Below are 192,064 nucleotides of genomic sequence, written 5' to 3' on the forward strand. Positions count from 1 at the left end.
ACATCGAGCCCGGCGTCGATATCACGGACCCAGAGTTTGTGGCGGGTGTGGTCGAAGAAGGTGGTGCGCAGTTTGTCGAGCATGCGGGGTATTGCTCCTCTTTCCATGAACCGGGCAGTGACGCAAAGAGCGTCCGCCAATTCGCAAAAACAGGATCAGTCACGACAATCCGTGATCCGCACAAAGCGAGCTAACGAGGGCATCCTTGAATCGTTCACCAGCCAGTGTGAAGAAGAAGAGTTGAATGTGGATCCCCTTGCAGAGGCTTTGGGAAACGACCTACCGAACAACAAGATATCTCCCTCCCCCCCCAATCAAGGCGCTGGCGACGGCCAGCACCAGGATCACCCCCTGGGTGCCCAGGGCGCCCGCCAACACCCCCACCAACAACCCGGCCAAGGGCTGCGAGAGGTTGTTGAGCAAGGTGATCACCCCCACCGTCTTGCCGAAGTCCTGCGGCGGAATCACCTGCTGGCGGATGCTGCGCATGTAGACATTGAACATCTTGTCGAAACCGACGATCAGCAGGAAGCCGGCGACATAACCCGTCGTCGAAGGACTGCACGCAGTGATAAAGGCACCGAGCAGGATCAGCCCATAGGACAGTCCACCGAGCAGCCGCAGCGGCAGGCTGACCCGCGCCAGCAGGAACAGGATCGCGATGGTCACACCGGCCCCTACCGCCTGCAGCCCGGCGTAATAGTCCTTGCCCTGCTCGTGGACGCCGATCACCAGCGCCGCCGAAGTGGCCAGGGTCACGCCGATGATCAGGTTGACCCCCACCGCCAGGCAGATGATCTTGCGCAACGCTGCCAATCTGCGGATATGGCCGAAGGCGATACGCAGCGGTTGCAGCCAGAGCCCCGGATGCTGCTCGAAGGATTCCAGGCTGATCGCACTGCTGCGCTGCCAGACCCGCATCGCCAGGTCGGCCAGCAGGAACAGCCCGGCCACGCCGAGCACCACCCAGGGCCAGCTCATGGCCTCCAGCAGCAGCGCCGCCAGCAAGGGCCCCAGTACCAGGCCGCTCTGGTCGGCGATCTGTGAATAGGACAAGGTCTTGGTGTAGCTGTAGCGCGCGAAGATATGCGGCAACAGCACTTCACGGGCCATGATGCCCTGGGTGGTCAACACCCCGCACAACGCCGAGAGCGCCACCAACCAGTAGATACCGTCGAACAGCCCATGACAGGCGACGGCGATCACGCAGGCCAGCGCCCGGTAGACCTGGCTGATATGCAGGATACGCACGGGCGAAAAACGGTCGCAGAGCGCCCCGCAGATCGGGAACACGAGGTAACGCGGCAGCGCCTCGACAAAAAATGCCAGGCCGGCCCAGGACGCGCTGTGGGTGGTCTGGAACACCAGCAGCGGGACGATGAACAACAAAATCTGGTCGGCCAGTCGTGAAAGAAACAGCGAAGTGAAAAACGCCAGGTAATCCCTGCCCATCGTTTCCTCTTGGTCCAACGGCGCATGGCCGAAAGCGCGAGGATAGAACATTCACCACACCTTCGGACAGCGCTGTCTTGTCTTCGGGGAAATCCGCCTGCGGATCGTCAATCAGTGCTTTGCGCTGCGCAGATGACTGCGGGCACAGCCCGCAGAATGCTTGCCTTCAAACCCACTCCAGGGATGTGAACAGCGCTTCGAGCCCGGCCAGGTCCGGCAGGATTGCATCGGGGGTGTAGTCGGCCAGCAACCGGCGTCGTGTGCCACGGTCGATCCACACGCAACGGAAGCCCATGTCCCGGGCGGCGGCATGGTCCAGGTGCGGGCTGGCGCAGATATGCAGCACCTCTTCCCTGCTCACCCCGAGTTGCTGGTGGGCATGACGGAACAGTTGCAGGTCGGGCTTGTAGGCCCCGGCCTGCTGGGCGGTGATCACCCGGTCGATATGCCCTTTCAGTTGCGCCACATTGCCGGCAATGATGTCGTCGTCGGTATTGGAGACGATGGCAATACGGAACCCCTGTGCCTCCAGCCAGCCCAGGGTCGACACCACTTCGGGAAACGGCGGCATGGCGGAAATCCGCGCGTTGAGCTGCTCCGAATCGCTGTCCTGGTAGCCCAGGTCCAGATCCTCCAATGCCAGGCGCAGGGACTGACGGGAAACCTCCTTGAACGAGCGATGAGGCGGTTCCTGTTCCAGGCGGTGTTCGTGGTGATCGTAGATACGGATGAACTCGTCCGGGTCGATACCCGACTGGCCCTTGGCTTCAAGCAATGCGTGGACATGGGCCAGCAAGCCCTCGTCCCACTGGATCAGGGTGCCGTAGCAGTCGAAGGTCAGCCAGAGCGGGCGTGGCGTGTGGGTCAGGGACATAGCGGTGATTCCATCGAATTGACGCTTTGAGCCTATAACCCCTGCCATGAATTGGAAAATTAAATTATTATCCAATCTTAATTCCATTTACGAATGTATAGCCATGTACGACCTCGACCTGCTCAAGACCTTCGTTTGCGTGATCGATGCCGGCGGCTTCACCAAGGGCGGCGAGCGGGTCAATCGCACCCAGTCCACGGTCAGCCAGCAGATTCGCAAGCTGGAAGACCAGGTCGGGCGCGCCCTGCTGGTCCGCCATCGGGCGTGCAAGGAAGTGCAACTGACCGAGGATGGCGAACGCCTGATGAGCTATGCCCGGCGCCTGGTGCTGCTGGCGAGCGAGGCCCAGGCAGTGATGCAGTCGGGGGATGGTGCCGGCCTGGTACGCCTGGGTGTGCCGGAGGATTTCGATGTGCAGCGTATGATGCAGTTGCTCTCGGGCTTTGCCGGCCGCCATCCACGGATTCGTCTCGATACCGTCAATGGCCTGAGCCTGGACCTGAAAAGCCGCCTGGCCAACGACGACCTCGACCTGGCGCTGATCAAGCGCAATGCCGGCGAAGGCACGGCGCTCGCCAGTTGGCCGGAGGAACTGGTGTGGGTCAGTGGCGCTCGGGTCGATATCCGACAGGACCCTCTGCCCCTGGTGGTTTATGCCCAGGGCTGCATCTACCGCAACCGGCTGATCCATACCCTGGAAAGTCAGGGCCGGGCATGGCGGATCGCGTTTTCCAGCCAGAGCCTGGCGGGGATCCAGGCGGCGGTATCGGCCAATCTGGGGGTCAGCCTGTTGCCGCGCACGGCGGTACTGGCCGGCCATCGCGAGCTGTCCAGCACCGAAGGCTTCGGTCTGCCGCCGGCCTCGGAGCTGGCGCTGGTGACCCGTGACAAGCCGCAGTCCCAACCACAGCAACTGCTGATCAAGTACCTGCTGGAACACCTGTAGGAGGAGCTGGCTTGCCAGCGATGAGCAGCCTGAGCCATGCGGCGGCTATACGGGCGCTATCGCCGGCAAGCCGGCTCCTACAATAGATCCCGTCAGGCCCGTGACCTTGTGGGAGCTGGCTTGCCAGCGAACCGCCGCAGGCGGCCATCCGTCGCGATCGATGCATCAGACGTCGTTGCGCGCCACCAGCCGCGAGAAGCTGGCCAGGCACGCGGCTGTCGCAAACCCCGCGCCGATGTACAGCGCAATGACTGGTCCATGTGTAGCCGACAAACCGAAACTCAACGCCACCAGCGCGGCACCGGTCGACTGGCCGATCAGGCGCGCGGTGGCAATCATGCCGCTGGCACCGCTGCTGCGTTCCCGCGGGGCGCTGGTCATCAGGGCCTTCTGGTTCGGCGACTGGAAAAAACCGAAGCCCAGGCCGCAGATCACCATGCGGATGCCGATATCCAGCGCGCTCGGATCGCTGGGCAGCAAGGCCAGGGACAACATGCCCAGGGCCAGCACCCCCAAGCCGATACCGCCGAGCAGGCCTGGTGGGTAACGGTCCGATAGCCGTCCGGCAAAGGGCGCGATCAAGGCCACCACCACCGACCAGGGCGTCATCAGGTAGCCGGTCTGCACCGGGTCGCGGCCCAGCACCGTTTCGAAAAAGAATGGCAGCGAGACAAAGGCCAGGCCCTGGGTAGCAAAGGAACAGACCGCCGTCAGCGCCGACAATGCGAACATCGGGCGCTTGAGCAGATCGATGGGGAACATCGGTGCCGGATGCCCGGCTTCACGGCGGATCATCACAAAACCCGCCGTCACGCACACCAGCAACGCCAGGCAGATAGGCAATGTGCCCGCAAACTGCGCGCCCTCCCCCAAGGCATAGATCAGCGAGCCGAAGGTGACGATGCTCAGGCCGGCCGTGATCCAGGCAAAGCGCTGGCCGTTGGGCGGCGTGTGGGGCAGCGAAGGAATGGCCATTGCCAGGGCGATCAGGCCGATGGGGATGTTCACCCCGAACAGCCACGGCCAATTGGCCACGGACAGGATCAGCGAGGCCACGGTTGGTCCGGCGGCGAACGACATGCCCACCACCAGGGCATTGAGGCCCATGCCCTTGCCGAGCTTTTCCGGCGGGAACAGGCTGAAGATCAGCGCCGCGTTGACGCTCATGATCGCGCTCGCCCCGACGCCCTGGAGGACCCGGGCCAGGGTCAGCTGGGTCAGGGTGGTCGACATCGCGCACAGCGCCGAAGACACCGTGAACAGCACCAGGCCGAAGAGGTAGATCTTGCGATGCCCGACCACGCCGCCAAACGAGGCGAAGGCCAGGATAGTCGCGACCGCCGACAGTTGGTAGGCGTTGATGATCCACACCGAGGCGGCCGGCGTGGTGTGCAGGCTGGTAGCGATGGCCGGCAGCGCCGTATTGGCGATGGCGGTGTCCAGCGAGGCCAGGGCGATGGAGATGAGGATCGCCAACATGCCACTGACCTGGCGCGATAGACGCGGCCTGAAAATTCCCGATAACCCGCTGATCACACACCCCCGAAACCCGCTCTACGAAACGGATAATAGCTTTTTGCCCAATCACCATGACCACAGGTTGCTGAACCACGGCTGTACAACCGCCAACGCGCGCTCAGCCTGTGTCGCTGCCCATGGTGATCCCCTAGCCTCACTTGATAAACTAGCGCTTTCTTGGATCACTCCCAATCAAAGGTTGGCAATGGACGTCCTGGCAAGCATGAAGGTCTTCGTCAAGGTGGTGGACCACGGCAGCTTCAGTGCCGCCGCGCAGTCCATCGGCATTTCCTCGACCATGGTCGGCAACCATATCCAGGGCCTGGAGAAGCACCTGGGCACTCGCCTGTTGCACCGCACCACGCGGCGCCAGAGCCTGACCGAGATCGGCCAGGGCTACTACAGCCAATGCCTGGCGATCCTCGGACAGATCGAACAGGCCGAATTGGTCGCCCGCGAACAACGTGCCCATCCGCGCGGCCGCTTGCGGGTGAGTGCCTCGGCGACCCTGGCCTCGGATCGGCTGATGCCGGCGATCGCCGCCTACCTCAAGACCTACCCGGAAGTGGATATCGAATTGCAGTTCAACGACCGGGTGGTGGACCTGGTGGAAGACGGCTTCGACGTGGTGTTCCGCTACGGCGAACTGCCCAGCAGCGGGCTGGTGGCACGCCTGCTGAGCAAGAACCGCCGCATCGCCTGCGCCTCGCCCGCATACCTGAAGGCCCACGGCACGCCACGTGTGCCGGCGGATCTGCAGCAGCACAACTGCCTGGTGTTCCTGCGGGCCACGCCGCAGCGCGAATGGTTGTTCCGTGGGGTGAGCAGCGAAAGCGTGCGGGTGCACGGGCAACTGTCGGCCAACAACGGCACGGCCCTGATGAATGCGGCGCTGGAAGGCATCGGTATCGTCCTGCTCCCGCAGACACTGGTGGAAGACGCCCTGAAGGATGGGCGTCTGGTCCACCTGCTGCCGGACCACGAGACCCTGGACCGGCCGCTGCACCTGGTCTATCTGCCGGACAAGCACATGACGCCGAAGTTGAGCAGTTTTATCGAGTTCATGGTGGGGCGGTTTGCGTAGTCGCTACATAAGTTATGCGATCACTCCCACACTGAGTGCAGGTGTGATCAAACAAGACGAACGTGCTCATCTCGTTCGCTTCACCGCCTCCAACCTGTCAATCAACCGGCCAATTTCCCCCAGTAAATCAGCAACACGCTCCTCGCTCGCACCAATACGAGTTTCAAATTCAAAAACTTCGATTCCGTTAACCACTTCATTCAAAGCGGAATTTACAATCAGAAGTTCGGTGAGTGATAGATTCACACTTGCCCGTTCAGCATTTGCGTCCAAAACTTCCATCAGATCCACCATCACTTGAGGTCATTAAAATATTGCGATCGTTCCCACGCTCTGCGTGGGCATGCAGCCCGTGACGCTCCGCGTCACAAAGGACGGACGCAGAGCGTCCAGTGAGACACACCCACGCTGGAGCGTGGGAGCGATCAAAAGATAAACAGACTCAAGGGAATTCCACTTTACAGCCTGACAGGGGAATCGAGCGCCCATCGGACACGACAAACTGCTCACCGTCAATTCGGGCAAGGAGCAATCCACGGGCCTTGGCTCCAGCCTCAACGGCCTCCCGCCAGCCCTCTATATCACCATGGTAAGAGAGAGCGTGGAACTGAAGTCCATCCGGCAGATGAATTTTGCAACTGTCAGAAACAACTCCACCGCTGGTGGCCGTGATCACACCCGCTGAATCCAGGAGGGCGTTGAACTGCTTCTTTGCCTTACTCTTACCATCATCCTCGTAGTAGACAAATTCCACTCCCTCAACTGGGCTTGAGCCAGGTACCGCACGCTGCCCACGCTGTTCAACGGCGCCGCCAAGGATTTTCTCCAACGCCTCCCGATCACTGCTCATTCGACCGCCCGATGGGAGCGACGATGGCTAGCCAGGATACATACTCACAAAAAAATCATTCAGGCGATCGCTTTCGAAGAATCTGTCTTTCTCAAAATCAACATCGGAGGACACCACAAAAAAGCGCCTGAGAGGCTCGGGAATATCGTTGATCTGCGCATGAACCGTTGGCACCAGATACCTGAAGTAATCACCCATCGTGCTGGCCCCGTCATAGCCGACAGGATGGTCAGCCCCGATCCTGTCGCCCTCTACGGCATGAAAGACAAAATACCCACGGGTAGAGGGTAGAGAATACTCACTGGCACTCAGGAAACTCCCTTGAAGGACTATGCCCTCAACTTCAGACCTGGAGGTATCTCTATAGGTAGCAAAGGAGTAGCAATCGAGCCTTGTCTCTCCGCCCTTGTTCGCAGGGATATCGGGAAACTCGGACGACTCACCCCATATGTACTCACTGATCCGGTCGAGCTCTGTCTCCAAATCAACGGTTTTCAGCAAAACCTTCGGAAGCTGCCCGAAACAGTTGTTGACCATGACGGCCACCCGACCAAATTTATCCACGGCGAACCAGGTCACGATATCTCCGAACCCTGGAACCCAGTTCTCATCCAACTCACTCATCCTTCAATTCCCCAGCCAGGTCGCTGCACAGTTCTTACAGGTTTCAACGCCCGACTTCGAGATAGGTGTTCCATTAAGAACCTCCCTCGGCCGGTAAGCGGGTGTAAACCTGATTTTTTCAGGATCAACACCTTTCCTGATCAACTGATCCGCGGCAAATACTTCGGCACAAGCACCGGCTTTATTGGCACAAAGACCTGTCACTTCGCCAACCTTAACACCCAGCTTGCCCTCTATAAAGTTGACCGTCCTTGGATCCAGCATTTCTGCCGTGACCTTGCCATTGCTGGCTCCAACTGCGATGGCTCCGGTCTCTGGATCGTAGGCACCAATCATGGTCGCGATCTTGGAAGCCTGGGTCTTCGAAGGAATCGAGCTGATCGCCGCAAACAGCTCTCTCTCTGCCTGCGCCGCGACCGCACTCCCCCCGCTGACAGAAGGCATGACATTAGGTACGGCAAGTCCTGCCACCCCCAATGAACCCGCCAACAGGTTCCCAACGGAATTCCAGTAGTCACCCTTCATTCCCTGATCGAAACCATACCCGGCCTGGGCCGCACCATTCATCGCCGCAAGGGCTCTTATAGTCGCCCCTAGCGGTCCGGACATGGCGTACAACGCCGGTGTGCCAATATTGGACAATCCCTGCATTTCATTATTGATCCGCAGGTCTGCCAGGGCGTCCCTGTAAATCAGTTCGTTATCTGTCTGCTTGCGAGTCCAGAGCGGGTTGAATACAGAGACGCCGGCCGCCTCGCGCATTTGGTCGGCATAAGAGATCTTTGCACCGGCCATCCCCGCATAGAGGTAACCACGAGTGGGGTCCGGCCCCTCCGCAAGCAGTTTATTGACCAGCGCCACCGCAACGTCATGGCCATACAGCGATTCCTGCTCGGCACCATATAGTTGCAGGTAGGCGGCCAGTTCCCTCTTGTCCGCCGCCGACATGGACTCGGGGTGGTCATGCTGCATGGCCAGCAGGTTCTCGCTACGATGATCAGCACCCTCGAGCAGAGCCAGCTTCCTCGCATCGGCAAGACTGCCGGTCTTGTCATACTCTTCACGGGCACGATCACGTATGGCTTTCGAATGGTCCCCCAGGAAGTTGTACTCGGTGGCATTACCCGCGACCGCCGATGCAATGGCAGCGTTGCCATTGGATGCCACCGCACCGAGCACTCCGACAATTTGCGAAAGCGCCATGAGGTTTGCTTGAGCCTGGATGTATTCGGGTGAACCGCGCTTGAGGTTTTCCGGCAAAAGTTTGTCGCCCAACGCCCCTACCAGTATTTCGTTGGCGCCGCCAGCGATGGCCCCCGTACGGAAATCCCCCCCCATGGCCTTGGACAGCAAGCCACCGAGACCGGCGTGCAACAGGATCTTTTCAAAACCACCTTCGGGTAGCCCCTGATCACCGATCTTGCCAGCCCCAATTGCTCCACCGATGCTGGCCGCTGTGCCCATTGCCGAGCTGGCGAGATTGTCCTGGAAGCTGCCGCCATACACCGCTGTCTTGATCACGGCATCCGCCGCTACTTTCATTGCAACGGTCTGCAGGCTCTGGGCGTTGAATCCCACAGTACCCGGGCTATAGTTGAGCCCTTTGGCCACACCTGCCGTCGCGATCGAAACGGCATAGCCCTTGAGGCTGTCCTTGGAGGTCACATCCTTGAGTATCGCGCCCAGGTTGCCCCGATTATTGACGGTGCTGACGGTCGCCTTGGTTGCAACACTGACGGCGCCCGCCTGAGCCATGGTGTTCCAGCCAGCCATCATCGGCCCCATGACCGCAGCCAAAGCAATCGCGATGATCAACTGCGAAGCTGGCCCCAGACCCGAGGTGTTGTACTTGAAGGACTCATGAATCTCCTTCACTTGTCGCCAGTCCACGTCCCCCCTCTGCTCGGCCTCCTTGAGCCAGGCAAGCTTCGGATCAGCTTTCACCATGGCATCGATGCTTTGGCTGACCGTCTGCTGATTGACCTGCCTGACATCGATCGACAGGCCTTCGACAGCCTTGATGGTGATGGCCCCAGCCGCCGTCAGTTGGCTCTGGCGAAGCGTTTCATCGGTATTCCCCTTGCCCTTGGAAGAGTTCCAGAAGGCGTTGTTGTTGGTTTTGGTATGGCTCTCGTCGTGAAGGTCCTTCACTCCCTCGAAGGTGATACTGCCTGCACTATCCAACGTGAGGTCCTTGCCGCTCTCCAGTTTTGCCACTTGGTAGCGCTGGTCATCTCCACTCTTGAGCGTCAGGTTCCCTCCGGTCTTGATCTCGCTGCCGACGTTCGTTACCTGGGTCACTTCATCGTGACGGGTTTTCAACTTGCCGAAGCTGCCCTTTTTCTTCTTGTCATACAGCGAGTAATCGCTGTCCTGCGCGGCAAGCAGCTCCAGATCGCCACCCGCCACCAGATAGGCCTCATTGCCCGCATTGATCCGACTGGACACCAATGCCATGTCCTGCCCGGCAGTGAGGGCGACATCCCCACCGGCCGTCACGGTCGTGGCGATCTGCTTGACGTGGTCTTCCTGGGTCGTGAGTTTCTTCGACTTGGAGTACGAATGGCTTTCGTCAGCCGCCGAGCCCAGGGTCAGGTTTTCAGCAGCCGCCATACTGACATCGTGCTGGACATCGATCTGACTGCCAATCACCGACAGATCCCGGCCCGCGACCAGTTTCAGATCACGGCCAGTATCGACAACAGATCCCGTCTGGGTGATGGAGCTGCTGTTGTGCTTGGGCCCGTAATCATCCTTGTCGATACGCGCGGTACTCACGATATCGATATCGCGCCCGGCCTTGACCGCTGTATCAGCACCGCTGTGCAATACACTGCCCGCATTGATGACATCCTGTCCGGCATCGATGCTCAGGTTGTTGGCGGCCTCGATACGAGCGGCGTTATCCAGGAAGCTGCGCTGGCGGTCATAGATATTGCCGCCGGCCTTTTCGGTCGTCACCGTCCGTTCGTTGACCATGTCACCGCTGATGGTGGTCAGGTTGACGTCACGCCCACTGATGATCCCACCGGACTTGTTGGTCAGGTTGTTGACCGCCAGCAGATCCAGGCGATTACCGGCTTCGATCAGGCCGCTGTTGACGATGTCGTTACCTGCCGTCGCCGACAGATTATTGCTGGACCGCAACGTCCCCGCGTTGTTCAGGTCCTTGCCGGCGATCAGCGTGACATCCGCACCCTGGATCAACGCCCCGTTCGGCGCCAGGCGGTTGGTGGCCTGGGCCAGGTAGAGCACCGGCACCAGGACCTTTTCGCCATTCACTTCGTGCTCTTCGAGCCAGACGATATCGTGGGTCAGCGCCGCCACCTGCTCGGAGGTCAGGCTGACCCCCACCGACAGATCGAGCTGCTGCTTGCTCTTGACGGCGTTATCCATCAGGTACTTGTACAGCGCTTCGTCGGAAGTCTGGCCGTCGATAAAACGTTGACCGGTTCGCGCCACGACCGCCTGCTGGATCAGCTTCTGCTCATAGAAACCGTCGCCCAGGCGCTTGGCGCTTTCATCGGGGTTGTAGCCGAGGTTGGACAGCAAGTAGTCCGAACTCATGAACTGCCGGAGATCGGTCAGCACCGGGTTGGTTTCGATCAGGTACTTCTGCGGATTGGAACGGCCCGAGGTGTCCGGCAGGCCCTGCACACGATTGATGACTTGACCGCCGACCGGCGTGACCAAGCCACCTTGCCCCGCAAGCTGGAGGCTGCTGGCATCTCCTGGCGTTGCAACACTGATCACGCTGCCACTGATGCTGCTGTTCGTGCTCTGGCGTGCAAGCGGGTCAAGCTGGAGGTCGCTGGCCGCTACCCGAGCGGAATCGCTGAACGAGAGGTTACGCGCCGCAACATCGTCCCCAGCCGATTGCCGTTGACTGCCAGTGACCGTCGCACTGCCCATGCTCCACGCTTGTGGACCCTGATCGGTGCTCGCCATAGATCGGCCAGAGCCGGCCTGACCGCTGAGACGGAACAGGCCATTCTCCCCGTTTGGCAAGCTAAAGCCCGGCAGTGCTAGTGGGTTGACCTGCTGTTGCGCGACATCAGGTGCCAATTGAGCATTGAGCCTGATGTTGACGGGTGCACCAGCAGCGCTGACCTGGGTCGCCTGAACTTTGTTCGCCCCGGAAGTAACAGCGTGATCCTGGTGAATGACGCTATTTTCCAGGTTCTGGGTCGCCGTGATCGCAACCTTGCCAGCCGCCTGGATGACGGCACTACGACCGGTGCCGCTTCCGTCCCGTGAGACTTCGACATCACTGGTCAGCGAGTACTGCTGCAACTGCCCCGGCAAGGCGACCAGGTTATTGCGGTCATACTGGGAGGTTGGAATGCTCCTGTAGCCATAGCCGATCAGGGTGTTGGTGATTTCATCACCCGTGACCATGTTCACCAGGCCGAGGTAGGTCGACGAGCTATCACCATCGTTGCTGGTGATGAACTCGGGCCTCCCCAGGCTCAGCCCCCCGGCCGCATTGACGTAGTAGACGTTCGGAAAGTCAGGGTTATTGCGCTGGTTGTAGCCGACCACCCAAGGCATCGAGCGGTTCGCAGTACCGTCGGTAATCCTCCCCGTTCGATAGATACGGGTACGCTCGATGGTGCCCCCGACCGCACCGATATTTTTCAGGTTATCGGCCTGGATGGTGATATTGCCGCCTGCGCTGACAGTGCTTTTGCTGTTGAGGAAATTACTGCCCTTGAAGGCGAAATCCCCGCCGGCGATGAGCGAAGCGGCGGCGCTGGTGTCCGTGTCCTGTCCTTCGAAGACCTCCCGAGCAATATAGTTGAGGTCGTAGTGATCGCCCGAGCAGTCCAGGCACTGAACGGCAATGGCGCCCGAGACCAGCGTACGCCCTACACTGAAGCTTTCCGTGCGGTTCTCGAAGTTTGCCGCGTTGAGGGTGAATTTGCCGGTACTCTCCAACGCTCCGGAGATATTGAGTACCTGAGTAGCCTGGGCCGCACCGCCATAACCACCGATATTGACGGCGCCCAGCGAGTACACCTGGGCCGAATGGTTAGTGAAACTGTTGACTTGCAGTGTGCTATCGCCACCGCTGAAGATCAGGCCCTTTTCGTTCAGTAGGACAGGAGTGTTGACACTCAACGTACCGGTGCTGCCCAGGGTTCCATAATTATTCAAGCTGCCCGCTGTAACACTGAGCCCAGTTGCAGAGGTGAGGCGGCCGTAATTGTTCAGCACGCCATCGGCATTGATCGTGGTATCGCCCCCACCAGCAATGCTCGCGACACTGCTCAGGCTCACCTGTGCCGCACTCAGGCCCAGGGTGCCGACGCTGCTGTAGCGTCCATTGCCGCCGTAGGTGCCGGCGAGCGTCAGGTTGGCCGTGCCATCACTGGCGATCAGGCCATCGTTGTTCCAGTTGCCGCCGCTGCCGGTCAGGCTGTCGGAGGCCAGCAGTTGTCCACCCGCCGTCTGGTTGAGGGTGTTGACGTTCACCGTCAGGCGCCCGGCCTGGATCACGCTGCTGTTGGTCCAGCTGTCCGCCGTCAGGGTCAGGCCGCCACGGGTCAGCAGGCTGCCGCCGGCATTGGTGATATTGGCGGTGCTGATATCAAAGGTGCCGCTGCCCACATGCAGCAGGTTGCCGCCCAGGTTCTGGAAGCCGCCGGCATTGAGGGTCAGGTCGCTGTTGGCGGTTTCCAGCTTGCCATTGCGGTTGTCGAACAGGCCGCCGATCTGGAAATCGGTCTTGCCGCTGGTGCCCAGCGCACGGATCTGGCCGGTCTGGTTGTCGAGGCTGGCCGCGCGGACGCGTAGCGTGCTGTCGCTTTCAATCACGCCCAGGCGATTGTTCAGCGCGCCGTTGAGGCTGAGGTCGATGCGCTGGCCGGCGATCTGTCCGTCGTTATCACCGCTGTTGTCGAAGTTGTTGCCACTGACCTGCACCAGGCCCTTGGCGTAGAGACCGCCATTGCGGTTATCGAAGTCGGCGGTAGTGATCAGGGCATCGCCACTCTGCGCCGCGATCCGCCCGCCATAGTTGTCGATACCGCCCAGGGCGCCGAGGTTCAGGCGCTGGGCCTGGATGATGCCGCCCTGACGGTTGTTGCCCAGGTCATAGCCGTTTTTCAGCACGCCGACGATACGGGCTTCGAGGGCGCCCTTGACGCTGGCCAGGGTGCCGCCACGGTTGTCGAGGTTGGCCGCGCTGACGCTCAGGTCGCCATTCTGGGCAATCAGCCTGCCGTTCTGGTTGTCGATATCGCCGCTGACCGTCAGGTTCAGTGCGCCCTGCCCTTGCAGCGAGCCCTTGCCGTTGGCGAGACTCGCGGCACCGAGGCGGACGTCGCCGTTCTGGCTGTAGATCAGGCCGTCGCTGTTGTTCTGGACGGCGCCGCTGCTGCTGATGACGAGGTTGTCATTGGCCGCGACCGTACCGCGATTGCGGTTGTCCAGGCTGCCGGTGAGCAGGCTCAGCAAGCCCTGGCTGACCAGTTGGCCGCCCTGGTTGCTAATCTGGCTGCTGCGGCTGATCACCAGCGGGCCGGCGCTGGCGAGCTTGCCGTTGGTGTTGGTCAGGGCACCGAGCAGATCGAGGCTGACCCCGCCCTTGCCGGTCAGGGTGCCGTTGCTGTTATCCAGGGTGGTGCCGGTGAAACCGATGTTCTGCTGCGCGCTGAGGGTGCCGCTGTTGTTCAGGGCCATGGCTTGCAGGGTCAGGGCCGCACCACTGTCGATGGAGCCGCCCTGGGCGTTGTTCAACAGGCCGCTGATGGTCAACTGCTGGGCGCCGCCACTGGACAGGATACCGGCGCTGTTATCGAGGCTGGCGGCGTTGACGGTCAAGGCCTGCTGGCTGACCAGCGCACCGGCATTGCTGTTGAGCAATGCGCCGCTGACGTTGACACCCAGGTTGCCGTTGCGGCTGGACAGGGTACCGCTGTTGCGGTTGTCCAGGCTCGCACCGTTGACGGCCAGTCCCTGCCAGCCGGACATCAGGCCGCTCTGGTTGATCAGGCTGCTGCCGGTCACGCCCAACTGGTTGTTGCTGATCAGCTTGCCGCCGCTGTTGTCCAGCGTCCGTCCGGCGAGATTGAAACTCTGGCTGCTGGAGAGTTCGCCGCCCTGGTTGTTCAGGTCGCGCAGGCGATTGATGGCCAGGGGGCCCTTGGCGTTGAGCAGGCCGTTGCGGTTGTCGAGATCACCACCCGCCAGGTCGAGGCGGATGGCCTGGTCGCCGAGCAGGCGGCCACCGTTCTGGGCCAGGGCGCCGAGGGCCAGGTCGATATCGCCCTTGGCCGAGACTTCACCGCCATTGCCGGAGTCCAGGCTGCTGGCATTGATCGTCAGACCGCCCTGGCTGTTGATCAGGCCCTTGCCACTGTTGTTCAGGGCCATGGCGTTGAGGGTCACGGCGCCGGCACCGAGCAAGGTACCGCCCTGGTTGTCGAGGTCGGCGCTGCTGAGCTTCAAGGCTTGCGCGGCGTTGATCAGACCCTGGCTGCGATTGCTCAGTTGACCACGGATGGTCAGGTCGAGATCGCCACGGCTGGTGACGGTACCGCCACTGTTGTCGAGGCTGGCGGCGCGGATATCGAGCGCGGCGGCGGCGATCTGGCCCTTGAGGTTGGCCAGCGCCTGGTTGACCCGCAAGGTCACGGCCTGGTTGCTCAGCAACTTGCCGTTGCTGTTATCCAGGCTGTCGGCGGTCAGTGCGAAGGCCTGTGCACTGGAGATTTCACCCCCCTGGTTGTTTACGCCCTTGAGGTTGTCGAGCACCAGTGACGGTGCGTTGATCAGACCGTTCTGGTTGTTCAGCTGGCCATTGTTCAGGTCCAGGGTCAGTGCCGTGTTGCTGAAGAGCTTGCCGTCCTGCTGGTCCAGGCCGGTGACGCTGGCGACCAGGGCCTTGTCGCTGCCGATGCGGCCGTTCTGGTTGCTGACCTGCCCCGCCGTCAGGGTGAGGCTGTCGCTGCTGCTCAGGCTGCCGGTGCGATTGTCATAGGCGCCGGTACTGACAGTGACCGCACCTTTACCGCTGATCACTCCCGCCTGGGCGTTGTCGAGACGGCTGCTGGTCAGGTCGATGCTGCTGTCACTGACCAGGCGTCCGCCCTGGTTGCCCAATGCCCCGCTGGCCTTGACCTTGAGGGCCCCGGCACTCGACAGGCTGCCGGCAGTGTTGGTCAGCCCGACGCTGCTGACATCCAGCCGGCCTTCACTGCTGATCAGGCCAGCGCTGTTGTCGAGGTCAGCGCCGAGGGTGAGTCGTGCATCCTGGTCGCTGAGCAGTTGGCCGCCGGTATTGTCGAGGGTCTGGCCGTCCAGCGTGACGCCGGTCTTGCCCTTGAGCAGCCCCAGGTTGCGGTTGAGTACCTGAGCCATTTCGAGTGTCAGCGTCGTATCGGCGAGGAGCTTGCCGCTGTCGCTGTTGTCCAGGCGGTTGCCGGTCAGGCGGATATCGGCACTGCTGGAGAACTCGCCGCCGCGGTTGTCGATGACGCCGACATCGAGTTTCAGCGCTTTTGTCGCCCCTACCAGGCCGTTCTGACGGTTATCCAGGGAGGTCCCGCCCAGGACCAGCGTACCGCTGGCGATCAGCTTGCCGTTGCGGTTGTCCAGAGTGGCAATGTTCGCCGTGACATCGGCCTTGCCGGAGATGGCGCCATTGCTGTTATCCAGGCTGCTGGCCGTCAACAGGATCGCGCCATCGCCCACCAGGGTAGCGCCCTGGTTGATCAAGGCTCCGGTCACGCCCAGGTCGATGGCACCCCGGCTGCTGATCAGGCCCTGGCTGTTGTCCAGGCTGGTACTACGGCTGTCGAGCGACGCGGCGGCAATCAGGCCCTTGATGTTGCTCAGCGCCTGATCGATGCGCAGGGTCAGGCCCTGGCTGCCGAGCAGTTTGCCGCTGCTGTTGTCGAGGCTTTTCGCGACGATGGCGAAGGCTTGGGCGCTGGAGATCTCACCGCCCTGGTTGACCACCTCGTCGAGGTTCTTGAGCACCAGCAGCGGGCCGTTGATCAGGCCGTTGCTGTTGTCCAGACGGCCGTTGTGCAGGTCGAGGCTCAGCTGGGTCTTGCTGAACAGTTCGCCGCCCTGCTGGTCGAGGCCGGTGATGCTGGCAGTCAGGTCCCTGGCACTGGCGATACGGCCGGACGCGCCGTTGTTGACCCGGGTTGCCGTCAGGTCCAGGCGGTCGTCGCTGGTCAGCCGTCCTGCCTGACTGTTGTCGAGAGTGCCGGTGGTGACGCGGGTGGCGCCCTTGCCGCTGATCAGGCCCTTGCGGCTGTTGTCGAGGCTGCTGCTGACGAGTACCAGGCCCTGGTCCGTGAGGATCGAGCCGCCCTGGTTGAGCAACGCCCCCAGGCTCTCGATCGACAGGTCGGCGGCACTGCCGAACTTGCCGGCCGTGTTGTCCAGGCTACCGACCTTGAGGTCCAGGGCACCTTCGCTGCTGAGCAGGCCGGTGTTGTTGAGCAGCGCGCCATCAAGGCGGATATCCAGGCCCTGGAGGGCGGAGATGTTCCCGCCGCTGTTATCCAGGCTCGTGCCGCTCAGGTTGACGCTGCCCTTGGCGAACAGACGGCCCTTGTTCTGGTTGATCACTTGCGCCACGGTGACGCCAAGATCGGTCTCGGTCAGCAGCTTGCCGCCATCGCTGTTATCCAGGCGCTGTCCGCTGACACTGACGCTACCGCGGGTACTGGACAGCTCGCCGGCGCGGTTGTCGATCTGCTCGACATTGACGGTCAGGCCCTGGGTGCTGGCGAGCGTACCGCCATTGCGGTTGTCGAGGCTCTTGCCGGTCAGCAGCAAGGAGCCCTGGGCCACCAGCGCCCCACCCTGCTGGCTCAGGCTGTCAATGCTGGCGTCGAGGTCGCCCTGGCTGGCAATACGGCCCTGGGTGTTGGCAACCTCTTTGGCCTTGAGACTGACCGGGCCGACCGCGCTGAGCAGGCCGCCGCTGTTGTCCAGGCGGGTGCCTTCGAAGCCGATGGCCGCCTTGGCGACAAGATTGCCCTTGTCGCGGTTGTCCAACTGATCGACCAGCAGCTTGAGGTCCTTGTCGGCCTGGATCAGGCCGCCACGGTTGTCCGCCGAAGCGCTACGTACGGTCAGGTGATCCTTGCCCGCCAGGCTGCCGCCGCGGTTGTCCAGGCTGCCGGTATTCAGGTCAATGCTGCCCGTGGCGCGCAGCTTGCCCTGTTCACGGTTATCAAATGCGCCGCTGACGGTAGCGGTCAGATTGCCGTCCGCCGCCAGCACCGTGCCTGCCGCACGGTTGTCGAGGCTGGCAGCGGTCAGGCTCAAGGCCTTGCCGGAACCCAGGGTTCCCCCGTGGTTATCCAACGCGCCGCTGAGGTCGATGCTCAACCCCAGGTCGCCGGTGATCTGCCCCTGGGTATTGTCCAGACTCGCGCCCTTCAGGGTGACCAGGGTTGAACCTGACAAGGCGCCGCCACGGTTATTGGCAGCGCCACTGGCCATGAGATTCAGGCTCTTGTCGGACGCGATCAGGCCGGCGCTGTTGTCCAGGGTGGCGACGTTGAGGGTGACATCGGCCAGGCTGGAAATCTCCCCGCCGCGATTGCCTAGCGCGCCGACGTTGACCACCAGATCGCCGTTGCTGGAGATCAGGCCGTCCTTGCCGTTGATGGCCTTGTCGGCGGTCAGGTTCAGGCGGTCGGCACTGAGTACCCGGCCCTTGTTCTGGTTGTCGAGGGTGCCAGCGGTGACCGTGGTCTGGCGCTGGCCGCTCAGGGTGCCGCCCTGGTTGTTCAGGGTCTGGGCGGTGGTGACGTTCAGGTCGCGGCTGGCAATGATGTTCTTGCCGGCGTTGTTGAGGTTCTGCGCGCTGATGCTGATATCGGCGTCGGTGTTGCGGGTGTTATCAAGATTGACCCCGGCTTCGATGATGCCGTTGTTGGCCAGTTGGCCGCCGCTGGTAAGAGTGATGTGGTCCTTGGCGACCAGGTTGTTCTGGCTGCTCAGGTCGCCTTGGGTGTGCATGTCCAGGGTGGTGCCAGCGTAGACCGTGCCCTTGGCCTCCAGGCTCCGAGCCTTCACGTCGACCGCTCCGCTCGCCGCCGTGTCGACCATGCTCAGATGACCGTTGGCATCGAGTTGGATATCGCCACCGCTGGCGACCATCTTGCCGTCGAGCTTGACCCCGACACCGGCTTCGGTGCCCACCAGCTTGATCGCCCCGGCGTACATGCCGCCCAACGCTGAGGAGTCGATGGCCAGTTGTGGGGCATTGGCGGGATTGGCCGTGCGGGCGGTGGCCTTGAGGGTCTTGGCATCGACATCGTTGGCGCCGGCAATGATCGCCAGGTTCTTCGCCTGGATCTCGGCATTGAGCTTGGCCGAACGAGTGATGATTTCGAACTGGTCGATATTGTTGGCGTTAAGCCCGGCGCCTTCGATGGACACGCTGCCCTGGTCGACCTGGTAACCCGACACCTGGCCGTTGGTGATCACCGGTTTACCGGTGGTGAGCGTTGCCTGCGGCGTGTTGATGAAGCCGCAACCGCTGCAACTGATGCCGTAAGGGTTGGCGACGATCACATGGGCCGACTGCCCCGCCACTTCGGTGTAGCCACGCAACTGGCTGGGGCTGCCGCCGTTGACTTCGTTGAGGATGGTGGTGGCGGCACGGCCGTTGAGGTTGCTGTTGCCGAGGATGATCCCACCCAGTTGCGTGGACTGGGTCCGGTCGGTGGCATTGTTGAGGATGACGCCGTTGGCGCCGACGTTGTAGTCGTGGAACTGGTTGTGCGACAAGCCACTGCCGTTGGGCGCGGCGATATTGACGATGGGCACGCCATTGCCCGCCTGGCCCAGGGTAGTCCCCGGCGCGCTGACCACGATCCCATCCGCCTGGGCCCAGAGCGGTTGCCAGAACATGACGTTCGCCAACAGGAACGCCAGTCCGCGCTTGGGCAGTCCAAGGAAGTGCTCACGTTTTTTCAGGGCAGCAGAAGGCTGGCGCGCAAGAAGCGCGAACTGGCGGACGTCCATGTCAGGAATCTCGAATCAGATGAAACGCAGGATGAGAAGACGCTCAACTGCAAGGAGATCGTGTACGACGGGCTGCCACCTGGCCGGATACAGACGGCCAGTGGAACCCCGGCTCGATCCCTTGAAACAAGCGGTAACATCAAAATGACATCGCGATGCTAAAGAGACAAAACAATGGCGTCAATGAATGCACGGAAAATATTTCAGTCCTGATACATGCCGAAAAATCAGGGGTTTTGTGGCGAATGGGCTTGTCCTGATGCCGATCGGCCAAGGCAAACACGGACCTTGCAGGAGCCTGGCTTGCCAGCGATGAGGCCCTTGAGCCATGCGGCGCCTGTTCGGACGCCATCGCCGGCAAGCCGGCTCCTACAAGTTTCGATCGTTCCCACGCTCCAGCGTGGGAATGCCTCTCTGGGCGCTCGGCGTCCGCTTCAAAAGCGTCACGGGCTGCATGCCCACGCAGGAACGTGGGCATGCTCGGTAAAGGTCAGAACAGATCCACGGTATACGTCAGGTACACCCGGTTCTCGTCCAGGTCGCGCTGGCTGGCCACGGTGCTGCGCAGCATCGCGTTACGCCATTGCATGCCGAAGCCGCGCAACATCGGGCTCTGGAACGCATAGCTGACCATCAGGTCGCGCTCCCATTCGTGCTGGTCGCCCTGGTCGGACTTGATCTGCCCGCCGCGCTGGTAGGTCACCTGGGTGGTCAGCCCCTGCAGGCCCAAGCCCGCGAAGTTGTAGCCGTACTGCGCGACCCAGGTGTTCTCCCCGGCCCTCTGGAAACGCGCGCCGGTCTGGCGGTCGGTGATCAGGTAGGTCGCCGAGCCGTCGCCCTGGTTGAGAAACGGAAAGTCGCTGGAGCCGTTGAGGTGCTGGTAACCGAGACTTACCGCATGCCCGCCCAGGCTGTAGGTGAACAAGCCGGCCAGGGCACGGTTATCGACTTCGCCGTTGTTGTGGTAACCGCTGCTCAGATAGCCTTCCTGGCGTCCGGCACGGGTGCCGTTGAGGCCATCGGAAGAACTGTCGAAGAAGCGCAGGTCGGTCTTCAGGCTGCCCACCGGCAGTTGCTGGGTCTGCACCAACCCGAGGAAATGCTGCTGGTAGAAGTCCTCCAGGTTGCCGTAGTAGTACTGCAGCAACAGGCTCGGATCGACCTGGTAGTCGACACCGGCAAAGTTGAATTTGTTGCTGCGTTGCCCGGCCGGGCCGCCGGCGCCGGCAATCGCCAGGTTTTCATTGTTCGACGAGTTGCGGCTCTTGACCGCGCTGACCTGGCCGCCGGTCAGGGTGAAGTGGTCGAAGTCTTTGGAGGTCACCTGCACGCCCTGGAAGGTCTCCGGCAACAGGCGACCATCGTTGTAGACCAGGATCGGCATCTTCGGCAGCAAGGTCCCGGCCTTGAGCTCGGTCTTGGCGACGCGCACCTTGCCAGTCAGGCCCAGGGTGGCGAAGTCATCCACCGCCCGGCCGCTGCTGTCGGTAGGGAACACAAAGCCGCCCTGGGCAACGCTGTTCGGGTTGCCATGGGTGCCGCGTCCCGAGTCCAGGCGCACGCCGAGCATGCCCAGCGCATCCACGCCAAAGCCCACCGGCCCCTGGGTGTAGCCGGAAGTGAAGTTGAGGATAAAGCCCTGGCCCCATTCCTCCAGTTTCGACGGCGCCGCCGGACCGCTGCGGTTGTCCTGGTTGAAGTAGACGTTGCGCAGGTCGAGCTTGGCCTTGGCATCGTCGATAAAGCCTTCGGCGCGAATCGGCTGCGCGACAGCCAGCATCAGTAACGAAAAGCCGAACAGGGTTGGTTGGAAGGCACGCGAGATCTTGTTGTGTTGACGCATGGTAGTGACACCCTTGGTTTTTTATTGTTGGGAGTTCGAGGCCTGCCTGACTTTTCCCGCCGGAACACCGCCCCTGTAGGAGCCGGGCTTGCCCGCGAACGGCCCTTGAGGACGCCAAAAACTTCGCGGGCAAGCCCTGCTCCTGCGGGAACGAAGGTGTTCAGGGCCGTATTTCAGGCAAAGCGCGGCCCCTCCTGCCGCGAACGGCAGGAGTTGGTGATGTCGTGTCAGTGGGGAGGCGTCAGTGCCTCAGTGGCTCGTGGAGACCTGCGGGCCGCTCACGTCTTCTCGTACCGCGAAACGCTGCAACGAGAAGATCGCGATGGAGCCAAGCAAGGCCGGCACCGCCAGGGCGATAAAGAACAGCGTGGGCTGGCCCAGTTGGGCGATCAGCCAGGCGCCGAGCATTGAGCCGATGATCGAGCCGACCCGGCCGTTGGCCATGGCCCAGCTCACCCCGGTGGCCCGCGCCGTGGTCGGATAGATGCTCGCCGAGAGCAGGTTCAGGCCGTTCTGCGCCCCGGCCACGCCGAAGCCGACGAAGAACACTGCCACGGTCAGCCAGGTCGCCTGGCCGAGGACAAAGCCCACCAGGGCAATCACCAGCGCCGCGCCGAGGTAGGCCAGGCCGAGCACCTTGTACTGGCTGACCTTGTCCATCAGCAGCGCCATGAAAATCGCCCCGAGGGTTCCGCCCAGCGGCACCATGGCACCGATCCTCGCGGAGTTGGCGATGTCGTAGCCGGCGTCCTTGAGGATGCTCGGCAACCAGCTGGTCAGGAGATAGAAGACAAACAGCGAGCAGAAGAACGTGCCCCACAGCAGCACCGTGCGCAGCGCCCGGCCTTCGATGAACAACTGCGAAATCGGCGAACGTTCGGCTGCCGGCCGCTGGTCTTCGATGAAAGTCACCTCATCCCAGTCGCGGCGGCCGCTGATCTTCTCCACTACCTTGCGCAAGGCCACGGCATAACGCGGATGCGCGGCCATGTAGCGCACCGATTCCGGCAGGTACCAGGCCAGCAACGGTAGCAACAACAGCGGTGCGAGCCCGCCGATCAGCAGCACGCCGCGCCAGCCGAAAGCCGGGATGATCTGGCTCGCCACCGCCCCGCCCAGGGCCAGGCCGGTGGTGAAGCCGCTGTAGCTGAGGGTCACCATGATCATCCGCCGGCGCAACGGCGAATACTCGGCGCTCAGGGTGATACAGGTCGGCATCGCCCCGCCCAGGCCGATCCCGGTGAGGAAGCGCAAGGCCGTGAGGCTGTCGATGGAATGGGCCCAGGCAGAGGCCAGGGTGCCGAGGCTGAAGATCAGCACCGACACCAGCAGGACCTTCTTGCGCCCGTACTTGTCGGCGATGGGACCGAACAGAAAGGCCCCGCACATCAGGCCGAACAGGCCGGCACCGAAGGCCGGCGACAGTTGGCTCGGTTGCAGTCCCCATTCCTGGCGCAGGGACGGTGCGATATAGCCGATCACGGCCGTATCGAAACCGTCCACCAGTACCACCAGGAAACACAGCAGCAGGACAATGATCTGGTAACGGGATATCGCACAGGCATCGATGATTTCGCCAATGGAGGCGGTCTTGTGGTTCATGGTGTTTCCCCTGTTATTGGATTTGTCAGTGGGGTGAAACAGGTTTCAGCGCGTTCAGGTCGGGTAGATTTTCGACCTCTGCAGCAGGTCCAGGGCAACGTCGACGATCATGTCTTCCTGGCCGCCGACCATGCGCCGCTGGCCCAGCTCGACGAGGATGTCCACGGCCTTGAGCCCGTAGCGTCGCGCGGCGATCTCGGCATGACGCAGGAAGCTCGAATAGACCCCGGCGTACCCCAGGGCCAGGGTTTCACGGTCGACCCGCACCGGCCGGTCCTGCAAGGGGCGGACGATATCGTCGGCGGCGTCCATCAGGGTGTAGAGGTCGGTGCCGTGGTTCCAGCCGAGACGTTCGGCGGCGGCGATAAACACCTCCAGCGGCGCGTTGCCGGCCCCGGCGCCCATGCCGGCGAGGCTGGCGTCGATCCGGTCGCAGCCCTCCTCCACGGCGACGATCGAGTTGGCGACACCGAGCGACAGGTTGTGGTGGGCATGCATGCCGGTTTCGGTTTCGGCCTTGAGCACGGCCTTCACCGCACGGAAGCGCTCACGGATATCCTGCATGCTCATCGCGCCGCCGGAGTCCACCACATAGATACAGGTGGCGCCGTAGCTTTCCATCTTCTGCGCTTCCAGCGCCAGGTTCTGCGGGCTGGTCAGGTGGCTCATCATCAGGAAACCGACGGTGTCCATGCCCAGCTCGCGGGCGTATTCGATGTGCTGGCGCGAGACATCCGCCTCGGTACAGTGGGTCGCGACGCGCACCACCCGCGCCCCGGCGTTGTAGGCGGCCTTTAGGTCATGCACGGTACCGATGCCGGGCAGCAGCAGAGTGGCAACCTTGGCATGGCTGATCACATCGCTGACCGCTTCGATCCATTCCAGGTCGGTGTGGGCGCCAAAGCCGTAGTTGAAGCTGGAGCCTTGCAGGCCATCACCGTGGGCGACCTCGATACTGTCGACGCGGGCCTTGTCCAGGGCACGGGCGATGGCCTGCACATTGTCGATGGAATACTGGTGCCGTACCGCGTGGCTGCCGTCGCGCAGGGTCACGTCGGAGATATAGAGTTTCTTGCCGGGATTGAAGGTCATGGGAGTCTCCTCAGTGGGCCATGGACCAGGCCATGCGTTCGGCGGTCGCCAACGCGGCACTGGTCATGATGTCGAGGTTGCCGGCATAGGCCGGCAGGTAGTGGGCGGCGCCTTCGACTTCGAGAAACACCGTGGTCTTCAGGCCGCTGAACTGCCCCAGGCCGGGAATGTGCAACGGTGCCTCGGCGGGGATCACCTCGAACTGCACTTTCTGCTTGAGCCGATAGCCCGGTACATAGGCCTTCACCGCTTGGGCCATCGCCTCGATGGACGCTTCAACTTCAGCCTGATCGGCCGCCTGCGACAGCACATAGACCGTGTCGCGCATCATCAGCGGTGGCTCGGCCGGGTTGAGCACGATGATCGCCTTGCCCTTCCCCGCCCCGCCGACCGCCTCGATGGCATGGGCCGTGGTTTCGGTGAACTCGTCGATATTGGCCCGGGTGCCGGGACCGGCCGATTTGCTGCTGATGGAGGCGATGATCTCGGCATAGTGCACCTTCGCCACCCGCGACACCGCCGCCACCATGGGAATGGTCGCCTGGCCGCCGCAAGTGACCATATTGACGTTGGTCGCCTGCAGGTTGGCTTCCAGGTTCACCACCGGCACGCAATACGGACCGATGGCGGCCGGGGTCAGGTCGATCAGGCGGATGCCCGGCTTGTGCTGGCGCAGCAGTGCATCGTTGGCCACGTGGGCGCTGGCCGAGGTGGCATCGAAGACGAAATCGATATCGGCGAATTCAGCCATGCGCACCAGGCCCTCGACACCCTCATGGGTAGTCGCCACGCCCAGGCGCCGGGCCCGGGCCAGGCCGTCGGAGGCGGCGTCGATGCCGACCATCACGGCCATTTCCAGATGCCTGGCATTGCGCAGGATCTTGATCATCAGATCGGTGCCGATATTGCCGGAGCCAATGATGGCGACTTTTTTCTTGTGTTCGCTCATGTCGTGTTCCTCGCGGTCAGCGGCCCAGGGCCTTGGCGGTCTTGCCGGCAATGCCGAAGTCGGTCTTGGGTACCTCGGTGATCAGCACCCGGACCGACTCGCGGGGCGCCTGGATCGACTCCACCGCCGCCTCGGTCAAGGCCGCGATCAGGCGCGCCTTCTGTTCTTCGTCACGGCCTTCGATCAGGAAAACCTGCATGATGGGCATGGTCCGACTCCTCAGGATGATTGCGACTGGAAGCGCATCGAGACGCTGCCCAGGTGCTGGTAACGCACGGTGACCTGGTCGCCCGCGGCCACCGCGATGGCTTCGGTGACACCACCGGTCATGATGAAACAGCCGGCCGGCAATTCACGGCCCTGGGCCGCGAGCATGTTGGCGAGCATCGCCACGCTCTGTGCCGGATGCCCGAGCACCGCGGCGCCCGCCGCGGTGGCGACCACTTCGCCGTTCTTCTCCAGCACCACGCCCAGGCACTTGAGGTCGATGCCGTTGACGCTGCGCGACTGGCCGCCGGTGACAAAGCGTGCCGAGGAGGTGTTGTCGGCGATCACGCTCTTGAGGTCGAAGCGGAAGTTCTCGTAACGCGAGTCGATCACCTCCACCGCCGGCAGGATGAAATCGGTGGCCGCCAGCACGTCGCCGACATGGCAACCCGGCCCCTTGAGCGGGTGCTTGAGGACAAAGGCAATCTCCGCCTCGACCTTGGGATGGATCAGCGAATCGACATCGATCACCGCGCCGTCCATGCACGAACCGTAGTCGGTGAGAAAGCCGTGGATCGGATCGGTGACGCCCATCTGCTTCATCTTGGCAAAGGAGGTCAGGCCCATTTTCAGGCCGACGATACGCACGCCACGAGCCTCCTTGCGCTGGCGGATCGCATCCTGGATCGCATAGGCGTCTTCCCAGTCCATCTCCGGGTGGGTGTCGGTGATCTTGGCCACCGCCTCGCGGTTCAACTCGGCGTTTTCCAGGTGCTCGGCCAGGCCGGCAATGGTCTCTGCTGTCAGGTTCATCTGGTTTTCCTTATACGAAACGCACGGACGCCGAGCCGATACCGCCGAGGCTCATGCGCAATTGGTCGCCGGGCTTGACCGGCACCATGGCCGCCAGCGAACCGGAAAGAATCACCTCGCCACGCTTGAGGCCGATGCCCAGGCGCCCGAGGGTGTTGGCCAGCCAGACCACGGCATTGGCCGGGTGCCCGAGAGCAGCGGCGCCGGCACCGGTGGCGACGATCTCGCCGTTCTTTTCCAGGGTCATGCCGACACAGGCCAGGTCGACCTCATGGGGCGTGACACCCGCGTCACCGAGGACAAAGGCCCCGGCCGAAGCGTTGTCGGCGACGGTGTCCTGGATGCGGATCTTCCAGTCGCGAATCCGCGAATCGACGATCTCGAAACAGGGCATCACATAGGCCGTCGCCCGCAGCACATCGGCCAGGGTCACCCCGGGACCGACCAGGTCGTCCTTGAGCACGAAGGCGATTTCGCCCTCGGCCTTGGGCGCGATCAGGTCGGCGCAGGCGATGGATGCGCCATCGCCGTGGAGCATGCCACTGAGCAGATGGCCGAAGTCCGGCTGGTCCACCCCCAGCATGTCCATCACCACTTGGCTGGTGACCCCGATTTTCTTGCCGATGACCCGCTCGCCGGCGTCCAGACGGGGCTGGAGCATCGCCAACTGAATCTGGTAGGCCTCCTCGACAGTCAGCTCCGGATGGCGCTCGGTCAGCGGGGCGATGGCCTCGGACTGGCTCAAGGCACGGTGCAGCTCGGCACCGAGTTGCTGGATAGACAGGGAATTCATGGCCGGCCTCACAAGCGCACGCAGATGTTGCGAAGTTCGGTGTAGAACTCCAGGGAATGCACACCGCCCTCACGGCCGATGCCCGACTGCTTGGCGCCGCCGAAGGCGGTACGCAGGTCGCGCAGGAACCACGAGTTGATCCAGCAGATGCCGACATCCAGCGCCGCGCCCATGCGGTGGGCGACTTGCAGGTTGCTGGTCCAGACGCTGGCAGCGAGGCCGTACCGGGTGGCGTTGACCAACTGCACCACTTCATCCTCATCGTCGAACGGCGCGATATGGCAGCACGGACCGAAGATCTCTTCGCGGATCACCGCCGAAGTCTCGGCCAGACCGGTCCAGATGGTCGGCTGGATCCAGGCGCCCTCGGCCAGTTCCGCCGGCATCGGCGGGATGCCGCCACCGCTGATCACGGTGGCGCCGTCCTGCACGGCCTGGCGGTAGTAACCGAGGACCTTTTCCCGATGCCCGAGGGACACCAGCGGGCCCATGGTGGTGCCTTCGCCATGGGGGGCGCCGATACGCAGGGTCTCGACCTTGGCCTTGAGGGCCTGGACAAAACGCTCGAACAGCGGCCGCTGGACATACACCCGCTCGGTGCCGAGGCAGACCTGGCCACTGTTTTCAAAGGCCGAGCGGGCGATACCGGCCACCGCCTTGTCCAGGTCGGCATCGGCGAACACCACGCCGGCGTTCTTCCCGCCCAGTTCCAGGGATACCGGACGCAGGCCCTTGGCCGCGGCTTTCATGATGATCTCGCCGGTACCGGTTTCGCCGGTAAAGGTGATGCCATTGACCTCGGGATGCGCGGTCAGGAAGGCCCCGGCCGAGTTTTCGCCAAAGCCATGCACCACGTTGTAGACCCCAGCCGGCACGCCGGCATCGCGCATTACTTCACCGAGCAGGGTCGCGGTGGCCGGGGTTTCCTCTGAAGGTTTGACCACAACGGTATTGCCACAGGCCAGGGCCGGACCGACTTTCCAGGTCATCAGCAGCAACGGCAGGTTCCACGGGCACACCACGGCGATCACGCCCCTGGGCGCACGCACCGCGTAGTTGACCGCCTTGCCGCCATCCGGGGTGTCCATGGTGAAGCTTTCGGTGGGCACGTTCTTGATCAGGTCGGCAAACACCTTGAAATTCGCCGCACCACGGGGAATATCCAGGTGGCTGGCCAGCCCGTAAGGCTTGCCGGTGTCGGCGATTTCCGCGGCGATGAATTCTTCGGCCCGGCGCTCGATGCCTTCGGCGACCTTGTGCAGCAAGGCCACGCGCTGGGCCACGCTCAACTGGCCCCAGGGACCGCTCAAGGCCGCCCTGGCCGCCTTGACCGCGGCATCCACCTGGGCCTGGCCGGCCTCATGCACCGGGCCGATCAGGCTGTTATCGGCCGGGTTGCGGTTGTCGAAGGTGCGCACGCCCTCGACCCACTGGTTGCCGATGAAATTGTGAAACTCGCGCAGAGGCAGTTTGGACATGATCAGTTTCCTTCTTGTAAGCCATCTTGTAGGTACACGGCCGCCTCGGCATCGCCGGCGGTGAGGTAGTCCCACATGCGTTCGAAAATTCGTCCCGAGTTGGTGGCGCGGCGCTCGGTTTCGCCGGCACTCAGCACCGGTCCCGCGAGCCCTGCCGCCAGCAGTTGCAACTCGATGCGGGCGGCGTCCTCCAGGTACCAGTTGAGGGTCAGCGCCTCCACCAGCGAGCCGCCGACCACGATGGCGCCGTTGCCACGCATCACCAACGCGGGGTTACCGGCCAGTTGCTCGGCCAGGGCGGCGGCCTGGAGGTCGTCGCGCAGCAGTTGCGGGTCGTCCCACAACGGAATCGAGGAGTGGAAATAAGCGCCCATGCCGTGCCGCGACTGCGGGGTCAGGCGGGCACAGGACAAGGTCATCACCTGGGCCGGCATGCTGCGGATCACCGCGCCGACCTCGGCCCGGCGCCGATAGATCTGCTGATGGATACGCACTTCCCCGAGCACGCCGGCGGGCAGATCGGCGTCGATGGTCACCACCACGCCGTCCTCGCCCGGTGCGATCAGGCCCATGGGCCTGGCGGCGCAGACCAGGAAATGCCCGGCATCCAGGCGCAGACTGCAATGCCCGTAGGCATGGGCCAGGCCGGAACGGGACAAGGCCCGGGCGGCCATGCGCAGTTCGATCTGCTGGGCGCGGGTGGCGACAGGCGGCCGGCTCATGACTTGAACTCCGGGATATCCGGCTTCGAACCCCAGGCGCAGAACGAAGTCAGTGCCAGCGGGAACTGCCGCGGATGGTGCGTGGCTTCCTGCTCGGGGGCGATGTGGCTGACCCCGGTGGAATACTCGTAGGTCATGCCGTCCGGCCCCTCGAAGTAGAGGAACACCGCGCCGGAGGTCGGATGCCGGCCCGGTCCGAAGAGGATCTTGATACCGCGCTCGCGCAGGAAGTAATAGGCGCGCATCACATCGTCGATGCTCTCGACCTGATGGTTGATGTGCTGCACCCCCGGATGGGCCGAGGGAAACAGGGCGATCTTGTGGTGCACTTCATCGATGCGCAGCAGTGGCGCATCACCGATCCGGTCGCTGACCCGGGCATTCGCCAACTGGGTCCAGAACGCTTCGTCGCGCTTGGCGTTGGTGGTGCGCAGGCCGATATGGCTGAAACCGGTGATGCCGGCATCCCGCGACGGAAAGTAGCGTCCGCCATAGGCATGGGGGGCGAGCACCAGTTCGATCTGGTTGCCGCTGGGATCACGGAAGTGAATCAGTTCGGCGACCGCGCGCAACTCGGCTTCTTCGCGGCTGCCATGGCGTACGGCAAAACCGTTGTCTTCCAGCAGTTGCGCGGCGTGGTCGAGTTCGGCGCTGGAGTTGATTTCAAAGGCGGTGGTGGTTTCGGTGGGATCACCCTCGTAATAGCACAGGGTGTGGTCGCGACTGTCGGAGCGGAAGTACACCGCCCCATTGGCGCTGCGGGCGACCTGCAAACCCAGCACCTGTGTGGCGTACTGGCGAGCCTGGTCGATATCCGCCGTGCCCAGACGCACGTAGCGGATGTCATGCAGATTGATCATGAGGGATGCCTCGGTATTATTTTTGTCTGGACACAATCCTCGCGCCCCGGCTTAAATAATCGAAGCTAATTCTATTTATTCAGACTATTTGATTTGGTTATAGAGCATGCGCACCGACCTGAACCTGCTTCGCGTCCTGCTGGCGATCCACGAAGCCGGTAATGTCACCACGGCGGCCCAGCACCTGGGTATGAGCCAACCGGCGGTCAGCGCCGCCCTCTCGCGCCTGCGCCATTCCCTGGGGGATGCGCTGTTCGTTCGTTCCGGCAGCCGCATGGAAGCCACGCCACGGGCCCAGAGCATCATCGAGCGGACCCGCGAGGTGATCGATATCATCGACCGCGACATCCTCAGCAACCCGACCTTCGACCCATCCCGCAGTACCGACGAGTTCACCTTCTGCCTCAGCGAGGTTGGCGAAGTGGTGTTCCTGCCGACCTTGTTCGAGCACCTGCGCAAGGTCGCGCCCAAAGCGCGGATCCGCACCTTCGGCCTGTCGCCCAGGGACCTGGCCGAACACCTGCGCGAAGGCCGGGTGGACATGGTGCTGGGCTATTTCCCCGACCTCGATGCGCCGAACATCTACCAGCAGCGGTTGTTCTCCCACGACCTGGTGTGCCTGATCCGCCGCGACCATCCGATCCGGGACGAGCGTCTGTCGCTGGAGGACTTCTGCGCCCTCGAACACCTGCAGGTACGCGACGGCAGCCGTAGCCAGGAGATGTACGAAAGCCACCTGGCGGCGCTCGGGGTGGAGCGCAATATCGTCCTGCAGATGTCCCACTACATGAGCACCTCGGCGATCATCGAGCGCTCGGACCTGGTGGTGGTGCTGCCGCGCACGGTGGCCCGGCTGTATGCCGAGGATTCGGCGGTGCGGACCATCGAGCCGCCGGTCGACTTTCCCAGCTACGACCTCAAGCAGCACTGGCATGCGCGGTTCCAGAAGGACCCGCGGCATATGTGGTTGCGGCAGACGATTCGCGAGCTGTTCGTGCCTGAGGAATAGGGAGTTTTGTGGTCGGACCCAGTCCTGTGGCGAGTGATGATCGTTCCCACGCTCCGCGTGGTAACGCCTCACGGGACGCTCTGCGTCCGCTCTTTGTGACGCGGAGCGTCACGGGCTGCATTCCCACGCGGAGCGTGGGGACGATCAAACACTTCGCGCCCCAGCGCGGGCAAGCCCGCTCGCCACAGTTCAGGTCACGGCTGACGCAGAAACATTTGGTATTAATTTGCCGTGCGCATCAATCCATTCTAAAAATGCACTTATCAAATCTATGAGGCTGCTTCAGTATCCCCGCCAATAAAAATCTGCACTGCGATGCAGGCCATAAAAGCGCTGGAGACCTTCAAGATGCACGCCTCGACACCGACCGCCACTTCTGCCCGTGCCAAGGCGGGCGCGGTATTTCGCGTTACCTCGGGTAACTTCCTCGAACAATTCGACTTCTTCCTGTTCGGCTTCTACGCCACCTATATCGCCGCCGCCTTCTTCCCCGCCAACAGTGAGTTCGCCTCGCTGATGATGACCTTCGCCGTGTTCGGCGCCGGCTTCCTCATGCGTCCGCTGGGCGCGGTGATCCTCGGCGCCTATATCGACGACGTCGGTCGGCGCAAGGGCCTGATCGTCACCCTGTCGATCATGGCCAGCGGCACCATCCTCATCGTCCTGGTGCCCGGCTACGAAAGCATCGGCCTGCTGGCTCCGGCCCTGGTCCTGGTCGGCCGCCTGCTCCAGGGTTTCTCCGCCGGTGCCGAACTGGGCGGTGTCTCGGTCTATCTGTCGGAGATCGCCACGCCGGGCCGCAAGGGCTTCTTCACCGCCTGGCAGTCCTGCAGCCAGCAAGTGGCCGTGGTCATCGCCGCCGCCCTGGGCTACGGGCTGAACCAGTGGATGTCGGCCAGCACGGTCGCTGACTGGGGCTGGCGCATTCCGTTCCTGGTCGGCTGCATGATCGTGCCGTTTATCTTCCTGCTGCGCCGCAACCTGGCGGAAACCGAAGAGTTCGCCAAGCGCAAGCACCGTCCGGGCATGCGCGAGGTGTTCAACACCCTGGCGCAGAACTGGGTGATCGTGGTCGCCGGGATGCTGATGGTCGCGCTGACCACCACCGCCTTCTACCTGATCACCGTGTACGCGCCGACCTTCGGCAAGACCGTGCTGCACCTGAGCACCGCCGACAGCCTGCTGGTGACCTTGCTGGTGGGTGTCTCGAACTTCTGCTGGCTGCCCCTGGGTGGCGCCCTCTCCGACCGTATCGGCCGCCGTCCGGTACTGCTGACCATGTCCGGCCTGACCCTGGCCACGGCCTATCCGGCCTTGTCGCTGCTGGTCCAGGCGCCGACGTTCACCAGCATGCTGCTGGTGCTGCTGTGGTTCTCGTTCCTCTACGGCATGTACAACGGCGCAATGGTTGCCGCGCTGACCGAGATCATGCCGGCGGAAGTCCGCGTGGCCGGTTTCTCCCTGGCCTACAGCCTGGCCACGGCGGTATTCGGCGGCTTCACCCCGGCGATCTCCACCGCCCTGATCCAATACACCGGAGACAAGGCCGCACCGGGATACTGGATGAGCTTCGCCGCGCTCTGCGCGCTGTGCGCGACGCTGTTTCTCTATCGCAAGGCCAGGATGCAGCTCCAGCCAGCGGTGTAGCCCGGGTGTTTTTGGGGTGACTTCAAGGGCCTCTTCGCTGGCAAGCCCTGCTCCTGCAGGTTTCGGTTGAACATAAGACTCGTGTTCGACACCGATACTGTAGGAGCCTGGCTTGCCAGCGAAGACGACGGACCAGGCACCACAGGCTCAAGCTCATTTTCCAATATCAAGAACAAGAGAAATCCGATGAAAGCAGTGTTCCTGAAACTCGCCCTGATCGGCAGCCTGGCCCTGGGCAGTGTGGCCCAGGCCGAGGAAATCCGCGTGATGACTTCCGGCGGCTTTACCGCCGCCTACAAGCTGCTCGGTCCGAAATTCGCCGCCGACAGCGGCAATACCCTCGACACCATTCTCGGCCCGTCCATGGGCAAGGCCCCGGAGGCGATCCCCAACCGGCTGGAGCGCGGTGAAAAGGCCGATGTGCTGATAATGGTCGGCTATGCCCTCGACGAATTGATCAAGCAAGGCAAGGTCATGCCCGGTTCACGGGTGGAACTGGCGGATTCGCGGATCGGCCTGGTGGTGCGCGAAGGCAGCGCCAAGCCGGCCATCGGCACCGAGCAGGAGCTCAAGGAGACCCTGCTCAAGGCCAAATCCGTGGCCTACTCCGACAGTGCCAGCGGCGTGTATATCCAGGACCAGCTGTTCAAGCGCCTGGGTATCGAAACACAGCTCAAGCCCAAGGCGACCATGGTGCCGAAGATCCCGGTGGCCTCGGTGGTCGCGACCGGCGACTATCAACTGGGCTTCCAGCAGGTCAGCGAACTGCTGCCTGTGCCGGGAGTGACTTATGTCGGCAAGATCCCCGAGTCGGTACAATCGGTGACACGGTTTGCCGCCGGGATCCCGGTAGGCGCCGAGCACCCCGCACAGGCCAAGGCCTTGCTCGACTACCTCGCCGCGCCGGCAGCCCAGGCGACCGTGAAATCCACCGGGCTGGACTCCATTCCTCATTGACTTGTGGGTAGAAGCCTCCCGTAATCCGGCGCCCATACGGGCGCTATCGCTGGCCAGCCGGCTCCTACACAGGTTTGCAGGGTCATGATCGTACCCACGCTCCAGCGTGGGTACGATCAGACTCTGTGCTCGACACCATCCCCTGTAGGAGCCGGCTTGCCGGCGATGGCGGCTCAAGGAACGCCACCGCATCAAGCCAACTCCTACCCGTGCGAAACCTTCATCTCGACAATCAGCCGCTCCAGCTCCAGCGCCGCCGGGGTCAATACCCGTCCTCGACGCTTGAGCAACCCGACCTTGCGCATCACCTCCGGCTCGACCAGCGGCACACTGGTGAGAATCGGATGCTCGCCAGCCACCGGCATCGCCATGGTCGGCACCGCCGCTATGCCCAGGCCGGCCTCCACCAGACCGATCATGGTGGTGACATGCCGGGTTTCACAGACTCCCGGCCTTGCTGCCTCAATCCCCACCAGCGCCTGGTCGAGCAGGAAACGATTGCCCGAGGTCTTGTCCAGACTGATGTAGTCCTGCTGGTACAGCTCGGTCCAGGTCACGCTGGCGCGCCCGGCCAACGGATGATCGCGGCGGCAGGCAACGACATAGCGCTCCTCGACCAGCAGCTCGAACTCGATTTCCGGCTGCAGGTTGCCGGTGAAACTCAGGCCGAAATCCGCCTCGCCACTGAGCACTGCGGCGTGCACGTCATTGGCGCTGGAGTCGAGAACCTTGACCTTGATCTTCGGGTACTGCCGGTGATAGTGGGCAACCACCTTCGGCATGAAGTAATAGGCGGCCGACGGCACACAGGCCACGGTGACATGCCCGAGGCGGGTCGAGGCCACATCGGTGATGCCCAGCAGCGCCAAATCGAGGTCGTCCAGCAGCCGCTCCACCGTCGGTGCGAAGGCCCGGCCGACCTGGGTCAGGCTGACCCGGCGGGTAGTGCGCTCGAACAGTCGCACGCCAAGAGCCTCTTCGAGCTTATCCACGCGTCGGCTCAGGGCCGGCTGGGAAATATTGATGGCCTGGGCCGCCTTGCGAAAACTGCCCTGCTCGACCACGGCGCGAAAAGCCTGCAGGTCGTTCAAATCGAAGTTGATGGCCAAGGGGCTTACTCATCGGACACTGATTGATCAGTTTAACGCATGAGTTGCTCACATAGATGCAGACACCACTACTGATCGTTCCCACGCTCCGCGTGGGAACGCCTCTCAGGACGCTCTGCGTCCGCTCTTGTGACGCAGAGCGTCACGGGCTGCATGCCCACGCGGAGCGTGGGAACGATCATCAGGGCTTGAGCATCAGCCAGTCCCGTTGCACATCGTTGCCGCACTGGAAGGTCGTCTGGCCGACGATGCGAAATCCCTGGCGCTCGTAGAAGCGGATCGCCCGTGGGTTTTCTTCACTGACGCTCAAGCGCACCGGCCCCGCCAGGTACTTCAGGGATTCGCTCATGAGAAACCCGGCGGCGCCCGAACCATGCTGTTCCGGCACCACGTAGCAGCGGGTGAACTCCTGCGCCGCGTCAGCCGCCTCGACCCCCACAGGTCCGGGTTCGGGGGTCAGCAGGCTGTAGCCGATCAGTTGCTGGTCCAGCTCAAGCACCAGGAGGATTTTCCCCGGTTGTTGCAACAACTCGCGAAAATGCACCGGCTGCAATTGCGCTTCGATATGCCGGGCGATTTCCAGCGCCGGCGTGCTGGCCGGACAGGCCAGGGCAAAGGTCCGGCAGGCGATATGACTGAGCGGATCGCAGTCCGCCACAGTAGCAGGACGTATCTGCAAAGGCTTCATGGGCGGCGCGCCTCCCCCGTCGTCAGCAACGGTGGCATAGGGCAATCGAGGATATCCGCCACTGCCCGCATCAATTCGGCCTCGGCGGCCGTGACCTGACCATCATGGCCGATGCAGCGCGCCATGGCCTTGAGCAGTTGCGGTTTCTGCAGCGGCAGCAACTGGGTCAGGCGGCGCAAGGCCGCTTCCAGGGCCTTCAGGTCACTGGCGTCGTTGAACGCCGGCACGGCGAACGGTAGCCCGGCGCAGCCATGGGCAAAGGCCTCGCCCGCTTGCCGGGGATCGGCCTGCCCGGCCCGACTGAGAAACGACAGCAGCACCGCTACTTCGTCGACCAGCGACTCCAGGCGATACTTGCCGGTCACCGAACGCAGCCCTTCGACATTGCGCTCGACGATGCGCAGCAGCGTCCACTCCAGCAGCTCGACGCGGTCGTCGGCGCGGATCAGCAAGGCCATGTTCTGTTTCACCGCGGCGAACTCGCTCTTGCCCAGTTGCTTGAGCGCCGGTATCGCCAGGTCGATCAGCGCCAGACGCTGCCCCTGGGGCAACTCGCGCAAAGGACCGCGCAGGGACTCCAGGCGGCTCGCCAGCGGCGGGCTCAGGTGTTTGCGCAACAGATCGAGTTGCTGCTCTTGCAGGAACTCCACCGGGTCCAGCAACAGCCCATAGACCAGAGCCTGGGCCCCTTCGCTGCTGTGAGCCGCCTGCTTCAGCGGCTCGGGCAAGGCCTGCAGGGTATCCTGGGCCACCTGCAGATGCGCCAGGCCGGGATCGCCGATGGCCGCGATCGACTCGGTCACGGCACCACCGCTGAAGGCGGCGGCGACAGTCGAGCGGGACGCTTGCATCCACTGGGCGGTCGGGTCCGCTGCCATGCTGTCGGCCACGGACAACGCTGCCACCTCCGGATAGCGCCCGTCCCAGCCCGGCTCGACCCGACGAATGCGCTCCGCCAACGGTGGATGGGTGGCGAACAGGCCGTCCATGGCGGACTTGATTCCCGCGCCGAAATACAGGTGGCTGAATTCGGCGGCATTCGAAGCCTGCAACTGCGAGCCGGCCGCGTGGCCGCCGATCTTCTTCAGGGCGCCGCCGATACTGTCGGGGTTGCGGGTGAACTGTACCGCCGAGGCATCGGCGAGGAATTCCCGCTGGCGGCTGACCGCCGCCTTGATCAGGTTGCCGAAAAACGTCCCGGCGTAACCGAGCACCAGCAACGTCAGGCCGAGGACGAACTTGAGCATCACGCCCTTGTTGCTGTCCGAAGAGGAACTGCGCGAGCTCGAATCGCTGCGCAACACCCACTGACCGATCAGGCCGATCAGCAGAATGCCGTGGAGCAAGGCGATCAGGCGCATGTTCAGACGCATGTCGCCGTTGTAGATATGGCTGAACTCATGGGCGATCACCCCCTGCAACTCTTCGCGGCTCAGCAGGCCGATGGCGCCACGGGTCACGCCGATCACCGCGTCCTTGGGACTCAGGCCGGCGGCGAAGGCGTTGATGCCGGTATCGTCGAGGACATACACCGACGGCACCGGCGTGCCCGAGGCCAGGGCCATTTCCTCGACGACATTGAGCAGGCGGCGTTCCTCGAAGTTCTGCGGCGAGAGGTTGATCAGGCGCCCGCCCAGGCTTTCGGCAACCACCTTGCCGCCGCCATTCAATTGCACGCGCTTGTACAGGCTGCCGCCGAGGACCACGGCGATCACCACCAACGCCACGCTGCCGACCAGCGAGGTATCGAAGATCGGCGCACCACGGCGGCTCGAAGGCTCGCCATAGAAATGCCAGATCAGGGTCAGGGCGAGACTGGTCAGGGCGACCAGGCAGGTGACCGCCAGCGCCATCAGCAGGACCAGGCGCCCGGTCTGACGCCGGGCGCGGTCCTGGTGTTCAAAGAAATTCATCGGGCCGTCCGTGGGTAACGCTGATTAGAACGACACCTTGGGGGCGGCCTGGATCTCGGCGCTGTCGGCAAACTCCAGCAGGCTGGCGTCGGCCCCATGACCAAACTTCGCGGCGAAGAATACCGGCGGGAAGGTCTGCTTGTAGGTGTTGTATTCCATCACCGAGTCATTGAAGGCCTGGCGGGCGAAGGCCACCTTGTTCTCGGTGCTGCTCAGCTCTTCGCTGAGTTGTTGCATGTTCTCGGAAGCCTTGAGGTCCGGGTAGGCTTCGAGGGTCACGTTCAGGCGCCCCAGGGCGCTGTTGAGCAGGCCCTCGGCACTGCCCAGCCTGGCCATGCTGCCCGCCTCGCCCGGCTGGGCCGCGGCGGCCTTGAGACCGGTGACGGCCTGGTTGCGCGCGTTGATCACCGCTTCCAGGGTCTCGCGTTCATGGGCCATGTAGCCCTTGGCGGTTTCCACCAGGTTGGGGATCAGGTCATGGCGACGCTTGAGCTGCACTTCGATCTGCGCGAAAGCATTCTTGAAGCGGTTACGCAGGGTCACCAGCTTGTTGTAGATGCCGATGACGTAGAAGACCACGATGGCGATGATGGCCAGGAGGATCAGGGTGGAGACCATGGCGATGTCCTTATCTGCGTTGGAGGGTGGTGGGCGATGTTAGCGTAAAACGCTCGTTGGGTCGTGCCAACGGTGACTCAAGATCATAAACCGGAGCGGCGATACGGAAACGGAGTAACTTTCTGGAAACAGAACGCTGATGCTGATGGCCTCTTCGCGGGCAAGCCCCCACCATGTCAGTGGCGACCTGCAGATAGGTGCCACCACGCGACCCCGTGGGAGTGGGCTTGCCCACGAAGGCCAGCGGAAGAACAGCACCGAATCCGCCTATGCCCTCAACCACCGTTCAAACAAAAGACCCGGCATGATCACTCATGCCGGGTCTTGTGCACTGCCCGAATCAGGGAGTCAGGTCATTCAGACCTTGACGATCCAACCCGCCGGCGCTTCGACGTCACCGGTCTGCACGCCGGTCAGTTCCTTGTACAGGCGCTGGGTCACAGGCCCGACTTCGGTTTCACTGTGGAACACGTGCAGCTTGCCGTTGTACTCGATCCCGCCGATCGGCGTGATCACCGCGGCAGTGCCGCAGGCGCCGGCTTCGCTGAAGTCGGCGATCTTGTCGATCAGCACATCGCCTTCGACCACCTTCAGGCCCAGGCGCGATTGCGCCAGCTCGATCAACGACAGGCGGGTGATGCCTGGCAGCACCGAAGGCGACTTCGGTGTGACGAATTCGTTGTTGGCGGTGATGCCGAAGAAGTTGGCCGAGCCCACTTCCTCGATCTTCGAATGGGTCAGCGGGTCCAGGTAGATGCTGTCGGCAAAGCCGAGCTTCTTGGCTTCGGAGCCCGGCAGCAGGCTGGCCGCGTAGTTGCCGCCGACCTTGGCCGCGCCGGTACCCTGGGGCGCCGCACGGTCATAGCTGGAAATCACGAAGTTGTGCGGCTTCATGCCGCCCTTGAAGTAGGCACCCACCGGGATACAGAACACCGAGAAGATGAACTCCGGCGCGGTACGCACGCCGATATTGTCGCCCACGCCGATGACGAACGGACGCAGGTACAGGGCACCGCCGGTACCGTAGGGAGGAATGAAACGCTCGTTGGCCTTGACCACCTGCTTGCAGGCTTCGATAAAGGCTTCGGTCGACGGCGCCGGCATCAGCAGGCGGGCACAGCTGCGCTGCATGCGCGCAGCGTTCTGGTCAGGCCGGAACAGGTTGATCGAACCATCCTTGCAACGGTAGGCCTTCAGGCCTTCGAAACATTGCTGGCCGTAATGCAGCGCGGTCGAACCTTCGCTGATGTGCAGGACGTTGTCTTCGGTCAACGAACCGTTGTCCCACTCGCCGTTACGGAAGTACGACAGATAGCGCTTGTCGGTCTTGATGTAATCGAAACCCAGCTTGTCCCAGTTAATGCTTTCCTGACCCATGGCACCCTCAATCATCTGATAACCGCCCGGATACCCCGGGCTTATGACATTTTTTCCGCAGGCAACCACAATACTCTATTCGGACAGGAAATCGCAGCCTGGACGGCGTGCATGTCCTACATGCGTTTATGCACGGTGCGCACTGGCGGTGCCGAATCTCAGTCGATACGAGCCTTTGGCGACGCATGGCGACCGAGACGGTACTGGTTGTTGCCGCTGCGCTTGGCTTCGTACATCGCCAGGTCGGCGGTGTGGATCAGCGTGTCCATGCTCGGTGCATGGTCGGGGAATACCGCGACGCCCAGGCTGGAACCGATCTGGGCCTGCTGGTCGCCGAGACTGATCGGCACCGACAGTTCGACAAGGATCTTCTCGCACAAGCGATGGACCTCTTCCGACAGACCGATGCCCTGCTGGGCCAACCCCTCGAGAATCAGCACGAACTCGTCGCCGCCGATACGCGCCACCGTGTCCGAGGCGCGCATCAGGTTTTTCAGGCGGGTCGCCGTGGTGATCAGCATGCGATCGCCAGCCGCGTGCCCGTAGGCATCGTTGATCTCCTTGAAACCATTCAGGTCGAGGAACACCAGGATCACCCGGGTTGCCCCCGTACGGGCACGCTCCAGGGCCATGCAGAGGCGTTCCTCCAGTACCAGGCGATTGGGCAGGCCGGTCAGCGCGTCGTTGTGGGCCAGGATTTGCAACTGGCTGGCCCAGGCCTTTTCCTCGGTGATATCGCGGACCACGCCCATCATCTTGATCGCCGTGTCGTGAACGTTCTTCACCACGTTGCCGGTTTCGCGCAGCCAGTGGATGCTGCCGTCCGGCCAGACCACCCGGTATTCCTCGTCGTGGTTCTCGCCGGTCTCGATGCAGTGCAACTCCCCCGCGCGGACCCTCGCGCGGTCATCGGGATGCACGCTGGCACAGAACAACTCGTAGGACGGCACCACTTCGCCGACCTTGTAGCCGAACATGCCGTAGATGGCTTCCGACCAATAGAGTTTCTCGGTATCGACATCCCAGTCCCAGGTGCCGATCCGGGCAAAGTACTGGCTGCGCTTGAAGCGCTCGATATCGTCGCCCCGCCGCGCGCTTTCACTCAACGGGTACAGCAATGCCCGGCACTCGACCAGTTCGCGCCGGGCCTTGCGTTCACGACGCCAGAGTACGGCGATCAGAAGGATCGCCGACACGGCGAAAGCCGCCTCGATCCATAAGGTCATCCTTGAAAGCCAGTCAACTTGAACATGGTCGGGCAACGAATAAATGGCCAGTGGCTATATTAATCCACACTGACCGTGTGCCCATGTTTTTTTTAGTGTCCCGCGACCTCGCCCAGCAATGACTGGTGAGCACAGACCCCGGCCATGACCCCGGCCGCCGACGCCAGCGTTGCGTTGTGCATCGGGCTGGCGGCGTCCCCGGCGGCAAACACGCCCGGCACCGTGGTTTCCTTGCGTTCGTCCACCCGCAGATAGGGTCCGCTCGGCCCCTCGTCGAACTGGCAACCCAGTTGCTCGGCCAATGGACTGGCCATCCGGGTTTTCGGGCCGGTGAACAATGCCTGGACTTCGATCACCCGCCCGTCGCTCAAGCGCACCGCCTCCAGGGCCGGTGCCCGTCCCAGCAACTCGACCACCGGGGTCCGCTCGATCTGCACGCCGCGCGCCTGCAACAGGGCCAGTTGCCCGGCATCCGGTTCGTGGAAGCCCTGGGTGAAATATACCGTCGGTCCCCAGTCCGGAATCATGCTCGCCTGGTGCGCCGAAAGCGCCATGGTGGCCAGCACACCCAGGGCACGGTCACGTACTTCATAGCCATGGCAGTACGGGCAATGCAGCACCGTCTTGCCCCAACGCGCCTGCAAGCCGGGAATCGCCGGCAACTCATCGTGCAGGCCGGTGGCCAGGACCAGCCGCGCCGCCCGCTCTTCCCGGCCATCGGCCAGCACCACGGCAAATCCGCTATCGAGCGGACGGGCCGAGACCACCTCGCCCTCGACGAATTCGACGGTCGGATAACACAGCAACTGGCGCAGTGCCTCGTCTCGGATCGCCTGGGGCGACTGGCCATCCTGGCCGAGAAAACCGTGGGACGTCACCGCGAACCGGTTGCGCGGCCGCCCCGAATCGACCAGCAACACCCGCTGACGGGCCCGGGCCAGTTGCATGGCCGCCGACAACCCGGCAAAGCTGGCACCGACCACCACGATGAAATGAGACATGGGTAGAACTCCTCGTCGATTGAAATCACGAAACTTTATAAGTTACATAATAAACACTCGTCAACTCCTGTAACTCGTCTTGTTACAGACGGTCGATTTTGCTATACGTGCGCAGTGTTTTTTCACCAGCGAAACCCGCCCATGCGCAACGACAGTCGCCTCTCCCGCATGCTCCACGTGCTGATCCACATGGACCAGCACGACCAGCGCACCACCTCCGAAACCATCGCGCAAATGCTGCGCACCAACCCGGTGGTGGTGCGCCGGACCATGGCCGGCCTGCGCGATCACGGTTACGTGCACTCGGAAAAAGGCCACGGCGGCGGCTGGACCCCGGCCCGACCCCTGGGCGAGATCACCCTGCTCGACATCCATCGGGCCCTCGGCGCCCCCGAAGTGTTCGCCATGGGTCTGTCGAAGGAGGAACCGCAGTGCCTGGTGGAACAGGCGGTCAATGCGCGGCTGACCGATGTCGTGCAGGAAGCCGAGGCGCTGCTGGTCCAACGCCTCGGGCAAGTGACCGTGGCCGAGCTGGCGAGCGACTTCGAGCAGCGCCTGGCGCAGAAACGCCTGGAAAACCCCGACCTGGAAATCACTCATGGGCTGCCGACCCTGGAGAAGTCATGACAGACACTGAACTGCAGGTGACCGACCTGCTGGAAGGCGACGGCAAGGCCGTGGTCAAGGGCGCACTGATCACCACCCATTATCGCGGCACGCTTGCCGACGGCAGCGAGTTCGATTCGTCCCATGCCCGTGGCAAGCCGTTCCAGTGCGTGATCGGCACCGGGCGGGTAATCAAGGGCTGGGATATCGGCCTGATGGGCATGAAGGTCGGCGGCAAGCGCCAGCTGTTCGTACCGGCGCACCTGGCCTACGGTGAACGCGGCATGGGCTCGCGCGTCGCCCCGGGTGCCGACCTGAGCTTTGAAATCGAGTTGCTGGAAGTGCTGACCCGGGATGACTGAGCAAACCTAGGGTGCCAGCCGCCGTTCCATGACGATGGTGCGCTCTTCACCGTGCCAGGTATCGCCCACGGCCTCGAATCCCAAGCGTGCATAAAAGCCTTCGGCGGTCACGGTCGAAGGCACCTTCAACAGGCTCACGCCCGCCCCCAGGGCATACCGGACCACCTCGTCCATCAAGGCCTGGCCCACTCCGCAGCCCTGGGTATCCGGCGCCACGAACACCGTGCGTACCACCTCGCCGTCGAGGCTGGCGGTGCCGACGATCCGCTCCCCCGCCTGCGCTACCAGCACCGTGCGAATGCCCAGCAGGCTGCGCACGTCCTGCGGGCCGAAACTCTGCTCGACCCGGGCGATCACTTGCGCCGGATAGTCCGCGGCGTTGCTCTCGCGCAGCGCCTGGATAATCACCTGGCTGATGGCTTCGGCATCCTCGTCACGGGCAATGCGGATGCTGCATGGCATGGGGCTGGCCTCGAGTCCTTTCGTCAGGGTCCTATCCTACGTATCCCCGCTGCGGCTGCAAGGGTGCCGATCGAGAGCGACCTTGTCCCTGAAGAAACCCTGTGACTATCCTTGGCACTCAAATGTGCCGAAGCTCGAGATCGCTGTTGATGATCGACAGCGACTCAACCTTTCGCTACCGGAGATCTCCCATGCCCGACCCGCAGGTCAGCGCGGCCCTGGAAACGCTCTTGCCGCTGATGGCCGAACAACCATTGCTGGTGCTGACCGGCGCCGGTATCAGCACCTCTTCCGGCATTCCCGACTACCGCGACAGCGACGGCGTGCGCCGGGGCAAGGCACCGATGATGATCCAGGAATTCCTCGGCTCGCCCCAGGCCCGCCGCCGCTACTGGGCCAGGGCCATGCTCGGTTGGCCACGGGTGCGCCAGGCCCGGCCGAATGCCGCCCACCGGGCCCTGGCCAGTCTGCAGGCGCAGCGGCACCTCAGCGGCCTGATCACCCAGAATGTCGATACCCTGCATGACCAGGCCGGCAGCCACGATGTCATCGAACTGCATGGCAGCCTGCACAAGGTGCTCTGCCTGGATTGCGGCGCCCGCCTGGAGCGCGATGCCGTCCAGCTCGCGCTGGAGGCGCAGAACCCTTATCTGCTGGAGGTCAATGCGATCCAGGCGCCCGACGGCGATACCCTGCTGGACGACGCTTTCGAATCGCGCTTCCAGGTGCCCCGCTGCCCGCAGTGCGACGGCGAACGCCTGAAGCCCGATGTGGTGTTCTTCGGCGAAAACGTCGCCCCGCTCACCGCCGCCAAGGCCCTGGTCAGCGCCGAACAGGCCGCGGGTCTGCTGGTGATCGGATCGTCGCTGATGGCCTACTCGGCTTTCCGCCTGTGCAAGCTGATCACCGAGCGCGGCAAGCCGCTGATCGCCATCAACCTGGGCAAGACCCGCGCCGATGACCTGCTCGACTTCAAGTTCGAAGCTTCCTGCGAACAGTTGCTGCCGCTGCTGGTCGAGCGCCTGGGCTGATCAGAGAAGAATGGGCAGCGCCTCGATGATCGCCTGGGTCGAACGTACCCGGGCAATACGCGGCATGACCTTCTCCATGGAGAAGCGATGGGTGTCATCGCCCAGGCCGGCGCAGGCATCCTCGGCCACCAGTACCGCATAGTTGTGGTGCCAGGCGTCGCGGACGGTGGACTCGACACCGGAGTTGCTGGCGATCCCGCAGACAATCACCGTGGTAATCCCGCGACGGCGCAGTTGCAGGTCCAGTTCGGTGCCGTAGAAGGCGCTCCAGCTGTGCTTGGTGATCTGCACCGGGGCGTTCAGGGCGGCAATCGACGGTTCGAGGACAGCCCACTGCTCGGGCAGCCCCCCCGCCGGCACGGCCATCGGCATATCCACCGGCTGGTTGGGCTTATCGGCATAGTCACTGGCGAACGCCACGCGCACGGCAACCACCAGGCCACCCGCCCGGGTCAGGTGCTCGCCGAGCCGCGCGGCCCGTTCGGCAACGGCCTGCGGAGCGTGAGGCGCAACGGGCAAGGCCATGATGCCTTGTTGCAGGTCGATGATGACGAGGGCACAGGTACGGGGATCGAGATCAAGCGACATGAGTAGTTCCTGATGAGTTTCCTGATGCCCGGACGCCGGATCGCGGGCGACACCAGCGCGAAAGTCGGGGAGACAGGCGCAATGAGGCGGGTATCCCCCTCAGGATGCGAGAGCGCTCGCGCCGTTCGCAAGTAAAAAAATTTTCATTATTCGCCCGGCGCAATCAGCCGCAAGGCCCCGGCAGCAAGGCCGAAGCCCCCGTACGCCTCGGTCAGCCCGGAATGGTCAACCCTTTCACCACTACCGGGCGGCCGAGGAATTGCTCCAGCGCACGGGTGACATGGGGGAAATCCTGGATGCCCACCAGGTCGCCGGCCTCATAGAAGCCGATCAGGTTACGGATCCACGGGAAGGTGGCGATATCGGCGATGCCGTAGTCGTCACCCATGATCCAGCGCCGGCTTTCCAGACGCTGGTCGAGTACCGCCAGCAGGCGTTTGCTCTCGGCCACGTAGCGGTCGCGCGGGCGCTTGTCCTCGTAGTCCTTGCCGGCAAACTTGTTGAAGAAACCGAGCTGGCCGAACATCGGCCCGATCCCACCCATCTGGAACATCAGCCACTGGATGGTTTCATAGCGGGTGGCCGGGTCCCGGGACATGAACCTGCCGGTCTTTTCGGCCAGGTAGATCAGGATCGCGCCGGACTCGAACAACGCCAGCGGCTGGCCGCCGGGACCGTTCGGATCGAGGATCGCCGGGATCTTGTTGTTGGGGTTCAACGAGATGAATTGCGGGCTCAACTGATCATTGGTCGAGAAACTCACCAGGTGCGGTTCGTAGGGCAGGCCCAGCTCTTCGAGCAGGATCGACACCTTGACGCCGTTGGGCGTAGGCAACGAATACAGCTGGAGACGGTCTGGATGTTGAGCGGGCCATTTTTGCGTGATGGCAAACGACGAAAGATCGGTCATGGAAGGCTTCCAGCAAGCGGCAGGGAATGCGGCAACGGGTCGGGACAAGCCACCCGTCCAGGCCCTGATTATAGGCACAGCCAACGGGCACGCTCACCTCGTTTGACACGACACTTTTGCCACACGGACAATCAACGAATGTTTTCTGGAGACTGACATGAACCTGAAATTCCTCAGCCTGCCGCTACTGGCAGCAACCTTCCTGACCCTGGCAGGCTGTTCGACGCCCACCGTGGTGACCTTGCAGAACGGTACCCAGTACGTGACCAAGGACTTGCCGAAAACCCATTCCGCCGATGGCTTCTACGAGTTCGAGGATATTTCCGGCAAGGTGATCCGGATCAAGGCGTCCGATGTAGCGACGGTCAAGGCGCAGGACTGACTTGCTCGACCATCGAGCGTGGGAACGATCATCGCCAGGCTTCAGCGGAAGTCCCGGCTGCGCACGGTAATGTCCGCCAACATCGGACTCAGGTCGCTCAGGCGCCCGGCAATCACATGGCGCACTTCGCCTTCGGTTTCCAGGCGCCCGTCGACCTTCAACAACTGCGAACCCACCAGCACCTGCCGCTGGCGTTCGGCCAGGTCGCGCCAGACCACTACATTGACATTGCCGAACTCGTCTTCGAGGGTCACGAAGGTCACGCCACTGGCCGTGCCCGGTCGCTGGCGGCCGGTGACCAGGCCGACGATGCTCACCGGCCGACCGTGCTCGACCGCCTGCAACTCCCGTGAACTGCGACAGCGCAAGGCTTGCAATTGCCCACGCAACAGCGCCAGCGGATGCGGTCCCAGGGTAGTGCCAAGGCTGGCGTAATCCGCCTGCAGGTCCTCGCCGACACTCGGACACGGCAAGGCCACCGGCTTTTCCGTGTCCCTCGACAACCCCGCGAACAAGCCCAACTGCACCTCTACCCCGGCCACTTCCCAGCGTGCCCGATAACGGTTGCCCGCCAGGCCACGCAAGGCGCCGGCATCCGCCAGCAGTTCCTGGGCGCGGGTATCGAGCCGGGCCCGCTCGCCAAGGTCGGCGATGTCCGCGAAGGTCCTCAGCCCGCGAGCCGCTTCGATCCGCCGCGCATCCTCCTCGCGAAATCCGCGAATCATCCGCAGCCCCATACGTAGCGCCGGTTGCGCACCTTCAGTCGGTTCCAGGCTGCAGTCCCAGGTACTGGCGCGAACATCCACCGGACGGATCTGCAACTGGTGCCGGCGGGCATCCTGGAGAATCTGGTCCGGACTGTAGAACCCCATGGGCCAGCTGTTGATCAGCGCACAGGCGAAGGCCGCCGGCTCATGGCATTTCAACCAGCAACTGGCGTAGGTCAGCAAGGCAAAGCTGGCGGCGTGGGACTCGGGAAAACCGTAGCTGCCAAACCCCTTGATCTGCTCGAAGATCTGCGCGGCGAACTCCGGCGGATAGCCGTTGCTGGCCATGCCTTCGGCCAGCCGCTGGCGATGCGGTTCAAGGCCGCCATGGCGTTTCCAGGCGGCCATGGAGCGGCGCAACTGATCAGCCTCGCCCGGTGTGTAGTTCGCCGCCACCACCGCGATCTGCATCACCTGTTCCTGGAACAGCGGCACTCCCAGGGTACGCTGCAACACTTCTTCGAGCTCCGGCGACGGATAAGTCGTCGGTTCCTTCTTGTCCCGCCGACGCAGGTACGGATGCACCATGCCGCCCTGGATCGGCCCCGGCCGGACAATCGCCACTTCGATCACCAGGTCGTAGAAGTTCTTCGGCCTGAGGCGCGGCAGCATCGACATCTGCGCCCGCGACTCGATCTGGAACACGCCGATGGTGTCGGCCCGACCGATCATCGCGTAGGTCGGCTGGTCATCCGCCGGAATGCTCGCCAGGGTCCAGCGCGGTCCGCCACGGTACTGCTGCACCAGGTCGAAACAGCGGCGCAGCGCGCTGAGCATGCCCAGGGCGAGAACATCGACCTTGAGCAAGCCGACCTTGTCCAGGTCATCCTTGTCCCACTGGATAATCGTGCGCTCGGCCATGGCGGCGTTTTCCACTGGCACCAGGGTGTCCAGCGGCTGCTCGGAAATCACGAAACCACCCGGATGCTGGGACAGGTGCCGGGGAAAGCCGATCAGTTGCCGGGTCAGTCCCAGCACCCGGCGCAGTACCGGGCTGTCCGGATCGAAACCGCTTTCGCGCAGGCGCTCGGGAGCCGGCGGTTCATCGCTCCAGTGGCCACAGGCATCGGCCAGGGCATTGACCTGGTCCGGCGGCAGTCCCAGCGCCTTGGCCACATCGCGCACCGCCCCGGCGCCATGGTAGGTGCTGACCACCGCGGTCAACGCCGCCCGGCCGCGACCATAGCGGCGGAACACGTATTGCAGCACCTCTTCGCGGCGGTCGTGCTCGAAGTCGACGTCGATATCCGGCGGCTCGTTGCGCTCACGGGACAGGAAGCGCTCGAACAGCATATGGGTACGATCCGGGTTCAACTCGGTGACACCCAGGGCATAACACACCACCGAGTTCGCCGCCGATCCGCGGCCCTGGCAGAGAATGCCCTGCTTGCGGGCGAAGTCGACGATATCCTGCACCGTCAGGAAGTAACTGTCGTATTCCAGCTCGGCGATCAACTCCAGTTCTTTCTCGATCAGTGCCCGGGCCTGGTCGCCGATCCCCTCGGGCCAGCGGCGGCGGATGCCCTCTTCCGTCAGATGGCGCAGCCAGGTGGTCGGGGTCTGCCCCTGCGGCACCAGCTCACGGGGATACTGGTAGCGCAACTGGCCGAGATCGAAGCCGCAACGCTGGGCGATGACCTGGGTTTCGGCCAGCAGGGCCGGCGGATAGATCCCGCGCAGCACTTCCAGACTGCGCAGGTGACGCTCGCCATTGGGGTGCAACTGCTGCCCGGCTTCGGCGACCCGGGTATGCAGGCGAATGGCGGTCATGGTGTCTTGCAGGGCACGGCGGCTGCGCACATGCATATGCACGTCGCCGCTAGCAACAGCCGGAATCGCCAGCCCGGCGGCGACCTCCAGCAGCCGCGCCAGGTAGTGCTCATCGTCCTGGCCGCAATGCAGCTCCACGGCCAGCCACAGACGCTCGGGAAAGCGCTCGCGCAACCAGCGGCCATCGGCTTCGGCGACAGCCCGTCCGGGCAGCCACAACACCAGCAATCCCGGCAATTGCTGCGCGAAATCCTCCCGCAGCACGCGATAGCAGCCTTTTTCCGCGCGACGCCGGGCCAGGGTGATCAGCCGGCACAGGGCCTGGTAACCCGCCAGGTTTTCCACCAGCAGCAGCACCCGCGGGCCGTTGTCGATCTGCAGTTCGCTGCCGATGATCAACGGCAGATCGCACGCCTGCGCGGCCTGCCAGGCCCGGACAATCCCGGCCAGGGTGCATTCGTCGGTGATCGCCAGGGCTTGATAGCCCTGCTCTTTGGCCCGCTCGAACAACTCCCGGGCACTGGAAGCACCACGCTGGAAAGTGAAGTTCGACAGGCAATGCAGCTCGGCATACGTGCCACTCATGCGAACCAGCCCTGCAACAGCAACGGGCCGCTTTCCCCCACCGGGCGATAGGCCCAGGCCTGCCGGCCGGTACGGGTCTCGACCAGGTAATAGTCACGGCGCACATCCGCGCCATCCCACCAGCCCGACTCGATCCGTTCCGGCCCCAGCAATACCCTGGCTGCCTGTTCGGGCAATGCCAGCGGCTCCTTGAGCAACCAGCCGGGCCGCAGCGGACCGGCTGCGGCCAACGGACCGGACGTGGTCGCCGCCAGCGGCTGCCAGGCACATTCGGGACGATGATCGGCCTGCAAGCGCAGGCCCTGCACCGCGTCATCGCCCAAGCGGGCACGCAGGCGCTCGCGCAATTGCTCCCAGGGCAGGGACTGTTGCGCACGCTCGTCGAACAACTCGCGGTGTTGCGGGACAAAGGCCGGCAGGTCCTCGGCCTCCAGGCGCAAACCGCGTACCGGCGACTCGACCCGGACCTGCTCCAGGCGCCCGCGAGCCAGCTCGAACAGCATTGCCGGGTCGCGCTCGGCACTGAGCAGGCCGACCTTGATCCGCGTGTCCGCCACTCCGGCATGCTCCAGGATCAGTTCGAAACGCTGCACACCGCTGTCACGGCCACAGAGAAACGCCGCCAGGTCACCGGTCAACCGGCGCAGGGGAAACAGCAGCGCCTGATGCGAGGTCACGTCGAAATTCAGCTCGATGCGCGCCGCGAAGCGATCCGGCGGCAGGTAGAACGCCAGGGCCAGGGGCCGCTCGCCCAGCAGGGTGTCGAGGTGCTTGAGCAGCGTCGCATCGAAGCGTCGGGCCAGGCTGTGGCGGGGCAAGGCCAGGACCTGGTCCAGGGTCCTCAGCCCCATGCGCGACAGGGCCGTGGCCGCCTCCTGCGCCAACCCGACCCGGTCGACGGGCATCGGTCCCAGGGCCTGGCGCAAGGCGGCGTCATCCGCCAGGGCCAGGCCATCGTAGGCATTGGCCAGGACCCGGGCCGCCGCCGGATGGGGCGCGGCCACGATCCGATGGCGAAATCCCAGTTCGGTCAGTTCCTCGCGCAGGCGCGCTTCCAACTGCGGCCAGGGCCCGAACAGGCCCAGGCTGGACTCGATCTCGAACAGCACGGCACGGGGATAACCCAGGCTTACCTGGGAACTGAAACGATAGGCCCAGGCCGCGAGCAACTGTTGCCACTGCGCGATTTCCGCAGGGTCGTATTCAGCGCTGGCAAAAGCCTTGGTCAGGGCATGGGCGGCGGTCAGCGATTGTCCGGGACGCAGGCCCAGGGCCCGGGCCGAGGCGTTCACCGCCTGCACGATCCGCCGTTGCGGCGAGCCGCTCAGCAGCGCCAGCGGTGCATCGGGCTCGGCGGTGCGGCGCAGCACGCCGTCCAGGGCCAATTGCGGAAACACGATACAGACCCAACGCATGCCAACCTCAATGCCCGGTACTGAAGGCAATCGGCGCCGCATGGGCCAGACCGCCGCGACACTTGAGTACCCGCAACTGCGCGGGCCGGCCATCGACGGCAATCCGCAGGGCCGCCGGCGACGGGTTGAGCGCCGCCTCCAGCGAACGGTAGGCAAACGCCAGGGTCTGGCCGGTTTCCGCCGCCACCTGCAAGCGGCGCAGGGCGCGGTCATCGACCTGCTGCGGCCAGCACAGGACTGCCCCGCAACTGCCGGAGCGCAGGCACTGCTCAGTTGCCCACAAGGCATCCCGTGGTGTCGCCTGGATCACCGACAACTGCCGTAGGTCGACGCCCGCGCTCAACCACGCCTGGGGATAGGGCACATGGGGCGGCGCCACCAGGACGATCCGCTCGCCCCGCGCCGACAGCCGCGCCAGGGTCGGCCAGACCAGTTGCAACTCGCCCACGCCCTCGCCGGCGATGAGGATTTCCGTCAGTGCCGATTCCGGCCAACCGCCGCCGGGCAGCACCGCGTCCAGGGCGGCATGCCCGGTCGTTTGCAGGCTCGGCGCCTGTACCGCCGGCCGCCCCTTCCAGATCCGGCGCTCGTCCAGCAGCGCGTCCAGCGCAACCACGGCGCCCATCAACCTTGCCTCACCAGGCCGCAGAACACACCTTCGATGGCCAGTTCCTGGTGTTCGGGATCAACCACGATGGGTTCATAGGCCGGGTTGCGGGCCAGCAAGCGGATTCCGGCAGCCGTGCGCTCGAAACGCTTGATGGTGACTTCGCCGTCGAGCCGGGCCACGACGATCTGGCCGTTGCGTACTTCGACATTGCGCCGCACCGCCACCAGGTCGCCATCGAGAATACCGTCACCGATCATCGAGTCGCCCTGTACCCGCAGGAGGAAATCCGGAGTGCGGGAAAACAGCCCCGGATCGAGCCACAAGCGACTGTGGACCTCGGCATCGACATCGATCGGCACGCCGGCCGCCACTCGTCCCAGCAACGGGATTTCCAGCAAGGCCGGGCGCGCGGGCCGGTTCAGCAGGCGAATACCCCGCGCCTGATGGGCATTGACCTCGATAAAACCGGCCTCGGTCAGCGCCACCACATGCTTGCGCGCCACGCTGCGCGAGGCGAAACCAAAGGCCTCGGCGATCTCGGCGAGGCTCGGGGGCTGGCCGTTTTCCGCGATACGGTCGCGGATAAAGGTCAGGATGGCGGAACGGCGGGGGCTTAAAGTCGTCATGGAGTACATTTGTACTCCTATGGGCTTTTCCTGACAAGCGCCGCCAGTCGGTAGCCCGCCGCGCGGCTTGAATCGGGCGCCCTTCGTCCTGGCCCCCCCGGAGAAAAGCACCCGGCCTCGCCCCCTACGAATAAACACAAACAGCAATGATGGAACTTACCTACAGAACTATCCCGCACACTAAAACATGCAAGTAACTTCCCGGACTTAAAAACAAAAAACAACAGTGGAAAAACACTCGTGAATATTGAAAAGCAAAACCTGATCGTTATAGCGTGAGCGTTTCCATCAATAACAAAAATCCCCCACGAGATACCCTGCAACGCTGAACAGAGACCTGTAAATGGACTTCACCCCGAGAACGGAAACTTGCATAAAAAGGTCAAGTAACATGCACCCACTCCATACCGCCCAACTTGACGATCTGTTCGAGCGCAATACCTTCCTGCCCGACTCGACACCGGATCGTTTCTATCGCCTGCTGGACCAGATCAGCCAGGATCGCTACACCACCCTCGCCGCTCTGTACGCCGAAGCTTATCGACTGTTTCCGGGGACGAGCGGACTCGACGAGTTCTTTGCCAGTACCGCGAACCTGATCCTGTTACCGGTCGCCCAGCGGCGGGCGATCATCAATGAATCGGTGTTCCAGATCTGGGCACGCCGGGTCTGCAACCTTACCCGGGAAGTGCTCGATGGCTTGCGCCATGATCTTTCGCCCTTGCAAAGCAGCCTCCGGGAACTGCCGGATATCCTGCAACGAATATCCAACGCCGCAAGTGAGCATCCATATACCCATCGCCCGCCCATCCAGCGGTTCGATATCGATCCGCTGATCGCCGGGGTACTCGCGCCCTGCTACGACTTCCCGCAAGACGCAGCAACCCGCCAACGCCTCGAAGACAGCGGTTACTCCATTCATTTTTTCAGCGATGTGGTGAATGTCGCCCTGTCCCGGATCGCCATGACCTGGCCTGGCTGCCACGAGCAGTTCCGCCATCTGGTCAAGTTGATCTGCTACCTGCCGGACGGCACCTTCCGCCAGGGTTCGGCCCCGCGCTACGGCGGCACTATCCTGCTGTCGGCCAAGGACCATTCGCTGCTCGATGTCGAAGAGTCGCTGGTGCGTGAAAGCGCCCATCAACTGTTGTATTACATCGAGGAAATCAGCCCGCTGATCGACCCACGGATCAGCGCACAGCGCCTGTATTTCCTGCCCTGGTCAAACCGGCCCTGTGACCTGGCCGAGTATTTCCAGGGGTTCTTTGCCCAACTGATGCGGGCCAAGTACCTGGAACGCGTGCGCCAGCGCCCGGCCAGTGAAATGCAACGGGCCGAAGAGCACCTGGTGTTCAGCCTGCGTGGCCTTGGCCGGGCCCTGCCGGAGCTGGCCGGTAGTCGTGACTTCACGCCCCACGGCCGCATCCTGCTGGATAACCTGGCCGAGGATGTGCGGGCAATGGAGCGGCAGCACGCCAGCCTGTTGCTCCGCGCATCCAGGCCGCGTGACCTGAGCCTGGCGGGATAAGCCGGCCGACTCAGTTCGGATCGAGCAAGCCGCCGCTCCAGTTGCGCGATACCCGGCTGCCAGTGAACTTCGCCACCACCATGCCCTGGGACACCAGCCGGTCGCGGTAACGCGTGACCATCCGCCCGGCCTGCTCGGCGTACAGGATCACCTCCGACGACGGCTCACCCGGGCGCCCGAGGATCCGGGCGAACCGCTGGCCCTCCTCGACCCGCTCGCCCAGGTCTTTTTCAAAGATCAGTACACCGGGCTGGGGGGCCAGGATGGTTTCCATATGGCCCATCTCCATGGCCTCCACCGGCCAGTCGCCCGGCGTCAGGTCCTCGCTGATCACCCCCTGGCCACAGAGCCAGGTGTACAGGCCTTCGGCGTCCTGTTCGGCGAAGCGGTCGCTGACATCGCCCTGCCCGCGCAACTCCAGGGTCGCCGCCATATGCCGCGCCGTATCGCCATCACGCAGCCAGGGCGCAATGATGGTTTCCTCGAAGGAGCCGTCGCCGCCGTCATCCCAGATGATCGCCACGTCCATCTTCATCGCCGCCGCCAGCGCCCGACCACGGGGCCAGAAACCGCGGTGCACGTAGAGGTAAGGCAGCGACTCGTCATCGGTGTGCAGATCGAGCATCACATCCGCCGGCGCCGCCAGTTGCACCAGTTGCTTCTGCCATTCCTGGACATTGGTCGAGGGCCGGGCCAGCGCCGCCGACTGATCGAACGAGCGGTTGAAATTCTGCCCGGTGGCATCGTGAAAACGCCCGAGGATCCGTCCCTGGCGAAACTGTCCGATGCCCAGGGGATTGGCCTGGGGCACCACGGTCACGCTGCCCCTGAGCCGGCCCGCGGCCTCGGCGACGGCCAGCCGTTGCATCAGCAGGTGCAGCACCAGCATCCCGGCGATTTCATCGGCATGCACCCCGGCCTGCAAGTGCACCGTCAGCCCGCTGCCATCGCCGTCGAACCGCCAGGCGCCGACGCGTACCGCCTCACCATTGTTGTTGCGCACACTGAACGAAATATCCCGCGCCATCGTCTTGCCCTCCCGTCATGACCGTTAAAAATCGTTGCTGCCGACAGTGGAAATTGAACGTACGTTCAACTAACATCTGCGAACTTCTCTACCGCTCTTGCGGGCCTATTCGCGGGCAAGCCCGCTCCCACAGTGTCCGAGCCAGCCCCGGGCCTTGTGTACAGGCACCCCATGGCACTTTCAGACCGCCTCAAACAAGGACTCCCGTGAGCACCGACACCCGCAAATTTCGCCGCGCCGAACCCGACGAGCGCCGTGACCTGTTGATCGCCGCCGCCCTGCGCTGCCTGGCCCGGGATGGCCATGCCGGCATTTCCGTGCGCCGCATTGCCACCGAGGCCGGGGTCTCCGTCGGCCTGCTCAACCATCACTTCGGCACCATCGATGCGCTGATCGCCGACACCTACCACAAGCTCGCCAGCGAACTGACCAGCACCCTGCTCGAAGAAGTCCGCCAGGCCGGCAGCGCCGCGGAAAAGCTCGATGCCTTCCTGGTCGGGTCCTTCTCGCCACGGATCATGGACCCGCAACTGCTCGGAGTCTGGGTGGTGTTCTGGAGCCTGATCCGCCACTCCGGACACGTCAGCCAATCCCATGAAAAAAGCTATCGTGCCTACCTCGACCTGATCCGCCAGTTGCTCGACGACCTGGCCGCCGCCGAGGGCTTCACGATCCACGACAGTCGCCTGGCCGCCATCGGCCTATCGGCGATGCTCGACGGACTCTGGCTCGAGTGGTGTCTGAACCCCGAGACCTTCAGCCCCGCCAACGGCCTCCATATCAGCCGTTGCTGGATAAAGGGGCTGCGACACGGAGCATTCGGCGCCGACGACGTCCTGTGACGGGTGACGACCAAAGATCATCGCCAGGGTGCCGCTGACCGCGATCAGTCCGGCACCGATCATCAGCGACACATCCATCAGCGTGCCCCAGATCAGGTTCGACAGCAGGAACGCCCAGATCAGCCCGGTGTATTCGAACGGTGCCAGCAGGGTCGCCGTGGCCCGCTGGAAACTGGCGAACAGCAGGAACTGGCCGATCCCGCCTACCAGCCCAGCGCCCAGCATTCCCAGCAAGGCCGGGGTCGACGCCGGGGTATGGGTCCAGGGCAGCACCAATGCCATGCAGATGACAAACACCACGTTGGTGATCAGCATCTGCTCCAGCACCGAGGTCTGCTCGTCCACCTGGCGCAACTGGATATAGGTAAAGGCCCAGCACAGGGCCGCGAGCAGGGTCAGGACGATAGGCCAGGGGTCGGCCATATGGCTCGGCCGGCAAGCGATCACCACACCGACAAACCCGACGATCAGGGTGAACCACTGCCAACCGCTGGCATGCTCCTTGAGAATCACCGCCGCCAGCACCGTGACCATGATCGGCGCCGAGAAATACAGGGTGGTCATTTCCGCCAGGGTCAGGTCGCGCGCTGCCGTGTAGTACAGCAGCCAGGCGACAATCGACAGCAGGCCACGCACCACCAGCAGGCGCCGGCTCGGCGAACGCCAGGCCCGCCGGACCAGGCGCAGGCGACCCACCAGCAGGCAGGCGAGCACCACCACCAGACCGCGCCAGAACAGGATGGTGACCACCGAATAATCGGCCACCAGCCATTTGATCGCGGCATCCTGCAACGCCAGGAAGGCATAACCCAGGGTGCACAGACCAATACCCTGCAACGACCGGTCAACCCGAGGCGTACTCATTTCACACCGACCTGCGCAGCGGCGTTCCGCGCCGTTCGGCGAAGGCAAACAGTGCCTCGATCAGGAAAGTCAGGCAGACGTAGACCCCGGCCACCAGCAGCAGCGGCTGGTACACCTGCAGGGTCTGCGCCCGCACCACGTTGGCCGCGCCCAGCAGGTCGATCACGGCAATGGTCGAGGCCAGCGCGGTGGACTTGAGCAGCATCACCGTCTCCCCGGCCAGGGTCGGCAACAGCAGGCGCATGGCCCGTGGCAGACGTACCCGCAGCAGCGACTGGCGCGGGGTCATGCCAAAGGCCGAGGCGGCTTCCATCTCGCCCTTGGGCACCGCCAGCAGGCCGCCACGGATCACCTCGCCGACATAGGCGCCCACCGACAGCACCAGGGCGAAGACGATGTACCAGTAGCCGTCACGCAGGTAGGGCCAGAGGAAACTGCTGCGAATCAACGGGAACTGGGCGAACAGGCTGCCCAGGCCGTAGTAGAAGATATAGATCTGGATCAGCAGCGGCGTGCCGCGCAACACACTGGTATAGAACAGGCTGGCCTTGGCGACCAGGCGGTTTTTCGACAACCTGGCCAGGGCCACCAGCACCGCCAGCCCGAACCCCAGCACGCTGGAGACCAGCAGGAGGCTGATGGTCGTTTGCAATCCGCGGCCCAACAACGCCGCGTATTCGAGTATCCACGCTGGAATCATTTCATTCACTCAGCCAAAGGCATCCAGCGACGGATGCGTCGCTCAAGCCGTCCCGACAGGTAGTTGGACACCAGCGTCACCGCGTAATACAGCGCGGCAGCCGTGAGGTAGAACAACAGGTAGTGGCGCGTCGACCCCGCGCCCTGCTTGGCGGTGTACAACAGCTCGTTGGTCCCGACCACGCTGATCAGCGCACTGTCCTTGATCAGGTTGATCCACAGGTTGGCCATCCCGGCCATGGCATAAGGCGCCATGATCGGCAGCGTGACCCGGCGGAACAGGCCGAAACCGCTCAAGCCGAACGCCCTTGCCGCCTCGATCTGGCCATAGGGAATCGCCTGGATCGCCGCCCGGAAGATCTCCGAGGCATAGGCCCCCTGGACCAGTCCCAGCACCAGGATCGCCGCCAGCGGGCCGCTGACATTCACCGCGTCCTGGCCGAACCGGGCCATCAGCGAGTTGAGCAGCATGGAACCGACGTAGTACAGCAAGAGGATCAGCAACAACTCCGGAACCGCCCGGAACAACGTGGTGTAGCCGCGCATCAGCGCCGCGACCGGTTTCGGCGCACCGAGCTTGAGGCAGGCCACCACCAGCCCGATGAACAACCCGACCGCAAAGGCCCCGGCCGAAATCTGCAGGGTCATCCAGAGCCCTTTCAACAGCGCACTGCCCCATCCCTGTTCGCTGAAATCGATCAATTCGAACATTGCTGGCATTTCACTCTCCAGTCAGTGGCCTTGAAAGCACCACATCACCCTGTGGGAACCGGGCTTGCACTCATACCGGTCAATCAACCTTGCAATGCAAACCTTGTAGGAGCCGGCTTGCCGGCGATGAGGCCTTCAAGCCTTGCAGTGCTCATCCGGACGCCATCGCCGGCAAGCCAGCTCCTACACGGGTTCTGCGTTTGATCGCTCCCACGCCGGAGCGTGGGAACGATCGAGGCGCTAGAACGCAGGTTTCACACTGGTGCCGAAATAGTGCTGGGAAAGGTCGTCGTAGTCCTTGCTCGCCAGCAAGCTCTGGATCGCCTTGTCGAGGCGGGCCTTGAGCTCGGTGTCGTCCTTGCGCAAGCCGGCACCCACGCCCTTGCCGAAGATCGGGTCATAGGGCACCGCGCCGAGGTAGGCCAGGTCCTTGGCATCGGGAGTCTTGACGAAGGCGGTCATGGCCGTACCGTCCGCCATCATCAGGTCGATGCGCCCGGCAATCAGGTCGGCGTTGGCCGAGTCCTGGGTGTCGTAGTACTTCACATCGGCAATCTTTTCGTAGTAGGCCTTCAGGTAGCTGGCGCTCACGGTGGAGTTCTGCACGCCGATGATCTTGCCCTTGAGGTCGTCCGGATATTTCTTCACCGAGGCGCCCTTGGGCCCGACAATCGCGATCACCGAGTCGTAGTAGGCCTTGCTGAAAGCGATCTGTTTCTCACGTTCCTCGGTCACCGACATGGAGGAGAAGATCACGTCGATCTTCTTCGCCAGCAGCGACGGGATGATGCCGTCCCAGGCCACTTCCTTGATCTCGCAGTCGGCTTTCATTTCACTGCACAGCTTGTGGATCAGGTCGACTTCGAAGCCCTTCCATTCACCGTTGGCCTGCTTCTCGGTGTACGGTGGATAGGGCTCGGCCGCGACCGCGAACCGGATGGGTGCGGCCTGCGCCGCGCTCATGCCGGCCAGCAGGACACAGGCCACGCCCGTCAACCAATTTGCCAATCGTCGATTTCCCATGATGTTGCCCCGTCTTTTTATGATGCGTTAGCGAGTCTGATGAGCGTTGACGAATTGTCGGCAACGTTCGCTGCGTGGGTGTACGAACACTTCATCCGGCGAACCGGTTTCCTCGATCAGCCCTTGATGCAGAAAGGCCACCTTGGAAGAGACATCGCGTGCGAAGGCCATCTCGTGGGTCACCAGGATCATGGTCCGGCCTTCTTCGGCGAGGGAGCGGATCACCCGCAGCACTTCCCCGACCAGTTCCGGGTCGAGTGCCGAGGTGGGTTCATCGAACAGCATGACCTTGGGCCGCATGGCCAGGGCCCGGGCAATGGCTACCCGTTGTTGCTGTCCCCCGGAGAGAAACGCCGGGTACTCGTTGCGCTTGGCCGCGAGGCCCACGCGCTCAAGCAGTGCTTCGGCCCGTTCGATGGCCTCGGCACGACTCTCGCGCAGGACCTGGGTCGGCGCCTCGATCAGGTTTTCCAGCACCGTGCGATGGGGCCAGAGGTTGAAGTTCTGGAACACCATGCCCAGGCTGGAACGAATCCGTACCAACTGCCGGGCATCGGCCACCAGTGGCGCGCCGGGGCGGTCGTAATTCAGGTGAATGCTCTCGCCGTCCACCAGGATGCGGCCCTGGTCCGGGACTTCGAGCATGTTGATGCAGCGCAACAAGGTGCTCTTGCCCGAGCCGCTGGCGCCGATCAGCGAGATCACCTCACCCTCGCGGGCGGTCAGCGACACGCCCTTGAGCACCTCGATATTGCCAAAGCGCTTGTGCAGGCGCTCGACCTCGATCATGGTCTTGGCCGCAGCCGGCTCGGCCGTGCCTTGCACCGTCACGCGGCTGATCAGCGGTCGTGGCGGCTCGCCCCTGAGTACCGCGACAAACCCACGAATGCGCTGGCAGGCCTGCTCCAGGCGCTCTTCGCCCAGGGTGAAGGACAGCCGGACAAAACCTTGCGCCGGCTCGCCGAACGCCGCCGCGTCGAGCACCGAGACGCCGGCTTCGCGAAACAGCCGCCAGGCGAACTCCAGGGACGTAAGGCCGGTCTCGCGCACATCCACCAGCACAAACATGCCGGCGTCGGGCTTGAGCACGGCGATCCCCGGACAATCGGAAAGCCCGCGCACCACCAGGTCGCGACGCCGGCGATAGATCTCGCTCATGCCCCGGGTCACCTCGTCATGGGCCTGCACCGCCTTGAGCGCGGCCTCCATGACAAAGCCGGGCAAGCCGTAGAGCATGCTCAGCACCAGCGTCTCGGCATGGGCCACCAGGCTTTCATCGGCCACGATCCAGCCAATGCGCCAACCGGTCATGGCATGGGATTTCGACAGGCTGCCGATGGTCACGCAACGCTCGGCCATGCCCGGCAATGCCGCCAGGCTGACATGCTCGCGCTCGAACGCCAGGCTTTCATAGACCTCGTCCACCACCACCCACAGGTCATGGGCAATCGCCAGGTCGGCGACGGCTTGCAGTTCCTCGCGACTGAGCACCACACCGGTGGGGTTGTTCGGGTTGGAAAAGAAGATCGCCCGGGTGCGTGGGGTGATGGCCTTGGCCAGCAACCCCGCATCGAGGCGAAACCCCGAGTCCGCGGCGCAAGGCACCCGTACCAGGGTCGCGCCGGAAGCCTTGAGGGTGGCCTCGTAGGTCACATACATCGGGTCCAGGGCAATCACTTCGTCGCCGGCGTTGAGCAGGCACAGGGAGGTGATGAACAGCGCGTTCTGCGCTCCGGCCACGGTGATGACATTCGGCGCCTGCAGTTGACGGTCAAACAGCTGGCTGTAGCGAGCGGCAATGGCTTCGCGCAAGGCCAGGCGACCGGCGATCTCGGTGTAATGGGTGTCGCCTTCGCGCAGGGCTTCGATGGCCGCTTCGGTAATGAAATCAGGGGTGGGGAAATCCGGATCGCCGACACTGAGGATGATCACATCCTCACCACGGCGCTGGGCTTCGAAGGCCGCGTGGTGGATATCCCAGGCCGCGACGCCTTGGCCGCAGATCCGCTCAACAAAGGGTGAAAACCGCATGCCAGTGCCTCGTTCGAATTTGAAGAAACGCAAGCCCGCAACCAGCCGGGGGTGGTGGAGCCAACATAGTCGAAGCTGAACACTCGTTCAATAGGAAAAATCCGTCAGCTTCGCGTTCAGCGCAAACAGGTCGTTTTCACGACAGTCGTGCCGGTTCTCAGCACTGGATGGCCTTGGTTTCGACGAACTCCGCCAGCCCTTCCTCGCCCCATTCACGGCCGTTGCCCGACTGCTTGTAGCCACCGAACGGCGCCCGATAGTTGAAGGCCGCGCCGTTGACGAAGCACTGCCCGGCACGCAGTCCGCGCGCCAGCTCCAGGGCCCGCGCCGGGGTACCGGCCCAGACCGCGCTGGACAGGCCGAAGGGCGACTCGTTGGCCAGGCGCACGGCCTGCTCCTCGTCGTCGTAGGGCAACAGGCACAGCACCGGGCCGAAGATTTCTTCCTGGGCGATGCGCATGGCGTTATCGACCTCGGCGAACAGCGTCGGACGCACGTAGAAACCACGCTCCAGTCCACCCGGCAACGCCGCGCCACCGCTCAACAAGCGGGCGCCCTCCTGCTGCCCGAGGCAGATGTAGTCGAGCACGGTGCGGCGCTGGGACGCCGAGCACATCGGCCCGAGAAAGCTCTGTGGGTCCAGCGGATCGCCGACCTTGAGGCTTTCACTCTCGGCCCGCGCCAGCTCCAGGGCCTCGGCGTAGCGACTGCGGGGAATCAGCATGCGGGTCAAGGCAGTGCAGGTCTGCCCGGAGTTGATCATCACGTCCTGCACGCCATGGCGCACGGCGGCGCCGAGGTCGGCATCGGCGGTGATCAGGAACGGTGACTTGCCACCGAGTTCCAGGCACACCCGCTTGACCGTCGGTGCGGCGGCCATCGACACCCGCACGCCGGCGTCGGTGGAACCGGTGAACGACACCATGTCCACGTCCGGATGCCGGGCCAGGGCTTCGCCGACCTTGGCGCCGGGGCCGCTGACCAGGTTGAAGACGCCGGCTGGCAGGCCGATGGCGTCGATCATCTCGGCCAGCAGGAAGGCATGCAGCGGGGTTTCCTGGCTGGGCTTGACCACCACCGTACAGCCAGCCGCCAGGGCCGGCGCGAGCTTGCCGAGCAGTTGATGCAGTGGGTAATTCCACGGATTGATAAAGGCGCAGACGCCCACCGCCTCGCGGATCACCAGGGAGTTGCCGACTTCCCGTTGCTGCTCCATCAGCGTGGCGATTTCGGCGTAGCTGAGCAGGCCTTCCAGCGGACCGTCGACCTGGACCGACTGGCACCACTGCACCGGCATGCCCAGTTCGGCGGTGATCAGCGCGGCCATTTCCCCGGCGCGGGCCTTGAGTTGCTTGCCCAGCGCCAGGATGTAACCGGCGCGGACACTGGCCGGGGTTCGCGACCAACCGGCAAAGGCCCGGCGCGCGGCGGTGACCGCACGTTCGACATCGCGCTCATCGCCCAGGGGGACCTGGCCGGTCACGGCTTCGGTGGCCGGGTTGATCACTTCGGCGACACCGCTGCCATGGGGCACGACCCAGTCGCCGTTGATGTAAAGATGGGTGTAGGTAGTCATTGTTATTGTTCTCCATCATCGGGGGGATGCACGATGCGGATCGTTCCCACGCGCAGCAAAGGAATGCCTCGCTGGACGCTCCGCGTCCGCTCTTGTGACGCAGAGCGTCACGGGCTGCATACCCACGCAGAGCATGGGCACGATCATCATCGGAGCTCAGTGGGCGCAGGCGTGCTTCAGTTCGATCAAGGTCACGCCGGCATGCGCGAAGCCCGCCCGCAGGTCGCGCTCCAGTTCGTCCAGGCTCTGCGGCTCACGGACACTGCAACCGAACGCCCGGGCCAACAAGGCGAAATCAGGATTGCGCGGCAACACGCCCACCGGTTCGATATCCAGGCTGAGCATGTCGTCGCGGATCTGCCCGAGGGCGTCGTTGTTCCACAGCAGCACCACCAGCGGGCTGTCCAGTTCCTCAACGGCGGTGGCCAGTTCCTGGACCGTGTAGAGAAAACCGCCGTCGCCCACCAGTACCAGGCCCGGACGTTGCGGCGCGCCGAACTTGGCGCCGATGCCTGCGGGCAGGCCATAGCCGAGGGTGCCGTAGCCAGTGGGATGCAACCAGCTGCGCGGCGCCCGGCTGGCAAAGGCGTAGTTGCCGGTATAGGCCAGCTGGGTCATGTCGCTGCTGATAACGGTATCGGCTGGCATCGCCACCGCGATGCGATCGAGGATCTGCTGGTGGAGGGCCTGCAATGCGCCGTGACCGGCACGGACCGCGATCCTCAGGTTCGCCACCGCCTGGATCGCCTCCCGGGCATCCCGGGGCTGGGCCGGTAACTGCGTCAACAAGGCCGCCAGGCTCTGCCGGGCATCGCCGTGCAAGGCCACGGCACAGGGATAGAAGTCGTTGAACTTGCGTGAATCGATATCGATCCGTATCACCTCACCGGTCAGTGGCAGGCGTTCGCGCCAGTAATCGGTATCGGCCATTTCGGTGCCGACCGCGAGTACCACATCGGCCTGGGCGATCAATTCCCAGCCGGGCTCGACACACAGGCTGGAACCGGCATTCAACGGCGCATCCGGCGCCAGCAGGCCTTTACCGGCGACACTGGTGAACAGAGGTGCCGCCAGGCGTTCGCTCAAGGCCTGCAACTCGGCCGCGGCCGCCAATGCACCGCCGCCGGCAATGATCATCGGCCGTTTGGCCCGTTGCAGCCGGCGGGCCGCCTCTGCCACCGCCTCGGTGCCCGGCAGTCCGCGTCCTGGACGACGCACCACTTCAGCGCTCCAGTCCCGACTGATGGGCCCGGCCAGCACATCCAGCGGCACCGAAATATGCACCGGCCTTGGCCGCTCGCTGTCGAACACGGCAAAGGCGCGGGCGACCAGTTCCGGCAGGTCGTCGGTACTCAGGGCCACGGCGGAAAACGCGGTGATCGGCGCGGTGATCGCCCGCTGGTCCTGGGTTTCGTGCAGACAACCCCAGCCCTTGCCCAGGCTGGCGGTATGGTTGACGCTGGAAATCACCAGCAGCGGAATCGAATCGGCATAGGCCTGGCCGATGGCGGTGGCGGCGTTGGTCACGCCGGGGCCGGTAATGATGAAGCACACGCCCGGCTTGCCGCTGACCCGGGCATAACCGTCAGCCATGAAGCCGGCGCCCTGTTCGTGACGGGTCAGCACATGGCGGATACCGCTGCCGGGCAGGCCGCGATACAGCTCCAGGGTGTGCACGCCGGGAATACCGAACACCGTGTCGACACCGTAATGGGCCAGCAGGCGCACCAGGGCCTGGCCGCCGGTAAGCGTGGTGGAAGAAGCCTGCAGGGTCGATTGGGAGCTCATGCTAGCCCTCGTCTTGTTGTGGGGTGATGGGGGACCGCTCGACGATATTAAACACTTGTTCAATAGCATGGCAATCCTCCCCCGACGCCCACGAAAAATCCTAAATACGATCCAACCCATTGTTTTAAATAGCAATAAATCCACTGCCAAGTCCTCTGCGCGCGGACCTGTTACATCTTTGAACATCCTTGCCTACAGCATTAATTACCGCCTCGTGCCTTCGGCTTGCGCGTTGAATAACGGCCATCACGCCACGACAAGGACCTGCTACATGAGCCCCTCGATCACCGCGAGCGATCCCCCCGCCAGCGCCGCCACACCGGTGTCGCTGGAGCATGCCATCGAGCATTTTCTGAGTGACCTGCCCGCCGAGACCGCCCACCGCATTCGCCTGGCCAGCGGTATAGACACCCCAACCCTGCGCGCCGCCTACCGCGAATCCCGCCAGGTGCCGGCGCTATTGCTCGACACCCGCCAACGCTTCGAGCTGGAACAGGAGATACTGGATTTCATCGACGCGCTGGGCCAGGGCTCGCCCTCCGCCTCCGAGGCGACGACCCTGTCCTGGCAGTTGCAACTGCTCGGCCTGGAACTGCTCTGGCCAACGACAAGTGTGTTGCAGGTCTACGACCCTCCCGGGTATTCGGCGGCCGCCGAGTACGGCCCCGACCTATCCCCCAACCTGCCGAGGGTGCGTATCAACCGCGCCCGGGTGCTCGATGGCAGCCTGTGGCGCAGTGTCCTGCAATGGCTGAGTCCGGAACAAAGTGAGTCTCTTCTGGGCGGGCAGTATCCCACCCTCGACAGCCAGTTATCGGCGCTCCAGCAGAAGGCCGCGCTTGTGCTGTCCTCTCAGCGCAGGGGTTTGTTCGACAGCCTCCATGCCTTCCGGCAGCAATCCCGTGATCCGCTGGTGAATCTGCTGCGCAGCCGCATCCCAGGACTGTCCCGGGCAGCGGCCCAGGAGTTGCTCGCCAACTCGAACGCGCATGACCTGCAGTCGCTGGCACTGTCCGAAGGCGAACCGAGCGAGGGCCAGGCACTGGATGCCCGCTGGTATCTGCAGGAAGACCGCCTGAGCCGTGCCTATGAAGGCCTGTTCCTGGAGAGCCGGCAGCACAACGACGACACCCAACGGTTGCTGCGGCATAGCCTCGCCACCCTGCCGGACACCCAGCGCAACCACCTCGACCTGAACGATCACCAGGCCATCCAGCGCCTGCTACACCAGCACCCGCCGCTTTCACGCGCTCATCTGGGCGCCTTGCTAGGACTCTCTCCCGTGGAACCCACACAACGTCTTTCCGATGGCAACGGCTACCAACAGGACCCGACCGCCCGCTTCGCCACCCCCGATCCACTCGCCCAGCGCCAGCGGGACGCCTTCGATGCCCTGGCCGCCACCAATGAACGCACCCTGTTGCTGGCGCGCCAGCAGCCCAATTTCCACTGGTTCGCCGGTCTGTTGCTCAGCCGGCAACTGGCCCATGACTTCCCCCTGGCCGCCTCGAAAGATCCCGATGCGATCTTCCTCAACACTTTTGAGGAAAGCCTTTACTGGCCGCTGTCGGACAGCGGTGAACGCGGCGAGCAGGTGCGCTATCGCGGCGTCACGCAGTCCCGTACGCTGACGGAGATCTTTACCCAGCACCTGGCCGGTAATATCCAGGCGTTCGACCCGGCCACCAGCGGCTTCTACGCCAGTGCCACCGCCGCCTACGACGAACAGCAACTGGCCGGCCTGGACCTCGCGCGCTTCGGCAAGACCCTGGAAAATGCGACCCTTGGCTTCGACACGCGCTTTAGCGAACAGGTGGACGGTTTCTGGGCCAGCGCCGCGCCGCTGCTGCGGGAAAACCTGCGCACCCAGATTCGCCTGGAAGCGCAATTGCGTGAACTGGACCTGGGTCTGGATAAAAGCCTGCGCGCGGATCTGGAACGGATCCTGGAACACCCTACCCATGCCCAACGCCAGAAAAAATTCCCCGGGGAAGGACCGATCCACGTTTACCGGATCGCCCTGCAACCCTCCGAGTTGGTGCTAGAAGGTTGCCTGGTCATCACCCGCAGTCCCGATGAAGACACCTACAAACTACCGGCGTTGCTCTATCAGATCGGCCGTGGCCTGGAACCATTCGCGTCGTTGCAGGCACTGAAGAAGAGCCTGACCGAGCGCCTTGATGACGCGGTCGAACGCGAATCGCTGCTCGACCTGCTGCCTCAGCGACTGCGCACCTGGAGCCCCGAGAGCGCTCCCGAACGCACGTCACTGTTCAGCTACCGGCTCGAACAGGGCGATCCCTTCCAACAACTGGTGGACGGCTTGCTCGCCAAGCAGAAAGACGATTTCGCTGCCACCTGGCGCTTCGCCAAAGGTGCTCCGGGCCTGTACAACGACGTCGGCGAATTTGCCCGACAACTGGACGGTGCCGTCAGTCTGGTCAGGCTGCTGGATATTCTCCCCGTCCTCAGGCGACGCAATCAGGACCTGATGTTCAGCGACCTGTTGAATCGGATCAGAAGCATCACCCCGGACGAACAGACCCGACTCGCCGCCTTGTGGCGCCCCACCCTGAAAACCGATCCGGTCCCCGCTTCGCTCAGTGACCTGCCCGCCCTCAAGGCTTACGCGGCCGGTCTGCTCAAGACCCATCTGCAACAGCGCTATCCCCAGGTGACGATCGACCCTGACAGCGTCGAGGTGCATGTCACCCAGACCACTATCTTCCCGAGCCCGGCCTGGCAGAGCCAGCCGGCGGTCAACAAGGTCCGCCGGCGCAGCCTGTCGCTGACGGCCCTGGCGCTGGAGAACATCAAGGGCTTGCGCCTTGGTGAAACGGTCACGTTCAAGGCCGAGATCAGCACTCCGACAGGGACCACGCTGCACCTGTCGGACACCGACGTGCGGGCGATCATCAAGGACGTCGACGCACCGGGTCACTACAAGACGCTGCTTGAGAAAAAACTGCTGGGCCCGGACCAGGTGGCGCTGCGCACGGCCTGGGTCGAAGGCGAACGGGCGCGGATGAAGCTGCATGCCTATGTCGCGCGCCTGAGCGGGGACTTTCTCGATGCCAGGGACAGCTCCCTGGAAAAGGGCTACAGGCGCATCGAGCATCTGCTCAAGCACCCGTCGGCACAGGGCCGCCCGCCGCTGGACGGCTACAAGGTCCAGGTCCACTACCTGATGCTCGGCGGTACGGAGCAGGCCCGCAACGGCGTGAGTATCGACGAGGTGCTGGTCATCAGCAACGACGACCCGGCCGGTACCCTGCTGCTCTACACGCCACAAGGCCCCGATGGCAAAGCCTGGCGCGAGCTGGCGGACAAATCGGCCATCGAAGCCTTGCTGCTCGAACCGGACTGGAAGAACTACTGCATCACACGGGCCGCCCGCAACGAACAGTGGAACCCGGCACAACTGTTCGCCCGTCAATTTCCACTGGTGCGTTACTTCCCCATCGAAGACGACCTGTTCACCACATTGTACGAGGCCAGGGTCAGGCACCTGATCGCCAGCGTGGAATATTTCGGCGCCAGCAACCAACGGGTGGACCGTGACACCGTCTGGTACTGGATCAACGCGAGTTTGCGCTTCGCCATCGAGTTCATCCTCGGTGTCGCTGCCTTGCCGCTCAGTCTGCCGGTCTACCTGCTGCGTGGCCTGTACGGCCTGGCCAACGTCAACCAGGCACTGATCCAGGGCCGTCATGAGGAGGCCACGGATGCGCTGATACAGACACTTCTCGACGTCGCTGGTATCTTGCCATTTCAAGCGTTCAAACCGCTATTACGCCAGATCAGGCCGTTGCCCAGCGGCAAGGTCTTCCGCCTGGTCAGGACCTCCCGGCTCAGCCAGGACGGTAGCCGGCAACCGTTGCTGGCCGCCGAGCCTTCGTCGGCAACATCCCTCAGATCCCTGGCCGCGGACCTCAAGGACTATGAAATCAAGACACCGCCGGAACTGAACTACCTGAGCGACGGCCTGTTCGTCGATCGCACGCCGCGCATGGACCAGTACGTGAAACTGGAGGGCAAGTGGTACCGCACCGGCTCCCGGGCCGGCAAGCGCTACCTGCTCAGGGAGCACAGCTGGGCGGAAGATATCCAGCTGGTGCGCGCGGGCAACGTTTGGCAGCCCCTGCCTGTCGGTCGGCTGCGGGGTGGCGCGCCCGAGGCGCTCGGCACTACGCGCTACGAGATCGCGGCCACCCACCGGGGAGCGCTTGAAGAGCTGATTCGCACGATAACCAGAAGGCTTGATCGCGGCTGGGTGACCCCGAATGCTTCTGCACCGGAGCGCCAGGCAGCCGCTCACTTCCACCAGGTCTCGCGACGGCTGACCGAAGACGCCCAGGTGTTCTTCGCCGAACGCCCGGCGCCAATGCCCCGGACGCTGGCGACGGACCTGCTGGACGCCGGCTCTTCGACCCAACTGCTCGAACGTGGATTCCAGACCGGGAATGGCATCGTCCTCGGCGCGCCCTATCATGCAAGGGCGGGCCGCCAGCTCCTGATCGACAACATGCGCTCGCTGGCCATGGACCATCAGGTCAAGACCCTATACCTGGAAAATCTCCTGAGGGACTTCGATCAGGTTCACCTCAATGACTTCCATCGCACCGGTGTCATGTCGCAACGCCTGAGGGACACACTGAGGCGCCAGGATGCCGCCCAGGAGATCGACCCGAACGGTCCGCACAGCTTGTATGAAGTGGTTAGCAACGCACAGCGTCATGACATTCGCGTCCAGGCGCTCGACTGCGGCACCAGCTTTCGCGAGAGCCTGGGCAGCTACACGCCGAATCGGGCCAGGGCCCTGAAATACTATGGCCGGCAAGTGATCAACACGGACCAGTTGCAACAGGGTCCGCATCGCTGGATTGCCCTGGTCCAGGACTCCCACGCCAGCACTGTGCTCGGCGAACCGGGCCTGGCCGACCTGCTGGGGACGGTGAACCTGCGGGCCGTCGATGTCGGAGGGCAACCCTTGCCGCTGCGCGTCCTGGATGACCTGGGAGAGTTCACTCAAGGCCGATACGCCCAGGATATTCAGTTGGTACGCGCCGATGCGAAGCTGGAAGTGAACGTGGCGCCCCAGCCGTTGCCACGGACACCGGCTCCCCACAGGGGGCTGCTGATCCGACCGGAGGATTTCCTGATCGAACAAAAAGGTGATCGCTACAGTGTCGTCTGCCGCTCGGTCGATCCCCACAGCGCCCGTCTGCTGGTCCCGGCGGAGCACCCGGTGATCCGCAGCCGGCTTGTCGACAGTTCAGGAGATTCCCGTGAGGTTTTTCATGTCGAAGCCCCGAGATTCGGCGACATCCGTGGCGTCAAGTACAGAAGTATCGAGGACCTGATATGGGGGCTCCAGCAAGCCAGGTTGAGGCAGGTGGTTGAACTCAGCGATGTCACCTACCTGCGCCAACCCCGACTCGACACCCATCCGCAACTCAGTCGTGCCGGCATGTTCACCGTCGAAAAGGCTCCCCAAGGGCCCATCCTGATCAATCGTTCCAGGGATCGCTCCCTCGCCACGACGATCATTCGCACCGACCAGGCCACGGGCAAGTTCTACATCGTTCATCAGCGCTGGGGATTCAGCGAAGCGCAACTGTTCGCCAGCATCGACGACCTGAGCGAGGCGCTGGTCAGAAAGGTCAGGCTGGAGCGTGTGGCCGAAGCCACCGATCTCTGACTCGCCCCCCTGACTCAAGCCGCCCTTGAGGTCCTGGCGGTGAACAGATAGCCGGCGCCATGCACGGTAATGATCAACTCCGGCGCGGCCGGGCTGTCATGCAGCTTGCGCCGCAGGCGTCCTACCAGGACATCGATGGAGCGGTCGCTGGGCAACCATTCGCGGTTGCGCAACTGCTCCATCAACTGGTCGCGGCTCAAGGTGTGACCGCCGTTGCGGATAAACACGTTGAGCAACTGGAACTCACCGTGGCTGAGCAGGGTTTCACTGCCGTCGCAGGCCTTAAGACGGCGGCGGTCGGTGTCCAGGGTCCAGTCGGCGAAATGCTTGAGGTGCTCACTGGACTGCGCCGGTGCCGGCACGGTCGGTTGCAGATGGCATACCCGACGCGTGAGGTTGCGCGCACGGGAAACCAGCTCACGGGGATTCAGGGGTCTGATCAGGTAGTCGTCGGCACCGCATTCCAGGCCGTCGATCCGCTCGGCCTCGTCGTTGTGCTCGCCGACCAGGATGATGCCGACCTCCGAGCGCTCGCGCCATTGACGGGTCAGGCCAAGGCTGTCCGCCCCCGGTAACTGCCGGTCGAGCAACACCAGCGCCACCGGCAAACGGCTCATGCAGGCCTCGGCCTGCTCGGCGCAGTCGACACAGTGAACTTCATAGCCGTCCCGGGCCAGACACGCCTCCCACTGTTCACGGACCAGCCGATCATCCTCGACGATCAGCACGCGCGGCATCACCTTCATTACCTGGCTCCTGTTCGTGCCGCGAGCGGCCGATTCTTGGAATTATGCGAAGCGGTAGGAATTTCGATGCACTGTAGCGCTTGCTGAACAGTTGATCAACAAGCAGAAATGATCAGCGCAGGAACCGCCGATAGCCGCCCATTTGCAGGCCATCGACCCAGGCCTCGCAGATCTGCACGCCTTCGGCCGGGGTGAAGGTGGTCGGGTTGAGACCGCATTCGAGCCACAAGCCATCGAGCAGTGCACTCAGGCCGATGGCCGCCAGGCCGCTGTCGAAACCGGCCCAGCCCTCCTCCTCCGCCAGCAGGATCAGGGCATTGCCCATGATGGTGCGGTATTCACCATAGGAGTGATCGTGGGCGCGGTTGATCGCGTCGGCGGTTTTCACCGCGCCCCAGAACGCCAGCCAGGCTTCCAGCAACTCGGGGTCGAGCATGCCGGGGGAAAACGACGATTCGAAAAACGCCGACAGGTGCCGGCGGGCACCACTGCCCGCACCGGCCACCGACTCGCGCAGCAGACTCATGACCTGCCCGGTGATATGCAAGTAGGCATCTGCCACCAGTTCATCCTTGCCGGTGTAGTGGTGACTGATCAGCCCCACCGATACCCCGGCCTCGGCGCAGATCTTGCGGATCGAGGTGCCGACAAAGCCGTACTTCTTCAGGCAGCGCAGGGTCGCAGCCACCAGGTTGGCCTTGCGCAATTCAGGGTCCATACGCAGAAAACGCGTTTCCTCGGCCATAGTGCTCCTGTCCTCTTTACGTCAGTGGCTGACGGTCCCGTGTGGCGTCAGCGAATGGGATACAGCGCCTCGTCGAATTGCGCCAGGCGCGGAAAGACCAGGGGACTGTCCTGGTCGAGGTTTTCCAGGCGCTGATGGTAACCGACCAGGAATTGTTCGCGGGCCTCGGCACTGATATAGGGCACGTGCCAGGCCACGTAGGGCGGCAATACGTCGAGCCCGACATAGGCCAGGGTGCCGCGCAGCAGCGGCCGCAGCATGTCTTCCAGCGGCCCGTGGATCGCGTCTTCGCCAAACATGTGCTCGCGTCCGCCGAGGGTCACGGTGACCAGCGCCTTCTTGCCCGCCAAGCCTCCCTGGTCGTAGAAGCGCTTGCCGCCGTAGCAGACACCGGACACCAGTACACGGTCGATCCAGCCCTTGAGGATCGCCGGCACCGAGAACCAGTAGATCGGGAAGTTGAGGATCAGCAGATCGGCCCGCAGCAGTTTGTCCAGTTCCCCCTGGATATCCGCGGCCAGGCTTGCGGACTTGACGCCCAGGCGTTGTTCCAGGGCATAGACCAGATAGTCGGGATTGTCCCGGGCGGAGAAATCCTCGGCGCTGGCGACCGGGTTCCAGTGCATGGCGTAGAGGTCGGACACCTCGACGCTGTGGCCCTGGGCTTGCAGGGTCGTCACCGCCTGGTCACGCAGGGCGGCGGTGAAGGATTGCGGTTCGGGGTGGGCGTGGATGATCAGTACGTTCATGGGTGTTCCTGACGGTCGAAAAAGGGTCACTTATATTGAAAACGCCACAACCTTGTAGGAGCCGGCTTGCCGGCGATAGCGGTCGATCAGGCGCTGCCAGCCCCACGGCCCCCATCGCCGGCAAGCCGGCTCCTACAGGGGTTGTGTTTCAAACGGAGCGGCGATGGAGGCCCTCTGCCGCAGGAGCCGGTCCAGCCAATCCGGATCCATCTCCGGCTCCGAGGAAAACAGCAGGCCGGTGTAGTCACGATGCGGCGGCGTGAAGATCGCGTCCCGGGAACCGGCATCGACCACCTTGCCGCGCTGCATCACCACCACCTCATCGGCGATGGCCCGTACCGTCGCCACGTCGTGGGTGATAAACAGGTAGGACACGCCCAACTGCCGCTGCACCCGGTCGAGCAACTTGAGAATGCCCTCGGCCACCAGTTGATCGAGGGCCGAGGTCACTTCGTCGCAGATGATCAACTGCGGTTCGGCGGCCAGGGCCCGGGCAATGCAGATACGCTGCTTCTGCCCGCCGGACAGCTCCGACGGCAGGCGCTCCATGAACTTGTCCGGGTCCAGTTCGATCATCGCCAGCAACTCGGCTACCCGCTGGCGCAGGGCCTTGCCCTTGAGGCCGAGGTAGAACGCCAGCGGCCGGCCGATGATGTCGACGATACGCTGACGCGGATTGAGTGCCGTATCGGGGATCTGGTAGATCATCTGGATACTGCGCAGTTGCGCCTTGCTCCGGTGCCGGTAGTCCGCCGGCAGTACCTCGCCGTCGAACAGCACCTGTCCCGAGGTCGGTTGCAACAGGCCGGTGATCAACCGCGCGGTAGTGCTCTTGCCGCTGCCGGACTCGCCGATCACTGCCAGGGTCTGGCCCTTGTACAACTGCATCGAGACATCGTGCAGCACCGGTTGGCTGCTGTAGCTGGCGCTGGCATTGCGTACTTCGAGCAAGGGCGCGCCCTGCCCCGGCCGGGCCTTGGCCTCGGTACGGAAACAGCGCACCGCCCACAGCGACTGGGTGTAGGCCTGCTCCGGCGTGCTGAGCATCTGTCGGGTCGGTGCTTCCTCGACGCATTTGCCGTGGCGCAGCACCATGATCCGGTCGGCCATCTGCGACACCACCGCCAGGTCGTGGGTGATATAGATCGCAGCCATGCCCAGGCGCTTGACCGCATCGCGAATCGCCGCCAGTACTTCGATCTGGGTGGTGACATCCAGGGCCGTGGTCGGCTCGTCGAAGATGATCAGGTCCGGCTTGCAGGCCATGGCCATGGCGGTCATCGCCCGCTGCAACTGGCCACCGGAAACCTGGTGCGGGTAGCGTCGGCCAATGGTTTCCGGGTCAGGCAGGCGCAACAGACGATACAACTCGATGGCCTGGGCCTCGGCCTGCGCGCTACTCATGCCGGCATTGATCACCGCCGTTTCCACATGCTGGTCGATCAACCGATGCGCCGGGTTGAACGAGGCCGCCGCGCTCTGCGCCACATAGGCGATACGCTGGCCACGCAGCTTGCGCAGGCTTTCGCTGGAGCAGCGGCGCAGATCCTGCCCGTCGAACTCGATAGTGCCAGTGGTGATCCGGCAGCCGTCGCGGGTATAGCCCATGGCGGCCAGGCCCAGGGTCGACTTGCCCGCGCCGGACTCACCGATCAGGCCCAGCACCTCGCCCCGCGCCAGGCTCAGGTCGATGCCCTGCACCAACGGGTGCCAGGCCTCGTCATAGTGCCCTTCGATCTGCAGGTTGCGGATCTGCAGCAAGGGTCGCTTGGGTTCGCTCATGTTCAGCACTCCTTGAGCCCGCTGGATCGGTAGAGCATCCAGTCGACGACAAAATTGACGCCTACCGTGAGCAGGGCCACGGCCAGCGCAGGCAACAGCGGCGTGAGGTCGCCGAAGGTGATCAGCACGGCGTTGTCACGCACCATGCTGCCCCAGTCGGCGGTCGGCGGCTGGATGCCCAGGCCGAGGAACGACAACGCACTGATAAACAGGAAGACAAAGCAGAAGCGCAGGCCGAACTCGGCGATCAGCGGCGCGGCGGCGTTGGGCAGGATTTCCCGCCGTACCAGCCACCACCACCCTTCGCCCCGCAGTCGCGCGGCCTCGACGAAGTCCTGCACCACCACGTTCATCGCCACGGCCCGCGCCAGGCGAAACACCCGCGTCGAATCGAGCAGGGCGATCACCAGCACCAGCGACGTCGCCGTGGTACCGACCACGCTGAGGATCAGCAGGGCGAAGATCAGTTGTGGAATGGCCATCAGGATGTCCACGCAGCGCGACAGGCCCATGTCGACCCAACCGCCCTTGAGCGCCGCGACCAGACCCGCCAGACCGCCTAGCAGGAACGCCAGCACGGTGGTGACAAAGGCGATACCGACGGTATTGCGCGCGCCGTACAGCAGACGGCTGAGCATGTCGCGCCCGAGGTTGTCGGTTCCCAGCGGGAACTGCGCGCCCCAGGCCGCGAAGCCCTCACCCACCACTTCGGTTTCGCCATGGGGTGCCAGGTGCGGGGCGAACAGCGCCACCAGGACATACAGGACGATCACGCAGAAGCCGAATTTCGCACTCCAGGGCGCACGCATCAGCTCTTTGAACACAGGCTTCATGGACTACCCCTTCGGATGCATCAGGCGTGGGTTGCTGGCGATGGACAGCACGTCGGCCAGGGTATTGAGCACGATGTAGGTCGCGGCGAAGATCAGGCTGCAGGCCTGCACCACCGGAATATCGCGCTTGGCCACCGAGTCCACCAGCAACTGCCCCAGGCCCGGATAGACAAACACCACTTCGACCACCACCACGCCCACCACCAGGTATGCCAGGTTCAGCGCGATGACGTTGACGATCGGCGCCAGGGCGTTGGGCAAGGCATGGCGGAAGATGATCCGGCCCTGGCTGATGCCCTTGAGCCGGGCCATTTCGATATAGGGACTGGCCAGCAGGTTGATCAACGCGGCGCGGGTCATGCGCATCATCTGCGCGACCACCACCAGGCTCAGGGTCACCACCGGCAGCACCGAGCGCTCCAGCAGCAGACCGAAGGAGGCATCCGGCGGCAGGCTCGACAGGCTCGGCAACCAGCCCAGCTTCACCGAGAACAGCAGGATCAGCAGGTAGGCGACAAAGAACTCGGGGAACGACACGGCGCTCAGGGCTACCGTGTTGAGCAGCCGGTCGAACCAGGAGTTGCGATACAGCGCCGCGAGCATCCCCAGCAGCAAGGCCAGGGGCACCGAGAACAGCGCCGCCAGTCCGGCCAGGCAAAGGGTATTGCCCAGGCGTGTACCGACCAGTTCGACAATGGGTCGCTGGTTGGCCAGCGACGCCCCCAGGTCACCCTGGAGGATATGCCCGGCCCAGTGCAGGAACCGCCACAGCGGCGGCTGGTCAAGCCCCAGCTGGGTGCGAAAGGCCGCCAGGGTTTGCGGGGTCGCCGACTGGCCGAGCATGGCCTGGGCGATATCCCCCGGCAACAGGCCCACCGCCAGGAAGATGATCACCGACACCGCGAACAGCGAGAACAGCCCCAGCGCCAAGCGCTGGGACAGCAGCTTGAGAATGCTCTTCATGCCTTGCTCTCCCCACTCAGGCCTGCCACCAGCGCTCGATCAGCCGCAGGCCGTCGAGTTCGCCGTAGGGCGCGGTCAGTTCGCCATGGGCCACGCGGTTGGAGCGTGCGGCCACGGAGCTGGCGAACAGCGGGATGATCGCGCCGCAATCGTCGCGACAGATCGCCTGCATCTCGTTGTACATTTCGCGCCGCAGCGGCTCGTTGAGTTCCCCCCGGGCCTGGTTGAGCAATTCGTTGAAACGTCCGTTGTCCCAGTGCGACTCGTTCCACGCCGCGCCCTTGGCATAACCGATGCTGAACATGCGGTCGGCGGTCAGGCTGCTGTACCAGAACGACGTGGTGAATGGCTGCTTGTTCCAGACGTTGGAAAAGAAGCCATCCGCCGGCTCGCGGACCACATCGATATCGATGCCGGCCACCTTGGCCTGCTCCTTGAACAGCACCGAGGCATCCACCGCGCCGGAATAGGCCGCGTCGCTGGCCTGCAGGCGCACCTTGAGGGAATCCACGCCGGCCTTGCGCAGGTAGAACTTCGCCTGCTCCGGATCGTATTTGCGTTGCGGCAACTGGGTGTTGAGGAAGCGGCTGCCGGGCTGGATCGGATGGTCATTGCCCACCGCGCCGTAACCCTTGAGCACCGAGGCCAGCAGCGCCTCGCGGTCGATGCCGTGCTTCATCGCCATACGGATATCATTGTTCTTGAACGGGTCGCTGTCGCAGAGCATCGGGAAGGTGTATTGCTGGGCGCCCTTGGTTTCCTCGATGACCATGTTCGGATTGCGCTTGAGCAGGCCGACGGTCTTCAGGTCGACCTTGTTGATCACATCGACCTGACCGGTGATCAGCGCGTTGACCCGCGCGGCGCCATCGGAAATGCCGATCAGTTCGGCGCTGTCGAAGTGCGCACGACCGGCCTTCCAGTAGTCGCGGTTGCGCTCCAGGGCCATGCGCACGCCCGGCTCGAAGGATTTGATCCGATAGCCGCTGGTGCCGACTCCGGCCCGCCAGTCGGCCAGGCCATCCTTGGCGGGCATGATCACCAGGTGATAGTCGGCGACCACATAGGGGAAATCGGCGTTGCCCGAACGCAGTTCGAAGGCGACGCTGTCGCTGCCGGCGGCCTTTACCGAGACGACTTCGCCGAGCACGGTCTTGGCCGCCGAGGTGGACTTTTCGCCCAGGTGGTGCTCGATGGAAGCCACCACGTCCTCCACACCCAGTGTCTTGCCGTTGTGGAAGGTCACCCCGGAGCGCAGCTTGAAGGTCCAGATCCGTGCATCCGGCGAGGATTCCCAGCTTTGTGCCAGTTCGGGAATGGCCGAGCCGTCCACGGCGATTTCCACCAAGGTGTTGTAGACCGCGGAGAAGCCGACAAAGGTGAAGGTATCGCTCCACGAGCCCGGGTCATAGGAATCGGAGGTACTGCCACCGGCCAGCCCCAGGCGCAGGATGCCACCCGGCTTGGGCGTGGCTTCGGCGGCCCAGGCATTCATTGGCAAGCCCATCGACGCCGCCGCCCCGGCCAATCCGGCCATGGCGCCGAGCTTGAGGAAGTCGCGGCGTTCCAGTTGGAAGCCTTGGGAGAGTTGATGAATCTTGTTGTTATTATCGCTCATCGAGTTGCCCCTGTTGCGTCTCGGAAAAAGGGTTCGTTTGCTGACTGCGCTGTTGCGATGGATTCCCGCTCCATCGGATGACCACGGTCATTCGGCTGGACACCGTCGTTGTGGGAGCCTGGCTTGCCAGCGATGAGGCCCTTGAGAGCGCCAAAAGCTTCGCTGGCAAGCCAGGCTCCTACAGGAGGCGATGTCGCTCTTCAAATCAGGCGTATCAGGCCAGACGGATCAACGCATCCACCGCCATCGCTTCCTCGGCATTGACCAGCAGCGGATTCACATCCAGCTCCAGCAACTGTTCGGCGTTCTCGCAGGCATAATCCGCCACCGCGCGAATCGCCTTGACCAGCGCCGGCATAGCCACCGCCGGACCACCACGAAAACCGTTGAGCAATGGCGCGCAGCGCAAGCCCAGCAACGCCTCGCGAATCGCCTGGTCGGTAGTCGGCAGCAACAGGCTGCGACTGTCCTTGAGCAACTCCACCAGAATCCCTCCGGCACCGATCACCAGCGCCAGACCGAAACCGCTTTCGCGCTTGATGCCGACGATCAGTTCGGCCAGCGGCGGCGCAGCCATGCGTTCCAACAGCACCTGATCGAAGACCAGCCCCGGCGCATGCCGGGCCAGGTTGCCGCGCAGGGTATCCAGGGCAGCTTGCAACGCGGCCTCGTCCTTCAGGTTGAGAGCGACGCCACCGGCTTCGGTCTTGTGCGGCAAGTCCGCGCTGACCACCTTGAGCACCAGCGGATAACCCAGGCTGCGGGCCTCGACCAGGGCGTTATCGGGACGACACAAGCGACCTTCGGGCAAAGGCAGGCCGAAGGAGCGCAAGGCCTGCTTGGACTGCCACTCATCCAGCAGATGGCCCCCGCCGCTCTGCTCCGCCGGGCAGATCGGTACCAGGGCCGATTCGCCACCGGCCAGCAAGGCATCGCGGCGGGCGCGGTAATGGGCGACGCGGCCCCAGGCAGCCAGGCCGTCCTCGACGCCTTGCAGCGCTGCCACACCGTGGGCGTGCAAACGCTCGCGAGCTGCTGCCGGCAGCAGCTCGGGAAACGCCGAGGCGACGAAGCCGGTCTTGCCGTGGCGCTCCAGCAACTGGCAATACAGCTCCAGCAACAGGTCGCACTCCTTGCGCTCACCGGTGAATTCCGCCGGATAGTCGAGCACCAGCAGCGCCGCATCGGCCGGCGTGCGCAAGACGGTTTCGAGCATCTGTTCGAGGGCTTCGCGATTGCCCCAGATCGCCGTGGTGAAATCCAGCGGATTGACCAGGTTGGCGTAGCTGGGCAGTACCTGCGCCAGTTCGGCGCGCTGACCGTCATCGAGCCTGGGCAGGCTCAGGCCGTTGCGCTCGGCATAGTCGGCGATCAGTCCGGCGTCGCCGCCCGAACAAGCCAGCCCGGTCAGGCTCGGTCCCGCCGGCAGATTGCCGCAGGCCGCCGCCTTCAGGGTCTCCATAAAGCTTACCGGGCCGCTGACACGAATCACCCCGAGGCGTTCGAACAGGCTGTCATACAGCGCATCGGAGCCGGCCAGGGAACTGGTGTGACTCAATGCCAGCTCGGCACCGATCTGCGACACACCGGTTTTCAGGGCGATCACCGGAATGCCTTTCTCCAGGGCCTTGTGGGCGGCGCGGGCAAAACCGGGCACGTTCTTCAGGCCTTCCAGGTGCAGGCCGATGGCGGTGACCCGCGGCTCGTCGAGCAGCACGTCCATCAGTTCCGCGACACCCAGTTGCGCCTGGTTGCCTACCGACGCCATATAGGCCAGCGGCAGCGAACGGTCGCTCATGGACAGGTTGTAGGCGAAGTTGCCGCTCTGGGTCAGCACCGCCACGCCCTTCTCCACCGTCTTGCCGCCATGGGCCACCGGCCACAGGGCGACATTGTGCAGGTAGTCGAGCAGGCCGTAGCAATTGGGGCCGAGCAGCGCCATTTCGCCGGCTACCTGCAACAGCTGCGCCTGCAAGGCCTGGCCCTCGGCGCCGGTTTCGGCGAAACCGGAGGCGTAGCAGATCACCCCGCCCGTGCCCCTGGCCGCCAGCTCGGCGACGCAGGTCAGGGTCAGCTCGCGGTTGGTGGCGATAAATACCGCATCGGGTCCACACGGCAGGTCCGCCACCGAGGCCACGCAGGGAATCCCGTCGAGGCTGGCATGTTGTGGATTGACCAGCCACATCTGGCCCTGGAAACCGCCGTCGGCGCAGCGCTTGAGCGCCCGCGCCATGCTGCGCCCGCCGACAAACGCCAAATGACGCGGCGCCAGCAGGCGTTTGAGGTTGTCTCTGATAGACATGGTCCGCACTCCTGGTCCGATCAGCGCAGCAGTGGCCGCAACAGCTCGCGGGAAATGATATGGCGCTGGATCTCCGAAGTGCCTTCCCAGATCCGCTCGATCCGTGCGTTGCGCCAGATCCGCTCCACCGGCCCTTCATCCATCAGGCCCATGCCGCCGAAAATCTGCACCGCTTCGTCGGCGGCGCGGCCCAGCACTTCACTGGCAAACAGCTTGGCCATGCCGGCTTCGCCGTCGGTCATGGTGCCCTGGTCCATTTTCCAGGCGGTGTGCAGGGTCATCAGTTCGGCGGCGCGGATTTGCGTGGCCATGTCCGCCAGCTTGAAGGCGATCCCCTGGTAGGTGCCGATGGGCTGGCCGAACTGTTTGCGGTCAGCCGCCCATTGCAGCGCCGCGTCCAGCGCCCGCTGGGCCTGGCCGACACAGTTGGCGGCAACCATCACCCGCCCGGCGGTCAGCCAGGCATTGGCGACCTCCCAGCCCTTGCCGATTTCACCAAGGACCTTGGCAGCCGGCACCCGGCAATCGTCGAAGAAGATCTCGCTGGTGTGATAACCGCGGTTGCTCACGCATTTCGGACCACGGCGGATGGTCATGCCGGGGGTGTCGCGATCCACCAGGAACGAGGTCACGGCATTGCGCTTGCGGCCGTTGTGCTCGTAGGTATCGGTCACCGCGAAGACAATGGCGAAATCGGCGTGGCCGGCGTGGCTGATAAAGTGCTTGCTGCCGTTGATCACGAAGTCATCGCCGTCGCGTACCGCGCGGGTCTTGATCGCATTGGCATCGGAGCCGGCGCCGGGTTCGGTGAGGGCGAAACAGTCGACCTTTTCACCACGCACGCACGGCAGCAGGTAGTCCTCGATCTGCGCGCCAGTGCAGGCCATGAGGATCTTCGACGGCCGTGCGACAAACACATGCAGCGCCCAGGACACCTTGGACAACTCACGCTCGATCAAGGCCTGGGACAGGTAGTCCAGGCCACCGCCGCCGACCTCTTCCGGCATGTTGAAGGCATAGAAACCGGCGGCAATGGCCTTGGCGCGAATCTGCGCGGCCAGCTCCGGCGGCACCGAGTCGGCGCGGTCGACGGTTTCTTCGTGGGGCAGCAGCTCCTTTTCGACGAAACTGCGTACCGCGTCCACCAGCATGTCCTGCTCTTGGGTCAGTTGGAAATTCATGGGGTACCTGCTGTTCGGTTACTGGCCGATAAAATGGGCGGTGCGTTTTTCCACGGCGGCTTGCAGCGCTTCGACGCCATCGCGGCTGCGGCCGCAGAGCAGCCCGGCGGCCTGCTCGGCCTGGAGCTGCTCGGCCAGACTGCGCTGGGCACCCTCGCGGATCAGCACCTTGGTCTGGGCAAAGGCGAAGGTCGGGCCCGCCGCCAGCCGGGCGGCCAGTTCCGTGGCGCTGGCAAGCAGTTGCTCGTCGGCGCAGACTTCGCTCACCAGGCCGCTGGCCAGGGCACGGTCGGCGCCCCAGAGTTCATCGAGGAACAACAGGCGCTTGGCCTGCTCGCTACCGATCAGGCGTGGCAGGTGCCAGCTGGCACCGGCATCCGGCGAATAGGCCATGCTGGTGTAGCCGGCCTTGAAACGTGCCGACTGCGCGGCCAGGCGGAAATCGCAGCACAGGGTCAGGTCCATCCCGGCGCCCACCGCCGTACCGTTGATGGCGGCAATGGTCGGCTTGGCGAAACTGTGCAGGCGGTTCATCAGGACATGGGCGGTTTCGGTCCAGCCGTAAGTCTCGAGGATGCCGCGGCGTTCGGCATCGGCCCATTCGGCCAGGTCCGCGCCGGCACAGAAGCTGCGGCCGCTGCCGGTCAATACCAGCACCCGTACCGTCGGGTCGGCTTCGTGGCGATCGAGCAGTTCGATCAACGACTTGAGGGTGGGAATATCCAGTGCATTGCGTTGCTCGGGACGGTTGAGAGTAATCCGGGCAATACCGGCCTCGACCGTGTCGAGCAGTGTCGGATAGGAGGTCATGCAGGGCCCTCGTCTTATTGTTTTTGAGCGTGAGGTGAAGTGCTGGAGTCGATACTAAACAAGTGTTCAGTAACACTGCAAACGCCCGGAAAAGTCCGCAGGGCTGTGGATTTTCAGAGCAAGTCATTGATTGGAAATGGGATTTAAAAAATCGACAGCCATGCTGCAGGGCCAGTTGTTACATCTTCGAACAACTCCCCTGCTGGCGGCAGTGAATGTGACATCGCGATCGCCGGCAAGCCGGCTCCTACACAGGTCCGTGCTGCGCCGCTGGATAGGGTCAAGCCTTGTCCCCCGTGGGAGCCGGCTTGCCGGCGATGGCGACCGGACAATCGGCACAGAGGTAGCGAATAATCAACGTGGCTGATATCAACTATGCCTGTGACAGCCTTACACCGCCGCCGGGCAATCACTAGACTCGCCCACCTCACCTGCTCCAGAGCCTTGCAACCATGCCGACCCACTCCCATGCCGCGCCCGCTATGACCCGTGCCCTGGTGATGCTGTTCGCCTTCTGCTGCGGCGCCATCGTGGCCAATATCTACTACGCCCAGCCGATCATCGAGCTGATCGCCCCGGACCTCGGCATCTCAGCCCACAGCGCCAGCCTGATCGTCTCCCTGACCCAGATCGGCTATGCCCTGGGCCTGTTCTTCCTGGTGCCGCTGGGTGACCTGCTGGAAAACCGCAAATTGATGCTCTGCACTGCCCTGATCTCGGTGATCAGCCTGGTGGCGGCCGGCCTGGCCCAACAGCCAGGCGTATTCCTGGTGGTGTCGCTGCTGATCGGTTTCAGTTCGGTGTCGGTACAGATCCTGATTCCCCTGGCCGCGCACCTGGCTCCCGAGGAATCCCGTGGCCGCGTGGTCGGCGGGATCATGGGCGGCCTGTTGCTGGGCATCCTGTTGGCCCGGCCGCTGTCCAGCGTGATCGCCGATCACTTCGGCTGGCGCACGGTATTTATCGCCGCCGCCGTGCTGATGCTGTTCATCATGCTGGTGATCCTGGTCACCATGCCCAAGCGCCAGCCCAGCCACAGCGCGACCTACGGCCAGTTGCTGGCCTCGCTGGGGCATCTGTTCCGCCGGCAACCGGTGCTGCGCCAGCGGGCGCTGTACCAGGGCCTGATGTTCGCCACCTTCAGTCTGTTCTGGACCGCCGTACCGCTGGAACTGTCGCGGGTTCATGGCCTGTCGCAATCGGAGATCGCGCTGTTTGCCCTGGTCGGCGCAATGGGCGCCATCGCCGCCCCCATCGCCGGTCGCCTGGCGGATGCCGGACACACCCACCGGGCGTCCTGGCTGGCCATGCTGCTGGCGACCCTGAGCTTTGCCCCGGCACTGATCCATCCGGCCTACAGCGTGATCGGCCTGGCGGCAACCGGGGTGCTGCTGGACTTCGCGGTGCAGATGAACATGGTGCTCGGACAGCGCTCCGTCTATGCCCTTGACGCGGCCAGTCGCGGCCGACTCAACGCCTTGTACATGACCAGTATCTTTATCGGCGGCGCCATCGGCTCGGCCCTGGCCAGCACGCTGTATGAACAGGGCGGCTGGCTGGCGATCATGGCGGTGGGTAGTGCCCTGCCGCTGTTGGCGCTGTTGAGTTTCCTGATGGTTGCGAGCCGGAGCAAGCGTCGATTGTCGCTGGCCTAGAGGTGATTGCGGGCGGTAGCCCTTGTATGATCTGCGCTTTGCCCACCACAAGGCGTGGATCATGACCGCAACCAAAGACCGGGTTCGTATCGTCGACAGCACCGTCCTCTCGGACGACTGGTACCTGCTGAAGAAAACCACCTTCGACTTCCTGCGCAGCGACGGCACCTGGCAACGGCAGAGCCGCGAGACCTACGACCGGGGCAATGGCGCGACCATCCTGCTGTTCAACCGGGAAAAACAGACCGTGGTGCTGACCCGGCAGTTCCGTTTCCCGGTATTCGTCAACGGCCACGACGGCATGCTGGTGGAAGCCGCCGCCGGTCTGCTGGAAAACGCCTCGCCCGAGGACCGCATCCGCGCCGAAGCCGAGGAAGAAACCGGCTACCGAGTACAGAACGTACAGAAGATCTTCGAGGCCTTCATGAGCCCCGGCTCAGTGACCGAGAAGCTGCATTTCTTCCTCGGCGAATACGATGGCGCCAGCAAGGTCAGCCACGGTGGCGGCCTGGAGGCCGAAGGCGAGGACCTGGAGGTACTGGAACTGTCCCTGGACGACGCACTGCAAGCCGTGCGCAGGGGCGAGATCGTCGATGCCAAGACCATCATGCTGTTGCAGTACGTGGCCTTGAACAAGACTCTCGAATCGCCACGCTGAAGACCACACGCCTGAAGGACAACCGCCATGAGCAGGACCCGCTATCAATGGCTCGGCATGCTGTGGCTGATCACCGGCCCTGGCATCTCCAGCGTGCGGGCCGAACCACTGCAAGATGCGCACGACCCTGGCGTTTCGAGCTTTTATGAATGGACCGCAAAGGTGCCCGGCAAACCTGGCCAGTTACTGCGCACAGAGCCACTGACGCCACAGCAGAGCCTGGCCGAAGCCGGACGCAATATCCGCCTCTTGTATACCTCGACCGATGGCGTCGGCAACCCGCTGCCGAACGTCGTCTCCGGGGCGCTGTTCATCCCCGGGGGTACGCCGCCCAAGGGTGGCTGGCCGCTGATGGCCTGGGCCCACGGCACCGTCGGTAGCGCCGACGTCTGCGCACCGTCGCTGACCCGACGCAGCGAACGCGACAGCCGATATCTCAATCACTGGCTGGCGCAGGGCTACGCGATCGTCGCCACCGATTACCAGGGCCTCGGAACACCCGGCCCGCATCCCTACGGACTCACCCGCCCGCTGGCCTACAACACCCTCGACAGCATCCGCGCGGTCGTCCACGACAACTTCGCGCTGTCGACCCGGGTCGTCGTATTCGGCCAGTCCCAGGGTGGCCGTGCCGCCTTCGCCACGGCGGTCTATGCGAAAACCTACGCGCCGGAGCTCGACATCGTCGGCGTGGTGGCGACCGGCACACCCTATGCCGCCGTTCACCAGCGCGCCGCCAATCGGGAACGGAGCAATGCCCACGGCTCGGTGGTGCCAACCTTCGCCTACAACCTGCTGCGACTCGACACCGCAAGATTGCTCGATCCTTCGTTTGTGCCGACGGACTACCTGAACGAACAGGCGATCCCGACCTATGAACTGAGCCGACGCGGATGCCTGCACGAGATCGAGCAGCAAGTCGTCGCGAACAAGCTGACCTTCGACAACAGCTTCAAGCGTTCGCCAAAGGCGGCTTTCGCGGCCATTACCCAGGCAGCGGCCTATCCGACGCTGAAGTCGGATATCCCGATCTTCATCGGCACCGGCGGCAAGGACCGCGATGTCTTCGTGCCGGATCAGAAGGCCCTGGTCAGGGACACCTGCAAAGCGGGTAACCGCATCGAATGGCACCTCTATCCGCAACTCGATCATTCGGCAACCGTCAATGGCTCGCTGCCCGATTCGACCCGGTTCGTCGCCAGGGCCTTTGCCGGCGAGTGGATCGCCGGCAATTGCGCGACTAAGGCTCCCCTATCCGACTCAGACAGGTGAATACGGCAAGGCCCGCTTGTGCGCCGTCCGGGCGTAGGCCGTCTCGATGATCGCACGGGCCTGGTCCGACACCGGCTGTCCCAGCAGGTAGGCATCGATTTCGGCATAGGTGCAACCATAGGCGACCTCGTCCGGCTTGCCGGGTACCAGCTCTTCCAGGTCGGCCGTCGGCGCCTTGTACACCAGTTGCTCCGGCGCCCCCAGGGCCGACGCCAACCGCCGCACCTGGCCCTTGGTCAGACCGGACAAAGGTGCCAGGTCGCAGGCACCGTCACCGAACTTGGTGAAGAAGCCCATCAGCGCCTCCGCCGCGTGATCCGTGCCCACCACCAGCCCGTTGACGAAGTTGGCAAGCGCGTACTGGGTCATCATCCGCGCCCGGGCCTTGACGTTGCCCTTGACGAAATCCACCTGCACCGGCGTTACCTGCAGGCCCTCGACGTCAACGCTGTCCATCAAGCCCTCCACACAGGCCGAGATATTCGCGGTGCGGGTCTGGTCGGGCCGGATAAACGCCAGGGAGGCCTGGGCATCGCGCTCATCAGCCTGGCTCCGGTACGGCAGGCGCATGGCGATAAACCGCGCCGTGCCGCCCTCCTCCCGCAACTGCTCGACCGCCAACTGGCACAACCGACCGGCCGTCAACGAGTCGACACCACCACTGATGCCCAGCACCAGCGCCTGGCAACCGGAACGTTTCAGGGTGGCCTTGATAAAGTCGATGCGACGGTTCGTCTCTATCGCCTCATCGCCCTGGGCCAATTGCCGGTTCACTCCCAGCGCCATGGCAATACGATCCTGATTCGTGGTCCCCATCTCACACCTCCAGTCGCCGGTTGATTTCAGTCACGTTGAACACCTGCGCCGCATAGCGCAGGAACGACGGGTCTTCACAGACGTTCTTCACCGGGTCATCGGAAAACTTCACCACCGGCTCGCCGTGAACCCGCACCAGCTTCATCACGATGCTCAACGGTTCGACCCCATCGACATCGCAGGCCAGGCTGGTGCCCATGCCGAAACCGAAGCGCGCCTTGCCGCGGATGTGGCGCAGGATCGGCAGGCATTTCTCGAAATTCAGGCCATCGGAAAACATCAGGTCCTTGGTCATCGGATCGATCCCCAGTTGCGCATAACGCGCCAGCACCTTGTCGGCCCAGACGATCGGATCCCCCGAGTCCTGGCGCAGGCCGTCGTAGAGCTTGGCGAAATACAGGTCGAAATCCTTGAGGAAAAAATCGGTACTGATGCAGTCGGTCAAAGCGATGCCGAGACGCCCGCGGTATTCACGTATCCAGTTCTCCAGGGCGGCGTTCTGGCTTTCCCGCAGCCGCCCGAGTTGCTGGTGCACCATCAACCATTGGTGGGCCATGGTGCCGATCAATGGCAGATCGAACTCATAGGCCAGGTGCGCATTGCTGGTGCCGACGAATACACCGGGGAAGTCGCGCCGCATGATATCCACCACCTCGCGCTGGGCCCGGAAGGACAGGCGGCGACGGGTCGAGAAGTCCGATACCCGCAGGTCGGCCAACTCGTCCCGGCTGAGATATTTCTCCAGCCACTCGAACTTCTGGTAGAGCTTGCGGCTGACGTCTTCCAGCGTCACTTGCGGGTATCTGTCGCGGTTGCGCAATTCGCTGACCAGGGCCAGCACCGGCTGTTCGAACATGATGCAATGCAACATCGGGCCACGGACGCGGATACTCAACTGACCGTCGACCTCGCTGACCTGGATGTAGCGCAGGTTGAAGCGGAACAGGCCGAGGAACTGCTCGAAGTCCGGGGTCAGGTATTCGCGAAAACGCCGGTTGAAGAGGAAACGCAGCTCACCTTCGCGCATCTGCAGGCCGGCGAGTTTTTCCAGCTCGCTGCGCAGCTCGGGAATCAGGTGGCCGAGTTTTTCCCGGGAGCGCACGATGAACTGGTATTCCACCTCGACGTTGGGGTGCTGGTGCAACACTCCCTGCATCATGGTAAAGGTGTAGTAATCGGTGTCCAGCAGCCCCTGGATGATGCCGCCTTCACGATTGAACGCACTTTCCATGACTTACTCCTTGTGGCCGGCCACGCGGGCCAATTGTTCGCGACTGTTGACGACCTCGATACGCGCCTGTTGCAGGTCGTGGACCGCCTGCCGTGCTCCGTCGGCGCTGATGGCACGACAGGCCGGCAGGTAGACGATGACCTTGAACCCTGCTCCCGCCAGTTGCAGTGCGGTGGTCTTGACGCAGAAGTCCAGGGCCAGCCCGCCGACGATCACCTGGCGGACCCGTTGTGCGCCGAGGTACTCGATCACACCCGTGGAAAGCTTGTGCTGCAGGTCATGGAAACACGCGCCGTAGGGGTGCAACGCCGGCTCCACGCCCTTCCAGATGAAGTAGTCGTAGTCCTGGGGTTCGGGCAGTTCATCGAGCAAGGTGAAGCCCGCCGTGCCGGGAACGCAATGACTGACCCAGGTCAGGTCGGCGTGCTCCAGGCCGGTGGGCTTGAGCATCTGTGCGTGGGACTCGACCACCCAGGGCGCCTGGGGACTGTGGGCGTCCTTGCTGCCGACGCGGATCGCAGCCAGCGAAGCCATGAAGTTCAGCTCGGCACCGATCAGGTGACCGCCCACCACCGGCAGCTCATCCGGACAGAGCGGCGTGAAACCTTTCTGGGCATCGACATCAAAGGCGGCGGTCTTCATCACTTGAGCATTCATGGCAGTTCTCCCTTTGCGATGAAACAAAGGTACATGTCATGTACTTTCAAATCAAGCATGACAACAAAATTTGTTTCCAATCCTTATCGTAATTATTCATGCTGAAAACACACCACTTGCAACATAGGTACACGACAAGTACCTTAAGGCCAAAGGAGACTATCATGTACGAACTCGCGGTCTACGGCGGCGCCTTCAATCCTCCCCACGCCGGTCACGCCCAGGTGATGATCGAAGCGTCCCGCCATGCCCGTTCGGTATGGGTGGTGCCTTCCTTCAGGCATCCCCACGGCAAGCGCATGGCCGATTACGAGCGGCGCCTGGGCTGGCTGCAAGGAATCGTCGAGCAGGTCCGCCCGGACTGCTCGTCGGCGATTTCGGTATGCCGGATCGAGCAGCGACTGGCCCAGGGCGAAACGGTGCCCACCCAGTGGATGGCACCGGGGATGGATCCGGTAGACTATGGCCTCTATGCCGCACACAGGACTTGATATGCCGGACCGTACACCCAGCGCGCCGAAGAAAAGCGACTACCTGCACACCGTCGACCTGTGCGTGCTCTTCTACTGCCGTGACTCCCGGAGCCTGCAGATCCTCCTGCATAAACGCGAGGCCGAACCCTTCCAGGGCCACTGGGCGCTCCCTGGCCTGGTGGTCAACGGTGCGGTGCCCGACCGGACCCTGGACGACGCGGTGGAGCGCCTGCGCGCCAGCGACAAGGTCAACCTGCCGCTGGCCTGGATCGAACAGGTCGGTACCGTCGGCGATGCCTTTCGCGACCCGCGCTGCTGGTCATCCTCGACCTTCTACCTGGCCATCGTCGCCCAACCCCCGAGCCTCAACGAGCAACAGGCCTGGTTCGCCCTCGACAGCGTCGCCAACGGTTCGGTGCGCCTGCCCTTCGACCACAATGCCCTGGTGGCGGCGACCCAGGAACGGTTACTGTCCAAGTCGCTGTACAGCAGCCTGCCACTGATGTTTCTCGGCCCCGAGTTCAGTGCTCCAGAGGCCACCGCGATCTTTTCCCGGGTGCTGGCGCGACCGGTGCTCAAGACCAGTACCCGGCAACGCTTGCTGAAGATGAGCGAAGCGGGCCACCTGCGTGAGACCGGACGCAAGAAACAGGGAGACGGCGGCCGCCCGCAAGCCACCCTGGAGAATCTGCAACCCGACGCGATCTATCTGTTCGACCGCTGTTTTCTGGAGTAATGCCCCGCATGACGCCCGATACCGAATCCGAATGCCTGCTGCACACCCCCTATTTCGACGTGGTCAAGCAACGCGGTTATTTCATTGTCAAGGAGCCCCAGGCAGTCAATGGCGTAGTCGCGGCGCCTGTCCTGCCGGACGGACGCCTGATGCTCGCGGTCCTGCAACGCCGGGCCATCGGCGCGCAATCCATCGAGTTCCCCCGGGGTGCCATCGACCACGGCGAAACCGCCAGCGATGCCGCCGCCCGCGAACTGCTGGAAGAGACTGGCTGGCCGGCACTGAAGGTCACCGAACTGGGCCTGCTGCACAGCAACACCTCGCTGATTGCCAGCGCGGTTGCCGTGTGCCGTGTGGACATTGACGGCGCAGCCGTGGAAGGTACAGATGGCGAGGTCGACAAGGTGCTGTTCGTCACCCTGGCGGAGCTCAAGACGATGATTGCCGCCGGCCAGATCACCGACGGTCACACCTTGTCGGCGACCATGATGCTGATCGCCCATGCGGAGAACGAACCGCTGTAGGCCGTCACCCTTCCAGCCTCCTGTCACTCAAGCCCTCCCCCGATCCGCCCGGCATGCTCCTCATGCCGGCGCGTCCATCATTGCCGTCGATGGTCACCATCGACCCAATGAAGTTCTCTTAAAAATCCAGCGGCGTAACCTCTGCTCCATACCCAACGCATAACACCCGGAGCACACCACCATGAAACGCCAACTCTTTCTCGGTCTCGCCTTCTCGGTACTGGCAGTCAACGCTTTCGCCGCAACCTCGGCTCAACCCGTGGCCGCCCACACTCAACAAGCCGTCGCTGAAGGCGGCTCTGATCGCCTGCTCGAACGCCGTGTTGCCGAAGGTGGTTCCGATCGTCTGCTCGAACGCCGCGTTGCCGAAGGTGGTTCCGATCGCCTGATCCAGAATCGTGCATGAGTCGCCGTACCGCGGTATCCAGCCAAAAGCCCGGCCTTGTCAGCCGGGCTTTTTCTTTGTGCAGAACATCGGCTTTTCAACCCCCCGCCGCCCGGGCCATGCAGCGCTGGCGGCGTTCGTCGACGCGCTTGGCGAACCAGGCCGTGGTCAGGGTGCGGGTGATTTTCGGGCTTTCCAGGGTGATTCCAGGCAGGATCGCCCGCGGCAGTGGCTTACCGGTGCTCTTCTGCGCCAGGGCGAAGACCTTCGCGTAGACCTCGGTGCCTTCGAATGCCAGGCTGTCGCCCTGCTCCAGTTGGCTGCGAATGCTCGGGTTGCGCAGCCCCAATTGCTTGCCCAGCGAGCGTACCGCAAGCTCCGTGGCGCCGGGCAGCAATGCGCCGTAATTGATCAAGTCGCCATCGAGCGCCAGCTTCACCCCCGCGGCACGGCTGAGCGCACTCTGGAACGCGGCATTGCGACTGGCGTAGCGGCCGGCATTGAAATCGGCGAACCGGTAGATCGACCCGGGGTAGCTGACCGGGTAATCGAGCAGATGCACAATGCCGAAGTACAGGCCGCCACGTCGGCTGAACACCTCATGACGGATCGAATCCTCCACCGGATAGGGATAATCCCGCGCCTGCTTTTCGGCAAAGGCAATGCTGACCTGCATGGGGCCGGCGGTATGCACCGGGTTGAAACCGCCGAACAAGGTCCGTCCCAACGGGACCCGGCCGATAAAGTCATCGAAGATCAGGCTGAGGTCTTTTTCCGTGCGGGCACTGTTCAACCGCTCGCTGTAGCTCTTGCCCGTGGCAGAGCTCAACTGCAAGGCGGCGCTCACCAGCACGCCGGGCACATGGACCTTGGCCGCGCGGCGATCGATCTCCTGCCGGGCGATCCTGCCCATGCCCGGTACCGGCGGGTCGACCTGGAAGTTGGACTCCTGCTCGGTCACGGCCAGTACCGAACAGATGTTCTCGATGGTTGGCGCCAGGCCCCGGCGGGTAAAGGCCACCTGGATATCGCCGGCCCAACCGGCACGGTCCGTGACCTTGGCCGGCAACAGCCGAAGGATATCCGCGCGCACTTGCGCCGGGCTGCCGGACACGGGCTCCTGCGAAGACCGGGAACCACAACCGGCGAGCGACAGCAGGACGGCGAACAGGGAGAGTCGTATGATTGGCATGGTTTCCCGGGAGCTGGATGACGGACGACATGCTTGTGCGAATAGCTGTCCAGTATCGACCCGCGAAGTGGCCGGCTGTTCCACCGCCGCCCGAACACCTTGCCCCGACTACCCGCCTGGATGCAACGCTTGCCATCCCATTGACTACAGGCTGACCGAATGGACCGTTTTCATGCCATGCGCACCTTTGTGCGAGTGGTCGATAGCCAGGGCTTTTCCCGCGCGGCGCAGGCCTTGTCGCTGCCGCGCTCCTCGGTGACCAGCCTGGTCAAGCAACTTGAAGCGCACCTGGGTTTTGCCCTGCTGCAACGCACGACACGCAGCCTGAGCCTGACCGACCGGGGCGAACAGTACTATCGGCACTGCGTGCAGTGGCTCGCCGGGCTGGAGGCATTCGAGGAGCAGTTGCGCGACACCAGCATCGCGCCCCGCGGACGTGTGCGCGTCGATATGACCGGCGCCCTGGCCAAGGCCCTGGTATGGCCACGGCTCAAGGATTTCCAGCAACGCTTTCCGGATATCGAGCTGATCCTGAGCTTGAGCGACAAGCCCATCGACATGGTCGGTGAGGGTGTCGACTGCGTGATCCGCAGCGGACAACTGCCCGACTCGGGCCTGATCGCCAGGCCCCTCGGCGCCCTGCAATGGATTACCTGCGCCGCCGCCACCTACCTCAACCAGCATGGCACGCCACTGGTACCCGAAGACCTGTCGCAGCACCAGATCATCAACTACCAGGCGGCACTGACGGGACGACCGAGAGCCTGGCAGTTTCAACAGGAGCAACAGACCCGCTCGGTGGAGTTCGCCGGGCGGCTCTGCGTGAACGACACCGAAGCCTACCTGCATTGCGCACTGGAAGGCCTCGGCCTGGTGCAACTGAGCGAATTCCTGGTGCGCCCCTATCTGCAAAGCGGACGCTTACGCGAGGTGCTTGCTGCGTTCAGAACGCTACCGGTGCCGGTCTCCGTGCTCTTTGCCCAGGGCCGCAACCTGCCCCAGGCAACGCGAGTGTTTATCGACTGGCTGGAGGAACTGGTCGAGCGCAATCCCCTGTTCCTACAAACCTGAGGCCTTCAAACCTGAAGAGCGGCCAAACGTGGCAGCAACGACTGGCGGACAAAATCCTCATAACGCACCGTACCCGTGGTTCTGCCGCTACGCGGCTGTCGTGTGCGAATCAGCCCGCCATTGATGGCCTCGACCACTTCGCACATCAAGCCGATAACACTGTCCGAGGCCCCGGCGGCCGACAGCCCGTCGACGAATGCCTGCTCGCTGATCTGGCGAAACTCCAGGTCGGGACGCCCTATCAGTTGACCGATCCGCCGGGTGGCTTCGCCCAGGCCGAGATCCTCATGGCCTTGCAGTTCCAGGGCCTGCTGCCCGCTGAAGTCCAGGCGCAGCAGATGCTCAACGGCCGCTTCGACGATATCGTCAATGGCGATCAGCGGCATCCGCACCTCGGGATCGAACGGGCTGAGCACCGCCTGTTCGGCCAGGATCGAGTCGGCGAAGGACAGGGTGTTCTCCATGAAGTAACCCGCACGCAGGTTCAACACATTCAGGCTTGAATGGGCCGCCAGGCGCCGCTCCAGCGCGTGCAGCCCGGCAACCGGGCCATTACCCGCGGGCAGGTCGGCGCCCCAGCTGCTCAAGGCCACCGCATGGGTCACCGAGGATTGCAGCAGCGCTGCCGAGAGTGCGCCGGTGACGCTATCCTGGAAAGCCCGGAAGTCCGGACTGTCGATCACATAGTTCGGCTGCAGCATGATCCAGGCCGCCTTGGCGTCCCGGAAGGCCCGGGTCAGCGCCACGGCATCCGTGGGCTCGGCCACGACGGCTTCGGCGCCGAGCTCGACAAACACTTGCAGGCGTTCGGCGCTACGACCGATCACCCGCACCGGCTGGCCCGCTGCCAGGAGACGGCGGGCGATCTGATGACCTGTACGACTGGTTGCACCGGTGATGACATACATGGTTTGACCCTCTGAGTAATGAGGGCCGCAGCCTAACCCCGCCGGGCCTGTCGATTGTTCGCCTGCCGTGAACACACAAACCGGGCAACGGCGCTGCAACTTCGACGCGATTCAGATTCCGTCGCGGGCGATGTCCATGGCGAAGTAACTGAGGATGATGTCCGCGCCGGCACGCTTGATCGCCCCGAGGCTTTCGCGAACCACGCGATGTTCGTCGATGGCCCCGGCCTGGGCGCCGAACTTGATCATCGCGTATTCGCCGCTGACCTGGTACGCCGCCAGCGGCAGGCGCGAGGCTTCGCGGATATCGCGGATGATGTCGAGGTAGGCACCGGCCGGCTTGACCATCAGCGCATCGGCACCTTCCTGCTCGTCCAGCAGCGACTCGCGTACCGCTTCGCGGCGGTTCATCGGGTTCATCTGGTAGGCCTTGCGATCGCCCTTGAGGGCCGTGCCACCGGCTTCGCGGAACGGTCCGTAAAGCGCCGAGGCGAACTTGGTCGAGTACGCCATGATCGAGGTGTCGAGAAAGCCGGCGGCATCCAGGGCGCTACGAATCGCCCGGACCTGGCCGTCCATGGCCGCGGACGGCGAAATGAAGTCCGCCCCCGCCCGCGCCGCCACCACCGCCTGGCGCCCGAGGTTTTCCAGGGTCGCATCGTTGTCGACCGCGTCGCCGTGCAGCACGCCGCAATGACCGTGGGAGGTGTACTCGCAGAAGCAGGTGTCGGACATCACCACCATTTCCGGTGCCGCGTCCTTGCAGATCCGCACCATGCGCGCCACCAGGCCCTGCTCGTTCCAGGTATCGCTGCCGGTCGCGTCCAGGTGATGGGACACGCCAAACGTCATCACCGACTTGATCCCGGCACGGGCATAACGCTCGATCTCACTCGCCAGTTTCTTTTCCGGGATACGCATCACCCCGGGCATGCTGGTGATGGGCACGAAATCGTCGATGCCCTCCTCGACGAAGATCGGCAGCACCAGGTCGTTGAGGCTGAACTCGGTTTCCTGGAACAGCCCGCGCAGGCTTTCGTTTCGGCGCAGGCGGCGCAGACGCGTGGTCGGAAATAGCTGGGACATCGTGTTTCCTGAGGCAGACGGTTGCAGAAGCTGCCGAGCTTAGGACAGTACCCCGCCATTTTACATGGGCAGATCGAAAAAGCTCTGTTACGCCGGCTGTAACAGTGTGTCGACCCTGCAAACACAGAGCTATCCGCCCAAGCCCCGTAAAACTGAGACCAGCCGGTCATATTTCGTCCATTTGGCCCTTTTCCAATGTTGTCGGAAATTGCCGATTTGCAATATGTAGTGCTTTAAAATATTCACTACAAAATGATTGACGACAGCTTTGCGCACTTGCATGATGGACCCGTCTCCCCGATCGGGAGCGCTGCAAAAGCTGTTGTTACAACAGGCTCGACAAGCCGTCGAGCTGTTCCGGATCTGTACTGCCCACAAGGCAGATTGATGAAGCTGACCTGTCGTGATCGTCCCAACGGGCGAGAAGCACTGGCCTAACGTCCTCAAAATGCTTGTGGCTGACTTCGTTACTGTCGTCGGCGCCGTTCAAGGATTGCGCTGTTGCTTCTTATCGTTGGAATGTTGTGTGTAGCGGCGTTTCACCTGCGCTACACGTTCACGCCCAGGGCCGGCGCCACGTCCACGGACACCACTGTCCGCGCATGGCACCGCAGCAATTCGCCGTCTTGGCAACGATGCACACGTAAACCAGACAGATTAACGAGTGGTCAAAGGGGCTTTAACATGAATCTGAACAATCAACCGACTATCGATCAACTGGCTCGACTGTTCGCATCGCGCAAGGACAGCCACGACGACCATATCCTCTGGATCAACCAGGCCGGGGATGTCAGGCTCGACGCCCGCTCGCCCTACACCGACGAGCGCGCCTTCAGCCAGGCCCGTCCCGAGCTGTTCGCCTGCCTCAAGATGTACCGTCGCGGCCAGGGCTATGTTGGCAAGAAAGCGGCGGCGGACCAGGACTTCATGGGCCGTGTCCTGCAAGCGCTGAAAGCCGAATGGGCTTCCCACCAGGCCCTCGCGAAGAGCGCCTGACGGTTCGCTGCAACCGCGCAGCGTGCTGAATGAGTCACACAAGACCCGGCCATCGCCGGGTTTTGTGCTCCTGCAACCCCGTGTCGATCTCCCCTCATTCCTGACTGCCTTGGAAAGTCCAGGAGCCTGCTGGATTTGTCCAAGTTCCGGCGCCCCTGCTCCTCCAGACTTGAGCCATGGCCAATAACCCACGGCCGGATTTCCACGAGGAGAAAGACCATGAGCGATTTTGTATTCGCCCCCCACGCCATCCCATCCCTGGCCGTCGAAGGCGAGTCGGCACGTTTTCCGATCCGCCGGGTGTTCTGTGTCGGCCGCAACTACTCCGAACATACCCGGGAAATGGGCCATGATCCCGACCGTGAACCGCCGTTCTTTTTCATGAAACCCGCCGATGCGGTGGTGCCTGCCACCGGCGTGATCGCCTACCCGCCCCTGACCCGGGAACTGCACCACGAAATCGAACTGGTGGTGGCTATCGGCGAGGGAGGCACGGCGATCGACCCGGCCCACGCACTCGCCCATGTCTGGGGCTACGGCGTCGGCCTCGACCTGACCCGCCGGGACATCCAGACCGAGGCCAAGAAACTCGGCCGGCCCTGGGACTGGGGCAAGGGCTTCGACCAGTCGGCACCCTGCACCGCCTTGCGCCGGGCCACGGCACTGGGACATCCGGACAGCGGCGCCATCTGGTTGAAGGTTAATGATGTCGAACGCCAGCGCGGCGACCTGGCGGACCAGATCTGGTCGGTCCGCGACGTGATCAGCCATGTGTCGCATTCGGTCGAGCTGCAGGCCGGCGACCTGATCTTCACCGGCACGCCGGCGGGCATCGGCGCACTGGTGGCGGGCGACCGGGTCAGCGCGGGGATCGAGGGTATCGCCAGCTTCGAGTTGATCATCGGCCAGCGCTGATCGGTGACCGGGATGTCGTCATTACCCTAGAATGGCGATATCCCGTTTCAGTCATCAAGGACCGTGTCGATGCCGAGCCCTTCCCGTGTGCGCACCTATGGCATGCAGCAACGCAGCGACCGCCCGGACTTCTATATCCGCGACAAGCAGGCCCGCCCGGCCATCGTCACCCCGCACCGGCATGACTACTTCCAGATCCAGATCAACCTCGGCGGCGATACCGTGCAGCACATCGGTGGTGCCATCCGGCCTTATCCGCACCAGGCCCTGGCTTTCATCCTGCCCCATCGCCTGCACCTGATCCCGCACCCGGAAGACGGCAACTTTGTCCTGATCAATTTTTCCCAGGCGTTTTTCCTGCCTCACCTGGACTGCGATCCGCTGGACCTGGAAGACCTTTCAATCCACGACCTGCCGGAGCTGTCGCCGTTCCAGCATCAGGAACATCTGGACTTCATCCTCGCCGATCATGACTTCGCCGAAGTCCTCGACCTGCTGGAAAAAATGCGCGAACTGGACAAGGGGCGCGACCTCGGCACCCGCCAGGCCCTCAAAGGCTGCCTGCTGCAACTGACCGGCAAGGTCTGCAGCCTGTATGCCGACGAGTTGCTGGCCCTGTCGGCGAACAAGGCCGCCCGACGTGGCCGGCGCGATGCACTGGCGCGGGTCTCCAGCTACCTGCGCGAGCATATCGCCGACCCGACGCTGAACCTCAAGGACACCGCCGAAGCGGCCTTTCTGTCGCCCAACTACCTGACGCACCTGCTGCGCAAGGAGACCGGCAACACCTTTTCCGAACTGGTCCTGGAGCGCCGCATGCACCTGGCGCGTACTCACCTGCTCAACAGCGACAGGCCGGTGAGCCAGATTGCGCAATTGTGCGGGTTTGCCGACGAGGCTTACTTCTCACGGCGTTTCAAGGCCACCCAGGGCCTGCCGCCGAGCCAGTTCCGCCGACGCCGGCAAGCACCCTGAGTCAGGCTCGACACTCAACCTGCAACACACCGTCCGCCGCCGTCGTGCAGGCAATCCTGAGAGGCAGAAAGGCCTCGATCACCCGGATATTGCTGTACAGATGCTCGGTCATGCCCGGCGTGGTAAAGCTCCCGCCGCCGGCCAACGCCATGGGCAGCAGCAGTTGATCGGCCAGATGCTCACCCACCGCGGCGCTGCTGTTCAACCAGAGCCTGGCAGCATTGACCGCCGTATCGGCGACGGCCTCCGCCCGCAGGTTTACTTGCCCGAATGCACTGAACACCTCGGTCACCTGTTCACAGCGGTACTCCAGCAACAGCACGTTGCCAGGGCTCTCAGCCGAATCGACGCGCACCGTCGAACAGGATTCGCGGGCAATATCCAGACGATTGCCGACCCTGGTCAGCTCGCGCTCGGCCACCGACTGGTCGATGCCACCGATCAACACACGGGCTTCGCTTGCAAGCACGACACCGCGCTCGTTCAGCGCCATCACCGCCATCACCGCCATCACCGCCATCACCGCCATCACCGCCAGCGTCGACGGCTGGATAAAAACCTCCAGCGCTCCGCCTCCGGCTGGCACGAAACCATGACGCAAGAGCTGCAACTCGACCTTCGCCCCCATTTTTCGCAACAACGGCAACCAGGCGAGGTTCAGCGGGTGTCGTTCTGCATGCTCCACTTTCATACCCTTTCCTACCCCTTTACACACACCACCTGCCGCAAGGTGTGCAGCACTTCCACCAGCTCGCGCTGGGCGTGCATGACCTGATCGATGTCCTTGTAGGCCATCGGAATTTCGTCGATCACCGCTTCGTCCTTGCGGCACTCCACATGGGCCGTCGCGCGGATCTGGTCCTCGACGGTGAACATTTGCTTGGCCCGGGTACGGCTCATGGTCCGGCCGGCGCCATGACTGCAGGAGCAGAACGACTCTTCATTGCCCAGCCCACGGACGATGAAACTCTTGGCCCCCATGGAACCGGGAATGATCCCCAGCTCACCCTTCTTCGCCGAGACCGCGCCCTTGCGGGTCACCAGGACTTCCTCACCGAAGTGCCGCTCTTTCTGCACGTAGTTGTGATGACAGTTCACCGCTTCCAGCGCCACCTCGAACGGCTTGCGAATCACCTGACGTGTCGCCGCGATCACCGCCTGCATCATCACCTCGCGGTTCTGCCGGGCGAAATCCTGGGCCCAGCCGACCGCTTCGACGTAATCGGCGAAATGCTGGCTGCCTTCTTCGAAGTACGCCAGATCCCGATCCGGCAGGTTGGCGATGTGCTCGCGCATATCGGCCCGGGCCAGCTCGATGAACAGGTTGCCGATGGCGTTGCCGACACCCCGCGAACCGCTGTGCAACATGAACCAGACGCGGTTGGCTTCATCCAGGCAAACCTCGATGAAGTGGTTGCCCGAACCCAGGGTTCCCAGGTGGTTGCGGTGGTTGGTCTTTTCCAGTTTCGGGTACTTGTCGGTGATCGCCTTGAATCGCGATTCCAGCGCCGACCACGCCAGATCGGCCGGGGTCGGCACGTTGTCCCAGGCGCCCTTGTCCCGCCCGCCGCGAGTGCTGCTGCGACCATGGGGCACTGCCCGTTCGATGGCCGTGCGCAAGCCATGCAGGTTGTCCGGCAGATCACTGGCGGTCAGCGAGGTGCAGGCGGCGATCATGCCGCAACCGATATCCACCCCGACCGCCGCCGGGATGATGGCGCCCACCGTGGGAATCACGCTGCCGATGGTCGAGCCCTTGCCCAGGTGCACGTCCGGCATCACCGCCATGTGCTTGAAGATGAACGGCATCTTCGCCGTATTCATCAACTGCTGGCGGGCTTCGGGCTCCACCGGCACGCCCTGGGTCCAGAGCTTGATCGGCTTGCCGTTGGCGACTTCGAGCAGGGTGTAGGTCTGGTCTTGCATATTCTTCATTTCCTGATGGCCGAGATCACGGCCTTGTCCTGTTGAGCTGTGACAAGTATCTGGCTGGTTGTGCCTTGCCGTCTTGCCCGCTGACAGGTTATGGCAGGCAGGGTGCCAAGTTTAAAAAGATCACAAAAAAAAACAATCAAGCCATTGTTTTATAACGATTTTATATTCTATCAACAACTCAAAATCACTTTATCCGTGACGAAAACATCTGGTTTTTCTATCATCTGATATCAATCTTTAGCCCAAGATATAAAATTCTTGCCAAGCGCTGCGTCACCATCGGCTTTATCGGCTCCAACCTCGACCGAGTCGGCAAGGGCGCCAACCGCTGGAGCCACTGGCGGCCGAGCGTGGGCCTGTGTCAGCAACCGGATCTGCTGGTGCATCGCCTGGAGCTGATCCACGGTACCGATGCCCGGGACGTGAGCCTGGCCGAACGGGTACGTGCCGATATCCACCAGGTATCACCGGAAACCGAAGTGCGCCTGCATCCCATGACCTTGCGCAACCCGTGGGATTTCGAGGAGGTGTACGCCGCGCTGCATGATTTCACCACCGACTACCGCTTCGACATCGAGCACGAGGATTACCTCGTGCATATCACCACCGGCACTCATGTCGCGCAGATCTGCTGGTTCCTGCTCACCGAAGCACGCTACCTGCCCGCACGATTGATCCAGACCGCCCCGGCCCGGCGCCTGGACACAGAAGCACAAGCCATCGGCACCCATGCCCTGATCGACCTGGACCTGTCGCGCTACGACCGGATCGCCACGCGCTTCAGCCACAAACGCCTCGAAGGTCTGGCTTTCCTCAAATCCGGGATCGCCACCCGCAACGCCGCCTTCAACCGCACCATCGAGCAGATCGAGCGCGTGGCCGTGCGCTCCCGCGCACCGATGCTGCTGATCGGTCCGACCGGAGCCGGCAAGTCCTTTCTCGCCCGGCGCATTTATGAGCTCAAGCGCAACCGGCACCAGGCCCAAGGACGCTTTGTCGAAGTCAACTGCGCCACCTTGCGCGGCGACGGTGCCATGTCTGCGTTGTTCGGCCATATCAAGGGTGCGTTCACCGGTGCGCAGAACAGTCGCGAAGGCCTGTTGCGCGCAGCCGACGGCGGCCTGTTGTTTCTCGACGAGATCGGCGAACTGGGCCTGGACGAACAGGCGATGTTGCTCAAGGCGGTCGAGGAGAAACGTTTCTTTCCCCTCGGCTCCGACAAGGAAGTCGACAGCGACTTCCTGATCATCGCAGGAACCCACCGCGACCTGCGCAGCCGGGTTGCCGAAGGCCTGTTCCGTGAAGACCTGTACGCCCGTATCAACCTCTGGACCTTCGATCTGCCGGGTCTTGCCGACCGGCGCGAAGATATCGAACCGAACCTGGATTTCGAACTGGAGCGCCACGCCAGGGAACAGGGTCATCTCGCCCGCTTCAATGTGGAAGCCCGCCGTCGCTACCTGACATTCGCCTGCTCCGGTGAAGCCCGCTGGCTCGGCAACTTTCGCGAGCTGTCGGCCTCGATCACCCGGATGGCGACGCTGGCCGATAGCGGTCGTATCGACGAAACCCAGGTCACGGAAGAAATCGAGCGCCTGCGCCGCGCCTGGGGCCTGGCCGAACCCCAGGACGCCCTGGATCGACTGCTCGGGGAAGGCGCAGTGGAAGTCGACCTGTTCGACCGCTTGCAGCTCAATGCCGTCATCGAAGTCTGCCGCCACGCCAGCAACCTGTCGGATGCCGGGCGCCAGTTATTCAATGCCTCTCGTCAGGCCAAGGCCAACCCGAACGATGCCGATCGCCTGCGCAAATACCTGGCGCGATTCGGCCTGGACTGGAAACAACTGAACAACGCCGACTGAGTTTATTTCAACAGCCCTGTAACAAAATATGACCTCGCGCCTCCACAGGCAAAACCCCGTGCAATCACGGGGGCCGGCGCCCTAAGTGCCGGTTCAAAAAAGCTGGGTGAGGTGGCGAGTTGATCAATACACGATTTTCCTGTGTGGGCTGCGGCAAATGCTGCAACGACCATTACGTTCCATTGACCCTCGACGAATCCCGCCAATGGGCGGTGGATGGCGGTACGGTGATCGTGCTGCTGGAGGCATTCCTGGAAAACGGTCATGGCGTCGCCGCAGAGCAGTTCGAGCACGCCCACCGTCGCTCCGTGCTGGTCACCAGCGGGACCACCCGGGCATGGCTGGCGGTCACGTTCGCGGCCTACAACAACGGACCGTGCCGCAACCTCGACGCCGACAACCGCTGCGGTATCTACGAACGACGGCCGCTGGTCTGCCGTATCTATCCGGCGGAGATCAACCCGCATATCCGCTTGCGTACCGACCGCAAGGACTGTCCGCCGGAATCCTGGGAGCAAGGCACCGAGCTGATTGTCGGCGGGAAACTGGTCGACCGGGAACTGGCCGAGCTGATCGACCGCTCGCGCCAGGCCGACCGCGAGGATATCGCCGCCAAAGCGGAGATCTGTGCCCACCTCGGCATCACGACCACCGCCCTCAAGGGCAACGGCTTCGCCACTTACCTGCCCGATATGCAGGCGTTCCTGGCCGCTATCGAGCGGGTCGCGGCGGATCGACCTGACCGCTACACGCGACAGCCATGGGCCTTTCAGCTGGCGGATGAGGACAGCAGCCGGACATTGCTCGCCCAGGGTGCCGCGGTCACCTCATCGGGTGCGGGCTACTACCGCTTTATCCCCTTGCAGGCTGTCGATTAAGGGACTTGGCTCAGTGTTGATCCGGTGAAAAGCGGCCGTCCCTGCCAAAAGATCGGGCAATGACGTTTTTTCAGCTTCTACAGGCCGCTTTCTGCATCGTCCTCTCGGGATCCGTCTACGATTCTGTAAGAACGGTCGCGATGGAGTGTGGCCGTGTCAAAAGAACCGCACGAGAACCGTACGAGAGAGCCATCCATGAAAACCGTCGCAGAACTGTTGAAACTCAAGGGTAGCCAGCGCCAGGAGGTCTACACGATCCGCCACGACCATACGGTGTTCGAGGCGCTGATCAAGATGGCCGAGAAAAATATCGGTGCCTTGCCAGTGGTCAACGAGAACGGCAAGGTGGTCGGTATCATCAGCGAACGCGACTATGCGCGCAAAGTGATCCTGCGCGGACTCAGCTCGACCAGCACCACGGTCAACCAGATCATGAACTCGCCGGTCATCACCGTGGACTCCCATCAGAATGTCGAGACCTGCATGGGCATCATGACCGACAGGCATCTGCGCCACCTGCCCGTGGTCGAGGATGGCCAGTTGATCGGGCTGCTGTCCATTGGCGACCTGGTCAAGGAAGCAATCACCGAACAGGCCGACCTGATTCGTCAACTTGAGCAATATATCCGCGGCGAATAGCCTTTCGTTCGGTTGGTAAACAGCGCCAATCCCCGAGCAAAGTGTTTCCAGATACTGCAAGACGCAGCGGAAATATTGGGGATTGACGGACTTCCAAATTTTTCACAACGCTTTCACTTCGCTCCCACCTGCGCCTCCGTAAATTGCCACTATCGTCATCAACGTCCACTTGAGTTGCGTGATGGCGATTGTCATTTTCCGGGCGAATCTGCAAATACGCCCCCCTTGAATTGCCAGATCAGCCAATGGGTGAATTTGTGGTTATCCCTAATGCCATGCAGCCGGTGTTGCCGCGCACCATCAGACCCCGCTTCAAGTCCATGTTTCTGGGGATCGGTGTAGCGGTCATGGCCCTGGTCATGACCGGCTTTGTCCTGTGGCCGAAATCGCCCCTGGACCTGGCGGTCAAGAACCATATGAACAGTGCCGGTGTTTATGCCCACTGGAAGGCCGGCGACGTTATCGTGCTGGTCCGCCATGCCGAGCGTTGCGACCGTTCGAGCAATCCGTGCCTGGGTCCCGAGGATGGTATCACCCGACTGGGCAGCCACTCCGCAGCCGGCGTGGGTCAAGCCTTCCAGACCGTCGGCATGGGCAATACCGACGTGCTGAGCAGTCCGACCACCCGGACCACCCAGACCGCGCAAGCGATGTTCGGCAAAACCGCGATCACCGCTGACTGGTTGCTGAGTTGTGGGCCGGCCCTGGGCGAGGAGGCGCTCGCCCACAAGGCGGCACATCGCAACCTGGTACTGGTGACTCATAGCGGCTGTATGGATGACCTCGAAAAAGAGTTGGGCTATCGCCATGCGGTGAAAAGCGAATACACCAGTTCGGTGCTTGTTTCCGTGGATGCCGACGGCCAATTGAAAATGCTCGGGATCATGAATGCCGAGGATTGGCAAACCGTTCTCGGCAAGAAGATATGAGCGGCATGTAATAAGCGCTTTGCAATTTTAAACATCCGAACAATGGAGTGGGCGGTTAGTTGAATGCATCCTATTTTGACAACTTCGCTGGAAGTACATCTCACCGCAGGAAGCTGATCCGCCGCCTTCGCCATGGCCACCGCCTCCAGTTCGACAACGGACTTGAGCGGCGGCAGGCTGGCGTTCGGCGGGGATCAGCAGGATTTCATTATTGAGCAACTTGCTTGTTGAGCAACTTGATCATTGAACATCAAGACTCGCGGATATTCATCTTTGGTTAAACCCTTGTGGCGGTATATACCGCTAAGGCCGACTCATGAACACGCACTTCTTTCCCCTCTCTCCCGCAACACTCAAGCGCTGGTCGCTGCCAGTACTGGTACTGGCCTTCGGCTTGTTCTACTTGATGCCGATGATGTTCCATGGCCTGTGGATTCCCGATGAAACCCGCTATGCCCAGATCAGCCAGGAAATGCTCCTGAGCGGCAACTGGACCGCCCCGCACTTCATGGGCCTGCGTTACTTTGAAAAACCCATTGCCGGCTACTGGATGATTGCCATCGGCCAGGCGGTTTTCGGTGACAACCTGTTCGGCGTCCGGGTCGCCTCGGCGGTCAGTACCGGGCTGAGTGTGCTGCTGACGTACCTGATCGCCCGCCGCCTGTGGAATGATCCACGCAAGAGTTTCGCTTCGGCGTTGTTGTTCATGAGTTTCGGCCTGATCGCCGGACAGGCCGGTTATGCCAACCTCGACCCGCAGTTCACGCTGTGGTCGAACCTGAGCCTGGTCGCCTTCTGGTTCGCACTCGACAGCCAGGAGCGCCGTCATCGGCTCTGGGCCTGGGCTGCATTGGGCCTGGCCTGTGGCATGGGTTTGCTGACCAAGGGTTTTCTCGCCCTGCTGCTGCCGGTGCTGATCGCCCTGCCCTACATGATCTGGCAACGCCGCCTGGGCGAACTGCTGCGTTGCGGGCCGATTGCCGTGGGTGTGGCGGTTGTCGTCGCACTGCCCTGGGCACTGGCCATCCACACCCAGGAGCCGGACTACTGGCACTTTTTCTTCTGGCACGAGCATATCCAGCGCTTTGCCGGGAACAACGCGCAACATGCCCAGCCCTGGTGGTTCTACCTGCCGTTGCTGGTGGTCTCGTGCCTGCCGTGGTCGGTGATGCTGGTGCCGACGTTCAAACAGGCCTGGCAGGAGAAACGCCAGGCCGGTACCGGCTTCCTCTGGCTGGCGTTCCTGCTGCCGCTGGCGTTCTTCAGCCTCAGCAAAGGCAAGCTGCCGACCTACATCATGCCGTGCCTGCTGCCGCTGGCGCTGATGATGGGCAATACCCTGATCGACCGTGTGGTCCGTGCCGAGGGCCGGGCATTGCGCTTGAACGGCATACTCAATCTGGTCCTGGGCCTCGCGGCACTGATCGGCCTGATCGTGCTGCAGGCGACTCGATACATCTACGAGAACAGCCACGCCGAGATCTTCAACCTGTCGCTGGTGTTCATCCTGCTGATGGTGTGGATCATCGCCAACGCCTTGCAGGCATTGCGACCGCTCACGCTGTGGGCCATGCCGGCGCTGGGCATCGCCTTGCTGGTGGCCTTGTTGCCGGCCGGCATGCCGGCGAGTGTCATCAGCCACAAGATGCCCGACCAGTTCATCGCCGAGCATATCGACGAGTTGCGCCAGACCAACCGCCTGCTGAGCAATGAACTCGGTGCAGCCGCCGCGCTTTCCTGGCGCCTGCAACGCCCGCAGGTGGACTTGTTCAACACCGCTGGCGAACTGAAATACGGCATGGATTACCCAGATGCCAAGAATCGTCTCGTCACCTTCGACAACATCGGCCAATGGATGAGCGACGCACGCAAGCAGGGCTCGGTCGGGGTGGTCATGCGGGTCAGGAGCGTTGATGAAATGCAGGAAGTCGCGCTACTTCCAGTGGATGGAAAACGCTACAAGAACGGTGATATCGAGATCATCATCTTCCCGCAAACCCGACCATGAACCTGAACGATTGGAAAACCGACAAAGGTGCCCTGGTACTGCTGTTGGCAGTTTCGGCCGCGCTCCTGTTGCTGGGCCTGGGCTCGCGAGAACTGTGGGGCCCGGAAACCCGCTGGGCGAACATCGCCCTGCAGATGCTGCAGTCAGGCAACTATTTCGACCCGTACCTCAAGGGCCAGCCCTATTACGACAAACCCCTGCCCTCTTACTGGCTGATCACCGCCAGTGCCGGGTTGATGGGCGGGCTAGGCCCCTGGTCGCTGCGCCTGTCGTCGGTGATTGCCGCCTGGCTGAGTATCTGGCTGGTCTACCTGATCGGTGAGCGCCTGTGGCGCAAGGGCACCGGGCTGATCGCCGGCTGGATGCTGGCGACCACCTTCTACTTCGTGTTCTGGGCCCGGGTGGCGACCGCCGATATCCTCACGGTGTTCGGCGTGCTCGCCGCCATCTGGTGGTACTGGCGTGGCCCCGATGACACGCGACTGGGTCGCTACACCGTGTTCTTCCTGATACTGGCGCTGACCTCACTGCTCAAGGGACTGATCGGTTTTGTCCTGCCCGGACTGGTGCTGTTGCCGCACCTGCTCGCGCAAGGACGCTGGAAACGCCATATCAATCCACGGGTATTCATCGCGATGCTGGCCGCCGCCACGGTCTATGCGGTGCCGTTCGTGCTGTCGCACTTCTATGGCTCGCCGACCTATGGCGAAAGTGGCCTGGCGCTGGTGTTCAAGGAGAACGTCGTACGTTTTTTCGATCCCTTCGACCATATGGAGCCGATCTACACCTACCTGATCTATCTGCCGGCCTACACCCTGCCCTGGGCACCCTGCTGGGTCCTCGGTTTATGGCTGGCGTTGCGCCAATGGAAGCAGATCGAACCCAATACCCGCTGGCTCGTCTGGGGTTTGGGCCTGCTGTTTGTGTTCTTCACCGCCAGCGGCAGCCGGCGCAGCTACTACGTGCTTCCACTGGTGCCGTTCGCCCAGTTGCTGGCCGCCTGGTGGGTGACCCGGCGCATGGCCGAGAAACGCACCGCCGGCAAGATCAGCGGGCCGGGCTGGGCCAAGGGCTTCGGCGTGAGCGCGGGGTTCCTGCTGCTGGTCATCGGCATTATCTACCCATGGGCCAATGGCGGTGGCGGCGCGATCCGGTTTGCCGAGGATGTACGGGCCAAGGCCGGCCAGAGGGCTCCGTGGGATGAATGGCGGATGGTGATGATCGAGGTCGACAACAAGCTGCCGATGTACCTGGACAATCAGGGCGCCTCCTTTTACTACGTACAGGAAACCCAGGACTATCCGCGCAGCGGCGACACTGACGCCTTTATCGACTGGCTGGAAAAGACCAGCGGCCATTCCTGGGACCCAACACGCACGTTGATCGTCAGCAGCTTTCGTGGGGGTGACGCACCGCCCTTGAACGACCTTGCGGCTGACCATGATGTCGTACTCAGCCAACCCACCAACGGCGCGCGGCTAGCCCATAACCGCGAGGATGGCAGCGTGGCGTATATTCCGAAAATGCCCGGGCTTGAGCCCTGAAGAGTAGATTGCGCGAAGCAGGTACGCATTGCGCGCACCTGCTTCGTCACATGCCAGGGGTCAATAGCCCAGCGACAGCCCGGTATTGCGGCGCGGGTCATTCGCCCCGTAGAAGCGGTTGTTGCCCACCGGCTTGCCATCGAGGGAAGGCGCACCGACCAGGATCGCCGCCAGGTGATTCAGAGGCTGGGGACCGGCAAACTTGTGCCCCCAGCTTTCAAGAATCTTCTGCGTGTCCGGGCTCACCGCGAACGCCTCGATATTGGTTTCCTCCGGCAGCCACTGCTGGTGGAAACGCGGCGCATCCACCGCCTCCTGGATGTTCATCTTGTAGTCGATGACATTGAGGATGGTCAGCAAGGTCGCGGTGATGATCCGGCTGCCGCCCGGCGTGCCGACCACCATGACGGTCTTGCCGTCCTTGGTGACGATGGTCGGGCTCATCGACGACAGCGGCGTCTTGCCCGGAGCAATGGCGTTTGCCTCGCCCTGGACCAGACCGTACATGTTCGGCACGCCGACCTTGGAGGTGAAGTCGTCCATCTCGTCATTGAGGATGACCCCGGTCTTGCTCGCCATGACACCGGCCCCGAACCAGTCGTTGAGGGTGTAGGTCACCGACACCGCGTTGCCCCATTTGTCGACGATCGAGTAATGGGTGGTGTTGTTGCCTTCATGGGGTGCCGTGCCCGGATTGATGTCCTTGGAAATCCCGGCTTTCTGCGGATCGATGGCCGCCCGCAGCTTCTCGGCGTACCCCTTGTCCAGCAGGCGGGCTACCGGATTCTTGACGAAATCGGGGTCGCCCAGGTAACTGTTGCGATCGACATAGGCGTGACGCATGGCCTCGATCTGGTAGTGCAGGCCCTGGGCGGAGTGATAGCCCAGCTTGTCCATCGGATAGCCTTCGAGGATGTTCATGATCTCGCAGATCACCACGCCGCCCGAGCTGGGTGGCGGTGCCGAGACGATATGGTAACCACGGTAATCGCACTCGATGGGCGCCAGTTCCCGGGTCTTGTACTTGTCGAGGTCGGCCTGGGTGATGATGCCCTTGCCGGCCTGGCTGGAATCGACAATGGCCTTGGCGACCCAGCCCTTGTAGAACCCGTCGGTCCCCTTGGCGGAGATCTCCCGCAGGGTCCTGGCCAGGTCTTTCTGCACCAGCTTCTGGCCGACCTGCATCGGTTCGCCCTTGTTCAGGAAGATCGAACCGGAATCGTGGATGTCCTTCTTGAACTCGGCGGTGGCCGTGTGCAGCAGGTCGATATCGCCCTGCTCCAGCACGAAGCCCTGGTCGGCGAGCTTGATCGCCGGGGCAATGACTTCAGCACGTTTTTTCGTGCCATATTTTTCCAGCGCCAATTCCATGCCCGACACGGTTCCCGGCACGCCGACCGCCAGGTGCCCTTTCGAGCTCAGGTCGGGAATGACATTGCCGTCCTTGTCCAGATACATGTTGGCCGTGGCGGCCAGGGGCGCTTTTTCACGGAAATCGAGGAAGGTCTTGCGGCCATCGGCCAGTTGCACGGTCATGAAACCGCCGCCACCGAGGTTGCCCGCCGCCGGGTAGACCACCGCCAGCGCATAACCCACCGCGACGGCGGCATCGACCGCGTTGCCGCCAGCCTTGAGGACGTCGACACCGACATGAGTCGCCAGGTGCTGCGCCGTGACCACCATGCCGTTTTCCCCGGCGACCGGTGCCTGGGAAGCTGCGTGGACGGGGGAAACAGCCAGAATCAGCGCTGTCGCCAGGAGCGAGCGCGCAAGGGGTTCAAACTTCATAAGCCGACTCTCTTGTTTTTATTTGCTGAAAACGCAGACTCCTGTCTGCGCGGGCCTTTACAAGGTAGCCGCTGCAGGACAATTCACCTAGTACCAATCCCCGACTTTTTCGCCGTACCAGATTGCCCGACGGAGCAATGTCGCGACACGAACCCGACGAAGGCCTCCAGTTTGGGCACCGGTGTCCGCGAGCGGGGATAGACCATGTGCACCGGCTTGGGTGCCGGGATACAGGAGTCCAGCAGACGAACCAGACGCCCCTCGGCCAGCGCCTGGGCCACGAGGAAATCCGGCTGCATCAGGATGCCGTTGCCGGCCAGCGCCGCCTGTAGCAACACCTGGCCGTCATTGCTCTTGAGCACGGCCTTTTCCGGCCACGGCACCTCCTCCGTACCATCGGTCAATGGCCAGGCAAAGCGGTTGTGCCAGGAGGTATGGGTGAGGATGCGATGACGGGACAGATCGGCGGGCTCAAGCGGAGTCCCCTGTCGCGCCAGATAGTCGGGCGATGCGCAGATCAGCATCTGGTAAGGCGCCAGGGCAACGGACATGAGACTGACGTCCACCGACTCCGAAACCCGGAACGCCAGGTCAAACGCGCGCTCCTGCAGGTCGATGATCTCATTGCCGAGGATCAGCTCGACCTGGACATCCTCGAAGGCTTGCATGAACGCCGCCACCAGCGGCGCCACCAGCGCCACCCCGAGTGTCATCGGCGCAGTGATCCGCAGCAAGCCGCCAGGCCTGTCGCTGGAGGACTCAAGGCGGGCAAAGGCGGCATCGACCTGTTCGAGGGCCAGCCGCGCTTCCTCATAGAACAGCCGGCCTTCGGCGGTCACTGTCTGGCGACGAGTCGTGCGCTGGATCAGGCGGACCTTGAGGGCCTGTTCCAGATGCTGGATATGCCGGCCCACCATGACGGCCGACATCCCCAGCAACGGCGCCGCATCGGCGAAACTACCTGCTTCCACCACCGCCACGAACACTTCCATTTGCCTGAGTTTGCTCATTATTCCCCCCCTTGGCCGGGCCACGACACGGTCGCCATCATGCATGGCCATAATCGCAAGTCAATCAACGGCTCGCCATCGACGCAGCCGCCCGATTGCTAACCCAGGGTTATCAATCAATTAACGTGCCGTGCCTTTATCCGCGATCGATCGGCGCCTACCCTGAACGGCAAATCCACGAGAGACCGACAATGACCAGCACGCTTGCCAACACCCTCGAGCATTTTCCCCGCGCCCCTTTACTGGACGGCCCGACCCCGATCCAGCGGGCGCATCGCCTTGAACAGTCACTGGGGGCGAAGGCCAGCGGTATCAGCCTGTATCTCAAGCGCGATGATTTCATGGCCCTCGGTGGCGGTGGCAACAAGCTGCGCAAACTCGAATTCCATTTCGGCGAGGCCTTGCGCCAGCAGATCGACACGGTGATCACCGTCGGCGGCCTGCAGTCCAACCATGCCCGACTCACGGCCGCCGCCGCGGCACGCCTGGGACTCGCCTGCGAACTGGTTTTGACGCAGTCGGCGGTGGTTTCCGGCCTCGATTACGAACACAACGGCAATCGGCTGCTCGATGAGTTGTTCGGTGCCCGCCTGCACCTGTTGCCCGCCGGCTCCGACTCACTGGCGATGGCCAATGAGCGGGCCGCGCAACTGCGCGAGAGCGGACGCAAGGTGCTGGTGATCCCGATCGGCGGCTCCACTGCCCTGGGGAGCCTGGGTTATGCCCGTTGCGCCGAGGAGATCGTCCGGCAGGAAGCCGACCTGGGGCTGCACTTCCAGCGGGTGTTCGTGCCCAACGGCAGTGCCGGGACCCACGCCGGGCTGGCTGCCGGCTTCGAGGCCATGGGCCGTGGCGCGGCCCTGGTGAAGTCCTGGTCGGTGCTCGCCGATGAGGCGGCTTCGGTCGGGCGTACCTGGCAGCTGACCCGCGACACCCTCGACCTGCTGGGGCATCAGCCAACATTGGAGCGCGCGGCGATACATATCGACGGCAGCCAGTTGGGCAGCGCCTATGGCGCGCCGACCGAAGCCATGCTCGAGGCCGTGCGCCTGCTGGCGGGTACCGAAGGGCTGCTGGTGGATCCGGTGTATTCCGGCAAGGCACTCGCCGGCTTGCTGGCCGACCTGCGCGAAGGCCGTTACCAGCCGGGCGACAACCTGCTGTTCGTGATGACCGGCGGCTCGCCGGGCCTCTATGCCTATCGCCAGACATTTCAGCCAGCGTGACGGTTTAGCGGGCGGGCGCAGTCACTCCGCCCGCCCGGCGACCTCCAGCGCCAGTTCGGCGAAATTGCGCGCCGCCACGCTGGGTTGGACCGGCAAGGCCACGCACACTGTGCAGGGCGGCATATCGCGGATCACCGGGAACGACAGCCCCGGGCGGGAATAGAAACGCGCCGTGGATGCCGCGGTGATACTGATCCCGCGCTCCGAGGCGACCGCCTGCAGTTCACTCTCGACCGTCGAGGCCTCGTGGATGACCGGGGCACTGCGGCCCTGGCGATACTGGTCCGCCGTCCAGTAACTGCGCCAGGTATTGCTCCCCGGTGCCGCCACGATGGGGTCGTCGAGTATGTCGAAAATGCTCACCGAAGCCTGCGCCGCCAGTCGGTGGGTACTCGGCAGGCAGGCGACGCAATCCTCTTCCACCAGGGTGATCAACTCGACCTCCGGCAACTCCAGGGGCGGGCGCAGGATCGACACGTCCATGCCCTCGGCAATGCCGGCATGGGGCTCGGAAAAATCGAACTCCTTGACCAGCACCTTGACCTGGGGAAAGCGCCGGGCGAATGAACTGAGGATGCGCGGCATCAGGTCGACACCCGCACCGATCAGAAAACCGACCTTGAGCGAACCGCGCAACCCCACGGCATGATCGCTGGCGGTCTGCGCCATCCGCGCCAGTTTCTCGAGGATCTCCACCGCCTGCGGCAGCAGCGCCTCGCCGGCTTCGGTCAGGGCCACCTTGCGGGTATTGCGCTCGAACAGCGGCACATCCAGTTGCCCCTCGAACTGGCGGATGGTCTGCGACAGCGCCGGCTGGGACACATGCAGGCGTGCCGCCGCCTTCACGAAACTCAGTTCTTCACCCACCATGGCAAACGCCCGCAACTGGCGAATATCAACCCCGTTGATCAGCATCTCTTCCCCTCCCCGACAGCCCTCGACAGCTCGGCCGATCATGGCACGACTTATAAGCGGTGCCAATTAATCAGCCGCTAATCGGTCTTTCTAAAGCCCCGCGCCCCGGCGCTAGTATCGATCCAGCTCGATGCAGGCGAGCGTCCAGAACAAGACACTGCAAAACCACGAACACTGCCCCGAACAAAAGAGATAAGCAGATGAATGACGTGACCCAATCCCCGACAAACCTTGCCCCGACAGCCGCCGCCCATCCGGCCGACAAGATCAACCTGGTCAAGGCCCGTGGCTCGCTGGTCTGGGATGACCAGGGCAAGGAATACATCGACTGCACCGCCCAGGCGTGGTCCAACAACCTCGGCGCCAACGATCCGCGCGTGGTGGAAGCGGCGATTGCCCAGTTGCGGGACATGACCCATATCCGCCCCAACTTCGGCTCCGCCGCCCATACCCGGCTGGTGTCCAGGTTGCGCGAAGTTTCCCCTGCCTCGCTGAACCAGATGGGCTTTGCCCTGCATGGCAGCCTGGCCGGCGAGATGGCGATGAAGCTGGCCTTCAAGAACCGCCCCGGCGCGCAGAATCTCATCGTCCTGCAGGACGGCTACCACGGCCGCTCCCTGGCCACCCTCGGCGCCAGTTGGCCGCACCCGAACAATCCGTTCCTGCCGATCCAGCCGCGCTTTACCCGCGTGCCGCATCCCAACCCCTACCGCACACGCCTGGGCCTGGACCCGGAACTCGAATCGCAGCTCTGTCTCGGTCTGCTGGAAGAGACTATTGTCAAAGGCGTCGATGGCGGCGTGGCGGCGGTGATGCTGGAGCCGATCCAGGGCAACGGCGGGCACATCGAGTTTCCGCGCTCCTACTACAAGGGCGTGCGCGAGCTCTGCGACCGCCTCGGCGTGCTATTGATCTTCGATGAAGTACAGACCGGATTCGGGCGCATGGGCACCATGTGGGCAGCGGACTACTACGATGTGGTGCCGGATATCATCGTCTTCGGCAAAGGCGTGGGGGGTGGCTTCCCGCTGGCGGGCATTCTCGCCGACGATCGCCTGCGCTGGTTCGACGAGGGTGAAGAGGCGCTGACATTCGGGCACTTCCCGGTTTCGCTGGCGGCAGCTCATGCAGCGGTCGAGGCGATTGTCGCCGACGGTTTGTGCGAGAAGGCCAGAGAGGCCGGGGAATACACCACCGAGCGCCTGCTGGAGATGCAGACACGCCATCCGCTGATCGGCGATGTACGCTGCCCGGGGCTGATGGCCTCCATCGAGCTGGTCAAGGACCGCCATACCAAGGAGCCGGCCTGTCGCGAGTCCCATGAGGTGTATCGCCTGGGCGTCGAACGCGGCGTGCTGTTCGGTGAGAGTCGCTATGCCGGGCTGGGCAACCTGATCAAGATCAAGCCGCCCCTGGATATCGAGCGTCCGTTGCTGGCCAGGGCCCTCGACGTACTGGATGAAGTGCTGGGCATCATCGAGGAACAACGGTCATGAGCACAGTCCTTGAAAGCAATCGCCCGCTGGCCGGCGCCGAACCGCCCGCCAGCGGCATGACCCAGGACGATGCGGACCTCGCCAGCCTCGGCTACGAGCAGAAGATGCACCGCACCATGAGTGCCTTCACGTCTTTCGCCCTGGCCTTCTCGATGGTCTCGATCAATACCGGGGTGGTGACCTTGTTCGCCGATCCGTTCAACCGGGTCGGTGGCATCGGCATCCTCTTGTGGCTGCTGGTGATCCCGCTGGTGTGCTGCATCGTCATGGTCTACTGCCACCTGGCCGGACGCATTCCACTGACCGGCTATGCCTACCAGTGGTCCAGCCGCCTGGCGGGCAATCACTTCGGCTGGTTTACCGGCTGGGTGGCCTTTATCTCCTTTGTCGCGGGAACGGCGGCAACGTCCGCCGCCATCGGCACGGTGTTCGCACCGGAGATCTGGGCCAATCCCACGCAGGGGCAGATCCAGGGCTTGAGCATCGGCGCGACGCTGGTGGTCGGGCTGTTGAATATCTGCGGCATCCGCCTGGCGACACGGATCAACGACATCGGTGCGATCATCGAGATCATCGGTACGGTACTGCTGGCGATTGCCTTGTTCCTCGGGGTATTTTTCTTCTTCGAACATACCCAGGGCGTGGCGATCCTCACGTCGGCGGCGCCGGTCAGCGGTGGCGAGATCAGCTTCACCACCCTGGCCCTGGCAACGCTGTTGCCGGTCTCGGTGCTGCTGGGCTGGGAAGGCGCGGCGGATCTGTCCGAGGAAACCAAGGACCCGCGCCGGGCCGCTCCCCGGGCGATGATCCGCGCGGTGGTGGTGTCGAGCGTGCTCGGTTTCGTGGTGTTCGCCCTGTTGAGCATCGCGATTCCCGGTTCGGTTGGCGACCTGCTCAAGCAGTCGGAAAACCCGGTGATCAATATCGTCCGACTGCAACTGGGAAATGCCGCCGGCACGGTGATGATCGTGATCGCCTTTGCCTCGATCCTGGCCTGCCTGATCGCCAACATGGCGGTAGCGACACGCATGACCTTCGCCCTGTCGCGGGACAATATGCTGCCCGGCTCCAGGGTGTTGGCGCGGATCAACCCGCATTTCGGTACGCCGGTAGCGGCGATCGTGCTGATCACCGCGATCGCGGTGCTGCTCAACCTGGCCAGTGGCGGGTTCGTCACAGCGATCTATTCAATGGTCGGGCTGACCTATTACTGCACCTACCTGCTGACCCTGATTGCCGCCTACCTGGCCTACAGGAACGGACGCATGCCGCAAGCACCCGAAGGCGTCTTCAGCCTGGGTCGCTGGTTACTGCCGATGATCCTGCTGGGGGCACTCTGGGCACTGGCGGTGATCCTCACCCTGAGCGTGCCGGAAGAAAGCCACACCGGCGCACTGACCACCGGGATCACCCTCGGCGTCGGCGCCTTGTGGTGGGTGGTGTCGCTGAGAAAGCGCCTCAATGAAGGGACCGCGGGGCCGAGCACCCAGCGGCTGGGGTAATGCGAAAACGATAAATGACAAGGCCCCGTGAGGGGCTTTGTCATTGACGCGATACGCCAACAGGCTGGCCGCATCGTCGGTATTTCCGTACCATTCCTGCATTTTCGCCCTGCCCTCGCTTGCCCCCGCTGGCCCCCACTTCAGGTAAACCATGAAACCCGCCCGTCTACGCGCCGATGTCCTGGCCGGACTCACCACCTCCTTCGCCCTGGTACCCGAGTGCATCGCCTTTGCCCTGGTCGCCCACCTCAACCCGCTGATGGGCCTGTATGGAGCCTTTATCATCTGTACCCTGACCGCGCTGTTCGGCGGACGCCCGGGGATGATTTCCGGAGCTGCCGGATCCATGGCCGTGGTGATCGTCGCGCTGGTGGTACAGCACGGTGTGCAGTACCTGCTGGCCACGGTGCTGCTGGGCGGGTTGATCATGGTTGCGTTCGGCCTGCTGCGCCTGGGCAAGCTGGTGCGCATGGTGCCGCACTCGGTGATGCTCGGCTTCGTCAACGGCCTGGCGATCATCATCGCCCTGGCCCAGTTGGAGCAGTTCAAGGTCGGTGATGGCTGGCTGAGCGGCGAGCCGCTGGCACTGATGCTCGGGCTGGTGGCGCTGACCATGGCGATCGTCTACCTGTTGCCACGCCTGAGTCGTGCGGTGCCGCCGGCGCTGGTGGCGATCCTCGGGGTCGGCCTGCTGGTCTACCTCTGTGGCCTGCCGACCCGTACACTCGGGGACATGGCCCATATCGCCGGCGGCCTGCCCGCGCCGACGCTGCCGCAGATTCCGTGGAACCTGGAAACCCTGCATATCGTCGCACCCTATGCGCTGCTGATGGCACTGGTGGGCCTGCTGGAAACCCTGCTGACCCTCAATCTCACCGACGAAATCACCGAGACCCGCAGCTACCCGGACCGCGAATGCGTGGCACTGGGCGCGGCCAACATGGTCTCCGGCCTGTTCGGTGGCATGGGTGGCTGTGCCATGATCGGCCAGACCGTGATCAACCTCAGCTCCGGCGGCCGAGGACGGTTGTCCGGGGTGGTAGCCGGGGTGATGATCCTGCTGTTCGTGCTGTTTCTCTCGCCATTGATCGAGCGCATCCCGCTGGCCGCGCTGGTGGGGGTGATGTTCGTGGTGTCCCAGCAGACCTTCGCCTGGGCTTCGTTGCGGGTGCTGAACAAGGTGCCGCTGAACGATGTGCTGGTGATCATTGCCGTGACGGTGATCACCGTGTTCACCGACCTGGCGACGGCGGTGCTGTGCGGGATCCTCATCGCCGCGCTCAACTTCGCCTGGCAGCACGCCCGCGAGTTGTATGCCGATACCCATGAAGAGGCCGACGGCAGCAAGCTGTATCGCCTGCACGGCACGCTGTTCTTTGCCTCGACGACGCCGTTCCAGAACCTGTTCGATCCCGCCAACGATCCGCAGAAAGTGGTGCTCGATTGCCGCCACCTGAGCTTTGTCGACTACTCGGCGATTGCCGCGCTGAAGAGCCTGCGGGAGCGGTATGCCAAAGCCGGCAAGCATTTGCGGGTGGAGCACCTGTCCGAGCGTTGCAAGCAACTGCTGAAACGGGCCGGGGTACAGCATGGGTGAAGCGCCGGCCCCTCTTGTCCGGTTCAAGCCATCTCGGTCAGATCGGGATGGCGTGCATTGGCAAACAGGCCTCGACCGATTTCCCGCACGCTGTCCAGATGTACCCGCGGGTCGTTGCTCTCCGAGTTGAGCAGCAACGAGGAAGTCACCACCGTCGCTCCGCAGTAATCGAAGATGCCATGATCGATCTGGGTCCTCATGGCATTGGCATAACCATGGCGCTCGAAGGTCTGCGGATCGGCGCCACCGACCCCGATCAGATGCACCTGCAAGTGCCCGAGTTTCTTCACGAAGGGTCCATCCAGGCTGTAGTCGAAAGCCCAGCCATTGGCGAATACCCGATCGATCCAGCCCTTGAGCAACCCCGGCATCGACCACCAGTACACCGGGAATACCAGCACCAGTGCATCGGCGCGCTCAAGGCGCACGTGTTCGGCGGCCACATCGGCGGGGAATGCCGCGTGATGGCGATGCACGGCCAGATCGCCCGCGGTGTACCTGGGATCAAAACCTTGCGCCGCAAGATCGGCGATTTCAAACGAATGACCGGCATCCGTCGACACCAGGCCCTCCCCCAACTGTGCAGCCAGGCCGTGGCTCAGGGAATGGGGTTCAGGATGGGCTACAACGATAAGGGCATGCATGGCGATACTCCGGCAGGTTGATTGCGGCTCAAAGGCAAACCTTGATATGCTCGAGGCAAGTTACTATTAGTAAGTTACTTTTGGTATATAAGCATGTCAAGCAGCAAAAAACCGCTTTCCGAATCCCTGCCCCGGCGACGCCTGACCCGAGAGGACCGCCATCGCCAGTTGCTGGATGTGGCGTGGCAACTGGTGCGCGAGGAAGGGACCGATGCCCTGACCCTGGGACGGCTCGCCGAGCAGGCCGGTGTAACCAAGCCAGTGGTCTACGATCATTTCACCACCCGCCCCGGCCTTCTTGGAGCGCTTTACCAGGACTATGACCTGCGCCAGACCGCCCTGATGGACGCGGCACTTCAAGCCAGTGAGCAAACCCTGGCCGGCTTTGCGGGGGTGATTGCCAGCGCTTATGTGCGATGCGTATTGCAGCAGGGCCGGGAGATTCCGGGCGTGATCGCCGCCCTGGCCAGTTCGCCGGAACTGGAGCAGATCAAGCGCGACTATGAGGTGATCTTCCTGGAGAAATGCCGAAGTGTTCTCGCGCCTTTCAGCCGTGCAGGCGTGATTGGTACAGCCGGCTTGCGGGCGATGCTCGGTGCGGCAGAAGCCCTGTCCCACGCCGCCGCATTGGGCGAGATTTCCCCTGGGCAGGCGCAGGACGAGCTCTTTGAGACCATAGTTGCGATGGTGGAAAGAAGCGCTCGTCACTGATACACAGGACGTTTGCGCACTTTACTGAGCCTGATTGCCTGGATACCGTTTATGCAATCAGGTCCGACATACGATACCGCTGACGACATTCAGGATAACAACCACTGAATATCGCGATCCGACTTACAACGATCGAAACACCAGTCCTGCACAATCTCCAGTACAAAACACCCTACCCACCTGCCAGTTTCAGTCAGTAACCACTGATGGAAAGCTTGATGAAACAAGGAATGTCAGGATGAAAGCCCTTCTATTGATAATCGCCGGCCTGCCCCTGGTTGCCTGTGGCAGCGATGCCACCCCCACCGCCAATGCCGTACTCGATGCCCTGAAAGCCAACGGCGTCCCTTTCAACGCCGTGAGTTACCCCAAGCGTAAGCCCCTGAGCCTGCTGCCGAACACCTACAAGGAACGGGTGGAAGTGGCGTTCCCGAGCATCGCGCCCAAGGGCGGGCAGTTCTTTGTCTGTGAAACCCGTGAGTACTGCGATCATTTGCAGGAGCATTTTCAAACCTTGAGGGCCTTGGCCGGCCCCCATGTCTATCGCTCGAAAAGCGGCCGGGTCCTGGCGCAGCTCTACAGCACGCTGGAACAGCCGGTCGCCAATCAGATCCGCGCGGCCATCGAGGAGCTGTAGATCCGTTCAGCGCAAAGGCTCTTGCGAGCGCCTGCGCCAGACCAGTGCCGGAATGACGCGGATATAGATCAACTCTCCGACCAGTTCGACCAATGTCTGGGTGATCACGGCGGCGGCGGCCAGGCCACGGATATCCTCGGGCAGCGCCAGGGCCAGTGGCAGCACTACCAGGGAGTTGCGCGTCGACGCACTGAAGGTGACCGCCCGCGCACTGCTCGCCGGCAACTTGCAGAGTCGCGCAGCCAGGGCTCCCATAAGCGGCGCCAGCAACAGGAAGCCGAGATACACCGGGATCACCGGGGCAAGCCGGTCGATATCGCGCACCACCGAGGCAATCTGCGAACCGACCACAACTATCAGCACTGCGGCCATGGCCGGTACGGGCAACCAGGCCCAGGCGTCGTTCCAGGCGTTGACGAGCCGCGAGCGCCGGCACAGCCCGGAAGTCATCACCGCCAACAGCAAAGGCGCGACGATCAGCACGAGAAAGGCGTCGACAAACGGCCCGATGGAGATCACCACCCCGGACTCGCTGCCCAGCATGAAAGCCAGGTACGCCGGCAGCAAAACCAGTTGAAGCAGCAAGAGGATGGGAGTGGCCGCCAGAACCTTGCGCGAGTCCCCCTTGCCGATATGGGTAAACACCACCACATAGTCGATGCAGGGTGTCAGCAGCACCAGCAGTGCTCCCGCCAGAATCGCCGGATGTCCCACCAGGCCGCGGCTCAGTCCCCATACCAGCAGAGGAATCAACACGAAGTTGGCGAGCAGCAAGGCCGCCATGAAGCCTTTGTCGCCCAGGCCACGACGCAGGTCGAGGAACGGGATCTGCAGGAACATCGCATACATCAGCACCGCGATGGCCGGAGTCACCAGGGCATTCAGGCCTTCGGCGATAACGGGTGCCGCCAGACCGATCAGCGCGGCGACAATCACCGCGACGAAATAGACCGGTATCTGCTTCTGCTCAAGTGTGTCCCGATTCAAGACGCGTCCCTCTGCGGCAAAAAAGCCGTCAGCCTATGCACCAGCGGGACATTCGTCGAGGGACAACTACTGAACCGCCACGCGGATGCCAAAGCCGATCAGGAACATGCCGGCGACTTTTTCCAGCACAGTGGTCAGCCTGCGGCTCGCCCGGACTCGCTCGGCAAAGAAGTGCGTCAACAGCACCACGATCAGGCCATAGAGGAAGGTCAAGGAGGAGACGGTCACCGCCATGAAGGCAAAGGTCACCATGCCCGGATGCTGGGTCGGATCGATGAACAGCGGGAAAAACGCCATGTAGAACAGGATCGCCTTGGGGTTGAACAAGGTGATCACCATGGTCTGGCGCAGGTACTGGTGGGGCTTCATTTCAAAAGGCATCGCGCCGCCGGTCTTGGCGAACAGCAACCGACTGCCCAGGTAGAACAGGTAGGCACCGCCCAGCCACTGCACGATATGAAACGCCGCCGGATAGGCCTTGAGCAGGGAGGCCACGCCTGCCACCGCGAGCCACATCAGCACCTGGTCGCCGAGAATCACCCCCACTGTCGCCGCCAGGCCGGCACGCACGCCACCTTTGCCGGTCGAGGTGATCAGGGCGAAATTGCCCGGTCCCGGAATCAACAGCAGAATCACGAACGCGAGCACAAAGGCTCCGTAGTTACTGACACCCAACATCACCTGTACTCCTCATCCGTTGCCGCGAACAGCCAGAATGCGCATCCCCGGCTCAATAATCAATAACACCCGGGACCCGATGTTTATTCCCGCCACTCGGTCCACTACCGTCCGGGCACTTGCGCCGGGCGAGGAGCGACCATGTCGCACAACAGCGCTTCACTCGCGTCGGCAAAACGCTCGACCAGGTAATCCAGCAGCACCCGCACGCGCGGCATCATGTACCGGCTGCGATGGAAAACCGCATGAACCCCCGCCTCGCCGATACTCAAGCCGGGAAGTACGACTCGCAGTCTGCCGGCGCGGATATCGGCGGCCACGTCCCAGATGGTCTTGCGTGCAATCCCCCGCCCTGCGAGCGCCCAGATCCGGGCCTGGGCACCATCGTTGGTTTCCCAGGCCCGGTCCAGGGGTACGGTGTAGGTCCGGTGCTGCTCGTGATCGAGAAAGTGGAACACATTCAACGGACCGGCCGTGGTCACCAGCACGACGTAGTGATGATCCGCCAGGTCCGCAACTGTTCGTGGCTCGCCGTGACGCTCCAGGTAACCGGGCGAAGCACAGAGCACCCGCCAGTTGGATGCCAGATGCCGCGCTACCAGTGAGTCGTCCTGGGGTAGCCCGAAGCGAATCGCGATGTCGATGTCGTCCTGCAGCAGGTCCGACACGGAGTCGGACAAGGTCAGTGAAATCTTCAGTTCCGGGTAGAGATCGCAGAATGCATCAAGCCACTGGTTGATCAGGGTGCGACCCAGGTCAGCCGGCACCGAAAGCCGCACTTTGCCCCGCACGCCACCGCGCACAGCCTGCAAGGCTTGCTCGCCCTCCTCGATGGCGCGCAAGGCCGCCTGGCAGTGTTGCAAGTAGATGCGCCCTTCCTCGGTCAGGCGCAAGCGGCGGGTCGTCCGGTCGAAAAGCCTGGCCTGCAATGCTGCTTCCAGCTTGATAAGACGGGCACTGGCGGCGGCCGGCGACAGACCGGACAACCGACCGCCCGCCGAGAGACTGCCCTGCGCGGCGGCCTCGACGAACAGCCGCATATCCCCAAGCCTGTCAGTCGCCATTCTCTATCCAGATTTGAAAGTCATTCAAATAATAAACCAATTATCAAATACAAGACGATCCCGCAACCTTTCAGGCCTGAAATCCACCCTGGAAGATCATCCGGACCATGAAAGAACCGACAGTCACGACGCTTGCGTCGCTCAACCAATCCGACACCGCCGCCGGACTTCCGCTCCTTCGCTTGCTGGCCCTGACACTGAGCAGCTTTATCGCCACTGCCAATGAAACCGTGCCCGCCGGATTGCTGCCGCAGGTTGCCGATAGTTTCCAGGTGTCCGAGGCTCTGGCTGGCCAGTGGGTGACGCTTTGCGCCCTGGGATCGGGGCTGGGAGCGATTCCCCTGACGTTGGCCACCCGCAATCACGGACGCCGTTCACTCCTGCTGCTGAGCATCGCCCTGTTCTTTATCTGCAATGCAGTAACGGCCCTGTCGAGCTCATACGGTCTGATACTCCTGGCCCGCTTCATTGTCGGCCTGGCGACCGGGCTGGCCTGGAGCCTGATGGCCGGCTGCGCGCGCAGGATGGTCGGCGCTTCGTTGCAAGGCCGCGCCCTGGCCCTGGCCATGCTGGGTATTCCATTGGCCCTGTCCCTGGGGGTGCCCTTGAGTGCCTGGCTGGCAAAGCTGGTTGAATGGCGCGTGATCTTCGGCCTGTTGTCGACGCTGAGTCTGCTGCTGATGCTCTGGATACGACTGAGCGTCCCCGAGGCCCCCGCCGAACAGCAGGTGCCACGCCAGTCGCTGCGCAAGGTATTGACCACACCGGGCGTGCGCCCCGTGCTGTTTGTGGTCTGGATGTGGATCATGGCCCACTACACGTTGTACACCTACATCGCCCCCTTCCTGGAAAGCGTCAGTCCCGGGATCGCCCTCGAACAGGTACTGCTGGTGTTCGGCCTGTCAGCCATGCTGGGCGTCTGGCTGGTCGGCCTGTTGGTTGATCGCTGGTTGCGCGCGCTGGTACTACTGAGCCTGGGGACTTTTGCACTGGTCGCCCTGGGCCTGGGCTTGTGGGGTCGATCACCCATAGTGCTGTATATCGGCGTCGCACTCTGGGGCCTGAGTTTCAGTGGCGCACCGACGTTACTGCAGACCGCCCTGGCAGATGCTGCCGGCGATGGTGCAGAACAAGCCCAGTCGATGCTCGTCACCGTGTTCAACCTGGCCTATGCCGGCAGTGGCATCGTCGGCGCCGTGGCCCTGGAAACACAGGGCGCCGCGTTCCTTCCCTGGACGCTGGTGGCCTGGCTGCTGGCAGGCCTGCTGGTTGCCTGGCAAGCCAGGCGCCATGCCTTTCTCCCTGGCCGACGCACCGTTTGAACGAGGGTTGCCCAGGGTCAGATCAGGCGCTCGATGCGCTTGTGTCGCCATACCAGCCGATAGTAGGCGCTCTGCAACACCAGCATGCCGATGTAGGCCGCCGGAAACGCCATCCACACACCTTCGAGACCCAGGTGGGCATCGAGCAGGTAGGCCACCGGCAACTCGATCCCGACGATGCAGAAGATGATGATCAGCACCGGCACCATCACCGTGCCGCTGGCGCGCATGATGCCGCCGATCACGGCCTGGAAGCCGAACACCAGCAGGCTCCAGAGCATGATATGCAGCAGGTGCTCGGCGGTCGCCCGGGTGGCCGGGTCGGTGATGAACAGGCCCAGCAGCCAATGGGAGAGCCCGTAGCCGAGGACAATCAGGCCGCCGGTGAGGCAGGTATTGATCAGCAGACCGGTACGCAGGATCGGGCCGATCCGTTCCTGGCGCCCGGCACCAATGGCCTGTGCGCCGAGAATCGAGGCGGTGATGGCGATCGACAGCGCCGGGAACTGCACATAGTTGACGATCTGCGTGACCGCGCCATAGGCCGCCGTGGCCTGGGAACCGTGCTGGTTGACCAGGGACAGGATCACCAGCTCGGACAACGACAGCACGATCATCTGCAAGCCGGTCGGCAGGCCGATACGCAGGACCTTGCCGAGGATCGCCCGGTCCAGGCGCATTGCCGCCAGCAGGGCGCGGTCCGGCGCCATGACGCTGTTCTTGTGGCGCAGGCGCAGGGCCAGGAACAGCATGGCGCAGGCCGTCCCCGCCAGGCCGGCCAATGCGGCGCTCTGGATGCCCATCTGCGGCAGCCCCAGCCAGCCGCGAATCAAGGCCGGGGTCAGCAACAGACCGACACCGGTGGACACCAGCAACGCCAGCAGCGGCGATACCGTGTCACTGATTCCACGCAGCAACTGCGTGAACAGCACGAAGAGCAGCAGCAGCGGCATGATCAGCATCATCACCTGCGCATAACGGACGGCATCGTCCAGCACGTCGGCGGGTGTGCCCAGCCCCTGCAAGGCAGGCCGGGCGAAGATGCTCCCGAGCACCGCCGCTACCAGCCCGATCAACGCGCCGAGGGCCAGGGTCGTGCCGACCACGGCCTTGACGGCCTCCGGCTCGCGCGCCCCCCAGGCCTGCCCGATCAGCACCGAGGCGCCTGCCCCCAGGCCGATGATCAGGGCGATGAAAAAGAACACCACCGGGAACATGCCGGACACCGCCGCCAGGGCCTGGGTGCCGAGCATCTGCCCGATATAGATACTGTTGAGCGTGCCGGAGAACGATTGCAGGAAGTTGGACAGCACCATGGGTGCGAGAAAAACCAGGTAGACCTGCCAGAGGGGGCGTTGCGGGCGTGGCTGCATGAAAGACTCGAATCCCTGATGATGTGCATCGACGTAGGCGCCGACTCTACCTTAATAGAAGCCTTCGGGATGAGTTTGCGTCACATGTTCAGGGGCCGGAGATCTCTCGGGATACCGGCTCCCTGGCGGTGATCGCCAGGTTACCCTCGATCTGCCCCGACAGATAATAAACGCCCGCCATGACTCCTGTTCCAGGACTGTTCATCGATTTCAGCCAGGCCTGGTCGAAGGCCTCTCCCAGGCTCTTGCGAATCTGCGCATCGGTATTGGGCCGGTCGCTCTCGTGACTCATGGCACGAATCCCGACCATGCCAACGGAAATCATCGCCCCGGCCACCCGCCCTACCGCCGCCGCGACGGCACCGGCCACGCCCCGGCCGGCGAACTGGGCTTCAAGGTCTTCGCGGGTCTGCCTGGCTACCGCGGATATACCGGCGCCCGGCTCGTCCGATATGGCTCCTCCGGCTGTCCGAGCCCTTTCGGCCAGGGCCGCATAGGCCGGCAAGGTGTTCAGGGGGTGCGCCTGCAATAGCTGATACAACGAAGCATTGCGTGCCGAAGGCGGCCCCAGCGTGATCGCGGGAATGGCCTGCAGGTGTCGGTCCAGTTGCGCCGACGGCACGCCATGACGTTGCGCAATAGCCTGGGCCTGGCGGCCCATGAGTTCCACATAGAATTGCGTCGACTGCTCGAGAATCGCCTCCGGATCGATCTCCACCGCGACCGGCACCAGCACCCGCCGTTGATACTGATCCTGCAGGTACACCGCCAGGCGCCTGGCCGACGGATCCGCTTCGCCGCGTTCGTTGAGCTTGTACCAGCCGACCTTGACCGACAGCCATTCCTGGGTCCAGTAGCTGTTGTACCAGGGCAGGAATTTTTCGTCGGTCTGCTGGTAGACCCGCGTTCGCCAATGGTCCATGGCGCCGCGGGCATACTCTTCGGCCTGGCGCGTGGCCTCCTGTGAGGCGAGCACCAGATCGACGTCGACTTGCTGCCACGTCTGCGGGCTGACGTTGACCGCTACCGGCACCTGTTGCGCGCGCTCATGGCCGGCGCATCCGACCAGCACCGCGATCAAGGCGACGATCCACCCACGCCGACTCACGCTTGCCACTCCCTGAAACAGGCGCGGCCACGGCCGGCCGCACGCCTTCGAATGCCTTGAGTATAGGTCGCCCGGGGTCTAGCGCGTGGCAGTGTTCCTGATCGATTCCAGCCACTGCGGCTGCAGCCGTGTCTGCTCGGTATCGAGTCCCGACGCGTCCATGGCCGCCTTGTGCCGGTCGATCTCATGGAGCATCTGGCTGAGGCTACTGGAATTGCCGTCCAATTGGTGCATCTGGATCACCCCCAGGTGATAGAAGCGCAGCAGCTTCATCGCCACCGGATCGTTGACCTGTACCTGCGCGGTCACCTGGTGCATGACGTTGGTGATCCGCATCAGGCTGCGCTTGAGCTGCCAACCGTAAACCGCCGCGGCCATCCACGGCTGCGACCAGAATACCTGGCGCATCAGCGCCGCCATCAGCAACACGGCCGCGAACACGCCACCGGCATTGAAGCGGAAGTTGTCGCCACCGGGCGTACCGAACAACATCACCGCCAGCCCGGACAGCAGCATCGCCAGCACGACGAAAACCACGGCGATGATCAGGGTGCTGCGCCGGGTCTGCTGCCGATAGGTCTCGGGATTGAACGGCTTGATTTCGAACATGGGGGTGAGACGCCTGGAGTGAGGGAAGCCCGGCATTATCGGGCCTGATGAGCGGCACGGGGGCATTCAAGTCAATGAAAAGTGTTTCCAGACTATCGACTTGATACTCGCCTGGAGCGTTCCTGGCAGCTACTCGTCGACCGGCACCTGCAGGCCGGCCTTGACGCAGCTCATGGAAACCAGCGTCTTGAAACGCTTGACGTTGTTGTTCTCGAAAAACAGCCGCCGGGTCAGTTCGGTGTAGTGCTCCATGCTCCTGACCGCCAGGATCAGGACGAAATCCCACTCTCCGGCGGTGTAGTAGCACTGCTGGACCTGGGGGCAGTCGGCAAAGCTGCGCTTCATTGCATCCAGCAGGTCCAGGCGCTCACTTTCCACCTCGACCTCGGCAATGATCGTCAGCGGATAACCGAGCACGGCGGGATCGACCAGGGTGACGGTCTTGCGGATGGCACCGATCTGGCCCAGACGCTTGAGCCGGCGATTGACGGCTGCCGGCGACAGGTTGACCCGTTCGCCCAGCTCACTCTGGGACAGTCCCGCATCTTCCTGGACCGCAGCGATCAACTGGCGGTCGAACTCGTCCAGGCCCATGGCGCACCTCGCAATAAAATTGATAAGACCTGCTCGATGATGCAAGAAAACATCACCAAAATCCTTAATTTCAAGGAAACAGTCAGTAGTAGGCGAGATATTATTTCACTCACGCCCAGAACTTCCAGACCAGAGAGTTGCCGATGCCCCTTTCCGTACCCGCTACCGCCCCACGCTTGAACAGCGCCGAACTCCTGCGACAGATTCAGGTGCTTGGCGAGATCGGACGCGACCATGAGGCGGGAGGACGTACACGCATCGCTTTTTCCGACGCGGAAAAGGCGGGACGTGATCAGTTGGTCCAGTGGATGAACGAGTTGCAACTCAAGGTGCAGATCGATCGCATAGGCAATATCTTCGGCACCCTGCAGCCACGGCATGAGACTCCGCAGGCCCCACTGATGATCGGTTCCCATATCGACACCGTGACCAATGCCGGCGCGCTGGATGGCTGCTACGGCGTGCTCGCCGGGCTGGCAGTGGCCCGCGCCTTTCGCGAAGTCGGCGAATACCCCGCCCGACCGCTGGTGATTGCCGCGTTCAGCAACGAAGAAGGCGTACGCTACCAGCCGGACATGATGGGTTCGCTGGTGCATGCCGGTGGCCTGACGCTCGAAGCGGCGCTATCAATCCTGGGCACCGACGGCACGCGCCTGGGCGATGAGCTGGCGCGTATCGGCTACGCTGGCGAATTACCGCCAGGCAGTATCGTGCCCCATGAATACCTGGAGTTGCACATCGAACAGGGACCGATCCTGGAAGCGGAAAACACCCTGATCGGCGTGGTCGAGAACCTGCAAGGCATCTCCTGGCAGCTGGTCACGGTACAGGGCAACGCCAATCATGCCGGCACCACCCCGATCAACCTGCGCCACGATGCCGGCTGGGCCGCCAGCACCCTGGTCAGTCAATTGCGCGAGATCGCCCTGGCTTCGGCCGGCACCACCCTGGCGACTGTCGGCTGCATGCGTTTCGAACCGGATGTGATCAACGTGATCCCGCGCAAGGCGACATTCACCGTCGACCTGCGCGATCCGGACGAGACTCGCCTGCAGGCGGCCGAGCAACGCCTGGCCACCATCATCGGGCAAATCGCCGAGCAGGAAGGTGTACGTATCCAGTGCGAACAATTGGTGCGCTTCCAACCGGTGGTCTTCGATGCCGGGCTGGCGGATGAAATCGAGGCCTCGGCCCGGCGCCTGGGATTCTCGTCACGGCGCATGACTTCCGGGGCCGGACATGACGCCCAGATGATCGCCCGTATCGCCCCGGCGGCGATGATCTTCGTGCCAAGCCAAGGCGGCATCAGCCACAACCCTCGGGAACACACCGACGACGAGCAACTGCTCAAGGGCGCCGAGGTGTTGCTCGACGTTGTGACCCGCCGCCTCGCCACTTGCCGCTGATCGCCCGCGAGTCCCACGCCCGCTTCCCGTCCCTTGGAGTGTTCCATGCTGATCACCAATGAAAATGCCTGCCGCCAGGACTACCCCGATGAACTGAAGGCCATTCTCAACATTGAGCAAGCCAACCAGAGCCGTGCCTGGCTGGCCGGCTGGAACCGGCTGAACCCGGGCCCGACGCCGCTGTTCGAACTACCGGACCTGGCAGCCAGCCTGGGCATCGACCAACTGTGCGTGAAGGATGAATCGGCACGCTCCGAACTCGGCAGTTTCAAGGCCCTGGGTGCCCCGGTCGCCCTGTTGCACCTGCTGCTTCGGCAGTTTGCGCAACGGCACTTCGACGTGGCGCGCCTGCTCAACGGCGACTATCGCGACACACTGGCCGACTTCACGGTCATCAGCGCCACCGATGGCAATCACGGGCGTGCGCTGGCGGCGGCGGCGCAAAGCATCGGCTGCCGTTGCGTTATCGTCCTGCATGCGAATGTCAGCCACGAACGGGAAGCCGCCATCGCCGCCTATGGCGCGCGGATCGTACGCATCAGCGGCCACTATGACGCCTCCGTCGAAGAGGCTGCGCGACTGGCAACCGCCAATGGCTGGTGGGTGGTTTCCGACACCTCCTATGAGGGGTACGAGGATATCCCCCGCGACGTGATGCAAGGCTACGGCACCATTGCCGCCGAAGTGCTCGAACAGCACCGTGGACAACCTGCCTTTACTCATCTGCTGTTGCAAGGCGGCGTCGGCGGCCTGGCCGCCGGGATCGCCAGCTACTTCTGGGAACACCACGGGCAGGCCCGGCCACGGATGATCGTGGTAGAACCGCGGCAGGCCGACTGCCTCTTACAGAGTGCCATCAGTGGTCGTGCCAGCCGGACCCAGGGCTCGGTGGACTCGGTAATGGCCGGGCTGGCCTGTGGCGAAACCTCTCCCCTGGCATGGAAATTCCTGCGTCCGGGCATCGATCACTTCCTGGCGATCGAAGACGATGAAGCGGTCGACGCAATGCGCCTCCTGGCCGGTGGCAGTCGACGCGACACGCCGCTGATCGCGGGTGAATCGGCGGTCGCCGGGCTGGCCGGACTGGTCCACCTGCTCAAATCCCCGGAACTCAAGGCCGAGGTCGGCCTGGATGAGCGCTCGCGGGTATTGCTGATCAGCACCGAGGGCGCCACCGCTCCCTCCGTCTACCAGGCGCTGGTGGGAGAGACGGCCCAGTCGGTTGCCCGACGCCAACGAGAATGGACACTTCGCCAGGCCACATAGAAACGATCAACGGCGCGCAAAAGGCTAAGGACTTACCTACAAAATCTGAAGAAAAGCCTGACTATCAGACCCTGCAAGTTTGAGTCGATTATTCCACCAGAATCGCTATCGTCTATTGCAGGAGCAACGATGAGACTATCCCTGAGCCTATACGATGCGCTGGTCGCCACCAGCGCTCCGACCGACAAAGCCAAGGCTGTGGTAGATGCCTGGGAGGCCGACATGCAGGATTTTGCGTCAAAGTCCGACCTGCAACAGACCGAAGAGCGTCTACAGACGTCAATCAAGGAACAAGGTAACAAGCTACGCAGCTTGATCAACGAACAGGGCAATGAGCTACGCAACTCGATCGGGGAACAAGGCAGCGAGCTGCGCCTATCGATGCAGGAACAGGGAGCGGAGCTGCGATTGTCGATGTCGGGCATGCAGTCACAGATCAATGTGATGCGATGGCAGATTGGCCTGGTCATCGTCTGCGTCGCCATTCCGCTGTTCAAGCTGGCGTTCGAATTGCTGACACCCTGATTCAACATGACACAACGGTTGAATCATCATTTCGATTGATCATTCAAATCGCAAAACAGAATTTTTTATTTACGACAGTCCGCTACAGGATAGGCCACCTCTTATCCTGCCGGACGCTCACTCATGAATCTGAATTTGGCCATCGCTTGTGCAATCGTGGTGTCTTTCGCCATTGCCCTGATTCATTCCTGAAATCTCAAAGCTGCTCGACCAGCCAACTGCGAAAGGCAGCCATTGCCGACGTCTCCGAACGGGACTGCAGCCTTGTCAGCCAATAACTACCTGTGACGATGCCGATATCGAAGGGTTGGCGGATATCACCGGCGTCCAGTTGCCGGGAGAACATCATCGTCGGTGCCAGGGCCACTCCCCCGCCCTGGAGCGCGGCTTCCATCATTGCCAACGAAGAATCGAAGACAATACTGTTGGTGACCAGACTGTTACCCGGTAATCCGGCAGCCTGAAACCATTCCGGCCACTCGTCCGCACGGTAGGAGCGCAGCAGCGTCTGCTTCAGGACATCTGCCGGTGATTGGAGCTGCCGGGCGATCTCCGGAATGCACAACACCGACAACGGCGCCTCCAACAGACGCATGGCATCGACTCCATGCCACGCTCCCGCGCCAAAACGAATGGCGAAGTCGAGCCCTTCGGCCGCCACGTCCACCCGGTTGTTGTTGGTCGACAGACGCAGGTCGATAAACGGATGACTGGCCTGAAAATCCCCCAGCCGCGGTAATAACCATCCCACCGCGAAGGTCCCGACCGCTCCCACTGTCAGCACCTCGCGATAATGCCCGCCCTCGAATCGACCCAGGGTCTGCGCGATACGATCAAAGGAGTCGCGCAGCACCGGCAACAGGCTTTCGCCTTCGGCGGTCAGCATCAGACCGCGAGGCAGGCGCTTGAACAACGTGACCTTCAACTGACTTTCCAGACTCTTGACCTGATGGCTGACCGCTGCCTGGGTCACGCACAACTCCACCGCCGCCCGGGTAAAACTCAGATGACGCGCCGACGCCTCGAATGCACGCAGCGCATTCAGGGGCAGATGAGGTCGAACCACGCAAAGCTCCTAATTTTTCTAATGGCTAATCCGAATATTCGTCGTTTGCCGTGACCAGAATCATCACATAGATTAAGCCTCGCATTGCGGTCAGGATCGCCTGCGACCTCATAGTCCGTGACCGCTATCGGAGCTCGGCGTTTCGACCATCAGCCCACCGGATACTCGTACACGGGCGTGTACCCCCCTGGGGCCTATTCGGCGAAATGTAACCAAATAAAACGAAATCCATGGAAAGTAACCAGATCATGCCAAAAAAAACCCCGCTCAAAAGCACACTGCTCGCTGCCACCCTGTGCCTGCTCGGTTCCGGGAACTGCCTTGCCGCTGCGGCGACACCTGACGAACTCAAGGCTGTCGTGGACGCGGCGGTTCGTCCCCTCATGCAGGATCAGGGTATTCCTGGCATGGCGGTGGCGATACTCGTCAACGGCAAGGCACATTACTTTAACTACGGTATAACGTCGAAAACCGACAAGCAGGCCGTGACGGAAAACACCCTGTTCGAGATCGGTTCGGTGAGCAAGACCTTTACCGCCACCCTCGCCGCCTACGCGGTGGCGCAGGGCAAGCTGTCGCTCGCGGAAAACGCCAGCCACTACGTGCCAGAGCTACGCGGCAGTGCCTTCGACAAGATCAGCGTGCTGCAGCTGGGCACCTACACCCCGGGCGGCCTACCGCTGCAATTCCCGGACGAGTCGGACAGCGCCGATAAAATGATCAGTTACTTCAAGAACTGGAAACCGGTCTACCCTGCCGGAGAGCGGCGGCAGTACTCGAACCCGAGCCTTGGCCTGTTCGGCTATGTGGCGGCCAAAAGCCTTGGCCAGCCATTTGATGATCTGATGGAAAAGACCCTGCTGCCCAAACTGGGACTCCATGACAGCTACGTCAGGGTGCCCAAGGACCAGATGAGCCGTTATGCCCAGGGCTACAAGAAAAACGATTCCCCTTCCAGGGTCGGCCCGGGAGCGATGGATTCCGAAGCCTATGGCATCAAGACCACTTCCAGCGACCTGCTGCACTACGTCCTGGTGAACATGCAACCGCAACAGCTGGAGGCACCGTTGCAGCAGGCAATCGCCCTGACGCACAGCGGCTACTACCAGTTCGGCAACACCACACAAGGCCTGGGCTGGGAGCTCTACCCCTACCCGGCCAAGCTCGATACCCTGCTCGCGGGTAACTCGAACACGATGCTCGATCCGCAGAAAACCAGTTGGTTCAAGGCACCGCAGCCACCCAGCGCCGATACATGGGTCAACAAGACCGGCTCCACCAGCGGCTTTGGCGCCTACGTCGCCTACGTGCCGGCAAAGAAAATCGGCATCGTGATGCTGGCCAACAAGAACTACCCGAATCCGGCCCGGGTCAAGGCCGCCCATGAAGTACTGAGCGCACTGCAAAGCCGATGAGCAAAAGCCATCCCGGTTAGCTATGATCGGAGTTCATGAACCCCATGCCTCCGATCCGCCAACCCTGTCCACCCGGCGCCTGCATCTGCGAGCGGGAGCGACTGCTGGACACGCCCGGCACCGACCTGCGAATCCTGCGCCTGACTCGCCAGGAGGAAAAGGTGCTGCTCGATCGACTGGTGGATCTCAAGAGCCTGGCGGACCTCGAACGCCTGCAACAGCGAATGTATGAGCAGTTGGGAATTCGCGTGACCATCGCCCCGGGCCCCAACGAAGTACGGACCATGCGCGGTATCGGCATTCATATCGACGAACTGCCCGGCATGTGTCGCAAGACCCGCCAGTCGATCCCCGCGGCGATTCGCCGTGGCCTGGAAAAACATCCGGAAATCGCCTACGAACTGCTCAACGCCCATGACTTGCTGGGCGGTCTCTGATCCCCGCCTAGCGGATCAGTTGCCGACGCTTCAGGGTCTCGCTCGGCAACTCCTTGAACAGTGCCCGATAGCTGCTGGAAAACCGCCCCAGGTGCCAGAACGACCAATGCATCGCCACCTCCGCCACCGTCGTCTCCAGGTTGCGGCTGCGCAGCAGCTCGTTGCGCGCGCTGTTCAGGCGACGCAACCGCAGCCAGTGGGTCGGGGTCATCCCGGTGAACGCCTTGAAGGCATGCTGCAACTGGCGCAATGAAACCCCGGCGACCTGGGAAAGCTCCAGCAGGTTGAGAGTCTCCTCGGGAGCATCGGCCGCCCATTCGCCGATACGCTTCATGATCCCGCGCTCCTCCGCCCGACGCTGCAACGAGCCATGGTCCAGGCGCACACAGGCGTTATCGAGGATATACAGGCAGTCCTCCAGCAGTTGCCCGGTCAGGACTTCCCGGCTCGGCGGATCGAAGGTCTGTGCCAGGCGCGTCAAAGTCCCGCTCAGCCAGCGACAGAACAGCGCGTTCTGCTGCGAGTTGAGCGGCGCCAGGAACAGCCCCTCCAGCCGCGCGACATCCAGTCCATGATGCTGGACGAATTCCGGCCCGAACACCACCGCCACTTCCTGGTAGTTCTCCGGGGTGATCCAGATATTGCGACTCTCGCCATTGAGCACATAGAGGGCGTTGTCACTGCGATCGAAACAGAACGCCAGCGAGCCCGCCGGCGCGCTGAAATTCTGCTCGACGCGAGTGTTCATGCACTCCTCATAGATCTCCACGCCGTGCAGGTCCAGATAGCGGATCTGCCCGGCGAAATGCCCGGGCGACATCTGCTGGTAATGCTGGACCCAACCCGGTGTCGCACGGATCTGCTCGGCCACGTCGGCGGTATTGAACGCTTGGACCCGCAAGGGAATTGACTCTGTCATGGGCTGACCGTCGCGCACTTTTTTGGTGCGTCTTAGAGCTCAAAAAGTGGATAGATGGAACCACAAAGCTCGCCCAAGATAGTCGTCAATGCGCTGCAGGGGAAGCCTCCCGCCGTTTTCAGGCAAACCGGAGGCCCAACCTGGCGTTGATAAAACCAACGACGAGGTCCTTATGAATGCCCCTTTCGATCAGCTGTCTTCCTGGCTGAAAGAACACAAGATTACCGAAGTAGAGTGTGTGGTCAGCGACCTGACCGGTATCGCTCGCGGCAAGATAGCGCCCACCAACAAGTTCCTGCATGAACGAGGCATGCGCCTGCCGGAAAGTGTGCTGCTGCAAACGGTAACCGGGGACTTCGTCGACGACGATGTCTACTACGACCTGCTCGACCCCGCCGATATCGACATGATCTGTCGACCCGACGCCTCGGCGATCTACGTGGTGCCATGGGCTATCGAGCCGACCGCCATCGTTATCCACGACACCTTCGACAAGCAGGGCAACCCGGTCGAGCTGTCGCCACGCAATGTCCTGAAGAAAGTCCTGCAGCTCTACACCGACAAGGGCTGGCAACCCATCGTCGCCCCCGAGATGGAGTTCTACCTGACCCAGCGCTGCGAAGACCCGGACCTGCCGCTCAAGCCGCCATTGGGTCGTTCGGGGCGTGCCGAGAGCGGTCGGCAGTCGTTCTCCATCGATGCCGCCAACGAATTCGATCCGCTGTTCGAAGACGTCTACGACTGGTGCGAACTGCAAGGCCTGGACCTCGACACGCTGATCCACGAAGACGGTCCGGCGCAGATGGAAATCAACTTCCGCCATGGCGACGCCCTCGACCTGGCCGACCAGATCACCGTATTCAAGCGCACCCTGCGTGAAGCGGCGCTCAAGCACAACGTCACCGCGACCTTCATGGCCAAGCCCATCGCCGACGAACCCGGCAGTGCCATGCACCTGCACCAGAGCGTGGTCGACATCGCCACCGGCAAGCCGATCTTCGTCAATGAAGACGGTTCCAAGAGCGAACTGTTCCTGCATCACATCGGCGGCCTGCAGAAGTACATCCCCAAGGTCCTGCCGATGTTCGCCCCCAACGTCAACTCGTTCCGTCGCTTCCTGCCGGATACCTCGGCACCGGTCAACGTCGAATGGGGCGAGGAAAACCGCACCGTCGGCCTGCGTGTACCGACCTCCAGCCCCGATGCCATGCGCGTGGAAAACCGCCTGCCGGGTGCCGATGCCAATCCGTACCTGGCCATTGCCGCCAGCCTGTTGTGCGGTTATCTGGGCATGATCGAAGGCATCGAGCCCAACGCCCCCGTGGAAGGTCGCGCCTATGAACGCCGTAACCTGCGGCTGCCGATCACCATCGAGGACGCCCTGGCCCATATGGAAGATTGCCCGACCATCGACCGCTACCTGGGCACCCAGTTCGTGCGCGGCTACGTCGCGGTCAAGCGCGCCGAACACGAGAACTTCAAGCGCGTGATCAGTTCCTGGGAACGTGAGTTCCTGTTGCTGAGCGTCTGATCCAGAACCCTTTACCCACGTTAAAAACCATTCAACGAGGTGTCGATATGCGTCTATTGAAATCCGCGATTCCGCTCGCCCTGACGCTGCTGTTCAGCGCCACGGCTCACGCTGAACCGACGGTCAGTGTTTACAACTGGACCGACTACATCGGTGAAACCACCCTCGCCGACTTCCAGGCGCAGAGTGGAGTCAAGGTGATCTACGACGTGTTCGACTCCAACGAAACCCTGGAAGGCAAGTTGCTGGCCGGACGCACCGGCTACGACGTGGTGGTGCCTTCCAACCATTTCCTCGCCCGCCAGGTAAAGGCCGGGGCCTTCCTCAAGCTCGACCGCTCGCAACTGCCGAACTGGAAGAACCTCGATCCGAAACTGCTCAAGCTGCTGGAGAAAAACGATCCGGGCAACGAGCACTCGGTGCCTTACCTGTGGGGCACCAATGGCATCGGCTACAACGTCGAGAAGGTCAAGCAGGTCCTGGGCATCGACCATATCGACTCCTGGGCGGTGCTGTTCGAACCGGAGAACCTGAAGAAGCTGACCCAGTGCGGTGTCTCGTTCATGGACTCGCCGGATGAAGTGTTCCCGGCAATCCTCAACTACATGGGCATGGACCCGCGCAGTTCCAATCCCGAGGACTACAAGAAAGCCGAGGCCAAGCTGCTGACCCTGCGTCCCTACATCACCTACTTCCATTCCTCCAAGTACATCTCGGACCTGGCCAACGGTGATATCTGCGTTGCCTTCGGTTACTCCGGCGACGTGTTCCAGGCCGCCAACCGGGCCAAGGAAGCGAAGAACGGCATCAATATCGCCTACTCGATTCCCAAGGAAGGCAGCAACCTGTGGTTCGACCTGCTGGCGATCCCGGCCGACGCCGCCAACGTGAAAGAAGCCCACGCCTTCATCAACTACCTGCTGGATCCGCAGGTGATCGCCAAGGTCAGCGCCACGGTCGGCTATGCCAACCCCAACCCGGCCGCCCAGCAATACATGGATGCCGACCTGGTGAGTAACCCCGAGGTCTATCCACCGCAGGAAGTGCTCGACAAGCTGTATATCTCGACCACCCCGAAACCGGAAATCATGCGCCTGATGACCCGCTCCTGGAGCAAAGTGAAGACCAACAAATGATCCATGACAGCACGATGGAACATGCCCGTTCCTATTACGCTGCGTCCGTCCACTCGATGCCGGAGCGCCCCCGGCTCGAGTCGCAACTGACGGCCGACGTCTGCGTGATCGGCGGCGGCTTTACCGGCGTCAACACCGCCATCGAACTGGCCCAGCGCGGACTTTCGGTGATCCTGCTCGAAGGCCGGCGCATCGGCTGGGGCGCCAGCGGGCGCAACGGCGGTCAGTTGATCCGGGGCATCGGCCATGATGTCAGCGGTTTTGCCAAGTACGTCGGCGAGGACGGTGTGCGTTACCTGGAACGTGCCGGTATCGAGTCGGTGGCGGTGGTCGGTGAACGGATCCGCCAGCACGCCATTGACTGCGACCTGCGCTGGGGTTTCTGCGAACTGGCCAATACCCCGGCGCAGTTCGCGGCGTTCCGCGCCGAGCAGGAGCATCTGGCGGAACTGGGCTACAGCCATGAAACGCGCATTGTCGAACCGCGGGACATGCGCCAGGTGGTGGCATCCAGCGTCTATGCCGGTGGTCTGATCGACATGGGCTCCGGCCACCTGCACCCGCTCAACCTGGTGCTCGGCGAAGCCCGGGTGGCGGAGTCGCTGGGGGTACGGATCTTCGAGCAGAGTCCGGTACTCGAACTGGTTCACGGCGATACCGTGCAGGTCCGCTGCGCCGCCGGCTCGGTACGTGCCGGCAGCCTGGTGCTGGCCTGCAACGCGCATCTGGAAGACCTTGAGCCACGGCTGAACGGCAAGGTCCTGCCAGCCGGTAGCTACATCATCGCCACTGAACAGCTGACGCCGGCAATGGCCGCCGAACTGATCCCGCAGAACCTGGCGCTGTGCGACCAGAAGGTCGGCCTGGATTACTACCGCCTTTGCGCCGACCGCCGCCTGTTGTTCGGCGGCGCCTGCCACTACTCCGGACGGGACCCGGCGGATATCGGTGCCTATATGCGACCGAAGATGCTCAAGGTATTCCCGCAACTGGCCGATGTGCGTCTCGACTACCAATGGGGCGGCAAGATCGGCATCACCGCCAACCGCTTCCCCCAGGTCGGACGTTTGCAGCAGCACCCGAATGTGTTCTATGCCCAGGGGTATTCGGGTCACGGCGTCAACGTGACCCACTGGACCGCCCGCCTGCTGGCCGAAGCCATCCATGCCGGCCAGAGCCAGGGCATGGATATCTTCAGTGCAGTACCGCACATGACCTTCCCCGGCGGCAAGGCCCTGCGCTCGCCGCTGTTGGCGCTGGGAATGTTATGGCATCGATTGCGGGAGGTGGTGGGCTGAAAAGGTGACTTCATTCTATCGAAGCAGAAACGCAGGAGCATCAAGAAAACGCCGTTATCCCTTTGTGGAATGACGGCATTTTCTTTCTATCAGCCCTATGTTCAAGAAAACCACATAGAACGATCAAAGCTTTCAAGACCAAGTTAATTCTAGGCAATCGTCACGATAAAGACATCGTGACCAAGAGAGATATCCTCTTCCGTACTGACCTTGGCTTTTTCGTTATTCCTTATACTCTCCAACTCACCCACCGGATTGGTTAACCCATCGAAAATTGCATCCAGCCTGGCTTCAAATTTTCCTGTGCTTTTGTGCCAAATAAAACCCTCCACTCTGGAAACAGCCAGCCCTTTCTGGCTGGCGAGTTCAAAAACCTTAAAAGCGGCGGAGCCAGAAAGCTTCATGACACCACTTCCATCTTGAAGAAAAAACTCTTCACCACTCTCAAAAACTTTAGACCTGTCAACGTTATTCATTTTCTATCACCCAACTAATACGGCTATCCACGACCCAACTCGAATCATTTTTGTCTGAGATCTGAGTCACTTCATCTGTACGATCATTAACCACAACATAATTATTGGGAGGGACTCCGTAAACGGTTGCCGTATCATCTCGCGAAAGCCCATCTATTGTCTTTGTTGCACGTCGTTTATCTACGGTCTTTCCTGCCTCGCCTTTACTGACGACGTCCTTGATTTCTTGCTCTGTCCAGCCACGCGAAAGCATCTGGCTTCTGATTTTATCATCTATAACCAATTTGCTTACGTTATGGCTGAACACCACATAAATCGGCGCCAATCCCGAGCCAACAGGAAAAATATAGATCCCATCGCGGATATCCCACTGATCCACCGCTGGCAGAGTTTCGGCCTTCACCTCGATCGGCGTCAGCGTGATGCCCGTGTAGATCGGAATCTCTACCGGCTGTACCGGCGTTGTCGTTGAACTGCCACCAGGGACCGCAATCGGAAAAACCAGAGTGATTGCCGGTGTGTCCGCGGTCACAAAGGCGTAGGCATTGGCCACCGGGTCCAATGCCAGAACCCTGACGGGCACCTTTGGAGAAACCCCGCCATTGCCTTGCGTGGCAATCACCGAGTACTTCGAACGGTCGCCATAAATCCGATAAGGCAGATCCACCGTGCCTACAGATTCGGCGATCTCCGAGAGGTTATCCGGCAAGTCCGGAATCAAATCCCTGATCGGCACGCTCAGGCTGGTTGGCGGATACAGGTCACTGTTGCCAAGCGACGGTGAATACAGCAGCAAACCAATACCAACGCCTGTTGCACGATCAAGTACGGCGCTGCCAAGGGTTTTCAGGGTCCGGATCGCCACCTGGATGGCAGCTTCCAGTGTCAGCCCGGAGCCCGCCGTGAGTGCAATCGCACCTGCCGCGGCACTGAGCTGAGTGGAGCCTGTCGGCGCAAACTGGAAGGTATGTGCCCTGGCTTGTGCTTCCCTTGCCCTGCGGTGCGCTTCAGCTTCTTCAGCCAGGCGGGCTTGCTCGCCAGCAACGTCTCGCGCACGTTCCACCAAGGCCCCAAAGGCATTCGAGGTGAGACTCAGGTGCCTTGCCGACTCGGACTTCAACAAGGCATCGTGGTAGCTCGCCCATTTCGCGCCAACCTGACCGCTCGCCTGCAAGTGCACCAGGTTGGCCAAGGCCTCCAGCTCCGGCTTGCTCAATGGAGAAACAATCTTGGGGTTTGTGGGTGCAAAGGTGATGGTCACCCCACCACTCTGCCAGGGGGCGGGTGGCTGGATGGGCTGGATCGCGGCAATCTTGCCGGCAATCATATTGTCCAATACTGCTTTGTAGTGGGTCAGTGCCTGGGCCGGGGCCAACCCCGTCACGGAGCCTGCCGCTGCCAGGAATTCAGTTTGAAGAAACTCCGGCAGGAGCTGGACATGAATATCCCGCTCCATACCAATGATGCCAAGATACTGCTCCAGCAGACTCAGCCGAGCAGCACTGTCCGCGGAAACAACCGATTCGGCCTGACGCCTTTTGGCGTCCAGCTCCGCGAGTTTTCCGGCCAGAACATCCATGGATAACGAAAGCAGCTTGAGTTCCAGTGCAGCCCTGTAGACCGCATCAAAAAGAACGTGCAGGTTGCCTATCGACTCTGGAGTAGCCGCACCGGAACTCCAGAGTTCACGCATCTTCTGCCGGGGTAGAACCTCCATCATGAAAAACGGATTATGACCATAGAGGCCATAGATAGCCGGTGCCGTAGAAACATACTTCAGCTTTCTGGACTCTATGAGTTCCAGCACGGCCGCTTGATCGCGTCTTGCCGTTTCCTCCGGAGATAAAGAGCTATCAGCTCTTATGGCCTGTTTTTTTTGCTCAAGCTCATATTCTGTATCAGTCGACACTGTTCTGAGACGCGAGTCATATTCATCGGCGACAGACTGAAAATCCGTTTCGCCGCCCATCAAGTCGGACAGGAGATTCGGTGTGGCCTCACGGATCCTGCCCGGACCTCCCTCCCCTCGTCGTGGCCCCTCCTGAAGCCCCCAGCCGTTGCCGTCTCCTGCGTAGCTTCCACCCACGCCAGTGCCGAAGGTCTGTGGCCTTCCCGCCACGATGTGCAAGGGTCTGATTTCAAACACCTGCCCTGGTACATATCTCTCGTCCGCCATCATCAAGTCTCCACCTACATGATTACCTCCATTCAGAACGTTCACTTTCGTATACTTCGAACGGAGCTGTTGTAAGCAATAAACTTGGCGTCGGAGAGGATTGACCCTTTATTACGTGGGACTGCGGCTACGCATATATTTAACTGCATTACGGAAGGATCCTTCCGTAATGCAAGAGCAATACAAACCAGCGGGTCATTCAGTAGCCCGACAACCTGCGCTGATCTGCGGTTGAAATACCCTCAGACGAGGATGCGCTTGAAAACCACGCTCATGAACTGCCGTAAGGAACGCTCGTCCTTTTCCACCTTGGTACGCAGGACCGCGCCCTGCCAGGCATTCAGGACGAACGACGCCAGTTCCGCGGCAGCCACATCGCGGCCGACCAGATCCAGGTCCTGCGCCTCGCGGATACAGATCTCCAGGCTGCGGGCCCAGCCGGCATACATCTCGGACAGGCGGTCGCGCACCAGCCGGCTCTGCTCGGAGAGTTCGGAAGAGAAGTTGCCGATCAGGCAACCGGAGAGGAACTTGTCATCGACCCGGGCGGCCGCCAGCGCCTCGAAATAATGCCGCAGGCGCACCAGCGGATCGCCCAGGGACTCGTCACTCAGGATCACCCGGTACCGGCCCTTCTGCCAATAACGCTCCAACACTTCGACGGCAAACGCATCCTTGCTGTCGAAGTAGTTGTAGAACGAACCTTTCGGGACGCCCGCCAGGTCGGCGATCTCCTGGACCCCGGTGCCATTGAAGCCCTGGGCGGCGATGATGCTCAGCCCCGCATCGATGAGCTTTTCCCGTACCTGTGATACTGCCATGTCCATTGCACCGTTCGTTGACACGAATAATATGACCGGCCGGTTTTCAGGCCGGCCGATATACGTCTGCCAACAGTTTACCGCAGCTTGCTTCTTCAGCAGCGGTTCGACTCCCCGGTGCGGTCATGGATCACGAGATCAGCTCTGCCCTGGCCGCAATCACCATGATCTCCACCAGCACCTCGGGATGTGCCAGGTTGGCTTCGACCGTGGCCCGGGCCGGTGAGCCGCCTTCCGGCAGCCAGGCATCCCAGACCGCATTCATCGCTGTGAAGTCGCGGCCGATATGCTTGAGCCAGATCTGTGCACTGAGCAGGTGACTCTTGTCGCTGCCCGCCTCGGCCAGCAGTCCGTCGATCTTGGCCAGCACCTGGCGGGTCTGGGAGGTGATATCGCCTTGCAGGTCGCCGGGAACCTGGCCGGCCAGATAAAGCACGCCGCCATGGCTGACTACACCGGACATCCGCGCATTGCTCTGGAAACGTTGAATCGTCATCGGTCGTTCTCCTTGGATAAAATTCAGTGGGTCGTGTGTTCGACCAACCGTACCAGCCGCTGCGCACTGCCAAAGGCCAGGGTCATGCCCAGTGCGCCATGACCGGTATTGAGGTACAGGTTACTGCCTGCGGGGCATTCAAGCACAGGCCTGCCGGTGGGTGTTGCCGGCCGCCAGCCGGTCCAGGGCTGGCAGTCCCCGATGTCCCAGCCTCCACCGAACAGCGCCTCCGTCGAGGCCTGCAACTGCTCGATCCGCGCCGGCGGAATCGACGCATCCATTCCACACAACTCCACCATCCCCGCGACTCGCAGGCGATCGCCGATACGGGCGAACACGGTCTTGCGGCGCATATCGGTGATGCTCACCGTCGGTGCTCGGGTGTGCTCGGTAATCGGCAGGGTAATGCTGTAGCCCTTGAGCGGATACACCGGCAGGCGGCTGCCCAGTTGCGCCAGCAAGCCGGTGCTGTGGGCTCCCGCCGCCAGCACCACCGCCTCGCTGTGCAGCACTTCGGTCCCATCGCGGACATGCCGCAGGTTCAACGCGGTGATCCGCTGACCCTGGCGCCGGAAGCCCTCGACCTGGCGCTCGAACAACAAACGCACGCCCTCCCCGGCCATGATCCGGGCCATTTCGCGACACAGCTTGAGTCCGTCCACCGCGCACTCGCTGTCGGTATGGATCGCGCCATGGAACGCCGACCGATAGCCAGCCAGCGCCGGTTCTATCGCCACCGCCTCGCTGGCGCTGACCGTCTGCTGCCGCGATCCCAGGCCAGCCTGGAAGCGCAGTTGCTGCTGTGCCTTGCCCAGGCTTTCGGCATCGGGGTACAGCACCAGTTTGCCGGTGCGGGTGAAATCGCAATCCAACTCTTGCTCCTGCATGAAGCCATCCAGTGCCTGGCGACTCTCGGTGGCCAGCGCCAGCAACTCCACGGTGGTCTGGCGGGAGACCGAGGTCCGGCAGGCGGCCAGGAACTCCATGCACCAGCGCCATTGCTCCGGGCTCCATTGCGGGGTGAAGCGCAGGGGACCGCTGCGGTCGAGCAGCAGCTTCGGGATACCCGGCAACAGCGACGGATCGGCCAGTGGCTGCACGTAGCTGTAGCTCAACTGCGCGCCGTTGCCGGCCACCGCGCCCATGCCGGGACCGGACGCCTGGTCGACCACCGTGACCCGATGCCCGGCCCGGTGCAGGAACCAGGCGCTGCTCAATCCGACGATACCGGCGCCCACCACACAAATCTCCATTACACCGCCTCCTTGTCCAGCACCCAGCCGCTCGGATTGATCCGGTGCCAGTCGGTCCGCTGCTGATAGGCATGGCCGATGCGCAGGATCAGCGGCTCGGCGAACGCCCGGCCGACCACCTGCATCGACACCGGCATGCCCTGCCCGTCAAACCCCACCGGCAGTGCCACCGAACACAGGTCGAGCAAGTTGGCGAAACGTCCCAGCAAGGCCAGCGGCGTACCGTACTCGTCAACCTGATCCAGCGGTACGCTGCCGACAGCATTGGTCGGGAACACACAGGCATCGACATTCAGCATCGCTTCCTGCATGGCCTTGCGCGCCGCACGACGCTGGTGGTGCAGCTCGATATAGGCCGCCGCGTCGATGGCCTTGCCGCTCAGCACGCGCCGTTGCACATGGGGATCGAAACGCAGATCGGGCTGTTCGAACAGCGTGCCGAGGCTGGCATATCCTTCGGCGCTCATCAGTCCGCCGGCCACCCGCATGCACGACTCCAGCGAGCGTGGCAGTGGCTGCTCCACCAGGTGCATGCCCAGGGCGGCCAGTTGTTCCAGGCCATGATCGTAGGCCGCCAGGATATCCGGCGCAATGGCGGCACGTTCGGCCTGCGGCAAGACCCAGACCCGCAGGCCGGCCACCGGCTGGTCGAGTCCCGCCGCGGCACTGAACACCGGCGCCCGGGCCGAGACCGGGTCCAGCGGGTCCGGGCCGAGCAAGGCGTCGAGCATCCACGCCGCGTCTTCGACGGTGTGGGTGATCGGTCCCACCGAATCCAGCGACGGACACAGCTCGATCAACCCATGGCGACTGATCAGCCCGCGCGTGGTCTTCAAGCCCACCAGGCCGCACATGCCGGCGGGAATCCGTACCGAACCGCCGGTATCGGTACCCAGGGCAGCGCTGGCCAGGCCGCTGGCTACCGCGACCGCCGAACCGCTGCTGGAGCCACCCGGAGCCCGATGGACCTGGCGGTCCCAGGGATTCCAGGGCGTGCCCATCACCGCATTGGTGCCCCAGCCGCCAAACGCGAACTCCACCGTATGAGTCTTGCCCAGGATGATCGCGCCGGCCCGTTCCAGGCGCTGCACGGCCGTTGCCGTGAGCGTGGAGATACGCGGACGTCGCGCCAGCGAACCACCCGTGATGGCCTGTCCGGCGATTTCAAACAGATCCTTGATCGCCACCGGGATGCCGTGCAACGGTCCCAGGTCAACGCCGGCGGCACGCTGGCGATCAGCGGCGATGGCCGCACCCAGGGCACGCTGGCTGTAGGCTTCGACATAGGCATTGAGCTGGTCGTTGAAACGCTCGATACGGGCCAGTTGGGCGAGCACCAGCGCCTCGCTGGTCAGCCGGCCACCGCGCAGCGCCTGCTGCAACTGACCGATACTGTGGAAAGTGCTGTGGTCCAGGGAATTCATGCAGTCAACCTCTCAGGCTTTTGCGGCCACGGGAAAAGCGCTTCTCGAGCACACGCGACAGCAGGGAAAGCGGGAACGCGATCACGAAATAGAACAGGCCGACCAACAGGAAGATATGCATCGGCAGAAAACTCTCCGAGGCAATCGCCCGGGCGGCCAGCATCAGTTCATCAGTGGCGATCAGCGCACACAGCGAGCTGTCCTTGAGGATCGACACATAAGCGTTGAGCAGCGGCGGCAGCATCCCGCGAATCGCCTGGGGCAGGATCACCGCGGTAAACGCCTGGAACGGTGTCAGGCCGACGGCGATCGCCGACTCGCGCTGGCCGCGGTGCAAGGCATCCAGGCCACCGCGCAGGATCTCGGCGATATAGGCGCTGCCCTGCAACCCCAGCCCGAGGACCCCGGCCGCGAAGCCGGACAGAGTCAGGCCCAGGTTCGGCAACGAGAAATACAGCGCCAGCAGCAAGGCCAGTAGCGGCAGCGCACGCATGCCCTGGATGAAGTACACCGCCGAGCGCCGCAGCCAGGCAAACGGGCTGCGCAAGGCCCAGGTCAGCAGGCTGCCCAGCAGCGCCGCCAGGGCAAAGCCCGCCAGCGACAATTTCGCGGTAACCACACCACCTTGCAGCAGGCGTGTCGTCCAGTCGCTCCAGTACTCGGGGTATTGCGCGAAGAAAGCGATCATCGTGCGCTCCCCCAATGCCGTTCAAGGCGGATAAAACCCAGGCCGATGGGCAGGATCATCGCCGCGTAGATACACATCACCGCGAAGTAGATCAGCGAGGTCTGGAAGGTCGAGGTCACCAGGTTGCGCGCCAGGAACATGATCTCGGGTACGGCGATGGCCGAGGCAATGGAGGTGTCCTTGATCAGTTGCGTGACATAGTTGGCGAACGCCGGCAACGAGCGACGCAGCGACTGCGGCAGGAGGATGCTCGCCAGGATCTGCGCACGGGTCAGGCCGATCGCCAGGCCAGCTTCGTACTGCCCGACATGCAACGACTGCAGGCCGCTGCGAAAAATGTCGCAGAGCACCGCACTGCCCACCAGACTCAGGCCGACAATGGCCGCCAGCCAGGCGGGCAGGTTGATGCCCAGGTACGACAGGCCGAAATAGATCAGGAACAGATGCGCCAGGGCCGGCACATTGCGCATCCACTCGATGAAACAGGCGATGCCTGCCCGCACCAGCCGCGAACGGCTGAAGGTCAGCCATACCGCCAGCACCAGGCCGCCGACACTCGCCAGCACCAGGGTGCACAGGGCGATTTCCAGTGCCGCCAGGGCACCGCTCAACAACAGGGGCAACAACCCGAAAAAACTCTGGAGGCTGCTCATCAAGCATTCTCCATGGCCATGCGGCCGAGGAAACTGCGGGTGCGCTCGTGACTGGGATGATCGATCACCTGGGCCGAAGGCCCCTGTTCGACAATATGACCGCCGTCCATGAAGATCACCCGGTCGGCCACGTCCCGGGCAAAGCGCACTTCGTGAGTGACCATGATCATGGTCCGGCCTTCCTCGGCCAGCTCGCGGATCACCGCCAGGACTTCGCCCACCAGTTCCGGGTCGAGGGCCGAGGTCGGCTCGTCGAACAGGATCACCTTGGGTTGCTGCGCCAGCGCCCGGGCAATTGCCACCCGTTGCTGCTGGCCGCCGGACAACTGCTCGGGATAGGCATCGGCCTTGTGCCGCAAATGGACCTTCTCCAGCATCGCCTCGGCCAGTTCATAGGCCTGCTTGCGCGGCATGCCACGGGCCTTGATCGAACCCAGCGCGACATTGTCGCGTACGTTCAAGTGCGGCCACAGGTAGAACAGTTGAAAGACCATGGCGATCTCCAGGCGTTGCGGGGCCATCTCCCGGTCGCTCAGCAAGCGCAGGCGCGAGCCGTCCCGGGCTTGCCCGATCAGTTCATCGCCGAGCCAGATTTCGCCCTGGCTGGGTTTCTCCAGGTAATTGATGCAGCGCAGGCAGGTCGACTTGCCGGAACCGCTGGGGCCGATCAGTGACAGGGTCTCGCCGGCCTTGAGCTCCAGACTGATGCCCTTGAGCACCGCCAGGTCGCCATAGTTCTTGTACAGATCACACACGCGCAGCAGCGCAGGTTCCATCAGGTTGGACATGTTGCTCACCCGCTTTTTCTCGGTCTGGCGCAGGGTCGACAAGACGCCCCTGCGCACCACGCTTTGTTATTGGCAGCCGGGCAGTTTCCAGTCCGCCGGACGGTCGACGCTCAGGCGCAGATCCTTGCCCTGGGGCATGAACCAGACATCCTGGGTCAGGCCGTAGCGAGCCCCGATCTTGCGCATCTCACAGGTTTTCCAGAGCACCTGGATCTGTTCGTTGACCGCCGCCAGCAACTGCGGATTGTCCTTGTTGAAACCGAACACCACCTGCCCCAGGCCGGTCAGCAGCGGGAAGTCCGGGTCGTTGTCGGTGAAGGCATTGAAGTGCAGGTGCCATTGGGCATTGCGCGAAATGGCGTACTGCATGACCGGTGGATCACCGATCACCGCGTCGATACGCCCGGCGAGCAGGTCGCGCACGGCGGCGTCCGAAGTGTCGTAGAGCGTCACCTGCAACCCGGGAATCTTGCGCATTTCAGGAATGAAGGAGAAACCGGTGATGGTGCCGACCTTCTTGCCCTGCAAGTCCTTGAGGGTCTTCCAGTCGGTCTTGTCGGTCTGGGTGATGCCGTTCTTGAAATAATGGATCGGGTCGCTCAGGGCCATGATCTTCGAACGCTGCTCGGTCCAGCCCATGGTCCCGGCCATCACATCCACACGGCGGGCCTGTACCGACGCGATGGTCCCCGACCACTCCATCAGCGCCGGCTTGACCTTCAGTCCCAGTTTCCCGGAAATTTGTTGAAGGATTTCACCGTCATAGCCGACCATCTTGCTATCTTGATAACCGGTCCCCGGCATATCGCCGCTGAACGCAATGGTCAGGCTGCCCGGCTCCACGGTATCCAGCGCGAACGCCGGGGCCGCGGCCAGCAGGGACAGCATCAATCCGGCCCAAAGGCCGGTAAAACGTTGAATGCCAGACTTGTTCATCGTATGCACCTCGTTGGTTTTCTTATTGAACGACAGGACGTTGGGCAGGCCTCCATCCTAGGGCCGAGGGCGGTTTAACCAGTTGGATGCTTTGCACGAATGATTGAATATTTGCGACATTCATATGAAAGCGCGGTCAAGGCCGACGAACAGAGCCTGGTGGCGCGACTTGACCAGCAGTCGCCCTCCTCGCCACACAAGCGTCGCGGCACCGCCGAACTGTCGGTGGGTATCGTGTTGTGGCCGCGTTTCCCCTTGCTGTCGTTGTCCGGGCTGACCGATGCCCTGCGTCATGCCGCCGATACCGGCGACCAGAGCCGGCCGATCCGTTGCGAATGGAAGGTGCTGGGCACGCCGGGGCAGCGGGTCGTGTCCAGCGGCGGGCTGGATGTGCCCATCGACAGCGAGATGGGCGATCCGCAGCGCTTCGACTACATCGTGGTCATCGGTGGCCTGCTGGATTCGCTGGCCGATGTGCCCAAGAGCTACCCGGCGTTCCTGCACCAGGCCGCGGCGGCGGGCGTGCCCCTGATCGGCCTGTGCACCGGCAGTTTCGTGCTGGCCCGCCACGGGCTGATGGAAGGTCGTACCGCCTGCGTGCACGCCTACCATGCCAATGACTGGAAGCGCCTGTTCCCGACGTTGCGCTTCATCACCCACAGCGACTTCCTGATCGACAAAGACCGCATCACCTGTGCCGGCGGCGTCTCGGTAATCGAACTGGCGGTGCATCTGATCGGCATGCACTGCGGCCCGGACCGCGCCGGCAAGGTGGTGCACCAGATGACCGTGGCCAAGAGCGGCAGCGGTAGTTTCCTCGACCGGCGCAAGGCCCTGGGCTACGCCAGTTCGTCCAACCGACGCCTGCACGAAGCGGTGATGCTGATGGAAAAGCATATGGCCGAACCCCTGGAAATCGAGGCGATCGCCCACTGGGTCGGTACCAGCAAACGCCAGCTGGAAAGGTTGTTCATGGCCGAAACCGATACCAGTCCGGCGCAGTTCTACCGCCAGGTACGGCTACGCTACGGACGCTGGTTGCTGGTCAGTTCGGATCGCCAGATCGGCGAAATCGCCTTCGAATGCGGCTTCGCCGACGCGCCGCATTTCATCCGGCACTTCCAGAGCCTGTTCGGCCTGTCGCCCGGCAAATTACGCAAGGAATTGTTGAAACACGCGGGAGAATGAACGTCGAAGAGGCGGATTCACTCAACACCTTTGCATGTTCGAGGTAATCTATTCACTTTCAGGTGCGAGATATCCGGGAGCCCTATGCTGCGTATCGGTTTTATCGTCTTTCCCGGTTTCGGCGTGATGAGTTTCTCCGCGCTCTCGGTATTCGAAACGGCCAACGGCGTGCTCGGCAAGCCGCACTATGACGTGCGCCTGCTATCGGAGGGCGGTGGTGCCGTGCGCAGCTCCGTGGGGGTCGTGGTACAGACGGAGCCTTTCACGGCTGACGGGTACGATACGGTGATCATCGGCGGCGGCAACCAGCGTCCCTTCACTCCCGCCCTGCTCGCCTACCTGCGCCAGGCCGCACAAACCAGCCGACGTTTGGCCGCCACCTGCTCCGGGACCTTTTTCCTCGCCGAAGCCGGATTGCTCGACGGTTGCCGGGCAACCACCCACTGGTTCTTCGCCCCGCAATTCCGTGCCCGTTACCCCCGGGTCAAACTGGACGAGGAGCGCCTGTTCGTCGTCGACGGTTCGCTGTGGACCTCGGCCGGGATGACCGCGGGTATCGACCAGGCACTGACCATGGTCGAGAAGGACCTCGGTGCCGACGTGGCGCGAGCCGTGTCGAAAACCTTTGTCCTGCAAAGCCGACGGGCCGGTGGTCAGCCACAGTCGTCGGTGCTGCTGGAAGAACCACGCGGCGACCGCATCCAGATTGCCCTGGCCTATGCACAGAACCACCTGAACACCGAGTTGAGCCTGGATCGACTGGCCCAGGCCGCGCACCTGAGCACCCGCCAGTTCAGCCGGGCCTTTCGCGAACAGACCGGCACTTCCCCGGCCAAGGCCATTGAAAAACTGCGCATCGATGCGGCGCTGGTCCTGATCCAGGAAGGCCGCCACCCGATAGAAGCCATCGCCCGCCAGACCGGCTTTGGCGACAGCGAGCGGATGCGCCGCGCCTTTGTCCGCGAGTTCGGCGAACCGCCACGGGCGATGCGCCGCAATGCCCGTAGCCAGGCGGACAAGCCCCGACAAGACGCAACCATGGCCTGAAACGAGGGTTAAACGACACTTTCAGCGGACTTCGGGCGATTACGCTGGTTCATACTTCCAACCAAGCGCAGAACGTCTGCCAGGAGACACCATGAAGCTGCTGTCCACGACCCGTATCGCGACCTGCTCGCTGTTGCTGGGTGCACTGATCACCCTCTCGACCCACAGTGCCTTCGCCGCCTCGAACGAAGACGAAGTGCGCGGTTTCTTCAGCGATTTCGTCAAGGCGCAGAACGCCCACGACCTCAAGCGGATCCGCGCGATGCTCTGGGATTCGCCGCAGATGCTCTGGTATGCCCGTGGCGGTGCGAACTGGGGCCCGGACGCGGTGGTCGAGCGCCTGAAGGACTACTACCAGGGCGTCTGGCAACTGGACCCGGACATGAGCAGGTTCCGCACGACCCAACTCAATGACAGCGTGGCGCAGATCCTCGTGCCCGTGACCTTCACCCGCAGCCACGCCGGTGAAGCCCCGCAGAAAAATACCTTCCTGATCAGCCAGACGCTCCTGCGTGGTCCCGATGGCTGGCGTGTCGCGACGATCATGCCGGTGGCCGATACCAACTTCAAATAGACCGCGACACGGACCTGCCCGGCCGGAATTGCATCCGGTCCTTTCGAGGCGGCCGGCGCTATGAATGAAAAGGTTTCTCATTTATATTTGCGCCTGCACTGCCTCGTCCCAGGTCCATCATGCCGCTCGACCCTGCCAAGCCATCCCTGCTCAGCACCCTGGTGCGTCACTACGACGAACTGGTCGATCACGTGCGCCGACGCTTCGGCGATCGCGGTTTTGCCCGCGAGGTGGTGCACGATGTCTGCGTGCAACTGCTGGAGAAACGCCAGTTGGAGGAAGTGCGCACGCCCCTGGCGCTGCTGCGCAAGATCTCCCATGACCAGGCCGTCGACCGCTACCGCAGCGAACGGCGGCGCCAGGCCTGGATCGTCGAGTTGCCCGAGGATTTCGAAGCCACCAGCGACGCGCCTTCGCCACCGCGCCAGTATGAAGCCGAACGCGAGCTGGAACGCCTGGCCCAGGCCATCGAAGCATTGCCGCCGCGCTGCCGGATGGTCTTCGTGATGCATAAGGTCCACCAGTTGCCGCAGGCGGAAGTCGCGACGCAGTTGGGGATTTCCCTGAAGACCGTGGAAAAGCACTTGAAGCTCGGCCTGGCTGCCTGCCGCGCCCGGCTCGACCTGTCGGAACCCGTCTCATGACCAGCCTGCCCCCGCCGTCCCGCGAAGAAGAAGCCCTGGCGCGACATCGCGAAGAACTGCGCAAACGCTTTCCCCTGCCCGAGCCCAGGCCACGCAAACCGCGCAAGGCCGTGGCGGGAGCCCTGCTGGTGATGCTGCTGGCCGCCGGACTGGGCTGGCTGGACCCGGCCTATCAACACGTATCCTACGCCAGCGCCGTCGGCGAGCGGCGCATGCTGGAATTGGCCGATGGCAGCCGCATGACCCTGGACAGCAACAGCCGGGCCTCTGTCGAATGGCACCTGCGTTCGCGGCGGATCGAGCTGCAGGCCGGCCAGGCGCTGTTCGACGTCTCGAAGACCGTTTTCAGGCCCTTCCAGGTTGAAGCGGGCACGACCCGGGTACGGGTGTTGGGCACGCTGTTCAGTGTCGACCGTCTTGACCAGGGCGCGCGCGTGACCCTGGTGCGCGGCAAGGTCGACGTCGAGACCGAGGACGGCCGTCATGTGCAGTTGGCCCCCGGCCAACAGGTCGAGACCCGCCCGGGGCAACGCCTGCAACCGCTCGGGGTGGACACCGAAGCAGCGCTCGCCTGGAAGGACAACCGCCTGATCTTCGACCGCACACCGCTGGCCGACGCCCTGGCGCGGATCCAGCGCTATCGCACAGCGCCGATTCGCCTCGACGACCCGAGCCTGGCCGGCCTGCCCATCACCGGAGTATTCGACAGCAGCAAGGTCGAGGACCTGCTCGCCCTGCTGCCGAGCATCCTGCCGCTGAGCCTGGACAGCGGGAGCGACGGGACCCTGCACGTGCGGCGCAAGGGCGGAAAAAAATAATCGATGCGACAGGTAGGGTTTTCCCGGACGAGAAACGGCAGGTAGTCAAAGCCCCCTACTTTCCAAGGAACACCGTCCATGAAGCCACGCCCGCGCAGCGCTCGCCTGCCACTGCCCTTGTCATTGCTGACCGGCAGCCTGCTGTTCGTCCTCTCGGCCCATGCCCAGGACAAGGTCCTGCTCGACCTGCCGAGTTCGCGCCTGGACCAGGCGCTCAATGCCCTGGCACGCCAGTCGTCGGTGCAGATCCTGTTTGCCAGCGACATCGCGCAGGAGCGGACCACACCCGCCCTCAAGGGCAGTTTCACCCCGCAGGAAGCGCTGGCGCGACTGCTCGACAACAGCGGCCTGCAAACCCGGGTCAAGGACGAGAGGACCTTCGTCATCGTCCCGGCCGGTGCTGCACCGGCCCCGGCGGCCAAACCGGCCGAGGTGTCCTATATCGCGCCCATGGTGATCAAGGGTGACGTGCTGGGCAGCGCCAGCGATCCGCAAGTACTGACCTACGCCGGCAGCCGCACGGTGATCGGCACGGACAACCTGGACAAGGCCAGTGTGCGCGGGATCGACGATGCCCTGCAAAGAGTGCCCGGGGTCAAGATCTTCGACGAAACCGGCACCGGCGCCCTGCCGCAGATCGCCGTGCGTGGTTTGTACGAAAGCCGCAGCGGGCGGATCCAGGCGCTGTCCGACGGTATCCCGCTGGCACTGGCGCCCTACGGGCAGACCGGTCTGTCTTTGTTTCCGGTGACCATGGCCACGGTCGACCGCATCGATATCGTCCGTGGCGGGGCCGCCGTGCAGTACGGGCCGAACAACGTCGGCGGGGTCATCAACTTTATCAGCAAGCCGATTCCCCGCGAGTGGGAAAACACCCTGCAGGAACGTACTACCTTCAATGCCGGCGGACGCCAGTTGTGGGACACCTACTTCGGCACCGGCGGTTACCTGACCGACAACTTTGGCCTGCAACTGGACCTCAATACACTCTCGGGCGAAGCCGGACGGGAACACTCCGACACCGACATCCAGAACTATCGCCTGCGCGGCCAGTGGAATATCGACGATGACCGCGAGCTGAGCTTCGGCGTGCAGCACTACGAGGCCGACATGGACCTGGCGGGCGCCCTGAGCGTCAAGGACTACCGCGACGATCCACGTCAGTCGACCCGCCCCCTGGATCATTTCGACGGCAATACCGACCGCGTCTGGGGTACCTACACCCAGCGCCTGGGCGCCATCGGCCCGTTCGATTCGGTGGAGTTCAGCTGGACCCACTTCGCCCACGACAGCTATCGCAACTTTATCGTCGGCCTGCCCTTCACCCCGGACGGCACCGCCACCAGCCGCCAGGACGGTCCGCGTGACTTCAAGGTCTGGGGCAGCGAACCGCGCCTGAGCATGAGCATCGACGGCGACAACCTCAGCCAGACCTGGCTGGTGGGCGCCCGCTACGTCGCGGAGGACATCGACTACAAGGTCGATCGCCAGAGCGTGGCCACGGGCAAGACCACGCCGTTCCGCGACTGGCAGTTCAACGACGAGGCCAAGGCGTTCTACCTGAGCAACGCCATCGGCCTGTTCAACAACCGCCTGACCATCACCCCGGGTGTCCGTTATGAAAATGCGCAGATGGACTACAAGGACGGAATCACAGGCTTCCAGCACGACAACAAGTCCGAAGAATGGCTGCCCGGCCTGACCGTCGGCTACCAGGCCACGAACGACTGGTACGTGTATGCCAACGCGCAGAAATCACTGCGTCCGCCGCAGGTGACGCAGATCGTCAAGGAGGGCGATGTCGGCGCCGAACTGGCCTGGAACTACGAGACCGGTGTGCGCTACACACCGTGGAAAGGCCTGCGTGTCGACCTCGGTGTGTACCGCATCGATTTCGACGACCAGATCGTCTACGACGCGACCACCGACCGCTACGTCAACCTCGGCAGCACCCGTCACCAGGGCATCGAGAGCGAGATATTCTGGACTCCGGGCGCCCTGCCCGACCTCGACCTGCACGCCAGCTACGCCTACCTCGACGCCAAGCAGCGCAATGGCACCTTCAAGGGTAATGAAGTGCCGTTCTCCTCGCGCAACCAGTTCAGCGTCGACGGCCGCTATCACTTCGCCGAACGCTGGACCTACAGCCTCGACGGTCTGTACGTCAGCAGCGCCTATACCGACGCCGCCAACTCCGGGGCCGAGGATGCCAGCGCCTCCGTGGGCCGGCTGCCGGCCTACTGGGTCTGGAACACCGCCATCGAACGCCAGTTCCCGCTGCAGGACAAGACCGTGCTGACGGCCTCGGCGGGCATCAGCAACCTGTTCAACCGCGAGTACTACTTCCGCGGGATCGATACCAGCCCGTGGGGCCGCCAACCGGCACCTGCGCGTTCGCTGACCCTGGGGCTCAACTATCGTTTCTGAGACAGCGTTTCTGCAGCCTACAACCACCAGCGCAAGAGGAAAAAGAACGCCATGCTCAGCAACATGCTGAGCAAGGTGTTGCGGGTGTAGATCACCAGCCCGATGGCGACCAGCGAACTGATCAGGTACGGGTTGTCGAGTTGCAGGTTCAGTTGCCGGTCCGGCATGAACACGATCGGTCCGCAGATCGCCGTGAGCATGCCCGGTACGGCAAAGCCGAGGAACTGCCGGGCGTTGCTGCTCAGGCGCAACGGCAGGCGGGGTTCGAGAAACACGTAGCGGTTGAGGAACACCAGCAGCCCCATCCCGATGATTACCGCCCAGACCATCATTCGCCCCCCCGATACAGCTTGTTGCAGACAAATCCCGCCGTCATTCCCGCCAGTCCCGACAGCACCAGCGCCGAACCCCACTGCCAATAACTGAACAACACAGAGCAGAACAGCGACACGGCCACGCAGACCACGGTCGGCACACTGCGCACCACCGGAGTGATCAGGGCGATGAAGGTCGCGGCAATCGAGAAGTCCAGACCCAGATGCTCAAGCCCGGGAATACTGCGCCCCAGCACGATCCCCGCCAGGGTGAACAGGTTCCAGGCGATATAGAACGTCAGCCCCACTCCCAGCGCGTACCAGCGGTCGAACTGTTGCTTGTCGTGCTGGCTGGTCAGGGCGAACAGTTCATCGGTCAGCAGGAAGCCCAGGCCGACGCGCCAGCGACCGGGCAACGGGGCGATCACCGAACGCATGCTCATGCCATACAACAGGTGTTGCGAGGTCAACAGCGCGGTGGTCAGCAGGATCGAGAAAATCCCCGCCCCGCCCTTGAGCATGCCGATCGCCACCAGTTGCGCGGCGCCGGCAAACACGATGCTCGACAGGCCCTGGCCCTGCAGGGGCGTCAGGTTGGCCTCGATGGCCATGGAGCCGGCCAGCAGCCCCCAGGGTGCCGTCGCCAGGGACAGCGGCATGATGGCCACGGCACCGCGCAGGAAGGCGGTGCGAGGCAGAAGATGATCGGACATAAAACTCGCGCTTCAGGAAAAGACGCGTGACTTTGGCAGGGCCTCCGCGGCTTGTCTTGAACAATCTTGCAAAAGTATCGCCAGATAAAAACCGTCAGGGCAGTCACTCCCGCACGCGAGCGACTGCCCCACAAAAGACCCACTCACGTGAGTCTTGTGCCCTGCTCAACGAATCGGTGGCAGTCGTACCTTGCCTGCCCGGCACTGGCTCTTCACGCCCTTGCCACAGGACGCATATTCCAGGTCCCGACCCAGGCAGACCCTCACCTCCGACAACTGCGGGCCGCTGCAACTGACCGCCACGCCGTCACCCGGCATGCCCGGGTTGCTCTGCTGGAACAACAGCGCGATTTCCTCGGCGGAGAACTCGCGCACCGCCGTGGAGGGTTGCAGCGCTTCGGGAATCCGCACCTTGCCCAATGCCCGATCGGTGGTATCCAGGTAAGCACTGGCTCCCAGGCCGCTGCAGGTGCCGTGTTTCTTCCACTCATGCTTGAGCAGCTTGGCCGTCGGGAACAACGTCAGGCCCTGTTGGCGCTGCTCGGCCGACAACGGCGTCAACGGCGCACAGGATTGCGGCCAGCCACCTCGCGCGTATTGTGGCCAGAGGCCGTGAAGCACAAAACCATAACCCTTGCCGGTGCATTGCTCATTGCCTGCATGGGTCAGGCAGAACGTCGGTGACCAGGACAACGCCAGCAGGTAGTAATCGAACTCACCGGCTTCACCGCGCTGCTTGTCGCGCCCCTGGCCCGCCTGCACCACTCCCGCTGGCACCATGAAAAGGGCCAGCACTAACAAAAACAACTTCATTCCTTTCTCCCGCGTCTTGTTGAGGACAGAGACTCCCTGCCCGATTCCATGAGTGATGCTCAAATACCAGAAACAACCGGCGCACAGTCTACCCAGGGACTGCAGTCACCAGTAAAGGCCCCGGGCGACCAGGTTCCGCACCGGTCAAGGCTGACAACGTGATGCATGAATCAATGTCCGTGGCGTTAAATAAATTATGAAGATTCGTTACAAAACAGTAACATTTGCTACACCTCTCGCCTTCCTGACTTCTTATCATGGAGGGCTGTATTTCATCCATTTGGGCCAACCGACTCAGGTGCCATGCCGACCTCGTCGGTTGCGCACTTCTGAAGCGGTTTTCTCAGGATTTCGCCGAACTTTGTCGGCTTTATCCTGATCTGCGGGATTCTGCTTCTAAAGGAGCAAGCGCTTCATGAGTACTCGATCCATCCGCAAGAAAGTCGTCTCGGTCCTCTGGACACTGGGCGTGCTCTTGATCATCTATTGCTTCCCGAAAACCGTCTTCGGTTTCCTCGCGCTGGTCGTGGTCTGCGGTATATACGACTTCCTGCGCAATGGCATCTACACCGCCGAACTGGCCAAGAAGTACTTTATCGGCAGTGGCCGCAACACCTGGGTGCTGGCGCCGTTCAATACCCTGTTCGACCTGGTGAGCCGACGCAACCGTGGCGTCTATCGGATGCAGGACCTGCCCGAAGACTGCCAGCGCGACCTGCAGCAGGTCATCGACAAGGCCATGAGCCACAAGGACGAGATCATCGACTACCTCGACGGACGCATGGCGCAGAACAAGCGCGGCATGCTGTTCTTCCAATGGTACGGGCGCAAGATCGACACCGAACTGGACATCAAGGAACTGCAACAGAAGTTCCCTTATGTGAAAACCGTCGGCGTCTCGGTGTTCAATGCCAACCAGTCGACCTCGTTCCACTTCGGCCCGCTGCGCATGATGTTCCGGGTGCTCTACAACATGGCCCCGGCCCCGCACCATGACGGCGTGTACATCCAGTGCCGCAAGGAAAAACACTTCTGGCACGACGACCCGTTGTTCATCTTCGATGACACACTGCTCCACGCCTCGTTCAACAAGAACGATATCAAGCGTTACTGCCTGTTCATCGATATCGTGCGCCCGTCCCGCACACCGTTCATCCTCAAGGGTGTGATCGCCGGTTTCGCCGGGGTGGTCTTTGCCCTGCGCCGGGTGTTCTACAAGAACTGGAAATTGATCCAGTAATACCCCACCGCCTGCCTCTGCCCTGGAATCGGACCCCGCGTTCATCCAGGGCATCTCGCCCCACGACCACTTGTCCAAAACCGACTACCTACCCATTCGGAGTATGTTCCCGGCTTCGCCCTGCCTGAATAGTGGACTCACCCGCTCTTCCCGAGCCGAATCCAGTCCGAAGGTGAGATGGCCATGCACAAGGCGTTGGTGGTAACCCTGAGTCTCCTGCTTGCCCCTGTTTTTTCCGCGTCGCACGCCGAAGAAGTGGATACGTCGAAAACCCTGCGGCTGTACAACTGGGCCGACTACATCGGCGAAAACACCCTCGCCGGCTTTGAGAAAGCCACCGGCATCAAGGTCATCTACGACACCTTCGACTCCTACGAAACCGTGCAGGCCAAGCTGCTCACCGGTCACTCCGGTTATGACCTGGTGACCCTCAACGCCTCGCTGGTGCCGCCACTGATCAAGGCTGGAGTGTTCCAGCCCCTGGACAAGCAACAACTGCCCGACTGGAAAAACCTCGACCCGCAGACCTTGCAGCACCTGCAGGGCTACGACCCCGGCGTGGTCTACTCGGCGCCCTATACCTGGGGCAGCAACGGCGTGACCTACAACGTCGAGAAGATCCGCGAACGCATGCCGGACGCGCCCATCGGCTCCCTGGCGATGCTCTTCGACCCGAAGATCGTCGCGCGCTTCGCCGATTGCGGCGTGACCCTGCTCGACGCGCCGACCGAAGTCATTCCCCTGGCCCTCACCTACCTCGGCCGCGATCCCCGTAGCGCCAGACCCGATGATCTCGAGGCAGCGCAGAAGCTGCTGATGACGATCCGTCCGTACCTGAAGAAATTCGACTCGGTGAACTACCTGAGCAGCCTGCCCAACGGCGATATCTGCATGGCCATGACCTGGTCCGGTGACGCCGCCACCGCCCAGGCCCGCGCCGAGGAGGCCGGGCTGAAAATCAAGCTGGCGTACTTCATTCCCAAGGAAGGCTCGCTGATCTGGTTCGACAACCTGTACATCCCCAGCGATGCCAGCCACGTCGCCAATGCACACAAATTCCTCGAATACCTGCTGCAGCCCCAGGTCATGGCAGACGTGACCAACTTCATCCACTACGCCAACAGCAACACCGCGTCGACCCCGCGGGTGAATGCCGATGTGCGCGCCAACCCGGCGATCTACCCGGACGATGCCACCCGCCAGCGCCTGTTTGCGCAGAAAACCCAGGACGCCAAGGACATGCGGGCCATCACCCGCGTCTGGAATACGGTAAAGACCGGCCTGTAAGACCCGCATGACTCAAAGATCCACACCTTCGAAAAAGGGCACGCTCATGGCTATTCCAACACAAGCATTCCTCGCCGGATTCGACCAACAGAGCCTGGTCGAAGCGGACAAGGCGCACTACATGCACGGTTACCACATGTTCGACGAGCACCGTGAGCAAGGTGCCCTGAATATCGTCGCCGGTGACGGCGCCTACATCTACGACACCGAGGGCAATCGCTTCCTTGATGCCGTGGGCGGCATGTGGTGTACCAATATCGGCCTGGGCCGCGAGGAAATGGCCGAGGCGATTGCCGATCAGGTTCGCCAACTGGCCTACTCCAACCCGTTCTGCGACATGTCCAACGCGGTAGCCATCCGCCTCTGCGAAAAACTCGCCAGCCTGGCCCCCGGCGACCTCGACCACGTGTTCCTCACCACCGGCGGCTCGACCGCCGTGGATACCGCCTATCGCCTGGTGCAGTTCTACCAGAACAGCCGTGGCAAGCCGCAGAAGAAACACATCATCGCCCGCTACAATGCCTACCATGGCTCCACCACCGTGGCCATGTCGATCGGCAACAAGGCCGCTGACCGGGTACCCGAGTTCGACTACGCCCACGAGCGCATCCACCACGTCTCCAATCCCAACCCATATCGCGCCCCCGACGGCATGGACGAGGAGCAGTTCCTCGAATACCTCGTGGCGGAGTTCGAGGACAAGATCCTCAGCATCGGCGAAGACAAGGTCGCGGCGTTCTTCGCCGAACCGATCATGGGCTCCGGCGGCGTCATCATTCCGCCCAAGGGTTACCTGCGGCGCATGTGGGAAGTCTGTCAGCAGTACGACATACTGTTTGTCGCCGATGAAGTGGTGACCTCCTTCGGTCGGCTGGGCAAGTTCTTCTCCTCCTGGGACGTCTTTGGCGTACAGCCGGACATCATCACCACCGCCAAGGGCCTGACCTCGGCGTATCTGCCACTGGGCGCCTGCATCTTCTCGGCGCGCATCTGGAACGTGATCGGCGAGCCGGGCAAGGGCCGCTGCTTCACCCACGGTTTTACCTACAGCGGGCATCCGGTGTGCTGCACCGCTGCATTGAAGAATATCGAGATCATCGAGCGGGAGAACCTGCTCAAGCATGTCGATGAGGTCGGCGGCTACCTGGAGGAACGCCTGGGCAGCCTGCGCGACCTGCCGCTGGTGGGCGATGTGCGCTGCATGAAGCTGATGGCCTGTGTCGAATTCGTCGCCGACAAGCAAACCCGCGAGCTGTTTCCCGACAAGCTGAACATCGGCGAGAAAATCCACCTGCGGGCCCAGGCCAGGGGCCTGCTGGTACGGCCGATCATGCACCTGAACGTGATGTCGCCGCCGTTGATCATCAGTCGGGCCCAGGTCGACGAGATCGTCGAGACCTTGCGCGAGTGCATCCTCGAAGTGGCCGACGAACTGCAGAAAAGCGGCCAATACAGCGGACGATGAGCGCCCGGCCGACGGCTTTGCACCCGGAGGAGCGGGTCGTTAGACTGCGGGGCATGAGCCCCGTACCCGACGACACCGCCACCCGCCTGTCCTTCCAGGCCCTGTATCGCTGGCATGCCGGGCTGGCGGGGGCCTTTGCCCATCTCGACGAGCCCGATTGCCTGCGCCACCTGGCCCGGGCTTTCGGTCAACTGGTGCCGGTCGAGTCGGTGATGATCAGCCTCGAACGCAAGGACCGACCGCCGCAACTGCTGTACTTGCAAGGTATTCCGGAAGAGTTTCGCGATGCGATCATCGAACGTTATTTTGCCGGCGGCTACTTGCTCGACCCGTTCTGCCTGGCCGTGGAGAACGGCCTGGCCGAAGGTTTTTATCCGCTGGAGGAAATCGCCCCGGACGATTTCTTCGACAGCGAATACTACAAGACCTACTACCTCAAGCTCGGTTGCGCCGAAGACAGCTACTACATCGTCAACCTCGATGAACACAGCAAGATCTCCGTCAGCCTGTTCCAGGGCCTGGGTGCCGCCAGCCTGAGCAGCGCGCAGCTGGATCTGCTGCGGGCGGTCGAGCCGATGGTGCGCACCCTGGTGACCCAGTTCGCCGCCCGCGGACTGCAACGCACTCCCCTGCTGTTCGGGCCGCCGGCCGACGAACAGGCACAGGACGCCGAGGTCAATCTGCGGATCCAGACGGCCTTCAGCCGGTTCGGTTGCGAGGTGCTGACGGAGCGTGAGCGCGAAGCCGCGCAGATGGTGCTGCGCGGTCACTCGGTGAAGTCAACGGCCAGGGAAATGAATATCTCCCCGGAAACCGTGCGCATGCACCGCAAGAACCTCTACCTGAAACTGGGCATCAGTTCCCAGTCGGAACTGTTCGCGCGGTTCATCGACTGGTTACGCCAGAGCTGATTGTTGACGATCGCGGCAGGAGCAACGCTTCAGGCCGACAGCGAATAGATCAGCGCCGAAATCGCCACCAGGCCCACCAGCGTCACGAACACGTTGGACATCTGCCCGGCGTACTGGCGCATGGCGGGTACGCGACGGATCGCATACATCGGCATCAGGAACAGCAGCGCCGCGATGATCGGGCCGCCGAGGGTCTCGATCATGCCGAGAATGCTCGGATTGAGGGTCGCCACCAACCAGCAAATTACCAGCATGAACGCCGCTGTCATACGGTCCAGGGCCTTGGTGCCCGGCTTGCGACCGCTCTTGACCACCAGGCCCTTGAGACCTTCGCTGGCGCCGATGTAATGCCCCAGGAACGACTTGGCAATCGCCACGAAGGCAATCAGCGGCGCGGCAAAGGCGATGGTCGGGTTGCTGAAGTGGTTGGCCAGGTACGACAGGATCGACAGGTTCTGCGCCTTGGCTTCCGCCAGTTGTGCCGGCGACAGGGTCAGCACGCAGCTGAACACGAAGAACAGCACCATCACCACCATCAGGCCGTGGGCTCGCGAGAGGATCTGGCTGCTGCGCGCTTCGGCATGCACACCGTAACGACGCTTCTGGTCCACCGCAAAGGCGGAAATGATCGGCGAGTGGTTGAACGAGAACACCATCACCGGGATCGCCAGCCACAGCGTATGCAACAACGCCGAAGGCTGCGGCAGGCTGCCGGCCGTGGCGAGGATGCCGCCGTTCCAGTGAGGGATCAGGAACACCGCGAGGAACAGCAAGGCGACGATGAAGGGGTAGACCATCATGCTCATGGCCTTGACGATCACCTGCTCGCCGCAACGTACCACCGCCAGCAGGCCGAGGATCAGCACCAGGGACAGGACTGCCCGCGGTGGCGGCGCGATGTGCAACTGATGCTCGAGGAAACTGCCCACGGTGTTGGTCAGGGCCACGCTGTAGATCAGCAGGATCGGGAAGATCGCGAAGAAGTACAGCAAGGTGATCAGCGCCCCGGCCTTGAGGCCGAAATGCTCTTCCACCACTTCAGTGATGTCCGCACCGTCGCGCCCGGAGAGCACGAAGCGGGTCAGGCCACGGTGGGCGTAGAAGGTCATGGGGAATGCCAGCAGCGCCAGGATCAGCAGCGGCCAGAAGCCGCCCAACCCCGCGTTGATCGGCAGGAACAGGGTGCCGGCACCGATCGCCGTGCCAAACAGGCCCAGCATCCAGGTGGTGTCTTGGCGGCTCCAACTGCTCAGTGCAGCGGGTGCCGATTCATAGCGTTCGTCGACGCTGTTGGCCTGGTCATTCATCCGGTCGAATCTCCGTTAGCCGGTCATTACCACGCGACCGGGGCGGAAAAAACGTGTCACTGGCAGCGCCCCGGCCATAAGAGGGGCGCGATTGTCCGGGATTAAGCTTAAGAAGCAAAGGGTTAGCTGAGCAACGGTCGACTGTGCCGGTGTTTCAGGGGACCTCTGTACGGTCCTCCGGCGCCTGGTATCCCTCGTGCAACAGCTCGACCAACTGCCGCAAAAAGTAGTGCTTTTCCAGGACTTCCCGGCGAAAACACACCCGATGGTGACGCAAAGCCCAGCGCTCGCGCAGCTCGATGATCGCCAGGCGGCGGTCATCATCGGCGGCCAGGGTCGACAGCGGCACGATACTGATTCCGGCGCCCGATGCCACCAATTGGACAATCGAACCGAACCCCGAGACCTGCACACAGACATCCAGCGAGCCGCCGGCCAGGGCCGCCTGACTCATCAGGTAGGTGTGCAGCGCCGCGCCGCTTTGCAGGCTGATGAAGGGTGTCCCCAGGCACGCGGTAAAGCGCACCGACACCTCGCGAGCCAGCGCGCTGTGCGGCGGCGCGATGATCACGAAGCGGTCTTCGCGGTACGGCACGAATTGCAGGTCCGGGTGGTCGGAATCCACCGCGACGATGCCGATATCCGCCCTGCCCGCCGCCACCGCCGCAACGATTTCCGAGCCCAGGCGCTCCTCCAGGTTGATCCGCACGGCGGGATAGGCGGCGAAGAACCGGCTCAGGTCGGCGGGCAGGAAGGAACTGATGGCGTTGTTATTGGCAAAGAAGGTGATATGGCTGGTCAGGCCCTGGACGTACGGCATCAGGTCGGCATGCATCTGCTCCAGTTGGGCCAGGCAGCGCCGGGTGTGTTCGAGCATCACCACGCCGGCCTGGGTCAGCCTAACGCCCCGGGCCTGGCGCACCAGCAACTCGGTGCCGATGGCCTCTTCCAGGCCCTTGAGGCGCAGGCTGACCGATGACGGCGCCAGGTGACAGCGCGCCGCGCCGCGGGTCAGGTTGCCTTCCTCGGCTACCGCGAGGAATACCTTGAGGTCCACCAGATCGTAATGCATGAGGATCGAGCCACGTTGAAAGGGCTCGGTCATCACACCTTACCCTGGGTCACTTGGCAATGGCCTCTGCCTCGACCGGCTCAGGCTGGGGCTCGGGCAGGCGGTTGAGCACGCGGTGCATGCGTTCGCGATCCAGCTCCTTCTCCCAGGCCGAGACCGCCACCGTCGCCACGCCGTTGCCGATCACATTGGTCAGGGCCACCACTTCACTGAGGAAACGGTTGATCCCGAGGATCAGCACCAATCCGGACACCGGCACCGTCGGCATCACCGCCAACGTCGCCGCCAGGGTGATAAAGGCCGCGCCGGTCACGCCACTGGCGCCCTTGGACGTTACCATGGCCACGGCGAGCAAGGTCAGTTGCTGGGTCCAGGTGATCTCGATATTCATCGCCTGGGCGATAAACAGCACACACATGGTCATGTAGATATTGGTGCCGTCGAGGTTGAACGAGTAGCCGGTGGGAATCACCAGCCCGACCACCGAGCGCGAGCAACCGAGACGCTCCAGCTTGGTCATCATCAGCGGCAGTACCGGCTCGCCGGAACTGGTGCCGAGGACGATCAGCAACTCTTCCTTGATATAGACCAGGAAGCGGAACAGGTTGAAACCGACAAACCGGGCAATCGCCCCCAGCACCACGATCACGAAGAACAAGGCGGTGATATAGAAGGTGCCGATCAGCTTCAGCATCGGCAGCAACGAACCAACGCCATAGGTTCCGATGGTGAAGGCGATGGCCCCGAAGGCGCCGATGGGCGCCAGCCGGGTGATGATCCCGACAATCCCGAACAGCACCTGGGACAGGCCGTCGATCAACTGGTTGACGCTCTTCGCCTTCTCCCCCAGCCCGGCCAGCACCGCGCCGAACAGCAGCGCCACCAGCAGGATCTGCAGGATCGCGCCCTGGGCGAAGGCCGACACCAGGGTGTCCGGGATAATGTTCATCAGGAAGCCGCTGGTGCTCAGTTCGTGGGCCTTGTCCGCATAGGCGGCCACCGCGCTGGCATTGAGCCTGGCCGGATCGACGTTGAAACCGGCGCCGGGCGTCAGCCAGTGGGTCGCCACCAGGCCGATCAGCAAGGCCAGGGTCGAGACCACTTCGAAGTAGAGCAAGGCCTTGCCACCGACCCGGCCGATCTTCTTCATGCTGTCCATGCCGGCGATACCGGTGACCACGGTGCAGAAGATGATCGGCCCGATCACCATCTTGATCAGCCTGATGAAGGCATCACCCAGCGGCTTCATATCGGCGGCCAGGCTTGGCCAGTAGTGGCCGACGGCGATGCCCAGGAGCATGGCGGCGAGGACCTGGATGTACAGCACTTTGTAGAAGGGTCTTTTCATTATTGGTCTCCACAAAAGGTATCGGGCGATGTTCTCGCCCGAGAAAAATCGCAAGGCATCGCTCGCGTCAGAGACGCTGATGCAGCCACCTTGCAGCGGCCAGGACCCGCGCGTCACTGCCGCGCGGACCGATCACCGATAGCCCCAGCGGAGCGCCGTCAAGGCTGATCCAGGGCAGGCTGACCTGCGGCAGACCGGCCAGGCCGGCGATGCTCAGCAACTGCTGGGAACGCAGGCGCTGTTGCTCCATGGCTTCGCTGCTGGCATCCAGGCGCGGGGCAACGGCCGGCACCGTGGGCAACAGCAGGAAGCTCGAATCATTGGTAAAAAGCGTCGCCAGTTGCTGTGCGGCGGCCTGGCGTACCCGTTGCTCGGCGGCGACCTGCCGGGCGGTGACCCGCGAGCCGGCGAGAAAACGCTGGCGAACATCTTCCGCGAGCTGGTCGAGATGGACACTGATCCAGGCACCGTGCTGCTGCCAGATCTCACCGCCCTGCAAGGCCCGATGGGCCTGGGCGTAATCCGCCAGCGGCAGGCTACCCGCTGGCAGCACCGCGTGTTGCAGGTCACTGCCGAGCCGTTCGACCAGGGCGCCGAACGCCACCTGCACGTCCTTGTCGCACACCGCCAGGGTGTCCTCGCTCAAGTGGAACACAGGGGCTTGCAACGAGCGTTCGTCCAGAGCCTCGTTGGCCAGGACCGCGAACACCGCTGCGAGATGCTCACCACTGGCGGCGAACCAGCCGACGGTATCGAAGCTGTGGGCCAGGGCGAAGCAACCACGCGTGGCAATGCGGCCCTGGGTCGGACGCATGCCCCATACCCCGCAGTAGCTGGCCGGCAAACGGCAGGACCCGCCGCAATCGGTACCCAGGCCGATATCCGCGAGTCCTGCGGCCACCGCCACCGCCGAGCCGGACGACGACCCTCCGGGAATCCGCAACGGGTCGGCCGGATTGCACGGTGTACCGTAGTGCAGGTTGATCCCTGCCAGGCTGAACGCCAGTTCGTCGGTGACCGTCTTGCCGGTCCATTCGGCACCGGCTTCCAGTAGCAGGCGCACCGCCAGGGCCGTCGCCGTTGCCGGGGCCTGCTGGGCCAGCCAGCGCGGATTGCCAGCACCGGTACGTTGCCCCTCGATATCGAAGACATCCTTGGCCGCCAGGCGCAGGCCTGACAAAGCCCCGTAATGAGGCGTGATAAAAGGTGTCCGGGAGAAGCCTTCACGAACAAAGGCCCCGTACAGGCCCGGCTGCAACAGGGCAACCGGTTGCGGATCGTCATGGGGGCATTCGGCAGCAGGCCGGCGGTCGAGAGGGTGCATGATCGGCGTGTTCCTCGGTGCGTTCTTGTGACGTGAGTATCGAGGGGGCCAACCGGAGAAAACAGCGAGGGTTGGCAAAGCCAGCCTTTGTCGGAAACGAACGCTCAGGAACGCGCCCCCGAAACGACCCAAGGCAAAAACACAGAAGAATCGGCAAACCGGCCTGATCTATTGATACACTGTAACAATCAATCCCAGCCTTTCTTGTCAGTGCCCTCCCATGACCTCTGTGCAACGCCGTGCCTGTTTCACCGCCCTCTTCCTGCTGCTGGGCGGCTCGTCAGCCCTGGCCGACGATCTGATGATCACCTGGCCCGGCGATTGGGAAGTACAGACCCTGCCGCCGGCGCAGAATGCTGCGGGCGAAGTCATCAGCGGATTGCGTCAACGTGCGGTGAAGAACGACCCCAACGGCGATCCGATGATGGTCATGGAACTGACCCAGTCGGCCCTCAACCCCGGCCATGAGGTCAACCTCCCCGGCGTGTTGCTGGAGATGCGCAAGGCGGTGCAGAAGAACTTCGTCGAGCGCGGCTTCATGAGCGTGTGCAACCGCATTCACGACAGCACCCTGGGCGGTTTGGCGGCGGTGGAAACCACCTGCACCATCACCCAGAACGGCGGTCACGTGATGACCCAGACCCTGGTGGCAGCGGCCAATGACGGCAAGGCGTACTCGCTGCTGTACGCCGGCTCGGCGGACGGCTACAAGACTGTGGAGCCGGTGGTCAACGGCATCCGCGCCAGCCTGCGCCTGCAGCCCTGACCCGTTCCTTGTGGGAGCCGGCTTGCCGGCGATGACGGCCGAACAGCCCCCGCAGAACTACACCCCTACCCCGCCAGGAATCCCCGGGCCATGCCGCTGGCGGCAATCACGATCAGCATGATCAACAGCGCTTCAATATGGCTGATCCGCGCGAACAGGCGAGCCCGGCCGGTATCGATGGCCGCGCCCTTCTTCTGCGCGATACGCCACTTGATCAGGCTGATCATCGGCGCCAGTTCCAGCAGCAGGACAATCACGAACAGGGTCAGCTTGAGGTGGAACAGCGGCTGATGCAGGTAGTAATCGCTGCCCTTCTCGAAGCCGGCGAAAGCCCGCAGACCACCGGTGACCAGCAGGACGCCGGCGCTGATGCCCCACAGATTGTCCCAGATGAACACCTGGCGCAGTTCCGCCGGGCCGCTGCCGGTGAGGCGGCGCAAGGCTCCGCCACGACCGAACACCGCCGCCAGGGCGATACCGAAGGCCAGAAGGTGCAGCGCTGCCAGGGACCAGTGAGCAAGCATCGGATCGTCTCCTTGAATGAGCAAGACAGTTGTAGCTCAAACCACCCCTTGTCGCGAGCGGCTTCATTCAGTTAAGGACATGCGCCCCTGAATACGCCACATAATCCGTAGGAGCGTGGCTTGTCCGCGAAGCTTTTAGCGGCCTCACGGGCCTCATCGCTGCGATGCGGCGTCCCGACAAGCCAGGCTCCCAACAGAGTCCGTATTTGCCTTATGGCAGCAGAATCACCTTGTCACTGCTGCCCTGATTGACCTCGGCATACCGCGCCGGGCCTTCGGCCAGCGGAGATTCCAGCAGGCCCGATGGCAGCTCCAGCAAGCCTTCGTCGAAGAACCGTCCGAACTGCTCGAGCATCCGCGCGCAGGCCTCGGTGCCATAGAGCAACGAGTTGATGCCGACCACCGAACCACCCTTGCGATACAACGCCAGGGCCGGCAGTTGCACATGACCGTCGACCGGCGCGGCGATGATCGCGATCCGCCCGAAAGGTGCCAGCGCGCCGACCGCCGCCGGTAACCAGAAGCCGGTGGTGTCGAAGATTACCTCGGCGCCGCCGGGAAACACGCCGTTGACCGCCGCCGCCAAGGTTTCCGGCTGGTCCAGTTGAATGGCCTCGAAACCCTTGTCCTGCAGTGCCTTGACCTGCTCCGGACGCCGCACCGCACCGAGCACCTGGGCACCACGGATCTTCGCCAGGGCCATCGCCGCGCTGCCGACCGCGCCACTCGCGCCGATGACCAGCAACCGCGTACCGGCCTTCACCAGGCTGCGCTCCAGGGCATCCCAGGCGGTGGTGTACGGCACGCCGAGGCTGGCGGCCTGGACAAAACTCAAGTGGCTCGGCTTGAGCGCCACGCCCCTGGCCGGCAGGGTCAGGTATTGCGCGTGGGAACCGTCGCCGGTAAAGCCCAGCTCCTTGCCGGTGCCCCAGACTTCCTGGCCGAGCAGTGCCTGCGGCCCCTCGACGACCACGCCGGCGAAATCCCGTCCGGGGACCCGTGGCAAGGTGGTGTAGGCGAAGCGACCGAGGACGTTTTTCACATCGCTGGGGTTCAGGCCGGCCGCCTTGATCTGCACCAGGACTTCTCCGGCAGCGGGCACGGGCATCGGCAGGTCGACCAGTTGCAAGGCCGAGAGATCGCCGGTCTTCGAAAATTGCAGGGCTTTCATAAAGTACGCATCCAGACAGGGAACAAGGGATTCTTCAGGACAACCAGCCAGCCACCAGTTGCTTGCCGAGGGGCCAGGCCTTCTCGCCCAGTTGCATGCCCAGCAAACCGACCAGGGCCACGGCGGGTGGCGCCGGGGAACGGAAATCGAGCCCGCCGTAAAGCAGCCCGACAACAATGCCGATGGCGAGGGAAATCAGGTAGCTCATGACGAACTCCGGGCTCGATAAGGGAATGCCCGCAGTCTATGGCCGACAAAGCATGGCTGTCGGTCAAGGGCTTCTGGATATCGGCCAAAATCGAGGGTACGGCGTCAGCCCACCGGGTAATGCGACGGCGCGATGCCCAGGGCACGGCGGAACATATCGCTGAAACTGCTGGGCGAGTAACCCAGCGAGCGGGCGATGCGACTGACCGGCACGCCCTGGATCAACTCCGCCACCGCCGTCGCCAGTTGCACCTGGCGCCGCCACTCGGCAAAGCCCATGCCCAGCTCCGCCTGGAACAGGCGGGCCAAGGTGCGCACGCTGGCGCCGGCCTGTTCGGCATGCTGATCGAAGGAAATCGCCAGGGACGGCGCGCCCATCACCGCCTGACAGAGGCTCATCAGGCGCCGGTCGGTCTCGCAAGGCATCGGGATTTTCAGCAGCGAACGCCGCGCTTGCTTGAGCTCCAGCAACGCCAGGTTGACCAGCGCCTCGTAGTATTCGCCCTGCGGGTCGTCGGTCTGCTCGACCAACCGGACGATCAGCTCGCGCAACAGGCCGCCGACCTCGATCACCTGGACCGTGCTTTCCAGGGTCTCGGCCAGGGCCGGACGCAGGTAGATATTGCGCATCTGCAGGTCCGACACCACCCGGATGCCATGGGCGACACCGGGCGGCAACCAGACCGCCCGTTGCGGCGGGACCACCAGGGCTTCATGAGGCGTCTCGACCCACATGACCCCGGACATCGCATACAGCAATTGCCCCCAGACATGCTCGTGGGGCTCGATGTACAAGCCCCGCGGGTAAGTCCGTGCCAGGGGCTGCACGGGCCGGCCGGTGTCGGTGAGATCGGGCGGCGCGGCCAGGGCCATGATCAGCGGGCGACAGGCGTACGCATGGTGACGAACTCTTCGGCCGCCGTCGGATGCACACCGATGGTTTCGTCGAAGTGCTGCTTGGTGGCGCCGGCCTTCAGGGCGATAGCCAGGCCCTGGATGATTTCACCGGCGTCGGGGCCGACCATATGGCAACCCAGGACCTTGTCGGTGCGGGCATCCACCACCAGCTTCATCAGGGTACGTTCCTGGTCTTCGGTCAGGGTCAGCTTCATAGGCCGGAACCGGCTTTCGAAGATCTGCACCTCATGGCCCTGCTCCCGCGCCTGCTCCTCGCTCAGGCCGACCGTGCCGATATTCGGCTGGCTGAACACGGCGGTGGGAATCAGGTTGTAGTCGACCGGACGATACTGTTCGGGCTTGAACAGGCGCCGGGCCACCGCCATGCCTTCGGCCAGGGCCACCGGCGTCAGTTGCACGCGGCCGATCACATCGCCCAGGGCGAGGATCGACGGTTCGCTGGTCTGGTACAGTTCGTCGACCTCGATAAAGCCGTGCTTGTCCAGCTTCACCCCGGTGTTTTCCAGGCCCAGGTTGTCCAGCATCGGACGTCGGCCGGTGGCGTAGAAGATGCAATCGGTCTCCAGCTCGCGACCATCCTTGAGAGTGGCTTTCAGGCTGCCGTCGGCCAGCTTGTCGATACGCTCGATATCGGCATTGAACTGCAGGCCCAGGCCGCGCTTGCCAAGCTCTTCGGCCAGGTGCTTGCGCACCGCGCCGTCGAAGCCACGCAGGAACAGGTCGCCGCGATATAGCAGTTGGGTATCGGCGCCGAGGCCATTGAAAATGCCGGCGAACTCGACGGCGATATAACCGCCACCGACCACCAGGATGCGTTTGGGCAGTTCCTTGAGGAAGAACGCCTCATTGGAGCCGATGGCATGTTCATGCCCCGGAATCTCCGGGATCTGCGGCCAGCCACCGGTGGCGATCAGGATATGCCTGGCGCTGTAGCGCTGGCCGTTGACCTCGACCTGATGCGGATCCACCAGCTTGCCATGGCCTTCCAGCAAGGTAACGCCGCTGTTGGCCAGCAGGTTGCGGTAGATGTCGTTGAGGCGATTGATTTCCTTGTCCTTGTTGGCGATCAGGGTCGCCCAGTCGAAGTTCGCCTCGCCCAGCGACCAGCCGAAGCCTTGCGCGTGTTCGAAGTCTTCGGCGAAGTGCGAGCCGTACACCAGCAGCTTCTTCGGCACGCAGCCGACGTTGACGCAGGTGCCACCCAGGTAGCGGCTCTCGACCACTGCCACTTTGGCCCCGAAACCGGCGGCAAACCGCGCCGCACGTACACCGCCGGAACCGGCGCCAATTACAAACAGATCAAAATCGTAGGCCATTTCTATCTCCTCGGCAGGCACACAGCATAACCGCTGTGGCCTTTTGGGTCAGCGCTGGACACTACATAAGGGCGCCCAAATGAAAAAGCCACCCGTGGGTGGCTTTTCTTTCTACCGGTCTTTCTACCAGAGAAGCGGCGCTGGCTTAGTAAGCCTTGCCGGTCTTGTAGAAGTGTTCGAAGCAGAAGTTGGTGGCCTCGATGTAGCCTTCGGCGCCACCGCAGTCGAAACGCTTGCCCTTGAACTTGTAGGCAATCACGCAACCGTCCTGGGCCTGTTTCATCAGGGCGTCGGTGATCTGGATCTCGCCGCCTTTGCCCGGTTCGGTCTGTTCGATCAGGTTGAAGATGTCCGGGGTCATGATGTAGCGACCGATGATCGCCAGGTTCGACGGGGCATCTTCCGGTTTTGGCTTCTCGACCATGTTGCGTACGCGGTACAGGTCGTCACCGATCAGGTCGCCGGCGATCACGCCGTACTTGCTGGTTTCCTGTGGATCGACTTCCATGATCGCGACGATGGTGCAGCGGTACTGTTTGTACAGCTTGACCATCTGCTTGAGCACGCCGTCACCTTCGAGGTTGACGCACAGGTCGTCCGCCAGGACCACGGCGAACGGCTCGTCGCCGATCAGTGGGCGGCCGGTCAGGATCGCATGGCCCAGCCCCTTCATTTCGGTCTGGCGGGTGTAGGAGAACGAGCACTCGTCCAACAGGCGACGGATACCGACCAGGTATTTTTCCTTGTCGGTGCCCTTGATCTGGTTTTCCAACTCGTAGCTGATGTCGAAGTGGTCTTCCAGCGCGCGCTTGCCGCGGCCGGTGACGATCGAGATCTCGTTCAGTCCGGCGTCCAGCGCTTCCTCGACGCCGTACTGGATCAGTGGCTTGTTCACCACCGGCAGCATTTCTTTAGGCATGGCTTTAGTCGCTGGCAGGAAGCGAGTACCGTAACCGGCTGCTGGGAACAAGCATTTCTTGATCATATAAGTCCTTAAAAAGGGCGGTGTGTACGAGTTTCGGCGCAGTCTAATCAGGCGGCGGTCACCTTACAATGCCCCGCTGATAGCATACTGACGCCAACATAGAGAAAAACTGGCGCGGATAGTTCCGCGAGGCTTGCAAATAGTGCGACGCCCGGTACCCGCGGCGACCACGGAACACTTTCACGCGCACGCCAAGGCAGCAATTCTAGCTGCTGATACCGGTTTTCGCCTTGATCTGCGCTATGATTCCCGCCTTCCATGATCCCCAGTGAGACAGATCGATGTCGGCAGCAAAAAGCGTGAACGGTTACCTGATCAACCAGGCGAAAGACGGCCAGTGGTGGGTCGCCGGTGTCGATGGCGAGAACATTGCAGGGCCGTTCCCCACCGAGGCACTGGCTATTGAAGTGGCATCGGTTTTCCAGGACACCCCAGCCCCCGCCGCCAAGCGTCGTGGCAACTGAAGGCTGAACGACATGAAGCGACTTCTGGCACTGATTGCGGTAGTGGCCCTGGGCGGCTGCGCCACGGCGTCCAAGACCTATCTGGACAACGGCCGGCAAGGCCTGGCGATCGACTGCTCGGGCGAGGCGATGTCTTGGGCCAAGTGCTATGAGAAAGCCGATGCCTCCTGTGCCGGGACCGGCTACACCATCGTCGGCACGGATGGCACCCCGCAGCCCGCCGAAAGCGACAAGACACTCGGCGTGGATGTCGGCAACTTCAAGAGCCGCACCGTGGTGGTGGTCTGCAAGTGACGCAAACCAGCCGGAGGTTGGTGGGCACCGACCTCAGGGCTGACCGGAAATGCAGCGGGTAGCCGCATCGAGCACCGCGCTGGAGCGCAGCGGGTTGTTCGACATGCTCTCGTAGAGCTTGATGCTGCTGCCGTTGGAACGCTCTTCGATGTCCAGCAGCGCCGCCGGCGAGGTGGACAGGCGATCACGCACGACCATCTTGATCCCGCTCTTGTGCGGCGTCAGCAACGAAGGGCCACGGCTCTTGGTCAGGATCGTGTCCACGCACTGGGCATACTCATTGGGCTTCTTGCCCGAAATCACATTCAGCGTCGGCGGTGTCTGCTGGATGTCCTTTACACTCGCACAACCACTCAACGCCAAGACAGCGACCCAAACGCCCCACTTCATGAAAAAACCTCCGATAAAGACGCTCCGACAGCATCCATGGGATTTTTCTCCCTGGGACGTGAATTAAAAGCACCTGAATTAAAAGCACCAGGCCTGGATGCGCCTGAATTAAATCCAACTTCATATGGCGACAAGGCCCTGTAATCCGTCAAACTTGTCGACCTGCCCGGAGAATAGCGCCATCGTAGCCGCAAACCCCGCTACGCCACATGCTATCTTTTTGATTTTGTAGAAAAAGCCTTCTGGAGGCGCCCATGAAATTCATCCACCAGCGCGAGCACCTCAACGAAGACGACATTGTCGTGATCGACTGCTCCCAGACCTGCAACATCCGCCTGATGAACGACGCCAACTTCCGCAGTTTCAAGAACGGCGGCCGTCACACCTACCACGGCGGGGCCTTCGACACGTTTCCGGCGAAGATCACCGTGCCGAGCACCGGGTTCTGGAACATCACCCTGGACACGGTCGTTACCAAGCGCGCCATCAGCGTCACCCGCAAGCCGAACCTGACGCATTCGATCCGCATTATCCGCCGTTCCAGCTCGAAACTGCGTTAATTCGGCGCACACGCCCACCTTCTCTCGTTACTGGAATGACCGTGACCACCAAATACGTCATCAAATACAAGCTCGACGGTGAACGCCGTTTCGACTTCGCTCAACTGGAAAACGGTACCGAAGCCGAAGCCCGCGCCGCACTGGAAGCCATTCATGGCAAAGTCGACGATAGCATCACCGATGTGAAAGTCAGCAAGGCCCTGTAAGCACGCAACGGGCCTGACAGGACAGCCCATGACCCTTGATCTGTTTGCCGCCGACGACCTGCAGCAACCCGAGCGCAACGAGCGGATCGGCGAGCAGTCGTGGGTGCTGCGCGGTTTCGCCCTGCCTTGGGTCGAGCGTCTGCTCCCGGCCCTGCAACAGGTATTGCTCGACGCGCCGTTCCGGCAGATGGTCACCCCGGGCGGCTTCACCATGTCCGCGAGCCTGAGCAGTTGCGGCGCCTGGGGCTGGACCACCGATCGCAGCGGCTACCGCTACAGCGCCGTCGATCCGCAAAGCGGCCGCCCCTGGCCGGCAATGCCCAAGGCATTCCGCCAACTGGCGGCCGATGCCGCACAGGCCGCGGGCTTTGCCCACTTCAGCCCTGATGCCTGCCTGATCAACCGCTATGTGCCGGGAGCGAAGATGTCCCTGCACCAGGATCGCAACGAGCAGGACTTCAGCGCGCCAGTAGTTTCCGTGTCACTGGGCCTGCCGGCGATGTTCCTGTTCGGCGGCCACGAGCGCAGCGACAAGAGTTTGCGCATTCCGCTGTTCCACGGCGACGTGGTGGTCTGGGGCGGCGTCGACCGACTGCGTTATCACGGTGTGCTGCCGATCAAGGACGGCCACCATCCGCAATTGGGCGCCGAACGGATCAATTTCACCTTGCGTACGGCCGGCTAGCCCCCAGGTCTGACGAAAACTCGCCGAGCGGCGATCAGGCAGTTTTCGTAGATCCTAGCGGTTGACGTCGACGACTACTCGCCCCCGCACCTGCCCGGCCAGCAATCGCGGGGCCACCTCCAGCGCTTCGCCCAGGCTGATTTCCTCGCTGATCAGCGCCAATTGCTCGCGATCAAGATCCCTCGCCAGGCGATCCCAGGCAATAATCCGCTGCGCCTTGGGCTGGGTCACGCTGTTGATCCCGGCCAGGGTCACACCACGCAGGATGAACGGTGCCACCGAAGCCGGGAAATCCATGCCCTGGGCCAGGCCGCAGGCAGCCACCGTGCCATTGGCCCGGGTAGCGGCGCAGACATTGGCCAGGGTGTGACTGCCCACGGAGTCGATGGCCGCGACCCAGCGCTCTTTCGCCAGCGGCTTGCCCGGTTGTGACAGCGTCTCGCGGTCGATGATCTCGGCAGCCCCCAGTTGTTTCAGATAAACATGCTCGCTGGTACGTCCGGTGGACGCGAGCACCCGATACCCCAGGCGCGCCAGCAAGGCCACGGCAAAACTGCCGACGCCGCCATTGGCCCCCGTCACCAGCACGTCACCCTGGTCCGGCGTCAGGCCGTTGCGCTCCAGGGCCAGGATGCTGAGCATCGCGGTAAAGCCTGCCGTGCCGATGGCCATGGTTTGTGCCGCCGTGAACCCCTGGGGCAACGGAATCAGCCAGTCACCGTTGAGCCGGGCTTTCTGCGCCAGTCCACCCCAATGCCCCTCGCCGACACCCCAGCCATTGAGCAACACCGCGTCGCCGGCCTGATAATCGGTATGGCTGCTGTGCTCTACCGTGCCCACCAGGTCGATGCCCGGCACCATCGGGAAGCGCCGCACCACCGGGCTTGCGCCGGTGATCGCCAGGCCGTCCTTGAAGTTCAGGGTGCTGTAGGCAACCCGCACCGTCACATCCCCCTCTGGCAATTGTTCATCGCTGAGGGAGGCCAGGCTGGCCCGATAACCGTCTTCGTCCTTTTCGATCAAGATGCCACTGAACATGCTTGCCTCCAATTTAGACCGATCGTCTAGAAATAGCCGAAAAAAAGCCCCGGAAAATCAATGCGCCAGACAGCGTGCAAAGCCCTGCATAAAGGTTTCCAAGGGTGCCTCGCTGCGCACCAGCCGGGCGCGCAATACCGCGCCCTCCCAACCGATCCAGAAAAAATTCGCCAGGGCCGCGCAGTCAGCGTCGCGGGCCAGTTCACCCGCGTCCTGCGCCGCCTGCAGGCAGTGCGACAGGCGCAGCTCCCAACTGCGCAGCACCGCGTCCAGTTGCTCGCGATAGCTGTCCGGCAGCAGCGTCACTTCCTGGCCCAGGTTGCCCACCAGGCAACCGCGCCGAAACCCGTGCCGCGCCATGCCGGCCTTGGCTTCGTCGACAAAGCCGCGCAGGCGTTGCAAGGGTGACAGTGATGTATCCAGCAGCCAGCGGTCGAGCTTGCGGGCAAAGTACTCGGCGTAGTTGGCGAGCACCGCCTGGCCGAACGCTTCCTTGCTGTCGAAGTAGTGGTAGAACGAGCCCTTGGGCACCCCTACCCGCTTGAGCACGACGTCGATACCGGTGGCCATGAAACCCTGTTCGGTGAGGATTTCAGTACCGCAACGCACCAGCATCTCGCGGGTCTGCAATTGCTCCCGGGGGATTTTCGGCGGACGGCCAGGCTTTCGCGGTGCGGCAGTTATCGAGGTCATGGGCACAATATAGACCGATCGACTAGAAAATACATGCGACTAAAGGCGCAGGTCGGCTCACTCGACGATCCCGATATACACCGCAACGCTGTCCGGCCCAGTATAAACCTCGAAATCCGTAGCGAAGCGACGTTGTCCGGGATGCTGCTCGAAGTAGGACCAGATCCGCCCCCAGGTGTCGATGACCGTCTGCGGCATGGCGCCCCGGCCTTCGAAAACCAGATAGGGGCCGGCCTGCACCTCAAGGGTCGGATACCCCGGGGCGGGCGTCGTCACCGCGACCGCGACGGTCACATCGAAATAGCCGCTGGCATCCGACTCGTAGCCGGAGTAGACGCCATACACCCGTGAATCCGGCTGGCGGTTGGCGATACGCTCGGCCAGCCCTTCGGCGAAGAAGCCGCCCCACAACCCACCGATCCTTGCCGTCTCAGCGCACCGCTCGTCCTCGTTGCGGGTCCGGACCTGCGGGCCGGATACCTGGAAAGCAGCCACTTCCACACGTTTCACATCCATCTGCATCATGCTCCTGGGCGGTTTTCGAACGGCGATTTCTGAACGACGACAACTTTAGGTGGATTTTGCCGCGAGCGTCATCGCAAATCACTCTTTTTGCCCGCCCGGACAGATGATGACTGGCCTTGCGCGCATCATTCCTGATACAAACCAGCCCTGTTCTCGCCGTTATCCTTTTATCTGCCCCGGAGAAAAGCATCATGAGCACCTGGCCTGACACCCGCATTCTAGACCTGTTCGGCATCCAGATACCGATCATCCAGGGTCCGTTGGCCGGCGCCACCACGGCCGCGTTGATGCTCGGTGTCGCCCGGGCCGGCGGCCTCGCCTCACTGCCTTGCGCAATGCTGACCCCGGACCAGATTCGCCAGGAAGTGCAGGCATTTCGTGCCGCGATCCAGGCGCCGTTGAACGTCAACTTCTTCTGCCACCAGCCGCCTGCCGCCGACCCGGAACGGGAAAAACGCTGGAAGGAGCGCCTGGCGCCCTACTACCGCGAACTGGGCCTGGACTTCAATGCGCCGACGCCGGTTTCCAGCCGTGCGCCCTTCGATGAAACCAGCTGCCAACTGGTGGAAGAACTGCGTCCGGAGATCGTCAGCTTCCACTTCGGCCTCCCGCCCGAAGCCCTGCTCGATCGGGTGAAGGCCACCGGGGCGACGATTGTCGGTTGCGCCACCACCGTGGATGAAGCGCGCTGGCTGGAAGAGCGCGGCTGCCACGCGATCATCGCCATGGGCAACGAAGCCGGCGGCCATCGCGGTATCTTCCTCAGCAACGACCTCAATACCCAGGTCGGCACCATTGCCCTGGTGCCGCAGATCGTCGATGCGGTGAAGGTGCCGGTGATTGCCGCCGGCGGTATCGGCGACAGTCGTGGCGTTGCCGCGGCCTTCATGCTCGGGGCTTCGGCGGCACAACTGGGGACGGCCTACCTGTTCACCCCGCAAGCCAAGGTCTCGGCCTCCCATCACCAGGCCCTGCGCACGGCGAAGGACAGCGAGACGGCGCTGACCAACCTGTTCACCGGCCGGCCGGCGCGCGGGATCATGAACCGGGTGATGCGTGAACTCGGGCCGATCAGCGACATGGCCCCGGCATTCCCCCTGGCCGGCGGTGCACTGCTGCCGTTGCGAGCCAAGGGCGAAGCGGATTTCAGCAATCTGTGGTCCGGCCAGGCCCTGCGGCTGGGCGTGGAATTGCCGGCGGAGACACTGACCCGGCAATTGGCGGAACAGGCACTGGCGAAGCTGAGCGGACGCTGAACACCCTGTAGGAGCCGGCTTGCCGGCGATGAGGCCCGTGAGCCTTGCATCGCCTGACCGACCGTCTTCGCCGGCAAGCCGGCTCCTGCAAGGGACGTGGCGTTTTTAAGAAAGCATGCACCCTCGCCATGGCCAGCAAATCGCTATATATTTGTTTATATAGCGATTCACCCCTCTCAGCGCCGCACACTTCCTATAACAAGCGGCGCCTGTGCCTGTCCCCAACGTTTGAACGGAGCCGCTTCATGATCACTCGTGCCTCACGTTTCGCCCCGACTTGCCTGGCCGCCCTGCTCGGCCTCTTTACCTTCGCCTCGGCCGAGGCCGCAGAAGTCCAGGTGGCCGTCGCCGCCAACTTCACCGCGCCGATCCAGGCGATTGCCGCCGACTTCGAGAAAGACACCGGCCACAAGCTGGTCGCCGCCTATGGCGCCACCGGCCAGTTCTACACCCAGATCAAGAACGGCGCGCCGTTCGAAGTGTTCCTCGCTGCCGACGACACCACCCCGGCCAAGCTGGAAAAAGAAGGCGACATCGTCGCCGGCTCGCGCTTCACCTATGCCGTCGGCACCCTGGCCCTGTGGTCGGCCAAGGACGGTTACGTCGATGCCAAAGGCCAGGTGCTCAAGGACAACCAGTACCAGCACCTGTCCATCGCCGATCCGAAAGCCGCGCCTTACGGCCTGGCCGCGACCCAGGTCCTGGCCAAGCTGGGCCTGACCGACAAGGTCAAGGACAAGCTGGTTACCGGCCAGAACATCACCCAGGCCTATCAGTTCATCTCCACCGGCAATGCCGAGCTGGGTTTTGTCGCCCTGTCGCAGATCTACAAGGACGGCAAGGTCACCAGCGGTTCGGCGTGGATCGTCCCGGCCGACATGCATGAAGCCATCAAGCAGGACGCGGTGATCCTGACCAAGGGCAAGGACAATGCCGCCGCCAAAGCGCTGGTCGACTACCTGAAAGGTCCGAAAGCCGCGGCCATCATCAAGTCCTACGGTTACCAGCTCTAAATGCCGCTCACCAGTGACGATTTCGCCGCGATCTGGCTGACCCTGCAACTGGCGGCCCTGACCACGGCGATCCTGCTGGTGATCGGCACGCCGATCGCGTTATGGCTGGCCCGCACCCGCTCCTGGCTGCGCGGGCCGATCGGTGCGGTGGTGGCCCTGCCGCTGGTGCTGCCACCGACGGTGATCGGCTTCTATCTGCTGCTGGCCTTCGGGCCCCACGGTTTTATCGGCCAGTTCACCCAGGCCATCGGCCTGGGTACCCTGACCTTCAGTTTCACCGGGCTGGTGATCGGCTCGGTGATCTACTCGATGCCCTTTGTGGTGCAACCCCTGCAAAACGCCTTCAGTGCCATCGGCACCCGCCCGCTGGAAGTGGCCGCGACCTTGCGTGCCAATCCCTGGGACACTTTCTTCAGCGTGGTCCTGCCCCTGGCACGACCGGGCTTTATCACCGCCGCGATCCTCGGCTTCGCCCATACCGTCGGCGAGTTCGGCGTGGTGTTGATGATCGGCGGCAACATTGCGCAGAAGACACGCGTGGTCTCGGTGCAGATCTACGACCACGTCGAGGCCATGGAATACCTCCAGGCCCACTGGCTGGCCGGCGCCATGCTGGTGTTTTCCTTTATCGTGTTGCTGGCGCTGTATTCGAGCCGCAAGACCAAGATGGGCTGGAGCTGAGCCATGACCGCTTCGATACAGGTCAGTTTGCAACTGAGCTACCCGGACTTCGCCCTCGACCTCGACCTGAACCTGCCCGGCCGCGGCGTGACCGCGTTGTACGGACATTCCGGCTCCGGCAAGACTACCTGCCTGCGCTGCATCGCCGGCCTGGAAAAAGCCTCCAGGGCGTTTATCCGGGTCAACGACGAAGTCTGGCAGGACAGCAGCCGCCAACATTTCGTCCCTCCGCACAAGCGCGCCCTCGGCTATGTGTTCCAGGAGGCCAGCCTGTTCCCGCACCTTTCGGTGCGGGCCAACCTGGAGTTCGGCCTGCGACGCATTCCCCGTGCCCAACGTCGGGTGGACATGGCCCATGCCAGCGAACTGCTGGGTATCAGCCACTTGCTCGAGCGCCACCCACAGCACCTGTCCGGCGGCGAACGCCAGCGTGTCGGCATCGCCCGGGCGCTGCTCACCAGCCCGCAACTGCTGCTGATGGACGAGCCCCTCGCGGCCCTCGACAGCAAGCGCAAGGGCGAGATCCTGCCGTACCTCGAACGCCTGCATGACGAACTGGATATCCCGGTGCTCTATGTCAGTCACTCCCAGGACGAAGTGGCGCGCCTGGCCGACCATATCGTCCTGCTCGGCGACGGCAAGGCACTGGCCAGCGGCCCCATCGGCGAAACCCTGGCGCGGCTCGACCTGCCCCTGGCCCTTGGCGATGATGCCGGCGTGGTGATCGAAGGCCAGGTCAGCGCCTATGACGCGCATTACCAACTGGTCACCCTGCAACTGCCCGGCAGCCTGCTGAACATGCGGGTCGCCCACACGCCCCTGGCCGTCGGCAAGCACTTGCGCTTCAAGGTCCAGGCACGGGATGTCAGCCTCAGCCGACAGGCGGAAGAACACAGCAGTATTCTCAATCGACTGCCGGTCACCGTGACCGGCGAAATTCCCGCGGACAACAGCGCCCACGTACTGGTCAGGCTGGAGGCTGGCGGTACTCCGTTGCTGGCGCGGATCACCCGGTTTTCGCGGGACCAGTTGCAGTTGCAGGTCGGACAACAACTGTGGGCGCAGATCAAGGCCGTGGCGGTACTGGCCTGAACTGAATGCACCTTCGGGCCAGGCGGAGGTCAACCGGTCATAGCAGCCTGACTTTGTGCCAAGGACTCCCTGCCATGACCGATGTACCGACACCCGTCGACCTGCCGCCCGATCTGCATTACGTCGACGACACCCTTCCGGGTATTCGCCGCAAGCCCTGGCGGGGTCGGTTCGCCTACTTCAGCGCCGATGGCGAACGCATTCGCGACACCGACGAAATCAAGCGCCTCAATGCCCTGGCCGTACCGCCGGCCTACACCGACGTATGGATCTGCGCCGACCCACAAGGTCATCTACAAGCCACCGGACGTGATGCCAGGGGCCGCAAGCAGTACCGCTATCACCCGCGCTGGCGAGAGATCCGCGACCAGGACAAGTACGCACGACTGCAGGCGTTCGGCAACGCCCTGCCCAAGCTGCGCCGGCAATTGCAAGCCACCCTCGCGATGCCGGGGTTCGACCGGGACAAAGTCATGGCCACGGTGATCGGCCTGCTCGACGCCACGCTGATCCGGGTCGGCAACACCCGTTACACCCGGGACAACCGCTCCTACGGCCTGACCACCCTGCGTAGCCGGCATGTGGAAATCAACGGCAGCGCCATGCTTTTCCAGTTTCGCGGCAAGAGCGGTGTCGAGCACCAGGTGACACTCAAGGACCGGCGCCTGGCCAATGTGCTCAAGCGCTGCCTGGAGCTGCCCGGGCAAAACCTGTTCCAGTACCTGGATGAACAGGGCGAACGCCACACGGTCAGCTCATCGGACGTGAACGCCTACCTGCATGAATTGACCGGTGCCGAGTTCACCGCCAAGGACTTCCGCACCTGGGCCGGCAGCGCCCTGGCGCTGGCGGTCTTGCGCGAGCGTTACTGGGAGCCGGAAGCCGAGGCGAAAAAGCAGATCGTCGAGATGGTGAAAAACGTCGCCAGGCAATTGGGCAACACCCCCGCCGTCTGTCGCAAGTGCTATATCCATCCTGCGGTCCTCGAGGCGTTCGTCCTCGGCGAGCTGGAAAAACTGCCACGCCCCCGGATCCGCAAGGGCCTGAATATCGAGGAAGCGGGTCTGGCGATGTTCCTGCAACGCCAATCGTAAAACAGTGATGGACGGTGTGCCGGGGAAGCCGGCAGAGATTGAGTCAAACGCCCTGCAAGGATTAGCATTTTCCTATGCACCTTCGGCCAGAATGGACTATTTACAATGACCAGCTTCGGTTTTCGATTAAAGGAAGAGCGCCAGCGCCTCGCGTTGCGCCAAGCGGTTTTTGCGCAAAAAGCCAGCGTCAGCGTCTCCACCCAACGCCTGTACGAACACGACCGGCGTACGCCCAGGGCAATCTACCTGGCGAATATCACACGCATCGGTGTCGATGTCCTGTATGTGCTGACCGGCAGGAAAACCCTGTTGGTCGATATGAATCCACTACAAGCGCGGCGCCTGATCGACGGAAAAATCCTCAACAGCGAAGTACTCGACGAACAGGCTGATGAAGAGGTGTATTTCAAACTGGTCAAGCGTGACCGGGACTCACATCAGTATTGATCCTTGTTTGCCGAACGACGGAAGATCCGATGACGGCCAAACCTGCAGCGACGCTTCTCGACACGATTGAAGGCCAGCGTCTGGCGGGCGAAAATGCCGCCGACTGGCGCGAATGGGGGCCGTACCTGAGTGAACGGCAATGGGGTACGGTCCGCGAGGACTACAGCGCCGATGGCGACGCCTGGGCCTATTTCCCCCACGATCACGCCCGCAGCCGCGCCTATCGCTGGGGTGAGGATGGCCTCGCCGGATTCTCCGACAAGTCCCAGCACTGGTGCCTCGGCCTCGCGCTCTGGAACGAGCGCGACCCGATTCTCAAGGAACGCCTGTTCGGCCTGAACAATGCCGAAGGCAACCACGGCGAAGACGTCAAGGAACTCTACTTCTATCTCGATGGCGTACCCAGCCATGCGTACATGCGCATGCTCTACAAATACCCGCAGGCGGCCTTTCCCTATGACGACCTGGTCAAGGAGAACGCCCGTCGCGGCCTGGCCGATGCCGAGTATGAAATCCTCGATACCGGGGTGTTCGAGGACAACCGCTATTTCGATGTCACAGTCGAGTATGCCAAGCAGGGGCCAAACGATATCGTCATGCGGGTCAGCGTGCAGAACCGCTTTCACCAGCCCGCCCGCCTGCGCGTGCTGCCGCAACTCTGGGCGCGCAATGACTGGAGCTGGAGTCTCCACGCCCGACGGCCGAGCCTGACTCTATTGGATGACAAGGTCACGGCCCTGCATGCCGGTTGCGACCCCATGCAGGCCACTGCCTGGGGCGATACCGCTTGCGAATGGCTGTTCTGCGAGAACGAGACCAACACCCGTCGCCTGAACGGCTCGCAGGCCGACGGACCGTTCAAGGATGGTATCAACGACCATGTGGTTGGCGGTGCCGAGAGTATTCGTCACGACAGCGGCACGCGGGTGGCGGCGCACTTCGCCCTGGAACTGCAAGGCGGTGAAACCCGTACGGTGTACCTGCGCTTCGCTCCTCCCGGCGCGGAAAAGCTCAATGTCCGCCACCTGTTGGAGCAGCGCCGCCAGGAAGCCGATGATTTCTATGCCGCCCTGCAGCAAGGCCTCGACGATGCCGATGCGCGCAATGTCCAGCGCCAGGCCCTGGCCGGCCTGCTGTGGTCCAAGCAACTCTACTATTTCGACGTCAACCAGTGGCTCGACGGCGACCCGGCCCAACCACCACCGCCGGCTGGACGCCCGTCTATCCGCAACAGCCATTGGCGACACCTGTCGAACTTCGACATCGTCTCCATGCCGGATAAATGGGAGTATCCCTGGTACGCCTCATGGGACCTGGGCTTCCAGGCGGTGGCCTTCGCCCTGATCGATCCGGGCTTCGCCAAGCACCAGTTACTGCTTCTGGTCAAGGATCGCTTCATGCACCCCAACGGCCAACTGCCGGCCTACGAGTGGCGCTTCGACGATGCCAATCCGCCGGTGCATGCCTGGGCGTCGTGGCGGGTCTACCAGCGGGAAAAGCAGTTGACCGGCAGCGGCGACATGGACTTTCTCGAACGCATCTTCCACAAGCTGTTGCTGAACTTCTCCTGGTGGGTCAACCGCAAGGACGCCGAGGGCCGCAATCTGTTCCAGGGCGGTTTTCTCGGGCTGGATAATATCGCCCTGTTCAACCGCTCCGACGACATCCCGCCAGGCTACACCCTCGATCAGGCCGACGGGACCGCGTGGGTCGCCGCCTATGCCCTGGACATGATGCGCATTGCCCTGGAACTGGCCAGGCGCAACCCGGTGTATGTCGATATCGGCGTGAAGTTCTTCGAGCACTTTCTTTATATCGCCGGGGCGATCAACCGGGTCGACGACAGCGCCGAGGGCCTCTGGGACAACCAGGACGAGTTTTTCTACGACGTGCTGCAACACCCCGACGGCCGCAGTGAACCGGTGCGCCTGCGCTCCATCGTCGGGCTGATGCCGCTGTTCGCCGTGCTGGTGCTGGAGCAGCGTGAACACCAGGATCTGCCTGGCCTGCGCGAGCGGCTGTTGGGTTTCATGCACCATCGACCGGACCTGGCGGCATTGGTCTCGCGCTGGAACGAACCCGGCGACGGCAATCGCCTGCTGCTGGCCCTGCTGCGTGGCGAACGCACCAAGAACCTGCTCAAGCGCATGCTCGATGAAGCCGAGTTTCTCTCCGACTTCGGCATCCGCTCGCTGTCCAGGGCGTTTGCCGAGCAGCCGCTGGCGATGCAACTCGACGGCAAGAGCTTGAACGCCCGCTACCAACCGGCGGAATCCGACTCGCGCCTGTACGGCGGCAACTCCAACTGGCGCGGGCCGTTGTGGATGCCGATCAACTATCTGCTGATCGAATCGCTGCGCGAGTTCCACCGTTACTACGACGACCATTTTTCAGTGGAATATCCCAGCGGTTCCGGCTATTTATCATCGCTGGATGAAGTCGCCGACGGCCTCGGCCGACGCCTGACCTCGCTGTTCCTGCGGGACGCGGACGGGCAGCGCCCGGCGATGGCGGCCTACCCGCAGTTGCAGGCAGATCCGGCGAGCCGTGATCTGCTGCTGTTCCACGAATATTTCCACGGCGACACCGGGCGTGGCCTGGGCGCCTCTCATCAGACCGGCTGGAGTGCGCTGGTAGCCTTGCTGCTGCAACCGCGCCACTGACGGTTCATCCGGAGCCTTACCGAATGCTTTCACATGTTTACCTGGGCATCACCGATTTCGACCGCGCCTTCGGCTTCTATCAACCGCTGATGGAGACACTGGGGTTGAAGCTGCGCTTCAGCGATGCGGACAAGCCCTGGGCCGGCTGGGTCAGCCCCGACGCGCCACGCCCGTTGCTGATTATCGGCACGCCCTTCGATGGCGAAGCCGCCAGCCCCGGCAACGGCCAGATGCTTGGCCTGCTGGCGCCGAGTCGCGAAGCGGTGGAACGCTGCCATCAACTGGCCCTGGAACATGGCGGCAGCTGTGAAGGCGCGCCCGGCTTGCGTCCGCACTATCACCCCAACTACTACGGCGCCTACTTTCGTGACCCGGACGGCAACAAGCTGTGCGTCTGCTGTCACGATCCATTGCCGGGCATTACGGATTAACCACGGGCCTTCCAGTCTCGCAGCCATTGCAGTCCGGCGCAGGTGTTGCCGCGAGGCCGGTACTCGCAACCGATCCAGCCGCTGTAGCCCAACTGGTCGAGCAGCTCGAACAGCCACGGGTAGTTCACTTCGCCCTGGTCCGGCTCATGGCGATCCGGGACACCGGCAATCTGGATATGGCCGATATGCGCCAGGTCGCGGCGCAAGGTAGTGGCCAGGTCGCCTTCGACGATCTGGCAATGGTAGCAATCGAACTGGACCTGCAGGTTGGCGGCGCCGATGGTCTCGCGGACGGCATGGGCCTGGTCCTGGCGATTGAGGAAAAAGCCCGGCATATCGCGGGTGTTGATCGGCTCCAGCAGCACGGTGACACCGGCCTTGGCCGCTTCGGCGGCGGCATGGGCAAGGTTTTCCAGGTAGGCGACGTGGTGTCGTTCGCGGCTGGCCCCGGCGGGCAGCAGGCCGGCCATCACGTGGATATGTCTGTTGCCGAGGATCGCGGCGTATTCCAGGGCCTTGGCAAAACCTTCGCGAAACTCCTGCTCTCGACCGGGCAAGGACGCGGTACCGCGCTCCCCGGCCGACCAGTCACCGGGTGGGGTGTTGAACAGGACCTGGATCAGGCCGTTGTCGTCTAGACGCTGTTTCAGCGCCTGCGGGCTGTAGTCGTAGGGGGACATGTATTCCACTGCGGTGAAACCATCAGCCGCGGCGGCCGGGAAACGGTCGAGGAAATCGTGCTCCGGATAGAGCATGCTCAGGTTGGCGGCGAAACGGGGCATGGGCAGGTCTCGGTCTTGACTGGGAATGGAAGCAGGAATACACAAAGCTGACGGATCGGGCAACGGTTACCGAAAGCGACCTGAAAATGCGTCGTTGATGCCGATGGACTCCGCGCAACCATCATTCAAGTTAAATACTACCCGTGGATATGTACTGAAGAGTCCAGGTTATATTCTGAAAACAACCAATTCAAAGTTCAATATCCCGCTCACTTCAGCGTTCATTCAGTTTAATACAACAAAACCGCACATTTGAGGTTGACTTAATGTACCTCGCTGAGTAAATTCCCCCTGCCTGCTGCTCAGGCCTTTTTTCAACTCATAAAAGAACCCAATGGACACAGTATCTAGACGCTGTCCGGTTACCGCGAACGCGGCTCACCGGGCGCTTAACCCAAAAAATGACGGGACTCGACGCACAGTCGGGTGAGCTGCGCCAGGGCCTAGTGCTCCCACGTAACTCGCCTCTGCCGGCGCCAGTCCGGTCGCGAGGTGTGTTATGACTTTCAAATCCTCTGTAATGCCAGGCGTGCGCGCCTTTGCTTCCAGCATGCGCGTCAAGCTGTCCCGCGAGCCCACCCGCGCGCCGCGGGCCAGCGCCCTGTTCGCCATCCCCTCTTCCAGCACCCAGGTTGCGCCGCGCGCGGCCATCGGCTGGCGTATCTGCCCGGCCACCGGCCAGTTGCAACAGCGCTGGAGCTTCGACGACAGCCAGGACCCTCAGAGTATGGGGCTCGCGCAGCTGCTACAGCGCGCCGGCCGAACCCTGAACCTGTATGTCGAGGCCCGTGCCGCCTGATTGACCGGCACTGACATGGACAACTTCCGAGCATGTACTTCACAACTTTGAAGTGCACGGAACTGCTATTGCCCGGCAATTAATACATATAGAGAAAGTTGTTATGGACGAAGCCAGTAGTCGGTTCGCTGCCTGTTGTTTTTCCGTGGGCGGGCAGCGAACGTTAAATATCCGGACAGAACTCAATTCGAATCGATCGCACCCTCGCGACTCGGCAGGTATTCGCTCGCCCTTGATCCGGTGAGCCGTCCCCATGCCTGGTCGCGGACAAGTGACAGGGGCATAACCATGAACAGCGTAAAAACTCCACCACGGCACAGCCAGAACAACAGCAGGGATGACGCCCGGCTGTCGATGCGCGCCGCTCGCGAATCCCAGCATGGCCTGGCCACCACCCTGAGCAACGTCAAGGCCACCCGTGACGGCCTCACCGAACTGGACGCCTCGGGTCGCCTGCAACGCGAAGGCTACAACGAGGTCGCCCACGACAAGCCGCCACACGCTCTGGTCCAGTTCCTCCAGGCCCTGAACAACCCCTTTATCTACGTCCTGCTGATCCTCGCCGGCATCAGCTTCTTCACCGACTTCTGGCTGGCCGAACGCGCCGGCGAAGATGGCGACCTGACCAAGGTCATCATCATCATGACCATGGTCACCCTCAGCAGCACCCTGCGCTTCTGGCAGGAACACCGTTCGGCCAAATCCGCCGAAGCCCTCAAGGCCATGGTCCGCACCACCGCCAGCGTGCTGCGCCGTGACCAGATGGGCAGCAAGCCAGTGCTACGCGAAGTGCCGATGCGCGAACTGGTGGCCGGCGATATCGTCCACCTGTCGGCCGGCGACATGATCCCGGCGGATATCCGCCTGATCGAGTCCCGCGACCTGTTCATCAGCCAGGCGGTGCTCACCGGCGAAGCCCTGCCCGTGGAAAAGTACGACACCCTCGGCGATGTCGCGCAAAAGTCCGTCGGCGCCAATCCCACCGACCAGAGCAACCTGCTGGACCTGCAGAACATCTGCTTCATGGGTACCAACGTGGTCAGCGGCACGGCCAAGGCCGTGGTGGTCGCCACCGGTCCGCGCACCTACTTCGGTTCGCTGGCCAAGGCCATCGTCGGTTCGCGGGTGCAGACCGCCTTTGACCGCGGCGTGAACAGTGTCAGCTGGCTGCTGATCCGCTTCATGCTGGTGATGGTGCCGATCGTGTTCCTGCTCAACGGCTTTTCCAAGGGCGACTGGGGCGATGCTCTGCTCTTTGCTCTGGCTGTGGCTGTCGGCCTGACCCCGGAAATGCTGCCGATGATCGTCAGCGCCAACCTCGCCAAGGGCGCCATGGCCATGGCCCGGCGCAAGGTGGTGGTCAAGCGCCTTAACGCGATCCAGAACTTCGGCTCGATGGATGTGCTGTGCACCGACAAGACCGGCACCCTGACCCAGGACAAGATCATCCTGGAGCACCATGTCGGCACCGACGGGCAACGCAACGATGCGGTCCTCGGCCTGGCCTGGCTGAACAGCCACCACCAGAGCGGCATGAAGAACCTGATGGACCAGGCGGTGCTGCGCTTCTCCGAGCAGGACCCGAAGTTCCAGGTGCCGTTCGCCTACAGCAAGGTCGATGAGCTGCCGTTCGACTTCGTCCGCCGGCGCCTGTCGATCATCGTCAAGGACAGCCGTGGCGACCACCTGCTGATCTGCAAGGGCGCGGTCGAGGAAATGCTCGCCATCTCCAGCCATGTGATGGAAGGCGACAACGTGGTGACCCTTGACGAGCAGCGCCGCAAGAAGCTGCTGGCCCTGGCCAACGACTACAACAAGGACGGTTTCCGCGTCCTGCTGGTCGCCACCCGCGATATTCTCAAGCCCCAGAGCAAGGACCAGTACAAGACCGCCGATGAGCGTGAACTGGTGATACGCGGTTTCCTGACCTTCCTCGACCCACCGAAGGAAACCGCCGGCCCGGCGATTGCCGCCCTGCGCGAGATCGGCGTCACCGTCAAGGTCCTGACCGGCGACAACGCGGTCGTCACCTGCAAGATCTGCCGCGAGGTCGGACTGGAGCCGGGCGTGCCGTTGCTGGGCCAGGACATCGAGCACATGGACGACGAGATCCTGAAACTGCGGGTCGAAGAACGCACCGTGTTCGCCAAACTGACTCCGCTGCAGAAATCCCGGGTGCTCAAGGCCCTGCAGTCCAACGGGCACACCGTCGGGTTCCTCGGCGACGGCATCAACGACGCCCCGGCCCTGCGCGATGCCGACGTCGGTATCTCGGTGGACAGCGGCACCGACATCGCCAAGGAATCGGCCGACATCATCCTCCTGGAAAAGAGCCTGATGGTGCTGGAAGAAGGCGTGCTCAAGGGCCGCGAAACCTTCGGCAATATCATGAAGTACCTGAACATGACCGCCAGTTCCAACTTCGGCAACGTGTTCTCGGTGCTGGTGGCCAGTGCGTTCATTCCGTTCCTGCCGATGCTGTCGATCCACCTGCTGCTGCAGAACCTGATCTACGACATCTCCCAGCTGGCCCTGCCCTGGGACAAGATGGACAAGGAGTTCCTGCGCAAGCCGCGCAAATGGGATGCGAAGAATATCGGCCGCTTCATGCTGTGGATCGGGCCGACCTCGTCGATCTTCGACATCACCACCTTTGCCCTGATGTGGTACGTGTTCGCCGCCAACAGCGTGGAAATGCAGGCACTGTTCCAGTCCGGCTGGTTTATCGAGGGCCTGCTGTCGCAGACGCTGGTGGTGCATATGCTGCGAACCCAGAAGATCCCGTTCTTCCAGAGCACCGCGGCGCTGCCGATCATCGTCATGACCTGCCTGGCGGTCTCCATCGGGATCTACCTGCCGTTCTCGCAACTGGGCACCCTGGTCGGCCTGGTGCCGTTGCCGATGGCCTACTTCCCATGGCTGGTGGGCACCCTGCTGACCTACTGTGTTGTGGCCCAGACCATGAAGACCTTCTATATCCGTCGCTTCAAGCAGTGGTTCTGACGAGGTTCCAGGAGCACCGCCCAACCCTGTAGGAGCCGGCTTGCCGGCGATAGCGGCAGAACAGTCGATGCAAGGCTTGCCGGCCTCATCGCCGGCAAGCCGGCTCCTACAAGGTCCGTTGCGCTCACAACATCAGAACCGACCAACCGGCCATCACCGGGAGCCCACCATGGAACCCATCAAACAGCTGTTCGCCCTCCTCGACTACAGCTACCGGGCGCTGTCGGTGCTGTGCCTGACCAAGGCCGCCAAGGTCGTCAGGCGGGTCACCGTAAAGCTCTACGTGCGCGGGACGCTGACCAGTATCGAGATGCGCTATCTGCTGGAATTCTCCAGCGCCATCAGTCGTGCCTCGGTGAGGTTGTTGCGCCCACCCAGAAAGTAAAAAACCAGCACTGGGAGAATCCTCATGTCTGGAACCACTCTGTTGATCAATCTCGCCGGCGCCATCGCCTTGTTGCTGTGGGGCACCCACATGATCTCCACCGCCCTGTTGCGCGGCTTCGGCACGCAACTGCGCAATGGCCTGGGACGCAATCTGGACAAGCGCTGGAAAGCCCTGCTCTCGGGCATCGGCATTACCGCCATCCTGCAAAGCAGCACCGCTGTGAGCCTGATGGCCACCTCGTTTACCGCCGCCGGCACCCTGAGCCTGGCCCCGGCGCTGGCGGTCATGCTCGGCGCCAATATCGGCTCGACCCTCGTCGTGCAGTTGCTGAGCTTCAATACCTCGATGGCGATCCCCATCGTCCTGCTCAGCGGTTTCGTGGTCTTCCGCCTGCGGGACGACTCGCGCTACGAAAGCATCGGCTGCGCGCTGATCGGCCTGGGCTTGATGCTGCTGGCCCTGAGCCTGCTGGGCGCCGTCCTCGGGCAGATGGAAAGCACACCGGTGTTCCACGCGGTGATGCAAGGCCTGCAGGGCGATATCCTGATCGCGCTGCTGGTCGCCGCCCTGTTGACCTGGATCTGCCATTCCAGCGTCGCGGTGATCCTGTTGATCGCCTCGCTGGCCGGCACCGGCCTGATGTCGCCGGTGACCACCCTGGCCCTGGTGCTCGGCGTCAACATCGGCGGCGCATTGCCGCCGGTGCTGAGCGCCAGTACCCAGGTCGCCCGCCGCCTGCCCCTGGGCAATCTGGCCGTGCGGCTGTTCGGCGCGCTGCTGGTGCTGCCGTTCGCCTCGTTGCTGGGCAATGCCCTGACGGCCTCAAGCATTTCGCCCGGCCATCAGGTGGTGTACCTGCACATCGCTTTCAACGGGCTGCTGGCCCTGGGCTTTATCGGTCTGGTGGAGCGCATGGCAACGGTACTGACCCGGCTCCTGCCCGCTCCCGAGCAGCCCGCCGATCCGGGCATGCCGCACTACCTTGATGAAGCCGGCCTGGAAGTCGCCAATATCGGCCTGTCGAACGCCGTGCGCGAAGCCTTGCGCCTCGCCGACATGCTCTCGGTGATGCTCGAACGCGTGCTGAAACTGTTCGAGGCGCCCATGGAGGTCTCGGCCGAGCAGATTCGCCAACTGGACCAGTCACTGGACCTGCTGAGCGCCGCCATCCGCGCCTACCTGGCGGATATCGGCCAGGACGGCCTGAGCGACGAGGACGCCGACCGCGCCCAGGAAATCCTCATGTTCGTGATCAACCTGGAACACGCCGGCGACATTCTCTCCAGCAACCTGGCGCAACTGGCGGCCCGTCGACGGCGGCGTGGCGAAGCCTTCTCGAAGTTCGAACTGGGGCATATCTACCCGTTGCACGACGAACTGCAGGAAAGCCTGAACCTGGCCATTACCGTGTTCCTGCGCGAGGACACCGCCACCGCGCACCAACTGGTCGCGCGCAAGGCCTCGATCCGTCGGCTGGAAGCCAATGCCAGCCGCGAGCACTTCCGCAAACTCAGCGCCGACAAAAGCGCCTGGGCCGAATCCGGGGATATTTTCCAGCGGGTACTGCGCGACTACCGGCGTGTCCACCATCACATCGCCGCCCTGGCCTATCCGGTGCTGGAGCGCGCGGGCGAACACATTCCGGGCTTGCACGAGCTGGCGGAAAACCCTGCCCCGGTACTGCTGCGCAACGACGAACAACCGCCACGCGACAAGGATGACTACCCATGCGCGTCCTGATCTGCGCCGGGCGTTACTACATGAACGCCAGCATGTGCCGCAAGGTCCTCGAGGCCTACCAGCAGGTGCGCCGGATCGAGGTGCTGATCCACGGCGGCAACCAGTACCTGGGCAGCACCCTCGAGGACTGGGCCCGGGAAACCGGTACTCATATCGTGCGCTACCCCTCCAACTGGCAACTCTATGGCAAGCAGGCCGAGCGCCGCCGCAACCAATTCATGCTGCTCGACAGCGAGCCGGACCTGGTGCTCGCCTTCCCCGGCGGCAACGACACCGAAGAGCTGGTAGCCCAGGCCAGGGCCATCGGCATTGAAACCCTGCCCATCGACGATTGAAGGAGCCTCTCATGCAAAAGAACAACGTTCGCCGCAGCACACCGACCGCCAGCCCGACCCGCAGCGGCCCCTGCACCTCCCTCTACCAGGCCCTGCCCCGCGCCCGGCAACGTTCCCTGCGCCGCACCCTGTTGTTTGTCGGCGCAACCCTCGGCACCTTCGCCCTGCTGTCGATCTACTCCAAGGCCCAGGCCGCGGGCGGTTCCTATGTCGTCGACGACGGCGGCATCAACGCCCCCGGCGAATGCAATATCGACACCTGGTACAAGAGCGGCCGACACAATGCATCGAGCGGGGAAACCGTGCTGTCCCGGGACTGCACGCCCGAAAGCCTGCCCTCGCTGCAACTGGGCGCCGATATCAACCGCAGTCGTGATGACGGGGAACATCAGACGATGCTCAGCCCACACCTCAAGGCGTCGCTGCTCAGCCGCGCAGACCTTGGCCTGGAAGCCGCGCTGTCGGCGGCACTGCACTTCGCCACGGCCCGCCGGCATTCCTTCGACGGTGTCGACCTGAGCGTGCCACTGACCTATCAGCCGATCGAGCCGTTGCGCCTGACCGTCAGCGGTGGCTGGACCCAGGCCTACGACGACGGCGAGCAGAATCACGCCCTGACCTGGGGCACCGGCGTGGAATATGACGTGATACCGTCGCTGACACTGGTGGCCGAACGCTTTGGCCAACAGCACGGCGACCAGGGCTGGCAGGCCGGGCCGCGCCTGCATATCAGCGAGAAGCTCGATATCGACCTGGTGGTCGGGCGTCACCTGAACGGTGATCGCGACCCATGGTTCACCACCGGCGCGACCCTGCGCTTCTGAGCACAATCCCCAGGTGTCGGCCAGGACGCCTTCGCGGGCAAGCCCGCTCCCACAAGGTACGTGCCAAACGCGATCACT

At 62.9% G+C, this 192,064-nt stretch carries 169 protein-coding genes and 3 pseudogenes; 74 read left to right on the top strand and 98 right to left on the bottom strand.

Going from position 1 to position 192,064, the window contains the following annotated elements:
• Nucleotides 1–279 precede the first annotated feature (279 nt).
• The gene (locus HX851_RS28400) at nucleotides 280–1,452 is read right to left on the bottom strand and encodes an MFS transporter (protein WP_177064177.1); all 1,173 of its coding nucleotides are present in this window, start codon (nucleotides 1,450–1,452) and stop codon (nucleotides 280–282) included.
• Between the two features lie 166 nt (nucleotides 1,453–1,618).
• Nucleotides 1,619–2,326, bottom strand: coding sequence for an HAD-IA family hydrolase (locus HX851_RS28405; RefSeq protein WP_177064104.1), 708 nt, complete (start codon nucleotides 2,324–2,326; stop codon nucleotides 1,619–1,621).
• Between the two features lie 103 nt (nucleotides 2,327–2,429).
• Here HX851_RS28405 and HX851_RS28410 point away from each other — a divergent pair, with 103 nt between their 5' ends.
• Nucleotides 2,430–3,272, top strand: a complete 843-nt coding sequence (locus HX851_RS28410; RefSeq protein WP_177064105.1) for a LysR family transcriptional regulator — start codon at nucleotides 2,430–2,432, stop codon at nucleotides 3,270–3,272.
• A gap of 165 nt (nucleotides 3,273–3,437) precedes the next feature.
• Here HX851_RS28410 and HX851_RS28415 read toward each other — a convergent pair whose 3' ends face one another.
• Complete coding sequence (locus tag HX851_RS28415) at nucleotides 3,438–4,751, bottom strand: MFS transporter (protein WP_177063612.1); 1,314 nt, start codon at nucleotides 4,749–4,751, stop codon at nucleotides 3,438–3,440.
• Between the two features lie 244 nt (nucleotides 4,752–4,995).
• Here HX851_RS28415 and HX851_RS28420 point away from each other — a divergent pair, with 244 nt between their 5' ends.
• A complete protein-coding gene (locus tag HX851_RS28420; protein ID WP_177063613.1) occupies nucleotides 4,996–5,874 on the top strand; it encodes a LysR family transcriptional regulator in 879 nt (292 codons plus the stop codon).
• Between the two features lie 66 nt (nucleotides 5,875–5,940).
• Here the strand turns inward: HX851_RS28420 and HX851_RS28425 are convergent, their stop codons facing one another.
• The 14 genes from HX851_RS28425 to HX851_RS28490 all read right to left on the bottom strand — a co-directional run bounded on the left by HX851_RS28425 (nucleotide 5,941) and on the right by HX851_RS28490 (nucleotide 29,710).
• Nucleotides 5,941–6,156 carry a hypothetical protein gene (locus tag HX851_RS28425; protein WP_177064106.1) on the bottom strand — a complete coding sequence of 72 codons (216 nt, stop codon included), beginning with the start codon at nucleotides 6,154–6,156 and terminating at the stop codon, nucleotides 5,941–5,943.
• 160 nt (nucleotides 6,157–6,316) lie between these two features.
• On the bottom strand, nucleotides 6,317–6,724 hold the full coding sequence (locus tag HX851_RS28430) for a hypothetical protein (protein ID WP_177064107.1): 408 nt from the start codon (nucleotides 6,722–6,724) through the stop codon (nucleotides 6,317–6,319).
• Nucleotides 6,725–6,751: 27 nt separating this feature from the next.
• On the bottom strand, nucleotides 6,752–7,348 hold the full coding sequence (locus tag HX851_RS28435; RefSeq protein ID WP_177064108.1) for a hypothetical protein: 597 nt from the start codon (nucleotides 7,346–7,348) through the stop codon (nucleotides 6,752–6,754).
• Between the two features lie 3 nt (nucleotides 7,349–7,351).
• On the bottom strand, nucleotides 7,352–19,351 hold the full coding sequence (locus tag HX851_RS28440) for a two-partner secretion domain-containing protein (RefSeq protein ID WP_177064109.1): 12,000 nt from the start codon (nucleotides 19,349–19,351) through the stop codon (nucleotides 7,352–7,354).
• A 490-nt stretch (nucleotides 19,352–19,841) separates the two neighbouring features.
• Nucleotides 19,842–21,194 (bottom strand): OprD family porin, encoded by a 1,353-nt coding sequence (locus tag HX851_RS28445; protein WP_177055359.1) that lies wholly within the window; start codon nucleotides 21,192–21,194, stop codon nucleotides 19,842–19,844.
• A gap of 249 nt (nucleotides 21,195–21,443) precedes the next feature.
• Entirely contained in the window at nucleotides 21,444–22,796 is a 1,353-nt protein-coding gene (locus HX851_RS28450; RefSeq protein WP_177064110.1) for an MFS transporter, read from the bottom strand.
• A 54-nt stretch (nucleotides 22,797–22,850) separates the two neighbouring features.
• Complete coding sequence (gene dmpG, locus HX851_RS28455) at nucleotides 22,851–23,888, bottom strand: 4-hydroxy-2-oxovalerate aldolase (RefSeq protein WP_177055363.1); 1,038 nt, start codon at nucleotides 23,886–23,888, stop codon at nucleotides 22,851–22,853.
• A 10-nt stretch (nucleotides 23,889–23,898) separates the two neighbouring features.
• Nucleotides 23,899–24,837 carry an acetaldehyde dehydrogenase (acetylating) gene (locus tag HX851_RS28460; RefSeq protein WP_177064111.1) on the bottom strand — a complete coding sequence of 313 codons (939 nt, stop codon included), beginning with the start codon at nucleotides 24,835–24,837 and terminating at the stop codon, nucleotides 23,899–23,901.
• 16 nt (nucleotides 24,838–24,853) lie between these two features.
• Nucleotides 24,854–25,045: a tautomerase family protein gene (locus tag HX851_RS28465; protein WP_177055367.1), complete on the bottom strand. Its 192-nt coding sequence runs from the start codon at nucleotides 25,043–25,045 to the stop codon at nucleotides 24,854–24,856.
• Between the two features lie 11 nt (nucleotides 25,046–25,056).
• The gene (gene dmpH / locus HX851_RS28470; RefSeq protein WP_177055369.1) at nucleotides 25,057–25,857 is read right to left on the bottom strand and encodes a 2-oxo-3-hexenedioate decarboxylase; all 801 of its coding nucleotides are present in this window, start codon (nucleotides 25,855–25,857) and stop codon (nucleotides 25,057–25,059) included.
• A gap of 10 nt (nucleotides 25,858–25,867) precedes the next feature.
• Nucleotides 25,868–26,650, bottom strand: coding sequence for a 2-oxopent-4-enoate hydratase (dmpE, locus tag HX851_RS28475; protein WP_177055371.1), 783 nt, complete (start codon nucleotides 26,648–26,650; stop codon nucleotides 25,868–25,870).
• A gap of 8 nt (nucleotides 26,651–26,658) precedes the next feature.
• The gene (locus HX851_RS28480; RefSeq protein ID WP_256262304.1) at nucleotides 26,659–28,113 is read right to left on the bottom strand and encodes a 2-hydroxymuconic semialdehyde dehydrogenase; all 1,455 of its coding nucleotides are present in this window, start codon (nucleotides 28,111–28,113) and stop codon (nucleotides 26,659–26,661) included.
• 17 nt (nucleotides 28,114–28,130) lie between these two features.
• A complete protein-coding gene (locus HX851_RS28485; RefSeq protein WP_177064112.1) occupies nucleotides 28,131–28,850 on the bottom strand; it encodes a class II aldolase/adducin family protein in 720 nt (239 codons plus the stop codon).
• The gene (locus tag HX851_RS28490; protein WP_177064113.1) at nucleotides 28,847–29,710 is read right to left on the bottom strand and encodes a VOC family protein; all 864 of its coding nucleotides are present in this window, start codon (nucleotides 29,708–29,710) and stop codon (nucleotides 28,847–28,849) included. Before HX851_RS28490 ends, HX851_RS28485 begins: the two co-directional genes overlap by 4 nt.
• A gap of 106 nt (nucleotides 29,711–29,816) precedes the next feature.
• Here HX851_RS28490 and HX851_RS28495 point away from each other — a divergent pair, with 106 nt between their 5' ends.
• The 3 genes from HX851_RS28495 (at nucleotide 29,817) to HX851_RS28505 (ending at nucleotide 33,323) form a co-directional block, all read left to right on the top strand.
• On the top strand, nucleotides 29,817–30,719 hold the full coding sequence (locus HX851_RS28495) for a LysR family transcriptional regulator (RefSeq protein WP_177064114.1): 903 nt from the start codon (nucleotides 29,817–29,819) through the stop codon (nucleotides 30,717–30,719).
• 348 nt (nucleotides 30,720–31,067) lie between these two features.
• Entirely contained in the window at nucleotides 31,068–32,366 is a 1,299-nt protein-coding gene (locus tag HX851_RS28500; protein ID WP_177064115.1) for an MFS transporter, read from the top strand.
• 186 nt (nucleotides 32,367–32,552) lie between these two features.
• Nucleotides 32,553–33,323, top strand: coding sequence for a substrate-binding domain-containing protein (locus HX851_RS28505; protein WP_177064116.1), 771 nt, complete (start codon nucleotides 32,553–32,555; stop codon nucleotides 33,321–33,323).
• 203 nt (nucleotides 33,324–33,526) lie between these two features.
• Here the strand turns inward: HX851_RS28505 and HX851_RS28510 are convergent, their stop codons facing one another.
• The 7 genes from HX851_RS28510 to HX851_RS28540 all read right to left on the bottom strand — a co-directional run bounded on the left by HX851_RS28510 (nucleotide 33,527) and on the right by HX851_RS28540 (nucleotide 41,255).
• The gene (locus HX851_RS28510; protein ID WP_177055383.1) at nucleotides 33,527–34,432 is read right to left on the bottom strand and encodes a LysR family transcriptional regulator; all 906 of its coding nucleotides are present in this window, start codon (nucleotides 34,430–34,432) and stop codon (nucleotides 33,527–33,529) included.
• A 181-nt stretch (nucleotides 34,433–34,613) separates the two neighbouring features.
• A complete protein-coding gene (locus tag HX851_RS28515) occupies nucleotides 34,614–35,120 on the bottom strand; it encodes a GNAT family N-acetyltransferase (protein ID WP_177064117.1) in 507 nt (168 codons plus the stop codon).
• Nucleotides 35,117–37,033: a M48 family metallopeptidase gene (locus tag HX851_RS28520; RefSeq protein WP_177064118.1), complete on the bottom strand. Its 1,917-nt coding sequence runs from the start codon at nucleotides 37,031–37,033 to the stop codon at nucleotides 35,117–35,119. Before HX851_RS28520 ends, HX851_RS28515 begins: the two co-directional genes overlap by 4 nt.
• A gap of 24 nt (nucleotides 37,034–37,057) precedes the next feature.
• Nucleotides 37,058–37,651 carry a LemA family protein gene (locus HX851_RS28525; protein WP_177055389.1) on the bottom strand — a complete coding sequence of 198 codons (594 nt, stop codon included), beginning with the start codon at nucleotides 37,649–37,651 and terminating at the stop codon, nucleotides 37,058–37,060.
• 357 nt (nucleotides 37,652–38,008) lie between these two features.
• A complete protein-coding gene (locus HX851_RS28530; protein WP_177055391.1) occupies nucleotides 38,009–39,028 on the bottom strand; it encodes a branched-chain amino acid aminotransferase in 1,020 nt (339 codons plus the stop codon).
• Between the two features lie 158 nt (nucleotides 39,029–39,186).
• On the bottom strand, nucleotides 39,187–40,254 hold the full coding sequence (locus HX851_RS28535) for a sensor domain-containing diguanylate cyclase (protein WP_177055393.1): 1,068 nt from the start codon (nucleotides 40,252–40,254) through the stop codon (nucleotides 39,187–39,189).
• Nucleotides 40,255–40,346: 92 nt separating this feature from the next.
• Entirely contained in the window at nucleotides 40,347–41,255 is a 909-nt protein-coding gene (locus tag HX851_RS28540) for an NAD(P)/FAD-dependent oxidoreductase (RefSeq protein ID WP_177055395.1), read from the bottom strand.
• Between the two features lie 141 nt (nucleotides 41,256–41,396).
• On the opposite strand from HX851_RS28540, the gene HX851_RS28545 reads away from it, so the two are divergent.
• Entirely contained in the window at nucleotides 41,397–41,882 is a 486-nt protein-coding gene (locus HX851_RS28545; protein WP_177064119.1) for an RrF2 family transcriptional regulator, read from the top strand.
• Nucleotides 41,879–42,223, top strand: a complete 345-nt coding sequence (locus HX851_RS28550) for an FKBP-type peptidyl-prolyl cis-trans isomerase (protein ID WP_177055399.1) — start codon at nucleotides 41,879–41,881, stop codon at nucleotides 42,221–42,223. The genes HX851_RS28545 and HX851_RS28550 overlap by 4 nt, the downstream gene beginning before the upstream one ends.
• A gap of 6 nt (nucleotides 42,224–42,229) precedes the next feature.
• Here HX851_RS28550 and HX851_RS28555 read toward each other — a convergent pair whose 3' ends face one another.
• On the bottom strand, nucleotides 42,230–42,685 hold the full coding sequence (locus HX851_RS28555; protein ID WP_177055401.1) for a GNAT family N-acetyltransferase: 456 nt from the start codon (nucleotides 42,683–42,685) through the stop codon (nucleotides 42,230–42,232).
• A 191-nt stretch (nucleotides 42,686–42,876) separates the two neighbouring features.
• Between HX851_RS28555 and HX851_RS28560 the strand changes: the two genes are divergently transcribed.
• Nucleotides 42,877–43,716 (top strand): NAD-dependent protein deacetylase, encoded by an 840-nt coding sequence (locus HX851_RS28560; protein ID WP_177064120.1) that lies wholly within the window; start codon nucleotides 42,877–42,879, stop codon nucleotides 43,714–43,716.
• On the opposite strand, the gene HX851_RS28565 is transcribed toward HX851_RS28560, so the two are convergent.
• Together HX851_RS28565 and HX851_RS28570 are read right to left on the bottom strand one after the other, a co-directional pair.
• Nucleotides 43,717–44,304 carry a hydrolase gene (locus HX851_RS28565; RefSeq protein ID WP_177055405.1) on the bottom strand — a complete coding sequence of 196 codons (588 nt, stop codon included), beginning with the start codon at nucleotides 44,302–44,304 and terminating at the stop codon, nucleotides 43,717–43,719.
• Between the two features lie 211 nt (nucleotides 44,305–44,515).
• Complete coding sequence (locus HX851_RS28570) at nucleotides 44,516–45,214, bottom strand: glutathione S-transferase N-terminal domain-containing protein (RefSeq protein ID WP_177064121.1); 699 nt, start codon at nucleotides 45,212–45,214, stop codon at nucleotides 44,516–44,518.
• A 157-nt stretch (nucleotides 45,215–45,371) separates the two neighbouring features.
• Between HX851_RS28570 and HX851_RS28575 the strand changes: the two genes are divergently transcribed.
• Nucleotides 45,372–45,596 (top strand): YgdI/YgdR family lipoprotein, encoded by a 225-nt coding sequence (locus HX851_RS28575; RefSeq protein WP_177055408.1) that lies wholly within the window; start codon nucleotides 45,372–45,374, stop codon nucleotides 45,594–45,596.
• A gap of 41 nt (nucleotides 45,597–45,637) precedes the next feature.
• On the opposite strand, the gene HX851_RS28580 is transcribed toward HX851_RS28575, so the two are convergent.
• From HX851_RS28580 to lexA, 4 genes are read right to left on the bottom strand one after another with little or no spacing between them, the layout of a single operon-like run.
• Nucleotides 45,638–48,718 (bottom strand): error-prone DNA polymerase, encoded by a 3,081-nt coding sequence (locus HX851_RS28580; protein WP_177055410.1) that lies wholly within the window; start codon nucleotides 48,716–48,718, stop codon nucleotides 45,638–45,640.
• Nucleotides 48,715–50,133, bottom strand: a complete 1,419-nt coding sequence (locus HX851_RS28585; protein ID WP_177055412.1) for a Y-family DNA polymerase — start codon at nucleotides 50,131–50,133, stop codon at nucleotides 48,715–48,717. The genes HX851_RS28580 and HX851_RS28585 overlap by 4 nt, the downstream gene beginning before the upstream one ends.
• Before the next feature lie 7 nt (nucleotides 50,134–50,140).
• Complete coding sequence (gene imuA, locus HX851_RS28590) at nucleotides 50,141–50,758, bottom strand: translesion DNA synthesis-associated protein ImuA (RefSeq protein WP_177055415.1); 618 nt, start codon at nucleotides 50,756–50,758, stop codon at nucleotides 50,141–50,143.
• Nucleotides 50,758–51,378: a transcriptional repressor LexA gene (lexA, locus tag HX851_RS28595; RefSeq protein ID WP_177055417.1), complete on the bottom strand. Its 621-nt coding sequence runs from the start codon at nucleotides 51,376–51,378 to the stop codon at nucleotides 50,758–50,760. The genes imuA and lexA overlap by 1 nt, the downstream gene beginning before the upstream one ends.
• 382 nt (nucleotides 51,379–51,760) lie before the next feature.
• Here lexA and HX851_RS28600 point away from each other — a divergent pair, with 382 nt between their 5' ends.
• Nucleotides 51,761–52,897, top strand: coding sequence for an aKG-HExxH-type peptide beta-hydroxylase (locus HX851_RS28600; protein WP_177064122.1), 1,137 nt, complete (start codon nucleotides 51,761–51,763; stop codon nucleotides 52,895–52,897).
• Nucleotides 52,898–52,907: 10 nt separating this feature from the next.
• Here HX851_RS28600 and HX851_RS28605 read toward each other — a convergent pair whose 3' ends face one another.
• Nucleotides 52,908–53,924 carry a M14 family metallopeptidase gene (locus HX851_RS28605; protein ID WP_177064123.1) on the bottom strand — a complete coding sequence of 339 codons (1,017 nt, stop codon included), beginning with the start codon at nucleotides 53,922–53,924 and terminating at the stop codon, nucleotides 52,908–52,910.
• Nucleotides 53,925–53,941: 17 nt separating this feature from the next.
• On the opposite strand from HX851_RS28605, the pseudogene HX851_RS28610 reads away from it, so the two are divergent.
• Nucleotides 53,942–54,670 (top strand): annotated as a pseudogene (locus tag HX851_RS28610) (TetR/AcrR family transcriptional regulator); the annotation flags it as partial.
• On the opposite strand, the gene HX851_RS45205 reads toward HX851_RS28610, so the two are convergent.
• From HX851_RS45205 to HX851_RS28640, 7 genes are all read right to left on the bottom strand, one after another.
• Nucleotides 54,626–55,630 carry a DMT family transporter gene (locus HX851_RS45205; RefSeq protein ID WP_177066551.1) on the bottom strand — a complete coding sequence of 335 codons (1,005 nt, stop codon included), beginning with the start codon at nucleotides 55,628–55,630 and terminating at the stop codon, nucleotides 54,626–54,628. The pseudogene HX851_RS28610 and the gene HX851_RS45205 overlap by 45 nt on opposite strands.
• A gap of 1 nt (nucleotide 55,631) precedes the next feature.
• Nucleotides 55,632–56,330, bottom strand: a complete 699-nt coding sequence (locus HX851_RS28615; protein ID WP_177055427.1) for an ABC transporter permease — start codon at nucleotides 56,328–56,330, stop codon at nucleotides 55,632–55,634.
• Between the two features lie 5 nt (nucleotides 56,331–56,335).
• On the bottom strand, nucleotides 56,336–57,049 hold the full coding sequence (locus tag HX851_RS28620) for an ABC transporter permease (RefSeq protein WP_177055429.1): 714 nt from the start codon (nucleotides 57,047–57,049) through the stop codon (nucleotides 56,336–56,338).
• 231 nt (nucleotides 57,050–57,280) lie between these two features.
• Nucleotides 57,281–58,063, bottom strand: a complete 783-nt coding sequence (locus HX851_RS28625) for a transporter substrate-binding domain-containing protein (RefSeq protein ID WP_177055432.1) — start codon at nucleotides 58,061–58,063, stop codon at nucleotides 57,281–57,283.
• Between the two features lie 27 nt (nucleotides 58,064–58,090).
• Nucleotides 58,091–60,094, bottom strand: coding sequence for an aminotransferase class I/II-fold pyridoxal phosphate-dependent enzyme (locus tag HX851_RS45310; protein WP_177064124.1), 2,004 nt, complete (start codon nucleotides 60,092–60,094; stop codon nucleotides 58,091–58,093).
• A 157-nt stretch (nucleotides 60,095–60,251) separates the two neighbouring features.
• A complete protein-coding gene (locus HX851_RS28635; protein WP_177064125.1) occupies nucleotides 60,252–61,670 on the bottom strand; it encodes an aldehyde dehydrogenase family protein in 1,419 nt (472 codons plus the stop codon).
• Between the two features lie 156 nt (nucleotides 61,671–61,826).
• On the bottom strand, nucleotides 61,827–63,458 hold the full coding sequence (locus HX851_RS28640) for a 5-guanidino-2-oxopentanoate decarboxylase (RefSeq protein WP_177055437.1): 1,632 nt from the start codon (nucleotides 63,456–63,458) through the stop codon (nucleotides 61,827–61,829).
• Between the two features lie 271 nt (nucleotides 63,459–63,729).
• On the opposite strand from HX851_RS28640, the gene HX851_RS28645 reads away from it, so the two are divergent.
• Complete coding sequence (locus HX851_RS28645) at nucleotides 63,730–69,159, top strand: membrane-targeted effector domain-containing toxin (protein WP_177064126.1); 5,430 nt, start codon at nucleotides 63,730–63,732, stop codon at nucleotides 69,157–69,159.
• A gap of 14 nt (nucleotides 69,160–69,173) precedes the next feature.
• Here the strand turns inward: HX851_RS28645 and HX851_RS28650 are convergent, their stop codons facing one another.
• From HX851_RS28650 to HX851_RS28695, 10 genes are all read right to left on the bottom strand, one after another.
• The gene (locus HX851_RS28650) at nucleotides 69,174–69,899 is read right to left on the bottom strand and encodes a winged helix-turn-helix domain-containing protein (protein WP_177064178.1); all 726 of its coding nucleotides are present in this window, start codon (nucleotides 69,897–69,899) and stop codon (nucleotides 69,174–69,176) included.
• 118 nt (nucleotides 69,900–70,017) lie between these two features.
• On the bottom strand, nucleotides 70,018–70,650 hold the full coding sequence (locus HX851_RS28655; protein WP_177055442.1) for a TetR family transcriptional regulator C-terminal domain-containing protein: 633 nt from the start codon (nucleotides 70,648–70,650) through the stop codon (nucleotides 70,018–70,020).
• 47 nt (nucleotides 70,651–70,697) lie between these two features.
• Nucleotides 70,698–71,399: an NAD(P)H-dependent oxidoreductase gene (locus HX851_RS28660; RefSeq protein WP_177055450.1), complete on the bottom strand. Its 702-nt coding sequence runs from the start codon at nucleotides 71,397–71,399 to the stop codon at nucleotides 70,698–70,700.
• 132 nt (nucleotides 71,400–71,531) lie between these two features.
• Nucleotides 71,532–73,181 (bottom strand): ABC transporter ATP-binding protein, encoded by a 1,650-nt coding sequence (locus tag HX851_RS28665; protein ID WP_177064127.1) that lies wholly within the window; start codon nucleotides 73,179–73,181, stop codon nucleotides 71,532–71,534.
• A 2-nt stretch (nucleotides 73,182–73,183) separates the two neighbouring features.
• A complete protein-coding gene (locus tag HX851_RS28670) occupies nucleotides 73,184–74,014 on the bottom strand; it encodes an ABC transporter permease (protein WP_177055455.1) in 831 nt (276 codons plus the stop codon).
• Between the two features lie 3 nt (nucleotides 74,015–74,017).
• On the bottom strand, nucleotides 74,018–74,977 hold the full coding sequence (locus tag HX851_RS28675; RefSeq protein WP_177064128.1) for an ABC transporter permease: 960 nt from the start codon (nucleotides 74,975–74,977) through the stop codon (nucleotides 74,018–74,020).
• A 16-nt stretch (nucleotides 74,978–74,993) separates the two neighbouring features.
• A complete protein-coding gene (locus tag HX851_RS28680) occupies nucleotides 74,994–76,595 on the bottom strand; it encodes an ABC transporter substrate-binding protein (protein WP_177064129.1) in 1,602 nt (533 codons plus the stop codon).
• A gap of 214 nt (nucleotides 76,596–76,809) precedes the next feature.
• Complete coding sequence (locus HX851_RS28685) at nucleotides 76,810–78,897, bottom strand: acetate--CoA ligase family protein (protein WP_177055462.1); 2,088 nt, start codon at nucleotides 78,895–78,897, stop codon at nucleotides 76,810–76,812.
• 20 nt (nucleotides 78,898–78,917) lie between these two features.
• Nucleotides 78,918–80,078 carry an acyl-CoA dehydrogenase family protein gene (locus HX851_RS28690; RefSeq protein WP_177064130.1) on the bottom strand — a complete coding sequence of 387 codons (1,161 nt, stop codon included), beginning with the start codon at nucleotides 80,076–80,078 and terminating at the stop codon, nucleotides 78,918–78,920.
• Nucleotides 80,079–80,096: 18 nt separating this feature from the next.
• Nucleotides 80,097–80,888: an enoyl-CoA hydratase/isomerase family protein gene (locus HX851_RS28695; RefSeq protein ID WP_177055473.1), complete on the bottom strand. Its 792-nt coding sequence runs from the start codon at nucleotides 80,886–80,888 to the stop codon at nucleotides 80,097–80,099.
• A gap of 452 nt (nucleotides 80,889–81,340) precedes the next feature.
• Between HX851_RS28695 and HX851_RS28700 the strand changes: the two genes are divergently transcribed.
• The 3 genes from HX851_RS28700 to HX851_RS28710 all read left to right on the top strand — a co-directional run bounded on the left by HX851_RS28700 (nucleotide 81,341) and on the right by HX851_RS28710 (nucleotide 84,473).
• A complete protein-coding gene (locus HX851_RS28700) occupies nucleotides 81,341–82,543 on the top strand; it encodes an MFS transporter (protein WP_177064131.1) in 1,203 nt (400 codons plus the stop codon).
• Nucleotides 82,544–82,604: 61 nt separating this feature from the next.
• A complete protein-coding gene (locus HX851_RS28705; RefSeq protein WP_177055477.1) occupies nucleotides 82,605–83,201 on the top strand; it encodes an NUDIX domain-containing protein in 597 nt (198 codons plus the stop codon).
• Nucleotides 83,202–83,228: 27 nt separating this feature from the next.
• Entirely contained in the window at nucleotides 83,229–84,473 is a 1,245-nt protein-coding gene (locus tag HX851_RS28710; RefSeq protein WP_177055479.1) for an alpha/beta fold hydrolase, read from the top strand.
• On the opposite strand, the gene nadE is transcribed toward HX851_RS28710, so the two are convergent.
• From nadE to HX851_RS28725, 3 genes are read right to left on the bottom strand one after another with little or no spacing between them, the layout of a single operon-like run.
• Nucleotides 84,462–85,289, bottom strand: coding sequence for an NAD(+) synthase (nadE, locus tag HX851_RS28715; protein WP_177064132.1), 828 nt, complete (start codon nucleotides 85,287–85,289; stop codon nucleotides 84,462–84,464). The two genes, HX851_RS28710 and nadE, sit on opposite strands and share 12 nt — an antisense overlap.
• A 1-nt stretch (nucleotide 85,290) precedes the next feature.
• A complete protein-coding gene (gene pncB / locus HX851_RS28720; RefSeq protein ID WP_177064133.1) occupies nucleotides 85,291–86,520 on the bottom strand; it encodes a nicotinate phosphoribosyltransferase in 1,230 nt (409 codons plus the stop codon).
• A gap of 3 nt (nucleotides 86,521–86,523) precedes the next feature.
• Nucleotides 86,524–87,177, bottom strand: a complete 654-nt coding sequence (locus HX851_RS28725) for an isochorismatase family protein (protein WP_177064134.1) — start codon at nucleotides 87,175–87,177, stop codon at nucleotides 86,524–86,526.
• Between the two features lie 164 nt (nucleotides 87,178–87,341).
• On the opposite strand from HX851_RS28725, the gene HX851_RS28730 reads away from it, so the two are divergent.
• The 4 genes and pseudogenes from HX851_RS28730 to HX851_RS28745 all read left to right on the top strand — a co-directional run.
• Nucleotides 87,342–87,668, top strand: coding sequence for an adenylyltransferase/cytidyltransferase family protein (locus HX851_RS28730; RefSeq protein ID WP_177055493.1), 327 nt, complete (start codon nucleotides 87,342–87,344; stop codon nucleotides 87,666–87,668).
• A 1-nt stretch (nucleotide 87,669) separates the two neighbouring features.
• Nucleotides 87,670–88,386 (top strand): NUDIX hydrolase, encoded by a 717-nt coding sequence (locus HX851_RS28735; RefSeq protein ID WP_177064135.1) that lies wholly within the window; start codon nucleotides 87,670–87,672, stop codon nucleotides 88,384–88,386.
• An 8-nt stretch (nucleotides 88,387–88,394) separates the two neighbouring features.
• Complete coding sequence (locus HX851_RS28740; protein ID WP_177055497.1) at nucleotides 88,395–88,910, top strand: NUDIX hydrolase; 516 nt, start codon at nucleotides 88,395–88,397, stop codon at nucleotides 88,908–88,910.
• A gap of 181 nt (nucleotides 88,911–89,091) precedes the next feature.
• Nucleotides 89,092–89,310: pseudogene (locus HX851_RS28745) on the top strand (hypothetical protein); the annotation flags it as partial.
• Nucleotides 89,311–89,392: 82 nt separating this feature from the next.
• On the opposite strand, the gene HX851_RS28750 reads toward HX851_RS28745, so the two are convergent.
• On the bottom strand, nucleotides 89,393–90,487 hold the full coding sequence (locus tag HX851_RS28750; protein WP_177064136.1) for a DUF1615 domain-containing protein: 1,095 nt from the start codon (nucleotides 90,485–90,487) through the stop codon (nucleotides 89,393–89,395).
• Between the two features lie 159 nt (nucleotides 90,488–90,646).
• On the opposite strand from HX851_RS28750, the gene HX851_RS28755 reads away from it, so the two are divergent.
• A complete protein-coding gene (locus HX851_RS28755; RefSeq protein ID WP_177055501.1) occupies nucleotides 90,647–91,558 on the top strand; it encodes a LysR family transcriptional regulator in 912 nt (303 codons plus the stop codon).
• A gap of 5 nt (nucleotides 91,559–91,563) precedes the next feature.
• Here HX851_RS28755 and HX851_RS28760 read toward each other — a convergent pair whose 3' ends face one another.
• Nucleotides 91,564–92,466 carry an NAD(P)H-binding protein gene (locus tag HX851_RS28760; RefSeq protein ID WP_177055503.1) on the bottom strand — a complete coding sequence of 301 codons (903 nt, stop codon included), beginning with the start codon at nucleotides 92,464–92,466 and terminating at the stop codon, nucleotides 91,564–91,566.
• A 111-nt stretch (nucleotides 92,467–92,577) separates the two neighbouring features.
• Nucleotides 92,578–93,552 (bottom strand): porphobilinogen synthase, encoded by a 975-nt coding sequence (hemB, locus tag HX851_RS28765; RefSeq protein WP_177055505.1) that lies wholly within the window; start codon nucleotides 93,550–93,552, stop codon nucleotides 92,578–92,580.
• A 684-nt stretch (nucleotides 93,553–94,236) separates the two neighbouring features.
• Between hemB and HX851_RS28770 the strand changes: the two genes are divergently transcribed.
• From HX851_RS28770 to HX851_RS28780, 3 genes are all read left to right on the top strand, one after another.
• Nucleotides 94,237–94,548, top strand: a complete 312-nt coding sequence (locus HX851_RS28770) for a hypothetical protein (RefSeq protein WP_177055507.1) — start codon at nucleotides 94,237–94,239, stop codon at nucleotides 94,546–94,548.
• A gap of 219 nt (nucleotides 94,549–94,767) precedes the next feature.
• Nucleotides 94,768–95,463, top strand: a complete 696-nt coding sequence (locus tag HX851_RS28775) for a fumarylacetoacetate hydrolase family protein (RefSeq protein ID WP_177064137.1) — start codon at nucleotides 94,768–94,770, stop codon at nucleotides 95,461–95,463.
• 69 nt (nucleotides 95,464–95,532) lie between these two features.
• The gene (locus tag HX851_RS28780) at nucleotides 95,533–96,438 is read left to right on the top strand and encodes a helix-turn-helix transcriptional regulator (protein WP_177064138.1); all 906 of its coding nucleotides are present in this window, start codon (nucleotides 95,533–95,535) and stop codon (nucleotides 96,436–96,438) included.
• Between the two features lies 1 nt (nucleotide 96,439).
• Here the strand turns inward: HX851_RS28780 and HX851_RS28785 are convergent.
• Together HX851_RS28785 and HX851_RS28790 are read right to left on the bottom strand one after the other, a co-directional pair.
• Nucleotides 96,440–97,099: pseudogene (locus HX851_RS28785) on the bottom strand (RNA 3'-terminal phosphate cyclase); the annotation flags it as partial.
• Nucleotides 97,100–97,137: 38 nt separating this feature from the next.
• Complete coding sequence (locus tag HX851_RS28790) at nucleotides 97,138–98,364, bottom strand: RtcB family protein (protein ID WP_439899240.1); 1,227 nt, start codon at nucleotides 98,362–98,364, stop codon at nucleotides 97,138–97,140.
• Nucleotides 98,365–98,627: 263 nt separating this feature from the next.
• Between HX851_RS28790 and rtcR the strand changes: the two genes are divergently transcribed.
• The 6 genes from rtcR to HX851_RS28820 all read left to right on the top strand — a co-directional run bounded on the left by rtcR (nucleotide 98,628) and on the right by HX851_RS28820 (nucleotide 106,233).
• Nucleotides 98,628–100,235, top strand: coding sequence for an RNA repair transcriptional activator RtcR (gene rtcR / locus HX851_RS28795; RefSeq protein ID WP_177064179.1), 1,608 nt, complete (start codon nucleotides 98,628–98,630; stop codon nucleotides 100,233–100,235).
• Between the two features lie 122 nt (nucleotides 100,236–100,357).
• On the top strand, nucleotides 100,358–101,113 hold the full coding sequence (locus HX851_RS28800) for a YkgJ family cysteine cluster protein (protein ID WP_177055799.1): 756 nt from the start codon (nucleotides 100,358–100,360) through the stop codon (nucleotides 101,111–101,113).
• Between the two features lie 195 nt (nucleotides 101,114–101,308).
• The gene (locus tag HX851_RS28805; RefSeq protein ID WP_177055530.1) at nucleotides 101,309–101,752 is read left to right on the top strand and encodes a CBS domain-containing protein; all 444 of its coding nucleotides are present in this window, start codon (nucleotides 101,309–101,311) and stop codon (nucleotides 101,750–101,752) included.
• Between the two features lie 257 nt (nucleotides 101,753–102,009).
• A complete protein-coding gene (gene pmrG, locus HX851_RS28810; protein ID WP_369680939.1) occupies nucleotides 102,010–102,681 on the top strand; it encodes a lipopolysaccharide core heptose(II)-phosphate phosphatase PmrG in 672 nt (223 codons plus the stop codon).
• 316 nt (nucleotides 102,682–102,997) lie between these two features.
• Nucleotides 102,998–104,689: a lipid IV(A) 4-amino-4-deoxy-L-arabinosyltransferase gene (arnT, locus tag HX851_RS28815; RefSeq protein WP_177064141.1), complete on the top strand. Its 1,692-nt coding sequence runs from the start codon at nucleotides 102,998–103,000 to the stop codon at nucleotides 104,687–104,689.
• The gene (locus HX851_RS28820; protein WP_370590421.1) at nucleotides 104,686–106,233 is read left to right on the top strand and encodes an ArnT family glycosyltransferase; all 1,548 of its coding nucleotides are present in this window, start codon (nucleotides 104,686–104,688) and stop codon (nucleotides 106,231–106,233) included. The genes arnT and HX851_RS28820 overlap by 4 nt, the downstream gene beginning before the upstream one ends.
• Before the next feature lie 60 nt (nucleotides 106,234–106,293).
• On the opposite strand, the gene ggt is transcribed toward HX851_RS28820, so the two are convergent.
• Nucleotides 106,294–108,021, bottom strand: coding sequence for a gamma-glutamyltransferase (gene ggt, locus HX851_RS28825; RefSeq protein WP_177055534.1), 1,728 nt, complete (start codon nucleotides 108,019–108,021; stop codon nucleotides 106,294–106,296).
• An 83-nt stretch (nucleotides 108,022–108,104) separates the two neighbouring features.
• Entirely contained in the window at nucleotides 108,105–109,031 is a 927-nt protein-coding gene (locus HX851_RS28830; RefSeq protein ID WP_177064142.1) for a LysR substrate-binding domain-containing protein, read from the bottom strand.
• 191 nt (nucleotides 109,032–109,222) lie between these two features.
• Between HX851_RS28830 and HX851_RS28835 the strand changes: the two genes are divergently transcribed.
• Complete coding sequence (locus HX851_RS28835; RefSeq protein WP_177055538.1) at nucleotides 109,223–110,257, top strand: D-cysteine desulfhydrase family protein; 1,035 nt, start codon at nucleotides 109,223–109,225, stop codon at nucleotides 110,255–110,257.
• A gap of 21 nt (nucleotides 110,258–110,278) precedes the next feature.
• Here the strand turns inward: HX851_RS28835 and HX851_RS28840 are convergent, their stop codons facing one another.
• Entirely contained in the window at nucleotides 110,279–111,172 is an 894-nt protein-coding gene (locus HX851_RS28840) for a LysR family transcriptional regulator (protein ID WP_177055540.1), read from the bottom strand.
• 200 nt (nucleotides 111,173–111,372) lie between these two features.
• Between HX851_RS28840 and HX851_RS28845 the strand changes: the two genes are divergently transcribed.
• From HX851_RS28845 to HX851_RS28855, 3 genes are all read left to right on the top strand, one after another.
• Complete coding sequence (locus HX851_RS28845) at nucleotides 111,373–112,668, top strand: class-III pyridoxal-phosphate-dependent aminotransferase (protein ID WP_256262293.1); 1,296 nt, start codon at nucleotides 111,373–111,375, stop codon at nucleotides 112,666–112,668.
• Nucleotides 112,665–114,170 (top strand): amino acid permease, encoded by a 1,506-nt coding sequence (locus HX851_RS28850; protein ID WP_177055542.1) that lies wholly within the window; start codon nucleotides 112,665–112,667, stop codon nucleotides 114,168–114,170. Before HX851_RS28845 ends, HX851_RS28850 begins: the two co-directional genes overlap by 4 nt.
• 151 nt (nucleotides 114,171–114,321) lie before the next feature.
• A complete protein-coding gene (locus HX851_RS28855; protein WP_177055544.1) occupies nucleotides 114,322–115,767 on the top strand; it encodes a SulP family inorganic anion transporter in 1,446 nt (481 codons plus the stop codon).
• Nucleotides 115,768–115,790: 23 nt separating this feature from the next.
• Here HX851_RS28855 and HX851_RS28860 read toward each other — a convergent pair whose 3' ends face one another.
• Nucleotides 115,791–116,411, bottom strand: coding sequence for an NAD(P)H-dependent oxidoreductase (locus tag HX851_RS28860; RefSeq protein WP_177055546.1), 621 nt, complete (start codon nucleotides 116,409–116,411; stop codon nucleotides 115,791–115,793).
• 93 nt (nucleotides 116,412–116,504) lie between these two features.
• Between HX851_RS28860 and HX851_RS28865 the strand changes: the two genes are divergently transcribed.
• Together HX851_RS28865 and HX851_RS28870 are read left to right on the top strand one after the other, a co-directional pair.
• The gene (locus HX851_RS28865) at nucleotides 116,505–117,122 is read left to right on the top strand and encodes a TetR/AcrR family transcriptional regulator (RefSeq protein WP_177055548.1); all 618 of its coding nucleotides are present in this window, start codon (nucleotides 116,505–116,507) and stop codon (nucleotides 117,120–117,122) included.
• Between the two features lie 238 nt (nucleotides 117,123–117,360).
• Nucleotides 117,361–117,759 (top strand): hypothetical protein, encoded by a 399-nt coding sequence (locus tag HX851_RS28870; RefSeq protein WP_177055550.1) that lies wholly within the window; start codon nucleotides 117,361–117,363, stop codon nucleotides 117,757–117,759.
• Between the two features lie 6 nt (nucleotides 117,760–117,765).
• Here HX851_RS28870 and HX851_RS28875 read toward each other — a convergent pair whose 3' ends face one another.
• The 3 genes from HX851_RS28875 to HX851_RS28885 form a co-directional block, all read right to left on the bottom strand.
• Nucleotides 117,766–118,746: an arsenic resistance protein gene (locus HX851_RS28875; protein WP_177055552.1), complete on the bottom strand. Its 981-nt coding sequence runs from the start codon at nucleotides 118,744–118,746 to the stop codon at nucleotides 117,766–117,768.
• A gap of 66 nt (nucleotides 118,747–118,812) precedes the next feature.
• The gene (locus tag HX851_RS28880) at nucleotides 118,813–119,424 is read right to left on the bottom strand and encodes a LysE family transporter (protein WP_177055554.1); all 612 of its coding nucleotides are present in this window, start codon (nucleotides 119,422–119,424) and stop codon (nucleotides 118,813–118,815) included.
• A gap of 104 nt (nucleotides 119,425–119,528) precedes the next feature.
• Nucleotides 119,529–120,488, bottom strand: a complete 960-nt coding sequence (locus HX851_RS28885; protein WP_177055555.1) for a LysR family transcriptional regulator — start codon at nucleotides 120,486–120,488, stop codon at nucleotides 119,529–119,531.
• Between the two features lie 107 nt (nucleotides 120,489–120,595).
• On the opposite strand from HX851_RS28885, the gene HX851_RS28890 reads away from it, so the two are divergent.
• Nucleotides 120,596–121,810: an MFS transporter gene (locus HX851_RS28890; RefSeq protein WP_177055557.1), complete on the top strand. Its 1,215-nt coding sequence runs from the start codon at nucleotides 120,596–120,598 to the stop codon at nucleotides 121,808–121,810.
• A 17-nt stretch (nucleotides 121,811–121,827) separates the two neighbouring features.
• Here the strand turns inward: HX851_RS28890 and HX851_RS28895 are convergent, their stop codons facing one another.
• From HX851_RS28895 to HX851_RS28910, 4 genes are all read right to left on the bottom strand, one after another.
• Nucleotides 121,828–123,183, bottom strand: a complete 1,356-nt coding sequence (locus HX851_RS28895; protein ID WP_177064143.1) for an MATE family efflux transporter — start codon at nucleotides 123,181–123,183, stop codon at nucleotides 121,828–121,830.
• Between the two features lie 88 nt (nucleotides 123,184–123,271).
• Complete coding sequence (locus HX851_RS28900) at nucleotides 123,272–124,291, bottom strand: hypothetical protein (protein WP_177064144.1); 1,020 nt, start codon at nucleotides 124,289–124,291, stop codon at nucleotides 123,272–123,274.
• A 78-nt stretch (nucleotides 124,292–124,369) separates the two neighbouring features.
• Nucleotides 124,370–124,900, bottom strand: a complete 531-nt coding sequence (locus HX851_RS28905; RefSeq protein WP_177055564.1) for a DUF3087 domain-containing protein — start codon at nucleotides 124,898–124,900, stop codon at nucleotides 124,370–124,372.
• A 129-nt stretch (nucleotides 124,901–125,029) separates the two neighbouring features.
• Nucleotides 125,030–125,494 carry an Lrp/AsnC family transcriptional regulator gene (locus HX851_RS28910; RefSeq protein WP_177055566.1) on the bottom strand — a complete coding sequence of 155 codons (465 nt, stop codon included), beginning with the start codon at nucleotides 125,492–125,494 and terminating at the stop codon, nucleotides 125,030–125,032.
• 143 nt (nucleotides 125,495–125,637) lie between these two features.
• Here HX851_RS28910 and HX851_RS28915 point away from each other — a divergent pair, with 143 nt between their 5' ends.
• The 3 genes from HX851_RS28915 (at nucleotide 125,638) to HX851_RS28925 (ending at nucleotide 128,691) form a co-directional block, all read left to right on the top strand.
• On the top strand, nucleotides 125,638–126,900 hold the full coding sequence (locus HX851_RS28915; RefSeq protein ID WP_177064145.1) for a Zn-dependent hydrolase: 1,263 nt from the start codon (nucleotides 125,638–125,640) through the stop codon (nucleotides 126,898–126,900).
• Nucleotides 126,901–126,945: 45 nt separating this feature from the next.
• Entirely contained in the window at nucleotides 126,946–128,166 is a 1,221-nt protein-coding gene (locus HX851_RS28920) for a diaminopropionate ammonia-lyase (protein WP_177064146.1), read from the top strand.
• A gap of 129 nt (nucleotides 128,167–128,295) precedes the next feature.
• Nucleotides 128,296–128,691: a DUF1640 domain-containing protein gene (locus tag HX851_RS28925; protein ID WP_177064147.1), complete on the top strand. Its 396-nt coding sequence runs from the start codon at nucleotides 128,296–128,298 to the stop codon at nucleotides 128,689–128,691.
• 196 nt (nucleotides 128,692–128,887) lie between these two features.
• On the opposite strand, the gene HX851_RS28930 is transcribed toward HX851_RS28925, so the two are convergent.
• A complete protein-coding gene (locus HX851_RS28930) occupies nucleotides 128,888–129,757 on the bottom strand; it encodes a LysR family transcriptional regulator (protein WP_177064148.1) in 870 nt (289 codons plus the stop codon).
• A 248-nt stretch (nucleotides 129,758–130,005) separates the two neighbouring features.
• Between HX851_RS28930 and ampC the strand changes: the two genes are divergently transcribed.
• On the top strand, nucleotides 130,006–131,172 hold the full coding sequence (ampC, locus tag HX851_RS28935) for a class C beta-lactamase (RefSeq protein WP_177064149.1): 1,167 nt from the start codon (nucleotides 130,006–130,008) through the stop codon (nucleotides 131,170–131,172).
• 35 nt (nucleotides 131,173–131,207) lie between these two features.
• Nucleotides 131,208–131,609 (top strand): hypothetical protein, encoded by a 402-nt coding sequence (locus HX851_RS28940; RefSeq protein ID WP_177064150.1) that lies wholly within the window; start codon nucleotides 131,208–131,210, stop codon nucleotides 131,607–131,609.
• A gap of 7 nt (nucleotides 131,610–131,616) precedes the next feature.
• Here HX851_RS28940 and HX851_RS28945 read toward each other — a convergent pair whose 3' ends face one another.
• Nucleotides 131,617–132,528, bottom strand: a complete 912-nt coding sequence (locus HX851_RS28945) for a helix-turn-helix domain-containing protein (RefSeq protein ID WP_177064151.1) — start codon at nucleotides 132,526–132,528, stop codon at nucleotides 131,617–131,619.
• 172 nt (nucleotides 132,529–132,700) lie between these two features.
• On the opposite strand from HX851_RS28945, the gene HX851_RS28950 reads away from it, so the two are divergent.
• From HX851_RS28950 to HX851_RS28960, 3 genes are read left to right on the top strand one after another with little or no spacing between them, the layout of a single operon-like run.
• Complete coding sequence (locus HX851_RS28950; RefSeq protein WP_017125226.1) at nucleotides 132,701–134,059, top strand: glutamine synthetase family protein; 1,359 nt, start codon at nucleotides 132,701–132,703, stop codon at nucleotides 134,057–134,059.
• 47 nt (nucleotides 134,060–134,106) lie between these two features.
• Complete coding sequence (locus tag HX851_RS28955) at nucleotides 134,107–135,195, top strand: polyamine ABC transporter substrate-binding protein (protein ID WP_177055589.1); 1,089 nt, start codon at nucleotides 134,107–134,109, stop codon at nucleotides 135,193–135,195.
• The gene (locus HX851_RS28960) at nucleotides 135,192–136,493 is read left to right on the top strand and encodes an NAD(P)/FAD-dependent oxidoreductase (protein ID WP_177055591.1); all 1,302 of its coding nucleotides are present in this window, start codon (nucleotides 135,192–135,194) and stop codon (nucleotides 136,491–136,493) included. Before HX851_RS28955 ends, HX851_RS28960 begins: the two co-directional genes overlap by 4 nt.
• 149 nt (nucleotides 136,494–136,642) lie before the next feature.
• Here HX851_RS28960 and HX851_RS28965 read toward each other — a convergent pair whose 3' ends face one another.
• From HX851_RS28965 to HX851_RS29015, 10 genes are all read right to left on the bottom strand, one after another.
• A complete protein-coding gene (locus tag HX851_RS28965; protein ID WP_177064152.1) occupies nucleotides 136,643–136,969 on the bottom strand; it encodes a colicin immunity protein in 327 nt (108 codons plus the stop codon).
• Entirely contained in the window at nucleotides 136,962–139,190 is a 2,229-nt protein-coding gene (locus tag HX851_RS33495) for an S-type pyocin domain-containing protein (RefSeq protein WP_218173545.1), read from the bottom strand. The genes HX851_RS28965 and HX851_RS33495 overlap by 8 nt, the downstream gene beginning before the upstream one ends.
• 197 nt (nucleotides 139,191–139,387) lie before the next feature.
• On the bottom strand, nucleotides 139,388–139,966 hold the full coding sequence (locus tag HX851_RS28980) for a TetR/AcrR family transcriptional regulator (protein WP_177064153.1): 579 nt from the start codon (nucleotides 139,964–139,966) through the stop codon (nucleotides 139,388–139,390).
• A gap of 130 nt (nucleotides 139,967–140,096) precedes the next feature.
• Nucleotides 140,097–140,462, bottom strand: coding sequence for a RidA family protein (locus HX851_RS28985; protein ID WP_177055597.1), 366 nt, complete (start codon nucleotides 140,460–140,462; stop codon nucleotides 140,097–140,099).
• Between the two features lie 23 nt (nucleotides 140,463–140,485).
• Nucleotides 140,486–141,715, bottom strand: a complete 1,230-nt coding sequence (locus HX851_RS28990; protein WP_177055599.1) for a D-amino acid dehydrogenase — start codon at nucleotides 141,713–141,715, stop codon at nucleotides 140,486–140,488.
• Nucleotides 141,715–143,139 carry an amidase gene (locus HX851_RS28995; protein ID WP_177064154.1) on the bottom strand — a complete coding sequence of 475 codons (1,425 nt, stop codon included), beginning with the start codon at nucleotides 143,137–143,139 and terminating at the stop codon, nucleotides 141,715–141,717. Before HX851_RS28995 ends, HX851_RS28990 begins: the two co-directional genes overlap by 1 nt.
• A 4-nt stretch (nucleotides 143,140–143,143) precedes the next feature.
• The gene (locus HX851_RS29000; RefSeq protein WP_177055604.1) at nucleotides 143,144–143,827 is read right to left on the bottom strand and encodes an amino acid ABC transporter permease; all 684 of its coding nucleotides are present in this window, start codon (nucleotides 143,825–143,827) and stop codon (nucleotides 143,144–143,146) included.
• The gene (locus tag HX851_RS29005; RefSeq protein ID WP_177064155.1) at nucleotides 143,824–144,480 is read right to left on the bottom strand and encodes an amino acid ABC transporter permease; all 657 of its coding nucleotides are present in this window, start codon (nucleotides 144,478–144,480) and stop codon (nucleotides 143,824–143,826) included. Before HX851_RS29005 ends, HX851_RS29000 begins: the two co-directional genes overlap by 4 nt.
• Complete coding sequence (locus tag HX851_RS29010; protein ID WP_256262294.1) at nucleotides 144,480–145,268, bottom strand: amino acid ABC transporter ATP-binding protein; 789 nt, start codon at nucleotides 145,266–145,268, stop codon at nucleotides 144,480–144,482. Before HX851_RS29010 ends, HX851_RS29005 begins: the two co-directional genes overlap by 1 nt.
• A gap of 66 nt (nucleotides 145,269–145,334) precedes the next feature.
• A complete protein-coding gene (locus HX851_RS29015; RefSeq protein WP_177064156.1) occupies nucleotides 145,335–146,204 on the bottom strand; it encodes an ABC transporter substrate-binding protein in 870 nt (289 codons plus the stop codon).
• 111 nt (nucleotides 146,205–146,315) lie between these two features.
• Here HX851_RS29015 and HX851_RS29020 point away from each other — a divergent pair, with 111 nt between their 5' ends.
• The 6 genes from HX851_RS29020 to HX851_RS29045 all read left to right on the top strand — a co-directional run bounded on the left by HX851_RS29020 (nucleotide 146,316) and on the right by HX851_RS29045 (nucleotide 152,902).
• Nucleotides 146,316–147,392, top strand: a complete 1,077-nt coding sequence (locus tag HX851_RS29020; RefSeq protein WP_256262295.1) for a GlxA family transcriptional regulator — start codon at nucleotides 146,316–146,318, stop codon at nucleotides 147,390–147,392.
• Between the two features lie 84 nt (nucleotides 147,393–147,476).
• Nucleotides 147,477–148,439, top strand: a complete 963-nt coding sequence (locus HX851_RS29025; RefSeq protein WP_177064157.1) for a GlxA family transcriptional regulator — start codon at nucleotides 147,477–147,479, stop codon at nucleotides 148,437–148,439.
• A gap of 91 nt (nucleotides 148,440–148,530) precedes the next feature.
• Nucleotides 148,531–149,013, top strand: a complete 483-nt coding sequence (locus HX851_RS29030; RefSeq protein ID WP_177055614.1) for a DUF4440 domain-containing protein — start codon at nucleotides 148,531–148,533, stop codon at nucleotides 149,011–149,013.
• Between the two features lie 119 nt (nucleotides 149,014–149,132).
• On the top strand, nucleotides 149,133–149,657 hold the full coding sequence (locus tag HX851_RS29035) for an RNA polymerase sigma factor (RefSeq protein ID WP_177064158.1): 525 nt from the start codon (nucleotides 149,133–149,135) through the stop codon (nucleotides 149,655–149,657).
• Nucleotides 149,654–150,475 (top strand): FecR family protein, encoded by an 822-nt coding sequence (locus HX851_RS29040; RefSeq protein ID WP_177064159.1) that lies wholly within the window; start codon nucleotides 149,654–149,656, stop codon nucleotides 150,473–150,475. The genes HX851_RS29035 and HX851_RS29040 overlap by 4 nt, the downstream gene beginning before the upstream one ends.
• 78 nt (nucleotides 150,476–150,553) lie before the next feature.
• Nucleotides 150,554–152,902 carry a TonB-dependent siderophore receptor gene (locus tag HX851_RS29045; RefSeq protein ID WP_177064160.1) on the top strand — a complete coding sequence of 783 codons (2,349 nt, stop codon included), beginning with the start codon at nucleotides 150,554–150,556 and terminating at the stop codon, nucleotides 152,900–152,902.
• Between the two features lie 17 nt (nucleotides 152,903–152,919).
• On the opposite strand, the gene HX851_RS29050 is transcribed toward HX851_RS29045, so the two are convergent.
• From HX851_RS29050 to HX851_RS29060, 3 genes are all read right to left on the bottom strand, one after another.
• Nucleotides 152,920–153,231, bottom strand: a complete 312-nt coding sequence (locus HX851_RS29050) for an AzlD domain-containing protein (protein ID WP_177055808.1) — start codon at nucleotides 153,229–153,231, stop codon at nucleotides 152,920–152,922.
• Nucleotides 153,231–153,929, bottom strand: coding sequence for an AzlC family ABC transporter permease (locus HX851_RS29055; RefSeq protein ID WP_177055622.1), 699 nt, complete (start codon nucleotides 153,927–153,929; stop codon nucleotides 153,231–153,233). The genes HX851_RS29050 and HX851_RS29055 overlap by 1 nt, the downstream gene beginning before the upstream one ends.
• A 165-nt stretch (nucleotides 153,930–154,094) precedes the next feature.
• Nucleotides 154,095–154,742 (bottom strand): ribonuclease T2 family protein, encoded by a 648-nt coding sequence (locus tag HX851_RS29060; protein ID WP_177055624.1) that lies wholly within the window; start codon nucleotides 154,740–154,742, stop codon nucleotides 154,095–154,097.
• 415 nt (nucleotides 154,743–155,157) lie between these two features.
• On the opposite strand from HX851_RS29060, the gene HX851_RS29065 reads away from it, so the two are divergent.
• The 4 genes from HX851_RS29065 to HX851_RS29080 all read left to right on the top strand — a co-directional run bounded on the left by HX851_RS29065 (nucleotide 155,158) and on the right by HX851_RS29080 (nucleotide 159,645).
• Nucleotides 155,158–155,982 carry an aspartyl/asparaginyl beta-hydroxylase domain-containing protein gene (locus tag HX851_RS29065; RefSeq protein WP_177055627.1) on the top strand — a complete coding sequence of 275 codons (825 nt, stop codon included), beginning with the start codon at nucleotides 155,158–155,160 and terminating at the stop codon, nucleotides 155,980–155,982.
• Nucleotides 155,983–156,165: 183 nt separating this feature from the next.
• On the top strand, nucleotides 156,166–157,269 hold the full coding sequence (locus HX851_RS29070) for a polyamine ABC transporter substrate-binding protein (RefSeq protein WP_177064161.1): 1,104 nt from the start codon (nucleotides 156,166–156,168) through the stop codon (nucleotides 157,267–157,269).
• Between the two features lie 46 nt (nucleotides 157,270–157,315).
• A complete protein-coding gene (locus HX851_RS29075; RefSeq protein WP_177055631.1) occupies nucleotides 157,316–158,734 on the top strand; it encodes an aminotransferase in 1,419 nt (472 codons plus the stop codon).
• A gap of 53 nt (nucleotides 158,735–158,787) precedes the next feature.
• The gene (locus HX851_RS29080) at nucleotides 158,788–159,645 is read left to right on the top strand and encodes a helix-turn-helix transcriptional regulator (protein WP_177064162.1); all 858 of its coding nucleotides are present in this window, start codon (nucleotides 158,788–158,790) and stop codon (nucleotides 159,643–159,645) included.
• 29 nt (nucleotides 159,646–159,674) lie between these two features.
• Here HX851_RS29080 and HX851_RS29085 read toward each other — a convergent pair whose 3' ends face one another.
• The 4 genes from HX851_RS29085 to HX851_RS29100 all read right to left on the bottom strand — a co-directional run bounded on the left by HX851_RS29085 (nucleotide 159,675) and on the right by HX851_RS29100 (nucleotide 164,696).
• Nucleotides 159,675–160,952 carry a serine/threonine transporter gene (locus HX851_RS29085; protein WP_177064163.1) on the bottom strand — a complete coding sequence of 426 codons (1,278 nt, stop codon included), beginning with the start codon at nucleotides 160,950–160,952 and terminating at the stop codon, nucleotides 159,675–159,677.
• A gap of 154 nt (nucleotides 160,953–161,106) precedes the next feature.
• On the bottom strand, nucleotides 161,107–162,057 hold the full coding sequence (locus HX851_RS29090; RefSeq protein ID WP_256262793.1) for a LysR family transcriptional regulator: 951 nt from the start codon (nucleotides 162,055–162,057) through the stop codon (nucleotides 161,107–161,109).
• A 16-nt stretch (nucleotides 162,058–162,073) separates the two neighbouring features.
• Nucleotides 162,074–163,372 (bottom strand): dicarboxylate/amino acid:cation symporter, encoded by a 1,299-nt coding sequence (locus tag HX851_RS29095; protein WP_177055637.1) that lies wholly within the window; start codon nucleotides 163,370–163,372, stop codon nucleotides 162,074–162,076.
• 67 nt (nucleotides 163,373–163,439) lie between these two features.
• Nucleotides 163,440–164,696, bottom strand: a complete 1,257-nt coding sequence (locus tag HX851_RS29100; protein ID WP_177064164.1) for an amidase — start codon at nucleotides 164,694–164,696, stop codon at nucleotides 163,440–163,442.
• A 220-nt stretch (nucleotides 164,697–164,916) separates the two neighbouring features.
• Here HX851_RS29100 and HX851_RS29105 point away from each other — a divergent pair, with 220 nt between their 5' ends.
• Entirely contained in the window at nucleotides 164,917–165,462 is a 546-nt protein-coding gene (locus HX851_RS29105; RefSeq protein WP_177055641.1) for a DUF4946 domain-containing protein, read from the top strand.
• A 65-nt stretch (nucleotides 165,463–165,527) separates the two neighbouring features.
• On the opposite strand, the gene HX851_RS29110 is transcribed toward HX851_RS29105, so the two are convergent.
• The 6 genes from HX851_RS29110 to galU form a co-directional block, all read right to left on the bottom strand.
• A complete protein-coding gene (locus HX851_RS29110; protein WP_177055643.1) occupies nucleotides 165,528–165,986 on the bottom strand; it encodes a DUF2214 family protein in 459 nt (152 codons plus the stop codon).
• Nucleotides 165,987–166,197: 211 nt separating this feature from the next.
• Nucleotides 166,198–167,157 (bottom strand): quinone oxidoreductase family protein, encoded by a 960-nt coding sequence (locus HX851_RS29115; protein ID WP_177055645.1) that lies wholly within the window; start codon nucleotides 167,155–167,157, stop codon nucleotides 166,198–166,200.
• A gap of 34 nt (nucleotides 167,158–167,191) precedes the next feature.
• On the bottom strand, nucleotides 167,192–167,365 hold the full coding sequence (locus HX851_RS29120) for a DUF1427 family protein (protein ID WP_017125196.1): 174 nt from the start codon (nucleotides 167,363–167,365) through the stop codon (nucleotides 167,192–167,194).
• A 104-nt stretch (nucleotides 167,366–167,469) separates the two neighbouring features.
• Nucleotides 167,470–168,237, bottom strand: a complete 768-nt coding sequence (locus tag HX851_RS29125) for an AraC family transcriptional regulator (RefSeq protein ID WP_177064165.1) — start codon at nucleotides 168,235–168,237, stop codon at nucleotides 167,470–167,472.
• Between the two features lie 2 nt (nucleotides 168,238–168,239).
• Nucleotides 168,240–169,598: a glutathione-disulfide reductase gene (gene gorA / locus HX851_RS29130; protein WP_177055649.1), complete on the bottom strand. Its 1,359-nt coding sequence runs from the start codon at nucleotides 169,596–169,598 to the stop codon at nucleotides 168,240–168,242.
• A gap of 145 nt (nucleotides 169,599–169,743) precedes the next feature.
• Complete coding sequence (gene galU, locus HX851_RS29135) at nucleotides 169,744–170,583, bottom strand: UTP--glucose-1-phosphate uridylyltransferase GalU (protein WP_026145595.1); 840 nt, start codon at nucleotides 170,581–170,583, stop codon at nucleotides 169,744–169,746.
• A gap of 281 nt (nucleotides 170,584–170,864) precedes the next feature.
• Between galU and HX851_RS29140 the strand changes: the two genes are divergently transcribed.
• On the top strand, nucleotides 170,865–171,047 hold the full coding sequence (locus HX851_RS29140) for a hypothetical protein (protein ID WP_177055651.1): 183 nt from the start codon (nucleotides 170,865–170,867) through the stop codon (nucleotides 171,045–171,047).
• A gap of 12 nt (nucleotides 171,048–171,059) precedes the next feature.
• A complete protein-coding gene (locus HX851_RS29145) occupies nucleotides 171,060–171,341 on the top strand; it encodes a hypothetical protein (RefSeq protein ID WP_177055653.1) in 282 nt (93 codons plus the stop codon).
• 33 nt (nucleotides 171,342–171,374) lie between these two features.
• Here HX851_RS29145 and HX851_RS29150 read toward each other — a convergent pair whose 3' ends face one another.
• On the bottom strand, nucleotides 171,375–171,731 hold the full coding sequence (locus HX851_RS29150) for a hypothetical protein (protein ID WP_177055654.1): 357 nt from the start codon (nucleotides 171,729–171,731) through the stop codon (nucleotides 171,375–171,377).
• Nucleotides 171,732–171,985: 254 nt separating this feature from the next.
• On the opposite strand from HX851_RS29150, the gene HX851_RS29155 reads away from it, so the two are divergent.
• The 3 genes from HX851_RS29155 to alkB are packed head-to-tail and all read left to right on the top strand — an operon-like array spanning nucleotide 171,986 to nucleotide 173,182.
• Nucleotides 171,986–172,291 carry a DUF1883 domain-containing protein gene (locus tag HX851_RS29155; RefSeq protein WP_017125189.1) on the top strand — a complete coding sequence of 102 codons (306 nt, stop codon included), beginning with the start codon at nucleotides 171,986–171,988 and terminating at the stop codon, nucleotides 172,289–172,291.
• 41 nt (nucleotides 172,292–172,332) lie between these two features.
• Nucleotides 172,333–172,497 (top strand): hypothetical protein, encoded by a 165-nt coding sequence (locus HX851_RS29160; protein ID WP_017125188.1) that lies wholly within the window; start codon nucleotides 172,333–172,335, stop codon nucleotides 172,495–172,497.
• 28 nt (nucleotides 172,498–172,525) lie between these two features.
• A complete protein-coding gene (gene alkB / locus HX851_RS29165) occupies nucleotides 172,526–173,182 on the top strand; it encodes a DNA oxidative demethylase AlkB (RefSeq protein ID WP_177055656.1) in 657 nt (218 codons plus the stop codon).
• Nucleotides 173,183–173,236: 54 nt separating this feature from the next.
• Here alkB and acuI read toward each other — a convergent pair whose 3' ends face one another.
• Genes acuI through HX851_RS29180 form a run of 3 tightly spaced genes read right to left on the bottom strand, consistent with a single transcriptional unit; the run spans nucleotide 173,237 to nucleotide 175,429 of the window.
• Nucleotides 173,237–174,220 (bottom strand): acrylyl-CoA reductase (NADPH), encoded by a 984-nt coding sequence (acuI, locus tag HX851_RS29170; protein ID WP_177064166.1) that lies wholly within the window; start codon nucleotides 174,218–174,220, stop codon nucleotides 173,237–173,239.
• Nucleotides 174,221–174,277: 57 nt separating this feature from the next.
• Nucleotides 174,278–174,913: an acrylate utilization transcriptional regulator AcuR gene (acuR, locus tag HX851_RS29175; protein WP_177055660.1), complete on the bottom strand. Its 636-nt coding sequence runs from the start codon at nucleotides 174,911–174,913 to the stop codon at nucleotides 174,278–174,280.
• Between the two features lie 57 nt (nucleotides 174,914–174,970).
• A complete protein-coding gene (locus HX851_RS29180; protein ID WP_177064167.1) occupies nucleotides 174,971–175,429 on the bottom strand; it encodes a GyrI-like domain-containing protein in 459 nt (152 codons plus the stop codon).
• 200 nt (nucleotides 175,430–175,629) lie between these two features.
• On the opposite strand from HX851_RS29180, the gene HX851_RS29185 reads away from it, so the two are divergent.
• The 8 genes from HX851_RS29185 (at nucleotide 175,630) to HX851_RS29220 (ending at nucleotide 184,115) form a co-directional block, all read left to right on the top strand.
• Entirely contained in the window at nucleotides 175,630–176,694 is a 1,065-nt protein-coding gene (locus tag HX851_RS29185; RefSeq protein WP_177064168.1) for an NAD(P)H-dependent flavin oxidoreductase, read from the top strand.
• A gap of 245 nt (nucleotides 176,695–176,939) precedes the next feature.
• Nucleotides 176,940–177,707 carry a molybdate ABC transporter substrate-binding protein gene (modA, locus tag HX851_RS29190; protein WP_256262792.1) on the top strand — a complete coding sequence of 256 codons (768 nt, stop codon included), beginning with the start codon at nucleotides 176,940–176,942 and terminating at the stop codon, nucleotides 177,705–177,707.
• The gene (modB, locus tag HX851_RS29195) at nucleotides 177,708–178,388 is read left to right on the top strand and encodes a molybdate ABC transporter permease subunit (RefSeq protein ID WP_177064169.1); all 681 of its coding nucleotides are present in this window, start codon (nucleotides 177,708–177,710) and stop codon (nucleotides 178,386–178,388) included. It begins immediately after the preceding gene.
• A gap of 3 nt (nucleotides 178,389–178,391) precedes the next feature.
• Complete coding sequence (modC, locus tag HX851_RS29200) at nucleotides 178,392–179,480, top strand: molybdenum ABC transporter ATP-binding protein (RefSeq protein WP_177064170.1); 1,089 nt, start codon at nucleotides 178,392–178,394, stop codon at nucleotides 179,478–179,480.
• 74 nt (nucleotides 179,481–179,554) lie between these two features.
• The gene (locus HX851_RS29205; protein WP_177055677.1) at nucleotides 179,555–180,574 is read left to right on the top strand and encodes a DNA topoisomerase IB; all 1,020 of its coding nucleotides are present in this window, start codon (nucleotides 179,555–179,557) and stop codon (nucleotides 180,572–180,574) included.
• A gap of 105 nt (nucleotides 180,575–180,679) precedes the next feature.
• On the top strand, nucleotides 180,680–181,021 hold the full coding sequence (locus HX851_RS29210) for a helix-turn-helix domain-containing protein (RefSeq protein ID WP_177064171.1): 342 nt from the start codon (nucleotides 180,680–180,682) through the stop codon (nucleotides 181,019–181,021).
• Nucleotides 181,022–181,050: 29 nt separating this feature from the next.
• Nucleotides 181,051–183,684 (top strand): MGH1-like glycoside hydrolase domain-containing protein, encoded by a 2,634-nt coding sequence (locus tag HX851_RS29215; protein WP_177064172.1) that lies wholly within the window; start codon nucleotides 181,051–181,053, stop codon nucleotides 183,682–183,684.
• Nucleotides 183,685–183,707: 23 nt separating this feature from the next.
• Entirely contained in the window at nucleotides 183,708–184,115 is a 408-nt protein-coding gene (locus HX851_RS29220; protein WP_177055683.1) for a VOC family protein, read from the top strand.
• Here the strand turns inward: HX851_RS29220 and otnI are convergent.
• The gene (otnI, locus tag HX851_RS29225; RefSeq protein ID WP_177064173.1) at nucleotides 184,112–184,897 is read right to left on the bottom strand and encodes a 2-oxo-tetronate isomerase; all 786 of its coding nucleotides are present in this window, start codon (nucleotides 184,895–184,897) and stop codon (nucleotides 184,112–184,114) included. The genes HX851_RS29220 and otnI overlap by 4 nt on opposite strands.
• Before the next feature lie 499 nt (nucleotides 184,898–185,396).
• On the opposite strand from otnI, the gene HX851_RS29230 reads away from it, so the two are divergent.
• The 6 genes from HX851_RS29230 to HX851_RS29255 all read left to right on the top strand — a co-directional run bounded on the left by HX851_RS29230 (nucleotide 185,397) and on the right by HX851_RS29255 (nucleotide 191,986).
• Nucleotides 185,397–185,696, top strand: coding sequence for a hypothetical protein (locus HX851_RS29230; protein WP_177064174.1), 300 nt, complete (start codon nucleotides 185,397–185,399; stop codon nucleotides 185,694–185,696).
• A gap of 288 nt (nucleotides 185,697–185,984) precedes the next feature.
• Nucleotides 185,985–188,699 (top strand): magnesium-translocating P-type ATPase, encoded by a 2,715-nt coding sequence (gene mgtA, locus HX851_RS29235; RefSeq protein ID WP_177064175.1) that lies wholly within the window; start codon nucleotides 185,985–185,987, stop codon nucleotides 188,697–188,699.
• Between the two features lie 169 nt (nucleotides 188,700–188,868).
• Entirely contained in the window at nucleotides 188,869–189,084 is a 216-nt protein-coding gene (locus tag HX851_RS29240; RefSeq protein WP_177055691.1) for a hypothetical protein, read from the top strand.
• Nucleotides 189,085–189,108: 24 nt separating this feature from the next.
• Nucleotides 189,109–190,827: a Na/Pi cotransporter family protein gene (locus HX851_RS29245; protein ID WP_177064176.1), complete on the top strand. Its 1,719-nt coding sequence runs from the start codon at nucleotides 189,109–189,111 to the stop codon at nucleotides 190,825–190,827.
• Nucleotides 190,815–191,162, top strand: a complete 348-nt coding sequence (locus HX851_RS29250) for a DUF2493 domain-containing protein (protein ID WP_177055695.1) — start codon at nucleotides 190,815–190,817, stop codon at nucleotides 191,160–191,162. The genes HX851_RS29245 and HX851_RS29250 overlap by 13 nt, the downstream gene beginning before the upstream one ends.
• A gap of 11 nt (nucleotides 191,163–191,173) precedes the next feature.
• The gene (locus HX851_RS29255) at nucleotides 191,174–191,986 is read left to right on the top strand and encodes a PA4824 family protein (protein ID WP_256262791.1); all 813 of its coding nucleotides are present in this window, start codon (nucleotides 191,174–191,176) and stop codon (nucleotides 191,984–191,986) included.
• Nucleotides 191,987–192,064 lie beyond the last annotated feature (78 nt).

Origin of the sequence: Pseudomonas gingeri (assembly GCF_013385635.1) — a bacterium.
In the GTDB taxonomy this organism is placed as follows: Bacteria; Pseudomonadota; Gammaproteobacteria; order Pseudomonadales; family Pseudomonadaceae; genus Aquipseudomonas; species Aquipseudomonas gingeri_A.

Excerpts from the sequence above, each read along its gene's own strand:
- nadE (WP_177064132.1), bottom strand. The coding sequence starts at position 85,289 with ATGGGGACCACGAATCAGGATCGTATTGCCATGGCGCTGGGAGTGAAC.
- HX851_RS29180 (WP_177064167.1), bottom strand. The coding sequence starts at position 175,429 with ATGGATGTGAAACGTGTGGAAGTGGCTGCTTTCCAGGTATCCGGCCCG.
- dmpE (WP_177055371.1), bottom strand. The coding sequence starts at position 26,650 with ATGAATTCCCTGTCTATCCAGCAACTCGGTGCCGAGCTGCACCGTGCC.
- HX851_RS29220 (WP_177055683.1), top strand. The coding sequence starts at position 183,708 with ATGCTTTCACATGTTTACCTGGGCATCACCGATTTCGACCGCGCCTTC.
- HX851_RS28950 (WP_017125226.1), top strand. The coding sequence starts at position 132,701 with ATGAATGCCCCTTTCGATCAGCTGTCTTCCTGGCTGAAAGAACACAAG.
- HX851_RS28840 (WP_177055540.1), bottom strand. The coding sequence starts at position 111,172 with ATGCTGATCAACGGGGTTGATATTCGCCAGTTGCGGGCGTTTGCCATG.
- HX851_RS28495 (WP_177064114.1), top strand. The coding sequence starts at position 29,817 with ATGCGCACCGACCTGAACCTGCTTCGCGTCCTGCTGGCGATCCACGAA.
- HX851_RS29030 (WP_177055614.1), top strand. The coding sequence starts at position 148,531 with ATGAAGCTGCTGTCCACGACCCGTATCGCGACCTGCTCGCTGTTGCTG.
- HX851_RS29185 (WP_177064168.1), top strand. The coding sequence starts at position 175,630 with ATGAGCACCTGGCCTGACACCCGCATTCTAGACCTGTTCGGCATCCAG.
- HX851_RS29040 (WP_177064159.1), top strand. The coding sequence starts at position 149,654 with ATGACCAGCCTGCCCCCGCCGTCCCGCGAAGAAGAAGCCCTGGCGCGA.
- HX851_RS28725 (WP_177064134.1), bottom strand. The coding sequence starts at position 87,177 with ATGAATGCTCAAGTGATGAAGACCGCCGCCTTTGATGTCGATGCCCAG.
- HX851_RS29110 (WP_177055643.1), bottom strand. The coding sequence starts at position 165,986 with ATGCTTGCTCACTGGTCCCTGGCAGCGCTGCACCTTCTGGCCTTCGGT.
- HX851_RS45205 (WP_177066551.1), bottom strand. The coding sequence starts at position 55,630 with ATGAGTACGCCTCGGGTTGACCGGTCGTTGCAGGGTATTGGTCTGTGC.
- HX851_RS29015 (WP_177064156.1), bottom strand. The coding sequence starts at position 146,204 with ATGAACAAGTCTGGCATTCAACGTTTTACCGGCCTTTGGGCCGGATTG.
- HX851_RS28625 (WP_177055432.1), bottom strand. The coding sequence starts at position 58,063 with ATGGGAAATCGACGATTGGCAAATTGGTTGACGGGCGTGGCCTGTGTC.
- HX851_RS28675 (WP_177064128.1), bottom strand. The coding sequence starts at position 74,977 with ATGAAGAGCATTCTCAAGCTGCTGTCCCAGCGCTTGGCGCTGGGGCTG.
- HX851_RS28410 (WP_177064105.1), top strand. The coding sequence starts at position 2,430 with ATGTACGACCTCGACCTGCTCAAGACCTTCGTTTGCGTGATCGATGCC.
- HX851_RS29045 (WP_177064160.1), top strand. The coding sequence starts at position 150,554 with ATGAAGCCACGCCCGCGCAGCGCTCGCCTGCCACTGCCCTTGTCATTG.
- HX851_RS29065 (WP_177055627.1), top strand. The coding sequence starts at position 155,158 with ATGAGTACTCGATCCATCCGCAAGAAAGTCGTCTCGGTCCTCTGGACA.
- dmpH (WP_177055369.1), bottom strand. The coding sequence starts at position 25,857 with ATGAACCTGACAGCAGAGACCATTGCCGGCCTGGCCGAGCACCTGGAA.
- HX851_RS28435 (WP_177064108.1), bottom strand. The coding sequence starts at position 7,348 with ATGAGTGAGTTGGATGAGAACTGGGTTCCAGGGTTCGGAGATATCGTG.
- HX851_RS28655 (WP_177055442.1), bottom strand. The coding sequence starts at position 70,650 with ATGGCCGAGGAAACGCGTTTTCTGCGTATGGACCCTGAATTGCGCAAG.
- HX851_RS29240 (WP_177055691.1), top strand. The coding sequence starts at position 188,869 with ATGGAACCCATCAAACAGCTGTTCGCCCTCCTCGACTACAGCTACCGG.
- HX851_RS28585 (WP_177055412.1), bottom strand. The coding sequence starts at position 50,133 with ATGCGTTGGGTCTGTATCGTGTTTCCGCAATTGGCCCTGGACGGCGTG.
- HX851_RS28865 (WP_177055548.1), top strand. The coding sequence starts at position 116,505 with ATGTCAAGCAGCAAAAAACCGCTTTCCGAATCCCTGCCCCGGCGACGC.
- HX851_RS28550 (WP_177055399.1), top strand. The coding sequence starts at position 41,879 with ATGACAGACACTGAACTGCAGGTGACCGACCTGCTGGAAGGCGACGGC.
- HX851_RS28940 (WP_177064150.1), top strand. The coding sequence starts at position 131,208 with ATGAACCCCATGCCTCCGATCCGCCAACCCTGTCCACCCGGCGCCTGC.
- HX851_RS29000 (WP_177055604.1), bottom strand. The coding sequence starts at position 143,827 with ATGATCGCTTTCTTCGCGCAATACCCCGAGTACTGGAGCGACTGGACG.
- HX851_RS28910 (WP_177055566.1), bottom strand. The coding sequence starts at position 125,494 with ATGGGCCTGGACGAGTTCGACCGCCAGTTGATCGCTGCGGTCCAGGAA.
- HX851_RS29205 (WP_177055677.1), top strand. The coding sequence starts at position 179,555 with ATGACCGATGTACCGACACCCGTCGACCTGCCGCCCGATCTGCATTAC.
- HX851_RS28670 (WP_177055455.1), bottom strand. The coding sequence starts at position 74,014 with ATGAAGCCTGTGTTCAAAGAGCTGATGCGTGCGCCCTGGAGTGCGAAA.
- HX851_RS29255 (WP_256262791.1), top strand. The coding sequence starts at position 191,174 with ATGCAAAAGAACAACGTTCGCCGCAGCACACCGACCGCCAGCCCGACC.
- HX851_RS28790 (WP_439899240.1), bottom strand. The coding sequence starts at position 98,364 with ATGCAAGACCAGACCTACACCCTGCTCGAAGTCGCCAACGGCAAGCCG.
- HX851_RS28695 (WP_177055473.1), bottom strand. The coding sequence starts at position 80,888 with ATGACCTCCTATCCGACACTGCTCGACACGGTCGAGGCCGGTATTGCC.
- HX851_RS28770 (WP_177055507.1), top strand. The coding sequence starts at position 94,237 with ATGAATCTGAACAATCAACCGACTATCGATCAACTGGCTCGACTGTTC.
- HX851_RS28425 (WP_177064106.1), bottom strand. The coding sequence starts at position 6,156 with ATGGAAGTTTTGGACGCAAATGCTGAACGGGCAAGTGTGAATCTATCA.
- HX851_RS29145 (WP_177055653.1), top strand. The coding sequence starts at position 171,060 with ATGAAGCGACTTCTGGCACTGATTGCGGTAGTGGCCCTGGGCGGCTGC.
- HX851_RS29100 (WP_177064164.1), bottom strand. The coding sequence starts at position 164,696 with ATGCACCCTCTCGACCGCCGGCCTGCTGCCGAATGCCCCCATGACGAT.
- hemB (WP_177055505.1), bottom strand. The coding sequence starts at position 93,552 with ATGTCCCAGCTATTTCCGACCACGCGTCTGCGCCGCCTGCGCCGAAAC.
- HX851_RS28905 (WP_177055564.1), bottom strand. The coding sequence starts at position 124,900 with ATGTTCGAAATCAAGCCGTTCAATCCCGAGACCTATCGGCAGCAGACC.
- arnT (WP_177064141.1), top strand. The coding sequence starts at position 102,998 with ATGAACACGCACTTCTTTCCCCTCTCTCCCGCAACACTCAAGCGCTGG.
- HX851_RS28405 (WP_177064104.1), bottom strand. The coding sequence starts at position 2,326 with ATGTCCCTGACCCACACGCCACGCCCGCTCTGGCTGACCTTCGACTGC.
- HX851_RS29010 (WP_256262294.1), bottom strand. The coding sequence starts at position 145,268 with ATGTCCAACCTGATGGAACCTGCGCTGCTGCGCGTGTGTGATCTGTAC.
- HX851_RS28530 (WP_177055391.1), bottom strand. The coding sequence starts at position 39,028 with ATGGGTCAGGAAAGCATTAACTGGGACAAGCTGGGTTTCGATTACATC.
- HX851_RS28820 (WP_370590421.1), top strand. The coding sequence starts at position 104,686 with ATGAACCTGAACGATTGGAAAACCGACAAAGGTGCCCTGGTACTGCTG.
- HX851_RS28555 (WP_177055401.1), bottom strand. The coding sequence starts at position 42,685 with ATGCCATGCAGCATCCGCATTGCCCGTGACGAGGATGCCGAAGCCATC.
- HX851_RS28880 (WP_177055554.1), bottom strand. The coding sequence starts at position 119,424 with ATGTTGGGTGTCAGTAACTACGGAGCCTTTGTGCTCGCGTTCGTGATT.
- HX851_RS28415 (WP_177063612.1), bottom strand. The coding sequence starts at position 4,751 with ATGTTGGCGATCCTCATCTCCATCGCCCTGGCCTCGCTGGACACCGCC.
- HX851_RS28955 (WP_177055589.1), top strand. The coding sequence starts at position 134,107 with ATGCGTCTATTGAAATCCGCGATTCCGCTCGCCCTGACGCTGCTGTTC.
- HX851_RS28560 (WP_177064120.1), top strand. The coding sequence starts at position 42,877 with ATGCCCGACCCGCAGGTCAGCGCGGCCCTGGAAACGCTCTTGCCGCTG.
- modB (WP_177064169.1), top strand. The coding sequence starts at position 177,708 with ATGCCGCTCACCAGTGACGATTTCGCCGCGATCTGGCTGACCCTGCAA.
- HX851_RS29050 (WP_177055808.1), bottom strand. The coding sequence starts at position 153,231 with ATGGTCTGGGCGGTAATCATCGGGATGGGGCTGCTGGTGTTCCTCAAC.
- imuA (WP_177055415.1), bottom strand. The coding sequence starts at position 50,758 with ATGGGCGCCGTGGTTGCGCTGGACGCGCTGCTGGACGAGCGCCGGATC.
- HX851_RS28990 (WP_177055599.1), bottom strand. The coding sequence starts at position 141,715 with ATGGAGATTTGTGTGGTGGGCGCCGGTATCGTCGGATTGAGCAGCGCC.
- HX851_RS28580 (WP_177055410.1), bottom strand. The coding sequence starts at position 48,718 with ATGAGTGGCACGTATGCCGAGCTGCATTGCCTGTCGAACTTCACTTTC.
- gorA (WP_177055649.1), bottom strand. The coding sequence starts at position 169,598 with ATGGCCTACGATTTTGATCTGTTTGTAATTGGCGCCGGTTCCGGCGGT.
- HX851_RS28760 (WP_177055503.1), bottom strand. The coding sequence starts at position 92,466 with ATGTATGTCATCACCGGTGCAACCAGTCGTACAGGTCATCAGATCGCC.
- pncB (WP_177064133.1), bottom strand. The coding sequence starts at position 86,520 with ATGGAAAGTGCGTTCAATCGTGAAGGCGGCATCATCCAGGGGCTGCTG.
- HX851_RS28460 (WP_177064111.1), bottom strand. The coding sequence starts at position 24,837 with ATGAGCGAACACAAGAAAAAAGTCGCCATCATTGGCTCCGGCAATATC.
- HX851_RS45310 (WP_177064124.1), bottom strand. The coding sequence starts at position 60,094 with ATGCGGTTTTCACCCTTTGTTGAGCGGATCTGCGGCCAAGGCGTCGCG.
- HX851_RS28445 (WP_177055359.1), bottom strand. The coding sequence starts at position 21,194 with ATGCGTCAACACAACAAGATCTCGCGTGCCTTCCAACCAACCCTGTTC.
- HX851_RS28960 (WP_177055591.1), top strand. The coding sequence starts at position 135,192 with ATGATCCATGACAGCACGATGGAACATGCCCGTTCCTATTACGCTGCG.
- galU (WP_026145595.1), bottom strand. The coding sequence starts at position 170,583 with ATGATCAAGAAATGCTTGTTCCCAGCAGCCGGTTACGGTACTCGCTTC.
- HX851_RS29070 (WP_177064161.1), top strand. The coding sequence starts at position 156,166 with ATGCACAAGGCGTTGGTGGTAACCCTGAGTCTCCTGCTTGCCCCTGTT.
- HX851_RS28945 (WP_177064151.1), bottom strand. The coding sequence starts at position 132,528 with ATGACAGAGTCAATTCCCTTGCGGGTCCAAGCGTTCAATACCGCCGAC.
- HX851_RS29155 (WP_017125189.1), top strand. The coding sequence starts at position 171,986 with ATGAAATTCATCCACCAGCGCGAGCACCTCAACGAAGACGACATTGTC.
- HX851_RS28570 (WP_177064121.1), bottom strand. The coding sequence starts at position 45,214 with ATGACCGATCTTTCGTCGTTTGCCATCACGCAAAAATGGCCCGCTCAA.
- lexA (WP_177055417.1), bottom strand. The coding sequence starts at position 51,378 with ATGTACTCCATGACGACTTTAAGCCCCCGCCGTTCCGCCATCCTGACC.
- HX851_RS29120 (WP_017125196.1), bottom strand. The coding sequence starts at position 167,365 with ATGAGCTACCTGATTTCCCTCGCCATCGGCATTGTTGTCGGGCTGCTT.
- HX851_RS28830 (WP_177064142.1), bottom strand. The coding sequence starts at position 109,031 with ATGAGCAAACTCAGGCAAATGGAAGTGTTCGTGGCGGTGGTGGAAGCA.
- HX851_RS28915 (WP_177064145.1), top strand. The coding sequence starts at position 125,638 with ATGCCCCTTTCCGTACCCGCTACCGCCCCACGCTTGAACAGCGCCGAA.
- HX851_RS28885 (WP_177055555.1), bottom strand. The coding sequence starts at position 120,488 with ATGGCGACTGACAGGCTTGGGGATATGCGGCTGTTCGTCGAGGCCGCC.
- HX851_RS29055 (WP_177055622.1), bottom strand. The coding sequence starts at position 153,929 with ATGTCCGATCATCTTCTGCCTCGCACCGCCTTCCTGCGCGGTGCCGTG.
- HX851_RS28520 (WP_177064118.1), bottom strand. The coding sequence starts at position 37,033 with ATGAATTTCTTTGAACACCAGGACCGCGCCCGGCGTCAGACCGGGCGC.
- HX851_RS28780 (WP_177064138.1), top strand. The coding sequence starts at position 95,533 with ATGCCGAGCCCTTCCCGTGTGCGCACCTATGGCATGCAGCAACGCAGC.
- HX851_RS28645 (WP_177064126.1), top strand. The coding sequence starts at position 63,730 with ATGAGCCCCTCGATCACCGCGAGCGATCCCCCCGCCAGCGCCGCCACA.
- HX851_RS28400 (WP_177064177.1), bottom strand. The coding sequence starts at position 1,452 with ATGGGCAGGGATTACCTGGCGTTTTTCACTTCGCTGTTTCTTTCACGA.
- otnI (WP_177064173.1), bottom strand. The coding sequence starts at position 184,897 with ATGCCCCGTTTCGCCGCCAACCTGAGCATGCTCTATCCGGAGCACGAT.
- HX851_RS28635 (WP_177064125.1), bottom strand. The coding sequence starts at position 61,670 with ATGACTACCTACACCCATCTTTACATCAACGGCGACTGGGTCGTGCCC.
- HX851_RS28540 (WP_177055395.1), bottom strand. The coding sequence starts at position 41,255 with ATGTCTCATTTCATCGTGGTGGTCGGTGCCAGCTTTGCCGGGTTGTCG.
- HX851_RS28980 (WP_177064153.1), bottom strand. The coding sequence starts at position 139,966 with ATGGCAGTATCACAGGTACGGGAAAAGCTCATCGATGCGGGGCTGAGC.
- modA (WP_256262792.1), top strand. The coding sequence starts at position 176,940 with ATGATCACTCGTGCCTCACGTTTCGCCCCGACTTGCCTGGCCGCCCTG.
- HX851_RS28710 (WP_177055479.1), top strand. The coding sequence starts at position 83,229 with ATGAGCAGGACCCGCTATCAATGGCTCGGCATGCTGTGGCTGATCACC.
- HX851_RS28465 (WP_177055367.1), bottom strand. The coding sequence starts at position 25,045 with ATGCCCATCATGCAGGTTTTCCTGATCGAAGGCCGTGACGAAGAACAG.
- HX851_RS28740 (WP_177055497.1), top strand. The coding sequence starts at position 88,395 with ATGACGCCCGATACCGAATCCGAATGCCTGCTGCACACCCCCTATTTC.
- HX851_RS29035 (WP_177064158.1), top strand. The coding sequence starts at position 149,133 with ATGCCGCTCGACCCTGCCAAGCCATCCCTGCTCAGCACCCTGGTGCGT.
- HX851_RS29075 (WP_177055631.1), top strand. The coding sequence starts at position 157,316 with ATGGCTATTCCAACACAAGCATTCCTCGCCGGATTCGACCAACAGAGC.
- HX851_RS28565 (WP_177055405.1), bottom strand. The coding sequence starts at position 44,304 with ATGTCGCTTGATCTCGATCCCCGTACCTGTGCCCTCGTCATCATCGAC.
- modC (WP_177064170.1), top strand. The coding sequence starts at position 178,392 with ATGACCGCTTCGATACAGGTCAGTTTGCAACTGAGCTACCCGGACTTC.
- ampC (WP_177064149.1), top strand. The coding sequence starts at position 130,006 with ATGCCAAAAAAAACCCCGCTCAAAAGCACACTGCTCGCTGCCACCCTG.
- HX851_RS28605 (WP_177064123.1), bottom strand. The coding sequence starts at position 53,924 with ATGGCGCGGGATATTTCGTTCAGTGTGCGCAACAACAATGGTGAGGCG.
- HX851_RS28700 (WP_177064131.1), top strand. The coding sequence starts at position 81,341 with ATGCCGACCCACTCCCATGCCGCGCCCGCTATGACCCGTGCCCTGGTG.
- HX851_RS29210 (WP_177064171.1), top strand. The coding sequence starts at position 180,680 with ATGACCAGCTTCGGTTTTCGATTAAAGGAAGAGCGCCAGCGCCTCGCG.
- HX851_RS28805 (WP_177055530.1), top strand. The coding sequence starts at position 101,309 with ATGAAAACCGTCGCAGAACTGTTGAAACTCAAGGGTAGCCAGCGCCAG.
- HX851_RS29230 (WP_177064174.1), top strand. The coding sequence starts at position 185,397 with ATGACTTTCAAATCCTCTGTAATGCCAGGCGTGCGCGCCTTTGCTTCC.
- HX851_RS29060 (WP_177055624.1), bottom strand. The coding sequence starts at position 154,742 with ATGAAGTTGTTTTTGTTAGTGCTGGCCCTTTTCATGGTGCCAGCGGGA.
- HX851_RS28890 (WP_177055557.1), top strand. The coding sequence starts at position 120,596 with ATGAAAGAACCGACAGTCACGACGCTTGCGTCGCTCAACCAATCCGAC.
- HX851_RS29025 (WP_177064157.1), top strand. The coding sequence starts at position 147,477 with ATGCTGCGTATCGGTTTTATCGTCTTTCCCGGTTTCGGCGTGATGAGT.
- HX851_RS28850 (WP_177055542.1), top strand. The coding sequence starts at position 112,665 with ATGAGCACAGTCCTTGAAAGCAATCGCCCGCTGGCCGGCGCCGAACCG.
- HX851_RS29150 (WP_177055654.1), bottom strand. The coding sequence starts at position 171,731 with ATGAAGTGGGGCGTTTGGGTCGCTGTCTTGGCGTTGAGTGGTTGTGCG.
- dmpG (WP_177055363.1), bottom strand. The coding sequence starts at position 23,888 with ATGACCTTCAATCCCGGCAAGAAACTCTATATCTCCGACGTGACCCTG.
- HX851_RS28440 (WP_177064109.1), bottom strand. The coding sequence starts at position 19,351 with ATGGACGTCCGCCAGTTCGCGCTTCTTGCGCGCCAGCCTTCTGCTGCC.
- HX851_RS29215 (WP_177064172.1), top strand. The coding sequence starts at position 181,051 with ATGACGGCCAAACCTGCAGCGACGCTTCTCGACACGATTGAAGGCCAG.
- HX851_RS28665 (WP_177064127.1), bottom strand. The coding sequence starts at position 73,181 with ATGAGCGAACCCAAGCGACCCTTGCTGCAGATCCGCAACCTGCAGATC.
- HX851_RS28730 (WP_177055493.1), top strand. The coding sequence starts at position 87,342 with ATGTACGAACTCGCGGTCTACGGCGGCGCCTTCAATCCTCCCCACGCC.
- acuI (WP_177064166.1), bottom strand. The coding sequence starts at position 174,220 with ATGTTCAGTGGCATCTTGATCGAAAAGGACGAAGACGGTTATCGGGCC.
- mgtA (WP_177064175.1), top strand. The coding sequence starts at position 185,985 with ATGAACAGCGTAAAAACTCCACCACGGCACAGCCAGAACAACAGCAGG.
- HX851_RS28575 (WP_177055408.1), top strand. The coding sequence starts at position 45,372 with ATGAACCTGAAATTCCTCAGCCTGCCGCTACTGGCAGCAACCTTCCTG.
- HX851_RS28775 (WP_177064137.1), top strand. The coding sequence starts at position 94,768 with ATGAGCGATTTTGTATTCGCCCCCCACGCCATCCCATCCCTGGCCGTC.
- HX851_RS29090 (WP_256262793.1), bottom strand. The coding sequence starts at position 162,057 with ATGACCGAGCCCTTTCAACGTGGCTCGATCCTCATGCATTACGATCTG.
- HX851_RS28735 (WP_177064135.1), top strand. The coding sequence starts at position 87,670 with ATGCCGGACCGTACACCCAGCGCGCCGAAGAAAAGCGACTACCTGCAC.
- HX851_RS28490 (WP_177064113.1), bottom strand. The coding sequence starts at position 29,710 with ATGATCAATCTGCATGACATCCGCTACGTGCGTCTGGGCACGGCGGAT.
- HX851_RS28920 (WP_177064146.1), top strand. The coding sequence starts at position 126,946 with ATGCTGATCACCAATGAAAATGCCTGCCGCCAGGACTACCCCGATGAA.
- alkB (WP_177055656.1), top strand. The coding sequence starts at position 172,526 with ATGACCCTTGATCTGTTTGCCGCCGACGACCTGCAGCAACCCGAGCGC.
- HX851_RS28845 (WP_256262293.1), top strand. The coding sequence starts at position 111,373 with ATGAATGACGTGACCCAATCCCCGACAAACCTTGCCCCGACAGCCGCC.
- HX851_RS28545 (WP_177064119.1), top strand. The coding sequence starts at position 41,397 with ATGCGCAACGACAGTCGCCTCTCCCGCATGCTCCACGTGCTGATCCAC.
- HX851_RS29105 (WP_177055641.1), top strand. The coding sequence starts at position 164,917 with ATGACCTCTGTGCAACGCCGTGCCTGTTTCACCGCCCTCTTCCTGCTG.
- HX851_RS28535 (WP_177055393.1), bottom strand. The coding sequence starts at position 40,254 with ATGACCTTATGGATCGAGGCGGCTTTCGCCGTGTCGGCGATCCTTCTG.
- HX851_RS28895 (WP_177064143.1), bottom strand. The coding sequence starts at position 123,183 with ATGCAGCCACGCCCGCAACGCCCCCTCTGGCAGGTCTACCTGGTTTTT.
- HX851_RS28755 (WP_177055501.1), top strand. The coding sequence starts at position 90,647 with ATGGACCGTTTTCATGCCATGCGCACCTTTGTGCGAGTGGTCGATAGC.
- ggt (WP_177055534.1), bottom strand. The coding sequence starts at position 108,021 with ATGAAGTTTGAACCCCTTGCGCGCTCGCTCCTGGCGACAGCGCTGATT.
- HX851_RS28925 (WP_177064147.1), top strand. The coding sequence starts at position 128,296 with ATGAGACTATCCCTGAGCCTATACGATGCGCTGGTCGCCACCAGCGCT.
- HX851_RS29250 (WP_177055695.1), top strand. The coding sequence starts at position 190,815 with ATGCGCGTCCTGATCTGCGCCGGGCGTTACTACATGAACGCCAGCATG.
- HX851_RS29245 (WP_177064176.1), top strand. The coding sequence starts at position 189,109 with ATGTCTGGAACCACTCTGTTGATCAATCTCGCCGGCGCCATCGCCTTG.
- HX851_RS28525 (WP_177055389.1), bottom strand. The coding sequence starts at position 37,651 with ATGGTCTCCACCCTGATCCTCCTGGCCATCATCGCCATCGTGGTCTTC.
- HX851_RS29005 (WP_177064155.1), bottom strand. The coding sequence starts at position 144,480 with ATGAGCAGCCTCCAGAGTTTTTTCGGGTTGTTGCCCCTGTTGTTGAGC.
- HX851_RS28620 (WP_177055429.1), bottom strand. The coding sequence starts at position 57,049 with ATGCCAGCAATGTTCGAATTGATCGATTTCAGCGAACAGGGATGGGGC.
- HX851_RS28965 (WP_177064152.1), bottom strand. The coding sequence starts at position 136,969 with ATGAATAACGTTGACAGGTCTAAAGTTTTTGAGAGTGGTGAAGAGTTT.
- HX851_RS29095 (WP_177055637.1), bottom strand. The coding sequence starts at position 163,372 with ATGAAAAGACCCTTCTACAAAGTGCTGTACATCCAGGTCCTCGCCGCC.
- HX851_RS28705 (WP_177055477.1), top strand. The coding sequence starts at position 82,605 with ATGACCGCAACCAAAGACCGGGTTCGTATCGTCGACAGCACCGTCCTC.
- HX851_RS28615 (WP_177055427.1), bottom strand. The coding sequence starts at position 56,330 with ATGATTCCAGCGTGGATACTCGAATACGCGGCGTTGTTGGGCCGCGGA.
- HX851_RS28500 (WP_177064115.1), top strand. The coding sequence starts at position 31,068 with ATGCACGCCTCGACACCGACCGCCACTTCTGCCCGTGCCAAGGCGGGC.
- acuR (WP_177055660.1), bottom strand. The coding sequence starts at position 174,913 with ATGACCTCGATAACTGCCGCACCGCGAAAGCCTGGCCGTCCGCCGAAA.
- HX851_RS28640 (WP_177055437.1), bottom strand. The coding sequence starts at position 63,458 with ATGAGCTCCCAATCGACCCTGCAGGCTTCTTCCACCACGCTTACCGGC.
- HX851_RS28995 (WP_177064154.1), bottom strand. The coding sequence starts at position 143,139 with ATGAATTCCCTGGACCACAGCACTTTCCACAGTATCGGTCAGTTGCAG.
- HX851_RS28985 (WP_177055597.1), bottom strand. The coding sequence starts at position 140,462 with ATGACGATTCAACGTTTCCAGAGCAATGCGCGGATGTCCGGTGTAGTC.
- HX851_RS28505 (WP_177064116.1), top strand. The coding sequence starts at position 32,553 with ATGAAAGCAGTGTTCCTGAAACTCGCCCTGATCGGCAGCCTGGCCCTG.
- HX851_RS29085 (WP_177064163.1), bottom strand. The coding sequence starts at position 160,952 with ATGAATGACCAGGCCAACAGCGTCGACGAACGCTATGAATCGGCACCC.
- HX851_RS28870 (WP_177055550.1), top strand. The coding sequence starts at position 117,361 with ATGAAAGCCCTTCTATTGATAATCGCCGGCCTGCCCCTGGTTGCCTGT.
- HX851_RS28690 (WP_177064130.1), bottom strand. The coding sequence starts at position 80,078 with ATGAATTTCCAACTGACCCAAGAGCAGGACATGCTGGTGGACGCGGTA.
- HX851_RS29140 (WP_177055651.1), top strand. The coding sequence starts at position 170,865 with ATGTCGGCAGCAAAAAGCGTGAACGGTTACCTGATCAACCAGGCGAAA.
- HX851_RS28835 (WP_177055538.1), top strand. The coding sequence starts at position 109,223 with ATGACCAGCACGCTTGCCAACACCCTCGAGCATTTTCCCCGCGCCCCT.
- HX851_RS28660 (WP_177055450.1), bottom strand. The coding sequence starts at position 71,399 with ATGAACGTACTGATCATCCACGCCCACCCCGAACCGCAATCCTTCACC.
- HX851_RS28860 (WP_177055546.1), bottom strand. The coding sequence starts at position 116,411 with ATGCATGCCCTTATCGTTGTAGCCCATCCTGAACCCCATTCCCTGAGC.
- HX851_RS29080 (WP_177064162.1), top strand. The coding sequence starts at position 158,788 with ATGAGCCCCGTACCCGACGACACCGCCACCCGCCTGTCCTTCCAGGCC.
- HX851_RS28430 (WP_177064107.1), bottom strand. The coding sequence starts at position 6,724 with ATGAGCAGTGATCGGGAGGCGTTGGAGAAAATCCTTGGCGGCGCCGTT.
- HX851_RS29115 (WP_177055645.1), bottom strand. The coding sequence starts at position 167,157 with ATGAAAGCCCTGCAATTTTCGAAGACCGGCGATCTCTCGGCCTTGCAA.
- HX851_RS28680 (WP_177064129.1), bottom strand. The coding sequence starts at position 76,595 with ATGAGCGATAATAACAACAAGATTCATCAACTCTCCCAAGGCTTCCAA.
- HX851_RS28450 (WP_177064110.1), bottom strand. The coding sequence starts at position 22,796 with ATGAACCACAAGACCGCCTCCATTGGCGAAATCATCGATGCCTGTGCG.
- HX851_RS29125 (WP_177064165.1), bottom strand. The coding sequence starts at position 168,237 with ATGGCCCTGGCCGCGCCGCCCGATCTCACCGACACCGGCCGGCCCGTG.
- HX851_RS28750 (WP_177064136.1), bottom strand. The coding sequence starts at position 90,487 with ATGCCAATCATACGACTCTCCCTGTTCGCCGTCCTGCTGTCGCTCGCC.
- HX851_RS28515 (WP_177064117.1), bottom strand. The coding sequence starts at position 35,120 with ATGAAGCCTTTGCAGATACGTCCTGCTACTGTGGCGGACTGCGATCCG.
- HX851_RS28485 (WP_177064112.1), bottom strand. The coding sequence starts at position 28,850 with ATGAGCCGGCCGCCTGTCGCCACCCGCGCCCAGCAGATCGAACTGCGC.
- HX851_RS28685 (WP_177055462.1), bottom strand. The coding sequence starts at position 78,897 with ATGTCTATCAGAGACAACCTCAAACGCCTGCTGGCGCCGCGTCATTTG.
- HX851_RS28600 (WP_177064122.1), top strand. The coding sequence starts at position 51,761 with ATGCACCCACTCCATACCGCCCAACTTGACGATCTGTTCGAGCGCAAT.
- HX851_RS28420 (WP_177063613.1), top strand. The coding sequence starts at position 4,996 with ATGGACGTCCTGGCAAGCATGAAGGTCTTCGTCAAGGTGGTGGACCAC.
- HX851_RS28855 (WP_177055544.1), top strand. The coding sequence starts at position 114,322 with ATGAAACCCGCCCGTCTACGCGCCGATGTCCTGGCCGGACTCACCACC.